The sequence below is a fragment of the Pseudomonas sp. MTM4 genome (assembly GCF_019355055.1).
GTDB lineage: Bacteria > Pseudomonadota > Gammaproteobacteria > Pseudomonadales > Pseudomonadaceae > Stutzerimonas.
Genome location: NZ_CP048411.1, coordinates 1,151,448 through 1,379,669, shown reverse-complemented (window position 1 = coordinate 1,379,669; position 228,222 = coordinate 1,151,448). Strand labels below are relative to the sequence as shown.

The window sequence follows — 228,222 nt, the reverse complement described above, 5'->3', positions numbered from 1 at the left end:
CAACTACGCCGCCGCCAAGGCCGGGATTGCCGCACTGACGCTGAACCAGGCTGCGGAACTGGGCCGCTACGGTATCACCGCCAACGCCGTCGCCCCGGCCGCCCGCACCGGGATGACCACGGCCGTAGAGGCCATGGCAACACGCATGGCCAAGCCCGAGGACGGCAGCTTCGACTATTGGGCGCCGGAAAACGTATCGACCGTTCTGGCCTGGCTGGCTTCGGTCGAATCGGCACAGGTCACCGGACAGGTGTTCGAGGCCGAGGGAGGGCGCATCTCGCTGGCCGACGGCTGGCGCACCGGAGTCACCCGTGAGAAAAACGAGCGCTGGCAACCCGCCGAGGCCGGCGAGGCCATTGCTCAGATCCTCGCGGAGGCCCCTGCGGCGCAGAAGGTTTGGGGCAGTTGAAAAACTCACGTCCCTGTAGGGTGGGCTTCAGCCCACCACTAGCTCTGGCACCGCCTTCATAACCGCCTGGCCTGGTCTGCGTGAACGGCGTCGAGCTCCGGTGGGCTGAAGCCCACCCTACGAGCTGAAGCAGCGCGCCGCGTTGCCCACCCACCACCATTGCACCCCGTCCGTTTTGACGATGCCGGCCCGTCAGTCGCCGCGCTTAGATGGCCTCAGGTTTTCCAATCCGAGGTGCCATCGTGAAACATGCTCCCGCCTATGTGCCTGGTCACCAGTTGCTGGCCGGCAAGTCCGTTTTAATCACCGCCGCCGCAGGAGGCGGCATCGGCTATGCGGCCGCTCGGCGTAGCGCCGAGGAAGGCTGTCGCGCGCTGATGATTTCCGATATCCATCCGCGTCGTCTGGAAGAAGCGGTCGAGAAGCTCAAGGCCGAGACCGGCCTTGAGGCTGTCTACGGCCAGCTGTGCAATGTCACTGTCGAGGCGGATGTTCAGGCGCTGGTCGCTGCCGCTGAGCAGGCCCTGGGCGGGGTCGACGTGCTGATCAACAACGCCGGCCTGGGCGGCCAGAAGCGTGTCGTCGACATGACCGACGAAGAGTGGCTGCGAGTGCTGGATATCACTCTGACCGGCACCTTTCGCATGACCCGCGCCATGCTGCCGCACATGCAACAGCGTGGTAGCGGCGCCATCGTCAACAACGCCTCCGTGCTCGGCTGGCGCGCGCAGAAAGAACAGGCCCACTACGCCGCGGCGAAAGCCGGGGTGATGGCGCTGACCCGTTGCAGCGCCCTGGAGGCTGCCGACTTCGGCGTGCGTATCAACGCGGTGTCGCCCTCTATCGCCCTGCATGACTTCCTGAAGAAGGCCGCCAGCGAGGATCTGCTCGAGCAACTGACCAGCCGAGAGGCGTTCGGCCGTGCCGCCGAGGTCTGGGAAGTGGCCAACGTCATGATTTTTCTAGCCAGCGACTACGCCTCCTACATGGTTGGCGAAGTGCTTTCGGTCAGCTCGCAGCACGCCTGAGGAACGCTCATGACACGAATATTCAGCAGTGCCGAACAGCTGCACGCGGCGGTAGGTGAGTCGCTCGGCGCAACCGACTGGTTGCCCATCGAGCAGGAACGAGTGAACGGGTTCGCCGAGGCCACGGGCGATCACCAGTGGATTCACGTCGACCCCGAGCGCGCGCGAAAGGGGCCATTCAAGGGCTGCATCGCCCACGGCTACCTGACCCTGTCGCTGGTCAATTTCTTCCTGCCGCAGCTGATGCGCGTGGACAACCTGTTGATGGGCGTGAACTACGGCTGCGACCGGGTGCGCTTCCCTGCGCCGGTAAAGGTCGGTGCACGCGTGCGCGGCACCGGCGAGATCAGCTCCGTGGAATCGCTGCCCAATAGCGCGCTGCAGGTCGTGGTCCGCGTCACCGTCGAAATCGAGGACAGCGACCGCCCTGGCTGCGTGGTGGACACCATCAGCCGTTACACCTTCAACCCCGCACCATGAGGCCCGCTCCATGAGGAATACTGCCATGCAAGAAGCCGTGATCGTTTCCACCGCGCGTACCGCGCTGACCAAGTCTTTCCGGGGTTCGTTCAACGATACTGAGGCGCCGGTGCTCGGCGGCCAGGTGGTGCGCGCAGTGGTCGAACGCGCCGGCGTGGCGCCGGGCGAGGTGGATGACGTAATCATGGGGGCGGCCGTCCAGCAAGGCACTCAGGGATTCAACATCGGCCGACTCTGCGCCTATACGGGCGGGTTACCCGAGAGTGTGCCGGGTATGGCGCTGGATCGCATGTGCGCGTCGGGGCTGATGTCCATAGGCGTAGCGGCCAAGGGCATCGCATGTGGCGAGTTGGGTATCGCCGTGGCGGGCGGGGTGGAATCCCTTTCGCTAACCCAGAACAAGCACAAGAACGCATACCGGGCGCAGTCCGAAGCGGTGCTGCAGCTTATGCCGACCGCTTACATGCCCATGATCGAGACCGCCGAGATCGTCGCCAGTCGCTACGGCATCAGTCGCCTGGCACAAGACGAATACGCCCTGCAAAGCCAGCAACGCACCGCTGCCGCGCAGCAAGCCGGATTGTTTGCCGACGAAATCGTACCGCTATCGGCCAGCCGGCTGCTGTTCGACAAGGAAGGCAATCCGGCCGGCCACGAAACGGTGGTGGCTGATCGTGACGAGTGCAACCGCGCCAGTACCACCCTCGAAGCGCTGCAGTCACTGAATCCAGTGTGGAAAAACGGCAAGTGGGTCCAGCAGGGCGAGCACATCACGGCCGGCAATGCCTCGCAGCTGTCCGATGGCGCGGCCGCCTGCCTGCTGATGAGCCGTGCCGAGGCCGATCGCCGTGGGCTGGCGCCGCTGGGGATCTATCGCGGTATCGCGGTGGCAGGCTGCAGTCCGGAAGAGATGGGCATCGGCCCTGTCTACGCGGTGCCCAAGTTGCTGGAGCGCTTCAACCTGCGGGTGTCGGATATCGACCTCTGGGAAATCAACGAGGCCTTCGCCTGCCAGGTGCTGCACTGCCGCGACGCCTTGGGCATCGCCAACGATCGGCTGAACGTCAACGGAGGCGCCATTGCCATTGGGCATCCGTTTGGTATGAGCGGCGCCAGGATGGTGGGTCATGCGCTGCTCGAAGGCCGGCGGCGGGGTGCGCGGCATGTCGTGGTGTCCATGTGCATCGGTGGCGGCATGGGCGCAGCCGGACTGTTCGAGCTGCCTTGAGCTTTCACGCCCGGGCGGGTGCCTGCCGGTCGGGTGTAAGCCATTTGGACGATGTTCACTGTCGCCTGGGCGCAGAAGATCGGGCAAAGGCTGCGATCCGGGTATGCGGGATGTTCGTCGGCCGACCCAAAACAAGAACAACGAGCACCGCTGCGTGTCTGCGCAGTGAGTGCCGACCGGAGGGTGGTGTGCCATGAGCAAACTGATCAGCTACGCGTTCTGTTTCGTCGTCGCGGTGTTGGTGGTCTACGCCTTCTCGCCCCGGAGTGAGGAGGCGGCACGCGCGGCCCAGCTGGACGTCACACGCGTGCATATCAACAACATGACGCGCCTTGACGATACGTTGATCGCCGTTGGCGAGCGCGGCACGATTCTGTTCAGTGACGACAAGGGCCAAACCTGGAGCGGTCGTCATGAGCAGGCCAAAAAGCCGGTAACCCTTACCGCCATTGCCGCTTACGGTGACGAAACCTTGCTGGTCGTGGGCCACGACAACCTGATTCTGCGAAGCACGGACCGGGGCCGCAACTGGACCACGACGATGTACGACGCTGCCCTCGGCGAGCCGTTACTTGGTCTCTGGAGCGAAGACGGGCAGCAGATATATGCCTTTGGCAGCTTCGGCAAGTTCTATGTCTCCACCGACGCCGGTGAGCACTGGGCCGAGCAGAGCCTCCCGATCAATGGCGAACACCTCAACAGCATGGATGGCGCCGCCGACGGACGCCGAATCCTCGTCGGGGAGATGGGACTGGTCTTGCGTTCGCTCGATGCGGGCAAGAGCTGGGCTCAGGTCGAGCCGTTCTATGAAGGTTCATTGTTTGGAGTGTCGCGGCTGTCGGGCAGTCACTGGGTCGCCTATGGAATGCGCGGCAACGTGTTCGCCACGCATGACGACGGCGCCACCTGGGAAAAGGTGGAACTCGGCCACCGTTTGCCCTTGTACGGGCATGCCCGTACTGACGACGGCGGGGTGTTGATCGTGGGAAGCGGCGGGGCCTTTGCCCGGCTCGATGAAACCGGAGAGCTGACCCAGACGGGCTACGTCAAGGGGCAGGACACGCTCACCTCGGCGGTGATGCTGCGTGACGGCAGCCTGATTGTGGCCGGTCAGCATGGCTTGAGATTTCAAGGCCCCAATCTCTTCGCGGCCCGTAAATAAGGAATGCTCATGACGAACCGTAATCGCTGGGTTGCCCGCTTTGTCACGGGCAGTGCCGATCGCTTGCTGGCGTGGCGCAAGCCACTGTTGGCGATATTCATCCTGATCACGCTCGGGCTCGGTTATAGCGCCACTCAGGTCCGGCTAGACCCGGGCTTCAACAAGCAGATTCCCGTCTCTCACCCCTTCATGCGGAACTATCTGCACTACAGCGAAATTTTTACCGGCGCCAACAGCCTGTTGGTCAGCGTCCGCTGGAAGGGCGAGGGAGACATCTATAACGAGCAATTCCTCGACACGCTGCGCAAGGTGACCGATGAAGTGTTCTTCATTCCCGGTGTGCGGCGCTCCAGCGTACGTTCGTTGTTCACCCCCGATGTGCGTTATATCGAGGTCACCGAGAACGGTTATGTCGGCGATGTCGTCGTCCCGCCACAGTTCAGCGGCACACCGGAAGACCTCGCACAGGTCCGCAACAATACCGCCCGCTCGGGTCAGATCGGCCGACTGGTGGCCAATGACCTGAGTGCGGCGATGGTCCGGGCCGATCTGCAGGAATTCAATCCGCAGACTGGCGAGCGGGTGTCCTACGTCGAGATCGCCAAGCAACTGGAGGAAATTCGCGAACGGTTCGACGGCGAAAACATCGAGTTGAACATCGTCGGCTTCTCCAAACTGGTGGGCGACGTCGTGGATGGCCTCGTCGCGGTGATGGGTTTCTTCGTCATCGCCTTCTTCATCACCGCGGCGTTGCTGTGGATGTACTGCCGGTCACTGAAACTGACCGTCGTGGCGCTGCTGGTGGCATTACTGCCCGTCGTATGGCTGCTCGGGCTGCTGCCACTGCTGGGTCTGGGCATCGATCCAATGTCGATCCTGGTGCCCTTCCTGATTTTCTCCATCGGCGTGTCGCACGCCGTGCAGATGACCAATGCCTGGAAGCAGGATGTGCTGGCCGGCAGCAATGCGGTGGACGCCGCGCACGCTGCGTTCTGCAAGATCTTCGTGCCGGGGGCGCTGGCATTGCTGATGAATGCGCTGGGCTTTGGCGTGATCATGCTGATCGACATTCCGATCGTGCGGGAGCTGGGTCTGACGGCGTGCATCGGCGTCATGCTGATGATCATCACCAACAAACTCATGCTGCCGATCATCATTTCCCATATGCATCTGGAGCGTGGTGCCCTCAAGACCAGCGGTGAGTCCCAAGGTGAGCGACACGCCCTGTGGTGGAAACTGTCGGTGGTGGCGACGCCCGGCCCGGCGCTCGTGGTATTCGCGGTCAGTCTGGTGCTGTTGCTGGGCGGTGCCTGGAAAAGCCGTGACCTGGTCATCGGCGACGTCGGAACCGGCGCGCCGGAACTGCGTGACACCTCTCGCTACAACCGGGACAACGCCCAGATTATCGGCAGCTATGCCATCGGCCTGGACGTGCTGTCGATCTACGCCGACGTACCGAACGTGACCGAGGCTTGCCTGGACCCGCAGGTGATGCGCGCAGTCGAGCAGGTCGACTTTCAGACACGCAGCGTTGCAGGCGTGCAATCGGTGCAGAGCGTTGCCGGAATGGGCAAGGTGGCGATTGCAAGCAACAACGAGGGCAACCCGCGCTGGGCGGCCATTCCCGGTGCCCAACGAGGACTTCAGCCAGGCTCGATGGCTTACTCACAGTCGCACGGGCTGGTGCTCGACGGCTGCCAGACCATGCAGATCCTGGTGTTCCTGGAAAACCACAGCGGCGAAACCATCGCCCATGCGGTGGATGAAATCGAACGCATCCTGGCGGGGGTGGACCAGAGCAAGGTGAAGTTCAAGCTGGCCGGCGGCAACGCCGGTGTCATGGCCGCTTCCAATGAGGCGGTCAAACATGCCGAAGTGCAGATGCACGGCGCGTTGCTTGGCTCTGTGGCGTTGTTCTGCTGGCTGACGTTCAGGTCCTTCCGTGCGGTGCTGTGCATCATCACGCCGCTGGCCATCGTCGCCACGCTGTGCAATGCGCTGATGGCCGCTTTCGACATCGGCCTGAAAGTGTCCACTCTGCCGGTGCTAGCGCTCGGCGTGGGGGTCGGTGTCGATTACGGCATCTATCTGTATGAGCGGATGCAGCATGAACTGGCCCAGGGGCGGGATTTGCGCACGGCCTTCTACGAGGCCATGCGCCAGCGCGGTACCGCCGCGCTCTTCACCGCGTTCACTATGTCCATCGGGGTTGGCACCTGGGCCTTTGCGCCGCTGAAGTTCCAGGCCGACATGGGCATCCTCCTCGGTTTCATGTTCCTGGTTAATGTGTTTGGCGCGATCTTCCTGCTGCCGGGACTGGCTGCCTGGTTCGACCGCTCGGCCCGTCTGGTCAAGTACCGGGGGACGCCGGAGGTGGTGGGGAAAGCCGCGTCCCGCCGCAAGTCCGCCGCGCTGGCGGCCAGTGTGGAGGGCTGAGTAATGCTGGCGGGCGCGATGGATGTCGACGGCTATGACCGGTTGCTGGACAAGCTGTACGCCGCCGCCGTAGACGAGCCCGGCTGGAACCCGGCGCTGACGGCGTTGCACGAGCTGTTTGCGGCGAACTACGTGACGCTGATCCTGCGGACTCCAAACAACTCGGACAAGGGGCTGATGATCGTCCTGGGCGACATCGAAGGGCAGGGGAGCGTGACCTACCTGACCTACCCCTATGACGAGACGCCCTTTGTCGATACACCGCCTAACGAGGTGTTCAGCGTTAGTGATCTGATGAGCACCAGCACATGGCGCGCATGCCCTTATTACCAGCGCTACTGCGCTGCCCACGATGTTTTTCACGTCCTGGGCGTGGATATCTCGCCACCTGGCAGCGGAACCTTCCGCTTCAGAATTACCCGTCCTGAAACCGCGCCAGACTTCTCGCCAGCAGAAAAGGCGCTGTGTTCACGCCTGGTACCGCACCTCAGTCGGGTGCTGCACTTGAATGTGATGCTCGGCCGTAACGAGTCGCTTCGGTCCATCTACTCCCAGGTCATCGGCCGGCTTTCCATCGCGACGCTGGTCGTGGATGCCAGCGGCCGGATCGTCGAGCAGAACCGAATTGCCAGTGAGCTGCTGGCCAGCGGAGATGGCTTGAAAAGCGTCGGTGGGCGTCTGGAGGCCTACTACCCCGGCGATAACCAGCGACTTTATCAGCTGCTCCGAAGTGCGCTGCGCCGGTCCTTGCCGGGTGAGCCGGAGGAGGCCGAGGCGCTTTCCATCTCGCGCCCGTCCGGGCGGGTCAGTTTGGGGCTGGTGGTGGAACCGGTACCGAACGGGGAGTGGGCGGATGACAGCGATCATCCTGCGCTTCTGGTTTATGTCCGCGACGCCGAGGGCCGCACCCTACTGAACAATGCCATCGCTCGGCAGTTGTTCGGCTTTACGCCATCCGAGACTGCCCTCGTCATCGAACTGGCCAACGGCTTGTCGCTGGAGGAAGCCGCCCATTCGCTTGGGATCAGACGCAACACGGCGAGGGCGCATTTGCGCGCCATTTTTTCCAAGACCGGCGTCAGGCGTCAGACTGAACTGGTCCGCATCATTCTCAATAGTGTGGTCAGCCTTGGGAGAGAACACATCCAGAAAAGCCTTAAGCATTCTTCATGACGTAGCATGTGCTCATTCGTAGTCGAGTTCGGTTGAACACCGATTCCCAGCGACGAATGAATCTTAAAAATAACAATAAATGCTGCGGCGCGATGGCGCCGACGGTAAGTGAGGTCAGATATGCAAGCAATGCCGCTATCCATGATTTCCGTGAACGACACACCTGCGCCGTATAAAGAACCCCTGTCGCTCGCTGAGTACGATGCGCTCGTACAAATCATCCAGGAAGGTTCGCTGGACAGTGACACGCTCACCCGGGCGCTCGAGGCTTTGCGGATTTGTTTTCGCGCCAATTACGTCACGCTGATCCTCAAGGTGGTCGGCATGGACGAGATGGGGCTGATGCTAGTGGCCGGCAACTACAAAGAGCACGGCCGGCTCTGCTACCAGGCCTACCAGGAGGGTTCCACGCCCTTTGGCAACCAGCCCGTGGATACCGTCTTCACCGAGCTGGACGTGCTGTCGGAAGCGGACTGGAAAACCTCAAGTTATTACCTCGATCTGTGCCGCAATTACGATGTTTCCCATCTGATGGGCGCCGATATCACCACCCCGGATTCTGGGCTGGTTCGCTTGCGCGTCACCCGCGCTCACGCTGCGCCCGAGTTCGACGCGCGCGACCGTGAAATCTGCAGACTGTTGATGCCACACCTGCGTCGCAGTCTGCATATGCACAACCTGCTCAACCGCAGCGAAATGATTGGCGCGCTTTATTCACAGGCCATTACCCGTCTCTCGGTAGCCACCATCGTGCTCGACGGAAGCGGCGCGGTGCTGCAGCTCAATGAAGTTGCGCGTGAGCTGCTGGAGCGGGCCGATGGTCTGAAGCTGATAGGCGGGCGCCTGGAGGCGACCTATCCGAGCGATAACCGCGAGCTGCACAAGCTGATCAACGAAGCTTTTGCCGCTCATCAGGGCCAACGGGCACTGACACGCGATGCGCTGTCCATCTCGCGGCCCTCGGGGGAAGTCAACCTGGGCGTTGTGGCCGAACCCATGCCTGCGGTTGACTGGGTCGAGGGCAAGGGGCAGCCCGCCGTGGTGTTGTATGTGCGCGATGCGGTCGGCAAGTCCCAAGTCAACAATGCGGTAGCCAAGCAGCTGTTCAACTTCACGCCGGCGGAAACCGCTCTGGCACTGGAGTTGGCCAACGGCTTGTCGCTCGAGGAGGCGGCGGAGAACCTCAATATCATGCGCAACACCGCTCGCGCCCATCTGCGCGCGATCTTCTCCAAGACCGGCGTGCGCCGTCAGGCGGAGCTGGTGCGGGTCGTGCTCAACAGCGTAGTCGCCCTCGGTGGCAACCAGCTGACGCCGCTGAAAATACCTGTCACGACCTTGCCACGTCCGTTTTTCCGGGACGTGCGCTGACGGCCGCAGACGAGCGTGTCTGCCTGTACGTCATCCGCCGCGGAACGGCTACGCCTCCGCGGCTGCCTCATCTAGTCCATCTGAGGGATGAGGGCATCGCCTGTCTTGCCGATTATCGCCATACGCCGTGTGGTTTTAGCCACGGTTCCAGCGAATAAGAACAATGCCTCTGAGGACCCTGATATGACGCAACTGCTCGATATCAAAGCTGCCGCTTCAACCGGCCAGTATCGCTATGCCCGTGGTTGGCACTGCCTGGGTGTCGCCAACGACTTCCGTGATGGCAAGCTGCACACCCTGAACATCTTCGGTACCCGCCTGGTCGCGTTCGCCAATGAAGCGGGCACTATCAGCATTCTGAACGCGCATTGCCCGCATATGGGGGCCGACCTGTCCCAGGGTGAGCTGGTCGATGGCCAGGTGGTCTGCCCCTTCCATCATTGGAAATTCGAGGCGAGCGGCCGCTGCGCCGAGATCCCGTATTGCAAGCGTATTCCGCCGAAAGCCAAGACCCGCAGCTGGCAGACCTGCGAGGTGAACCATCTGCTATTTGTCTGGAACAACCCGGAGGGCAATCCCCCGGTAGAGGACGTCGAGATTCCTTACTTGCCCGAGATCGACAGCGACGAGTGGGACAACGACTGGCACCTGGATACCATGTTGATCGAAACCAATCCACGAGAGCTGGTGGACAACCTGGCGGACGCCCAGCATTTCGGGCCGGTGCACGGTACACCCACCACCTACTTCGCCAACGTGTTCGAAGGGCATGTCGGGCACCAGATCTTCCACGGTGATTCGGGGCGGCTGGGCGGTGATCTCGTCGCAGAGTCGGCCTATTACGGGCCTGCTACCCACTTCACCCGCATGAAGGCCAACTTCGAAGGCTTGCTGGTAGAAAGCATTCTGCTGAACTGCCACGTGCCGGTCACCCCTGAGAGTTTCGAGTTGCGCTTTGGTGTGCTGGTAAAGAAGGTGCCGGGTTGGAGCGAAGAGCAGAACAAGGAGCTTGCGCTCCAGTACGTCGCGAACAACCGCACCTCGTTCTATCAGGACGTCGACATCTGGAAGAATAAAGCGCGTATCGACCATCCTGTTCTGGCTGAGGGCGACGGTCCTGTGTACCAGCTGCGCGAGTGGTATCAGCAGTTCTTCATGGATGAGGCCGACGTGCCGGCCAGCAGGGCCGAACGGCAGGAAATCGTGACGGTCGACCGTCGCTGATACATACCGCTCCGGCTGACGCCTCCCTCCAAACTAGGTGCGAGGCAGCGCTAAAGCCGCTCTGCGCCGCATGAAAGACAGGGCCACGACCAGACCGCTAGCGTTGCTCTGTCTTTTCCTCTTCAGGCTCTGCCTGCTCTTCGGCTCGCTCGTATGCGTTTTCCGCTTCTTGCTCGGTCATGCGCGGATCCGGGTCGACGCCAGTCGGATTTTCGTAGCCATGTGCCGACTCCTCGCCGCTCTGGCTCGGATTCGCATGCTGGCGGTCATCGGCGTTTTCCTGATTGGCTGCTGCGCTGGTTGCGATGAGCAAGGCGAGAACCGCGGTGGCGATGTTCGGGATGGTCATGAGGGGCCTCGATAGTTGAGTCGGGGGTTCTGCTTCGACCCGTTACCGTGGCGATCGTTAGCTCCATCCATCCGCATGTGTCGCGCCGCGACGGGTGAGGCGAATCCATGGTTTGACCGAGTCGGATCCAGGTGAATGCTCTAGTTCGCTCCGGCCGGGGCGGAACTTAAGCCTCTACCGCCGGTCGAGTTAACCTGGCAACACTGCCGATCGGCGGAGCCGATAGGGATAGGAACGCTTGCGGCGCGCAGCAGGCTAAGTGGTTGCGCGAACTGTAGTGAAGCAGCCCGTCCGAGGATGACGCTGCTATATGGAAGGGTAGTTGGATGGATATCAACCGGGTAAGCGCAAGGGATGTCGACAAGGCACATTATGAATTGGTCGTTATTGGATCGGGTTTTGGCTCCAGCTTCTTTCTGACCGAAGCGCTGAAGCACCTTACCGGGCGTGCGCTGATCATCGAATGGGGGGATTTCCATCCCTGGGACTGGCAGATCCAGACGCAGAGCAGTTCGGCGATCGCACCCGAGTCCACGTACGACAATCGCGGCGAGAAGCCCTGGAACACCACCATCGCGCTCGGCGGCGGCATGAATTGCTGGTTCTCGCAGACCCCACGCTTGCACCCCAGCGATTTCGCCACGCGCAGCCACTATGGCGTCGGCAATGACTGGCCGCTGAGCTACGAGGATCTTGAACCCTATTACTGTCAGGCCGAGCAGATCATGTCGATTGCCGGCGACGAGGACATGGCTAAGGTGCTGCCGCGCAGCCAGCCATTCCCGCAGCCGCCGCACAAAGGCTCGTCGATCGACATGATCATGAAGCAGGCAATGCCTGACTATCACTTCATCATGCCGACCGGCCGGGCTCGGGTGGCGTCCGGTACCCGCGGCGTCTGCTGCGCGAATGCGACCTGCAATCGATGCCCGGTCAACGCCAAATTCACGGCACAGAACGGTCTGGCTGACCTGTTCCATCATCCCAAAGTCGACGTCTGCCTGAAGACAGAGGTCCGCACGCTCGAATACGAAGGCAACACCGTCAAGGGCGCCACGATCCTTTCCGAGGGTCGCGAATTCAAAGTTTTCGGCGATCTGTTCGTGCTCGGCGCCAATGCCATCCAGAGCCCGGCGATCCTGCTGCGTTCGGATATCGTCAATGGCGAAACCGGCATGGGCCTGCATGAACAGGTGGGCGCGAACGTCGAGGTCTATCTCGACGGCCTGGGCAATTTTGATGGCAGTACCATCACCACTGGCCTGAACTATTCGCTTTACGACGGTGAGTTCCGCAAGGACCATTCGGCCTGTCTGGTCTATTTCGAAAACCGTTGGCCGTATGGCCTGCGTCCGGAGCGTGGCCGCTGGAACCAGACGCTGCCGTTGATGTTGGTCAGCGAAGACCTGCCCAACGTGGAAAACCGCGTCCTCATCGATCCGAAAAACGGGCAGGCGATCATCGATTACCGAGGCGAGTCCGACTACGGCATGAAAGGCGTCCAGTACGGTCTGGACAGTCTGGAAAAGCTGCTCGCGCCGCTGCCGGTCGAGTCGATCAATTTCCGGGAATGGCGTCTGACCGAGTCCCACGTCCAGGGCACGCTGCGCATGGGACAGGTCGATGACGGCTCGGTGGTCGACGGCCAGATGCTGCATCACCGCATGCGGAATCTCGTCGTCGTGGGCACCGCAACCTACCCGAGCTGCTCTCCGGCCAATCCGAGCCTGACCGCGGCCGCCTTGTCCATTCGTGCCGCCGATCTGCTCTATAGCTAAGGAATGCCCATGAAGCGCCGCACCTTACTGCTCTCATCCGCCGCCGCGCTGGGCGTTGCTGCTGTCGGCTCGGCAGCCTGGGTGTACGAAGACCGCCAGGTATTCATTCCCGAACTGTTGCACCAGCTTGTCGGTGACTTTCAGATGTCGGACGAGGATCAGCGAAAGTTCGTCGATGCGATGGCCGGGCACTATGGTTCGGAGAAGCTCACGGCGCTGATGGGGTTGTACAAGATCCGCCAGCAAACCGGTGTCGGCAGCGCCTATACCAATCTTCGGGTGGACAACTTCGAACGTAGACTGCTGACGGATTTCATGGTCTCGACCGACTACCTGCGCCGCCAGCAGGAAGCGAATCCCGTCGTGACCTTTCTCGGTTATAGACTGCCCTGCAGCAATCCCTACGCGAAATTCGACGGTCTGAGCTAACGACGCCTTGGCTTAATGCAGGCTCTGTTTTGCCGTAGCAGCGAATGATTGGCTGGCCGCTGGCTCGAGCGGCTTGTCCTTTTAGCGGTCAGCGAGTGCCAGCTCGCTGATCAGCATCCCGCACGAGACCCGGAAAAGCTGATCGCCCCGTCTGATCGTGAGCGGCGCTCGCTCCGCGATCACCGCGCCGTTGCCGAGCATGCGTTCGATGTGGGTGCGCAACTGGTGGTATTGCCTGGTGTAGTCCCGGTTCATCTTGCCCCCGTAGCTCTGGTGTTGTTCGGGTCCATGGTCTAGGACCAACGACAGACCGATTCGTCGCACACAAGTAAAGATTTCCGTGCAATCACTCGTCTGGATATTGGCGAGCGACACAGCCGCACCGTTGGTATAAGGATGGATAGCTTGTAGTATCAATTCGCTATCGCGGCCGCGAAGCTTTCAAACGGATGAGACAAAGCGCAATGAACGAACATGCCGTACCGGTGTTGATCGCATTTCTGACTGTGGCTGGTATTGCGGCGTTTTTGCTGCGTCGAGCATTCAAGGCATTGGATCGTCAGCAGAACGACGCGGGGTCGGTACAGATTTCGCCCAGTCGCGACGGGCGAGATGACAGCCAGGTAGAACCCCGTTCTGCACGATAGTCGCCAAATCCTTGTCCCTTCGGTGGGCCGCTTAGGCCAAGCCCAAAGGCACGATACTGTCGGCCTTGGCTCTACCTATCGAGGAGTTGGCTCAGGCTGCTCGGTGCCAGGCCGGTCCAGCGTTTGAACGATCGGCGAAAGTTGGTGGTGTCGTTGAAGCACAGATAACTCGCAACTTCCTCATTGCTGTATCCCTTCATCTGATAGAGATAGAGCGCGACGTGCTTGCGCACCAGATCGAGCTGTTCCTGAAAATGAGTACCCTGTTTTTGCAGCTTGCGCTTTAAAGAGGCAGGGCTCATCTCGAACGCCTGGGCGACCCGTTCGAGGTTCAGCGGTGCGCGGATGTTGGCGTGAAGGTAGTCGTACAGCTGATCGATAAAGCTACATTGCCAACCGAGGCTCGCCAGTTGTGCATGGCTGGCCTGCTGGGCAACCTGGCCAGCGGTGGCTGAGGCATTTGGCCAAGGTGCGTGCAGGTACTCGTGAGGCAGGCTCATCATCGTCCACTGGCTGTCGAACGTCAGGTTCTCGCTCAGATGGACCCAGTACTGTTCGATGTGGCGTGGCTGCGAATAGCTGAAATAAAAGCGCCACGGCAGTCGCTCCCCCGATAGGCGCCGGGTCATGGCGACCACCGCAGTCAGGCTGGCCTCAACCAGAAAACGCTGCTGGTCTTCCGTGCCCCAACTTTCCACCCAGTACAGATGAGCCTGCTTGTCGTCGAGCAGTAGCCGCGGTGTCAGCAGAGGGCTGAGCAACGCGCGGAATTGCTGCAGGTGTTCCAGTGCCTGGAGCAGCGTGCAGGCGTGGTTCAGCGCGTGGCTGGTTTCGCCGTAATGGCCTGGCAGCAGTCGTTGCCCAAGCAGAAAACTGCTGTCATCGGCGTCCAGCAAGCGTTGCGCATTGCTGATCAGCGTGAGCAATTGCGCCGGGCTGATGCGTGCTCGGCCGCTGGTGATGTCCTCGTAGAACAGCCCGGTGCCGCGCAGCAACTGATGGCTGCCGATCCCGCGCGACAGCGCCAGGTCGATCAATACGGCCGGTTGGTGATGAGCCGCGATGAAACGCGTGTCGCATTCGTAACCGAGGGGCATGGTCGTTTCTCAGGCGCAGCGCGGCAGTTGCTGTTTGGTCTTGGCCAGGTTCAGGTTGAGGCGTTTGAGGAGTTGCTCGGCGTCCTCGTCGAAGGCCATCACCGTCGCGGTGCTGGCGCGCAGGTGCACCCGCTCTCCGTGCTGCGCGGTTTTGTGCGCCAGGCTGACTACGGCCTGGCGCAGTTCGTCGGCAATTGAACGGGCCTGGGCCTCGCCGGTGTTCGGCAACACGGCAACGAAGCGATCCCCCGCCAACCTGCAGAGCAGGTCCTGGCGGCGAAGATTGAGCAGCAGCAGGTGGGCCATCGCCTGCAGCACGGCGTCGCCCTCGGCCTGACCGTAACGCAGGTTGAGCGCGTTGAAATCGTCCAGATCCACGACCACCAGTGACAAGGGTTGCTGCTCCGCCTGGGCCTGCGCGAGTGCCAGTTGCACGTGCTGGCGCAGATATTCGGCGGCGCCTAGCGGAGTTAGTTTGTCGAACAGCCGGTGCTCGCGGAATCCCTTTTCGCGCTTGCTCATCTGCTGGCTGATGGCGCGCTGTTCCTGATTCAGGTGATAGATGCCCAATGTCAGCAACACCAGGCCGACGGGCATCGGCGCGGTTTCCAACCAGTTATCCCAGGTCACCAATTCCGGCAGTTGGATGAACTCATCCAACGCATCCATCCACCAGGACAGGAATACGCAGGCAAGGCCGAGCGCAAGCAGCCGCGTTACCCGGCCGGCGGGACGACTGTGCAGCAGCATGATCAGCCAGACCAGCGCCAATACTGCCGAGCCGCCTTCGCCGGCCACGTCCATCCAGTCGATCTCAGCCCAAGGCTTGAGCTGGCCGGTGGCGAGGTAGATCTGCAGGCCGAAGTTGGCCGCGAATGCCAGGCCGAGCAGGGTCAGGGCATGCAGCTTTAGAAAGGATTTCATCGGGTCTCCGTGGCGAGGGCGCGCCAGTGCGTGAGGGGCACGGAAACAAATGAATGTGACGCTTGGATGAATGGGGAGGGGGTTGAATTGGCTCAGGCGTTATTTCGGTTTGGTTAGCCTTTACGGCTCACGCCGCATCCATGCGGCTCGCCCCTCTCCACGGCGGCTACGCTTACCCTCCTGAAAGGGGCGTCCCGAGTCGCCTGTTGATCTGCAGCAAATCGAAAGACTAAGCACTGTAGGGTGGGCTTCAGCCCACCGTGACGGAGTGGAGCCCTGCTATTGGTGGGCTAAAGCCCACCCTACGGGGCTGGAGGCGGCTTCGCGGCTTGGTTTGGCTTTGGCTTCGGTGCACGCTCTAACAGACGACACCAAACGCCCCTTCAGGAGCGAAGCGCAGGGCCGGATGCAGAGGCAAGCGTTTTTGACCGCGCTGATACGCGCAGCGGCACGAACCGCAAACCCACAAATGCGTCCCCGTGATCCATCAGACAGGTCATATCGGCTCATTCCACTCCGGAGACCACCCCAACAAGCCCAGTCTGCCGCCCCATCCCCAACCCCTGTCACAGAACCGCCATATCCCCCACATACCGTCCGCTGCAGTTCCGGGATGGACCCGGTAAACAGCGTTCGGGGGATTGTTCATGAGCACATACCGCAGCGGCATCCGCCATGCAGGATTCCGTATCAGCCTGTTGGCCTTGGCCGTCAGCGCCGGTTCGGCCTGGGCGGAGGAGCCGCTTGTCATGGAACACGTCGAGGTGATCGGCCAAGCCGTCAGCATCGACAAGGCGCTCAAGGAGCAGCGTAGCGCCGACAGCGTCAAGAGCGTGGTACACGCCGACGGCATCGGCCAGCTGCCGGACGACAACGCCGCCGAAGCGTTGCAACGTATCCCTGGTCTGTCGGTCGAGCGCGACCAGGGCGAAGGGCGCTTCGTCAGCGTGCGCGGCATTGCACCGGACCTTAACAGCGTGACCATCAACGGCACGCTGGTCCCTTCGCCGGAAAGCGGTCGCCGCGCGGTGGCGCTGGACGTGTTGCCGTCGGAGCTGGTGCAGTCGCTGTCGGTGGTCAAAACACTCACACCTGACATGGATGCCAACTCCTTGGGCGGCACCATCGAGGTGGAAAGCCTGTCCGCCTTCGATCACGACGGCCTGTTCTATAGCATGAGCGGCGAGGGCAGCTACGACGATAACGTCAGCAAGACCAGCCCTAAGTTTTCCGGCGCCTTCAGCAACCGTTTCAGCCTGGGTGATGGCGTCGACAATTTCGGCGTCGCTGCGGCGCTGAGCTGGCAGGAGCGAGATTTCGGCTCGGACAACGTCGAAACCGGCGGCGCCTGGGATTTCGAGGATGGCGCGCGACTTGGCGAGCTGGAGCAGCGCGATTATGAAATCACCCGCGAACGTGCCGGCGTTGGCCTCAACTTCGATTACAAGCCCGACGACCTCAGCAGTTATTACCTGCGCACTCTTTATAGCCGCTTCAAGGACACCGAGACGCGCAACGCCGCAGGTGTCGAGTTTGCCGACGCGCAACTGGCAGGGGAGCTAGGCGACGCCGAAGGCTGGCGTGAGCTGAAATCGCGCGAAGATACCCAGACTATCCAGTCGTACGTGTTCGGCGGCGAGCGCATGATGGGGCTCTGGACGCTGAGCGGTCAGGCCGGCTACAGCGAGGCGCGCGAGCGCAATCCGGGCGGCATCGCCGGCGCCACCTTCGTAGGCGACTTCAGCGACGCGGGTTTCTCCAGCACGCGCAAGCCGAGCCTGGCGATCGACTCGTCGTTCTACGATCCAGCGAGTTTCGAGCTGGACGAGGTGGAGTGGGAAAAGAGCGATGCGCGTGACCGAGAAAAGAACATTCGCCTGGATCTTGCCCGTGATTACGACATTCGGGGCTACGCCTCCCAGTTCAAGGTCGGCGGTAAGCTCAGCCGGCGCGACAAGACCAACGACGTCGATATCTGGGCCTACGATGATTTCGCTGACCTGACCCTGGCTGACTTCCAGAGCGGCAACGTCGACTATGCCCTTGGCCGCTTTGGTCCGGGTATCGATGCTGGCGGGTTGGAAGGGCTGATCGGTGGCCTGGACGCCAGCGAGTTTTACGACGAAGAAGAGTCGCGCATCGGTGACTTCGACATGAGCGAGGACATCAACGCCGCCTATTTCATGAATACCCTGGACCTGGACCAATGGCGCATCATTGCCGGCCTGCGCTACGAAGGCACCGAGTTCAGCGCCAAGGGAACGGGGCTGCGCGACGGCGAGTTCGAGGCCGTCTCCAGTGATAACCGGTACGACCATTGGCTGCCGGGCCTGCATGCCCGCTATCAGCTGACCCCCGATACTCAATTGCGCGCCGCCTGGACCAATACCGTAGTGCGCCCGACCTTCGAACAACTGGCGCCGGGCTTCGTTATCGATGGTGAAGATGCCGCGTTCGGCAATCCCGACCTCAAGCCGCTGGAGTCGATGAATTACGACCTCGGCATCGAGCACTACATGGGCCGCGCGGGTGCCGTGTCGGCTTATCTGTTCTACAAGGACATCGACAACTTCATCTACAACACCGATCTGGCCGGTACGGGCCAGTGGGCCGGCTTCGACGAGGCGCTGAGCTTCGAGAACGGCAGCAGCGCCAAGCTCTACGGTATCGAGCTGTCTTATTCGCAGAAGCTCGACTGGCTGCCGGCGCCGTGGAACGGCGTGCTGCTGGGCGCCAACGCCACCTTCAGCAAGTCCGACGCCGATATCGAAGGGCAGGGCGGACAGCGCAGCATCGATCTGCCGAACCACTCCGATACGGTCGGCAACCTGATGGTCGGCTGGGAGAACGACGTCTTCAATATGCGTTTGGCGGCCAACTACAAATCCGAATACCTGGCCGAAGTCTCAGGCGTCGATGACGAGGCGCACGACCTCTACGCCGACGAGCAGCTGTTTCTCGACTTCAAGGCCGGCTACTTCATCACGCCGAACCTGCAATTGACAGTCGAGGCGCTGAACCTCACCGACGAGTCCTACTTCGTCTACACCGGGCGCCGCAATTACAACGCCCAGTACGAGGAATACGGCCCGACCTACAAGCTCGGCCTGACCCTTACCCACTTCTGATCCCTTTCGCCGCCCCGATACCGACCTGTTCCTGACAGGGCGGCGTCGGCCGGCGGCTGCTGAATGGAATGACCATGAACGTAACCTTGCACAAACCTTTGCTGTTGAGCCTCTGCATTGCGCTGGCAGCCTGCCAGACGGCCAAGCACGACGAGCAGCCTTCGGCGGTACCGAGCCTTGCGTTTGCCGATGGGGCAGTCGTTATGGATGCGGAGAACGCTCAGCTCGTCCGCGATGATCGTTTCTGGCCGGGTGCCGACCAGCTGATGATTCGCCCCGACGCCCGCGGGCTGCAGTTGTTCGATGCCCAAGGCCAGCTGCTAAGCCAGTTGAAGGGCCGATTCGAAGGGCTCGATCACCGCGCAGGCGGGCATGGCTTGCTGGTCGCGACCATCGATCAGATGCGCCAGCAGGCTGTACTGCTCGGATTGGATCGAGCGCATCGCTGGAGCCAGCCGTTGTATATCCCGAAGACCGATTTCGCTATCGAGGGGCTCTGTCTGTATCGAGACTCGGCACGCAACGAATTTGTCTTTCTGCTGGGTGAAGACGGTATCGGCGAACAATGGCTGATTGCGGCAGACGAGCGCCTGCTAAGCGCACCGCAACGGGTTCGCGGTCTGAGCCTGCCGCCGGAAAGCGGGTACTGCCAGGTCGACGATCAATCTGGTGAGCTGTTGGTGAACGAGGAGGGCGTTGGCGTCTGGAGCTACGCCGCTGATGCGGAGGCGCCCCTGCTCCGCCAGCCGGTAGATATCCGCCAGCCCTTCGGGAGCATCGCGCAAGCCGCGGCCGGTATCGCTCTGGTGCCGGGCGGGTTGCTGGTGCTGGACCCGGAAACGGGCGCGTTGCATCTGTATCGGCAAGACGGCGGCGCTTGGCTCAGCCATTCGGTGTTGCCGCTGGATGCGCTCGTTGAACCGGAGCAGATAAGCGCTCGGCTGACGCAACGCGGCCTCGAGCTGTTGCTGATCGACGAGCGTGGTGCGCACAGGGCCCGTCTGGACTGGCAACCCGAAGCGTCTGCTGCGACGCCCGTCATTCCGGTATTGCCAGCGCAGGTCCAGACCGAACCGGTGCCGAGTCTGGGCGATGCGGCCGATGACCCGGCCATCTGGGTCAACCCGAACGACCCCTCCAACAGCCGAGTGCTCGGTACTGACAAGAAGGGCGGGCTGGGTGTCTACGACATGGCTGGCAAGCAGTTGCAGTACCTGTCGGTAGGCCGGTTGAACAATGTCGATGTGCGTTCGGGCTTTTCACTGGACGGCAAGCCGGTCGATCTGGCCGTCGCCAGCAACCGCGATCACAACAGTCTGCATTTATTTGCCATCGATCAACGCAGCGGGTGGCTGAGCGACATCGGGCAGATCGAGACGCCGCTTGGTGATATCTACGGCCTGTGCATGTTCAAGGACGAGCAGGGTGCCATCCACGCCATCGCCAACGACAAGGACGGCCGATTCCTGCAATACCGCTTGGATGGCGTCACGGGTGAGCCGCGCGGTGAATTGGTCCGTAGCTTCAAAGTTGAGACCCAGCCGGAAGGCTGCGTGGCCGACGACCGTAACCAGCGCTTGTACGTCGGTGAGGAAGACGTCGCGGTGTGGACGCTCGATGCCCGTGCTGACGCTCCGACTGTACTGGAGAAGGTCATCGGAGTGGGTGGCCCGGTGCACGACGACATCGAAGGTCTGGCGCTCTATCAGGGTGAAAAGGCTGACTATCTGGTGATTTCCAGCCAGGGCAACGACAGCTATGTGGTGCTTGATGCCCGCGCGCCTTACGCCATGCGCGGCGCCTTCCGTGTGGGCTTGAACGCCCAGCTGGGTATCGATGGCGCTTCGGAAACCGACGGTCTGGAGGTCACCTCGGCCAATCTCGGAGGCATCTGGAGCCGCGGAATGCTGGTGGTGCAGGACGGCCGCAAGCGCATGCCAGAGGGGCCACAGAACTACAAGTACCTCCCCTGGGCGGCCGTTGCCGAGGCATTGGGTCTGGACTGAGCCGTCGTTCTGCCTATCTAGCGTGACTGTCATCGCATGGTCATGCCGGTGCAATCAAATACGAGGCCGTCGCGTCGGACGGCCTGGAGGAAACTATGCAAAGCACACTCGAACACATGTCGGTCTGGGGGCTGGTCAGCGAGGCCAGCCTGGTGGTGCAGCTGGTGATGATCACGCTGGTGCTGGCTTCGGTCGCCAGCTGGTATCTGATTATCCAACGAGGAGCCGCGTTGCGCCGCAGCGAACGATTGCTGACTACCTTCCTGCAACGCTTTCGCGGCGGCGGAGAACTCGCCCAGCTGTACCGGGAGGGCAGCGAACAGGCGCTCCCCAACGAGGCGGCATTGCAACGCATCTTTCTGGCCGGTTATCAGGAATTCAACCAGCTGCACCGCCAGCCTGGTATTGCACCGGATGCGGTGATCGAAGGGGTCGAGCGCAGCCTCTATGTGGCCATCGCGGAACAGGAGGAGCGGCTCGAGAGTGGTCTTCAGTTTCTTGCCACCGTCGGTTCGGTCAGCCCCTACATCGGCCTGTTTGGCACCGTCTGGGGCATCATGAATTCATTTCTCGGCCTGTCCATGGTGCAGCAGGCGACACTTTCGACCGTCGCTCCGGGCATCGCCGAAGCCTTGATCGCCACGGCCATTGGCCTGTTTGCCGCGATCCCGGCGGTGATGGCCTACAACCGCTTCTCCGCGCGCGGGCAGACGCTGAGCAGCCGCTATTACAGCTTCGCCAATGAGCTGCAGGCACGCTTGCATCGGCGCCTGCATGCCGCATCGCCCAGCGTAGCCGCAGCCGCCTGAAAGGAGCCTAGCCATGCTGGTCAAGCCACAGCGTAAACACGGCCCCAAGGCCGAAATGAATGTGGTCCCTTACATCGACGTGATGCTGGTGCTGCTGGTGATCTTCATGGTCACCGCGCCGATGCTGGTGCAGGGCGTGAAGATCGAACTGCCCAAGGTGGCCGCCGAGGCGATGCCCACGGAGAACGAGCGGCAGATCCTCACGCTCTCGGTGAAGGCCGACGGCGGCTTCTACTGGAACCTGGGCAGCGAGCTGAACGCCGAGGACCAGACCGACAGCGCCATCGACCTTGAGGAGATGCGGGAGAAGGTCGCGGCAATCATCGCCGAGCGCGGCGACACCCAGGTCTATGTGCGCGCCGATGACACTGCCGATTATGGCCGCGTGGTGGCCGGGATCGCCGAGCTGCAGCGCGGCGGCGTGGTGAATCTCGGCCTGATCACCGAGGCGCCGCCTGGGCAGTCCGCGCCATGAGCAGTCTGATCATGACATTGCCCAACAGCTTTCCAGCTCCCCGGCCGCAGTGGCTCAGCCATGCCAGCGCAGCGGTGGTGACCGTAGCGCTGCACGCCGCGGTGTTCGGCCTGCTGTTGCACGGTTGGACGCCGGAGCTGACGGCACCCAGCTCGACACAGGTACTCAAGACCCAGCTGGTCAGTTTGCCGGCTCCGCAACCGGTGCTCGCGGCGCCTGTCGAACCCGAGCCGACGCCGTTGCCGGAGCCAGTCGAGACCATGGTTCGAGACGTGGTCGAGGAACCGCAAGTCGATCCGCGAATCGAACAGCATCGGCTCGAACAGGCCGAGCTCGCCTACAAGCGCGCCGAACTGGAACGACGGGCCGAAGAGCAGCGCGTAAAAGAGCGGCAACGCAAGCAGCAGTTGGAGCGTGAGCGGCAAGAGCGGCTTGAGGTCGAGCGTCAGCAGCACGAAACCCAGCGTCGTGAACAGTTGGCCCGCGAGGCGCGACAGCGCGAGCAGGCAGCGCAGGCCGAAGCGGCTGCCGCCGCTGAACGAGCACGCCAAGCCGAAGCCGCCGCGGCTGCCAGTCGGCAGTACTTGCCGATCGCCAAGGATGCGCCAGCCTACCCGCAACGTGCGTTGGACAAGGGTATCGAGGGCACCTGCACCGTCAGTTATTCGGTCAACCCGCAGGGGCGGATCGAGAATCCGAAGGCGCTGGATGACTGCCATCCGCTGTTCATCCGTCCGTCGCTCTCCGCCGCCAAGAGCTTTCGCTATCAGCCTCGTGTCATCGACGGGCGTGCAGTGTCAGTGCCCGAAGTGAAGAACACCTTCCACTACCGCATCCAATGATGCGCAGCAGATCCATTTGCCGAACGAGCCATTGATGAAACAGGATTTTCAGAGTTTTCACGCCAACCTTTCAGCCCTCGACGATCAGGCCATTAACCCGAGCTCGAATGCCTCGCTGGGGCAACTGGTCGATCGCAGCCGGCGGAGCATGCTCAAGGGCAGTCTTGGTCTGGCCGCGCTCGGTTTTCTCGGCGGGAGCCTGAGCGCCTGCCGCAGCGCCGGGCAGTCTGATTCGCTGATCGGCTTCAGCGGGATTCCCACTCAGCTTGACCCGAAATTCGACAGCGTGCAGGTGGCGCCCGGCTACAGCGCGCGGACGTTCTTTTCCTGGGGCGATGCGGTGCTGGCCGACGCACCAGAGTGGAACCCGGACGCCAGCGACGACTGGCAGGCCCAGCTCAAGCAGGCCGGCGACAACCACGATGGCATGCATTTCTTCCCCTTTCCAGAAAACCCGGACAGCCACGGCTTGCTGGTGATCAACCATGAGTACGTCAATCCGCCACTGCACCCCAACGGCATGACGCTCACCGACGGCAAGCGCCCGCTGGACGAAGTGCGCAAGGAACAGGCGGCCCACGGCGTTAGTGTCATCGAAGTGAAGAAGGATGCGCAGGGACAATGGCAGCGGGTCATGCCATCGCGCTACAACCGCCGTATCTCGGCGATGACGCCTATGGCGGTCAGCGGACCGCTGGCCGGTAACGACGCGCTGAAGACCGCCTCCGACCCGAGCGGGCGGGAAATCATCGGTACGCTGAACAACTGTTCCAGCGGCTTCACGCCGTGGGGCACCTATCTGGTGTGCGAGGAAAACTGGCACAACTACTTCGTCAACCACGACGCCGCGGACCTGGCCACGCGCGTCTCGCACAAGCGCTACGGTATTGCCGGCGAAGGGCTGAGCAAGCTCTACGGCTGGGAGACTGCCGATCCGCGCTTCAACGCCACGCCGGACCCGGCGCAACCCCACAATGGCCACGTGAATGAGCCGAACCGCTTCGGCTGGGTGGTGGAAGTCGACCCGTTCGATCCGCAGAGCACGCCGATCAAGCGCACCGCGTTTGGCCGTTATTGCCGTGAGTGCTCGGTGCTTTCGCTGGGCGAGGACGGTCGCATGGCGTTCTATTCCGGCGACGACACCAAGGGCGAATACGTCTACAAGTTCGTCCCCAGCGGGCGCTACGTGCCGGGTGCTGATCACGCCAACCGTCAGCTGTTGGACAGAGGCACGCTCTACGTGGCGCGCTTCAATGCCGACGGCAGCGGCGAGTGGCTGGCGTTGGTGCACGGGCGGAACGGCTTGAGCGCCGCGAACGGTTTCGCCGACCAGGCCGAGGTACTGCTCAACGCCCGCGCCGCTGCCGATCACGTCGGAGCGACACCTATGGATCGGCCGGAATGGGTGGCGGTGCATCCTCACAGTCGGGAGGTCTACGTGACGCTTACCAACAATGATGGCCGTGGCGTGAAGCAGCCAACCGACAAGGCCAACCCGCGACCGAACAACCTGCACGGGCAGATCCTGCGCTGGAACGAGCAGGGCGGAGATCCGACCGCGACGGTCTTCACCTGGGAAATCTTCCTGTTGGCCGGTGAGCGACGCGGCGCTAAAGACGCGGACGGCCAGCCGGTGCCGGCTCATCTCACCGGGACCATTAACGGGGATATTTTTTCTTCGCCAGATGGCGTGGCGTTCGATGGCGCCGGCCGGTTGTGGATCGAAACCGATTACGGCGACGAGGAGCCAGCGATGCAGGCCATGGGCACCAACCAGCTGCTGTGCGCCGACCCACGGACCCGTGAGGTGCGGCGTTTTCTGGTCGGCCCGCGCGGGTGCGAGATCACCGGCATCACCTGGAGCCCGGACTACCGGGCCATGTGGATCAATGTGCAGCATCCCGAGCTGAGTTTTCCGGCCAGCGACGGCAAGACTCGCCCGCGTTCCTCAACGGTGCTCATCACCAAGAGCGACGGAGGCGTTATCGGCACCTGACAGCGAAGCTTCGAACGATGGGCTAGGTCTGTGGAGTTTCATCCGCAGGCTACATGCACGCCGCATGCACCGGGGCTCGGTGGTGCGGAGCGCACCTACGTCGAGGCTGTGCCGCTTCACGGCTAGGCTCAGAGCCGGCTCACCCGTTGCGGATGCGCGCTAAACGCGTCGGTGAACGTTTCGGTAAACGCCCGGCTCTAAAACATGCAGATACATTTCCTGTTGCATGTAACCAAGGAGCTGGGCCATGGCAAACCCGCATTTGCGTACTCGTATTTCCATCGCCGTACTTGTCGCTTGTGTTCCTCTCGTCAGCCAGGCGGACTTGTATTCGCTGAAGATCGAGAACGACATCATCGCCACCGGTAGTGACGGTCATTACACCAACGGCTTCGAGCTGATGCGCTCGTTTAAGCCCGAGGCTGATCACTGGACGCGCGGGTTCGCTGGGTCCATGCCGGGTTGGGCGGCGGAGGAGGTCGATAACGTGGCCTATCGCTTCGGGCACCAGATCTACACCCCGAACGAGATCGAACAGGCCGAGCTGATCGAGGACGATCGGCCTTATGCCGGCCTGTTGTTCGCCGGAATGTCGCTCTTTTCCGATATACAGCACGAGGGTTGGCGCGAAGCCAGTGGCCTGCACCTCGACGTGGGTGTGGTCGGGCCGGCTGCGGGCGGCAAGCGGATTCAGCGCTGGGTGCATGATGCGACCGACAGCGACGAGCCCAGGGGTTGGGACAACCAGTTGCGCAACGAGCCCTTCGTCAACGTCGGCTACCAGAAACGCTGGTGGTTGCAGCAGCGCTTCGCCGGGCTGGAAATGGAGTACGGGCCGAGCGCAGGCGTCGCGCTCGGCAATCTCTACACCTACGGTTCCGCAGGCCTGGGCGTTCGTATCGGCCAGGGCTTGGCGCGCAGCTTCAGCATCCCGGCAGTGGCGCCCGCACAGAGTGGCAGCATGTTCTTCGACCAGGGCGGCGGGTTCGCCTGGAGCCTTTTCGCCAACCTCGAAGGACGCTACATGGCCCACAACATGCTGCTGGAGGGCAATACCTTCAAAAGCAGCCATTCGGTCGACAGCCGCGAGTGGGTTGGCGATGCCAAGGCCGGCGTGGCGCTGACCTGGAGCAGCTGGCAACTGGCGTTCGCCAGTGTCTGGCGGACCCGCGAATTCAATGGCCAGGACGAACACGATCAGTTCGGCTCACTGACGCTTTCCGCCTGGTTCTGATGCGAAGTGGTGCGCATTGCTGTAGGGCCGAATTCATTCGGCAATGCGCGGCCTGCTTGGCCAAGCCCGAACAAGTTCGGCCCTACGAACGGGGTAGACGGGTTATTTCTTCACCCAACTGCCGTTGAGCTGGATGATCTGCCCCGAGGGGGTCTTCTCGATGGCCTTCTTGCCGGCAATCGCCTCGACATCGCTGACGGCGATGCCGTTCTTCTGCGCCAGACGGTGATATTCGGCGCGCCGCGCCTGGTTGATCTGACTGGCGATATCTTCCGCCTGGCCACCGGACTGCACCACACCCAGATAGCCGTCGGGCTTCTCGCCGAGCTGGCCGCTGGCCTTGGCCTGACCGAGAGCGGCCATGGCTTCATTGAGGGTCATGGCGGCGGCGGGCAGGGCCAGGCACAGCGCCAGGAGCAGGGTACCGAATTTCAGATAGCTTTTCATAAGGCTCCTTAGAACAGGCCGCTGTCTTCGTTGATGATCGAGTCGAGCTGCTTGTCGACCTTGATGTAGATCTCGTGCTCGATTTTCACGTTGAGGTTGATGTTGATCGGCTCGTTGGGCACAGCCAATTCCACTCTTGGGGTGCAGGCGCTGGCGAGCAGGGCCAGCGCCAGAATGCTGATCGGATAGCGCAACCGCATAACGGTCTTCTCCTGTTCGGGGTGGCGGATACATTGCCTTATCTGAGGCGCTCCTGCACCCGCCTTTGAATGGTTTCGCTGACGCGATCGGACAGTTGCAGGCTGGTCAGCAGAGCCGGAATGTTCTCTTCGAGGTTGATCGAAAGGTTGATCGGGCGACCGCCTTCCAACGCCGGATTGCGACCGTGCAGCTTGAGCCCCAGGTCGAGCGTACCGTCGGCGGCGTAGTGCACGTCGCTGGCGAGCAGGTCGTAGTGAAAGTCATCCAGGGCCTCGGTCACCAGACGCATCGCTGGGTTGGACTGGCCGAGCGCCTGAATTTTCGCTGAGCGGAACCGCAGCACGCCGCCCGGCTCCCGCGCCTGCAGCGAGCCGCGTTCGATACTCACGCCAGCCTCGCCACGCTGCAGCTGCAATTCACCATCAATTACGCCGGTGCCGGACAGGCCTTCGGCGGGGTAGGCCTCGAGCAATAACGGCAGTTGTAGACCGCGCAAATGCGCGCTCAGCTGTTGCGTGCCGGCATCCAGGTCCGCCTCGCCGGGGTCGAGCCAGAGCCGGCCGCCCAGCAATTGCACCTCAGCGGTGTTCCAGGCGAGACGGCCCCGGTCGAGGTGGTCGATGTCGCCCGTATATTCGCCGCCGAACCGCAGCGGGCCGAAGGTGAAGCCAGGATTGGCTTCCCGCAGGATCAGTTCGGGAATCCCCAGGCGCAGCTGGTTTCGCCGCAGCGCAATCGAGAGGTTCGCGTCCAACCCGCTCAGTTCGGTGCGGTCGTAAATGCCACCGAGCCCTTTGACGCTGAGCGTCGCGCTCGCCTCGGGAAGACCCTTGGCAGGCAGGTCGAGCTGACCTTGCCCCTGCAGCCTTCCAGTGCTCAGTTCCAGAACCTGCGGCCAGTCGGCGAGCGTCGCAGCCAACGGATTGCCCGCGCGCAGGAACAGTTCAGGAAGGCTTGCATTCAGCCGCGTCGCGCCGCTGGACCAGTTGTGGTTGAGCGTCAGAGGGAGCGTGAGCCCGGCGTCGTTTTGCAGCGGGCCTTCGAGCGAAAGCTGTTCGCTTCCGACAACGAGTTTGCCGCTCCATTGCCAGCCCATGGGGCGCAGCGCCGGTTGCCGGAGTTCGGCGATCTTGAGCGTGGGCTTGCCTTCGATTGACAATTCGTCCCACTGCTGGTCGTCGGAGTCAATAGCGATATCGAGCCCGGATGGGTCAAGTTGCACGCCGTTAGCCACCAGATCGGCGCCACTGCTTAGACGAGCCAGTGTGATCTGCGAGCCTTTCTCGAACTGGATATTGGCTGCTTCCATGGTTGCGCGGCCACGCATCCGCAGATCGGCTTCAAGGTCGGTCAAGGTCATTTCCGCCAACGAAAGCGCTCTGCTATCCAGCCTCAATCTGGTTTGCTCGAAGGACAGCGCATAGGGCGCGGCGGTTTCGAGCGCGATCAGGCTATCGAGTGTGAGCGGCGTAGCCCCGCTCGCGTTCAGGCGCATCTGCAGCGGTATCGTGGACGTTGTTTCAGTGGCCGGCGCTGGCGTGATCTGCAGACTGATCGCGTCGGGTCGCAGCGGTGCCGGAAGGGCTTCGACCAACGTGGCCGCCGGGCGCAGTTGCAGATCGGCGGTCAGTTCGGTAGGTAGCCAGATGCCACGATTGGCTTCGGCGGTTGCATCCAATCGTCCTTGCAGTTGACCGATGCCGGGTACCGGCCAGGGTGCGGGCAGATGGCTCGACAGGCGTAGCTCGCCATCGAGCACACGCCATTCACCCGTAAGGTCGTCGGTATCGATCTGCAGCGACCAGCCCGCGCCAATGCGCATCTGCTCCGGCAATTCGGGTAAAGCTGGCGGTGCGTAGGCCAGCCATTCGCCCAACCACTCCAGCAGCCAAGGCGCTTCCGGCAGCTCGCTCATGGCCAGCGTGCCGCGCCATTGTGTCGAGTCGGCCTCTGGCGTCAGCCGGTTTTGCATGGACAGGCGCTGTCGGTCGTCCAGTTGCAATTGCAGATCGGCATGGGTGTCGGCGCCCCGTTCGTGGATGTCCAGCGTCAGTGCCAGCTGATGCGTGTCGTGATGTAGCTGCAGGTTCAGTGTGGCGGGTAGCACCTCTCTACCGGCGTGCTGCCAGCTCAGCTCGCCCTGTTCCTGACAGGTACCGCTGGCGCAGGGCAGGGTGGTGACGAGCGAAGCGATATGGCCGCTACGGGGCAACCAGGCCGTCCAGCGTTCCAGTTGCTGGCGGCTGGGCAGGGCGGTGGGTTCGCGCTCATCACTCGCGTTGGGCACCGGCTGCCACTGTACGTCGAGGTGATCGATGCGTAGCGACCGGAGCGGCAGCGGTCGCCACCAGTTCGCGATGCCGAGGCGCAAATTATCGACCGTTACCGCGAGCCGTTCGTCGGATGCGGTCTGCCTAACCAAGACAATTTGTCGCACGCGTAGCTGATCGGTCGACAGGCGCAACCCGTCGATGTCGAGCGTGACGATATCGAACTCACGCTTGAATTCTTGCCAGCGCAAGCCACCGTAGACGGCAATGCCAAGAACCAGCAGAACCACTCCCGCGACCGTCCAGCCCAGGACCCTGCGCCCCTTCGTCATGACTTATCCCGTTGTGACCGATGCCCAAGCATAAGCCGGTCATTGCGGGTATTGCGATGTGCCCTAACTGGCAGCACCCGACGACCGGTCAGGCAGTACAAAGTTCCCCGTTAGCCGCTCAAACCTGCGCAAAAGCCGCTTGGGACGGGCTCTCTGCGCTTGCTGCCACAAACTTGTGCACATTTCGCGAGCGGGCTTGTCAAGCGCTTATGACAAACTGTCGCAAATCGTACGGACGCATAGATCATTAATAACTTGCTGAAAAATAAGGAGATTTTCTACTGGCGAAAAAAACGCCAGTTTAACTGCAGCCCACTAACCATAAGCGCTAGCGGGATTTGTAACCCGTTTGCCCACAGAGTTATCCACAGCTTTTGTGGATGAAATTTTTATGTGATACGGATCGCCTTTCTGCAAATTTTGCAAGGCTTTAACTCTAAGAAAAAAGGAGTAGAGTGCGCGCCCTGTCCTCGAACCCCTTCGGTACTCATGAGAACGCGCTCTACCGCTTCGACTTCCGTCGATAGCCTATCAACGTCCCCGCGCTTGCCGTTGCGCATGGCGCTATGGCTGCTGGACAACCAGCATCTAGGACAAACCAAGAGTGTCAAACGAATCGCCGGTCGGATGCTCAAGCAGCCCGCGCGCGAGGGCGTGGTCGAAGCGCAGAGTCGGCTCGGGCGGCTGCTCTGCACCGACTGCGACAGCCAGCGTGATCGGCGCATCGGTTTCGAAATGCTGCGCCAGGCCGCCCGTGCCGGTGATTGCCAGGCGCAGCTGGAGCTGGGGCAGCTGTATTGTCAGCCGCAGTACCGCGAGTTGAGTAAGGCCCGGCATTGGCTGGAGCAAGCCGCTGCGCAAGGTTCGGCTGAGGCATCGAGCGCTCTACAGCGCTTCTCCGCGAAGCGCTGACACAGGCGACCGGCAAACGACGGCTGGCTATACTGCCCGGCAATTCAGCCGGAGCCGTTCATGCCTCTTGACACCATCTATCTGTTCGCCGGGCTTGGTTCCCTTTGTGTGCTGTTGGCTGCCGTGGCCGTCGCGTTGCAGCTTCGTCTCTCTCGGCGTCAGGCCGAACTTGCCTTGTTCGACGAGCGGCTCGCCCAGGCCACCATGGCGCAGGAAGGTCTGAGTGCGCAGCTCGAAACCAGTCGTCTGGCACACGCCGACCTCAACGAGTCTCGCGCCGCGCTGCAGGCCGAACTCGCGGCGCTGCGCCGCGAAACCGAGTGGCTACAGGCTCAGCGCCTGGAATCCCGCGATGCGCTCAATGATCTGGAAGCCGAGCGCGATGCGCAGCAATCCGAGCTACGAGCCCTGAGCGCTGCTCATGCCGCCGTTACCGCCGAACTCAACGAACAGCAGAAGACCCACGAGCAGCGCCTGATTGATCTGCAGAGTGCTCGCGACGAGCTGCGGGCGCAGTTCGCCGAGTTGGCTGGGAAAATCTTCGAGGAACGCGAACAGCGCTTTGCCGAGGCCAGCCACGAGCGGCTCGGGCAATTGCTCGACCCTTTGAAGGAACGCATCCAGTCGTTCGAGAAACGAGTCGAGGAAAGCTACCAGAGCGAGGCGCGCGAACGCTTTTCCCTGGCCAAGGAGCTGGAGCGCTTGCAACAGCTCAATCAGCGTCTGGGCGACGAGGCGACCAACCTGACGCGTGCGTTGCAGGGGCAGAAGACTCAAGGAAACTGGGGCGAGCTGATTCTCGAGCGAGTGCTGGAACATGCAGGACTGGAGAAGGGCCGTGAATACCATACGCAGGTCAGCCTGAAGAGCGCCGATGGCGAACGCTTCCAGCCTGACGTGCTGATCCAGCTACCGGGCAACAAAAAGGTCGTGGTGGATGCCAAGGTCAGCCTCACCGCGTATCAGGCGCTGACCTGCGCCGAAGACGAAGGCAGCCGCGCGTTGGCGCTCAAGCAGCACGTACTGTCGCTGCGCAGTCACCTGAAAGGATTGTCGTTGAAGGATTACCAGCGGCTCGAAGGGCTACAGAGCCTGGATTTCGTATTGCTCTTCGTGCCGATCGAGGCGGCATTCGCCGCGGCGTTGCAGGGCGATCCCGAGCTGTTCCAAGAGGCTTACAGCAAGCACATCGTGATAGTCAGCCCGACTACTCTGCTTGCCACATTGCGGGTGATCGACAGCCTCTGGCGGCAGGAGCGGCAAAGCCAGAACGCCCGTGAGATCGCCGAGCGGGCCGGTGCGCTCTACGACAAGTTCGCCGCCTTCATTCAGGACCTGGACGAGATCGGCACGCGTTTGCAGCAACTGGACAAGGCCTTTATCGGCGCGCGCAACAAGCTCACCGATGGGCGTGGCAATTTGGTCGGCCGTGCCGAGCAGCTGAAGCTTCTGGGCGCGCGTGCGAGCAAGAAGCTGCCGGCCGACTGGCTTGAGCGTGCCGGGGCGGAGACGCCGTTGGAAGAGGCTGGGGAATAACCGACGTAGGCGGCGTGATGCGGCGTGTGCGGTTTTTTGCGGGAGGCCCGTCCTCGGGGCGAAGCTTTCCTCTTGTGTTGGCATAAGGTCCGCTTTCGCCGCGAGGGCGCGCCTCCTACGAAAGCGGGTCGGCACGGAGCAGCGGTTTTTGTGGGAGGCCCGCCCTCGGGGCGAAGCATTGGCTCTTGTGCTGTCATAAGGTCCGCATTTGCCGCGAGGGTGCGCTTCCTACGAAAGCGGGTCGGCACGGAGCAGCGGCATTTCGCTCAATGCAAAGGCACGTGCCGGCTCATCAGTGCCCGCAGTGCCGCCGGCTTGACCGGCTTGGCAAGGAAATCCAGCCCCGCCGCGTGCACCGCCGCGATCAGCTCTGGGCGCCCGTCGGCACTGATCACCACACCGGGCACTGGCTCGCCGAGGCGGGCGCGCAACCAAGCCATGACGTCCAGGCCGGTTTCTCCGTGGTCAAGGTGATAATCCACCAGCACCAGCTGTGGCCGGATATCGTCCTTCAGCAACGCCTCGGACTCGGTTCGGTTGCTGGCGGTCCACACCTGGCATCCCCAGCGTGAAAGCAGGCTTTGCATGCCAACCAGGATGCTGTCTTCGTTGTCGATGCACAGCACCTGGATGCCGGTCAGTGCGGTCTGCTGTACTTCGGACTTGCCGTTGACCTTGGCCTGGCGGACTACATTGCTGGCGATCGGAACCGTCACGCTGAACACGCTGCCCTTGCCTGGCCAGGAGCGTACCGACAGCGGATGGTTCAGGACCTGGCAGAAACCGTCCGCAATCGCCAAGCCCAGCCCCAGGCCTTTTTCGGCACGGGTCTGATGACTATCCAGGCGTTTGAATTCCTCGAAGATCACTTGCAGTTTGTCTTCGGAAATTCCCGGTCCGCGGTCCCAGACTTCCAGACGCAGGGACTCGCCCTGCCGCCGCACGCCCAGCACCACGCGACCTTTGGCGTAGCGGAAAGCATTGGTGAGGAAGTTCTGCAGCACCCGGCGCAACAGGCGTATGTCGCTGTCGACCCGCAACCGGCTGCCATGCACCTTGAAATCGACCGCCTGCTCGGCGGCGAGCATGGTGAATTCGGTGTTCAACGTGTCGAACAGCGTGGCCAGCGGGAACGGGTGGCGATCGGGCGTGATGCGACCGTTTTCCAGGCGGGAAATATCCAGCAGATCCGAGATCAAGTCTTCGGCCGAGCGCAGCGAGCTATCCAGATGGCGCACCAGATCCTGCGCCTCGCGGGGCAGGGCGTCGTGCTGGTGCGAAAGGGCGGCGGAGAACAGCCGCGCCGCATTCAGTGGTTGCATCAAGTCATGGCTGACTGCGGCGAGAAAGCGTGTCTTCGACTGATTGGCCGCTTCGGCCGTGCTCTTGGCTGCGGTCAGCGCCTTGTTCAGCTCCGACAGTTCCTGGGTTCGCTCGATGACCCGCTGCTCGAGGCCTTCGTTGGCGTCCTTCAAGCCGCGTTCGGCTTCGCGGAAGGCGGTGATGTCACTGAAACTCATGACGAAGCCGCCGCCGGGCATCGGATTACCGATCAGTTCGACCACTCGACCGTTGGGGAACAGCCGCTCGGAGGTGTGCGCGCGACCCTGGCGCATCCAGTACAGCCGTTTGGCCACGTGGGTGTCCGCGTCGCCAGGACCGCAGAGGCCGCGCTCGGCGTTGTAGCGGATGATGTCGGCGATCGGTCGGCCAATGTAAACCAGCCCGTCCGGGTATTCGAAAATCTCGAGGTAGCGATGATTCCAGGCCACCAGTCGCAGTGACTGGTCGACCACGCTGATCCCTTGGGTGATGTTTTCGATCGCGCCCTGCAGCAGTGCGCGGTTGAACTGCAGCACCTCCGATGCCTCGCCGACGATGCGCACCACGTCATCGACCTGCATGTCACGGCCTTCCAACGCGGCCTTGACCACCGCGCGGGTCGAGGAGGCGCCGAGGACACCAGCGAGCAGCCGCTCGGTGTGAGCGATCCACTGGCCGTCGGCCTGTTGCCTGGGCGAAAAATCATGGCCATGACGGCGGGCGAAGCGTTGGAAGCTGAGCTCCGCGCGTTCGGCACCGACGAAGCGCGAGGCCAGCGAGAGCAGGTCTTCGACCTGCACGGCCAGCAGTCGGCGCGTGCTGGCGGTTGGGTGGATCTCCTGGCCGATGAAGCGGCTGGCCTGCCAGTGCTCGGCCACACGGGTTTGGGACAGGATCGAGACCCAGAAAAACAGCGTCGCGTTGCCCACCAAAGACAGCGTCACGCCGAGCGTCAGGGCGCTGGCGCCGAACGGCAGCTCGGCGGTGTACATCCATTGCAGGCCGGGAAACATCTCCAGCGGCCAGCCGAGCAGCGGCAGAATCAGCGTGTAGACCCAGATCATCGCGCCGGCAGTGAGGCCGGCAAACACACCACGCCGGTTGGCCTGCTTCCAGTACAGCGCACCGACCATCGCCGGCGCCAATTGGGTCAGGGCGGCGAAGGCGATCTGGCCGATGGTCGCCAGACTGGCACTGGAGCCGAGCAGGCGGTAGCTGACATAGGCCAGCAGCAGGATGGCGACGATGCTGATGCGGCGCACCGACAGCATCCAGTGGCGGAACACCTCGAAGGGCTGCTCGGCTTCTTTGCGGCGCAACAACCAAGGCAGCAGCATGTCGTTGGACACCATGGTCGACAACGCGACGCTGGCGACGATGACCATGCCGGTCGCGGCCGAGGCGCCACCGATGAAGGCCAGCATCGCCAGCGCCGGGTGAGCTTCGGCCAACGGCAGGCTGATCACGAAGGAGTCGGGGCTGATTCCGCTCGGCAGAAGCAGCTGTCCGGCCAGTGCGATTGGAATGACGAACAGCGCGGCCAGCACCAGATACAGCGGAAAGACCCAGCGCGCCAGGCGGAAGTCGCGCGGTTCGATGTTCTCAACCACCGTCACGTGGAATTGTCGCGGCAGGCAGACGATGGCCATCAGCGCCACGGTGGTTTGTACCAGCATGGCCGGCCAGTTGACTGTTTCTTCCCAGAAGCCGGTCAGTTCCGTGGAAACGTAAGCCTGATTGAACAGATCGCCGAAACCGTCATACAGACCGAAGGTGACGAAGGCGCCTACGGCCATGAACGCGAGCAACTTGACCAGGGACTCGAAGGCGATCGCCAGTACCATGCCGCGATGGTGCTCGGTGACATCCAGGTTGCGTGTGCCGAACAGTACCGTGAACAGCGCCAGCACCACGGATACGATCAATGCCGTGTCCTGCGTGCCGGAGCCGGCGACGGCCTCGCTGTGCTTGCCGATCAGCAGGTTCACACCGAGCACGATGCCTTTGAGCTGCAGGGCAATGTAGGGCAGCACTCCCACCAGACAAATCAGCGTCACCACCACCGCCAATGTCTGCGATTTGCCGTAACGCGCAGCGATGAAGTCGGCGATGGAGGTGATGTTCTCCTGCTTGCTGATCATGATCATCTTCTGGATCACCTGGGGCGCCAGCAGCATCAGCAGGATGGGCCCGAGATAGATCGGCAGGAATGACCAGAGCTGCTCGGCTGCCTGGCCAACGGCGCCGAAGAAGGTCCAACTGGTGCAATAGACGGCCAGCGACAGGCTATAGACCCAGGCGCGTACACGCGGTGACATATGCGCGCGGTTTCGATCGCCATAGAACGCGATGGCAAACAGCACGGCCATATAGGTAAAGGCGACCAGCGCGATCAACCCACCGGACAATGACATGCAAACTCCAGACAGCAAATAAGTAGCAGGCTCCAGCCCGGACGGTCGTCATACCGAGCCGGGCTGCGCTTAGACGATAGCCGGTATAGCAGTACGTTCGCACCGGCTGACCAGGGTCAGCCGGTGCGATGCGACTGTTTCAGGACCGGAATTACCGCTCGGGCGACAGCTCATGCTCGGCAAGTCTTGGATAACCGAAGGCTGCCGCTTGGTGATAGATGACTATGTAAAGTTTCGCAGTAAAAGCGATCGGCGTGTGGCGGCTGCGACCATCGTCGCATGAGGCTGGTCGTCGCGGGCGCAACGGGCGAAAGTACCGGACTAGACAAATACTGGCTTGCCTGCGGCTTACTGCTGTGGTGGCTGATTCGGTGTCTCGGCACGCGCGTCCGGGCTGGCTTGTACCCATTGTCAGCTGACGCGGATGGCCGCTGGGCACTTACCGCCTGCGCCGTGATCACAACAAGCGTGCCCACATAGGAGAATCTCGATGTTCATGCCGCGTCCGGTCACTTTGCAGCGAGGCGCTCTGCGCCTGGACCCGCTCGCAGAGGCCGACATCCCGGCCTTGGTCGAGCTCGCCGAGCGTAACCGCGACGAGCTGATTTACCTCAACGGGCCGCTACGCCCGGACTGGTATCGTTTCGCGCTCAGCGAACAGCGCGACGGTCGCGCGGTGGCGTTCACCCTGCGCATGGCCGAGCGCATCATCGGGACGACTCGCTTCGCCGATTTCAATCCGTCGCTGCCGGCTGGCGAACTCGGCTGGACCTGGCTGGACAAAGCCGAGCACGGCACTGGGCTGAACACCTCGATCAAATACCTGCTGCTCAAACACGCCTTCGATGAGTGGCAACTGGTACGCCTGCAACTGAAAACCGCCGCCAGCAACCTGCGCTCCCAGCGCGCCATCGAGAAGCTCGGTGCACAGCGCGAAGGCGTGCTGCGCAACCATCGCCGCCTCGCCGATGGCCGCCTGGACGACACGGTGCTCTACAGCATCACTGATCGAGAATGGCCGGCAGTCAGGGGTATGTTGGAGGCGCGGGCTATAGGTTAATCAGTCAGCATCGTGCTTGCTCGCCTGATGTGCTCCAGCCGCTTTACAGGTGGTGTTTGCCGGGCGATGGAATGCTGCGGACCAACCCAGTAGCTCAGAGCACCTCCTGGACCCGCTTTCAGCTCCCTCTCCCCACCGGGGAGAGGGTTGGGGGAGGGGAAAGCGGGCCCGGCCCTCGTCATTAACTCCACGAGAAGCACGCCCGTCGCCGTCAGGCGCCGACATAAGGTAATGTCTGCCGTTTCCACGGGCGGGTTGTCCTGTGGTCATCAGCCCGTCTTCAAAATTCCCTACGCTCCGACCGCGATGGCGGCGCGTAGCTCGTTATCGTTTGCGATGCACACCTAAGGAGCCTCGATGTCCCGCTCGCAAGAGTTCTGGCACGGTTGCCGCGATATTCTTCCGTTGATCGTCGGTGCGATCCCGTTTGGCATCATCTTCGGCACGCTCTCCATCGGGGCCGGACTTTCGACCTGGCAGACCATCGGCATGTCGGCGCTGGTGTTCGCCGGCTCCGCGCAGTTTATTGCGATCACCTTGATCACCGGTGGCGTTGGCGCGGCCGTGGTGCTGCTGACGACCTTCGTAGTCAACCTGCGCCACGCGCTTTACAGCGCGGCGCTGCAGCCGTTCGTGCGGCATTTGTCCAGCCGCTGGCGGGTGCCGCTGGCCTTCTGGCTGACCGATGAAGCTTTTGCGGTCATTCAGCACCGCTATGCCAGCGACGACGCGTCGCCGCACAAGCACTGGTTCTTCCTCGGCGCGGCGCTGACCATGTATCTGAGCTGGCAACTGGCGACGCTGGCCGGCATCGCCTTCGGTCAGGCGGTACCGAATGTCGCCAGTTGGGGCCTGGATTTCGCCATGATCGCGACCTTCATCGGCATCGCCGTACCGATGATGCGCACCCGCCCGCAAGTGGCGTCCGCGCTGGTGGCCGCCGCCGTGGCGCTGCTGACTTGGGAACTGCCCTACAAGCTGGGCCTGATCGCCGCGGCACTGGCCGGCATCGTCGTAGGTGTCTGGCTGGAACAGCGAGCCGAACGGCGAGCCGAACGTCATGCACGAAAGGAGGTGAACCCATGCAAATCTGGCTGCTGATTCTGGGCATGCTGGCGATCACCTTCGTGATTCGTTACAGCTTCTTCGCCTGGCCCGACCTGCGCTTCCCGCGTCTGGTGGAGCAGGGCTTACATTACGTGCCGGTGGCCGTGCTGACTGCCATCGTCGTGCCGGCGATGCTGATGCCGGAGGGCGAATGGGCGCTGGCGTGGGACAACGCCTATCTGCTGGCTGGCCTGCTGGCAATCTTCATCGCGGCGATCAGCCGCAACCTGCTGGCCACCATCGGCGGCGGGCTGCTGAGTTTCTTTCTTTTACGCTGGGCGTTCGGGCAGCTGCCGCTGTGAGCGTCGGGGCGGATCTCGTGCGGGGCGAGCGTAGCCGCGGGGGTTTCCGATGAGCCAGCATTCCCAGTTCCGTCTGCTCGGTACGCGGCGCTTCCTGCCGTTCTTCGTGACGCAGCTGCTCGGTGCGTTCAACGACAATGTGTTCAAGCAGGCGCTAGTGCTCGCCATTCTCTACAAGCTCGGCGCCACGGCCGACGTCAGCTTGCTGGTGAATCTTTGCGCGCTGCTGTTCATCCTGCCGTTCTTCCTGTTCTCCGCGCTCGGCGGCCAGTTCGGTGAGAAGTACGAGAAGGCGTGGCTGATACGTCGAATCAAGTTCGCCGAAATCCTGATCATGCTGGTCGGCGCCGTGGGGATGTTGCTGGGCAATCTGCCGTTATTGCTCGTGGTGCTGTTCTGCATGGGCACGCAATCGGCGCTGTTCGGGCCGGTGAAGTATTCGATCCTGCCGCAGCAACTGCATAGCGATGAGTTGGTCGGCGGCAACGCGCTGGTGGAGATGGGTACCTTCCTGGCGATTCTCGGCGGCACCATCACCGCTGGCGTGCTGATGTCCGGTGGCGATTACGCCATGCGGGTGTCGGTGGCCGTGGTGCTGCTGGCCGTGATCGGTTATCTGGCCAGTCGGAAGATTCCGTTTTCGCTGGCGGCGCTGCCAAGCCTGCGCCTGGACTGGAACTTACTGCGCCAGTCGCTGCGGATCATGCGCCTGGGGCTGGGCCAGCAGCGCGCCGTGTCGCGCGCGATGGTGGGAAATTCCTGGTTCTGGTTCCTAGGCGCGGTCTATCTGACACAGATTCCGGCGTTTTCCCGTGACCTGTTGCAGGGCGACGAGGGTGTGGTGACGTTGATCCTGTCAGTCTTCTCGATCGGCATCGCGCTGGGTTCGATGCTCTGCGAACGGCTGTCGCGGCATCGCGTGGAGATGGGCCTGGTGCCGCTGGGTTCGATCGGCCTGACGCTGTTCGGCGTGCTGCTCTGGTGGCACGCGACGAGCGTGCCGGCAGCCAGTGAAATCCGGGACTGGACGGCGCTGTTGGCCGAGCCGCGGGCCTGGTGGGTGTTGATCGATATCCTTGGCCTCGGCGCCTTCGGCGGGCTTTATATCGTGCCGCTGTATGCCTTGATCCAGTCGCGCACCGCGCTGGAGGAGCGCTCGCGCGTGGTGGCGGCGAACAACATCCTCAATGCGCTGTTCATGGTGATTTCGGCGATCTTCTCGATCCTGATTCTGACCGTGGCCGGGATGTCGATACCGCAGCTGTTTCTCGCCGTGGCGCTGCTCAACGTGCTAGTCGCCGGCTGGATTTTCAGCTCGGTACCGGAATTCGCGGTGCGCTTCCGGCTCTGGCTGCTGGGTGAGCGCAGTTCAGCGCCTTGAACAGGCGCTGGGAAATTAGCGGGCCGGCTGTTGCGCTCAGGGCGCTGAGTCGCTCGCTTCGGCGATGGGGTAGAAGCGGCGGCGCACGCTCTGCATCTGGGCATGTTGGCTCAGGCGACCGCTGATTTCTTCGAGCGTTGCCGGGATTGGCCGCTCGCCGAGCAGCATCGGCTTCAGGCGGCTTTCGAACAATGCCCAGAAACGCTTCATCTCCGGTACGTCGGGCATGATTTCCCCCTTCGTGGCCGAGCGATAGGTATGCGCGATCAAGGGTTCATGCTGCAGCGTTTCCAGCAGTTCCAGATTCGCTACCGCGCCCAGCGGCTTGTCGGCATCAATGCTGCGAAGTCCCTCTGCGGTGGTCAGGTAGTCGTCGAGAAATCGCTGTGCCTGCTTCTGGTTCGGGCTGTGCGCATTGACCGCGGCGGCGACGACGCCCACGAAGGGTTTGCCGGGATGGTTGGCATCGATGCCCGGCACGTCGGCAGCACCGAAGCGGAGCCCCGCCGCGCGCAACTCATTCCACACCCAGGGGCCATTGATCATCATCGCCAGCTCGCCTGCCTTGAACGCATCCATCATTCGGCCATAGCTGGCTTCCGGTGACAGCACGCCGAGTTCGAGCAACTGCTGAATCTGCCTGAAGCCCGCAATTGCCCCGGAATTGGCGATACCCGGATCGTCAAAGTCATACAAGCCGTTGCGCTTGCGCAAACTGTAGCCGCCACTGCCGGCGATGATCGGCCAGGAGAAGTAGAGGTTGGCGTAGTCCCATTCGATGGCGCGCTTGCCTTGGGCGCGCAATCGTTGGTCCAGTTCGATCACCTCGCCCCATGTTCGCGGTGGCGTTGGCACCAGGTCACGGTTGTAGATCAGGCTGACCACCTCGGTGGACAGCGGGTAACCGTAGATGCGCTTGGCGACGCTGACGGCTTCCCAGGCGAAGGCCGGTGTGCGCTGCAGCGCGGCCGGGCTCGGGGACAACGCGGCCAGATGCCCGGCGTCGAGCCAGGAGCCGAAGCGGTCATGGGCAAAGATAACGATGTCCGGCCCTTTGGCCGTATTGGCCTGACGGTCGAAGCGAGCGGCCAGGTCGTCCGGCGTGGCGACTTCGACCGTGATGCCGGTGTCGGCCTGGAAACGCTTGCCGACCTCGGCGACGCCGTTGAAACCCTTGTCCTGATTGACCCAGACCAGCAGCTTGTCGCGTTCGAACGCAAGCGCGTTCCCAGACAGGCAGAGCAGAAGAAGCGAAAGCGTCGTGGCGTTGAACAAAGCGATCATGGATGCCTCCTTGCATGACGGCATGCGGGCGGCTGGCCGTGCGCAGTTGCGCATCGCCAATCCGCACCGGTCCATGCCGAACGGCAGGGCCGGTCCGCTACGTCCTTGTTATGAGGGATGGGCTCAGGCAGACGCGGCGCGATACCGACGACAGCCTGGCGACCGATTCACTTGATCTCGATGCGCTCGAGCAGATAGGCCTTGGCCTCTGAATCGCCGATTCGCGCGGCTTCGTCAGCAAGGCGCAGCGCGCGTCCCAGATCCTTCGCCGCCAATGCCGCATCGATGCCCTGGCGGTAATAGGCCTGGGTTTCGGGCAGTACCGCGGGCGCGGGTACTGATGGCAAATCGTTGCCCATCTCGCGACCGATGCTGTAAGCCGGCACATAGGTATTGGCCTGTTGGCCGGCGATCTTGTCTTCGATCAGTACCATCTTGATCACGCCGGTGGGCGCATGCTGCGCCACCGGATCGGGAAGGCTGGGCGGCTCGTTGCCCAGCGCCTTGGCGTAGGCCTTGGCCGGGTGTTCGAGAGTGGTTTGGCCTTGTGTCTGCTGCTCACCGGTGAAGAGCACCAGGTAGTACTCGTTGCCGGGGTTGTCCAGGTAGGTGCGGTCGATGCGCAGGCGGGCATCCAGGCTGTCGCCTTTCAGGCCGGACGCGGGGGCATAGGTGAAGTCGTCGGCATCGAGCAGGCGCGTGGGGCGCATGCGGCTGTCGAGCAGCATGGCGCTGGGGGCCAGCACGGTCTTGCCGGCCTGGCTGTAAAGGCGAACCTCGAAGGACTTGCTGTCCTTGGGCAGGGCGAACGCACGGAAGAAACTCTTGCCGCTGTCGAAGCGGTAGGCCGGCGCCGTGGCGTCCAGCGTCACGTCACCAGAAAAATTCACGGGGATCGGTTGAAAGGGCAGGTTTTCGATCGCGTCGCAGCAGATCGGCGCGCTCGCCAATGCCTGGCGGGCGTCGGTCATGGATAGCTCCAGCGGGGCGGGCGTGTGCGCCAGGGCATCCACACGGCGCAGGGGATCGCTGCCGCAACCGGTGACCAGAACGACGGCAAGGCCAAGCAGGGGAAATCGCAGATTGCTCATGGGTAATACTCCAGTCGCCAATCGAAAAAGACCCCGACCAGCCATGGTCGGGGTAAACACACCGTCAAAAACGGTGGGAGCGGAAGTCAGAAGCGTGCCCAGGGCCGGCGGGCGCAGCGGGAGGAGAGAGACCGCCGCACGCCGCCGGACCGGGCAATTACCACCGGGCGATTACCACCAGGCTTCGGCCTGGACGCCGAAGGTCAGGCCATCGTCGTCGCCCGCGTCGATGGATTCACTGGCAGCCTGGTAGCGACCGCCGTCCCACTGGGCGTAGGTGGCGAACACGCGAATCTGCGGACGTGCCCAGAAGCTGCGGCCCGCTGACCACTGCTGGGCGAGGGTGAGCTTCTTCAGGTCGCGGCTGCGCTCGCCATCGGCCTGCGGGTCGACGCGGTCGTAGCCGAACTCCAGGGCGGTGCTCATGGTGTCGTTCCACTTGTAGACCGGACGCACGCCGAAGGAGAGCCATTTCTGGCCGGAGTCGTTGTCGAAGTCGCGGTCTTCATAGATCTGCACGTACATCATTTCGATGTTGTCGGTGATGCCTACCACGCCCTGGTTGACCAGGCGGAGCATGTCGCCATCGCTGTTGCCGGTGCTGTTGCGACCGCTGCTGCCGATGATGCCATCGGTGCCGTACTGAACCGCCAGCTTGTTGTAGCCGCCGAACCAGTTGGCCTGGGTGTGTTCGAGCGTGACCAGATGACCTTTCTGGTCGGTGAAGCCTGGGTCGCTTTCCTGCTCGTCGGTGAGGTTGGCCTTGCCGTAGTCGTAGCCGATTTCGAGCTTGCCGTTGGGATTGACGTCGATCTCGGCCAGACGGATGTCCAGAGTGTCGTTGGCGATGTTGGTGCCGGTGCCCGATCCCTGATAGGTCCATTCGCCGTCGGTGTTGCGGATCCAGGCGATGCTGGCCTTGGCGAAGCCCAGGTCGATGTCTTCGATGCCGGCGCCGGGACCGGATACGTCCCAGTAGTAATAGTCGTTGATGTGTACGTCGTGGCGTTTGTAGTAGCGCTTGCCGGCCCAGATATCGGCGCCCGGCAGGCTCGCGATCAGGTTGTGGCCGACCACGTTGAATTGGCGTATGGCCACGTCACCGCCTTCATCGAAGGGGTTGTTGGCATTGCCGTTGGTATCGGTGCGGGTCGCTTCCCAGTCGTTCGCCTGGCGCGAGTTGTAGGCGATCATGCTGTCGACGTAGAAGCTCTGCTCGCCTTCCTTCCAGACCTCCTTGCCCAGGCCGATTTCGGCATAGGTCTCGCACTCGTTCCCCAGGCGGTACTTGGCCGGCGCACCGGCGGCTTGGAAGCACGCCTGATCGCCACCGCCAGCGGTAGCGCCGACACCGGAGCGCAGGTAGCCATGAAAATCCACCGCATGGCTCGGCATGGCCGCCAATATGGCAGCGCAGAGCAGGGTGGGTTGCAGAAGACGTATGGATTGTTGCGGGTTCATCGCGAAAGTCCTTTGTTCTTGTTGTTGGGCAGTGCGGCCAGTTAGGTACTGCCAGCCGTGGCGCCAACATCGCCCCGGTCGTATCCGGATCGGGCTGGCGGTGACGAAAGCCTGCGGATCGACGACGTTCGCAACATCCTCCCGACCGTTTTTTTTCGAGGCGGAGCGGCGGGGCGTAGCGGGGGAGGAGGGGCAGTGGTGTGCGTATCGGTGCGCATTACGCCTGGCCACTAAGCCGGGAAAAAAGCCAGGGGGGAGGTATGGCGAGAGCGCCTGGCGCGGCAGTCTGGCCAGGCGGGCGGTGTTCTGGCGCCGCTTGCGCCCTGTCATCCGGGGAGCTGGTTCCCGCAGTCGGGTGCTCACGACAAATACAAAAAGTGGAGCTACTTCGATGAAACATTCTTTGTATCCTGCCCGCCTGGCCCTGGCGGTTTCTTCCCTGATGCTGACCCTGGGCACCGCTCAGGCAGCTGATCTGGCCGGTAAGAGCCCGGCCGGGGTTCGTTATCACGGCGGTGACGAAATCATCCTCCAGGGCTTTCATTGGAACGTCGTCCGCGAATCGCCCAACCAGTGGTACAACACGCTGCGCAGCATGGCGCCGACTATTGCCGCCGACGGATTCAGCGCGATCTGGATGCCGGTGCCCTGGCGCGACTTCTCCAGCTGGAGCGATGGCGCGAAGTCCGGCGGCGGCGAAGGCTACTTCTGGCACGACTTCAACAAGAACGGCCGTTACGGCACCGACGCCCAGCTAAAGCAGGCCGCCGCCGCGCTGAATAACGCCCAGGTGAAAGTGCTTTACGACGCGGTGCCCAACCACATGAATCGCGGCTACCCGAACAAGGAAATCAACCTGCCGGGCGGCCAGGGCTTCTGGCGCCACGACTGCACCGACCCCGGCAACTACGCCAACGATTGCGATGATGGTGATCGCTTCATGGGCGGCGATGCCGACCTGAATACGGCCAACCCGCAGGTCTACGGCATGTTCCGCGACGAGTTCGCCAACCTGCGCAGCAACTATGGCGCCGGCGGCTTTCGCTTCGACTTCGTCCGTGGCTACGCCGGCGAGCGGGTCGACAGCTGGATGAGCGCGGCCAACGACAACGCCTTCTGTGTCGGCGAACTCTGGAAGGCGCCGGCCGAATACCCGAGCTGGGATTGGCGCAACACCGCCAGCTGGCAGCAGGTGATCAAGGATTGGTCCGATCGCGCCAAGTGTCCGGTGTTCGATTTCGCCCTCAAGGAGCGCATGCAAAATGGCTCTATCGCCGACTGGAAAAACGGCCTCAACGGCAACCCGGACGCGCGCTGGCGCGAAGTCGCGGTGACCTTCGTCGACAACCACGACACCGGTTACTCGCCGGGGCAGAACGGCGGTCAGCACCATTGGGCACTGCGTGATGATCTGGTGCGCCAAGCCTACGCCTATATTCTCTCCAGCCCCGGCACACCGGTGGTGTACTGGTCGCATATGTACGACTGGGGGCACGGCGACTTGATCCGCCAACTGATCCAGATCCGCCGCGCCGCAGGCGTGAAAGCCGACTCGGCGATCAGCTTCCACAACGGCTATTCGGGGCTGGTGGCGACCGTCAGCGGGACCGCGCAGACATTGGTGATAGCGCTCGGATCGAATTTGAGCAATCCCGGTCAAGTCAGCAGCGGGAGCTTCAACCAGGCGCTGAATCAGGACAACGGCCAGTTGCGGATCTGGACGACTGGCAGTACGGGCGGGGATGACGGCAACGGCGGTGGCGACGATGGCAGCGTGGTCAGCGTCAACTTCCGCTGCGACAACGGCGTGACCCAGATGGGCGACAGCGTTTACGCCGTCGGCAACGTCAGTCAGCTCGGCAACTGGAGCCCGGCCAACGCGGTGCGCCTGACCGACACTAGCGCCTACCCAACCTGGAAAGGCACCATCGCTTTGCCGGCCGGGCAGGCGGTGGAATGGAAGTGCATCGTACGCAACGAGGCTGACGGCACGCTGGTACGTCAGTGGGAATCGGGCGGCAACAACAGCGTCCAGGTTGCCGCCGGGGCGAGCACTAGCGGCTCGTTCTGAGTCGGACATCGTGGTGGGTTGAAGCGGAGCGCCGCCCGGCCCACCCTACGGGATGGGACCGCACTGTAGGGTGGGCTTTAGCCCACCGATTAACGCTCGACCACACGGGTAGGGTGGGCCCACCCAGGTACGTCAGTGGGAATCGAGGCGGCAACAACAGCGTCCAGGTTGCCGCCGGGGCGAGCACTAGCGGCTCGTTCTGAGTCGGACATCATGGTGGGCTGAAGCGGAGCGCCGCCCGGCCCACCCTACGGAATGGGACCGCACTGTAGGGTGGGCTTTTAGCCCACCGATTAACGCTCGACCGCACGGGTAGGGTGGGCCCACCCAGGTGCGTCAGTGGGAATCGGGCAGCAACAACAGCGTCCAGGTTGCCGCCGGGGCGAGCACCAGCGGCTCGTTCTGAGTCGGATATCGTGGTGGGCTGAAGCCCACCCTACGATTCAACGGCCTCTGTAGGGTGGGCTTTAGCCCACCAATTAACGCTCGACCGCACGGGGTAGGGTGGACCGGGCGGCGCTCCGCTTCAGCCCACCGAGGTCACTACGCCTATTCACTCCTCCCTGTCGATAACGCTCGGGGAGGATGTCCTGTCGAGCAGCCCGGACAATCCTGACGCAATAACAAAAAGCCATCGCGTTTCGCTGTCGCGTCAGGAGCTCACATGTCCGCCCATTCTCGCTTCTCCGTCTTTCGGCTCGGTTTTCTGCCGCGGCTGTATGTGCTGATCGCTGCGCTCGTGGCGTTGCTGGTGCTCGTGGCCGGGACCAGCCTGGTCGCCGTCACCCGCCTGCAGGGCAATGCCGAACAGATCTCGACCACCGCTTCCCGCTTGCTGGTCAGTGAGAGCTTCTTCAGTACGCTGCAGAGCCTGACCCAGAACCTCTCCGATGCCCTTGCCGAAGACCGGCCGGAGCAGCTGGCCGCCTTCACCACGCGGCACCAGGCACTACACCAACGATCAGTCGAACTGCTAAGCCAGCTCGAAGGCCTGACACCGGGGCATACCGACGCCAAACAGCGACTGAGCGACATGCTGCCGGAGCTCGACCGCCGCAGCCTGGCGCTAATCGGCGCGCATCGCGGCCTGCTCGAGCGTGTCGACCGCAATGCCGTGGCGCTGCGTGATCTGCAGTTGCAGTTCTCGCGGCTCAAGCAGGACCTGCTGCAAGCTCAGTTCGTCACTGGCGACGACCTGGCGGCCTATTCGATCAAGCATTTCATCATCCCGCTCGAACAGGTCGAGGCCCTGTTGTTCGACGCGATCGGCGGCGCCTCTACACAAAAGCTCGACGAAGCCCGGGTGAAGATCGCCGAACGCCTGCCCGACCTGCAGAAGAAGCTCGACAACGTGCTGATGGACCTCGCTCCGCATCAAGACAGCCGAACCGACTATGTGCACAGCTTCCGCCCGCCATTCGAGGACATTCAGCGACAGATGGATACCGCCGGCGCGGGCGCGGTGGGTCAGTACTACGCCTGGCTCCGCGACAAGCAGGCCAATCGGCAGCAGAAGGCCCAGCTCAACGCCTTGCAGCGCCAGACGCGAGACGACATCGGCACGCTCATCACTAGTGCGCAAGAGGCCAGCAACGAGCAGTTGGCTCTGGCCGCCGAAACCTACCAGCATGGCGTCACCCGCCTGCTACTGATGGCGGGGCTGTCGATCGGGCTCGCACTGTTCATGGGACTGTGGCTGAGCCGCACCATGCGCGCTGCGCTTGGTGCCGTCACCGGCACCTTGCAGCATCTGGCTGCCGGAGACCTGCGCGGCCAGTGCGACTACCGTCGGCCGGACGAATTCGGGCGTGTCAGCGAACACGTCAACCGGGTCGCTGGCAACATGCGCGACGCGCTGGCGCAACTCGGGCGCAACGCCGACGAGCAGGACGAGATTGCCCGGCGTAATGCCACAGCGTGCGGCCAGGCGCGTGCCGGGCTGGAGCAACAGCGCAGCAGTATCGGAGCGCTGGTCGCCAGCCTGGCCGAGCTGGAAACCAGCTTCGGCGAGGTTGCCCAGCACGCCGGCGAGACGGCGGCACGGGTCGGCAGCGTTGAGGCCCTGACCCGACAGGGCAGCCAGTTGATGGCCGAAACCCGCGAGAACACCGGGGCGTTGGCGCAGCAACTTGAGGCGAGCGTCGCCAAGATCTCCAATGTCGAGGCCCTTAGCGAGCAGATCGGGCAAATTCTCGACGTCATCCGCGGGATCGCCGATCAGACCAACTTGCTGGCGCTCAATGCGGCCATCGAGGCGGCGCGTGCCGGTGAGCAGGGACGTGGTTTCGCGGTGGTAGCCGATGAGGTGCGCGGCCTGGCCCAACGCACGGCGCAATCCACTGGTGAAATCCAGCAGCGCATCGAGCGCCTGACGCAAGGCATCGCATCGGCGGTGCAGTCGGTGGAGAAGAGCCGAGCGCAGATGCAGGGCAATCTCGACCAGGTCGGCGAGGCCGATCACCTGATGCAGGACATCCGCCGGGAGGTCGAGCGCATCGCCGTGATGTCGCGCGAGATCGATTCAGCCACCGGCCAGCAGCGTCTTGCAGCGGAGGAGGTTTCGCGCGGCATGCATGCGATCGACTCGGCGGCTGAGCAGAATATGGGAAGCGTCGTAGCGATCAGCGAAAGCAGCGACCGCCAGGCGCGCATGTCGGCCGAACAGCAGGCGCTTTGTGCGCGTTATTGCACGTGATGGTCGTCGAATGACGAAGTCTTTGGGCGAAAAGTTCGCCTCTACAGGACAGCCTGCGTACGGAGGTTCGCCAAGCCATGCAGCACCTCGTAGGTGAAATTATTCGCCCAGGCTGACGCCATCATCGAATTGCCTACAGACCGGCTGGCCTAGCGCGTGGCACCTGCCAGCCGACGGCTTGCGCTTCGGCGCGGTCAAGCTGATCCAGCAGATCGTCGCGTCCTTCGGCCCGCTCGATCGCCAACGCGCCGCAGGCGACGAGATCGGCGTAGCGAGTAGCGGCAATATCTTTGAGCCAGGCGAGCCGTTGCAGCGTGAGCGGCGTGCAGGTCTGGCCGTCGAGATCGTCGGCAAGATCGAGGCGGTGCGAACGCCAGGCTTCGCGCAAATAAAGTGCCTCGGCCGAGCCGCTGAGTGCCGTTTGCCAGGTGCGGATGACTTCGCTGAGCCGATCCAGTACGGCCGCACTCGCACCTTGCCTCGCCAGTTCGCTGTGCCAGCGCTGATAACGGTCTAACGCGATCGATTTCTCCAGGCGGAAGGCAGCCAGCGCGCGGTTCTCACCGGCCTGCTCCTGTCCCAGCAGCCATGCGAAAAACTGCCGCGTTTCGAAGCGCTCGACCGGATGAAAGCCCGGCGAGGCGAGGCCATCGCTGTTGAATTCGCGCAGCGGATCGAAGCGGTACAGGTAGCCGAAGTCGAACAGGCGGATCCGGCCATCATCCAGCACATTGCCTGGACATAAGTCCCATTCGAACAGGCCCTGCGAGGCGAGGGTGATGACGGTATCGAATAGGTCGATCAGCCGCGTCTCGCTCCAATCGGTGACCTGCTCGCCCTCTATCCAGGGCGACAGCAGCACCCCACGGCGGAAGTTTGCATAACAGGTGTCGACGATTCCGCTCAGGCGTTCGGCCAGCTCGTGGCGTACCTTCAGCGCCTGGAGGTCGGCCCGCCGCTGCACCTCGTTGAGAAAAGAGGTCTGGCCGTCGGCGTTCTGCACCAGGCAACGCTCGCGGGCGCGTTTGAGCGTCCAGCTCTGGCCTCGCGCCTCGACCCGATAGACGTGTGCGGTGAGACCGCCGGACAACTCGCGGCTGACGTAGGCTTGGCTGCCGTCGGTCATCGCCAGGGTTGAGAGTGGCAGCGGGCAATCTTCGGGCCGCCCGACTTCCAGCTCGGCACCGCTCGCGATGAAGGCCAGCTGGGCCTTCTGTCGCGTATTCAAGGTTGCATTCATCTGAACGTTCCGGCATGTGGCGCTTCGAGCGCGTTCTGTGGATAGACGAAGGCTTGCGGCCAATTCACTGGTCGGCCGAAGCCCCGGCCTGCACTACGATCACGCGGTCGTCACTCAGGGTTCGAGAAAACGCATAGGGCTGACCGGGCAACCGCTCGTGCCGCCCGGCGCCGATAGCCGGATGCCGCGCGCGAAACTGGCCGAGCACGCGCCAATGGCGAAGCAGCTCGCTGATTTCCGGTTGCGATTGTTCTGCCCAGTTCATCGACGAGCGCGTGCCCTGGAAGGGGTCCGAACCCGTCGGGCCGAACGGCCTGGCCGTCTCGTCGCCATAGAAGATCTGCACCGCGCCGGGTGCAAGCAGCAAGGCGTTGGCCAAACCGCGCTGCTTGCCCAGGCTTTCGCCGGTTTGCTGAAAGAACAGCGCGGTATCGTGCGACGAGGCGTAGCTCATGAAGTTGTGCTCGGGATGCTCGGCCAGCAACCGGGCGTAATCGGCATAGGTCGGCTCGGCCTTGGTCAGGCATTCGCTGGCCGCCGGTGCCGCCTCGGTCTGGAAGGCGAAGTTGATCAGCGCATCGAAGCCGTTTTCGCGGTACATACTGGTCTCCGGCCCGTGACCGAATACTTCGCCGACCATCCAGAACGGCGTGCCGGCGAAGGGGTCGTCCGGGTTCGCGGCCGACCAGTCGGCACGGGCGCGGTCGGCCGCCTTACGCAGCTCGGCCCAGGCATTGGGTTCGACATGCTTCACCGTGTCGACGCGAAAGCCGTCGACTCCATATTCACGCACCCAGTCTGTGAGCCATTCGATCAGGTAGTCGCGCACCCGGTAGCCTTCGCGGGCCGTCGCGCCGGTCGGTTGCTTGTGCTGCAGGAAAGCCGGCAAGCCGACGGGCTGATCGCTCTCGGTCTTGAAGTCGGGCAGAAAGCTCAGCGAGCCCTTGACCGGATCGACCACCGCGCTCGGCGGCTGGTCGTAATCGCCGAGGCCTGCACGTACCCACTCCTTTCCCCACCAACGGACCCAGTCCGGGTGCTGGTAGTCGACCAGGTTGTGGTAAGCGTGCAGATTCTCGTAAGGCTCGGGCTGCCAGTCTGCCCAGCGTTCGGGCAGGTACTGCGCCATACCGTCACGCAGCCCGCCGAAGCCGAAGGTTTGCATGTCCGCCAAAGTCGAATAGCCGGGGTGGTTCATCACGACGTCGAACAGCACACGAATCCCGCGCGCGTGGGCCTCGGTCATCAGCTCGCGCAGGTCGGCTTCGCTGCCCATGTTGGCGTCCAGTTCGGTGAAGTCGAGCGCGTAATATCCGTGGTAACCGTAATGGCGAAAATCGCCGTTATCGCCGCCGCCGACCCAGCCGTGGATCTGTTCGTACGGCGCGGTGATCCAGACGGCACTGACACCCAGCTCGGCGAGGTAGTCCAGCTTGCCGGTCAAGCCTTTCAGGTCACCGCCGTGGAAGGTGCCGATTTCATTTTTACCGTCGGGCTGGCGGCCGTAGCTGTTGTCGTTGGTTGGGTCGCCATTGGCGAAGCGGTCGGTGACGACGAAATAGACGGTTGCGTTGCGCCAGTCGTGAGCAGCGGTCGCGGGGGCTTCGACGGCTTCCAGCAAGAGCAGGCCGTCGCTGCCGGCGGCGGGCGTCAGCGTAACGCGTCCACCTCGGACCTCGGTCGTCTGGCCGCCGTAGGCGTCGCGCACCCGTTCGCCCTCTGCGAAGACGTCACCGACGCTGATCGTTACTGGCCCGCCGCGCCAGACCGGGCAGGCAATGGAGGGTTCTGACGGTTCGGCCTCCTTGATCGGTAGCAGACGCAGGCTGGCGTCTTCGCCGATGTCGGCAATCAGGCGGTAATTGCCGGCCGCCGGAACGTTGAAGCGATACGCGCTGTCTTTGCCCAGCGGCTGCTTGCGGTAGAGCGCCAATGGCTGCGTGTTATCGGCGTCGGGCGCGCCCAGCTCGAGTTCGCCGGCGGGCAGCGCCAGCTCGGTGCTGTAGCGCTCCGGTTGCATTTCGCTCCAGCGTAGGTGAAGCGGTTCGTCGCCGATGCGAGCGGTGAGGGTCGGTTCGGCCAGCACGAGCTGAGCGGGAAGAGCGAGGCCAAAGGCCAAGTGACAAACAGACGTCCGGCGGTGCATGGTATCGATCCGTTTTGTTGTTTTCGCTGCATTTAACACCCTGCTGTCAGCGAAGTGCAGGCGTAATACCGGTTTTTGCAGGCGGAATTTTTCATGGCGCAGCCGGCTCATCTACGCCCCATCTCTACGCCCTCGCTGACTACGCCGGGGAGGATGTGCGCACGAGGAGGCTGGTCGAGTATTCAGGAACTGCAAATGCCCGAGGGCTGCAGATGTGGGATCAACAATAAGAAGCCACGAGGAAACAAAGCATGAACAAGACGCTGTGGGGTATGGCCGCGGTCGGCCTGGCTGCAACTATCAGTCTCCCATTGCCGGCCATGGCGGCGATCGAGGAAGGCAAGCTGGTCATCTGGATCAATGGTGACAAAGGCTACAAGGGGCTGGAGAAGGTCGGCGAGAAGTTCACTGCCGAAACTGGCATCCCGGTCGAAGTGGCGCATCCGGACAGCGCCACTGACAAGTTCCAGCAGGCCGCCGCCACCGGCAACGGCCCCGACATCTTCATCTGGGCACACGACCGCATCGGCGAGTGGGCCAAGAGCGGCTTGATCACCAAGGTCTCGCCGAGCGAAGAGACCAAGGGCGAGATCGCGGATTTCGCCTGGAATGCGGTGAGCTACGACAACGCGCTGTGGGGCTACCCGATTTCGGTGGAAACCATCGGCCTGATCTACAACAAGGCGATGGTCGATACGCCCCCGAAGACCTTCGATGAAGTCTTCGCACTCAATGAAAAGCTCGCTGCCGATGGCAAGCGCGCCATCCTCTGGGACTACAACAACACCTACTTTACCTGGCCGCTGCTGGCTGCCAATGGCGGCTACGTGTTCGAGAAAACCGATGGCGGCGTCAACGTCGAGTCCACAGGCGTCAACAGCGCTGGCGCCAAGCAGGGTGCCAAGGTGCTCAGCGATCTGGTCGAGAAGGGTGTGATGCCCAAGGGCGCTGACTATAGCGTCGCCGAAGCGGCCTTCAACAAGGGCGACTCGGCGATGATGATCAGCGGTCCCTGGGCCTGGAGCAACATCGAGAAGAGCGGCATCGACTTCGGTGTGGCGCCCATTCCGGCGATCAATGGCGAACCCGGCAAGCCCTTCGTCGGCGTCACTGCCGCGACGCTCAATGCGGCCAGCCCGAACAAGGATCTGGCGGTCGAGTTCCTGGAGAACTACCTGCTCGAGGTAGAAGGCCTGAAGACCGTCAACGCCGACGTGCCGCTAGGCGCGGTAGCGAACCAGGCGTACATGCAGGAGCTGTCGTCCAACCCGCACATCAAGGCCACGTTCGAGAACGCACAAATGGGCGAGCCCATGCCGAACGTGCCGGAAATGGGCGTCTTCTGGTCGTCCATGGCGGCCGCGCTCACCAACATCACTTCGGGCCGGCAGACTGTCGACGCCGCTCTGGACGATGCCGCCAAGCGCATCACCCGATGAAACCGTCACCGGCCGCCATGGCGCGGCCGGTGATCTATTCTCAGGTTAGAAAGGTTCCCCGTTGTGAATGCCCTCGCTGAGTTGCCTAGCCCTGCCATGAACACCCGTACCAAGACGCTTCACCCCTCGCTGAAGGCCGGGTTGCGCTGGCTGGTCTGGCTCACCTTCAATGCCTTCGCGCTGTATCTTGTCGTGGCGCTCTATGCCCAGGGGCAAATGGCATTCGCGCTGCTCGGCCTGGTCGTTACCGGGCTGGCCAGCTACGTCTTCATCAACCGGCGTACCTATGCCCACCGCTACATCTACCCGGCGGTGGCGGGGATGCTGGTGTTCGTCATCTTTCCATTGCTGTACACGGTGGGCATCGGCTTCACCAACTACAGTGGCAGCAACTTGCTTAGCCAGAAACAGGTGCAGCAGTACCACCTGAACCAGACCTACCTCGCCGGCGAACGTTACCGGTTCAGCCTGCACACGAGCCCGGACGGTGAACGTTTGCGCGTCGACAAGGGTGAGCAGGGTGTGTTCGTCAGCGAGCCGCTGACGGGCGAGCCGAATGCCGAGGAGCCGCTGGCAATGCAGCGGGCCGAAGAGGTCAACGACCTTGGCGAGGCACTGCCGTTGCGCGACGTCATCCAGCGCCGTGATCAGTTGCAGCAGCGGGTGATGCGCGGCCCGGACGGTCATCTGCTACGTCTCTATGGCCTGCGTGAAGTGGCGGCGGTGGAGCCGCTCTACCGCGAAGGTGAAGATGGTGTGCTGATCAACAACCAGACCGACGAGCGCCTGACGCCAGACCTTGATATTGGGTTCTACATCGACAGCGCCGGCAAGGCGCTGGCGCCGGGCTTCACCGTGTTTGCCGGCTTCGACAACTTCGCCAAGGTACTGACCGACCCGAGCATCCGTCAGCCATTCCTGCAGATATTCGTGTGGACGGTGTGCTTCGCTGCGCTGACGGTGGTCTTCACGCTGGCCGTGGGCCTGGTGCTGGCGAACCTGCTGCAATGGGACATGGTGCGTGGCAAGCCGTTCTACCGGGTCATGCTGATCCTGCCGTACGCGATACCGGCATTCATCTCAATACTGGTGTTCCGCGGGCTGTTCAATCAGAACTTCGGTGAGATCAACCTGCTGCTCAACAGCCTGTTCGGCATCCGCCCGGACTGGTTCAGCGACCCGGCCCTGGCGCGCAGCATGATCCTGATCGTCAACACCTGGCTCGGTTACCCCTACATGCTGCTGCTGTGCATGGGGCTGCTGCAGGCAATTCCGCGTGACCTCTACGAAGCCTCGGCGATGGATGGCGCAACGCCGCTGGATAACCTGCTGAAGATCACGCTGCCGCTACTGATCAAACCCTTGGCGCCGCTGCTGATCGCCAGCTTTGCCTTCAATTTCAATAATTTCGTGCTGATCACGCTGCTCACGCGTGGCGGACCGGACATCATTGGCGCGACCACGCCGGCCGGGACCACCGACCTGCTGGTTAGCTACACCTACCGCATCGCCTTCCAAGATTCGGGGCAGAACTTTGCCTTGGCCGCAGCCATCGCCACGCTGATCTTCATCGTTGTCGGCGCCATGGCCTGGCTGAATCTGAAACTCTCGAAAGTGAAAGTATGAAAGTTCGCAAAAACGCTCTCGCCTACTGCGGCCGCCTCCACGTGTCCGCTGCTGACGTTGCGCCACGCAAAAAACGGCGTCATTTGGAATCGCCCAACTCCCCCGTTTTTTGCGTAACGCGCGTTGCCGCGAACTCGTTGAGACAACCTCGCGACGGCGCTCGCAGTTTTCGCAAACTTTAAGGAGACCCGGACATGGCCATGGTTCAACCTAAATCCGTCAAGTACCGCCTCTGGCTGACGCACGCCGCGCTGCTCGGCTTCATCGCGCTGATCGTGTTCCCGCTGCTGATGGTGGTGTCGATCTCCTTCCGTGAAGGCAACTTCGCCACCGGCAGCCTGTTTCCGGACAACCCGACGCTCGAGCATTGGTCGCTGGCGCTGGGCATTCCCTACACCCACGCGGACGGTACGGTGACCAATCCGCCGTTCCCGGTGCTGTTGTGGCTGTGGAATTCGGTGAAGATCGCGTTGATCAGCTCGGTGCTGATCCTCATGCTTTCGACCACCAGCGCCTACGCCTTCGCGCGCATGCGCTTCAGCGGCAAGGCGCCGATTCTCAAGGGCATGTTGATTTTCCAGATGTTCCCGCCGGTACTGTCACTGGTGGCCATTTATGCGTTGTTCGACCAGCTCGGCCAGCACGTCAGCTGGCTCGGGGTGAATAGCCATGGCGCGGTGATCGTCGCTTCGCTGGGCGGCATGGCGCTGCACATCTGGACCATCAAGGGTTACTTCGAAAGCATCGATGGCTCGCTGGAGGAGGCGGCCATCGTCGATGGCGCGACGACCTGGCAAGCGTTCTTTCATATCCTGCTGCCCATGAGCGTGCCGATTCTCGCGGTGGTGTTCATCCTCTCGTTCATCACCAGCGTGACCGAATACCCGATCGCATCGGTGCTGCTGATGGACGTGGACAAGCTCACCCTGGCTGTCGGTGCGCAGCAGTACCTGTATCCGCAGAATTACCTGTGGGGCGACTTCGCCGCGGCGGCAGTGCTGTCCGGGCTGCCGATTACCGCGGTGTTCCTCTACTGCCAGAAGTGGATCGTTGGCGGGCTGACGGCGGGCGGAGTGAAAGGGTAGCAGGCCGTTGAAAAACGTAGGCGAGGCAGGCAAGACAAGGCAAAAACAGCCGAAGAAGCGGAGTTTAGGTGTACTAAATGAGCATTCTGAGGCTGTTTTTAACGCCGTATTGCCAACGCAGGTAGTTTTTCAACGGCCTGCCAGGGCCTGTTCCCGTTTTAGCGCGCAACAGTGAACGGAATCGAGGGAGACGATATGAATGCCGCAATGCCTGCTCCGCTGCCACTGATACCCGCAAAAATGAAGATGCCGCCGATGCCGCGCGGGCTGCTGGCGCGGCCAAGACTGGATGAGTGGTTTCACCATTTGGGCGAGGTGCGTCTGGCGGTATTGCAGGCACCCAGCGGGTTTGGCAAAACCACTCTGGCGTGTCAGTGGGCGCTCGCCTTCGAAGGACGAGTCGCCTGGCTGCAGCTGCACCCCGGCGACAACGATCCGCTTCAGCTCGGCCGCTATCTGCTGCAAGTGATCGATGCGCAGCTGGAGCACGGATGTCCGCGCAGCCTGTTGTTGGCCGAGCAGGGACGGGAAGTCTTCGACACCCTGCTCACACACTTGCTGGCAGAGCTGCCGGGCGAGCACGAACCGTTGCTGTTGGTATTGGACGACTTCGAGACGCTGCACAACGCCGAAGTCATCGCGGCCCTGCGATTTTTTCTGCGCAACATGCCGGCGTGGATAACGCTGCTGGTGTGCAGTCGCGGCCTGCCCGAACTGGGCGTGGCCGATCTGCGTGTGAAACACCAACTGCTCATCGTGGATGTGCAGCATCTTGCGTTCGAGACCGACGAGGTGGAAGCGCTGCTTGGGTTGGGCTTGCCAGTAACGGTCAACCGCGAGCAGGTCGAGCGTCTCAACCGGCGCATCGGCGGCTGGCCCTGTGCGCTGCAACTGGCCTTGCAGGAAGTGCAGACCGGACGCGGCATGGACCTGTTCCTGGAGAATCTGCAGCTCGGGCATCCCTATATCCGTGACTACATGCGCGAGCAGGTGATGGACCGGCTGAGCGCGTCGACGCTCGATTTTCTCCAGGCCACCTGTCTGCTGGACCGCTTCAACGCCGCCCTGGCCAATCACCTGACCCAGAACAGCAACGCCCGCGACATGCTTGAACAGCTGGATCGCGGCGGCCTGTTCTTGCTGCCGCAGGACGGCCTGCGCCAGTGGTACGCCTACCATCCGCTGTTCGCGACCTTCCTCCAGGGCGAGCTGCGCACGCACCAGCCGCAGCGCATGTCGGAGCTGCATTTGCGCGCCGCCGAAGCACTGATGGCCGAGAGCCTGCCGGAAGAGGCGGCGCGTCATGCGGTGCAGGCGGGTTGCCCGGTGCGGGTCGGTGAGGTGCTGGAGCGACATGGCCGGCAGTTCTACCGCCTGGGGCGGTTGGGGCTGCTTCAACAGTGCCTGGAAACGCTGCCGGAACAGGTCATCGCCGGCTCGCCGCTGTTCACGTTGCTGCAAGCCTGGATATCGCAGAATTCCTATCAGTTCGATCAGGTCGAGCGCTGGTTCAAGGCCAGCGAGCAGGCGTTGCAACACAGCTGCTCGGACGAGGACTGGGCGCGCATCGTTGGTGAGTTCAATGCCGTGCGCGCGCAGGTGGCGATGAACCGTGGCGATGAGCAGCAGGCTATCGCCCTGGCCCGTGAAGCGCTGGCGTGCGAACCGTTGATCATGCGCACGTCCAGGGTGGCGGCGCTATCTGGGCTCGCCGAGGCGCATTTCGTTCAGGGGCTGCTGCCCCAGGCGCAAAAGCAGTACGAAGAAGCCGAGCGCCGCGCGCGGGAGATTCGTGCGTCGCATCTGGTGGTGTGGAACCTCGGTCAGCTCTCGGAAATCGCCATCGCCCAGGGCTATCTGCAGAAGGCCTATTCGCTGCAGGAACGAGCCATTCAGTACGTCGAGCAGGCCGAGCTGCAAGCCACGCCGATCATGGAATTCATCTACCGCGTGCGCGGACAGGTGCTGCTCGAATGGCATCATCTGGACGCCGCGGAGCAGTGTGCGCTGCAGGGCATCCAGATTCTCGAAGACGTCGGCGATCGCTGGCTCATGCAGTGCTATGCGCTGCTGGCCGGCGTCGCCCATGCCCGTGGCCAGCAGAGCGCGTGCGCCGATTACATCGGCAAGATCCAGAGCATGCTGGCCAACGACAACTACCACGTCGACTGGCTGGCCAACGCGCACGCGGTGATGCTTAGCTACTGGGATTCGACCCAGGACAAAACCGCTATCCAGCAATGGCTGCTCACCGCACCGGCGTTGCAGCGCGGGCTCAACCACTTCGCCCAGTACAACGGTCGCAACCATGCGCGCGCCCATCTGTCGCTGAAGCAGCCGGACAGGGCACTGCCGATCCTCAGGCAGCTGCAGGTCGATGCCGAACAGCACGGCCTGATCATGGACCTGAACCGCAATCACATCCTGCTGGCCCAGCTGCATTGGCTGCGCGAGGAGCGTCAGCAGGCGCTGGATCATCTGCAGCAGGCGTTGACACTGGCCAGCAGCACCGGGGCCATCGGCAGCTTCCTGCGCATCGGCAAGCTGATCATCGCCATGCTTAAAGCGCTGCAACACGAGCGCCAGCTCGATGAGCTCGAAGCCCAGCGCGCGGATCGGCTGATCCAGTTGGCCCAGCAGCAGCGCGATTTCAGCCGGGCGATCCGCATCACGCTGGATGAGGCGGTCATCCAGGACATCATTAATCGCCCGGACGTGCCTGAACTGATCCGTCATTCGCCGTTGACCCGCCGCGAATGGCAGGTGCTGAGCCTGATCCACGCCGGCCAGTCCAACGAGCAGATCGCCGAACACCTGAACGTGGCGCCGACCACCATCAAGACGCACATTCGCAGCCTCTATCAGAAGCTCAATATCACCCACCGCAACGAGGCCGTGCAGCTGGCGCGCAGCCTGTTGAGCAAGATCCAAGGCGAGTAGGGTCTGTTGCCGTTTCGTACGCGGCCGCGCCGGAGCCTGTTTTTGCGCGAGGCAAGGCACGAGGAGTGTAGTTTGGCTATTCCAATTGGGTGACGAGAAACGCCGCCTCGCACAAAAACAGGCCCGGCCCGATGGGTTGCGCGGCAAATGGCGCCATGCGGCGTTGCGGGACTTGGCAAGGGAACAATCATTACCTGCGTCCCGCGCCTTGCCTGGCGCCATTTAGCGCAGCAACGCGGCTCGCGACGAAACGGCAACAGACCCTAGCGCCGGTATCGTTGCGAGCAATTGCGCATCCGTCCGGTCCAACGGCGGGTGCGTACCTTCCCATCGTTGGAGCCAGACCATGCCCATGACCGAAAAACAGAAGATGCTCGCTGGCGACTTGTATCAGCCGGGCGACGCCGAGTTGCAGGCTGACCAGGCCGCGGCCAAGGCCTGGATGGTGCGTTACAACGCCGCGCTCGGCGAAACCGCCGCAGTGCGTCGGGCCATGCTGGGCGAGTTGTTTGGCAGCGTCGGCGAAGGCGCGGTGATACGGCCACCGTTTCACTGCGATTACGGCTACAACATTCACTTGGGCGAAGGGGTATTCCTGAATTTCAACTGCGTGATTCTGGATGTGGTGGAGGTGCGTATCGGTGCCGGCACGCAGATCGGGCCGGCCGTGCAAATCTATGCCGCGGACCATCCGCGCGGTGCCGAGGAGCGCCGCAGCGGACTGGAGTTCGGGCGTCCGGTCGTGATAGGCGAGCACGTGTGGATTGGCGGCGGCGCGGTCATCCTGCCGGGCGTGACCATCGGCGATGGTGCCTTGATCGGGGCGGGCAGCGTGGTGACTCGAGATGTAGCGGCAGGAGCGACGGTGGTCGGTAACCCAGCACGCAGTCGCTAAGGGAAGGGCAACCGGCCACATGGGCCGGCTGCCGATATCGCTTACTGCTGGGTCACGATGGCCATGTTGCCCGAGCCCATCTGCGACACGATGGCGGAGTTACCCATGCCGCTCTGATCGAGAATCGCCTGGTTGGCGGTGCCGCCTTGCAGCACCTGAGCCAAATGACCTTCGCCGGTCTGCATCAGGCTGACCTCGTTGTCGGAGCCGTAGATCTGCTGGATATCGGCGACGTTGAGGTCGCCGTCCTGCAGCACATCCACGCGGTTGTTATCGCCATAGCTCGAACCGGTCAGCTCGTTGCCATTGCCGCGTTGCTCTGCGGTGAGCAGGTTGTCGGAACCGTCCTGAGCGAAGTCGATCAGGTGATCTGTACCTTGCTGAGTGAGATAAGCCTCGTTGTACTGGCCGGTTTGCTGCAGCGAGGCAGTCTGGAAGCTGCCATCGAGCTGGTCGACGGTCACGTAGTTGTTTTCGCCAGTCTGCTCGGTGCTGGCGTTGTTGCTGTCGCCAGCCTGGAAAATGTCGGCGCTGTTCGATGTACCGTCCTGGTAGATCGAGGCAGTTTGCAGCGAGCCGCTCTGGTCGATGTAAGCCTCGTTCATCAGCCCTTTCGATTGAATGCTGGCGCTATGTTCCGAGCCTTCCTGCATCACCGATGCGGTCTGCAAATCGCCTTGTTGGACGACCTCAGCGCTGGAGTCGAAGGCATTCACCTGATACACGGTCGCATCGTTGCCATCGCCTTGCTGATCGACGAAGCCGTCATTGCGGGCGCCGCCCTCCTGCCACACCAGTGAGACGTTGTCGTTGCCGATCTGCAGCTGCTCGGACAGGCTCGACTCGGTGCTGCTCTGGATGGTTTCGGCGAAGTTGTCGTTACCGTCCTGCTCGGTCACGGCTGTGCTCAGGTTGGCGGAGGTCTGCTCAGTGATCGCGGTGTTGAAGCTGCCTTCCTGGTACTGACGCGCGCTGGCGCCGAAGGTGTCGGTCTGGACGATGCTCGCGTCGTGGTTGTCGCCGTTCTGCAGCTGGACCGCTTCGCTCTGTTCAGTCGAGTTCTGCACGATATCGGCAAAATTCAGGTCGCCGGTTTGGGTCTGGACGGCATCCGACATCGTCGCCTGGTCCTGGGTGACCGTTCCATCATTGTTCGCGCCGATCTGCGATTGATAGGACAGGTTGTCCTGGCCGCCAGTCTGGGTCACTTCCGCGATGTTATCGGCACCCGACTGGTTTTGTTCTGCGCTGTTTTCGTCGGCATAAGCCTGGGTGGCGAGGATCGCGATGATGGCGGCTGCGAGGGGCTTGCACTTGAACATTTCGTCTCTCCATGGGTTTGGGGATGCGTGTCGCTCCTGGCTGGTGCGGCGGCGCAAGGAGTGCTGGGCGCGGCAGCTACTACGGGATCAGTCCTGGAACTGCACTGATCCTATAAGCCGCTCGTGACAGATAAGTGTCGATTCGCTTGTTTGTCGACGGTTTTATGACGAAATATTCGGGGCGCTGACTCGATGGCGTGACGGGCACTACGCCCCCTTTAAGGAGCCTCTCTACGCCGGGTTCATACGCCTCGACAATCGATGCGCGGGAGGATGTTGCGGTGGTTTGACGCACCTAGAGTGGCGGCGTGTTCCCCCAAACATCGAAGGTTGGTTGTATGAATCGCAATGACTGGTGGCGCGGCGGCGTCATTTATCAGGTTTACCCGCGCAGCTTTTTCGACAGCAATGGCGATGGGGTCGGCGATCTGCTCGGTGTGGTGGAGAAGATCGACTACATCGCCAGCCTTAACGTCGATGCCATCTGGCTGTCACCGTTCTTCACTTCGCCGATGAAGGACTTCGGTTACGACGTGTCCGACTACCGCGGCGTAGATCCGCTGTTCGGTACGTTGGAAGATTTCAAGCAGGTCATCGACGTCGCCCATTCACGCGGCATTCGCATCCTGATCGATCAGGTCCTCAATCATTCCTCGGATCAGCACGCCTGGTTCAAGGAAAGTCGGTCCAGTCGCGACAATCCCAAGGCAGACTGGTACGTGTGGGCCGACGCGAAAGACGACGGCACCGTGCCCAATAACTGGCTGTCGGTGTTCGGTGGCGCTGCCTGGACCTGGGACAGCCGGCGCAAGCAGTACTACCTGCACAACTTCCTCTCCAGCCAGCCGGATCTGAACTTCCACTGCGAAGAAGTCCAGCAGCAGCTGCTCGATGACATGGAGTTCTGGCTGAAGCTAGGCGTCGACGGCTTCCGTCTGGACGCCGCGAATTTCTATTTCCATGACCGCGAGTTGCGCGACAACCCGCCGAACCACGATATTCGCGAAGGCAGCATCGGCGTGCGGCTCGATAATCCCTACGCGTTCCAAAAGCATGTGTACGACAAGACCCAGCCGGAAAACCTGGGCTTCCTGCGCCGCATTCGGCAATTGCTCGATCGTTATCCAGGCAGCGCCACCGTGGCCGAAATCGGTTGTGATCATTCCCTGAGCACCATGGCGGCCTATACCGGCGGAGGCGACGCCCTGCACATGGCTTATTCCTTCGATCTGCTCACCGAGCAGTGCAGCCCGGGTTTTCTGCGGCACACCATCGATTGCGTCGAGCGCGAGCTGGTCGACGGCTGGCCGTGCTGGTCGATCGGCAACCACGATGTGGTGCGGGTGATGAGCCGCTGGGCACTGGCCAGCCAGCCGGATCATGCGCGCGGGCGGATGTTCATGGCGATGCTGCTGTCGATGCGTGGCAGCGTGTGCCTGTATCAGGGCGAAGAGCTGGGCCTGGACGAGGCCGAACTGCAATTCGAGCAATTGGTCGACCCCTACGGCATCCGCTTCTGGCCCGAATTCAAGGGTCGAGACGGTTGCCGCACGCCGATGCCCTGGCATGATCAGGACCAGCACGGCGGCTTCAGCCGAGAGCAGCCCTGGTTGCCGCTGGCCGACAAGCATCTGCCGCTGTCGGTGGCTGCCCAAGAGCCTGACTCGAACTCCATGCTCAACATCTACCGTCGCTTCCTCGCCTGGCGCCAGGATCAGCGCTTGCTGATCGAAGGCAGTATGCGCACCATTCACCATGATGATGCGCTGCTGGTCTACGAGCGCCGTCTGGATGAAGAAGTCTGGGTCTGCCTGTTCAATATGGGCGACAGTGCGCGGCACTTCGATCTATCGGCACCGGTCGAAGGGCTGGACGTGCCATCGGCGACGGCCGTTTTCGAAGGGCAGGGCGTCCACCTGCCGGCGCATGGATTCGGATTCGCACGCCGGCTCGGATGAGTCGACCGGTAGGGACGAGGCGCTTGCTTCGTTTCGACCGGCCTACCGCTCGCCGCGATTCGTCGCGGCGGCTGTTTGAAGGAGAACAACAAGAATGGCCAGCGTAACCCTGCGCAATATCTGCAAGAGCTATGAAGACGTCCCCATCACCTGCGGTATCGATCTGGATATCGCCGATGGGGAATTCGTGGTGTTCGTCGGCCCGTCCGGCTGTGGCAAGTCGACGCTGCTGCGGCTGATCGCAGGCCTAGAGGACATCACCGACGGAGAGCTGCAGATCGACGGCGAGCGGGTCAACGAACTGCCGCCGATGGATCGTTCGGTGGGAATGGTGTTTCAGTCCTACGCGCTCTATCCGCATATGAATGTCGCCGAAAACATGGCTTTCGGCTTGAAACTGGCGAAGATCGACAAAGCCGAGATAAAACAACGCGTGGATTCGGTGGCAAAGATTCTGCAACTCGACAAACTGCTCGACCGCAAGCCAAAGGATCTGTCCGGTGGACAGCGCCAACGGGTTGCCATCGGTCGCACCATGGTCCGCGAACCCAAGGTTTTTTTGTTCGACGAGCCGTTGTCGAATCTCGATGCCTTCCTCCGCGTGCAGATGCGCATCGAAATCTCGCGCCTGCACCAGCGTCTCAAGGCGACGATGATTTACGTCACCCATGATCAGGTCGAAGCCATGACCCTGGCCGACAAGATCGTCGTGCTCAACGCCGGGCGTATTGCCCAGGTCGGGCCACCGCTGGAGCTGTATCACTATCCGAAGAATCAGTTCGTCGCTGGTTTCATCGGCTCGCCACAGATGAATTTCCTGCCGGTGCGCGTACTGCGTGCGGACGCCGATTCGGTCGAAGTGACGATGCCGGGTGGCAGCGCCTTGCGGGTGCCGGTGGACGGCACGCTGATCAACCCAGGCGATGCGTTGACGCTCGGCGTTCGGCCCGAGCATTTCGTCGATGCCGAACAAGCGGATTTCGTCTTCAACGGCGAGATTGCAGTGGCCGAGCGACTCGGTGACCACAACCTGCTGCACCTGAACTTCGAAGGCGTGGATGACATGGTTGCGGTAGCCAGCGATGGCAATCGCCGCGTTGCCGTCGGCCAACCCTACGCCACCGGGCTTCTGGCCACCAAATGCCACCTGTTCCGCGCCGACGGTGAGGCCTGCGCGCGACACTATCGCGAGCCGGCGCTGCACGGCTGATGAGCGAGGCAGCAGGCGTTCGGTCGGCTGCCTCGGTGTCTAACGGGCATGAAAAGATCTGTTAGTGGCTGAGCTTCAAGCCCAGCAAGCCGGTACAGATCAGCAGTACGCTGCCCAGGCGAACCAAGCTCATCGACTCGCCGAACAGGATGATGCCGGCAATCACGGTGCCAACCGCGCCTACGCCGGTCCAGATCGCGTAGGCCGTACCCAGCGGCAATTCCTTCATCGCCAGACCCAGCAATCCAAGGCTGATCAGCATCGCGGCGACCGTAAGCACAGTGGGAAGAGGACGAGTAAACCCATCGGTGTATTTCAGGCCAACGGCCCAGCCAATCTCGAACAGACCGGCGAGAAACAGAATGATCCAAGACATGTGCACCTCTACAGGACGGTAATGTGGGTGGGGCCGTCCCCGATGCGTCTGTGCAGCCTGAGGTCGTCCTCAGCAGGCGCTATTGTGCACAAGGATATGGTCCGTGCAAGCGGCCCGGACCAATGAATGGGGCGTGCAATTAGCTGGCTTGCTGCTCTTTTTCCTTCATCCGGCGGTAGACGGTCGCGAGCAGCGCGCCGGAGAGGTTATGCCAGACGCTGAAAAGCGCGCTGGGTACCGCTGCTAAGGGCGAAAAGTGCGCGCTGGCCAGGGCCGCACCTAGGCCGGAGTTCTGCATGCCGACTTCGATCGAAAGTGTCTTGCGCTGCGCCAGCGGCAGGCCGAATAGGCGACCAACAAAGTAGCCGAGGCTAAGCCCCAGACCGTTGTGCAGTATCACCACCGCCATGATCAGCAATCCCGACTCCGCAATCTTGGCCTGGCTGGCCGCAACCACGGCGGCGACGATGATCACGATGCTGACCACCGAGACCAGCGGCAGCACTTCGATCACATGGTGCACACGGTTGCCCAGCAGACGGCGTGCAATCAGGCCGAGAGCGATTGGTAGCAATACGATCTGGACGATGGACATGAACAGAGCGCCGAAATTGACCGGTAGCCAAGCCGAGGCGAGCAGCCATATCAACGCGGGCGTTACCAGCGGGGCGAGCAGCGTAGTGACAGCGGTGATCGCCACCGATAGCGCCACATCACCGCGAGAGAACCAAGCGATCACGTTAGACGCGGTACCGCCCGGGCAGCAGCCCACCAGAATCACTCCTACGGCGATCTCGGCCGGCAACCCCAGCAACTTGCAGAGCAGCCAGGCCAAGGCCGGCATGATCAGAAATTGCGCCCCGACACCCAACGCCACCCAAAGCGGGCGACGCGCGACTTCCGCAAAATCGGTCGCTTTCAACGTAAGTCCCATGCCGAACATGACCAGCCCCAATAACGGGACAATCCAGGCGGTGGCAGGCAGAAACCAGTTGGGCAGGAAGAAGGCGAGAACGGCGAACAGCAGGACCCAGAGGGCGAAGGTATTGCCGACAAAGCGGCTGAGGGCGGCGAGGGCTCGCATTGGGCTTACCTTGTGATTATTGAGAGTGCGCCGTCAGCCGGGCCGACGGCGCTAGGGCAGCTTAGATGCCCTGCGGGATCTCCTCACCACCCAAGGCCTCGAACAGAGCGGGTAGGAATTCGCCGAAGGTCAGCATCATCAGCAGGAAGCTGGCGTCCTGTTGGCCGAGATCGTCGTCACCGCCATCCTGTTCGGCCTGGTCCTGCAGCAACTCTTCGAAGCGTAGACGCTTGATCACCAGCTTGTCGTCGAGTACGAAGGACAGCTTGTCCTGCCAGCCGAGCGAAAGCTGAGTGACCTGCTTGCCGACTTCCAGATGCTGCTGGATTTCGTCGCTGGTCAGGTCCTGGCGCTTGCAGCGCACCACGCCACCATCCTCGTGCGTGTCGCGCAGCTCGCATTCGTCGAGCACGAAAAAGTCATCGGCAGCTTTCTGGGTTTTCACCCATTCGGTCATGGTCGCCGAAGGGGCGATCTTGACCGTCAACGGACGCACCGGCAGGGAGCCGATGGCCTCGCGTAGGGTAGAGAGCAGATCCTCGGCGCGCTTGGGGCTGGAGGAATCGACCAGAATCAGGCCCTGCTGCGGGGCGATGGCGGCGAAGGTACCGGACTTGCGGATGAAGGCGCGCGGCAGAAAGGACTGGATGATGTCGTCCTTGAGCTGATCGCGTTCTTTTTTGTAGACCTTGCGCATCTGCTCGTTTTCGATCTCGTCGACCTTTTCCTTCAGTGCGTCCTTGACCACGCTGCCGGGCAGGATGCGCTCTTCCTTGCGCGTGGAGATCAGCAAAAAGCCCTGGCTGGCGTGCACCAGAGGCGCATCTTCGCCCTTACCGAGGGGTGCGACGAAACCGTAGGTGCTCAGCTCTTGGCTGGCACAGGGGCGGGCGGGCTTGGCGGCCAATGCAGCTTCAAGTGTCTCGACATCGAAAGGGACGTTCTGGGTGAGACGGTAGACGAGCAGGTTGCGAAACCACATGGCGATTTGTAACTCCGGTAAAAGCAAAGCGCGCATTATTCCCGTCCGAGCAACCCAGGCCAAGCCTGCAAGGTGCCAATGCCGATGGAAACCGCAATTCGGCAATAAACAGTGGGTTCCTAAGTCTTTGTAAGTTCTTTGATTTTTTTTTCAAAAGGGGGTTGCCAAGGTTCGGAACCGTCTCTAGAATGCGCCCCACTTCGAGAGCAAACGGGTGATTAGCTCAGCTGGGAGAGCATCTGCCTTACAAGCAGAGGGTCGGCGGTTCGATCCCGTCATCACCCACCACTCGAGGTTTAGCGCAGCGGTAGTTCAGTCGGTTAGAATACCGGCCTGTCACGCCGGGGGTCGCGGGTTCGAGTCCCGTCCGCTGCGCCATATTCGTTATCAGGGACCACTGAACGCCTTGATAGCATGAGAAAAGCGACCTTAGGGTCGCTTTTTTTTTGCCTCCGATTCGCAAAACCACTTGTCGACCGACGTTCGCCAAGCCCAGACATGCAGGGTGGGCCGGGCGGCGTTCCGCTTCAGCCCACCAGTGGAGCGCGGTAAAAGGAAAGCTTCACGCTCTGCTCGCTTGTTTCGTGCGGCACTTCCTTTCTTTGCGCTGTCTTTACTCTTTACATCGGTACGCTCGGTAGCCACTGTCGGGGGCGACTGTTAAGCTCCGGCAATTGATTTCGCCTCCCTTTCAAGCGCATTTAAGGAAACAGAATGAGACATCATCGTTTGGCGTCTGCGATAGCCCTGGTTGGCCTGGTCCTGACGGGCTGTGATTCGGAAACCAGCGCCAAGCTGGAAACTCCGGCACAGAAGGCGTCCTACGGCATTGGCCTGAACATGGGCAAGAGCCTGGCTCAGGAAGGGATGGATGATCTCGACTCGGTCGCTGTTGCGCAGGGTATCGACGATGCCCTGACCAAGCAGGAGCAGAAGCTGACCGACGAGGAGCTGATGGAGGCCTTTGCCTATCTGCAGACACGTGCCGAAGAGCGCATGGTCAAAATGAACGAAGAGGCGGTCGCAGCCGGGAAAAAATTCCTTGAAGAGAACGCCAAGCGTGAAGGCGTGAAGACCACAGAATCCGGCCTGCAATACGAAGTGATCAAGGAGGCCGATGGCCCTCAGCCTGGTCCGAATGACGTCGTTACCGTTCATTACGAGGGCAGCCTGACCGACGGCACCGTTTTCGATAGCTCGATCAAGCGTGGTTCTCCGATCGACCTGCCCGTTGGTGGCGTGATTCCGGGTTGGGTCGAAGGACTGCAACTGATGCATGTAGGCGAGAAGTACAAGCTGTACATCCCGAGCGAGCTGGCGTACGGCGAGCAAAGCCCGAGCCCGCTGATCCCGGCCAATTCGGTGCTGGTCTTCGATCTTGAACTCCTGGGTATCAAAGGCGACGAAACCGAAGAGGCCCCTGCCACCGAAGTCGAGCCCGAGGCTGCCGAAGAGGCCACTGCACAGTAAGGTTTTCGCTGTATCGAAGCCCTGTCCGTCAGGTTGTAAATCCGCAGACTAGACGCAAGCTGACAATGAAAGCCCATATCACTCGATACGGGCTTTTCCCTTTGTGGGGTTCATCCGGTGAGGGTGCCGGCAATCCGTTCTCAGGTTGCTCTCAAGACATAAACAAACGCCCCGATGCCGTACAGCAGTCGGGGCGTTTGCCATTATCAAGTTTGGAACGTCGCTCTGGTTGACTGGGCTTCTCTAAGAGTGCCCGCTAGCGCGGCTTGCTCGCTTAGATTGTCTCAGCCCAGAGGTCGTACTCGTCAGCATTGGTCACGCGGACCCAGACCTTGTCGCCAGGCTGCAGTGGATGCTCGCTGTCGACGTAAACCATGCCGTCGATTTCCGGGGCATCGGCGTAGGAGCGGCCGATAGCGCCGTCTTCATCGACCTCATCGATCAGCACTTCGATTTCCTGGCCGATCTTGCGCTCCAGGCGAGCGGCGCTGATGGCTTGCTGATGGGCCATGAAGCGGTCCCAGCGATCCTGCTTGACCTCGTCCGGTACCGGCTCGAGGTCCAGTTCCTCGGCCGGTGCGCCCTCGACGGGGGAGTACTGGAAGCAACCGACACGGTCCAATTGTGCTTCGGTGAGCCAGTCGAGCAGGTACTGGAAGTCCTCCTCGGTCTCGCCTGGGAAGCCGACAATGAAGGTCGAGCGAATGGTCAGTTGCGGACAGATCTCGCGCCACTTCTTGATGCGTGCCAGGGTCTTGTCCTCGAAGGCCGGGCGCTTCATGGCCTTGAGCACTTTCGGGCTGGCGTGCTGGAAAGGAATGTCCAGGTAGGGCAGCAGCTTGCCCTCGGCCATCAGAGGAATCACGTCATCGACGTTCGGGTAGGGGTAGACGTAATGCAGACGTACCCACACGCCCATGCTCGATAGCGCCTGGCAGAGTTCCAGCATGCGCGTCTTGACCGGCTGGCCGTTCCAGAAATCGGTTTTGTACTTTACGTCAACGCCATAAGCGCTGGTGTCTTGGGAAATCACCAGGATCTCCTTGACGCCAGCATTCACCAGGCGCTCGGCTTCGCTGAGCACATCGCCAACCGGACGGCTGACGAGCTTGCCGCGCATGGAGGGGATGATGCAGAAGCTGCAGGTGTGGTTGCAGCCTTCGGATATCTTCAGATAGGCGTAGTGACGCGGCGTCAGTTTGATGCCCTGCGGGGGAACCAGATCGACGAAGGGGTCATGATCAATATTGGGCGGCACCACTTCGTGCACGGCATTGACGACTTGTTCGTATTGCTGCGGACCGGTGACAGCCAGCACGCTGGGGTGCACGCTGCGGATGTTGTCTTCAGCCACGCCCATGCAGCCGGTGACGATCACTTTGCCGTTCTCGGCGATGGCCTCACCGATTGCGTCCAGCGATTCGGCTTTAGCGCTGTCGATGAAGCCGCAGGTATTGACCACCACCACGTCGGCGTCCTGATAGGTGGGCACGATCTGGTACCCCTCCATACGCAGCTGAGTCAGGATGCGTTCGGAGTCCACCGTGGCTTTAGGGCAGCCAAGTGAAACAAATCCAACGGTAGGCGCTTTGCTCATCGAGTAACCCTCAGGACACCAAGCGTAAAAAAGCGCGCGAGTATACAGCTATTTCTGCGGCTTTCGGTGGTCATCTGAGGCTCAGGCGCCAAGTGGCATTCAGCTTGATCGAGCTTGAATCGATTCAACCGCCCCGGTTGAAATCCAACGCTGGATCCCGATCCAGGTCGGCGACCTCTGAGCGATTGCGGCCGTGTTGCTTGGCCAGGTACAGCGCGCCGTCTGCCAGTTTGAGGACGCGCTCGATGTTGTCGGCGTGTATGGGCCAGACGGCGATTCCGAGGGAAATGCTGATGTGACCCACGGGTGGGATCTGCTTTTGCTCGACGCAATGGCGCAAGCGTTCGGCGACTCGCAATGCCGATTCGACATTGGTATTCGGCAACAGCATCAGAAATTCTTCGCCACCACTTCGGCAAAGGGTATCGGCGTCTCGCGAGCAGGCGGTCATCAATTGCGCCAGCTGACGAATGACCTGATCGCCAGCATCGTGACCGTAACTGTCGTTGATGCGTTTGAAGTGGTCGATGTCCAGGGCTACGACCGCGAATGAATGGCCTTCGGCACTTAGAGCCTCCAGCGCAAGGGTAAGGCCGCGGCGGTTGTGCAGACCGGTCAAGGGATCGGTCTGGGCGTCGAGGTTGAGCTTGCCGATGCGTTGATGCAGCAGGCTGATGCCCAGCTGCATCGCTCGCTTGAGTTGCGCGGCCTCGAAATACCAGGAGCGGATGCGCTGGATACGTTCCGCGCTGGTAGGTGCATCCATGCCGCTTGCGCTCTTGGCCAGTTGCCAGAGCGGACGCGAAATCAGCCCGGATAACCACCAGACGCCAACGAAAGTCAGCAGTGCGAGGGGGGCCGTTTGGCGCAACACTTCAAGCATCAAGTCGTCGAGCGGGTGTAGCGTCGCCGCGGTCGGGCGTTGCGCGATGATGCCCCAGCGCGCGGTCGGCACCGCGGCAAAACCGGCCAGCATGTCTTGCCCCTGGCTGTTGATGACCCGCTGGCTACCCGACTCGCCGCTGACAACCCGGTCGATGACTGCATTTTCCCCGACTACGGTGCCGAGGCGTTTAGGGTCCGGGTGGTAGAGCAACCGCCGATTCTGGTCCACCGCGTACAGGTATGAACCATCCTGGTAAAAATGCTCGCCGAGCATGCTGTTAAGGATGTTCGGCTCCTTGAGGCTGATGACGCCGCCGATGTAGCCAAGGTACGTGCCGTCATCGTCGAGGATCGGTTCGGATATCGATATCACGAGCGTCCCGAGAGCTGAAATGTAGGGGCTGCTGATCAGCGGCCGTCGCTCTCGAAGCGCTTCTTGCGCGCCGGGTGAACCCAGTTGGTGCCCGATCAGCGGCTCGCTGTGGGGCGAAATCGCACGCACCACACTCCGGACGTCGGTGACGACGACGGTGTTGAAACTGTTCGTCTGCAACCGCAGTCGTTCGACCTCCCCGTGCAGCGTTTCATCATCGAACTGCTCGGCCAGGATATTTGCGCTGTAGCGGAGCTGCTGTTGCACCGAATCGAAGAAGGTTTCGGTGCCGACGGCCAGTTTGGCCGCGTAGGCCCGATTGGCCTCGAGGGTGCTGTCGATGAGCGATTCGCGCTGCACCTGATAGCTCGCATAGAAGCTGATGCTCAGCGTAATCAGCCCGCTGAGAATCGCCAGCATCACAATCAGCCGCCGCAGGTCTACGCGAAACAGTAGGGCAAAAGACATGAAATCTGATTGTCGATAGGCAGAAGGAAATCGCAATGCATGGTAGGGGGTTTAGCTATGACGCTCCAGGCCTCGTCACAATCTTTCGTAGCAAATCGAGCAGGCTGCCTATGGTGTAGGCAGGAATCAGGGCGCAGGGCTTAGATCTATACGGGCGGTACGCTCGCGAGCCCCAGGTAGATAGCGTTTCAGCCGTAAAGCCGGGGACTCGATCCAATGCCAGGACAACGCTGCGATGGCGATGCTTGCAAAGAGGCTGATCGCCATGAATGCGCCCAGCGGCAACTGCGGGCTGAACCAGTGCATCAGCAACTGCTGGATCGGGAAGCTGAAAATGTAGATGCCGTAGGAGAAATCGCCATACCTGCCGAATCCGGACAACCGCGGAATCCGCAGGTGTGCCAGATAGATGGTCAGGTAAGGCAATGTCAGAACGTGGATATACAGCCATAGCTCAGTTTTGGCACTGAGCAGCGAAAGCGCGAGCAAGCTCAGGGCGACCTTCCAGTTCCAGGGCAGATTTCTGCGATATAGGTATAGCGCCGAACCGAGGAAGAAGAACATCCCCAGCCGGGTGGACTTATGCAGAATGTCGCTGTCCAGCCCCAGGCCAGGTGCCAGCTGGAAATGGATCAACATCAACATCGCGGGCACGGTCAGCACGGCGATTCGCCCGAATAACTTGAGCAGCCCCATCGCCAGCAATGAGGCGTACATCAGCACTTCGTAGGGCAATGTCCAGACCGATCCATTGACGGTGCCGGGAAAGGGGTTGTCGGTGAAGACGGCAGGCAAATGAAATTGCGTGATCAGGGCCATGTTGCTGAGGTAGCCCAGGGTCTGGCTATTGAGAAGGTATGCCTTCAGCGACAGCCCGGTCGCCAGTGGCCCGACGACGAACGCAGTGAGTAAGACCGATACGCACAACGCCGGAAAAATCCGCAGGGCGCGTTTGGCGACGAAGTCCAGAACGCTGCGACTGTTCATCCATGAGGCGGCGATCAAAAAGCCGCTCATTACGAAGAACAGGTTCACGGCAATGTCGGCGGTATCCATGGATCCGGTGAATAGCCGTACCGGTTCGACATGGCCGGCTCCCGACAGCCAATAACAATGACCGATGACAACTGCCGAAGCGGCGAAGAATCGCAGGAAGTCGAAGTTGTTTGCGTCACGTTGCACTGATGTGACGTCCATGAACCATCCCTCGATGAGCTGGGCAGCGGGGAGCCGCCGGCGATTGGTCAACGCAATGGAAAGATTTTGCTCATGCCCAGCGCACCATTTTCACCGTCATGAATGGCTTGCTCGATAAGCTTCAGGCGCTTACGGGTATTGCGCAGCCGGGCGATCAGACGCAGCAGGGTGAGGAAGATCGCACGATTGAGGCGATGCAGCCGGGGAGAAGCGGCCCAGACGTTCTTGTCGAACCAGGCTTGATTGCGCGCGGCATAGTAGGCGCGGAAATCCGAGTCGCCGAGCAGGAAGGTTTCGTAGATGTTGCGGGTGCGCGCCTTGATGTTCCAGGACTCTTCGAGCTCTTCGATCACGGCATCGGTAAAGAGGAACAGACGACCGCCGCCAGCAGTGATGCGTCGCGTGTATTCAGTGTCGTCGACATAAAGCACCAGTTCCTTTAGCGGCACGCCGATGCGTTGGTACAGACTGCGATGCGCCAGCATACCGCCATAGGGGGCGAACGGCAGGCTGATGCTCGCTGGCCGTTTACCGGGCCGCTTGGCCCACGGCAGGCGGCGCCACAGCTTGTAGGGAAGCTGCGCGATGTGAAAGCCGAAATAGCTGGAGCGCGGCTGAAGGATGTAGCGCGGCGGTACGCCTTGGGCAACGTCCGCCTGCTGCGTTGCGCGATAGCCCAGCACCGCGACTCGTTCCGGGCCTAGCAGGCCACCCAGGCGCGTCAGTTCGCGATGCAGGATCGACACCGCCGCGGTGGTCGGAGCGTTGTCGTCATCCATCATCCAGATGTAATCGGCCCCGCCTGCCAGGGCAGCTTCGAGCGCCACGGCATAGCCATTCGCCGAGCCTGTATTGTGCGGGAGCTGGATTAGTCGGACCTTTCCAGGCCAGCGCTCCGGCAGTTGCTCCAGCGGCGCCAGCGCGGCATTGCTCACGACGATCACTTCGTTGATTTCGACGAAGGCCAGCGCGCGCTCGATCAGCTGTTGCAGGTAAGCCAGCCGATCGCCATAGGTCACGGTCACCACTGTGGTTTTGGGAGTCATGGGGTGTCTCGGCATGAATCGCGGAACGGCTGTCGCGTCAACGGCGCAACGCCGTCGGTGAGGCGCTTGAAGCGCGGCAGCGCAAAGACCGTGGACTGGAGTGTCAGAGGTCGCTGGCGGTTTCAGTCATCTCGGCATCGGGCGGTACTGTGGCCAGATCGGCACCGAGAATGTCGGTGTCCCGGTCTGCGATAAAGAACGCATGGAAGACGCTGATCAACCGGCTTCCATTGGGCATTCCTGGCAACTCGGGCGCCTGGAATATTTCGGTATAGGAATAACCGTCGGCGTAAACCAGCGATTGCCTATTTTGGTCTGCACTGTCCATGGCACCTCCAAAAGGTCGCAGGGTTAAAACGAGTAGCGGATGCTGTCGCCAGAGCGGATGTACTGGCTATCGGAAAGCGGTCTCGCCAGACGTACTGGCGGGGGCGTAATCGTTACGGACCCACTGGTGGCGCTGCACGATGGTGCGATCCGGCGAGCCCCATGATCGAAGATAATCGCCCGGCCCACCGAGCTGTTGGCACAGCTGGGCACGTCCCGTGCGAAGCTTTCGTGACCTTGCCGATACAGCTCACCGTCGGTGTGCTGGGCGATATGGACGGCGCCTGTCGTCCCGCTGATCAGCAGGGCAAGGCCTAATACGCAGGTGGTCTGGACTCGTTGAGTTGCGGTTGCTGTGTTCATCCTTGAAACCTCGCAATTGAAATGGGGTCCTTATCAGGCGGGCTTCATTGGAACCGCCGTTGGGTAAACCGGTGCGACGCTCACCGGTGCAACGGTCGGTCGGGGCAACAGCGCATCCTGTCCCTGAAGCAAAGAAACCTCGCGAACCCTAGTATCGACGAAGGTCTTAATCTCTTGCCTGAATCGTTCGGTTGAAAAACGCTCCGCGCTCGCACGGCAGGTGTCGGGCAATATGTGATGCGCTTCCGATTCGAACTCCGCGACCGCGGCAATCAGGGATTCTGGCGTCTGCTCGGCATAGAAGATCCCTGTCGGCTCGGGGTGATCGATTCCCCGCACGGTTTCGAGCACGCCACCTTTCCCATAGGCGATGACAGGGGTGCCGCAGGCTTGAGCTTCGATGGGCGCGATGCCGAAATCTTCCTCCGCAGCGAACACGAATGCGCGGGCGCGTTGCATGTGATGCAGCAGCACGGCGAAATTCTGATAGCCCATCAGCGTCACGTTCGGTGTTGCGAGCTCCTTTGCCTTTTCCATTTCGGGTCCGGTGCCGATCACGATCAGCTTCTTGTCTGGCATGCGCGAAAAGGCTTCGACGATCATCGGAATGCGTTTGTACGGCACCATCCGAGACGCCGTCAGATAAAAGTCTTCTTTATCCGCATATAGCGTGAACTGACGGGTGTCGACGGGCGGATAGATCACGGTCGACTCACGGCGATAGCTCTTGTTGATACGTCGACCGATGAAGTGAGAGTTGGCGATGAACTCGTCCACGCCGCTTGCGGTGCGCTGGTCCCACATGCGCATGTAGTGCAGCAGCATGCGCGCCAGTTTGGCCTTGAGGCCGTGGTCCAGACTGGCCTCGTGCAGATACTGGTGCTGAAGGTCCCAGGCGTAGCGGATCGGCGAGTGCACGTAGCTGATGTGCAGTTGGTTCGGCCCGGTGAGTACGCCCTTTGCCACGGCATGGCTGCTGGATATCACCAGGTCATAGGGCGACATGTCGAGCTGCTCGATAGCCAGGGGCATCAGGGGCAGATACTTCTGGTAGTGCGTCTTCGCCTTGGGCAGTTGTTGGATGAAAGTGGTGGTGGCGCGTTTGCAGCCGAGACTGGCTCGATCTTCGTCGGAGAGAAAGTCGATGACGGCGAACAGGTCTGCTTCCGGCCAGGTCTCAAGCAGCCCGGCAAGCACCCGTTCGGCGCCTGCGTAGGTCACCAGCCAGTCATGAACAATGGCGATTTTCATACGTTAGCCTTCATGGATAAAGAGTGGCAGCGGGATCAATCGTCGATCAGTCGGCGACTGAAGTTTGGGAGTGCCGCGGCGATGCGGCAGGTGGTTGTGGACGCACTCGGCATGGCCGGCTTCTGTCGGCGTTTGCCTGAGTTAATGCTTGGGCTGGCCGAGCGGGAGCTGTTGTAGGTCTGCTTTCCGACCATCACTCACGCCGGTGAACGCTTGGTCGATCAGCCGGGATACCTGCCGGGCGGACGAATTCCAGCAGTACCGCGCTACATTCGCCTTGCCACGCCGCCGCAGATCCTGGCGTAAGGCCTCGTCGCGCAGGACCCGCTGCATGCAATCTGCGATGTCCTGGACCTTCAAAGGATCGAAGTACAGCGCGCTGTCGCCCAGGACTTCCGGAATGGAGGCGGCACGTGCCGCGATGACGGGGCAGCCGCAGGCCTGCGCCTCGAGCGGGGGGATGCCAAAGCCTTCGTAAATCGACGGAAACACGAAGGCCGTTGCGCCCTGGTAGGCCTCCACCAGCTCTTGATCGGTGAGCCTGCCAAGCATGCGGATGCGCCGGTTGCCGGCCACATCATGGACGCTGCCGGAGAAGATTCGGTTCGAGTCGCCGATGATGCGCAGCTCGACTTCATCGAGCCCTTCAAGTTTCAGAAATGCCGCGACCATCCTGGCGAAGTTCTTGTGCGCGCTGGGTGATGACACTGCAAGCAGATAAGGCGCCGAGCCACGCGAACATTGCTCGGCACAGAAGGGTTGAAAGCGCGTGTCCACGGCGTTGGGCACCACGCAAATATGGCGTGCCGGATAGCCATAGAAGCGCGCTATCTCTTTCCGGGAAAATTCGCTCACGGTAATCAGCGCCTTGATTCGTTTGAGTAACAGCGGTGTCAGATTGCGATAGATGGCCCGGAACGCTCTCGAGTAGCTTTCCGGATGCCTGACATAGGTAATGTCATGATGGGTCGCGATCTGGTTGCCATAAGCGAGCGGGGCGGTATTGCAGAGCGAAACCAGCGGTGGGCTGCCATTGCGTGCGAGCCACAGCGGGAGGTCCAGTTGTTCCCAGAGATGGCCTCGGTGGCGCCCGATGCGGCGTACCTGCAACTGTTCGGCGCTGTCGTGCAGGCGTATGTCGTTTGGCGCAACGAAGACCAGGTCATCGCGCAGGCTTCCGAGCTGCAGGCTGATCTGCTCCGCGAAGCGCTGTACACCTCGCATTTCCTGGGTCAGAAAGCGGGCATTGATCACAATCATCTGAAATTCCCCTTTTCAAAAAACTGTTCACGAGTCGAGAGCTTCTGCAAGGGTCTGTTGCCGTTTTGTCGCGAGCCGCGTTGCTGCGCCAAATGTCGCCAGGCCGGGCGGCGTTCCGCAAGGCGCGGCCGCGTACGAAACGGCAACAGACCCTAGGAGCCGGAGCGAGCCGCAGCGGACTTGCCGAGGCTGATGATTTTCGGAAATCCATCGAGTTCGATATTGGCGGTGCAGTTGTTCGCCTCGGCCGGGCAATCCCATGCCGCGTCGCTTTGGGTTCGGCCGTTTTCAGGATGCTTGGTATCGATCAGCTCCAGCGCGCCGGTTGCCTGGCCCGCGGATTCAATGCTGATTGAGCGTGTTTGGTCGGTGCTCCAGGCGACGAGAAGCTGTTCTTCAGCGTTACCGAAGCGCATCAGAACGGTGTCTTTCCTGGGTTCGTCGACATGACCAAGGAACTGGTAGTTCTGGATGATCGGGCTGACCACCTTGAGCACCCGATACGCGGGCTTCAGGGCGTAGTTCTGACGGAGCAAGCCGAAGTTGTGCTCCCGCTCACGCTTGTCGGTGCCATCGTTTCGCAAGTCGTACCACCAGTAGCCCCGCACATTGGGCAGCGTCTTCACGAGCAGGAAGCTGCGCGCCAGATAAGCGGCCTGCAGGCTTTCGTCGATGCCACAGGAACCCTGATAGGCCGGCCAGCTCATCTCTGTCAGATACAGCGGCACCGGCTGGCCGGCGGCGGCTGACAATTCCATATCAACGTCGGCAAGCCACTCGATCCAGGCCTCTGGGGTGTTCTTGCCCCGGCCACGGCAATGTACGTATGGGTGCAGCGAGAGGCCGTCGATCGATTGCATCACGCCGGCTTCGATCAGGCGCAGGGCGAAACCGGATTCGATGCCTTTGGTGGTCACCGCGCCGGCCAACACTTTGGCGTCCGGATCATGCTGGCGAATGATGCCCGCTGCGTCGGTGATCAACCGGACGTAGTCCTGCGTGAATTGCGGATCAATCGGGTTCTCGACGTCCCACTCGTTCCAGACTTCGTAGTGCTTGATACGGCCGCGAAATTGCTGCGCGACGAAGGCGACGTAACGGTTGAAGGCGGCGCGTACCGGCTCACTGCGCGGCTTTTCTCCGTCGCCGTGAAAATGATTGCCGTAGCCCAGAATGAATAGGCTATCGAGCCCCTGCGCTTCGGTGCCGGCGAGATAGCGGTACCAGTGCGGCTCCACCTTGAGCCGGTCGCGGCTGCGTTCGAGAAACGCCCAGTGCGCGTCGGTTCGTATCGACTCGATACCGGCGTCGCGCAACAGTTGATTGCCTTGGCTGCTGCTGTCACGTAAATGCAGGTCATGCGAGCAGACGCCGAGGATGAACGGGTCTTCCGGCTGCTGTGCCGGTGACTGCAGCGCCAGGCCGGATATGGCCGCGACAAGTGCCAGACGGCAAAAATTGAGGCGGGTACTCATGGTCGCTCGTCCCTGTGTCTATAGGCATGCGGTTCAAGGCCGCCATGCGGTTGTGCTGTGGTGACCTGGCTGTACGTCCCTCGATGAAGCGCGTCCCGAGGCGTCAGGACATGGGCGATTGCCATACCGAGGAACAGGGTGGAGGTGGTGACTTCCAATACATCGGTTGCCCAGCCGATCAGGCAGGTGCAGAAGACTATGCCCAGCAGGGCGTCACGAATGCGCGGGCCACGGTCGTGCAGGCGCAGCAGCAACGGGAACAACAGCAAATACAGCAGTACGCCGAACACGCCGAGCATTCCCCAGAGATACAGCGCCGTGTTGTCGGCGATGCTCAGCAGCTCCAGCCAGGCCAGTGGAAAGACCGCTGCACTACTGCCTACCGCACCGAAACCTGCACCCCACCAACCCCAACCTTCGTTGGTGATCACCTCAATGAAATTCGGCCAGCTATGGATCAGACGGTCGTTGAAGGACGCAAGCATGCCGCCGCTGTAGGCCTCGGCCTGCGGAATGTTCAGCAGCAGGCTGGTGATCGGCAATGCCATCCCTGTCAGCACCGCAATGAAAAACGCCGTGGCGCTGGGCATGCGATATCCGGCGAGGAACAGCATCATCAGCGTCAGCAGGTAAGCCGCGGCGGTGGACTTGTTGGTGGTGAGAAAGATCGCGCCGAAGGCCAGCGGGTAAAGCATCATCCGCAGCAGTCGGGAGCGCAGGAAAGCCGCCAGGAACAGGCTGTACAGAGCGATCATCACCGCCAGATTGGTCGACATCCGGGCGAATCCGGCGAGACGGTCGGTACTGCCGAAGGCCCAGGATTTGTTCGCAGTGACCTCGACGTCGCCCATCATGTAGCTGTACCCCTTCCATGGCACGTGGGTGAACATATCCAGTGCGATGCCTAGCAGAGAGGCCATCAGACATAGCCCGATCACCCAGCCCAACAGGACGGTTCTGCGTTCCAGGTAGGTGCCGCAGAACAGCCCGAACAGCAGCGGAACATAGATGAACAAGCTGAAGCCGATGTTTCTCAGCGAAGCCCCGTGAAGTAGCGCGAACGAGCTCGAAACCACCAATGCAAATAGCACCAGCCATACGCCGGGCCTGCTTCGTGCGTGCGGTAATTCGAGCGCCACTGCTGCCAAACAAGCCAGCTTTGGTAGGTAGAGCAGGGCGGAGATACCGGCGATATCGAGGTAATAGCGCAGCGCCCCGGCAAAGGTTTCGCTGATCAGCAGCGAGGCCGCGATCAATGTCAGCAGGGTTGGCTTGTCAATCGCCAGCGGGCTCGATCTGGGATGCGGTGTAATCAGTGAAATCGGCGTCATCATGGGCTCTCCGGCCGTGTAGCGCGGCATGCAGGATCGATTGGTACTGATCGAGCATGCGTTCCATGTCTAGAAATGGCGCAACGCTGCTATGCGCCTGCTGCGATAACCGCTGGCGCAGGCCGCTGTCCAGATAGAGCTTGAGCATCGCTCTGCCGAGCGAGTCGGGGTCGGCCGGTGAGCAGAGCAGCCCGTTGAGATTGTTCTGGATGATCTCCGGCAGGCCACCCATGTTCGTTGCGATGACGGGCAGGTGCTGGGCACAGGCTTCGACGGCTACCAGCCCGAAGGGCTCGGCCCATATCGAAGGCACCACCAGTACGTCGATGTTGCGCATGAAAGTGGCGGCATTCTGATAGCCGACGAAGCGGACTTTGGCCGGATCGGCCTTTGCCTTCAGCTGCGCTTCATCGTCCAGCTTGCCGCGCCCGGCGATTTCCAGGGTGGCGTTGATTGACAGTTCTTGAAACTGATCGATCAGCCACCCCACGCCCTTGTTTTCCGACAGCGTGCCGATATAGCCGAAACGCAACAGGCCGCTGTGGTTATGACGCGGCGTGCGCGGTGCGCTCTCGCTCAGTGTCGCGCTGTTATGCACCACGTGGCGGCTGGCCTGGCTGAAATACCCGTGCCCGGACACCCGGTCCAGAATGAAGCGACTGACGCCGATTACCGCGGCGACCTGTGCCGAGGCCCCCGCGTGATGCTGACGGAAAGCCGAACACATACCGCACTGACGCCCGCAACTGCGGCCTTTGCTGAACATGGTGTCTTTGGGGCACAACAAATAGAGATCATGCAGCACCTGAACGATCGGCACACCGGCCGCGCTGATCTCGTCCCACGCGGAGATCGACCATCCGGTCAGGTTGTGGCAGATCACCACGTCCGGCTGCTCACGTGCGATCACCTCGCGAACGTACAGGCGCATGCGGCGGTTGTAGCGATCGCGGTAATGCCAGCCGAGGCGCAACAACAGGTTGGGCCTGCTCTGGGTGAAGTGCCAGTAAAGGTTGTGCAGGCCGGCGCGATAGAGTCGCACGCCGCCTAGCGTTTCCTCATGCAGCCCGGTCTCCGGGCCGGTGGCCAGCACCGTTACGTCGCAGCCTCGGCCCTGAAGGCCTTCGGCCAACTGGCGCACGACAATTTCCGCGCCACCACCCACATGGGGTGCGTACAGGCTGTGCAGAAACAGAATCTTCATGATCGGAACCCCGAGTTCATCGGTGCACGTGAGTCAGGGCTGCGCGACGCAACCGCTGAGATAGCGGGTTGGCACGCGGACTTTTTGCTCACGCTGCAACAGCTTCAGCAGGATCACCGAACGTTCGTCTCCGTCGTCGCTGACGAAGATCGCCTCGAGTTCGTTGAAGCCGCCACCCTGCAGATGTACACGCTCGCCAGGTTGGAACTTGGGCTTCTCTGCCGGGGCCGCGAGTCGCTGGCGGAGCTGCTCGATGAGTTCGTCCCGAACCGGTGTGGGTTCGCTGCCAAAAGAGACCACTCGGGCGACTCCTCGGGTCGAACGGATGGGATACCAGTTGTCCATGTGCCGATCGAGGCGGATGAACAAATAACCGGGAAACAGCGCTTCGTCCGCTTTGCCGTCACCGGAAGTGCTTGGCTTGTGTGGCCTGTAACACTCGAAGTGTTGGCGTTGGAGATTCTCTTCGGCGCGGATCTCCTGACGGGGTTTGGTTTGGATCAGATACCAGTGTGGATTGTTGCTTAGCGCTGACATGTGAAGCTGCCTTCCATAGAGATGAGGTTGCTGAAGTCCGTTTTGTCGATGTCGTTCATGCCTGCAATGCGGCTTGCTGCTCGATCCCTTCGACGAGAGAGAAACGCTTGAGCAGGCCCTGCACATCGTTTCGGCTGTTGAACATCAGCACGTCGATGATCGATAGCGCAGGCACGAAAGGTTGGCCGAACTGTGGGTAGCTCAGATCGTCCATGCGCAGAAAGCGCAGTGACAGGCCGTAAGCTCGGAAAAGCGCGGGACAGTACAGCGCCATGCCTCCGATGGGGTTGATATAGCGCTCTGCATCGAGCTTTTTCGTGAGGCCGATGACCCGCTCCTGCTTGTCCATGCGGGCCGGCAATCCCATCTCCGACCCGATATGGATGGGTGTCGTGATCTGCAGGTAAGCACAGATGCAGCGGATGGAATGTTCGACGAATCGCGCCAGATTGCGCTCCGGGTGCGTCAGGATCTCGCGGATCAGTGCGATTACTTCGTCGTGATAAGGGGCACGGGCGTAGGCGAATTCCAGCGTCCTCAACAGCTTCTGGGCTTCGTGCGGGAAATCCTCGCATAGCCAGCGCTGGTTGATTGGGTCGAATTGGCCACCCTTGCGCAGGGGAAAGGTGATCAATTTAGGCTGCCCGTTCACCAGCACCCTGTTGCGATTGATCCACGAAGCCTTGACGTACTGAAGGTCGTCACCCAGCACGAAGGCATCGCTGTGGGCGATCAGCTGGAAGTAGCCGAGGTAGGGGAACAGGTAGGGTTGCATCATCGCTGCGGTTCTGAGCACGGCATGTCCCTCGCACGTATCAGGCTTTCTGAGAGTAGCTGTAATAGCCGTAAGCACCGGTTTCATAGGCAGTGCTCGAGGCTTTACGCTTGACGCCGTTGAGAATGGCGCCCTTGAGCAGTACGCCGTTCTGCGCCAGCCGCCGCTTGGATGCTTCGATCTGGCTGGCGGTGCTTAGTCCATAGCGCGCGACCAGCAGGCAGGTGCCAGCCTGTTGCGCGACCAGCACCGCATCGGTCACGGCCAATACCGGTGGTGTATCGATGATGACGAAGTCGTATTCGCGCTCCGCCTCTTTGAGCAACTTGGCGAAATTGTCGTGCATTAGCAGCTCGGACGGGTTTGGCGCGCTGCAGCCGCTGGCAACGAAATGCAGGTTGGCCTGGTCGGTCTTGTTGATGACCGCGGCGAGACGCAGCCCGCTGACCAGTGCATCGGACAGACCGTTGCGCGGCGCCATGCCGAACACACCCGCGAGATAACCGCGACGCATGTCGGCATCGATGAGCAGCACCCGCTGACCCGCCTGGGCGATCACCGATGCCAGATTGCTGGAAACGAAGGACTTGCCCACCGAAGGGGTCGGGCTGGTGACCACCAGCACTTGATTACGAGCCTCGAGCATGGCGAATTTGAGGCTGGTACGCAGGCTGCGCAGTGACTCGATGGCCAGATCGGCCGGATCGGCCGTGCCCAACAGCTTGCTTCTTCCGTCGCGGATTTTCCTGAGCCGGTAAAGGTGTTCCTGTTTCGCCGAAAAAGGCAGAGCGGCATACACCGGGATGCCCAGATGTTCGATGGTCTCCGGGCTCTCTACGCCGCGATAGAACACCTGGCGTAGCAGGATCACCATCGCCGACACCAGCAGGCCGACGAATATGGCGACCAGTACGACCAGGGGCTTGATCGGTTTGGCTGGCTTCTCCACCACCGAGTAGGCGTTGTCGATAATGCGCACGTTGCCGATGGTGCCGGCGCGCAAGATGTCCTGCTCTTGGGCCTTGTCCAATAGCAGGGTGTAGGTGCGGGTCGTGACCTGCATGTCGCGATTGAGGCGCAACAATTCCTGTTGAGTCATCGGTAATGTGTCGATCTTGCCCATCAGCGCAGCTTTTTGTGCCTGCAGCTGACCGATCTTTTTCATCAGCGTCTGGTAGGTGGGGTGCTCCGGTGTGTACAGCTGGTTGTATTCGGTGCGCTTGAGTTCGTGTTCGGAAATCTGTGCTTCCAGCGCGACGACCTGGTCCAGCACACCTTTGGTTTCGATGCTGATGTCTACCGATTGCGCGCTGGTCTGGTAGTCGTTGAGCGCTGCTTCTGCCTTCTCCAGCTCTTTGCGTACCAGCGGCACCTGTGAACGCAGAAACTCCAGGCGCTGTGCTGCTTCGGCGGAGCTGCGCTCGATGTTCTGGCGCACATACAGACGGCTGATCTGATCAAGCACGTGATTGGCCTTGTCCGCGTCCGGATCCTCGAGGGTGAGGTAGATGATTCCCGAGTCCTTGCCGGCTTCACCCACCTTGAGGCGCTTCTGATAATCCAGTGCGGTGGTTTGCGGACGGCTGCGCACGACGGCGAATTCCGTACCCGGGCGGGCTTTGAGGTCGGCGATCTGTACGCGAAAGCCCTCGTGCTGCACGGCTTCGTTGGTCTTGCCGCTCAGCAGCAATTTCTCGTCCGCGTCATACAGGCTGAACGCTCCCGCACTACCGGCACGTAGGATCAACTTCTCGCCCAGATAGGCTTCGGGCACATCCAACTGGAATATGTCCAGTTTTTCGCCGCCCCAGGCATAGCTGCTCATACCTAGCAGAGGCGCGGCGAGTTCGCCGTCCGTCTCTGGGTCATGCTGGCGCGCCATATAGCTGCCGAGAAGTGGGAGGTATTTGGGGCGAGTGGTGATGTAGAGCTTCAGCGCATCGACCGTCCGCCCGAGTACCGAGCGTGACTTGATCAGTTCGATTTCGGTCACCGCCTGGGAAACCGAGTTCGGTCGGGGTATGGCTTCTGGTACGCCGGTTATGCCGGCTTTCTTGGGCTCGATCTGGATCATTGCGCTCGCTCGGTAAACCGGCGTAGCGACAACGGCATAGGCGACGCCGAGCAGGGCGAAGAGGGCGGTGATGGTGATTATCAGAGCCTTATGATCGAACGCCACGCGCAGAATACGCGCCAGGTCGATGCGATTATCTTCGTCGTATTCCAGTGAAGAGCGGGCCATGGCAGTCATTGCGGATCCTTCCTTGAGTATTGCGCCATCGGTGCGGCAGGTGTCAGGCATGCGCTGTCAGGCGCTTGGAATCAGCCTGCGTAACAGGTTGAGGCTGGCGTTCTGAAATACCTGGCTCAACGCCTGAAGCTTGCTGAGCGGCGAAATCGATGCCAGCGCCTGGGCGAAGACCTGGATCATGAAGTACTCGTAGAGCGACTGGTTGCCGATCCGCTGGTAATAGCGGGCAAGGCTGTAATAGGCGTGCATGGACATCTGGATGCGTTGCTTGCTGCTGCGCATGGAGAAGATCCCGCCCTCATGCACGCGGTAGGCGGCGGGTTTTATCTCTTCGATGAACTTGCCCTTGCCGTGGGCTCCGAGCAACGACCACCAGCAGATATCCAGTACTTCGACGCCGTGCAGCTCAGGCGGCAGTTCCTGCACCAGATTGCGAAAGCACACCGTAAGGGTGGAGACCGGGCGCGCCTGCATCAGTTGGCGGGCGGTTGCGTCCCTTCGATATTTGCCTTGCAGGTGCGGGCTGCGCACCACGCCCTGGCTGTTGAACATGAACGCATCGTGGTACGTCATCACGTAGTCGCGGTGTCGTTCGAGAAAGTCGACCTGGATTTGCAGCTTGCGCGGGTCGATCCAGTAATCGTCCCCTTCGCAATAGGCGATGTACTTGCCGCGCGCTTGTGCAAACAACCGCGTGCTGAACGGCACACCCTGGCGGTACTGGTTTTCGCGCTGATAGATCGGCTTGATCACGCTCGGGAAGCGCGCGGCGTATTCACGGATGATCGCCGCAGTGGTGTCGGTCGAGGCGTCGTCATGAACGATCACCTCGAAAGGGAAGTCCGTTTCCTGCCGGAGGAACCCCTCCAGCGTTTCCCTGATGAAGGCTGCGTGGTTGTAGGCCAGGCAGACGATGCTCAGCAGCGGTTCCCGGCTGTTGCCCCAGGCTGCCATCAAGTCCTGCTCGTTTTTCAGTTCCATGTCCATTCAGACGCTCGATTTGGTCATCAGTACGTAAAGCCGCATTACGACGGGCTTGGATGTGAAGGTAACCAGCGCCAGACAGATCAGGCCGCTGACTGCCAGTCCCAGAAGAATGTCGAAACGGTTGTCGCTCGCGATCGCCACGAACACGGGTTCTCCGATCAACAGACCCAGGCCCGTCATGGCGGTGATGCGCAACAAGTCCTGTAGCCATTGCCGATGCAGGCCCGGGGCGAAGCGCTTGTGCACCATCGAAGGCCAGATCAGGAACGTCAGCATGCGCAGTCCGAACCAGGCCAGCGCTGCGCCATAAACGCCATGCTCGAGCGCGGCATAAACCACCAGCGGAATGCTGAGTGCTGCCGAGACCAGGCTGAACCACACATGCAGGCGCAGCTGCCCGTAGGCGTATTGCAGATAGAACTGGAAGGCGGTGACGGCCATGATCGCGCTACCGACCACATACCAAGGCAACACCAGTCGGCTCCATTGCGCCGCTTCTGTATCGCCGGTCCAGGCGAAGACCAGCTCGGCGGAGTGAAAGGCGATGACCCCCGAGAGCGGGAACAAGAGGCTGCAGACGAATCGCGTGGCGTTCAGGTAGAGCGCCTGCATGTCGGCGATCCGGTTCTCGGCCACGAGCATGGTCATGCGTGGAAGCAGCGTCTGCACCAGCGGATTGGTGAGGGTCATGATGCCGGTCGACATCAGCGCCACCAGCGAGAAATAACCGTACTCCTTGAGCAGCAACACGTTGGACAGCAACACCTTGTCCAGCTGCGTCAGGATGATCCACAGCACCGAGGTGAGCGACATGCCGGCGGCGAACGGCAATACCGGCTTGACCACCGCCCAGTCGAATCCGGTCAGGATCGTTGGGTTAGGCATCAGCGCATAGGCCTTGGCGGCGAACACCAGCGTCTCGAACAGAGCGACCACCGTCTGGAACAGAAAGAAGTCCAGAGGGTTCTGACTGACATTGGCCACCAGAAACAGGCCACCAAAATAGCGCAGCGTCGCTATCAGGATGTTGGCGCCGTTCAGCCATGCGTGCAGTTCGAGGCCCTGTAGGCCGCTCTTATAAAGAGTGGCGTACAGCTTCAGGCCGACCATCAGACCCATCAGGCTGATGCACTGAACGATGGTGTCCGTGCTCAGCTCCTGCGCTTGCAACCATTGGTGGGCGATCCAGCCACTGGAGAAATAAACGCTCAAAACCGTCAGTGTTGCCAATGGCAAGAAGATGATTTCGAACGAGCGCAGCAGTTGTCCGGGCTCGTAGCACTGCGCACCACTGGCGAGCCGCCCGCGATAGTGCGCAATCCGATGGACCAGAGACGGTGACAGCCCCGCATCTAGCAGCTGCAACCAGGCCTGTAGCACCGCGAAGAAGCCAATCAAGCCGTAGGCTTCAGCACCAAGATGCCCGAGATAGAAGGGTAGAACGAGAATGCCGATGAGCAGGGCGTACGCCTGACCGGCGTAACTCAGGCCGGTGTTGCGAATCATCGATAGCTTTCGATCAGACATGTAGTCGGGCCGCCGCTAATGAATCAATAAATATTCTTGAACCCAGAATCGGGCAGGCTGAAACGCTGTTCCATCAAATCGGTAGCGTTGACCTGTGGCCAGAAGCGCTCGGTTTGCCGCTGGCTGCGTCGCGAAGATTCTTGCACCAGCGTCTGAACAACCGTGTCCTGGATATGCCGCGGCAGGCCTGGATAGATCGGCAGGCACAGCACTCGACGGCTCAGGGTTCTCGACTGCATTTGCGGCGGTTGCGGCTGCAGATAGCCGAGAGTGTCCAGCGAAGGGTAGAAGTAGCGTCTGGGGTTGATGCCCTTGGCATTCAGCGCTCTCCGACAGCGCAGCAACTGGTCTTCGTTCGCCAGGGCAATCGGGAAATAACTATGGTTGCGCTGGGAGTACGGCTGCTGTTGCTGCAGGTCGAAGTAATCGCCCAGCTGGTCTTCGTAGCGCCTGGCGATCTCCTCCCGTTGCTCCAGAATCAATGCCATGTCATCCAGGATGCACAGGCCCATGGCCGCAGCGAACTCGTTGAGTTTGGCGTTGATGCCGATACCGTCGATGGTGTCTGTGTCGACGATTCCGAAGTTGCATAGCAAACGAATCCTTGCCGCCAGTGCATCGTCATTGGTGACGATGGCTCCTCCTTCGATGGTGTGGAACAGCTTGGTTGCATGGAAGCTGAGCGTGCTGACATCGCCCCAGTGGAGTACCGAGCGGTCCCTGTAGCGCACGCTGAATGCATGGGCACCGTCGTAGACGACCTTCAGCCGATGCCGCTCGGCGACGCGCGCGATGCCTTCCACATCGCAGGCGTTACCGAAGACATGCGTGGCGACGATTGCGCGGGTGTCGCTGTCGATCCGCGCCTCTATAGCCTGCGGGTCCATGTTCCAGCTTGCCTTGTCGATGTCGGCGAAGATTGGCCGGATACCTTCCCACTGCAGCGAGCTGGTGGTCGCAACGAAACTGAACGGGGTCGTGATGGCGCTGCCGGACAGGTTCAATGCCCGATAGGCGATCTGCAACGCCAAGGTGCCGTTATTGGTGAGGATGATATTTCGGACACCTAGGTAATCGCGTAGGCGATCTTCCAGTTCGGTGACCAGCGGCCCGTGATTGGTCAGCCAGCCGGACGCATAGATACTGTCGACGTAGCCCAGAAACTTGGCTTTGTTACCTAGAAAGGACTTGGTGACATTGATCATCGCGATGTCCTTATCGGTAGTCACGTCGAGATCGATAGGCGCAAACCTCTGGCCGAGGCCGGGTTCGGTCATGCGGTAGGCTGCGTGCCGAGCGCGGTCGCGCGACGGGCGCGACGCTGGTTGAGCTTGAGAATCAGCCGGGTCGCAAGGCTGCCTGCGTGCGGGTCGCCATAATGGAATATGGCGGTTGCCCGGCGGCTGGTGGGGTCGCAGGGCTCGTTGGCGTGCAGTGTCCGGTAGCCCCAGAACAGATACAGATTGCCCGGAATCAGCTGCAGCTTTTCGGGCTTCAGAAGATGATGGCGAATGGCTGTGGTTATCGCCTTTCGGCTCAGCGCATTCTGCAACAGCATTTTTTCCAGCACGTTGAACAGAACATTCGAGCGTGCTCGGCGGAGATTGGGAAACATGATCAGATCACCACGATCATTCCCGTTCTGAGGGATTTCGATGGGCAACAGTACGGTTACAAGGCTGGCATCGTAATGAAAGCAATTTGACTCACGACGCCCTGAAGTCCCTTGCACGCAGCGCAACACCTTAAGAATCTCATCGCTGTACGCGGTTTTCCCGATGCCCGCCTGATAAATGCTTTCAAGCATCTGCCGGAACTCCGGCGCAGCGCCTAGAACGCCCAATAGAGAACTTTCGATCTCAACTCCACCATGGTGCGCGAAGTATTGGCCTTTATGTTTTTCGGCATCATTACGGATGTGCTCTTGTAATGAGGTTAATTGTTCGGGCGTAAGGAAGTTGGTAATGCAGGAGCTTCCCTTGACGCTCATTTCCCTGGCAATCAATTGATGCGCTTCGATGTCGATGCTACGGAACAGGGTATTCACGATCAGCTCCGGTTTGGATAAATATATGAGTACGGCGATTGAAAGTTAAATTGTTATTTGAACGGTACGCGAAATCTTCAATTATCTAGATATGAGGTTTTGCTGCCTGTTCTTATTAGGCAAGCTACCGCCATTGCAGGCTTTCGCCGCCATTTGGCTTGCCATCTCTCGTAGGCGTCTACTCCTTGGGGCGGCCCGTATAGCGCGGCTTTCAGGCAAAGCTACCGCACTCGGCTGGGTTTCGAGAGAAGCAATAAAGAGAAATACTGTTAACGCAGAACAGCAAAAATTAGCTGTTACGGAGATGCTATCCCTGCGGACTTAATAGCAATGCCGGGTTCTGTCTGGCTTGCCACTCGAGGAAACGTCCTGTCTCGTTTGTGTGACCTAGTTATCATTCAGAACCTGACGGCAGTCAAGATGGGAAACTAAATTTTTTTTGGGGGTTTTCGGCCTGTCTGTCGTAATCCATTGATAGGCAAAAGGATAAAAGTGCCTTGGGTTACCGAGTCAATAACTATTCTTTTGAAGTCATCCATCTTCGGAACTAAGCCGAACGGCCTATAAATTTTTGGCGTGGAAAAGTTAAAAGGAAAGAATGAACGTGAGGCTGAACTCAACCTAAGCAAGCGAAGGTCGCGAGGTCAAGTGGAGAGAGGAGGGCATTTCAGCGAGGCGGAACGAAAAAGGCCACTCATGAGAGTGGCCTTTTTCGTATTTGGTTGCGGGAGCCGGATTTGAACCGACGACCTTCGGGTTATGAGCCCGACGAGCTACCAGACTGCTCCATCCCGCGTCTGTGGGGCGGCATTCTACAGGCTGACATGACGCTGTCAACCTAAAAGCCGAAAAGAAAGCGTTTCTATTCAGTTATTTAGCGGCGCGCTCAGCAAGCGACGTTGCTTTACACAAGTGACAGGACATAGAAACGAAAAAGGCCACTCAGAGAGTGGCCTTTTCGTATTTGGTTGCGGGAGCCGGATTTGAACCGACGACCTTCGGGTTATGAGCCCGACGAGCTACCAGACTGCTCCATCCCGCGTCTGTGGGGCGGCATTCTACAGCTTTGGTTCGCCATGTCACGGCCTAATTTAGGAGAACGCCTATTTCTTCAAGCGCTTAGCGAAACGCTGATACCTGGTTTCGCAGTAGCGGCCGGGAACTGCCGGGCCGGTGGAGCGCTCGGGCTGGGCTTCTGATGGTAACGAGCGATTCGCAGCATTCCCCAAAGCATTGCCAATGCGGCAGTGCTCCAGCCGACGATCATTAAAAGAATTACCAGTGCGGGAGTAATCATTGTTGGATTCCTTTCTAACCTGACATCAGCCTCTGTAGTTGGGACCCGGGTTTGGATGGACGGTTCCGCTGCCGCTGGTCAGTGATGCTGCTCGGCGGCGCACGGCTCGCACTGAGGGTTGCCTAACGATTGCCGTGACTCTTGATGGAGGAGATATGAAAACCTGTCTGGTAATCACGCTTGGCTTCGTGGCTGGGCTTGCCGCGACCGGCGCCGCTGCCGCATCAGCCGATTTCGTTGATATCGAGTTGGCACAAAACACGGGTGCGGTCGACCGTTCTCTCGGTAACGGCTCGATGGGCGTCGGTGAAGGAATCCAGCGACTACCCGAGCGGCCCGGGGCGGATCGCGTCGAGAGCAAGGAGCGGCAAAAAAAGATCTACGACGAAGCGGGTCACGGTGATAACGACACCGATATGGAACATCGCCCGCGCCGCACCCTGGGCGATCGTGATCGCGATGACGACTGACTAGCTGAATCGATGAAATGGGAGAGCAACGATGTCGAACACACTTGTCTTGATGATCGCTGGCCTGATATTCGCCTCTGGCGCTGCCTTGGCTGACACTGAACTGTCCAATCCTTCTACCACCGGTAACCAAGCGATAGAGCAGCCATCATCCGATATTGGGAGCGCGCGGGATGAGCGGGACGCTCCAATGGATGATAGCGAAGGGTCGGATGATGAGCCGGGGTTGGGCACCATGGGCACGGGAGCCACCGGCACCACGGGTGGCATGGGCGCAACGACCGGTACCGATACCATTGGAGACCGCGAAGATACAGACCAGTAGTCGCCAGGCGGCGCGCCCCGGGCGTTTCTAAGCGCTGTCGGGCTACGTACAATGCGCTCCTTTTTCGATTGGGCTGTTTCTGATGCAAATTGCCTTGGCCCCCATGGAAGGGCTGGTCGATGAGATTCTTCGCGATGTGCTGACGGGTGTCGGCGGTATCGATTGGTGCGTGACCGAGTTCATTCGAATATCGGATCGCCTGTTGCCGCCGTCAAGCTTCCGCAAGCTTGCACCCGAGCTCGATAACGGCGCCCGGACTCGCGCCGGCACTCAGTTACGTGTGCAATTGCTAGGCTCGGATCCGTCTTGCCTGGCCGACAATGCGGCCTTTGCCTGTACCCTCGGTGCGCCTGCCATCGATCTCAACTTCGGCTGCCCGGCTAAAACGGTAAACAAGTCTCGTGGCGGCGCTGTTCTGCTCAAAGAGCCCGAGCTGCTTCATTCGATACTGCGCGAGGTACGCAAGGCTGTGCCTGCGCATGTCCCGGTCACGGCCAAGATGCGGCTGGGCTTCGACAGTCCGGACGGCGCGCTCGATTGCGCCAGAGCCCTGGTGGATGGTGGTGCGGAGCAACTGGTCGTGCATGCCCGGACCAAGTTGCAGGGTTACAAGCCGCCTGCGCATTGGGAATGGGTCGCCAGGGTTCAGGATGTGGTGAATATCCCTGTGTTCGCCAATGGCGATATCTGGTCGCTGGACGACTGGCGCCGTTGCCGCGAAATCAGCGGCGTCGAAGACATCATGCTTGGGCGTGGGCTGGTCTGTCGGCCTGACCTGGCGCGCCAGATCAATGCTGCAAAGCATGGCGCGGAGATTGAGCCGATGAGCTGGGAAGATCTGCAGCCGCTGCTCGCTGACTTCTGGTTGCAGGCGCGTCGCAAGATATCTCCGCGCTACGCACCCGGGCGTCTCAAGCAATGGCTTTCCATGCTGACCCGAACTTACCCGCAAGCCGTTGCGCTGTTTGCCCAGCTTCGACGGGTCGACGATTGTGAGCGACTCGATGCCTTGTTGTGCATCGCCGACAAGGCATCGGAGTTCGAGGCGGTCGTCTAGCGTCCGCCGCTGACGTCCAATAGGGCGCCACTGGTATAGCTGGCTTTTTCACTGGCCAGCCATAGAATCGCCTCAGCTACTTCCTCAGCGTCACCTCCGCGTCCCATAGGCACGCTGGCCTTAACGCGCTCAACGCGTCCCGGCTCACCACCGCTGGCATGAATCTCGGTACGAATCACGCCTGGCCGCACCGCGTTAACCCGAATGCCTTCTGCGGCAACTTCTTTCGCCAGGCCAAGCGTCATACTGTCGATCGCGCCCTTGGCGGCCGCGTAATCGATGTATTCGTTAGGTGCGCCGAGCTTTGCGGCAATCGAAGAGACATTGACGATGGCGCCGCCGTCGCCGCCATAGCGGGTAGACATGCGTTTCACCGCCTCACGCGCGCAAAGGAAACTGCCGGTCACATTGGTTGCGAACACTCGCACCAGCCGCGCCGCATCCATCTCGTCCAGGCGCATCTGCCGCTCCAGCATGCCGGCGTTATTGACCAGCACGTCGAGCCTGCCGAATTCCTTGTCGATCGTGGCGAACAGTCTGGCGACCTGTGCCTCGTCTGCGATATCGGCTCTTACCGCGATGGCGTGAGCGCCGGCACCTCGAAGCTCCTCGAGTAACTGCTGCGCGATATCTTGACGCTGATGAAAGTTGAGGCACAGCGCGTAGCCTTCGGCCGCGGCGAGCCTGGCGGTGGCCGCACCGATGCCTCGGCTGCTGCCTGTAATCAGCATGACTCTGGACATGAAAACTCCGACGAATGGTCTTGAAATGGGTGGGGCAGTTCCTATTTAGGGCTACACAGGATGCCGAATTCGGGTCCTGTAGTAACCACTCGCTGAATATCGGGAGATACAAATGACTAGTTTTTCCATGGCTCCGCTTTTCCGCCAATCCATTGGCTTCGATCGTTTCAATGATCTGTTCGAGTCGGCCCTGCGCAACGACGCGGGCAGCTCGTTTCCACCGTATAACGTGGAAAAGCACGGCGATGACCAGTACCGCATCATCGTAGCAGCCGCCGGTTTCCAGGAGTCCGATCTGGACCTGCAGGTCGAGCGTGGCGTGCTGACCATCAGCGGCGGCAAACGAGAGAGCAGTGGCGAGAGCGTCACCTATCTGCACCAGGGAATTGCCCAGCGTGCGTTCAAGCTCTCGTTCCGTCTCGCCGATCATATAGAGGTCAAAGGCGCAGCACTCAACAGCGGCCTGCTTAGCATCCAGCTCGAGCGCGTCGTCCCTGAAGAAGCCAAGCCCAAGCGCATTCCAATTAACGGTGAGCGCCTGGCTCTGAATGAGGCGTAACCCGCACAGGGTCGCATTGCCCCTCGTTGACTGATAGAGAACCCCGCCGCTCCGGCGGGGTTTTCGTTCGTGGCGCGCTTGATTCAATCCGGAAAGACAGCTGCTCGGCTTGAACATAGAGGAGCGCTGGGCTGTCTCTGTTAGAACGATCAGGCGAGTTTGTCTACTCCTGAGAAGCCGAAATTGCCTTAAAAAAGCGTTGACATGTTACGGTTATGCACATTCCTGGAAACGTAACTCACCGGCTTCACCGTCACCGCTCAATAAATTTCTGGACATTCTTAAGTCACTGATTTTTAAGGATTTATGTTCGCTGAACAAAAACCCATCGATCTGTTTGAAGGCCGCGTCAGACGGGCGTTTGGGGAAGTCATCCAAGAACTGTTCACAAGGTTATCCACAGGAATTGTGGATAATTGTCGAATGCTTCTATGGCGCGGCTTTGCAGGAGGTATTCAATGAAGCTCCCTTGGAAATTCTTCCGCTATTTGCCCATAGCGCAACGCGTACTCGCCCGCGGGCGGTTACCCATGGTGCTGCTTGCCGTCGCTCGCAAGCGTTCGGCACGTGGCGGGCTTATAAAAGGTCTGCGTGACGATCTGGGCTTGCTGCAGGCGTTATGTGTGGCCTGGTGGCGGGGCGAGTACAGAGCCATCAGCAGGCCCGCGCTGATCGCCGCAGTGGCTGGGCTGCTGTACTTCCTCTCACCGATGGATGCCATACCGGACTGGATCCCCGGGCTTGGCTTCATCGACGATCTCGCGGTGCTGGGATGGGTCATGCGCAAATGGTCCGGCGAGCTGCAGGCATTCCGCGATTGGAGAGACAGCCAGCCAGTTGATGTGCAGGCTGACATTGATCGTCCCCCTTCGGTAGATGAGCCGATGGCGGGCGCCGTTAGCCATGCGCGTAGCGCCAGATTCCGAGACGATACATCAAGGGATTAATCCTTTGGTGCTGTTATGGACGGCCACGCTTTCACTCTTTAGTGCGTGCCCGTAGGCTAAAAAACCGTTCTCAGGCTGTTAAGATCCGCTTTCATTCACGGACAAACGAGCGGGGTAGCGGATGAGTGTTCAGGTCATCATGCGTGACGGTGTGCCAGAGTACGCCGTGCTGCCTTGGGATGAATATCAGGCGCTGCTGAGTGAACGTAATGGGCGCACTGCCCAGGCGTACGCCGAGGCTCCGATTGCTTTACCGAAATTCAGCGAATTGTCGGCGATGCGCGAAGCCAAGGGCATGAGTCAGGAGACGCTGGCGCGTTCCGTAGGCATCAGCCCCGTTTATCTTGGCCTTATCGAAAGCGGCGAGCGTGACCCCGGTGACCCCATACGCCGCTCCCTGGCCCGTGCGATGGAGATCGAAGGATGGGAGCCGGAAGCTTGAAAGACGCCGCGCCGTCGATTCGCATCAGCCGCCCGCACTGGCAGGCGTTGCTGGATGAGTTGACCGCCGCTCGACGGCAGCGTCATCTGGTGACTTATCGTGCGTTGGTCGAGCGCCTCCAGTTACCCACGCCTGCGATGCAGACATTGACGGCTGCGTTGGAGTACTTGGCGACACTGGACGCACGCGCTGGCCGACCGTTGCGCAGCGCACTGGTGATCAGCCAAGGTGCCAGCCGTTTGCCCAGAACGGGTTTCTTCGAATGCGCCGCTCGTCTTGGGCGGTTTGCAGGTCCTACCGATGGCGCAGCTGCTGCTTCCTGGCATGCGGGCGAAGTCGCGCGCGTGTTCGAATTCGACTATCCGGAGGCGCCATAAATGCTGCACAAGGTTCGGGCGCGCGCCGGTTATTTCATCGCACGCAAACTGTTGAGCATGCGGTGGGCTGTCGAGCAGCCTGAGTTGTGGCGCTGGATGGAGGGTCAGTTTTCGCGTATGGCCGCGATAGGTGATCCGAAAGCACAGAGCTTTTACGGGCACATCCTGCTTTTCAGAGGGCAGGGTTATGGTGCAAGACGGGAAGGTATACGTTTGTTGCGCCTGGCCGCCGAAGGAGGCGATGCCAAGGCTGCTTACCAGATGGGCGTGATTGCCCTCAGTGAGGATGCCGAACACGGCCCGGACGGAGCCCAGGCGGCGCATTGGTGGAAGCTCGCCGTCGAAGCCGGCCATCCATTAGCCACGACCCGTCTGGCTCAGTTGTACAAGGCGGGCGGACATGGATTGGCGCCTGATCGGCAAGAGGCTGAACGTTACAGAGCCAGCGCCGCCAAACACGGCCTTTGATCGCCTAACGGCCGCCGTTCCGTATCGATCGTGCACAGGCTGTAACCCGCTACCTGCTTGGCCTGACGCTTGGCTTCGGAGGCCAGGACGGCGAGGGATGCGGCGTCGATTTCGGGGGTTGGCCCGGACTTGAGAAGGACCGCGCCGATCGAAAGAGAGAGCAGGGGATAGCGTTGCTGGCCGCCTTGCCGCCCTTCGGCAATGAAGCAACCCTCGGCCAGATGGTCGTCGCGGTAGAAGGATCGGCAGCGTCGCTCGAATGTGTCGAATAGCCGGCTGATCCTCGCTGACCAGTCTTCGGACCTCATCACCAACATGAAGTCATCCCCACCGATGTGACCCACGAAGTCACGACTCGAATCGATCTGTTCATCCAGGCAGTGAGCAAGACATAGCAAGACCTCGTCACCCTTGGCGTACCCGTACAGGTCGTTGAAGGGTTTGAAATGATCGATATCGACGTAGCAGATCACCGCCTCTCGATGTTGCCGCAGCAGTCGCGTCAGGCATTGCTGAATCGGTACATTACCGGGTAGCAGCGTCAGCGGGTTGGCATGGCGTGCCTGCTGAACCTTCATCTCGGTGATCAGCCTCAGCACATCGATGACCCTGCCAAGGCCGTGATAGCGACCGTTGAGGGTGATGACGAAATCTTCGTCGATGCGCTGTCGTGCTCGGCAGGTCAACAGCCGGCTGACCTGTTGCAGGGACTGGCCAAGCTCTACGGCGAGAAAGTCATCGCTCATCAATCTACTGATGGGTTTGCGCGCCAGCAGGTCGGTTGCAAAGGGCTTGAGCAAGGCGTCAGAGAGCAGGCTTCGATGCACGACACCTACTGGCGTGTCCATCGCGTCGAGGACCGCGACCGAATTCAGATTCGCTTGCAGGCGGAACAGTTCCAGCACGTCCCCTATCGGGCAGGAGATGGTAACCGCGGCTTGTTTCAGTACCAGTGGAGACAGGTCCGGCTGGTTCTCGTCCAGCGTATCATCACGATCCCCTATATTTGGCAGCAGCACCGCTGCATCGATAGCCGGTATCTCTTCCGGTCGGCCCAACAAGTACCCCTGAACCAGATCGACCCCCATGTCCGAAAGTATCCGGAGCTCCTCGCTTAGCTCGATGCCTTCGGCGATCACCTGGGCGCGTGAGGCTCTGGCGATTTTCATGATGGATTCGACAAACTCGCGTTTGACGGCGTCCCGGTGAATGCCATCGATAAAATAACGGTCGATCTTGACGTAATCGGGGCGCAGCTCCGACCACATGCGCAGCCCAGAATAGCCGGCGCCGAGATCATCGAGAGCGATCGAGAAACCCATGTCACGGTAGTGATGCAGTGCGGCATCGAGCAGTTCGAAGTCGTCCGTGGGGGTCTGCTCCGTAAGCTCGATCACGACCCTGTCCGCCGGGATGCGGTATTTCTGTAGCAGCTCCAGGGTTCGGCCCGGTTTGTGGGCCGCCTCCAGCAGTGTTTCCGGCGATACGTTGAGAAACAGCTTGCCTCGTAGATTCTGCTGGCTATAGCGGCGGCAAGCATTTTCCCGGCAGGTCATTTCGAGTTCGTTGAGCCGACCGGCATGTCGTGCGGCCGCGAGCAGATTGATGGGGGAGTGCAGAGCGGTGTTGGATGGGCCGCGAGTCAACGCTTCGTAACCGAGAATATGCCGTTCGGAAAGTGAAACGATAGGCTGGAAAAGGCTGGTGATGTCGCCGTGAGCAAGGATGTTATCCAGCGTGCTCAACTGCTCGGTGACGGTCATGGTGATCTCGTGTTGGCCATAGAAATGCGAAGGGCCGCACAGTGGCGACCCTTCGTATTTCACTACTCGATGATGTCATTTTAATGACATCTTGAGTGGCTATCGCTCTACGGCGGTATTTCTAGCCATTGCGTCCTGCAGCCCCAGATAGTCCAACAGAATTCTGCCGCTTTCCGAAAGGTAGGCATCGTCCTCTGGCTTTACCTTTTTCTCTTCAATGACCGGGATCGTTTCATCTTCCCGTTCGAGTTTGGCCAGCGGCTCCTCGCCCTTGGCCTTGCGCAGCGTATTTTCAAGCGCCAGTTGCCGCTTCTCGATGCCTTCCTGCTGCGCCCGGCGCTTTTCCTCGTTGAGACTGACACTCGTCTCGTGCATGAGCTCCTGTGTGAGCGCGAGGCGATCACGGGTGAAAACGAAATCAGGGTGCTCGGTCGTGCGTGCTTCGTGGCGCGCCTTGAGTTCTGCGAGGAATGGTTTGAACGGATTGATATCGGGATTGATCGCGGCGCGGATGCTGTCCCACGGCAGCGCTTCAGGCAGGGCGCTTTCGCCAATTTCCTTGGTATCGACTTCGGCAGGATAAGAAATGTCGGGGATCACGCCCTGATGCTGGGTGCTCTGGCCGGAGACACGATAGAACTTGGCCAGCGTCAGCTTCAGCTCTCCATGATTGAGAGGCTGGACGGTTTGCACGGTGCCCTTGCCGAAGGTCTGGCCACCGACGATGAGGGCGCGATGATAATCCTGCATGGCGCCAGCGAAAATTTCCGATGCCGACGCTGACAGCCGATTGACCAGCACGGCCAGAGGACCTTTGTAGAACGCGCCTTGCTGCTCGTCGGCAAGCACGTCGACACGGCCATCGCTGTTGCGTACCAGCACCGTCGGGCCCTGATCGATGAACAGGCCAGTCAGCTCCGTCGCCTCCTGGAGCGAACCCCCGCCGTTATTGCGCAGATCGATGACGACGCCATCCACGTTTTCGTTTTTCAGCTCTGTCAGCAGCTTCTTCACGTCGCGGGTGGTGCTCTTGTAGTCCTTGTCTCCGGCGCGCAGGGCCTTGAAATCAAGGTAGAACGCGGGGATCTCAATGATTCCGAGCTTATAGTTGCGGCCGTCCTGCTCGAGATTGAGCACTGATTTCTTCGCTGCCTGCTCTTCGAGTTTCACTGCTTCACGGGTGATGGCGACGATCTTGCTGCTTTGATCGTTTGGTGCGTTGCTCGCCGGGATGACTTCGAGGCGAACGACCGATCCTTTCGGACCACGGATCAGTTTGACCACTTCGTCGAGGCGCCAGCCGATCACGTCGACCATTTCCTCGTCGCCCTGGCCGACACCGACGATCTTGTCGGCAGGGACAATCTGCTTGCTCTTCTCTGCGGGGCCAGCTGGGACCAGGCGCACGACCTTGACGTGCTCGTTGTCGCTCTGCAGCACGGCACCGATGCCTTCCAGGGAAAGGCTCATATTGATGTCGAAGTTTTCTGCATTGTCGGGCGACAGGTACTGAGTGTGAGGATCATAGGACTGGGCAAATGCGTTGATATAGGTCTGGAATACATCCTCGCCACGGGTTTGCTCCAGACGCGCCAGTTGATTCTTGTAGCGTTTGGTCAGCAACTCCTCGATAGCTTTGGGCTCTTTGCCGGCGATCTTCAAACGCAGAACCTCGTCCTTGACGCGTTTGCGCCATAGATCGTCCAGTTCCTTTTCGTCTTTGGGCCAGGCGGCATTTTCACGATCGACTAGTAACTCTTCGTCGAGGGTGAAATCGAAGCTGTCCACGCCTTCGTTCAGAAGGCCCCGCGCGTATTCGAGCCGGCTCTGCAAGCGCTCGAGGTGCACCTTGTAGATCGCGAAGCCGGGCTCAAGATTGCCGTTCTTGAGGAAGTCGTCGAATTGATTGCGCCAGCCCTCGAACTCGGCAAGATCTCCCGCTGTGAAATAACTGCGCGACGGATCGAGCATTGCGATGTAGCTGTCGAAAATCTTTGCCGAGCGGGCGTCGTTGAGCGGCGGTTTGTTGTAATGATGGCGCTTGAGCAGTTCGACCACGTTGAGGCTGGCGATCACCTGATCACGGTCGGGCTGCAGGTAATCCCAGTCGTGCCCGTCGGCTGGCTTGGCCAGGACGGTGTTGGCCTGAAGGCCTAGCAGCAGGGCCAGAAAACCGGCGGTCAATGATCGTTTCATTTCGAAGGGGCGCCGCGAGGCTGGGTAATAACGCATATTAGGCCATCAATCAGGCGTCGAGCGGCATCCGCCCGACGGAATAACAACAGCCCGATGGTACCTGGCGGCTAACACGCCGCGACAGAGATCGCATCAGCCGGCAGGCTAACCCCGGCGCCACGCCATACCGAATCGGCAATTCGTGGTAAGGGATAGCCATATGGTCTGATGCAGCAATTATCAGCGGCCTGCATCGCCGGCAAGTAACGGTGAGCGGGCGCAGGTGTTAAGCACTATGGAGGCAGCATGAAGGCATTGCAAGGCGTCGAGGAGCAGGTCGAGTGGGTGGAGCGCGCCGCTCCGGTGTGCGGCGATGGGCAGGTAAGGATTCGGGTGGCGGCTGCCGGCCTGAATCGGGCCGATCTGTTGCAGCGTGCCGGGCATTATCCTCCGCCACCGGGCGTGACCGATGTACTGGGGCTGGAGTGTGCTGGCGTGATCAGCGAGGTAGGGTCCGGCGTTTCTTATCGTATAGGCGACCGAGTCTGTGCCTTGCTGGCCGGCGGCGGCATGGCGGAGGAAGTGGTGTCGATGCTCGTCACGTGCTTCCGGTGCCGCAAGGCCTTTCGCTGACGGAAGCTGCCGTGATTCCGGAAGTCTACGCTACCGCGTGGCTGAATCTGTTCCGTCTGGGCGCGCTACAGCCTGGCGAGAAAGTCCTGCTTCACGCCGGCGCAAGCGGTGTCGGGTCGGCTGCCATCCAGTTATGCAAGGCGTTCGACAGCCCGTGCTGGGTCAGTGTCGGTTCGGCGGAACGCCTGGCTTACTGCGAATCGTTGGGCGCGAATGGCGGCGTGCTGCGCAATGAGTCGCTGGAAGCGCTTCATGACTTCGGTCCGTTCAACGTCATCCTCGATCCGGTCGGCGCCAAGTATGTGGCGCTCAATACGCAGTTGCTTGCAACGGAAGGGCGCTGGGTGATCATTGGCATGATGGGCGGCCGCAAGGCCGAGATGGATCTGGGCGGCTTGCTGGCCAAGCGCATCCAGCTGATTGGCTCGACGCTGCGCAGTCGTAACGCTGATGACAAGGCCGAGCTGCTCGCGGACATGCGCGACCGGATCTGGCCATTGTTTGCTGATAAACTCTCTCGCCGCGATTGGAACGCAGCTTCCCGATCCGCGATGTGGAAGCTGCCTTCGCTGCGTTGGCTAGCAATCAAGTCTCGGGTAAGGTCGCGCTCGTCATCGACGAGAGCATCGAGTGATCGAATCCAGGCGGGCGCATGCTCGCCTGGATCTTCCGAGTCAGGGCAACTCGGCGTTCGAATAGAAGGCGCTGAGCACCTTGACCAGATGCGCTAGGTCCTGACTGCCGGCCAGTTCGCGGATCGAATGCATGCCGAAGGTGGGTAGGCCGATGTCCACGGTGCGTACGCCCAGCTGGCTGGCCGTGATCGGGCCGATGGTCGAGCCGCAACCCATGTCGCTGCGCGTGACGAAGCTCTGTACCGATACCTCGTTTTCCAGACACAGATGCCGGAAGAAACCGGCAGTTTCGCTGCTGGTGGCGTATCGCTGATTGCTGTTGACCTTGATTACCGGGCCGGCATTGAGTTTCGGCCCGTGATTGCCGTCGTGCTTGTCGATGTAATTGGGATGTACCGCATGGGCATTGTCTGCCGAAATCAGCAGCGAGCGATTGATGCAGCGCTGGAATGCTTCTCCCTCGGGCAGTACACGACGCAGAACCTGCTCCAGAAACGGGCCATCGGCGCCGCACATGGAGGCCGAGCCGACTTCCTCGTGATCGGTGCAAACCAGTACGCAGGTTTCGTCCGGGCCTGCACGCAGCAGGGCTTGCAAACCGGCAAAGCAGGACAGCAGGTTATCCAGCCGCGCACCAGCGATGAACTCGCCGTTCAGGCCGATAACCGCCGCGCCTTGGGTGTCGTAGAAGCTCAGCTCGAAATCCAGCACCACATCGGCGACCAGGCCGTGTTCGCGGCTGAGCTGATCCGCCAGCAAGGCGCGGAAATCCGGGCTGTCTTCGCTGGCGATCTGCGCCAGGATCGGTGGCAGTTCGTTCTGCGGATTGATCGCCCAGCCTTGATTGGCATCCCGGTTGAGGTGAATAGCGAGGCTTGGGATCACGGCGATGGGCAGCCTGAAATCAATCAGCTGGCTTTCGATCTTCCCGTCGCGGCTATAAGTGACACGGCCAGCCAGTGATAGGTCGCGGTCGAACCAGGGCGCCAACAAGGCGCCGCCGTAAACTTCCACACCCAACTGCCAGAAACCCTGACGCTGCAGCTCCGGTTGCGGCTTGACTCGTAAGCAGGGGCTGTCGGTATGAGCACCAACCAAGCGCGCGCCGTATTCGATGGCGGATTTCGTGCCGAGCTGGAAGGCGATGATCGCCGAGTCATTACGGGTGACGTAATAACGGCCGCCTGGCTCGGTATGCCAGGTCTCGCTTTCATCCAGCGCCTTGTAGCCGGCTGCCTGAAGGCTTAACGCAAGGCTGCGGGTAGCGTGAAACGGCGTTGGCGAGGCCTTGAGGTAATCGATCAGGCCTTGGTTGAGTTCTTCGCGCATGGGGGGGCTCCGGACGGCAAGGCTGAAAAGTCTATCCCATTGGTAGGGTGACTGCAGTCTTCGACGCTTTACGGCGGGCGTTTCAACCCTGCCGTGCAATGACCTCAAACATATGCCAGTGTTTGGCCCGTCCTATCGCGGTCTTTCCGTCGTATTCGAATTCGTTGAGTTCCAGCAGCTCCCAGCGTTCGAACCGCCGTCGGAGCTGGCCTTGGCTGTGGATGCTGAGGCCCTTCGCCGCCCAGTCGTCTTGAGGGCCGAAAAAATGCCCGGTGAACAGACCACCTAGCCGTAGCGCCTGGGTGATTCGCATCCAGAGGTCGGCAAATGCTTCTGGTCGGCAGAACGGCAGTGCGAAACTGGCATTTACGAAGTCCACTGCCGGCAACGGAGCGGCGTCCTCGAATGTCCGGCACAGTGCTGTGAGCGCACCGGGCGCATACGCAGCTGCCTGTTCCTGCAGAGCGCTCAATGCTTCTGGGTCCCGGTCGAGCGCGACGACCTTCCAGCCTGCACGAAGCAACGCCAAGCTATCGCGCCCGGCACCGCAGCCTAGATCCAGCGCCAGGCCGGGACTGTGCGACCAAAGTTCGAGCGCTTTAAGCAGGCTCGGGTGAGCCTGGGCGCCACGAGTTGCATCGATGAAGCGAGTCATCAAAATGGCGCAGGACAATCGAAGCGCATCCGCGCGCCACTCTGCGGGTGGGTCAAGGCGAGCATGCTGGCATGCAGGCACAGTCGTTCATGGGCGTTCAACGCCTGTTCGTGAGCATAGAGGCGGTCGCCAAGTAGCGGATGCCCGATGGAAAGCATGTGCACGCGCAGCTGGTGGGAGCGGCCGGTAATAGGGGTCAGTTCGACGCGGCTGTAGTGACCGCAGCGCTCCAGAACGCGCCAGTAGGTCAATGCATGCCTGCCTTGTTCATGATCGACCACGTGCCGGGGCTTGGTTGGCGGGTCGTATCGCAGGGGCAGGTCGATACTGCCGCTGTCCTGTTCCGGTTCGCCCCAGCACAGCGCGGTATAGGCTTTTTCCGTCTCGCGATCGTGGAATTGGCGCGACAACTCGCGGTGACTATCGGCGTCGCGGGCGAGCACGATCAGGCCGGAGGTTTCCCAGTCCAGCCGATGCACGATGCGCGCCTCGGGATAGCCGTTTTCCTGCAGGCGGGTCACCAGGCAGTCACGGTTATCCTCGGCGCGGCCGGGTACCGAGAGCAGCAGGGTGGGTTTATTGATCACCAACAGAGCGGCGTCCTGGTGAACAATCTGGATGTTGCTTAACGGCATCTGCGTTTCCCATAAACGAAGACGGCGACCCGTGGGTCGCCGTCCGTCAGAGGTTACTGAAAATCTATTCTGGAACTCTTTAGCTAGAGCCATGCAAGGCAAAAACAGGCGAGGAAGCGGAGTTTACTGTTGTAAATGAGCATCCGAGCCTGTTTTTAACGCTGCAGGGCCGACGCGCAGCAGATCCAGGCAGATTTTTAACGATCCGGCAGGGTAATGTTCAATTCAAGGATCGAACAGCTGCCCTGATCTTCCAGTGCGACCTGCACCTGATCGCTTTCGATGTTCACATACTTGCGAATCACCTCGACCAGCTCTTTCTGTAGAGCGGGCAGATAGTCCGGTTGCGTACGCTGGCCGCGCTCGTGCGCAACGATGATCTGCAGGCGTTCCTTCGCGATGTTGGCTGGCGTTTCCTTCTTCTTGCGCTCACGAAAGAAGTCGAGAAGGTTCATTCGCGACCTCCGAACAATCGTTGCAGGAAGCCCTGCTTTTTAACGTCTAGGAAGCGATGGTTCACTTCTTTACCCAGCAAACGATCCACTGCGTCGCTGTACGCCTGGCCCGCATCGCTCTGGTCATCGAGGATGACCGGTACGCCCTGGTTGGAAGCCTTGAGTACCGCCTGGGATTCCGGAATGACACCCAGTAGGCGGATCGAGAGAATTTCCTCGACGTCTTCGACACCAAGCATTTCGCCCTTGACCACACGCTCGGGGTTGTAGCGGGTCAGCAGCAGATGCTCCTTGATCGATTCCTCGCCGTTTTCGGCGCGACGGGACTTGCTGGCAAGCAGGCCCAGCATGCGATCAGAGTCACGAACCGAGGAGACTTCCGGGTTGGTTACGACGATGGCCTCGTCGGCGTAATACATTGCCAGGTGAGCACCTTTCTCGATGCCTGCCGGGGAGTCGCAAATGACGAATTCGAAAGTCTTGGCCAGCTCATCGATCACCTTGCCAACGCCTTCGAGCGTCAGGGCGTCCTTGTCACGGGTCTGGCTGGCGGCGAGCACGTAGAGGTTCTCGAGGCGCTTGTCCTTGATCAGGGCCTGGGTGAGGGTGGCGTCGCCTTGAATGACGTTGACGAAGTCATACACCACGCGGCGCTCGCAGCCCATGATCAGGTCCAGATTACGCAGGCCAACGTCGAAGTCGACGATGACGGTCTTGTGGCCGCGCAAGGCGAGACCGGTACCGATGGCGGCGCTGGATGTGGTTTTACCGACGCCACCCTTGCCGGAAGTGACTACGAGGATCTTGGCCAAGGTGATTCACCCTAAATATGAAGTCGGGACCGTAGCCAATTCGGCTCGCGGTACGCCCGTTTTGGTGCTTGAAAATTCGCGGCAGTATCCGTTAAAGGCGGGTGATGTTCAACATGTCGCCGGATAGCTTCATCTGTACGGCTTCGGTCCATAACGGGTCGCGCCGCAGGTCTTCGGCAACCTTGTAATGCCCCGCGATGGAGACCATTTCGGCGGCGAGCTGCTGACAGAAAATGCGTGCGTCGGTATCTCCCTTGATACCTGCCAAGGCACGCCCACGCAATGGACCGTACACATGGATGTTTCCATCGGCGAGAAGTTCCGCGCCCGGGCTGACGGCGGCCAGTACGATCAAGTCGCCACCCTGCGCATAGACCTGCTGGCCGCCGCGGATAGGCGTGGTGACCACGCGGGTGGGGCGATAGATCGGTTCGGCGGGTTTGGTCGGTGCTGCCGATGCCTTGCTGGCGAGGTCCAGCTTGCGTTCCTTGGCACCGGACGGTGGCAGTACGGGAAGGTCGAGCGCCGCGGCCGCCTCGATGACTTGGGGATCGCCGGCACGCAGCGCCAGGGTGCGCAGGCCGTGCTTGCGGCACAGCGCGATGAGTGCCGGAAGGTCGAGATTGCAATCGGCGGGCAGCTTGTCCAGCGCGAGGACCAGCGGGGTGTTGTTGAAGAAATCCGGCGCTTGCTCGACCTTCACGGCCAGCTGTTGATCGAGGCGCTCCAGGTCGTTCTGCGTCAACTCCAGCACGGTTATGGCAAGCATGCTGCCCTTGAGCTGGAACACTGGGGCTTGGTCGGAAAGGTCGGCTTGGCTCATGGTCTGCCTGCTGCGGTAAATGGCGAGGACTTATAGCGGGGGAGGCGTTGAGCTGCAAGCCACAAGCGGCCAGCGGCAAGAAAAATCAACGGCAAGCAGAGCGGCCAACCCGCTGTGGCCAAGCCCCGCTCCGGCAATTTTTGCCGCAAGGGCTTAGAATGCGCGCTTTTACCGGTTCGGGCTTGCCGATGGATCGTCCTCGTTTTCGCGCATCCTTTCTTCATCCGCGTTTCTGGCTGCTGTGGCTGGGACTGGCTTTGCTGTGGTTGGTGGTGCAGCTGCCTTACCGCGTTCTGCTGCTTCTTGGGCGCGGCCTCGGTGCACTGATGTATCGGGTTGCCCGCTCCAGGCGACAAATCGCTCGGCGCAACCTGCAGTTATGTTTCCCCGAGCTGAACGACAAGCAGCGCGAGCGACTGCTACGCGAGAACTTCGCCTCGACCGGTATCGCCTTCTTCGAAATGGCCATGAGCTGGTGGTGGTCCAAGGACCGGCTGCATAAGCTGGCGCATGTCGAGGGTCTCGAGCACCTGCAACAGGCCCAGGCCGAGGGGCAGGGCGTGATTCTGATGGCGCTGCATTTCACTACGCTGGAAATCGGTGCGGCCTTGCTGAGTCAGCGTCACACCATCGATGGCATGTATCGCGAGCACAAGAATGCGGTGTTCGATTTCGTCCAGCGACGCGGGCGGGAGCGGCACAATCTCGACGCTAGCGCCATCGAGCGTGAGGACGTACGCGCGATGCTCAAGGTGCTGCGCGCCGGTCGAGCGATCTGGTACGCGCCGGACCAGGATTATGGGCGCAAGCAGAGTCTTTTCGTCCCTTGGTTTGGTATCAATGCCGCAACCGTGACCGCCACCACCAAGTTCGCCCGCCTGGGCAAGGCACGCGTCGTGCCGTATACGCAGACGCGGCTCGCCGATGGCTCTGGCTACAGATTGGCCATTCACCCACCGCTGCTTGATTTCCCGGGTGAAAGCGAGGAGGCCGATTGCCGGCGCATCAACGAGTGGGTGGAGCACGTGGTGCGGCAGCATCCCGAGCAATATCTGTGGGCCCACCGCCGCTTCAAGACGCGTCCAGAGGGTGAGCCAAGCCTCTATAGAAAGTTGCCGAAGAAACCGATCACTCCGTAAGTACGCCGTCGCGGAAGTCGCGCAGGGCCTGCTCGATTTCCTCGCGACTGTTCATCACGAACGGGCCGTACTGGACGATCGGTTCGCCAATCGGCTGGCCGGCCAATAGCAGCACTCGCGCGCCGGTGCCGGAGTTCAGCTGCAGTTCGCCCTGATCGGAAAGCCTGGCCAGCTGATTCTTGCCGAGGCGCTTTCCGGCAATCTCGATCTCGCCTTCATATACGTACAGGATCAGCCGGTGTCCATCGAGCAGCTGCGGGTTGAGTTGGCTGCCGGCGGGCAGGTGCAGATCGAACAGCTGCGGTTCAGTATCCGGTCGTTGCACGGCGCCTGGCTGATCCACCCCGTCGGCTTGGAACCGTCCGGCGATGACCACCGCTTCGACGCCGCTGGGCAAGGTGACGCGCGGGACTTCTGCTGGCGCGAAGTCCCGATAACCCGGATCGCCCATCTTGCTTTTGGCGGGCAGGTTAAGCCACAGCTGGAAGCCGCGCATGACGCCTTGTTCCTGTTGCGGCATCTCGCTGTGGATCACGCCGCGTGCCGCCGTCATCCATTGCACACCGCCGTTTTCGAGCAGCCCGACATTGCCGAGATGGTCTTCGTGGCGCATGCGGCCCTCGATCATATAGGTCACGGTCTCGAAGCCGCGGTGCGGGTGTGGCGGGAAGCCGGCGATGTACTCGTCAGGGTTGTCGGAGCCGAACTCGTCGAGCATCAGGAATGGATCGAATCGCTCCGCTACGTCACCGCCGAACAAACGGGTCAGACTGACACCGGCGCCATCGGAGGTGGCGCGACCGGTGCTGATTTCAAGAATCTCGCGCATGGGCATGGCATATCTCCAAAGAGGTTTGGATGAAGGCTACCGTGCCCCACGCGATTGATTGATGCGAAGTTTCCACGATTCTTATCTAACGCTTCGATCACTCGCCTATCTGCAATTCCCGCGCTCGGGTGTAAACGTAGCGGACCTTTTCATATTCGAACGGCGAGTTGAGTTGCCCATAGCGCAGGCTGGTGGTGTGGCGGATGTCGATCAGTCGAAGCGCGGTAATGCCGAATTCACCACCGCTGGCTTCGCCATAGTCGAAGTAATCGACTTGCCGCTCGACGCCGAAGTCCACTACCTGTCCAGCGGTATCGCGCAGGTTGGATGGGCCGAGCGCGGGCAGGATCAGATACGGCCCATGCGGGACGCCATAAAAGCCTAGCGTCTGGCCGAAGTCCTCGTTGTAGCGCGGCAGGCCCATGCGGGTAGCAGGGTCCCAAATGCCGCCGACACCAATGATGGTGTTGAACAGCAATCGTGCTGTGGTGCTCATCGCTCGCTGGCCCTTGAGCTGCGCCACGCTGTTGAACAGCGTTGGGATCTCGCCGAGGTTACTGAAAAAGTTGCTCACGCCGGTGCGCACGATCCGAGGCGTGACATAGCGGTAGCCTCGCACCGCCGGAAGCATCACCCACTGATCCAGACGGTAATTGAAGTAATACATGCGCCGGTTCAGCGATTCCCAGGGATCGTGAATATCCAGCGCGTCGAAGGTGGCGCGCTCGAACTCGCGTTGATCCAGGCCAGGATTGAATTTCAGGTTACGCAGCGGATGGGTGAAGCCATCCTCATCGGGGATCGGCGTCTGTGCATGGGCGATGCCGCTGGCCAAGAACAGCAATGCAAACAAATGACATCTAGCCACGGAAGAACTCCAGCATGTCTTGAGCATTGACCCGGTAATCGAGATTGCCGCAATGGCCGCCGCGCGGATACAGCGTCATGCGTTCGCCAAACGTCCGGCGCAGGAAGCCCAGATCGCCAGCACCGAGAATTATGTCGTCAGCGTTGTGCATGACGCCGATCTTCGGGCTGTCGCGCAGATAATCTTCCAGCGCATACAGGCTGACCTGTTGCACCAGTTGCGTCAGGCTTCCGCCATCTTGCTGGGCCCGCCACATGGGGATGAGTTGTTCGGTCATGTAGCAATCGAAGTCGCAGAGCAGGGCGCGGCGGAAGAAGGGCTCGAGGCTGGTGCCTTCGTCGATCGGGTAGCCGGGCGGGACGATTAATCCTCGGCGGTTGATCAGGTCGGATGTGAAGACGATATCGGCAGCCGAGAAACGGAACGCCGAGCCGACCAGCATCGCCATTTGCTCGTCGGTCAGCCGCAGGGATGACTGCTGAAAGTCGAACAGCAAAGCCTCGTCGAGGTTAATCGCGCCTTTTTGCCGATAGTAGCGGGCGAGCTTTTCCAGAATGACTTGGTAAAACGTGGTGGTGCTGTCGATCGCTTCAACCTGGGTTTGCACCAGCTTGTCCAGATTGTTGATCGAGGTGTAGAGATTGACCGGCGGGTTGAGCATCAGCACCCGCTTGAAGTTGAAGCTCTGCCGCGTCTCATCGAGCTTGCTGACAAAGGCCGCGTTGAGCGCGCCGAGGCTGTAGCCGGTGAGATGGAACTCGGTGACCGGCAGGTCGTGCTGTTGCGCACGGACGGCCTGCATGACTCGATACATGTCCTTGGCATCGTCAGGGCTGTAACCCGGGGTGGCGTAACGTGAGGCGGCGGCGATGAAGTCGAAGCTGGTTGGCGAAGACAGCTGCACCACGTGATAGCCGGCCCCGTAGAACAGTCGCTTCAGCGACTCGGCTTTCGCCGCCGCGTAGCTCGCGCCGGTGCCCGAGATGATGAACATCAGTGGGGCAGGCCCAGGTTGCCGTGCCAAGCGGTAGGTCAGCCGTGTCACTGCCCAGAAATTTTCCGGAAGGATGAATTCCCGTTCGGGACGCAGACGCAGGCGATAGTCAGCCTGATCGATGTCGTCATCGCTGGGCACTTCGGCGCGCAGCGCCACGGGGGTCGTGGCGATGGTCGCTTCGAAGGGGTTGCTCAAGGGGTAGCCATACGCCTCGACGCTGATATCCGCGGCCTGGACAGGCGCGACGGCCAACGTAAGCACCGCGATCAAGCACAGCAGCAATCGCATGTAGGGAGCTCTCCTTAGCGGGCTTGGATGGCCGGCAAACTTCAGCATTGGGGGATCGGTCTTCGAGGTTGCCAGATTAAGCCGCAGGCGCATGCTGCCGTCATCTCTCCCGACAATGGGACGCCGCGAAAGACATGGCGCGTTAGCCATTGACCACAAGCAAGCCGGCTGGTTGCAGGCTTCGTTGCTGCGTATGGAGAGCTTATGGGAGAGGCGAGCCGATGCAAACGGCTCGGCTCGGCTCGGGCGAGTGGCTAGTGCATCCGTCAGGCCTGATGATGCAACCAGGCGTGAGCGGGGATCGGCTCACGAGGCGTCTGGCGCTTTTCCAGACGCTGCCAGATTTTCTCGTGGAAGTAGAAGCCGACCGAGTTGCAGATGGGTTCGATGGCTGCCACCAGGCCGCCTGCGGCGAGACTACCGGTCAAGGCATAGGTCACCGCGAAGGCAATACAGAAGTGCATCAGGGTGAAGGTTACGGTCTTGGTCATGGTAGATCTCCAAATGCAGTCGAGAATGATTCTCCGTTGATTGAAGTCTCGCTTCGCCACGCTGGTTTTGAAAATCGTCGTGCTTGATAAGCCACATAGATCGGCTCTATGCGTATCGAAGGGCTTGCCGCAAGCCGTCTATTCCGGCCGTTTCAGAAAATAAAAACCAGACTATGGTCTGGTGGTGTTCGGTCTGTCGGGCTCTAAAGTAGCCGCCCCGCCTCATCAGTGGCGGTGATCGTGTGGAGACAGTCAATGAACAACGAAAATATCTACCGGCAGATTTATGCCAATCCGCGTTTCCAGGAACTGGTCGCAAAGCGCGGCCGCTTCGCCTGGCTGCTATCGGCCGTCATGCTGGGCGCATATCTCGCCTTCATCCTGCTGATCGCCTTCGAGCCAGCGATCCTCGGCGTGCCGCTTGCCGCCGATACTGTCACCACCTGGGGTATTCCGGTGGGCGTCGGTGTGATCTTCATGGCGTTCATCCTCACTGGCGTTTATGTCCAGCGTGCCAATGGCGAATTCGATCGCATCAACCAGGAAATCCTCAACGAGGCTCAGCAAAAATGATTGTGCGTCCATTGCTGGCAGCCGCTCTGCTGCTCGCCTCGCCCTTACTGATGGCCGACGCCCTGACCGGCGAAGTGCAGAAGCAGGGCGTCAACTACACAGCGATTGCCATGTTCGTTGCGTTCATCGCGTTCACCATGGGTATCACCAAGTGGGCCGCCAAACGCAACACATCCACCTCCGATTACTACACCGCCGGCGGTAGCATCACCGGTTTTCAGAACGGTCTGGCGATTGCCGGTGACTTCATGTCGGCGGCGTCTTTTCTGGGCATATCTGCGCTGGTTTACACCAGTGGCTACGATGGTTTGATCTATTCCATCGGCTTTCTAGTCGGCTGGCCGATCATCCTGTTCCTGATGGCCGAACGCCTGCGCAACCTGGGCAAATTCACCTTTTCCGATGTGGCGTCCTACCGTCTCGGCCAGACCCAGATCCGCATCCTGTCTGCATTCGGCTCGCTGATCGTGGTGGCCTTCTACCTGATCGCGCAGATGGTCGGCGCCGGCAAGCTAATCCAGCTGTTGTTCGGCCTCGACTATTACGTCGCGGTTGTTCTGGTAGGCGTGCTGATGGTCATGTATGTGCTGTTCGGCGGCATGCTGGCGACTACCTGGGTGCAGATCATCAAGGCGGTGCTGCTGCTGTCCGGTGCCAGCTTCATGGCGATCATGGTGATGAAGGCGGTCAACTTCGACTTCGGCAGCCTGTTCGCCGAGGCCGTGAGCATCCATGAGAAGGGCGCTGCGATCATGAGCCCGGGTGGTTTGGTTTCCGATCCGATCTCCGCGATCTCGCTGGGTCTGGCATTGATGTTCGGCACGGCGGGTCTGCCGCACATCCTGATGCGCTTCTTCACCGTCGCTGACGCCAAGGAAGCGCGCAAGAGCGTGTTCTACGCCACCGGCTTCATTGGTTACTTCTACATCCTGACCTTCATCATCGGCTTCGGCGCGATCCTGCTGGTCAGCACCAACCCGGAATTCAAGGACGCAGCGGGCGCCATCGTCGGCGGCACCAATATGGTCGCTATCCACCTGGCCAATGCCGTTGGCGGCAACCTGTTCCTCGGCTTCATCTCCGCGGTGGCCTTCGCGACCATCCTCGCGGTGGTGGCCGGTCTCACCCTGGCGGGCGCCTCGGCGGTTTCTCATGACCTTTATGCTTGCGTGATCAAGAAGGGCAAGGCCAAGGAAGAGGACGAGATGCGCGTCACCAAGATCACCACGCTGAGCCTGGGTGTCGTCGCGATCCTGCTCGGCATCATCTTCGAGAAGCAGAACATTGCGTTCATGGTGGGCCTGGCGTTTTCCATCGCAGCCAGCTGCAACTTCCCGGTGTTGTTCCTTTCCATGTACTGGAAGGGCCTGAGCACTCGCGGAGCGCTGATCGGTGGTTCGTTGGGCCTGGCGACAGCGCTGATCCTGACCATCATCAGCCCGACCGTATGGGTCGATGTATTCGGCTATGCCGAGGCCATCTTCCCCTACAAGTACCCGGCGCTGTTCTCGATGATCGTCGCGTTCGTGGGGATCTGGTTCTTCTCGGTCACCGACAAGTCCAAGGCGGCGGGTCTCGAGCGCGAGCGTTTCTTCTCGCAGTTCGTGCGGTCGCAGACCGGTCTGGGTTCCAGTGGCGCAGTCGCTCACTGACAACTGATCGAGCATCGAACGAAGGGCAGCCCAAGGGCTGCCCTTCGTCGTTTCGGTACGGGCAAAGGTGCTCTGGCTGGATATCGGCGGCGTCAATCGGACTCGGAACATGCCCGTCATTCAGCATTTCGATAGAGGCCGGAGCGCGCCTCGGCTTTCGCTAGACTCGTTGCAACTCAACGAACAAGAAGGCAACAACGATGCAAAACCGCATGATGGTCACGGGTGCCGGTTCCGGCCTGGGTCGTGAAATCGCCCTGCGCTGGGCGCGTGAGGGCTGGCAGCTGGCGCTCTCGGATGTCAATGAGGCCGGTCTGGCAGAGACCTTGAAAATGGTGCGCGAAGCGGGAGGCGACGGTTTTACCCAACGCTGCGACGTGCGCGACTACAGCCAGCTGACCGCACTGGCGCAGGCTTGCGAGAGCAAGCTCGGCGGTATCGACGTGGTGGTCAACAACGCCGGTGTTGCGTCCGGCGGCTTCTTCGAGGAGTTGTCGCTGGAGGATTGGGACTGGCAGATCGCGATCAACCTGATGGGCGTGGTCAAGGGCTGCAAGGCGTTCCTGCCTCTGGTGCAGAAGAGCCGCGGCAAGATCATCAACATCGCCTCCATGGCCGCGCTGATGCAGGCGCCGGGCATGAGTAACTACAACGTGGCCAAGGCCGGCGTGGTGGCGCTGTCGGAAAGCCTGCTGGTCGAACTGAAGCAGCAGGAAGTGGGCGTCCATGTGGTCTGTCCGTCGTTCTTTCAGACCAATCTGATGGATTCCTACCGGGGGCCGACACCGAACATGAAGGCGCAGATCAGCAAGCTGCTCGAAGCATCGCCGATCACCGCCGCGGATATCGCCGACTATATGTATCGGCAGGTCGCAGAAGGCGTGTTCATGATTCTGCCGCACGACGAAGGGCGTATGGCCTGGAAGATCAAGCAGCAGAACCCGCAAGCCATCTACGATGAGATGGCTGCGCTGGCGGAGAAGAAGCGTAACAAGAGCAGAACCTGACCAACCGGTCCGTTTTGCTTGCTGTGATCTGGGGTCGAGAGTAGGGTTGCCGGTCCGATCCCAGTCCGACCCATGGATTCACTGTGAAAAACCCATCCCGCTGGCTTCTCATGCTGGCCCTGGTGCTTGCCGCCATCAATCTTCGCCCCGGAATTACATCCTTCGCTCCCTTGATCGAACGCATCGCCGAAGAGCTGAACCTCAGCCGCGGTCTGATCAGCCTGACCACGGCTTTGCCGGTTCTCTTGATGGGGCTGCTGGCTCCCCTCGCGCCGCGTCTGGCCATGCGTTTCGGGCTGGAGCGGACCATTGCCCTGTGTCTGGGCGTCATCGGTTTGGCGTTGGTGCTGCGTCTGTTCGGCGAAAGTGCCGCAGTATTGATCGGCACGGCGGCGATGGTCGGTGCCGGCATCGCGGTTGCAGGGCCGCTGCTGTCGGGGTTCATCAAGCGTCATTTTCTCGATCGCATGGGCAAAACCGCGGCCTTCTATTCGCTGAGCATGGCCGTGGGCGGCACCATTGGCGTTGTGCTGACGGCGCCTGCGACGCAATTGTTGGACCAGCGCTGGACTTTGGGTCTGTCGCTCTGGGCCATTCCGGCCGTGTTGGCGCTGGCGCTGTGGTGGCGGTTACCGAGCCAGCCGGAAGCGGCCGTCGAGCGCCAGGCCGGATTGCCGTGGAGCGAGTCGCGTGCCTGGTTGGTAAGTATCTTTTTCGCGCTACAGGCGGGGCTGTTCTACGCCCTGGCCACCTGGTTGGTGGCGCGCTATCACGAAGCCGGTTTCAGCGTGCTGCAGAGCAACGCGTTCTTCAGCGGTTTCATGCTGATTGGCTTGCCCAGCTCGTTCGCCATGCCCTGGCTGGCGCAGCGCTTCGGCAATCGGCACCTGCTGATGTCGGGCTGTGGCTTGCTGGCGACAATCTGTCTGTTGATCATCGCCTGGGTTCCGCAGGTCCAGCCGCTGGTGGTCTGCATGCTATTGGGTGTGGCGTTGAACGGCACCTTTTCCATGTCGCTGATACTGCCGATGTATGAGGCCAGCACGCCGCTGGCGGTGAGCCGATTGACCGCCATGATGCTCTGTACCGGTTATTGTCTGGCCTGCTTCACGCCCGTGCTGACCGGACTGGGGCGTGACGTCGCTGGCGACTACCGCTGGCCGTTCCTGGTGCTGGCGGGCATGTCTGCCGTGATGTGCGTCCTTGCCTTGCGTCTGGCTCCACGGCGCGATCTGGCTGCCGCGACTGCCACCTGACGAGGCGATTGGCGTCGCGAGCTGTGGCCTGTGTCACCCCTACGCCAGGTGGTGATACCGGGTGCTGGAACACAGCGCGTAATTGATTGAACATGTCGGGCTTTCGTCTGGAGCGTCCCTGTGGAGCCGGAATCCATCGTCTACGGCAGTATCCGCGACTGGCCATCGGCAGACACCGAGCAGTGTCGGATGCGTCGCGCTGTTAACCGCCGTGCGCTGGACAGTCTGCCGCAAGGCGAGGGCTGGCCCTTCATCGGGCGGGAAATGTTTTCCTGCTGCGCGGAGGAGGGCGTCTATCAGACCCAGGTCATCCACTTCGGCGCCAGCTATCGCGCGGTCGAGTACGAGTGGGCGTTATGGGTACGCAACTTCGAGGCGCTGCTCAGCGAGCTCTACTGGACCAGCGCGGTGGTCCATCTGGAAACCGAACTCAACGGCACGCACACTTTTCGCTGGGAAACCGAAAGCGGCACGCACAGCCCTCATCAGCGCGATCTGCGGATGCGTTGCGCCTGGGAGCGTGACGGCGGCGTGCTGGGCTGAGCGTCAGTCCTCCAGCCACTCCTTCGGCACGTCGCTTCTGAGCGCCAGCTGACACTGTTGGTGATCCGCATCGAACACGATCACCGCCGTACCCTTGCTCAACGCCCGGCGTACCCGTTCGACACGGGTCTGCAGCGGCGTCTCGTCGCCATTGTCGGTGCCATCGCGGGTCACGAAGTCCTCGATGAGGCGGGTCAGGGTGTCGGGTTCGAGTTGGTCGTAAGGAATGAGCATGGAGTCGGATCAGGTTGGATGGTCGGGTTCGGTGATCGGCTCATTGAGAAAGCGATCCAGGCAAGCATACAGCTGCTCACTCTCCAGCGGCTTACCAATGAAGCCGTTCATCCCCGCATCGCGGCCTTGCTGGCGATGATCGTCGAGGACATGAGCGGTAAGCGCGATGATCGGCACTTCGTCCAAGCCCTGTTCAGCCTCGATGCGGCGGATCTGCCGGCTCGCCTCGAAGCCGTCCAGTTCCGGCATCTCGCAGTCCATCAGGATCAATTGAATGGCGGAAGGGTTCTCGCTGTAGGTCGTTACAGCGAGGCGTCCGTTCTCGACGATCAGCACTTCGTAACCGCGTTTGCGCAGTAGACCTGACACCACCATCTGGCTGACCGGATTGTCTTCGGCAATGAGGACACGCGAGCACGACTTCGTCTCGTTTACGTGGGGGGCGACCGCCTCGATTGCAGGGTTCGTTGGCTGGTAGAGCCGATGCAGCGCCTCGCGTAGCGGGCCGAGCGGGAGCGGCAATGACAGATTGACCAGCCGGAGCGCTGGCGCCAGAACCGGATACTCACTCTGTGGTGGGTACAGAAACATGACCCGCTGGTTCGGCTCGAGCTGGTTGCTCAGTGTCGCCAGCCAATCGCGCGGCTTGCCGGGCCATGGCGCTATCACGACCACCAACGGTGCGACGGCATGGTCGTCGAGGTAGTGGGACAGCCGTTGTGGCTCTTCGCAGCGCAGTACACGCATGCCCCAGCGCACGAGCAAATTGCTCATGGCATCGAGCCCATGGGCGTCCTGGGACGCGATCACCGCGGTTCGGCCTTCGAGCAGGGCGGTGAGCGGATCATGGTTGTCGCCGGCATCGCACAGTGCGATGTCGAAGCTGAAGCGGCTGCCCTGGCCAGGTGCGCTCTGCACGTCGATCTGGCCGCCCATCATTTCCACCAGCTCCTTGCTGATTACCAGTCCCAGGCCGCTTCCGCCGTAGCGCCGGGTAGTGCTCGAATCGGCCTGGGCGAAAGAGACGAACAGTTGCGAGAGCTCCTCGGCGCGCATGCCGATGCCGCTATCGGTCACGGAAAACACCAGCCGTCGTGCATCGGCCGGGCCTTGAGCCTCCACCTCGATCATGACGCAGCCGCGCTCGGTGAATTTCAATGCGTTGTTGAGCAGGTTCATCAATACCTGCTTGAGCCGGGTCGGATCACCTCGTACTCGCCTGGGCACGCCGGCGGCGAGGCCAACGTGCAACTGGAGTTGTTTGTCCAGTGCTTGGGCCGTGAACAGGCTGATGGTTTCTGATATCAGCGCTTCGAGATCGTATTCGATGTCTTCGAGGACCAGCTTGCCAGCGCCGATCCGTGCATAGTCCAGGATGTCGTTGATCACTGACATCAACGAGGAACTGGAACTGGCGATGGTGTCGAGATAGAAGCGCTGTTTACGATCCAGCGAGGTCCCGCGCAGCAGTTGCAGCATGCCGAGCACGCCGTTGAGTGGGGTCCGGATTTCATGACTCATCTTCGCTAGAAAACGGCTTTTCGCTTGATTCTCGCTTTCGGCCCGCGCGGCGGCCTGGCGTGACCGGAAGCCTTCTTCCTTGAGTAGATTGATCCGGTCGGCCAGGCCGATGGACAACGTGATCAGCTCGAAGGCTATGCCGACCTTGACCACCGAGGAGCCGTACAAACCGAACAGGTTGAAGCCCAGGGACCCGGCGGTGACGATCGCGAAGGTCGCCAGTAACACGCCCCAGGCCAGGGTGTAATAGAGACCATAGCGAACACCGCGGCGCCAGACGAACGCTCCGGTCAGCAACAGGCCGATTGAGGAGCCGATCACCATGACGCTGGACAGGATGCTCCAGGTTCGCATGTCGAGCACCAACCCGGACAGGAGCGCCCCAAGTGACGCCACGAGCGCCACACGTAGCGTGAGATCGAGCCTGGGAAAGTACTCGCGGGTATGCAGAAAGTGACGGCTGAACTGGATCGAGACCAGGCAGTGGCTGAGCATCAGCGCATAGATGCCCTGGGTGACGAAGCCGCCATCACCGCTCAGCCATTTGACCAGCATGCCGTCGAAGCTGAGCGTGAACAGTCCGACGTTGAGGTTGTAGACCAGATACCAGAAATAGGCCGGCTCGCGAAGCGACAGAAACAGGAAGAGGTTGTAGCAGAACATCGCGAAAAGCACGCCGTAGAAGGCTCCGGCGAGGCCCATTGTCTCTTCGGCCGCGGCTGCGTTCGCCGCATAGCTGCTGAAGTAAAGGGGGACATACAGCGTGCTGGTGCTCTGCACGCGCAGCAGCAGCGTCGATGTGCCGGGCTGCAGATCGACCGGGAACAAGAAATTGCTGACCTTGACCGCTCGCTCGCTGAAAGGGTGACTGTCACCGGATTGCTGTCGGCTTATGCTGCCATCGGGATGCCGCAGATACAGTTCAATGTGGTCGAGTAACGGGTAGTTGATTTCGAAGAAGCCGCCGATGGGCTCGCTCAGCTGATTGTCGAGCTCCACTCGAAACCACCATACGGCGCTGTTCTTGCCCTTGTTGGGGTGAATGCCGGTGACCGGTTCGAAGGTATTGTCCGCCAGCTCGAATACTTCGGCGACGTCCAGCTCGGCGGCCGGATCGCGCAAGAAATAGGTCCAGTTGCCAAGCGGTTGGCGGAAATCGTCCGAGTCCACTGGGACGGGGGCGGAAGCCCAGACCTGGGCAGACAGGCAGAACAGGAAGATGGCCAGGTAAAGACGCGGCAGCATGTAGGGACCCGGAGTGGTGCAAGTCGCAGCGGATCAAGCGAAGCAGTCCAATCGCGAACAGTGCGCGGTTTATACGCATATGGCAAAACCAGCATTGTCCGGCTGGTTTGCAGATCCATGAATATCAGTGGCTTGCGACTTTGCCCTTATCGCCGATTCATCGCAATTGGCAAACGCCTCAACTTGGCGGCACATCATGAAACCTGGACGTCAATCGTCGGTTCGCTTGTCGAGAATCGAGTCGACTGGCGGTACTCGCGTGTCATTTTCCATCTGGGTCTCGTGTTCGAGCTGATGACTGAAGCTTTCCAGGGTCCCTTGGCCGCTGTGAGCATCGCTGGCGAATACAGGCGGACTGAGCAGGTAACTGCATACCAGGCGGCTCATTGCGGCGAGGCTGTCGATATGGGTTCGCTCGTAGCCATGGGTCGCATCGCAGCCAAAGGCGAGCAGGGCGGTGCGGATGTCGTGTCCGGCAGCCACTGCGGATTGTGCGTCGCTGTGGTAGTAGCGGAACAGATCGCGCCGCACCGGTATGTCGTGGCCTTCGGCCAACCTGATCAGGTGCCGGGACAGATGGAAGTCGTAAGGCCCGCCAGAGTCCTGCATTGCGACCGTGACGGCATGCTCGCTGGACTCCTGGCCCTTGGCCGTCGGCGCGATGTCGATCCCGACGAATTCGCTGACATCCCACGGCAGCGCACCTGCCGCGCCGGAGCCGGTCTCTTCGGTGATGGTAAACAGCGGATGGCAGTCGATCGGCAACTCCTGGCCGCTTTCGACCAGCGCCTTCAACGCCGTCAGCAGAGCAGCAACGCCAGCTTTGTCATCCAGATGCCGTGCGCTGATATAGCCGCTGTCGGTGAACTCCGGCATCGGATCGAACGCGACCACGTCGCCGACGCGAATGCCCAGCGCAACGGTATCGGCGCGGCTGCGGGTCACGGCGTCCAGGCGCAGCTCGACATGGTCCCAACTGATCGGCATCTCATCCACTGCGGTATTGAAGGCATGCCCGGAGGCGAGCAACGGCAAAACGCTGCCGCGGATCACGCCTTCATCGGTGAACACGCTGACGCGGCTGCCTTCGGCAAAACGGCTCGACCAGCAGCCGACCGGTGACAGACCCAGCCGGCCCGTTTCATGAATTTCGCGAACGCTGGCGCCGATGGTGTCGAGGTGCGCCGCGATGGCGCGGTCCGGACTGTCCTGGCGACCCTTGAGCGTCGCGCGGATAGTGCCGCGACGGGTCAGCTCGAATGGGATTTTCAGCTCCTGCAAACGCTCGGCGACGTAGCGCACGATGGTGTCGGTGAAACCGGTGGGGCTGGGGATGGCCAGCGTTTCCAGCAGCACGCGCTGCAGGTAATTGAGATCGGGGTCGGGAAGATTTGCAGTCATGGTCATTCCTTGCGGGGCAGAGGCTGCCGCCATGCGGTTGAATGAATGCGGATGTACCACGGGCGGGCATGGCGCCCCAGTCGGGGCGCCGTGACTTGCCGTCAATGAGTGTTATGGCTGAGCGGAAACAGCAGATCGATGAAGCGCTCAGCGGTCGGCTGCGGATGATGATTGGCCAGGCCGACGCGCTCGTTGGCTTCGATGAAGACATACTCCGGCTGGTCTACCGCCGGTACCAGCAGATCAAGTCCGACCACCGGAATATCCAGCGCTCGTGACGCGCGAACGGCCGCGTCGATCAATTCGGGATGCAACTGATCGGTGACGTCGTCGAGGGTGCCGCCGGTATGTAGATTAGCGGTGCGCCGGACTGCCAGATGCTGGCCTCGCGGCAGCACGCTGTCGTAGTCGTAACCGGCATCTTCGATGCAACGCTGGGTTTCTTCGTCCATCGGGATGCGGCTTTCACCACCGGTGGCAGCTTGGCGTCGGCGGCTCTGGGTTTCGATCAGCTCGCGAATGGTATGGCTGCCGTCACCAGCGACTTCAGCAGGACGGCGGATAGCGGCGGCTACCACGTCATAGCCGATCACCACGATGCGCAGGTCGTCTCCTTGGTGGTAGCTCTCGAGCAGCACACGCTGATCGAATTGGCGTGCTCGGGCGATGGCTTCCTCGACGTCTTCGATGCGGCGCAGGTCCACCGATACGCCGTGGCCCTGTTCGCCATCGACCGGCTTGACCACCACACTGCCATGTTCCGCGAGAAACGCCGCGTTGCTGTCCTCGTCGCCTGCCAGCTGCTGCGCGGGAAGCTTCAGGCCGGCTCGGGCCAGGGTGCGATGGGTCAGGCACTTGTCCTGGCACAGCGTCATGCTCACGGCCGAGGTCAGGTCGGATAGCGACTCGCGACAGCGCACCTTGCGACCGCCCTGGGTCAGGGTGAATAGGCCGGCTTCGGCATCATCGATGCTGATCTCGATGCCGCGACGCCGGGCCTCGTCGACGATGATTCGGGCGTAGGGGTTCAGCTCCGCTTCTGGGCCAGGGCCGAGAAACAGGGATTGATTGATGGTGTTCTTACGCTTGACGGTGAAGGTCTGCAGATCGCGGAAGCCAAGCTTGGCGTAGAGCGCCTTGGCCTGTTTGTTGTCGTGCAGCACGGACAGATCGAGATAGGCCAGACCGCGCCCCATGTACTGCTCGATCAGATGGCGAACCAGCGCCTCGCCGACACCGGGACGCGTGCAACTCGGCGCCACCGCGAGACACCAGAGACTTGACCCGTTCTCCGGATCGTTGAAGGCTTTGTGATGATTGATGCCCATGACACTGCCGATGATCTGCCCGGAGTCGTCATCCTCGGCCAGCCAGTAGACCGGCCCGCCTTGTTCGCGTGGCGTGCACAGCTCGGGATTGACCGGCAGCATGCCGCGCGACTGATACAGACAGTTGATCGCCTTCCAGTCCGCGTCGCTCTGCGCGCGGCGGATGCCGAAACCGCGAAAGCTGCGGCGGGCCGGGCGGTAATCGGTGAACCAGATGCGCAAGGTATCGGATGGGTCGAGAAACAATTGCTGCGGTGCATAGGCGAGCACCTGGTGGGGCGCGGCGACATAGAGCGCGATATCGCGCTCACCGGCCTGCTCATCCAGCAGGGCTGCGGCCAGATCGGCCGGATCGGAATAGGTGTGGCCAACCAGAATGCGGCCCCAGCCGCAATGCAACGTGACAGGCCCCTGGGGTTCGTCCTGGCCATCTTCGGCAAACCGTGCCTGCAGCCGCTCGTAAGTGGGTGTCTGGCCGCGCAACAATCGCTGTCCGTAAGCTTGAGACTTCTGCATGGTGTTTTCCTTGGGGCTTGTTCAGGGCGCCGCGGGTTGGAGACGGAACATCGAGTTCAGCTACGTACCGGGCGTCGTCACGATCGATCGCTTATAGGCCTTGCTCGCTCAACCATAGGTTGACTGCCGCCAACTGCCACAGTTTCGAACCGCGCAGCGGTGTGAGCTGCCCCTCCGGATCATTGAGCAGCTTCTCTATCATTGCCGGGTTGTATAGGCCGCGATCCTGGCTCGGGTCCGTCAGTAATTCGCCCACCCAGTTCAGGGTGTCGCCCTGCAGGTGCTTGAGCCCAGGTACTGGGAAATAACCTTTGGGTCGATCGATCACGGCTGCGGGGATGACCTTGCGTGCGGCTTCCTTGAGAACGTACTTGCCACCGTCGGGCAGTTTGTACTTCGCTGGGATGCGCGCCGACAGCTCCGCCACGTTGTGGTCGAGGAAGGGCACCCGCGCCTCCAGGCCCCAAGCCATGGTCATGTTGTCGACGCGTTTGACCGGATCGTCCACCAGCATCACGGTGCTGTCGATGCGCAGCGCCTTGTCCACGGCCGCGTCGGCGCCCGGTTGGGCGAAGTGCTGGCGTACGAAGTCGCCGGAGAAATCGCCCTTGGCCCATTGCGCCTGCACAGTGTCGGCATATTCCTCGTAACTGCGGTCGCGGAAGGCGGCGAGATAGGCCGCGACGGGGTCCTCGGCGCCATCGACCTGCGGATACCAGTGATAGCCGGCAAACAGCTCGTCGGCACCCTGGCCGCTCTGCACCACCTTGCAATGCTTGGAAACTTCGCGCGACAGCAAATAGAAAGCAATGCAGTCGTGACTCACCATCGGCTCGCTCATCGCCTGGAAGGCGGCGGGCAGTTGTTCGAGGATTTCCTTTTCCTGGATGCGCAACTGATGGTGGCGGGTCTGGTAATGCTCGGCGATCAGGTCGGAATACTTGAATTCGTCGCCGCGCTCGCCGCCGGCATCTTCGAAACCGATGGAGAAGGTCAGCAGATTGTCCGCCGCACCGGCTTCGCGCAGCAGTCCGACCAGCAGGCTGGAGTCGACGCCGCCGGACAGCAGCACGCCGACGTCCACCGCTGCCCGCTGGCGCAGCGCCACGGATTCACGGAGCGCCGCTAACGTACGGTCCTGCCAGTCTTCGAACGTGTAATTTTGCTCGTCCTCACGAGCGCCGAACTCCAGTTGCCACCAGCGGTGCTGGCTTGCCTTGCCGCTGGCATCGACGCGCATGAAGGTGCCAGGCGGCAGCTTTTCGATGCCGGCGATCAGCGTGTCCGGCGCCGGCACCACGGCGTGAAAACTCATGTAGTGGTTGAGCGCCACCGGGTTCAGCACGCCGGCGATGTCGCCGCCCTTGAGCAGGGCCGGCAGGCTCGATGCGAAGCGCAGTCGATCGCCGGTTTTCGATAGGTACAGGGGCTTGATGCCCAGACGATCACGGGCGATGAACAACTCCTGCCGATCGCGCTGCCAGATGGCGAAGGCGAACATGCCGTTCAGGCGCGGCAGCAAGGCTTCGCCCCAGGCATGGAAGCCCTTGAGCAGCACCTCGGTATCGCCGCCAGAGAAGAAGCTATAACCCAGCGCTTCGAGCTCGGCGCGTAGTTCGGGATAGTTATAGATGGCGCCGTTGAAGACCATTGAAAGGCCCAGCGCGGAATCGATCATCGGCTGGCCAGAGGCCTCGCAGAGATCCATAATTTTCAGCCGCCGATGCCCCATGGCCATCGGTCCGGCGCTATGGAAACCGCTCGCATCGGGACCGCGGGCGGTGAGGTGTTGAGTGATGCGTTCAATCGCCGCCAGGTCAGCGGGTCGATTATCGAAACGAAGTTCTCCAGCTATGCCACACATAAGATCCTTACCGGTTTTGCCGTTGGGGAGTGTGACTAACGCGCGGATTGCGAAGTTCAGGTTTCCGGACCAGCGTGCGCTGCTCTGGCGCGCTGCTTGTCGATGCAATCCGCACCGCGCGGATCGCGTCCTGCGGCGTCAGTCGGGCTTTACACCAAAACAGACATGCGCGCTCAGGTCAAACCAGATCGCTCGTAGGGTGGGCCGGGGCGGCGCTCCGGGTAGGGTGGGCTTCAGTCCGTAGGGTGGGCTTCAGCCCACCAAGCCGCAACGGTCAGACCGACAAAAGACAGCCGGCGTGGTGGGCTAAAGCCCACCCTGCAGGTGATGCCGCAGCCAAATAGGGTGGGCTTCAGCTCACCGCACCAAGGCCTAGATACGAAACCCTTCGACGATATGCTCGGCCAGGGTTTCGCTCACCTGAGACTGGTTGTGCTCGCTGCGTAGCAGCACGATGCTGCTCAGCGGCAATTCCGGCATCCCCTCGGCCTCGCCCAGCTGGCGCATATCCGACGACACCAGGCTTTGCAGCTGCGCGGTCACCGCCAGTCCGGCGTTGACCACCGCCATCAGCGCAGACAGGCTCGGGCTGGTATAGGCGACTCGATAAGGGATATCGAGGCCGTCCAGGGCGTTGCATGCCCAGGCTCGGCAGAAACAGTTGGTGTTGAACATCGCCAGCGGCATTGGCCGTTGCTCGTGGATATTGAAGCCCGGCGCTTCGGCCCAGACGAAGCGCTCACGACGCAGCAACTGGCCGATTTCCGTGCCCGGCTCGCGGGTGACGATGGTCAGGTCCAGATCGCGGCGCTGGAGCAACTGGTAGGACGGCTCGCAGTGCACCTCCACCTGCACCAGGGGATAGGCCTGGGCGAAGCGCGAAAGGATGCCGGGCAAAAACCGCATCACATAATCGTCCGGCGTGCCGATGCGCACCGATCCAACCATGTGTGGCTCGCGCAAAGTAGTCAGCACTTCACCGTGCAGCTTGAGAATCCGCCGCGCATAACCGAGCAGTATCTGACCCTCAGCCGTGAGCCGAACCTGACGACCGTCGCGCTCGAACACGGTCCGCTGCAGCACGTCTTCTTCCAGGCGCTTCATCTGCATACTGATGGCTGATTGCGTGCGATTGACGGCTTCGGCCGCACGCGTGAAACCGCCGTGATCGGCAATGGCAACGAAGCTGCGCAGCAGTTCGGCATCGATACTTGGGTAGTGGGCCATTCATCAATCTCCGAGATGAATGTCATCAGAAACATTCGTTGGATTGATCATAATCCTGGCCGGAAACTGATGCCATCCCACTTGGAGGTGCATCAGATGAAAAGCCATGCTGAGTTTTTGAAGACCTCGTATTTGCCCCGCGGCCGTAGTGCGTCACTTGCCTCGTTGCTGCTCACTTACTGGCAGCGGCTCGGTCGTTGGCACGCCTTGTATCGGCAGCGTCGGCAGCTCGCCGCGCTGAACGACGACATGCTTAAGGATCTCGGACTGAGCCGTGCCGATGTCGAAACCGAAGCGAATCGTCCATTTTGGGACGATCCCCTTCGTCGCGATTGATTCGACGCTTCAGTCCGTTCGCCGAATGAGTTTGCGCAGCAAGAATCGATTCGGATGGCAGGCCTCGGCGATGGCGCGCGGCAGCGGTAGCGGCTCGCCATCGAGCCAGGCGGCCAGCAGTTCGCCGGACAGCGGCGTGGTGATCAGCCCCCGCGAGCCGTGGGCGGTATTGACGTATAGCCCGTCCAGCCAGGGACACGCTGTGTCCGGCACTTGGCGGGCATCCTTGCCCAGCACGGCATAGGCGTTGGCGAATCGTTCGGGATCGGCCAGCGGACCGATGATCGGCATATAGTCCGGGCTGGTGCAGCGAAACGCGACGCGCCCGTGCAATTCATCGATTGGGCGGGTTTCGGCCTCCAGACGCTGATGCAGGTCGGCGGAAATATTCTTGAGCATATCCAGATTGGATCGATGTTCCGCTTCGCTCGGGGCCGGGTCGGTCTCGGCGAAATTGAAACTGGCACCCAGCGTGTGAAGACCGTCGCGTGGCGGGGCGACATAGCCCTGGGCGCAAAGCACGGTACGTAATGCCGCGCTTGGTTCGGTCGCCGGCAACCCAGTGACCTGGCCGCGAATGCGCTTGAGCGGCAGCCAGCCGCTCTGGCTGAATCGCGCGGTGTCGGCCGCACCGGCCAGAATCGCCACGGGCGCCTCGCCCAACAACTCATCGCCATCCCTCGCCTGCCAGTGCCCCTCAACGCGGCGCAGGTCGACAGCTTGTCGATGCCGGATCAGCTCGATGGCGGGATGATCGAGCATCGACCGGCACAGCGCCGGCGGGTGCGCCCAGCCGGCTTCGGGGTAGAACAGGCCGCCATTGTCCAGCGCCACACCGGCCAACTGCTCGGCCTCGGAGCGCTCCAAGGCGCGCAGCAGGCTGGGCGCAAAGACATCGCGCAGCGTGGCTTGGCGCGCGCGTTCCTTGTCGTCGAAGCCGATTTGCAACACGCCGCAATTGTCCCAGTCACGGCCTTTCTGCAGGCTGCCGAACAGGCGGCGGGTATAGCCGAAACCGCTCACCACCAGCTGCGAGAGCGCGGTGCCGTGGGCAGACAACTTCAGGTAGAGCACGCCCTGGGGATTGCCGGATGCTTCCTGAGCGACATCGCCGTGTCGCTCCAATACCGTCACCTGCCAGCCACGGGCTGCCAGGCTCGCCGCAGTCGCGCAACCGGCCAGCCCCGCGCCAATTACCAAGGCCTTGCGCTGCTCCGGTTTGAACGCAGGTCGGGCGTACCAGGGAGTCCCGGCCGGCTGCGGCGTGCCGAGAAAACGGCCCCGTAAGCTTTCCCATTTTTTGCCGAAGCCGGGAATCCGCTCGACCTCGAAGCCTGCGTCCAGCAATGCGCGGCGCACGCTGCCGGCGCTGGTGAACGTCGCCAGGGTCGCGCCGGCCGCCGACAGACGCGCCAGTTGAGTGAACAGTTCGGGTTGCCACATCTCGGGATTCTTGGCTGGGGCGAAACCATCGAGAAACCAGGCATCGACCTGCGCATCCAGGCTGCCGAGGCAATCGAGCGCATCGCCGACCAGCAAGGTTAGCACCACGCGGCCGAAACGAAATTGCTGGAAACCCTGATTGACCGCCACGTATTGATTCAGCAGTTGCCGCGCGAGGGATTGCAGCTCGGGCCAGAGCGCCAATGCGCGCTGCATGTCGTCACGGGTCAGCGGGTGCTTTTCGACGCTGACGAAGTGCAGCTGTGCAGCTGCAGGCGCGGTGCGCTCGAACAACGCCCAGGCGCAGAGGAAATTCAGCCCGGTCCCGAACCCCGTTTCACCGATGACGAACCGCTCCGCGGCACCGAGCGAGGCAAATCGCTCGGCGAGTGCGTTGGGTCGCAAGAAGACGTGAGCAGTCTCATCCATGCCCGAAGCGCGCGAAAAATACACATCGCCGTACTGCCGTGATTGCGGCTGGCCGTTCTCGTCCCAGTCGAGTTCGGCATGCTGGAAACCGGTGGTGGGCTGAGAAGGCATAGGCGATTCCTGGCGCGAAAGGAGGCGATTCTAGCAGCGGTGCGAAACCTGCCGTGGGTGCTGTTTGTCGCATCGACATAGCGCTTATTTATGCGGCCCCGATGCGGTGCACTGCCCGCTGGAGTTGCCGCACTGTCATTTTTCTGGAGAACACGATGTTCGAATCCGCAGAAATCGGCCACACCATCGACAAGGCTACCTATGACGCCGAGGTCCCGGCCCTGCGCCAGGCCTTGCTGGATGCGCAGTACCGGTTACGCGAGCAGGCGCGTTTTCCGTTGCTGATCCTGATCAATGGCATCGAGGGCGCCGGCAAGGGAGAGACCATCAAGCTGCTCAGTGAATGGATGGACCCGCGGCTGATTCGCGTCGACAGCTTCGACGTGCCCACCGATGAAGAACTCTCGCATCCGCCGGCCTGGCGCTATTGGCGACGCCTGCCGCCGAAGGGCCAGACCGGCATCTTCTTCGGCAATTGGTACAGCAAGATGCTTGAGGATCGCGTTCACGGTCGTACTAAAAAGGCCGATTTGGAGTTGACCATCGATCGCGCCCAGCGTCTGGAGCGGATGCTCTGCCTGGAAGGCATGCTGGTGTTCAAGTTCTGGTTCCATCTGTCCAAGAAGCAGATGATGAAGCGGCTGGATTCGCTGAAGGACGATCCGTTGCACAGCTGGCGAATCAGCCCGCTGGATTGGCAACAGTCCAAGACCTACGACCGCTTCGTCAAATACGGCGAATTGATCCTGCGCCGCAGCAGCCGGGACTTCGCACCCTGGTATGTGATCGAGGGCAGCGACGAACGTTATCGCAGCCTGACGGCTGGGCGGTTGCTGCTCGAAGGGCTTAAGGCCGCGTTGGACGCCGCCGAACAGCCGCCCGTGCAGCCGCACGCCGCCCCGGTCGAGCTGCACACCGACCGCATGAGCTTGTTGGCCAGCCTCGATCTCACCCAGACGCTCGAAAAGGACGAGTACAAGCAACAATTAGTTCAAGAGCAGGCGCGACTGTCCCAACTGCTGCGCGACCATCGCCTACGCAAGCGTGGCGTGCTGGCGCTGTTCGAAGGCCACGATGCGGCAGGCAAGGGCAGCGCCATTCGCCGTATCACCGGTGCGCTGGATCCACGCCTGTATCGTACGGTTCAGGTTGCGGCGCCCAGCGAGGACGAGCGTGCTCAACCCTGGCTGTGGCGCTTCTGGCGCAACGTACCGGCGCGCGGCCAGTTCGTGATCTACGATCGCTCCTGGTACGGCCGCGTGTTGGTCGAACGCGTCGAAGGATTCTGCCGCCCGGATGAGTGGCTGCGTGCCTACACCGAGATCAACGATTTTGAGGAGCAGTTGGTGGACGCTGGCGTGGTGGTGGTCAAGTTCTGGCTGTCCATCGACCAGGAAACGCAGCTGGAGCGCTTCAAGGAGCGCGAAAACACCGCGCACAAGCGGTTCAAGATCACCGAGGAAGACTGGCGCAACCGCGACAAATGGGAAGACTACGGGCACGCGGTGGCGGATATGGTCGACCGCACCAGCACCGAGATCGCCCCCTGGACGCTGGTGGAGGCCAACGACAAGCGCTTCGCCAGGGTCAAGGTGCTGCGTACCCTCAACGATGCGCTGGCGGCTGCCATCGGCGAAAAATGACGGAACGATGGTCGACCATATCCCTGCTGAATGGTCGTCGCCATCGGCGAACGGCTGGAACTATGCTCGGCTGATCGTCAACAGGTGGGTCGCGGTGGTCATGACTCGCCACACCATTCGAGGTATGCCATGCGTGAAGTAGTGATCGTAGACAGCGTACGGACCGGCCTGGCCAAGTCCTTCCGTGGCAAGTTCAACATGACCCGGCCGGATGACATGGCGGCCCATTGCGTCAACGCGCTACTGGCGCGCAACGGTCTCGACCCCAAGCTGGTCGAGGACTGTATCGTCGGAGCTGGCTCCAACGAAGGCGCGCAGGGTTACAACATCGGCCGTAACGTCGCGGTGCTGTCGAACCTGGGCACTCAGTGCGCGGGCATGACGCTCAATCGCTTCTGCTCGTCCGGCCTGCAGGCGATCACCATCGCGGCCAACCAAATCGCATCCGGCTGCAGCGACGTGATCGTAGCCGGTGGGGTCGAATCCATCACCCTGACCGCCAAGAGCAAGAACACCGATAACCTCTACAACCCGATCATTCAGGAGCGGGTGCCGGGCATCTATCACACCATGGGCCAGACCGCCGAGCTGGTGGCGCGCCGCTACAACGTGACCCGCGAACAGCAGGACATCTATTCGCTGCAGAGCCAGCAACGCACCGCACGGGCCCAGGCCGAGGGCCTGTTCCAGGACGAAATCGTGCCGATGAATGTCCGTTATTTCACTGAGGACAAGGCTACCGGCGAGCGCACCGAGCACGAAGGTGTGGTGGACCGTGATGACTGCAACCGCCCCGACACCACGCTGGAAAGCCTTTCGGGCCTCAAGCCGGTATTCGCGGAAGACGGCTCGGTCACCGCCGGCAACGCCTCGCAACTGTCCGATGGCGCCTCGATGACGCTGGTGATGAGCCTGGACAAGGCCCTCGAACTGGGCCTCAAGCCACGCGCGTTCTTCCGTGGTTTCACCGTGGCCGGCTGCGAGCCGGAAGAAATGGGCATCGGCCCGGTCTTCTCGGTGCCGCGCCTGCTCAAGGCCAAGGGATTGCAGGTCAGCGACATCGACCTGTGGGAGCTGAACGAGGCCTTCGCGTCGCAGTGTCTGTATTGCCGCGACACGCTGGAAATCGACAACGAGAAATTCAACGTCAACGGCGGCTCGATTTCCATCGGCCACCCGTTCGGCATGACCGGATCGCGTACCGCTGGGCATCTGATTCGTGAGCTGCAGCGGCGCAACCTGCGTTATGGGGTGGTGACCATGTGTGTTGGCGGGGGCATGGGGGCGTCAGGGCTGTTCGAAGCGGTGCGTTGAACGCAGCGGCACGTTTCAAGGGAACGCGCGGCTGCGTATTTGGTGGGCTGAAGCCCACCCTACAAGTGGAGCCCACCCGAAACTGAACCCGTAGGGTGGGCTTCAGTGCCGTAGGGTGGGCTTCAGCCCACCGTCCCACTCAGCTGCGGCTGGATTCCAGCATGGTTTCCGGCCGTACCCACTGATCGAACTCTTCATCGGTGAGATAGCCGAGTTCCAATGCTGCTTCGCGCAACGTGGAGCCCTCGGCGTATGCCTTCTTGGCGATCTCCGCAGCCTTGTCATAACCGATATGCGGATTCAGCGCGGTCACCAGCATCAATCCACGCTCCAGATGCTCGGCCATGCGCGCGGTGTCCGGCTCCATGCCGACGATGCAATGCGTATTGAAGTTGCGACAACCGTCGGCCAGCAGCCGGATCGATTCGAGCAGGTTGTGCACGATCACGGGCTTGAACACGTTGAGCTGAAGATGACCTTGGCTCGCGGCGAAACCGACCGTCACGTCATTGCCCATCACCTGACAGGCCAGCATCGACAACGCCTCGCATTGGGTCGGGTTGACCTTACCTGGCATGATCGAGCTGCCCGGCTCGTTGGCCGGCAGACGCACTTCGGCGAAGCCGCCGCGCGGGCCCGAACCCAGCAGACGCAGGTCGTTGGCGATCTTCATCAGCGCCGTGGCGAGGGTTTTCAGCGCGCCGGAGAGCGCGACCAGCGGCTCATGTCCGGACAGCGCGGCGAATTTGTTCGGTGCGGAAACGAAAGGCAGGCCGGACAACGCGGCCAGCTCGGCGGCAATCGCCTCGGCAAAACCGTGCGGCGCGTTAAGGCCGGTACCCACCGCCGTGCCGCCCTGCGCCAGCTCGAATACTGCGGGCAGCGTGTGACGAATCGACTGCTCGGCGATGTCCAGCTGGGCGACGAAAGCCGACAGTTCCTGGCCGAAGGTCACCGGCGTGGCGTCCATCATGTGCGTGCGCCCGGTCTTGACCAGTTGGCTGTGTCGCGCAGCCTGTTCGGCAATCCCTCCGGACAGCTCGGCGATAGCCGGCAGCAAGTCATGGTGAACTGCACGGGCGACGGCAATGTGCATGGCGGTCGGGAAGCAGTCGTTGGAACTCTGCGCACGGTTTACGTGGTCGTTAGGGTGGACCGGGCTCTTGCCGCCACGCGTGCCGCCGGCCAGCTCATTGGCGCGGCCGGCGATCACCTCGTTGACGTTCATGTTGCTCTGGGTGCCGCTGCCTGTCTGCCAGACGACCAAGGGGAACTGATCGTCGTGCTGGCCGTGCAGAATTTCATCGGCGGCCTGCTCGATCAGACGCGCGATATCCGGTGGCAAGTCGCCGATACGGTCGTTGACCCGGGCGGCGGCTTTCTTGATCAGTGCCAGCGCGTGGCACACGGCAAGCGGCATGCGTTGTTCGCCGATGGCGAAGTTGCTCAGCGAGCGCTGGGTCTGCGCTCCCCAGTACGCCTGTTCCGGGACTTCCACTGGGCCAAGGCTGTCGGTTTCGGTGCGGGTCATGCCGTGCTCCATCGATGAGGTCTTCCTGTTAGGTCGCCCGCCGAGGACACAGGTTCAATCGGCTGGCTCGCTGTTTCTTGAGCGATTGGAACTCCGCGCGCAGAATGAGTCCATTGAGGCTCATCTATCGTTCGCCAAGGAACATCCAATGCACTCTTTTCCTACCACTGGGCTTCGGGCCCTCGGCCTGTGCAGCGCCCTGTCGCTGGCGCTGCTGAGCGGCCAGGCCAACGCCGACAGTGCCAGCCATGCGGCTAAGGCCGAGCGCTTCCTCGAACTGGTCAACGCCGATCGCATTGCGGTGCCGGTCTACGCTCAGGTGCAGCAGATGTTCGCCGAGCGCTTCGCCCAGACCCAGGCTCCCGAGAGCAAACGGGCACTGCTGGAAAGCTACCAATCCAAGGCAGATGCTGCGCTTGAAAAGGCCATCGGCTGGAAGGAGGTCAAGCCCGAACTGGTGGCGTTGTACACCGAGGCCTTCAGCGAAGCCGAACTCACGCAGTTGAACGAATTCTACGAATCCGAGTTAGGCAAGAAGATGCTCACCCAGCTACCGCAGCTCAACGCGCGCTCGGCTCAAGTAACCCAGGCCAAGCTGGAAAGCGCTGTGCCGCAGGTGAATAAATTGCTGGCGGAAATGACAGCCGAACTCGACACCCAGAAGAACCCTTGAGGGAGTGCATCAGGCATGACCAAACTATTTACCATCGAAAACGCATTGCAATCGGCCCTGCAGCCCGTGTATCTGCAGGTGCTGGACGAAAGCCATATGCATAGCCGCGGGCAGGAAACCCACTACAAGGCGGTGATCGTCAGCGAGCAGTTCGCCGGGCTGAATGCGGTCAAGCGCCATCAGAAGGCATACGCCGCGATGGGCGAACTGATGCAGCAAATACACGCCCTCGCGTTGCACACCTATACCCCTGAAGAATGGGCAGAGCAGGGCGCGGCGCCGGCCTCGCCTGTCTGCGCCGGTGGCCATAAGTAGCCATCTGCCTGCCGCTTGAAGCCCATTGCTCGTTTATTGATAGAATGCGCGCCGCGCCGGCTCACGCCGGCGTTGTCGTTTTCGTATTCCCGGTCCGCCCTTTACGAGGGTGACCACTGGAGGAAGTAACCCGCATGACCCAGAACATCGTCGTCGCGGCGCTGTACAAGTTCGTCTCGCTGCCGGACTACGTCGCGTTGCGTGAGCCCCTGCTCGAAACACTCAACGCCAACGGCATCAAGGGCACGCTGCTGCTCGCCGAAGAAGGCATTAACGGCACGGTTTCCGGTAGCCGTGAAGGCATCGACGCGCTACTCGCCTGGTTTGGCACCGATGCGCGCCTGGCCGATATCGATCACAAGGAATCTTATTGCGAGGAGCAGCCGTTCTATCGCACCAAGGTCAAGCTGAAGAAAGAGATCGTCACCCTCGGCGTGCCAGGCGTCGATCCCAACCAGCGCGTCGGCACCTATGTCGAACCGCAGGACTGGAACGCGCTGATCGATGATCCTGAAGTCCTGCTGATCGACACCCGCAACGATTACGAGGTGGCCATCGGCACCTTCGAAGGTGCGATCGATCCGCAGACCAAATCCTTCCGCGAGTTCCCCGACTACATCAAGGCGCACTACGATCCGTCCAAGCACAAGAAGGTCGCGATGTTCTGCACCGGTGGCATCCGCTGCGAGAAGGCGTCGAGCTACATGCTGGGCGAGGGCTTCGAGGAGGTCTATCACCTCAAGGGCGGCATCCTCAAATACCTCGAAGAAGTACCGCAGGACGAGACGCGCTGGCGCGGCGACTGCTTCGTCTTCGACAACCGCGTAACCGTGCGTCACGACCTCAGCGAAGGTGATTTCGACCAGTGCCATGCCTGTCGCACGCCGATCTCGCTGGAGGACCGCCAATCGGAGCACTACGCTCCAGGTATCAGCTGCCCGCATTGCTGGAATACCCTGAGCGAGAAGACTCGCCACAGTGCGCGTGAGCGGCAGAAGCAGATCGAGTTGGCGCTCAAGCGCAACCAGCCGCACCCGATCGGTCACAACTACCGCAAACAGGGTGTGTAGCCAAAGCTGCCTGGATAGATGATGGTGCGCAGTTCGCGCTCCCCGAGAGAACCGGAGCCCAGATGAGCACCCGATTGATCTATGTGATGGACCCGATGTGTTCCTGGTGCTGGGGCTTTGCGCCGGTGGTGCAGGCGCTCATCGAGCAAGCGCAGGCGCGCGGCGTCGGCGCCGAGCTAATCGTCGGCGGCCTGCGTCGGGAGCGCACTGCGATGGATCAGCCGGCTCGCGAGCGCACGGCGTCCTACTGGCACGCGGTCCACGAGGCAAGCGGCCAGCCGTTCAACTTCGAGGCGGGTTTGCCTGACGGGCTGGTGTACGACACGGAGCCGGCCTGTCGCGCGCTGGTTGCGGCGCGCGGTTTCGAGGCTAAAGCTGACTGGAAACTCGCTGGGCTGATCCAGCGAGCGTTTTACGTCGAAGGACGAAACGTTACTTTGCCACCGGAACTCGTCGAACTGGCCGAAGCGGCTGGCATCTCGCGCAGCGAGTTCGCCGACCGCTTCGATTCCCAAGCCGTTCGTGATGCCACTGCCGCCGACTTCGACTGGGCACGCAATCTGGGTATCGCCGGCTTTCCTACCTTGCTTGCCGAGCACGACGGCCAGCTCGCTCTGCTGACCAACGGCTATCAGCTCCTCGCTGCGCTTTCGCCTCTGTTGAATCGCTGGCTGGAACACAATGTCGGTGCCTGATCAGCTCAGCTGGGCGGAGATCCGTCGACTCGCGCTGCGTCATCGCAAGGCGCTGGTCCTCGCTAACCTGGTGGCCGTGCTGGCGACGCTGTGCAGCGTGCCGATCCCGTTGCTGCTGCCGCTGCTGGTCGATGAGGTGCTGCTGGGGCATGGCGACACGGCTTTACAGGTCATGGATCGGGTGCTGCCCGCAGGCTGGGAGACGGCGATCGGCTATATCGGCTTGATGCTCTGCGCAACGCTGCTGCTGCGCGCCTTTGCACTGATCTTCAACGTCTTGCAGGCCCGGCTGTTTGCACGGCTGTCCAAGGATCTGGTCTATCGCATCCGTATCCGCTTGATCGAGCGGCTCAAGCGCATTGCCCTGAGCGAGTACGAAAGCCTCGGCGGCGGCACGGTTGCGGCGCACTTGGTCACCGATCTGGAAACCATCGATAAATTCATCGGCGAGACCCTTAGCCGCCTCCTGGTGGCACTGCTTTCAATCGCCGGCACGGCGGCGATTCTGGTCTGGATGCATTGGCAGTTGGCACTGCTGATCCTGTTGTTCAACCCGCTGGTGATCTACGCGACGGTACAACTGGGCAAGCGCGTCAAGCACCTGAAAAAACTGGAGAACGACAGCACTTCGCTGTTTACCCAGGCGCTGACTGAAACTCTAGATGCGATCCAGGAAGTGCGTGCCGGCAACCGTCAGGGTTTCTTCCTTGGCCGCCTGGGCCTGCGGGCTCGCGAGGTACGTGACTACGCGGTGGCCTCACAGTGGCGAACCGACGCCTCCAACCGTGCCAGCGGTCTGCTGTTCCAGTTCGGCATAGATATCTTCCGCGCCGCGGCGATGCTCACGGTGCTGTTCTCTGACCTGTCGATCGGGCAGATGCTCGCGGTGTTCAGCTACCTGTGGTTCATGATCGGGCCGGTGGAGCAACTGCTGAATCTGCAATACGCCTTCTATGCAGCCGGTGGCGCGCTCAGCCGGATCAACCAGCTGCTGGCGCGTGCCGATGAGCCTCAATATGCCGGCGGGCAGGACCCGTTCGCGGGACGGGAAACGGTGGATATCGAAGTCCGCGGGCTGCGTTTCTCCTATCAGGACGAGCCGGTGCTGGAGGGCCTGGATCTGTCCATCGCGGCGGGCGAAAAGGTTGCGATCGTGGGAGCTAGCGGCGGAGGCAAAAGCACGCTGGTCCAGCTGCTGCTAGGCCTGTATCAGCCGCAGGCGGGGCAGATTCGCTTCGCCGGGGTCGATGTGCAGGACATTGGCCTCGGCACGGTTCGCGACAACGTTGCCGTGGTGCTGCAGCATCCCGCGCTGTTCAACGACACCGTGCGCGCCAATCTGCTGATGGGCCGCGAGCGCGATGATCAGGCCTGCTGGCAGGCGCTGGAGATCGCGCAACTGGCCGAGACCATTCGCCAGTTACCGGCGGGGCTCGACAGTGTTGTCGGTCGGTCCGGGGTGCGCCTGTCGGGTGGCCAGCGGCAGCGGCTGGCGGTGGCGCGAATGGTCTTGGCCGAACCCAAGGTGGTGATTCTCGACGAGGCGACGTCCGCCCTGGACGCCGCTACCGAGTATGCGCTGCATCAAGGGCTGAGCCGTTTCCTTCAGGGCCGCACGACGCTGATCATTGCCCACCGGCTTTCGGCGGTTAAGCAGGCCGATCGGGTACTGGTATTCGATGGCGGGCGTATCGCCGAACAGGGCGACCATCAGCAGCTGATCGCCGACGGAGGGCTCTACGCCAAGCTTTACGGACATTTGCAGCAGCATTGAGTCGCGCTTTCCGTTTCGCTGTGCGTTCTGTTCGATTCTTTGGAATGATCGCTGGCAAATAGCCATTGCAACTTGTTTAAATTGCCCCGTTTTTGCGCTCAACTTTGGCCAGCATCGGCCGACTCCATGACGTGCGCTTATCTTCCAAAGGATTTCTGATGCAGTCTGTCGACATATTCGCCAACCTCTCCGTGGGCAAGAAGCTGTTGCTCGGCTTCGCCATGGTGCTGTTGCTGACCCTGGGAGTCGCCGGGACCGGCTTCTTTGCCGTGGATTCGATCCTGACCCGCTCTTCCCAGACGGATCAGCTGGCGGCCATTAACGCCGCAATTCTCGACGCGCGCGGTCAGGAGCGCGATTACGCCCTGACCCGCAGCGACGCTTCGGCTGCTGCGCTGCGCGATAGCCTGGACCAGCTCAACAGGGACCTGGACGATCTCGCCAAAGTCTCTAGCGCTGAGGAACAGGCGGTGCTGGAGCAGATCCGAAGTGACGCAGCGATCTATGCCCGACAGTTTGCCGACTATGGCGTACTGATTAGCAAAGGCGTGGAGCTGCGCAAGCGCATGGCCGATGCCGCGCAGACCAGCCGTGAAGAATTCGAATACATCGAACTGGACATGTACGACGCGGTTCGCGTCCTGCGACTCGAGGGCGATCACCTCAAGGGCAGTGATCCGTTGACGATAGCCGAGGCGGCATCGGGCCTGACCAAGCGCATCCTCGATCTGCGCACCTTCGAAAACCTGTTCATCAGCGACAGCTCCCAGGAAGCCAAGGACGCCTGGAACGAGGCCTATGGCGATGTCACTACCATTGGCACCAGTCTGAAGACCTGGATCAACGACGAACAGAAAGCCACCATGGACGGCGCGCTAGCCGCGCTTGCCATCTACGAACAAGCCTTCGGCGAGTTTCAGCGTTATCGCTTGGAGCGGGTCGCCCTGGAAGAGGCCATGGTCGGTCAGGCACAGCGGATACTGGATACCGCCAACCAGGCGCTAGCGGCCGCCAACCAGGCGATGCAGAGCCAGCGCAGCAGCGCCTACTGGCTACTCGCGGTCATCACGACCTTGGCTGTCATCATCGGCTTGGGAGCGGCCACGGCGATTTCCCGCATGGTCGTTGTGCCGCTGCGTTATACCGTGCAGCTGGCGCAGCGGGTGGCAGATGGCGACCTCACCCAATCGCAGAAGGTCACTCGTCGTGATGAGCTTGGGCAGTTGCAGCAGGCCATGTTTGGCATGACCGAAAGCCTGCGTACCTTGATCGGTCGCATCGGCGGCGGCGTAGGGCAGATTGCCGCTGCCGCCGAGCAGCTGTCGGCCGTCACCGCGCAAACCAGCGTTGGTGTACAGAAGCAACGTGAGGAGACCGATCAGGTCGCGACCGCTATGCATGAGATGGCCGCAACCGTGCAGGAAGTCGCGCAGAACGCCGAGCAGGCATCTAACGCTGCTCGCCAAGCGGATCAGCAGGCCCGTCAGGGCGACCTGGTTGTCAAGGAAGCCATCGGCCAGATCGACAGCCTATCCGGCGAAGTAGAGCAGTCGGCTCACGCCATCGAAGAGCTGAATACTGAAAGTGGACGCATCGGTAGCGTGCTGGAGGTGATTCGCGCGGTTGCTGAACAGACCAACCTGCTTGCACTCAACGCTGCCATCGAAGCGGCTCGCGCTGGTGAGCAGGGCCGCGGCTTTGCGGTGGTGGCCGATGAAGTGCGCGCGCTGGCGCGCCGCACCCACGATTCCACCGAAGAAATCGAAGGCCTGATCGGCAATCTGCAGCGGGTTGCGCAAAATGCTGTCGAGCAGATGCAGACCAGCCGTGAGCTGACCCAGCGCACGGTTGATCTGGCCAGCGAAGCCGGTACCGCACTCGAACGCATCACCGAGTCGGTATCGACCATCGAGCAGATGAATCAACAGATCGCCGCCGCTGCCGAAGAGCAGAGCGCCGTCGCGGAAAATATCTCCGAGAGCGTGACGCGAGTGCGCGACATCGGTGAGCAGAGCGCCAGCGGCAGCGAGCAGACCGCCGCGTCGAGTGCGGAACTGGCGCGCCTGGGCGTCGAATTGCAGGGGCTGGTGGCGCGTTTCCGCACCTGATCCCGCCCGCTTGCCGCACTGAAGCCCCGGCCCGCCGGGGCTTTGTCGTATCTGGCGCTGAACTCCATTGAGCCTCCACCGCTCTAGAAAGAAACGCGGCCGTCGCCGCACGCTGTGGAGATGCTCGATTGAACACCCCGTCGCTCGTTAACGCCCTTCCCGTTCCGGGAGCGACCCGCCGATGAAAACCACCGCATTCGTTGCAGGCGAATCCCGGCTGAAGCGGGCGATTACCGGGCCGGCGCTGTTCCTGTTCATCCTTGGCGATGTGCTGGGCGCCGGTGTCTATGCATTAGTGGGCAAGATTGCCGGCGAGGCGGGCGGCGCGGTCTGGGTGCCGTTGCTGGTTGCGTTGGGCTTTGCGATGTTGACCGCGGCGTCCTACGCCGAGCTGGTCACCAAATACCCCAAAGCCGGTGGCGCCGCCGTGTTCGCTGAGCGTGCGTTCGGCAAGCCACTGATCTCTTTTCTCGTGGGGTTCTGCATGCTGGCTGCTGGCGTGACCAGCGCGGCCGGGCTGTCGCTGGCGTTTGCCGGCGATTATCTCGGCGCCTTTCTGGACACCCCGGCGGTGCCCACCGCTCTGGTCTTTCTGACGGTCGTCGCATTGCTCAATGCGCGCGGCATCAAGGAATCCCTCGGCGCCAATGCGGTGATGACCGTCATCGAAGTCTCGGGCCTGCTGTTCGTCATCGTGCTGGCTGCGCGCTTTCTTCTTAGCGGACAGGGCGAGCCGGCGCGAGTGATGGAGTTCACGCCAGGCGTGTCGCCGGCTATCGCCGTGCTGGGAGCGGCGCTGATTGCCTTCTATTCCTTCGTCGGCTTCGAGGTTTCGGCCAACGTTGCCGAAGAGGTCAAGGATATCCGGCGCAACTACCCGCGCGCTTTGTTCGGTGCGCTGCTGGTGGCCGGGCTGGTCTATGTGGGCGTCGGCGTCGCGGCAACGGCCATCCTTTCCCCGGCGACGCTGGCCGAATCTTCCGCGCCCTTGTTGGAGGTCGTACGCGCGACCGGCTATGCCATACCGGACTGGCTGTTCGCTGCCGTGGCGCTGGTGGCGGTGGCCAATGGCGCGCTGCTGACCATGATTATGTCCAGCCGCCTGGCCTACGGCATGGCCGATGAGGGACTGTTGCCGTCAGTGTTGACTCGCGTGCTGCCCGAGCGGCGTACGCCCTGGCTGGCGATCATCGTCACCACCTTGCTGGCGATGATTCTGACCGTGACCGGTACGCTGGCGGCGCTCGCCGAAACCGTGGTGCTGTTGCTGCTGTTCGTGTTCATGAGCACCAACGTGGCGGTGTTGGTGCTGCGCAGGGATCACGTAGCCGCGCCGCACTTCCGTACGCCGACGCTACTGCCGATATTGGCAATCGGCTCCTGCCTGGTGCTGCTTTCGCAGCAGGGCGCGGGCACCTGGCTGCGAGCAGGATTGTTGATGGCGCTTGGCGCCTTACTCTATGGTTTTGGCCGTTGGCACAAGAATCGTCGGGCTAGCGCGCGTTGAGATCGGCCGCCCACTCGGCGAGCGGCAGTCCCGGCTCTTGTTGCCAGATGCGCTGCCAGATCTGCTTCAGGCGATCCATATCACCACGCTCGGCTGGCAGCCGCTCGACATGCGTGATCAGCTGCCAGTCATCGCCGTTGCGCTCGGCCAGGGCAAAGCGGAAGGGATGGAAGCCGGTCATGCCGAGCCGCAGATCCGTAACCAGAATCTGGCCATCGATTTCGTCATAGCGCAGCACGCCTCCGGTAAACCACTGCAAGCGGGTGTGTTGCGGCGATTCCGTGAGGTGCGCAGCGAGGCGTTCTCCGCGCTGGATGCGCACCAGTTGCGGTGGCGTCTCGTCGAACCAACTGACCAACGTCTCGTAGTAGACGTCGCCGTCCACCACAATGGCCCGCCACAGGAGGCTGTTGAAGGGCGTGGGCGTGGTGAATATCCGTGCGTTCTCGATGCCGTTGCTGGCCATCGCGGTCTCGACTTGCCGCTCGGCCATCTGCTTGCCCGCCAGGGTGAACCCCAGATACAGCGATGACACGATCAGTGCGAACGCCGGCCCGCGGACACGGCGCCCCTGCAAGCCGAATATGGTTCTGGCAAGCACAGCAAGCAGCAAAGGCACGCTGTACAAAGGGTCGATGATGAAGACGCTGGACCAGGCCGCCGGGGACGGTGTGAGGGGCCAGAACAGTTGAGTACCGTAACTGGTGAACGCATCCAGCAGGACGTGGGTTATCAGCACCAGCCAGAGCGCGAAAAACAGCCGCATGCCGGTGTAATTCGGGTTCGGCCGTATTCGTCGCGCCAGCCAGGTCAGCGCTACGGCAAGCAGGCTGAGCACGAACAGCGAATGACTGAAGCCGCGGTGATAGGTCATGTCGGCGACTGCGTCGCCGTAGTCGATCACGACGTCGAGGTCGGGCAGGGTACCGAGTATCGCGCCGTACAGCAGGGCTTTGCGGCCTTGCCAGCGGCCGAGCACAGATGCCTGAACAGTCGCGCCGAGAAGGGCCTGTGTAATCGAGTCCATGCAGAAATCCATCTATTGCAAGCGGACTACAGTAGCCGAACCGACTCGCCTGTAGCGGCTCGAAATCATATAAAAACGTGTCCACGCCGCCCGGCTCGTGGACAATGCTTTTTCATTTTTGATTCATGAAGGGCCGATGCTCGAGATATCCAATAGCGTGCAGCTACCTGACAGCGAGATCGAGCTGACCGCTATTCGCGCCCAAGGTGCTGGCGGCCAGAACGTCAACAAGGTCTCCAGCGCGCTGCATCTGCGCTTCGATATCAACGCGTCCTCATTGCCAGCGTTCTATAAGGAACGCTTGCTGGCACTGCGTGACAGCCGCATCACCAGCGACGGCGTGATCGTGATCAAGGCCCAGCAATACCGCACTCAGGAGCAGAACCGCGCCGATGCGCTAGAGCGGCTGGCCGAACTGATTCGCAGCGTGGCGAAAGTCGAAAAGACGCGGCGCCCGACACGTCCGACCCTGGGTTCGAAAAAACGCCGCCTCGAGGGTAAGAGCAAACGCGCCGCGATCAAGGCAGGGCGCGGCAAGGTGGATTTCTAGCGGCAATCAGACGCCGTTCAGACGTGTCAGTGCGTGCCCGTGCGCTGCTCAATAATCGTATCGTTGGGCACGCCGTCGTCGGCTTCCGGCTCGGTGGCCGGGGTTTCCGTGCTATCGCCTTCAGGCGTATCGGGCATCAACTCAAGCACCGTATGGCTGGTACGCAGCATCGGCGTGAAGTGGCCATGCGGCTCGGTGACCAGATCGATTACCCGGCGAGAGCGGAAGTAGGAATAGATGGCGAGAAACGCCAGCGTGACGGCGAAGAACACCGGCAGGGCTTTGGGGCCGAGAACGCTCATCAGGCCGCCGGCGACCACCGGACCGAAGGCGGCGCCGAAACCGTTGGCCAACAGCAGGCCGCTGGAGCCGGACAGAATTTCGTCCGGGTGCAACTGGTCGACCATCTGCGCCACTGCGATGGAATAGATCGAGAAGGCCAGACCGCCCCAGAGAAACATCATGCCCAACAACAACGGGCCGGATGTCAGCGGTGTAATCAGGCCGCCAAGGACCGCCGCGATCGCTACGACCCAGAGCATCACCAGGCGACGGTCATGCTTGTCGGAAAATAGCCCGATGGGCCACTGCAGAACGGCGCCGCCGAGAATGGTGATGCTCATCAGCAGACCCACGCCGGACGCATCGAAGCCGCTCTGCGAGGCGTAGACAGGCGCCAGCCCCCAGAAACCGCCGAGAGTCAGGCCCGAAATTCCTGCAGCCATCAAGGGGAGCGGCGCGATGCGAGCCAGTTGCAGCAGGTCGGTCGCCGGCATGTCGGGCTGTGCGGGCTGCGCCTGGCGGGTCAGCGTGATCGGCATCAGCGCGGCGCAGATGAGAATGGCGGCCAGCGCGAACAGGGTGAAATTCATCGGGCTATCGAGGCTCAGCAATTGCTGAGCAGCGGCCAGCGAGCCGAGGTTGACTGCCATGTACAGAGCGAATACCTGGCCACGTTTTTCACCGCTGACCTGGGCGTTGAGCCAACTCTCGATGACCATGTACAGCGTGACCAGCGCCACACCGTAAAGTACGCGCAACATCAGCCACACCCAGGGGTTGACGATCATCACGTGCAGCAACACGGCGATCGCTGCCAGTGCGGCGTAAAAAGCGAAGGTGCGGATATGGCCGACACGTCGGATCAATGATGGAGCGAGCCAGGTGCCGACGAGAAAGCCAGCGAAGTAACCCGACATCAGCAAGCCGATCATCCCGGTGGAGTAACCCTCGGCGATGCCGCGAAGCGTTAGCAGCGTATTCAGCAAGCCGTGGCCGAGCAGTAGTAATGCAACGCCACCCAGCAGTGAACTGATGGGGGCTAATAACGACGTCATGGCGAACAACCTTATGCAAATGGTCTGGGGTGACGAGCCGATCGACTAGAAGCGGCTAACCGTTAAAGCATCCAGAACGGGTGACAACCTGCCTCACCGTTGCGTTCAGCGTATGCGGTTTGGGCAGCAGTTTGCGTTGAGGATTCAAAACGACCGGCAATCTCCAGTGGAGCGTGCCAGCGCGGCTCGCTGCCTTAACGTGCCGACTCCAGGACCAAATAAGCCGTCACGGCTGAGCGGCTCTGTCCATATAAGCGTTCAGCTTGGCTCAAGCTTTCCGTTTTGTCCCGGTAGGAGCGTTGCGATCAGGGCGCGAACGCTACCCGGCAACGCCTCCAGATCGCGCACCAGAATGCTGCGTTCGCGCACCGCCCAGGGCTCGTCCAGCTCCACCGTCGCCAGCTGCATCGTGCGGCTATGCCTGATCGCGGCGGACTCGGGAATGATGCCGATGCCGACGCCGGCCTCGATCATCCGGCACACCGCCTCGAAGCTGGACAACTGAATGCGCAGCGACAGGTTGCCACCGAGCTTTTCTACCTGGTTGCGCAGAAAAGTCAGCAGGGTGCTGCCCTCGTGTAGGCCGATGTGCTGGTAGGCCAGCGTCTGGCGCAGGCTGACGCGCTTTTCGGTCGCCAGCGGATGGCCGACTGGCACTGCCAGCAGTAGGCGATCGGTGCTGAAGTGCAGCACCTGCAGGCCTTGTGCCCGTACCGGGCCGGCGATGATGCCCATGTCCGTGCTGCCATCGAGCACGCCGCGGACGATGTCACGACTGAGGCGTTCCTGCAGATCGACGGTAACGCCGGGGCGCTGGGCCAGGAAGCCCGCCAGCACCTCGGGCAGGAACTCGGTTACCGCCGTGGTGTTGGCGAAGATGCGGATGTGCCCGGCATTGTCCGCGCCGTATTCGGTGAATTCGCTTTTCAGGTAATCGACCTGGCGCATGATCAGCCGCGCGTGCTGCAGCAACCGGTTGCCTGCCGGCGTCAGCTCCACGCCGCGGCTGTCGCGGTACAGCAGGCGGCTGTCGAGTTGGCTTTCCAGGGCTTTGATCCGTGCGCTGGCGGCTGCTGGCGAGAGATGCGCACGACGCGCGCCCTGGGTCAGGCTGGGAGATTCGGCGATGTGAATGAAGAGGCGCAGATCGGCCAGATCGAAGTGCATGAGGGCGCTCGCTGGGAGAAACGGCGTTCAGGATAGCCGAACGCTGGTGTTGGTAAATACAAATTCTCGGAACGCCGGCTTCGGAGCATGCTGCGGCAAAACAACACAGCCGGAAGCTCGCGATGACCGACCTAACAGCCTGGATTGGCCGCACCGAAGAAACCCATGACCAGCTCAGCCGCAATATGCTCAAGCGCATCGCCGCGACGCTCGGCGAACCGACGCCGGCCCATGGCGAGCCGCTGCCGCCGCTCTGGCAGTGGTGCTTCTTTCAGGATGCCGTCGCCGAAAGCGGACTGGGCGAAGACGGCCATCCGGCGCGCGGTGGCTTCCTGCCGCCGGCTGACAATCGCAACCGCATGTGGGCCGGTGGCCGCGTGGAGTTCTTCGAGCCTTTGCGGGCTGGCGGTGAGGCGACTCGGGTTTCGACCATCAAGCACATCGAGGAGAAGCACGGCCGCACCGGCGCGCTGCTGTTCGTCACCGTGCAGCATGAGTATCTGCAGGACGGCCGCCTGGCGATTCGCGAAGAACAGGACATCGTCTACCGCGAGCCCAGCCCGCCGAAAACCGTCAGTGGCGAACCGATGGTCGCCGGTGACTGGCGCGAAGCGGTAACACCGACCCCGACACTGCTGTTCCGCTATTCCGCCGTCACCTTCAACGGCCACCGCATCCACTACGACTGGCCTTACGTCACCGAAACCGAAGGCTATTCGGGGCTGGTAGTGCACGGCCCGCTGATCGCCACCCTCAATCTGCGTGCCTTCTGCCGCGCCAATCCCGATATGCGTCCCCGGCGCTTCGCCTATCGCGGCCTGCGTCCGCTGATCGCGCCGCAGCCATTCGAGGTTGGCGGCCGCGCCGTCGCGCCGGGCAAGGCCGAACTCTGGGCCGGGGACCACAACGGACTGGCGCAGAAAGCTGAAGTGGAATTCGAGTGAGGCGGTGGCGGCGGCCCCTCACCCTAGCCCTCTCCCCCGAGAGGAGAGGGGGCAGATTGATGGGGTTGCCGCTGCCGCTGAGCCCTTTGACTACGCAGATCGAGCCCTCCCTTGAAGAGAGTCGCCGGGCTGCGTAACCGAAGAGCAAGCACAGACCAATCCCCTCTCCCCTCAGGGGAGGGGGCAGGGGTGAAGGGAAACCGCCACCCGTACATGACAAGATTTCGAGGAACCAGAAACATGAACCCGTACCTGAACGACGAATACAACGCCATCCGCGAAGGCGTGCGCGCCCTCTGCGCTGAGTTCCCCGCCGAATACTGGCGCAAGATCGACGAGGAAAAGGGCTTCCCCGAAGCCTTCGTCACCGCGCTGACCGAAGCCGGCTGGTTGTCGGCGATGATCCCGGAAGAATATGGCGGGTCGGGTCTGGGCCTGGCCGAGGCCTCGATCATCCTCGAAGAAGTGAACCGCTGCGGCGGCAACTCCGGCACCGTGCACGGCCAGATGTACAACATGTTCACCCTGCTGCGGAACGGCAGCGAGGAACAGAAGCGCTACTACTTGCCCAAGCTGGCCAGCGGCGAGTTGCGCCTGCAATCGATGGGCGTGACCGAGCCGACCACCGGCACCGACACCACCAAGATCAAGACCACCGCGGTGAAGCAGGGCGACAAGTACGTGATCAACGGGCAGAAGGTGTGGATCTCGCGTATCCAGCATTCGGACCTAATGATCCTGCTGGCGCGCACCACGCCGCTGGCCGAGGTACAGCGCAAGGCTGACGGCATGTCGATCTTCCTGGTGGACCTGCGTGAAGCCATCGGCAACGGCCTGACCGTGCAGCCGATTGCCAACATGGTCAATCACGAGACCAACGAGCTGTTCTTCGACAACCTGGAAATCCCGGCCAGCAGCCTGATCGGTGAAGAGGGCAAGGGCTTCCGCTACATCCTCGACGGCCTCAATGCCGAGCGCACGCTGATCGCCGCCGAGTGCATCGGTGATGGTCGCTGGTTCACCGAGAAATCCGCCCAGTACGCACGGGACCGCGTGGTGTTCGGTCGCCCAATCGGCCAGAACCAGGGCGTGCAATTCCCCATCGCCGAGGCGCACATCGAGCTGGAAGCGGCCGACCTGATGCGTTGGCGCGCCTGCGAGGAATACGACGCCGGTCGCAACGCCGGCGCCGCGGCCAACATGGCCAAGTACCTGGCGGCCAAGGCGAGCTGGGAAGCGGCCAACGCCTGCCTGCAGACCCACGGCGGTTTCGGCTTCGCCAACGAATACGACGTCGAGCGCAAATTCCGCGAGACACGGCTGTATCAGGTGGCGCCGATCTCCACCAACTTGATTCTGTCGTACGTGGCTGAGCACTTGCTCGAGCTGCCGCGCTCTTTTTGATCGCCCGCTTCAGCCCACCAAAGAGCGAAACGCCAGCGTGTAGGGTGGGCTTCAGCCCACCAAAGGAGCGAAAGGAGATACGCCATGCACATCAGCCACCTCGACCACCTGGTGCTGACCGTCGCCGACCTCGACGTCACGACGGATTTTTACTGCTGTGTGCTCGGCATGCAGGCCGTGACCTTCGGCGAAGGCCGCAAGGCGCTGGCTTTTGGCGGGCAGAAGATCAACCTGCACCTGGCCGGGCATGAATTCGAGCCCAAGGCCGAGCGCCCGACGCCGGGCTCGGCGGACCTGTGTTTCCTCGTCGCTACGCCGCTGGAGGAGGTCATCGCGCACCTTGAGCAACAGCGCGTCGCCGTCCTCGAAGGTCCGGTGCCGCGTACCGGCGCCACCGGGCCGATCCGCTCCCTCTACCTGCGTGACCCGGACCTGAACCTGATCGAACTATCCAATCCATTGGAGCCGAACGCATGAGCCAGCACACCCAAGCGCTGACCGAATTTCTCGCCGGGCTGCACTACGAGCAGATTCCCGATACGGTGCTCGCCCGCACCGAAGACCTTTTCCTCGACTGGCTCGGCTCCGCTTTGGCCAGCGCCGGTTCGCACCCGATCCCGCTATTCGAACGCTATGCCCAGACGATGGGTCCGGCTTCCGGTGCATCGCACATCTTCGTCAATCGCAGCAGCAGCTCCGCCTATTTTGCGGCTCTGGTGAATGGCGCCAGCTCGCACCTGGTGGAGCAGGACGACCTGCACAACAGCTCGGTGTTGCACCCGGCTACGGTGGTTTTCCCAGCTGTACTGGCTGCGGCGCAGGACTTGGGCAAATCCGGCCGCGACCTGCTGGTTGCCTCGGTGGCCGGCTACGAGGCGGGGATTCGCATTGGCGAATTCCTCGGCCGCTCGCACTACCGCATCTTCCACACCACAGCGACCGTTGGAACCCTCGCTGCCGCCGTGGCGGTGGGCAAGCTGATGGATTTCAACCAGCAGCAGTTCACTAACCTGCTGGGCAGTGCCGGCACTCAGGCCGCGGGCTTGTGGGAATTCCTGCGTGATGCCGCCGACTCCAAGCAGCTGCACACCGCCAAGGCTGCTGCCGATGGTCTGCTTGCGGCCTACCTGACCGCCGAAGGACTGACGGGCGCGCAGAACATTCTCGAAGGCGAGCAGGGCATGGCCGCCGGGATGTCGAAGGACGCCAATCCGAGTGCGCTTTCCGATCGCCTCGGCAGCCGCTGGGCGTTGGCCGAAACCTCGTTCAAGTTCCACGCCTCCTGTCGCCATACCCATCCGGCCGCTGATGCGCTGCTTGATCTGATGCAGCGCGAGAAGCTCACCGCCGAAGACATTGCCAGCGTCACCACCCACGTTCACCAGAGCGCCATCGACGTTCTGGGTCGTGTGGTGGTGCCGCAAACCGTGCACCAGGCGAAGTTCTCCATGGGCACTGTGCTGGGCCTGATCGCCCTGTATGGCAAGGCCGGGCTGACCGAATTCCATACCCATGCGCTTACCGATCCGCGTGTCGGCCAGTTCCGGGAGAAGGTCTCGATGGTGCTCGATTCCGAAGTGGACGACGCCTATCCGGCGCGCTGGCTGGGCCGCGTCGAAGTGACCACCACCGACGGTCGCACGCTGCATGGTGCCATCGACGAGCCAAAGGGCGATCCGGGCAACACCCTGAGCCGCGCCGAGCTGGAAAACAAGTTCCAGCGCCTGGTGCAGTTCTCCGGTGCGCGCAGCGCGGATGAGGCGGGTGCTTTGATCGAGCAGGTGTGGCATCTGCGCGAGATCGACGATTTGAGAGTTTTTCGCTGATCGCCAATAGCTGGTGGGCTGAAGCCCACCCTACGAGGGACAGCAGTAGGTGCGCCGGGCGACGCTCCCCTTCAGCAGTAGGGTGGGCTTCAGCCCACCAGAACGGGGCACCGGAAAAATGACATTGGCGGGCCGGGTTGCGCTCCGCCTCAGCCCACCAGAGGCACTCGAGCAGGAATAGATATGAACGACACAACCGCCAAACCCCGCCCACTCGACGGCATCACTGTAGTCAGCCTCGAGCATGCCATCGCCGCGCCGTTCTGCACGCGCCAGCTGGCTGATCTCGGCGCACGCGTGATCAAGGTCGAGCGCCCCGGCTCTGGCGATTTCGCCCGGGGTTATGACGAACGTGTCGACGGCCTGGCCTCGCACTTCGTCTGGACCAACCGCTCAAAGGAAAGCCTGACGCTGGACGTCAAGCAGAAGGCCGCTGGGCAAGTACTTGATCAGTTGCTGGCTGGCGCCGACGTGCTGGTACAGAACCTTGCGCCGGGTGCCGCGGCTCGCATGGGCCTGTCTTTCGAGCAACTGCATGAGCGCTTTCCGCGCCTGATCGTCTGCGATATTTCCGGCTACGGCGAAGGCGGGCCCTACGAACAGAAGAAGGCCTACGACCTGCTGATCCAATCCGAGGGCGGCTTCCTCTCCGTCACCGGTGGGCCGGGCGAGACCGAGATGGCCAAGGCCGGTTGCTCCATCGCCGACATCGCCGCCGGCATGTACGCCTATACCGGCGTGCTCTCGGCGCTGATGCTGCGCGACAAGACCGGCGTCGGCAGCCGCATCGACGTCTCCATGCTGGAAAGCCTCGTGGAGTGGATGGGCTATCCGCTGTACTACGCCTACAAGGGCGCCACGCCGCCCCCGCGTGCCGGTGCCGCCCACGCCACTATTTACCCCTACGGACCGTTCCCCACAGGCGACGGCGGCACCGTAATGCTTGGCCTGCAGAACGAGCGCGAGTGGCTGCTGTTCTGCGAGAAGGTACTGCTGCAGCCAGAGATGGCGCAAGACGAGCGTTTCTCGGCGAATTTCAAGCGCTCGGAAAACCGCGCCGAGCTGCGCGCCATTATCGTCGAGGCGTTCTCCAGGCTGACCGCCGAAGAAGTGATCGCTCGGCTGGACAACGCGCCGATCGCCAACGCCCACGTCAATGACATGGCCGGCGTCTGGGCGCATCCGCAGCTACAGGCTCGCCAGCGGTGGAGCGAGGTGGACAGCCCGTCCGGCAAGTTACCTGCGTTACTGCCCCCAGGGCGCAATACCGCTTTTGAGCCACGCATGGACCCGATCCCAGCGCTAGGCCAGCACACCGACACGTTGCTCGCCGAGCTGGGCTATGCGACCGGTGATATTCAGCGCCTGCATGAACAGGGCGCGGTGTGACCGCCCTACGAAACCAATTCGAGAAGGAAGCAGCATGACATCTGCCATCATCCGCACCGCTCTGTTCGTCCCGGCGACCCGCCCCGAGCGTATTCCCAAGGCGCTGGCGACCGGTGCCGACGCGGTGATCGTCGACCTCGAGGATGCGGTCGCCGAGAGCCAGAAGAGCGAGGCGCGCGCCAATCTCGACGAGTTTCTCCGGACCAATCCGCAGGCTCGCGTGCTGGTGCGCATCAATGCGCCGACTCATGCCGAGCAGGCCGCAGATCTAGCGCTCTGCGCGCGGCACGTCGGTGTGATCGGCGTCCTGCTGCCGAAGGTGGAAAGCGCGGTGCAAGTGGCGCTGGCAGTCGGCTGCGGCAAACCGGTGTGGCCGATCATCGAGAGCGCCCGCGGGCTCGCTCATCTGGCGGACATCGCTCATGCCCAGGGCGTCGAGCGGCTGTCCTTCGGCGCGCTTGACCTCGGGCTGGATCTCGGCCTGGCAAGCGGCAGCGCAGCGGCCGAACGCATCCTCGACCAGGCGCGCTATGCGCTGCTGCTGCAGTCCCGGCTGGCCGGTCTGGCGCCGCCGCTGGACAGCGTATTCCCCGATATCAAAAACGTGGGCGGCCTCGCCCGTATGACTGCCGACGCCCGCGATATGGGCTTCGGCGGCTTGCTGTGCATTCACCCCAGCCAGGTGGCTGTGGTGCATGAAACGCTGATGCCCAGCGCAGAGGAACTCGACTGGGCACAACGCATCCTCGCCGCCGGTGCGTCCGGCGATGGGGTTTTCGTAGTGGACGGACAGATGGTCGATGCGCCCGTCATCGGTCGCGCCCGTCGTCTGCTGCAACGTGCCGGGCAAGGAGTGTCCTGACGGCAATCCACCCGGCACTCGTACCAAATCTGACAAAAACAACAGAGGTACCACCATGCTGAAAACCACCGTAAAAGCACTTGCTTGCGCGCTTTCCCTCACCGCCGGCCTGGCCTTCGCCGATCCGATCACCATCAAGTTCGCTCATGTAGTCGCAGACAACACACCGAAAGGGCAGGGTGCGCTACTGTTCAAGAAGCTCGCCGAGGAACGCCTGCCGGGCAAGGTCAAGGTCGAGGTCTATCCGAACTCGTCTTTGTTCGGCGACGGTAAGGAAATGGAGGCGCTGCTCCTGGGCGACGTGCACATGCTGGCGCCGTCGCTGGCCAAGTTCGAGCATTACGCCAAGCCCATCCAGATCTTCGATCTGCCGTTCCTGTTCGACGATATCGCGGCGGTCGACCGCTTTCAGGCCAGCCCGCACGGTCAGGGGCTGCTGAGCAGCATGGAAGACAAGGGCATCACCGGGTTGGCTTACTGGCACAACGGAATGAAGCAGCTGTCGTCCAACAAGGCGATGCATGAACCGCGGGACGCGCGTGGCCTGAAGTTCCGGGTGCAGGCCTCCAATGTGCTCGATGAGCAGTTCAAGGCGCTGCGTGCCAACCCGCGCAAGATGAGCTTCGCCGAGGTTTATCAGGGGCTGCAGACCGGCGTGGTCAACGGGACCGAGAACACTTGGTCCAACTACTTCAGCCAGAAGGTGCATGAAGTGCAGCCGTACTTCACCCACTCCGAGCACGGTGTGATCGACTACATGGTGATCACCAATACCAAGTTCTGGAAAGGGCTGCCGGAGGACGTTCGTAGCGAGCTGAAAGCGATCATGGATGAGGTCACCGTCGAGGTGAACCGTCAGGCCGACGACCTGAACCGCGAGGCGCGTGATGCAATCGCCAATGCAGGCACCAGCGAAATCATCGAACTGACGCCCGAACAGCGTGCCAAGTGGCGCGAGGCGATGCAGCCGGTGTGGAAGAAGTTCGAGCAGGATATCGGCAAGGACCTGATCGAAGCTGCGAAGTCATCCAACAAGTCCTGATAGTCGCAATGCCACAACGAGAAAGGCCCGCTGATAAATGCGGGCCTTTCTCGTTGTGGCGGGTGAGTCCCGCCTGGGCAATGAATCAGACTAAGTCCGTTCCCTTGCGCTTGGCTTCGCGCATGTCGTGCACAAGGGCAACGCAGAGCAGGCCGAGGACAAGGGCGGCCAGGGCTGGCCAGATAAGGACATAAGCGGTCAGAGCGATACTGGACATGGGATGTTCTCCTTCTCTTTGGTATTGGTTTCGGGTTGTACGGTCTGGAAGGCGACGACCTGCTCGCCGATCCGGTCGAAATCGAAGCGTTCCTGGTTACGCAGGCTGATAGCCACGCAAACCACCATGCTGACGCCGTAGGCGGTCAACGAGCTGAGCAGAACCGTGTAATCACGCAGGAAGCCGACGGCGAATGGCGCCAGCACCAGCGTCGCCAGTACGCCAAGCAGAATGCCGGCGCGGCGACCAAAGAAGCCGAAGGTCATGAGACCGATCACCACGCCGCCGCCGATCGAGGCGCAGAGTTCGAAAAACACAGCCAGCACGCCGTCCATCGGCACCAGCTCGAAGCGGGTGACGAGGAACATTGCGAATGCCGCGATCGCCGCCCAGGTGAAGGCCTTGTTGGTAACACGATCCCAGAACAGGCTGGCGATCACCGGAAAGACGATGGAGCCCCAGAGCGCACCGACGAAGATCAGCATGGTGAGGATGTCGAGCTTGAGGCTGGCGAAGGCGACGCCGACCATGGTCGCGACGATCATGGTCAGGCGACCGACCCAGAGCATCACGGTCGGGTTGGGTTTGTTCTTGGCCAGCGTCTTGCCGTAAATGTCTGTCATGACGATGGACGACAGGGCGGAGAGGTCAGAGTCGGCTGTGGACGAGAGCGAGCCGATCACCATGATGAACAGCAGCCCGATCATGAACGGTGGCAGGTAGTTGGAGGCCATCTGCGGGATCAGATTGTTCAGATCACTGTCGATGGGCTCGATGCCGGCCAGCAGCGCTAGCAGGCCGAGCATGCCGAGGCCGATGACAATGGCGCCGTAGCCGACGGTCGCGGTGAGGAAGGTTGGCTTGATTAGGTCTTCTCGTACGGCGAATAGGCGCTGGGCGATGGTCTGATTGCCGATGGCGTAGGCCAGCACCGCGACGAAGAAGGGTGCGCCCTGTTCGAGGATCGCCGTAGGCGAGTAGAAACTCGCTTGTTCCGGCGCCAGACGCGGCATGCCTGCCTCGAACAGTTCCGGCCCGCCCAGTTGAAAGAAAATCATCGGAATGATGATGACCGCCGCGAGGATCATGGCCACCAGCTGGCCGAAATCGGTCAGCACCGAAGAACGGAAGCCCGACCACAGCGTGTAGGACAGCACACCAAGGCCGGCGAACAGGACGCCATGCACGAAGCTCAGCGGCGAGAGCACTTCGACCAGTGCGCCGGCGGCGGTGAAGTTGACCGTCAGGCTGATGCAGCTACCAAGGATGTTGGAGCCAGCAAGGATCATCTGGCTGGAGCGACCGTGGCGCGCCTGCATGATCTCGCCGAGGGTGTGGGCCTTGGGCGCCAGCTGCCGGAAGCGCTTGCCGAAGGGGTAAATGAACAGAATCATCAGCGCGCCCCAGAATCCGTAATGCAGCGCACCGGAGAGGCCGTACTTGTAACCCGCGCTTGCTGCGGCGTAGAACGAGGCGGCCCAGATCCAGGTGGCGGTCATGCTGGCGGCAGATATGCCGAAACCCACCGAGTTGTTGGAAACCATGTAGCTGTCTACGTTCTCTTCCTTCTGGCCGATGCGGGTCGACAGAAAAAACGTCAATCCATAGAAGCCCAGCAACAGAAGCAGAACGGTGGGTAGAGCGAGTTGGTACACAACGTCTCCTTTTTATGAGCCTCAAGCATCGCTGGCACGACGCAGGGCCGTATTCACGGCATGGCGTTATGGCACCCGAATCACTGCGCGAGGCAGGCATGATCGAACCGGTGTTCGAGGGGTGCGGACTGGAAGCTGACAGGAGGGAGACCGACAAGCGCGATCCGAAAGCGTCACAAGCGGCACGCACATGGGCGGCGATCGCTGTGATCCTGCAGCGGCGGTGCCGGGTGCGTTCCGGCAGAATGAGGTTGCGTCTTTGCTGAACGGCGACGCAACGGCGCGTAGTCTACCATCAACGGGCGGTTAGCGGGGCTTCGCTTCCATTCTTGCGATAAATGCAATAGGTGACGGCGAAAATAATTCGGTTTGCCGAACGCCTGAGCCGCCCGCTCAGAGAGCCGGAAAGAGATCGGTTTCGAGCGGAGTGAGGCGGCAAAAGCGACTCGCTTGCTGTAATCCGAACGAGTCATGACATGACATGACGCGCCGCGCCGATCTTGCAATGGCAAGCCTTGCCAACAGCTGTGTCGCAATCGTTCCGCTCAGCCGAGGCGCCAAGTCCGCTGCCGAGCAGAGACGCAATTAGCAGTGCTTAAGCCGTTCAGATAAGCGCTGAAGCCCTGCAGGAGCGCACCATGCGCGTGGATCGCAGGCGCGGCCCGCTCCTACAAAGCCCTGCATTAGCACTAAGTGACAGGTAGTTAGTCAGTGCCGTGGGCTTTCTTCCGGCATGCTCAGCAGCTGCCTTTCCATGTTCCAGTCGAAAGGTTCGTCGTTCTGTTCGGCTTCGTAGCGGCGCTCTTCCAGCTGCTGGAAAATCTCGATCTCTTCGTCCGGCATGAAGTGCAGGCAATCACCGCCGAAGTACCACAGCAGATCCCGAGGGACCAGATGCGCGATCTGCGGATAACGGTGGAAGACCTGGCAGATCATGTCCTGGCCCATATGCCGTTCTTCCGGCACATCTTTGAGATTCATGATCAGCTCGTCGAAGCGCTCAAGAAACAGCGCGTGGCTTTCTTCCGATACCTGTCCGGTTTCACCCATGGCAAGCAGGATGCCGCGCAGATGGGCCAGAAGAGCCAGGTTGTGGGCGTGATAAGGGTTGGCCATGGTTCACCTGTGTCGGGTTGGGCGCGCGATTATAGGGCGGCGCGTAATTAAATAGGACGTGTCTAGTTGACTCGCGACCACGGCATGGGTTCGATTCGAAACTGCTAGAGGCGTGTCTAGGCAGGTAGCTGACTGTGCCGTGCCCACGCTGCGTACGTTCAACCTCGATGAGAAAGACCCGCCTCGGCGCGAAGCGTTTGGCGTTGCCGAGGTGGGCCGAACAGCTAGCGAATCCGGCCTGGCTGTAGCTCAAGCGCCTCTTTGGCGAAGTCGTCCACGTCGATGACTTTACGTCTGGCGGCTTCGGCGCTGCGCAGTTGCGCAGCTTCGCCCTCATCGAGCACGCCCGCTGTCACAGCCGCAGTGATGGGGTCTTGCGCCGCGGTCGGTTTGAACTCTCCATTCTTGAGCGCTTTGTGCAGCTTCTTCTGCAACGGTTGCGTGGCGGCCAGCGTGTCGAACGCAGCGCGCAGCGCGCCGAAGGCTTCCTCGCTGCCGAGCGGGCGATAAACGCCTTCAAGAATCTGCTCCAGCGCCGCGTCGCCTTCCGGCCGTCCGAGGATGGCGGCGACTTCCGCATCGAGTTCATCTGACGGCCCTCGGTGACGAGCACCGAAGGGGAACACCAGTACTTGCAGCACACCGCCCAGCAGCCGGTTGGGGAAGTTGGCGAGTGTGCCGGCCAACGCTTGCTCGGCTTTGCATAGGCAATCCTCCAAAGCCCAGCGCAGCAGCGGCGCCTGCTCTATGGGATGGCCCAAATCGTGATAGCGCTTGAGCGCGGCGGATGCCAGATAAAGATGGCTGAGCACATCGCCGAGCCGAGCCGACAGGCGTTCTCGGCGCTTCAGTTCGCCACCCAGCAGCATCATCGACACATCGGCAAGCATGGCGAATGCCGCGGCGATACGGTTCAGCGAGCGGAAATAGGGGCGGGTGAGGTCGTTGCCAGGGGCGCTGCCGAGCAGGCCGAAGGTCAGCCCGAGCACCAGGGTGCTGGCGGTGTTGCTGACGGCGAAGCCGATGTGCTGCATCAGCAGTTTGTCGAACTTCTTCACCGCGGCATCGCGGTCCGGCTCGTGAACCAGCTCCATCTCGCGCAATACGAACGGATGGCAGCGGATCGCGCCCTGGCCGAAGATCATCAGGTTGCGCGAGAGGATGTTCGCGCCTTCGACGGTGATGGATATCGGCGCCGACAACCATAGGCGACCGAGGTAATTGTTCGGTCCCATGATGATGCCTTTACCGCCGTGGATATCCATGGCGTCGGTGACGCATTCGCGGCCGCGCTCGGTCAGGTGATATTTGAGGATGGCCGAAAGCACCGAGGGCTTTTCGCCCAGATCCACCGCGTTGGCCGTCAAAATTCGTGCGCTATCCATCAGCCAGGCGTTGCCACCGATGCGGGCGAGAGGCTCCTGAATGCCTTCGAAAGCCGCCAATGGCACGTTGAATTGCTCACGAATCTGCGCGTAACGGCCGCTGACATAGCTGCATGCCTTGGCGGCACTGACGCCGGTTGCCGGTAGCGAGATGGAACGACCGACGGACAGGCAGTTCATCAGCATCATCCAACCTTTGCCGATCATGTCGCGTCCGCCAATGATGGCTTCCAGCGGGACGAATACGTCCTTGCCCCAGTTCGGCCCGTTCATGAACGCGGCGCCCAGCGGCAGGTGGCGACGACCGATCTCGACGCCTGCGGTGTCGGTGGGAATCAATGCCAAGCTGATGCCGAGTTCTTCCTCGTCACCGAGCAGATGTTCGGGATCATAGGTCTTGAAGGCGACACCTAGCAGCGTCGCAACCGGGCCGAGGGTGATGTAGCGCTTCTCCCAATTCAGGCGCAATCCGATGACTTCCTCGCCTTGCCATTGGCCTTTGCAGATCACGCCGCTGTCGTTCATCGCTCCCGCATCGGAGCCGGCATAGGGACCAGTCAGGGCGAAGCAGGGGATGTCGGTACCGTTGGCCAGACGCGACAGATAATAGCTGCGCTGTTCATCGGTGCCGTAGTGCATCAGCAGCTCGGCCGGACCGAGTGAGTTGGGCACCATGACAGTGCTGGCGAGATCGCCGCTGCGCGTGGCCAGCTTCATTACGATCTGCGAGTGGGCATAAGCCGAAAAGCCTTTACCACCGTATTCCTTGGGAATAATCAGAGCGAAGAAGCCTTCGGCCTTGATGTAGTCCCACGCTTCTTGCGGTAGATCCAGACGCTGGCCGACGTCCCAGTCGTTGACCATGGCGCAGAGCGTTTCGGTGGGGCCGTCGACGAATGCCTGCTCTTCGTCAGTAAGTGTGGCTTTGGGATAGCCGAGAAGGGTGTCCCAGTTCGGCCGGCCGCTAAACAGCTCGCCGTCCCACCAAACACTGCCGGCATCGATGGCATCGCGTTCGGTGTCGGAGATGGGCGGCAGGACTTTCTTGAACCAGTCGAACATCGGCCCGCTGAAATGCTTGATGCGCAGATCGGTAACCAGGAGCGGCACCGCGACGGCAATGAGCAGGAGCCAGAGGATGACCATCAACCAGGCCGGCGTTTCGTCGGCGACTCCCATGAACACCAAGTACGCAGCCACGATGGCCAGCGCGGGCACGGGCGAAACCCGTAGATGGGCGATCACGGCGATGCCGAGCAGTAACACGAGCAGCCAGAGCAGGGTCATGAGGTTTCCTTTGTTGAGCGAAGGGCGTCCTACTTGAGCATAGGCGTTGGAAGCGAATCGAGATCAGCGACGGTTGATGCGTTTGGTTTCAAGTAATGACCGGACCGGGGATGGTGAGTTCGAGCATGACTTGGCAGCACAGTCACGACGTGTTTCGCACCAAGCTGGCTGACTTCTAGGGAATAGCGGTTTGCGTCTTCACGTGCCCATGCTCCAGCGTCGGAGCCCGCGTCCCAGCGACGTAGGGCATGGCGGCTGCGTTCCTCTTCGCAGTGATACAGCGTCGGCCGGTTGGGACAAAGCCACGATGGCGTTGCAATTGCCTCACCGCGCCCTTATCTAGTCTGAATCTCTCTGCTTTGCGTGCATGTTCATATGAGTACCGCTCTGTCCATTCGGCAGTTGACCAAGGTTTACGGAAACGGATTCGAGGCCCTCAAGGGCATCGATCTGGACGTGGCCGAAGGCGACTTCTTCGCGTTGCTGGGGCCCAACGGGGCTGGCAAATCCACCACCATCGGCATCCTCTCCACGCTGGTGAACAAGACAGGCGGCACGGTCAATGTGTTCGGCCATGATCTGGATCGCGACCCCGCCAGGCTCAAGCGTTGTCTGGGTGTGGTGCCGCAGGAGTTCAACTTCAACCAGTTCGAGAAGGCCTTCGATATTCTCGTCACGCAAGCCGGGTACTACGGCATCCCGGCCAAGGTCGCCAAGGAGCGCGCCGAGCAGTACTTGAACCAGTTGGGTTTGTGGGACAAGCGTGACGTGTCCTCGCGGATGCTCTCCGGCGGCATGAAACGACGGCTGATGATCGCTCGCGCGCTGATCCATCGCCCGCGCCTGTTGATTCTCGACGAGCCCACGGCTGGCGTGGACATCGAGCTGCGTCGTTCGATGTGGTCGTTTCTCACCGAACTGAATCGTGAAGGCATCACCATCATCCTCACCACTCACTATCTGGAAGAGGCTGAGCAGCTGTGCCGTAACATCGGCATCATCGACCATGGGCAGATCGTCAAGAACACCAGCATGCGCGAGCTGCTCAAGCAGCTGCATGTTGAAACCTTCCTGCTCGATCTGAAGGAATCGCAGCTGGTGCCGCCAGAGCTGGGCAACTACCCGGCGAGGCTGGTCGATCACCACACGCTCGAGGTGCAGGTGGAAAAGAGCCAGGGCATTACCGACCTGTTTCGTCTGCTGGCAGCGCAGGGCATCGAAGTGCTGAGCCTGCGCAACAAGACCAATCGACTGGAGGAGCTGTTCGTTTCGATGGTGGAGAACAATCTGCCCAAGGTGGCCAAATGAACGCGGAATTTCGGCCCAATCTGGTTGCGCTGCAAACCATCGTCCATCGTGAAATCCGCCGCTACACGCGCATCTGGCCGCAGACCCTGCTGCCGCCAGCGATCACCATGGTGCTGTACTTCGTCATCTTCGGAAACCTGATCGGCGCGCGAATCGGCGAGATGGGCGGCTTCAGCTACATGGAGTACATTGTGCCGGGGCTGATCATGATGTCGGTGATCACCAACTCCTACAGCAACGTGGTCTCGAGCTTTTTCAGCAGTAAATTCCAGCGCTCCATCGAAGAACTACTGGTCTCGCCGGTTTCGCCACACGTGATTCTCATCGGTTTCGCGCTGGGCGGCATCACGCGGGGCCTGGCCGTTGCGCTGATTGTCACCGTGCTGTCGATGTTCTTTACCGATCTGCAAGTTCATCACCTAGGCGTCACGCTGCTGGTCATCACCCTGACCTCGACGATCTTCGCGCTGGGCGGCTTCATCAATGCGGTGTTTGCGCGAAATTTCGATGATATTTCGATCATTCCGACCTTCGTGCTGACGCCGCTGACCTACCTGGGTGGCGTGTTCTATTCGATCACCTTGCTGTCGCCTTTCTGGCAGACGTTGTCGCTGGCCAACCCTATCCTGCACATGGTCAATGCGTTCCGTTACGGCATCCTTGGGGTTTCTGATATCCAAATCGGGATTGCCATCAGCTTCATGGCGGTGGCGGCGGTGCTGATGTATCTATGGTGCATCCGGTTGCTCAAAAGTGGCCGCGGAATGCGCCAGTGAGCCGTTGAGTGCCAGCCATGCGGTAGGACGGCAGGCGTTTTTGGCGATGATAAACACGGCGGGAACCGATACACTTGCGGTCATTTTTCGTACAGGTTCCCGCCATGCAACACCCCGCCGAACTCTCACCGCTGGGTAAAACCAGCGCCTATGTCGCGACCTACAGTCCCGAGCAACTGTTTCCGATCCCGCGCGCGCCGAAGTGGGCCGAGCTGGGGCTGACGGTCGACACTCTTCCTTATCGAGGCGTGGACATCTGGAACTGCTACGAGCTGTCCTGGCTGCTGCCGTCCGGCAAGCCGGTGGTGGCCATCGGCGAGTTCAGCATCCCGGCGGATTCGCCGAACATCATCGAATCCAAGTCGTTCAAGCTCTATCTGAATTCGCTGAACCAGTCGGTGTTCGAAAGCCGCGAAGAGCTGGTTGAGGTCATGGTCAAAGATTTGTCGGCCGCAGCGGGCAAGCCGGTCGGTGTTCGCCTACGAACGCTGGACGAAGTTACCGGGGAAGGCATTGCACCACTGGCGGGACGCTGCATCGATGAGCTGGACGTGGCCATCGAGCACTACGATTCCCCGCGCGCGGATCTGCTGAATTGTGACCCGAGTCGTCAGGTCGAAGAATGCGTCTATAGCCATTTGCTCAAATCCAACTGCCCCGTTACCGGCCAGCCGGATTGGGGCACGGTGGTGGTCGAGTACCGTGGTGCTGCGCTGAATCACGGCAGTCTACTGACTTATCTGGTGAGCTTCCGTCAGCACGCCGACTTCCACGAACAGTGCGTGGAGCGCATCTTCCTCGATTTGCAGCGGTTGCTGAAGCCGGAGTGGCTGACGGTATACGCGCGTTACGTGCGTCGCGGCGGGCTGGACATCAATCCGTATCGCAGTACCGAGGCCGTCACCGTAAACAACGGGCGTCTCGTCAGACAGTGAGTGCAGCCGGCGGGCCGGAGGCGTTTTCGTCCAGCCTCCAGCCGCTTTATCGGCTTTCGCTCTTCATATGCCCATGTTCGCCAGCGTCTGCATGATGTTGCGCAGCGTCATGGCGGTATTGGGATGGCTGACCTCGAAACGTTCTACCGCGAGGTTGACGCCATCGACCAGCGAATCGTGCTGATCGACTACGCCCTGGTTCGCCAGGCGAAGCTCGATGTCCTGTGCAATGGCCTGTAGCGATGCGCGCTCCTCTTCGGTCAGCGGCGTGTCCTGGGCCAGCTGACTACGCAACTCTGCTAGCTGCGACTGCAGATCATGTTCCGGCATATTGCTTCCCTCTTATTTCAGACTACGAATTCGCCAGCTCGGTGAAGATGGAGTAAGCCAGCGGCCCGGGCTTGTCCTCCTTGGAGGGCGAGTCGTGCAGCGAAGTTCGCTCGCAGCCGCATGTCTGTTCGCTGCCGCAATCTCCAGAATGGATTTATACTGTTGCGCTTTGTTGGGCACGCCACCATTCGGGATAAGGGGAAGGCCGCGATGCAAATGATCGGCAAGGATTGGATCGGATATGTCAGGGTCACGCTCGTCGCAGCGCTGACGATATTTGGCGCGTCTTCGTTGCAGGCCGCCGAGGAGGATCCCTGGGAAGGCGTGAACAGGGTGGTGTTCAACTTCAACGACAAGCTCGATACCTACACGCTCAAACCGCTCGCGCAGGGTTACCAGAAAGTCACGCCTAATTTCCTCGAAGACGGCATAGGTAACGTGTTCAGCAACCTGGGCGATGTCGTGGTGCTGACTAACGATCTGCTGCAGGGCAAGGTTCACGATGCCGGCATCGACACGAGCCGCATCCTGTTCAATACCACCTTTGGCGTGCTGGGCTTCTTCGATGTGGCGACCCGCATGGGCCTGCAGAAGAACGACGAAGATTTCGGCCAGACTCTGGGTGCCTGGGGACTTGGCAGTGGACCTTATGTCGTATTGCCGCTGCTCGGGCCGAGCACCGTGCGCGACGCGGCAGGGCGTGTGCCTGATGCCTTCCTGCAGCCTTATCCCCACATGGACCATGTACCGACCCGCAACGTGACGCGAGCGGTGAATGTGGTCGACCTGCGCGCCGGTCTGCTCTCGGCCGAGAAGATGATCACCGGTGATAAGTACATCTTCGTTCGCAATGCCTATCTGCAGAACCGCGAGTTCCGCACACAGGACGGGCAGGTCGAAGACGACTTCTGATGGCTGTCGGCGACGCCACGGGGATGACGTGGCGTTCGCAGACCCCCGGCGCTGTTCAGCGCCGAGTGCCTTTTAGCTCATCGACAGGATGGCCAAGCCAAGGCTCTGCCGTCCATCTTCATGCGTGCCAACTCGTACTACTTCGGTGTCCGCCTCCAGTCCCTCCAGCTGATCGTGCTCCGAGGGGATATTCACCCGTACCTTGTCGCCCATTTGCAGGCTCGTCGCGGCCAGCACCTGCATACCTGTGCTCGAAAGGTCCATGCAGATCGCGTCGTAGCGCTGGCCGTTATGGATAAGGGTGATCGCCGTCTCTATTTGCATGCGGATGAAGTCGCGTTTTTCGCTGTAGTCCCGATCACTCTGGCTCATTTTTCGTCCTCTGAGTTTTGGTTGCGTCAGTTCTTATAACGCCCGTTAATTAAGGCTGTAAAGCACAGGCGGGGCGGCGGCGCCTGGCTTGAAACGCGGATCGTATGGGAGTACCGTCTGCGCCTTGAAAAGATCCCTTGCCCCAGCGTTCGCGCGGGGGCCGATGCTTTCGCCAATCATCCTGGCGATACCGCCTGGTAGGAACATGCACAACCCAAGCGCGACGCTGCTGATCATAGATGACGACGATGTGGTACGAGCCAGCCTGGCCGCCTATCTGGATGACAGCGGTTTCAACGTCCTGCAGGCACCTAGCGGGCCGGTGGGCATGGAGCTGTTCGAGGTCGAACAGCCGGATCTGGTGATCTGCGATCTGCGCATGCCGCAGATGGACGGTCTGGAGCTGATCCGCCAGATCAGCGAACGCCAGGCCGATCTGCCAGTCATCGTAGTGTCTGGCGCCGGCGTGATGAGCGATGCCGTTGAAGCCCTGCGTCTGGGTGCGGCCGATTACCTGATCAAGCCCCTTGAAGACTTGGCGATGCTCGAGCACTCGGTGCGTCGAGCACTTGATCGATCACGGTTGCGCATGGAGAACCGGCGCTACCGTGAGCAGTTGGAAACCGCCAACCGCGACCTGCAAGCCAGTCTGCATTTATTGCAGGAAGATCAGGATGCCGGGCGTCAGGTGCAGATGAACATGCTGCCTGTCACGCCCTACAGCATCGATGACTTCCATTTCGCCCATCAGATCATCCCTTCCCTCTATCTGTCCGGGGATTTCGTCGATTACTTCCGCGTGGACGAGCATCGCATCGGCTTCTATCTGGCCGACGTGTCCGGCCATGGCGCCTCTTCGGCATTCGTCACGGCGCTGCTGAAATTCATGACGACGCGACTGCTGTACGAGTCTCGACGGGGAAGGGGAGCGCCGCGCGCGTTCAAACCGTCCGAAGTGCTCGATCACATCAACCGTGGGCTGATCAATTGCAAGCTCGGCAAGCATGTCACCATGCTGGGCGGCGTGATCGATCAGGAGCGCAACGTGCTGCACTACAGCATCGGCGGGCACCTGCCGATGCCGGTGCTCTATACCGGCGGCGTTGCGAGCTATCTGGAGGGACGGGGCTTGCCGGTTGGCCTGTTCGTCGAAGCGACCTACGATAATTATGAAATCGAGTTGCCCGAAGCATTCAGCCTCACGCTGCTTTCCGATGGCATTCTGGACCTTTTGCCTGGTGACACGCTCAAAGAAAAGGAAGCAGGTTTGCCCGGACTGATTTCCGAAGCCGGGGGTAGGCTGGATGGTCTCCAGCGAGTGCTCGGCCTTGCCGATCTCGAGGATATGCCCGATGACATCGCGTTGCTGGTATTGAGCAGGAACCTTGCATGAGCACTGGTAAGATCCAGTTCGCCGAGCAGGACGGCACGTTCGTTCTCAAATTCGTCGGCGAAATCCGACTGACGCTTTGCTCGGCATTGGACGCTACGATCGAAAAAATCTTCTCGTCGCTGAACTTCTCGGCGATCGTCATCGACCTCACCGAAAGCCGCAGCATCGACAGCACGACATTGGGGCTGCTGGCCAAGCTGTCGATTCTGTCCAGCCAGAAGATCGGCATGTTGCCTACGCTGGTTACGACGCACGCTGATATCACGCGTCTGTTGCAGTCGATGGGCTTCGATCAGGTATTCAATATCGTCGATCAGCCGCTGCCATCGCCAGAGCAGCTTGCCGACCTGCCTAGCCAGGATCAGTCGGAAGACGTGGTGAAGAACAAAGTGCTCGAGGCCCACCGTATTTTGATGAGCCTCAATGACTCCAATCGCGAGGCCTTTCGTGACCTCGTGACGGCACTCGAGCGCTCCTGATCTAGCGCTTAGCTTCCAGCAGAGCCTCGAGTTTCTCCTGATCACGAGCGAACTGGCGGATGCCTTCGGCCAGCTTTTCGGTCGCCATCGGGTCTTCGTTCAAACCCCAGCGGAAACTGCTCTCATCCAGTGTGACGCGCGGCTCAGATGCGCGGCCTGGCGACAACTTACGTTCTAGCGAACCTTCTTCCTGTGCCAGCTGGCTGAGCAGCTCGGGACTTATCGTCAGACGGTCACAGCCCGCCAGGGCTTCGATCTGCCCCGTATTGCGGAAGCTCGCTCCCATCACCACCGTGTCGTAGCCGTGGGTCTTGTAGTAGTCATAGATCCGGCTGACCGACAGCACGCCTGGATCTTCGCTGCCTGTGTAATCACGACCTTCATGTTTCTTGTACCAGTCGTAGATCCGGCCCACGAACGGCGAAATGAGGAACACGCCGGCTTCGGCGCAGGCGACCGCTTGGGTGAAGGAGAACAGCAGCGTCAGATTGGTCTGGATGCCGGATTTTTCCAATTGCTCGGCGGCGCGGATGCCTTCCCAAGTGGAGGCCAGTTTGACCAGCACGCGGTCCCGCGCGATACCTGCTTGTTCGTACAGGCCGATCAGGCGTTCGCCGCGCTGCACCATCGCCTGGGTATCGAACGAAAGCCGCGCATCGACCTCAGTGGAAATCCGCCCGGGGATCAGCTTGAGCACTTCCTGGCCAACCGCGACGGCGAATAGATCGCAGCCTAGCCCGATGTCACCGCCACAACGGGACATGGCGGCCTGCAGATGTTCCGCGTAACGGGGCAGGGCGGCGGCCTTGAGCAACAGCGAAGGATTAGTGGTGGCATCGACCGGCTGCAAGCGGGCGATGGCATCGAGATCGCCGGTGTCGGCGACGACGGTGGTGAACTGCTTGAGTTGTTCCAGCTTGGATGTCATGGGGGCGCTCTATCCTCTGAGTTGACATGACTGAACCCGAGGCCACCGAGCCACTTGACGAGTGGATGGTCCGGGCGGACAGCACTTGGATTGAAAATGGTCCCGCGTGTTCCGCAAGACTATATCAACGTCCTTCGAGCAGGCCGATCGCCTGATCGAGAAGGATCAACGGCTCCTTCGTCTTATGGATATCGACCGATAACAACTGACGGAAACGTCGCGCACCTGGAAAGCCCAGACCCAGCCCCAAAACATGGCGCGTGATGTGATGCATCGAGCCGCCCACTTCGAGGTGCCGCTGGATATAAGGCCGCATCCGCGCTAGTGCCTCGGCGCGGCTGATGACCGGGTCATGACTGCCGAACAGCCGGGCGTCCACCTGAGCGAGCAAATACGGATTGTGATAGGCCTCGCGTCCAAGCATCACACCATCGAAGCGTTGGAGATGCGCCTCGCATTCGTCCAGCGTCTTGATGCCGCCGTTGAGGATGATTTCCAAGTCCGGAAAATCGTCTTTGAGCTGCGCGGCAATGTCGTAACGCAAGGGTGGAACCTCGCGATTCTCTTTGGGCGACAGCCCCTCGAGAATGGCAATGCGCGCGTGCACAGTAAAACTGCGGCAACCCGCTTCGCGAACCTGACCGACGAAGTCGCAGAGCTCGGCGTAGCTGTCGCGCCCGTTGATGCCGATTCGATGTTTGACTGTCACGTCGATGCCGACGGCGTCCCGCATCGCTTTCATGCAATCGGCCACCAGCGCCGGATGGCCCATCAGGCAGGCACCGATCATGTTGTTCTGCACGCGATCACTGGGGCAGCCGACGTTGAGATTTACCTCGTCGTAGCCCGCCGCTTCGGCCATCTTTGCGCACGCTGCCAGCTCCGCCGGCACGCTGCCGCCGAGTTGCAACGCAAGGGGATATTCCGCTTCGTCATGACGAAGGAAACGCTCCGCATCGCCATTGATCAGCGCACCGGTCGTAACCATTTCGGTGTAGAGCAGGGCGTGTCGGGAAAGTTGACGCAGAAAGTACCGGCAATGGTGATCGGTCCAATCCATCATGGGCGCGACGGAGAAGCGGCGTGATGGCGAGCGGGGCGTGGTTATCGGGGCAGGACGGTTTTCCATCGGGTTCCGGAGTGTTGAATAGGTACTTGATGACTGGGTAATTTTTAGCGTCTAGGAACGTGATGTACCAGAGGCTATTTCAGCTCAAAAAGCTGATGAGGCGGCCAGATAAGCCGCTTGGAATGCGCGCAAGTTTATCAGGAGAGCTGCGCGCAAGGGCGGCTTAGGCGCGGGAAGTGTCCGAGTAAATGAGCGACCTGGCAGGCTTCAAGAAATCTCGCTCTGTTCAGGCCCTGCCCATGCGCGTCCGTGGCGCACGGGCAGGATCGGCTCGCCGTTGGGATGTGCCTATCGCTGAGTGACGTTGGCGATGTTGCCATTTCCGTTCTGGATAATGCTGGCGGAGTTGGTGGTATACGTCAGCGTATCCTGCCAAAGGGACGCTTGGTTCCCGTGCCCCGTCTGGTTGATCAACGCGTCGTGAGCATGGAACCCTTGGTAGGCTTCGATCCGGTTGTCAGAGCCAAGTTGGGCAATCTCAATGCTGTTGTCGTCGCCCACTTGGGCAATATCGACAAAGTTATAGTCGCCCTCCGAATAGCCAGTAATGCTTGAGCCCTGTCCGCCGAAGGACGCATATAGCTCGTTTCCAACGCCTTGCTGGCGATAATCCAGGACGCTGTAACCATCGCCGGAAGAGATCTCCGCAATGTTGGCATCGCCGATTTGCTGTAGGAAAACGTCTCCGGCAGGGTAGCGACCGGAAACCTGATAGATGTCTGCTTGGTTGGCGGTACCGTCCTGATCGACCACGGCAAAACCACCGCCAATGCCGAAGCTTACTTGTTGTAGTTGCACCAGGTTATCGCTTCCCCGCTGTTGCAGGTCCGCCGTGCTAAAGCCTGATTGGTCCACATGGATGACGTTGTCCTGCCCCACCGACACCGCGTCGAGCTGGTTGCCCACCCAAGTCTGCGTTGCGTCGAGACGATTGCCGGTGCCCTCTTGGTGAACCGTCGCGGTCGATGACAACTCGCCGAGGTATTCACGTTGCTCCACCTGAGCGCTGTTTGAGACGCCTGTTTGATGGATCTCGATGCTGGCCATGCCCGACCGGTCGCCATGGATCTGATAGACAGTGGCCGAATTCAGCGAGCCCACCTGGTCGATGCTCGCCTCGCTTTCTTGGTCGTTGATACCGGTCTGCTCGGTTAGTGCGCTGTTCTCGGTACCGTTTTGCGTGATGTAAGAGCGTTGCAGCCCGCCGCTCTGTTGCTGCTCCGCGACATTGTTGATGCCGGTCTGGCTTATTTCGGCGATGTGTTCGCTGGCTATGACGCTGCCGCTTGCCGCCAGCAGCAATGCTGCTGCGAGAGGAGTCATACGAGTCACTGGAATCTCTCCTGTTCATGATGGATTGGCTCCGTACATCACAGGCGAAGCAATGAGATTGTTGTCGGTTCGTTTATCTGCCGGTATAGATCGAAGGGGTCAAAATGCCTTCAGCCCAGGATTAGTACCCGGGCTGAAGGCTTTATGTCGCATCGGTTCAACCGGCACTCCCATGTCTCGTTGGATTCCGCTAGCCGCCGCTGATCGCTGACAACATTCCAATCACACCGAGCAGGGCGCCGAGTGGCGCGGCCCACCGCTGACGCCATGCGAGCGTCAGGCTGACCACCAGGCCGGCAAGCATCAGCTGTGTCAGCGCAATCACCAAGCCAATCGCTAATCCTGACGATGCGGTATTCAGCAGAGCTGCGCCGAGTAACAGCCCGGACGCTGTGGCACGCAGCCAGCGCTGTCGTCTGGGTGTCGGCGCGGTGTTGTACACCGCTCGATGGTGTCGAGCCATTGCCAGGCAGAGTGCCAGCATGGCCAGGTAGGCCAGTGCGAATGCGAGCAGGATCATGGAGCTAACTCCTGTTGCCGAGTAGCCGGGCGTGTCTCCTCGCGTGCCGATTTCTTCGTTTGTGGACTGCTAAGCGAGTACCAGGCACATAGGCTGCCGACCAGTAACAACACTGCATCGATACCCGCCAGCATCAGCTCCCCGCGCGCGAGGCTTGCCAGAAGATGCCCCTCCGGTGTCGTCAGGCCGTTAAGCAGCGGCAGGCCCAGCGCGAGTATTGCCAGCAAGGCGGATAGCCGGCGAGACAGTCCGAGCGGTTGCCGACGACTCAGGTAGGCGAACACCGCGACGGCCAGCCAGGCCAGGGAGAAGCACCAGGCCTCGGCAGCGCCACGCTCAGCCAATGTGTCGGGTAGGAGACGATTCGCCCACAGCAATGCGAGCGAGGCGATAGGCATGCCAAAGAACACCGCGCCGTTGAGCGCACGCACGATTTCGATGCCTCGAATCTGCCGTCCCTCGCGCTTGCGTAGCCATACGCCAGTGCCGGCAATCAGCATGGCGCAGCCGGCCAGCCCGAGCATGCCGTATAGCAGCCGCACGATATGCCCGCCGAATTGCGCCATGTGCAGTCCCACCAGCCATATGTAGGCGCGATAGCCGGCCGGAGCCTGCTGCTGATGAAGAAGCTCGCCGGTGAATGCGTCGTAACTCAGGGCGTCCTGTGGCGAGCCGATGCGCGATGGATCGAAGCGACGCACGCTGACCACGGCGGATGCATCGGACGGATGCTCGACGATGATCCAACCGATCTCTGCGCCATTCCAACGCTCGCGGGCGTCGGTCAGCAGCGTCTCTAGCGGGGCGAACTGACCCGGTGGCTGGTTCAGTTCGTTGCGGTGATAGCCGCCCTGCACCTCTTCGTAAAAGGCGAGAGGGTCGCCTCCGTACGCCACCATCGCCCCGGCGGGCATGTAGGATGCAACGAACACCGCCACACCGGTGTACGCCAATATCAGATGGAAGGGCAGGCCGATGACACCGAACAGGTTATGCGCGTCGAGCCAGGCGCGTTGGCCGTTCGCTTGTGGACGCAGGGTGAAGAAGTCCTTGAATATCCTGCGATGCACGATGATGCCCGACACCAGCGCCACCAGCATGAACATGCCGGCCAGGCCAACGATGTACATGCCGATCGTTCCGGCGTGCAGGTTGTAATGCAGTGTGAAGAAAAACTCGCCACCGACTGTTTCGGGCATGGGCCGCCCGGTGCGAGGATCGAATGCGACGCGACCGCGGGTCCCGGATTCATCTTCTTCCCAGCCCAGCCGCCAGTATGGCTCGCGTTCGGTCGGGCCGTGCAGCCAATAGGCATGCAGAGGTGCCTGCACGTTTGCTTGCACCCAGTTGCCGACGTCAGTAGCGGTCATCGCGGTTGCTGCAGTCGTATGCAGGGCTGGCCGCATCCAGCGTTCAAGCTCCTTGTCGAAACAGGTCAGCGTGCCGGCGAAGATGATCACGAACAGCAACCAACTGGGCAGCAGCCCGCCCCAGGTGTGCAGCCCGGCCATGGATTGACGAAGCGTCATGGCCGGGTCCTCCATTCGACGGGTAAGTACGCGCCGAGGAGCAAGAGAGCGGCCAGCACGGCGATCAGCAACCAGGCGGCGAGGGCGCTACGAGCGGCGAAGGCGTAGATGACCGCTGCGACCCAGACGGCGAAGCAGAGCAGGCTGGCCGTCACGACCCGGTCAGGACGCGGTAACGGCAGATACACAGAGAAAAATGCCGTGAAACCATAGGCTAACGCATAGCCACCAAAAAGCGCGGCGGAAATACGCCCGGCCAGATTGGCAAGGCGGGACGATGCGAGTGTAGTCATTTGCTGACTCCGATATCCGTCCATCAGAAGCTGTAGCTGACGGTGCCGACCACCGTCCGGCGACTGCCGAGGAAGCAGTCACCGCGCGACAAGCAGCTGGTGTAGTAGGTTTCGTCTTCCAGGTTGGTAGCGTTGACCGTGAACGCCCAGTCCTGATAGCGGTAGCCGAGCATGGCGTCGAACAGGGTTGTGGATGGCGTTTTCAGCGTGTCGGTGCCATCCCAGCTCGCCCCGACGTAGCGCACACCGGCGCCTGCGCTGAAGCCGGGAACGCCAAAGAGTTCGAAACGATGCTGGGACCAGAGCGAGGCCATGTCTTCCGGGATCGTTGCCAGGCGAGCGCCTTCCTCGCGCGGTGTTCCCTTGAGTACTTCGGTGTTGAGATGGGTGTAGGTCGCAATCAAATCCCAGTCAGGGCGGACGGCTACCATCGCCTCCAGTTCGAGGCCCTGCGTGCGCGTTTCGCCTGTCTGGACCGTATTCGATGGATCGTTCGGATCGGGCATCTGCCGATTCTGTTCGCGCAGATCGAACACCGCGGCGGTGTACAGACTGTTGCTATCGACTGGCTGATATTTGATCCCCAACTCCCACTGTTCTCCTTCCAGCGGCTTGTAGGGCTCGCCGGTCGAGGTGTTCAGGCCAACGATTGGTTGGAAGGATTCGCTGTAGCTGATGTACGGCGCGATTCCGTTTTCGAAGAGATAGGTGAGTCCAACCCGTCCGGTGACGGCATCGTCCTTCTGCCGTGTACCGCCTTCGGTGCGGTTGTCGACCCAGTCCTTGCGCAGCCCCAACGTCAGCATCCAGCGTTCGTACTTGAGCTGATCCTGCAGATAAAGGCCTTGTTGCGCGACCGTCTGCTCGGGGTCGGCGGTGAGATCGATAACGGAGGGATCGAAGGTGCCGTAGACCGGATCGTAGAGATCCAGCGCTGTGGTCGCGCCGCCGGCTCGTTTACGGTTGGTGGTGGCGTGCTGGTAGTCGCCGCCAATCAACAGCGTGTGCTGCACCGGACCGGTGTCGAACAAGGTCTGGGCATTGTGATCGGCGACCCAGACGTCAACTTCTGGTTTGGCTACGTGGTAGATGCGATCAAGGGTTCGGTTATCGGCGTTGAGCACCGGTGGCCAGCCATAGATCTGCTGGTAGCTGACTTCGCTTTCCTGGTAGCGCAGGTTCTGTCGCAGCGTCCAGGTTTCGTTCAGTCGCCAGCTTAGCTGTGATGTGAGCGCCATCTGTTCGGTATCGTATTCGTCAAATCCCGGCTCGCTGACGAACAGATCGGTGTCGTAGTGTCCGTAAGGCGCATCGAGAACGGTGCCGCGGTGTGGGAGAAACTGCGAGGTGGAGCCGCTGTCGTCCCGCTGTATGTTCGCCAGCAACGTCCATTCGATGTCGGCGGTGGGGCGCCAGGTAATCGAAGGCATCAGCAGCAGCCGATCGTCTTCCACGTAATCGACCTGCGAGTCGCTATCACGCGCGATCGCCACGACTCGATACAGGAGTGTGCCTTCCTCGTTCAGCGGGCCGGTGCTGTCGATCGCGATTTGTTTGCGGTCGTAGCTGCCGTATTGAAGCTGTAGTTCTGTACGCTGCTCGTCGCGCGGCCGTTTGCTCACCATGTTGATCAGGCCGCCAACGGGGCTTTGTCCGTACAGCATCGACGACGGGCCCTTCAGCACTTCGATGCGTTCGAGGGTGAATGGGTCTGTGCGGGTATTGGTGTAGCTGCCGAAGGTCTGTTGCAGACCATCGAGATAGAGCACCGGAGTGCTGCCACGAATTTTGGATGAGTCGCCGCGAGCGTCCAGTCCAAAGGCTTCGCCGCGTACGCCAGAGACGTATCGCAATGCGTCCTGCAGCGTCTGCGCCCCTTGGTCTTGTATGCGATCGGCGGTGATCACGCTGATCGATTGCGGGACCAGAAGCAGCGGTGTGTCAGTCTTGGTACCTGTCGCCGAACGTGTCGCAACATAGCCCTCGACCGGTCCGTCAGCGCGTTCGGTCTCGCTGGAGACAACCTCCTGCGCCGGCAGCTCGAACGCCGATGCGTCTGTTGCCGGGGCGCTATCCATTGATTGAGCCAAAGCAACGGGGCTGAGGGAGACGACCGGCAGGACTAGACCGGCGGTGCGCAACGCCACGAAGAGAGGACGCAGGGCAGGGCGGCGTGACATGAGCATCTCCAATTGCATTTATTATTGAGATGCGGATGTTAATGCGAATACGTTGCATTTGTAACCCTTCAGGCTACGAATAATGAACGTCGATCTGCGGAGACTGAAAATGGGGGAAATAAAAAACCGCAGCCGCCCAACGGGCTGACTGCGGTTTGTGCTCAGGCTGTTGCCAGCCTGGTGTTTGTCACGTCATTAACGGTTGAACGCTGCGCCAGTCCCAACGACCGATGCTGATCCCAGCAGCTGGGTGATGAAGCGGTTCCAACGAGTGATACCGGCCGGACCGACGAATACCACGTCCTGTGGCTGGAGCGGGAAGCTCTTGGCCAAGGCAAAGGCGGTTGGCGATTCGGCGTTCAGCTGGAAGACCTTGGCTTGCTCGGTGGCGATGTTTTCCGCGCCGCGGATGACATATACCGCTTCGCCGTCTGCGGTTTCCTGACGGATACCGCCAGCAGTACCGATGGCATCCATCAGGTTGTAGCTCGTTGTCTTGAAGCTGAGAGCCTGCGGTTGAGTAACTTCACCCAACACGTAAATCTTCTTCTGATCGTTGTAAGGCAGGTGCAGCTGGTCGCCGTCCTTCAGATAGACCTGATGCAACCAAGAATCCGGGCGGTTCAGGTCGTCGAGGTTCAGCAGGTACTCACGGCCGTCGCGCTTGAGCATCAGGCTGGACAGATCTGCGTTCTCGGTGTCGACGCTCGCCTGGCCGATCGCCTGGACGATGGTCATCGGCGCGGTGGTGACCGGAACTTCACCGGCGGTGTTGAATGCGCCCGAGAGCACGATGCGCTGGCTGCCGTAGCGCAGCAGGCTGACGTCGACCTGTGGGCTGTCAATGTAATTGGCGAGGCGGCGTGCGATTTCGGACCGCAGTTCTTCGATGGTGCGGCCCGCAGCATTGACGTTGCCAATGTAAGGGTAGAAGAGAGTGCCATCCGGACGAACCAGGCGACCGTTGGCATCGAGCTGCTGCTGCGGGCCGGACGGCGCGGTCAGTTCAGGGTGATCCCATACGGTGATGTAGAGAAGGTCGTTGGCGCCGATGCGATATGCCTCGGGTTTGAAGTCGAGCAGCTCTTGCTTGCTGGACGTGCCCCTGTCGGAAGACAGTTCGCCCTTGAGAATGTCAGGCGTGATGCGAATGAGCTGTACCGTACCGTCTTCCGATTTTGCGCCATCCTTGAACTCATCTGGATCAAGGTATTGGCCGGGCGAAAACACACATCCTTGGAGCGCCAGCACGGAAGAGAAAGCGAGAGCAAATAATGGTTTCATGGTTCTTCATCCTTGACGGAATAGTTGTTTTTACGAAGTGAAACTGCGGGATTCACTTTTTGCTTAAGGAGCGAGCGAAAATTGATTCGTCTGCCATTTGTCGGCGGTGATTTCCTCGAAAAATGCATAACAACGAATTCAATAACAGCTTCTCTCGGTGTCGTTACCGCAAAGCTCTTGGTGTAATTCCTCGACTCCAAAGTGAGACTTTTCGGATGAGCCAGTGATAGGTTCCGCTTAACCGCTAGCGCATCATCAGGCCGAGAAAACAGACGCTTTGCCGCTCACAGTAGCCATAGACCGCTCCGTTTACGCGGGGTTCAAGACAATGCGCATAAATGAAGCGCTGACAAAAAGAGAGGCGTAGCGCACGGCATTGGAACCTGTCTAGAACAGGCCCATCATCAATTGGACAGAGCTGCTGCTGATTCTGTGCGTATGCATATCGGTGCCAATGGCGGTTATGAATCGCACCTGCGTCGTTCAGTAGGCGTCGAGCACTAGCGTAGCTGGCAGGTGTTTCTCTGTGTTTTGCAGCAGGTATTAATCAGCAGTGGGGTATTCGATCATCCAGCGTAGCGTGTCTTTTAATTCAAGCTGGGGCAGATCGCCGATAAGTGAGTCCAGTTTGGCTCTGCTGCCGAACAGGTTCTTCACGTCAGCACTACGTACGAAGGCTGGATTGACTCTGACGTCCAAGAGGTGACCGGAGATGGCCGCCGCCTGTTCCAGAACATATTGAAGCGTATACGCAGAACCTGAGCAGATATTGACGGTTTCGCCAATCGCGGCAGGCGTTTCGAGCAGTCGCCGATAGGCTTGTACGACCTGGCGAACATCACAGAAATCGCGCGCGATATCCAGGTTGCCCAGTTCGATGACCTCGGCTCGGCGACGTATGTGCGCGACTATTTTTGGGATGAGAAATTGTTCAGCCTGGCCGACTCCGGTGTAATTGAATGGCCGGCTGATAATCAACGGCAAACGACCGCGATAGAGCCCGGCGAGGAACTCCATCGCTGCCTTGCTCACCGCGTAATCATTGGCTGGAGCAAAGGGGGCGGATTCGGGCAGAACACCCTCGGTAGCGTTTCCGTAGACATTGGCACTGCTGGCAAGGAGTACGCCTTCAAGATTCGTTGCTGAGGTGCGCAGCGCTTCGAGTAAGTGACGAGTGCCGAGCAGATTGGCGTTGTAGATTGCGTCCGCATCGGTATGCGCGACGAAAGAGACTGCTGCCAGATGCACGACATAGGTCGGGCGTATCTCCATCAGCAAGGTTCGCAGCGTCTCGTCATCGTTCAGCGAGCAGCAGTGGATGGCTGAAACAGCCGTAGGCAGCTCGCCCACGGGTTGGCGATAGCTGAGGCCGTGGACCTCGTAGCCCTGGGCTGCGAGCTCTTCTGCCATATAGCGGCCGGTAAAACCGGTGACGCCCGTAATCAGCACTTTGCGCATGATCTTTCCGGGATGAATTCCAAGTTCTGCAGAGCGCTTTATCCCTGTATAGAGGTGGGATGTTGCGTCCCGATTACGGTTGATCGAGTGACCACACGACTGCTGTCGAACTGTGCTGTGCGGGTGGTTGCTCGGTAAGAACCACAATCGATTTATATGCCGCCTGTATTGACGGGTGGCTGGTTGGGAAGTGAATGCACAGGGCAGCTCGGTTGCCCTGTGCAGTTTGCCGGACCGAACATTCTCGTATTGCCGCTTACGGCTTCCGACATAGCTTCCCGTCAACCGGGTCGAATCACTTCAGAATGAAAAGCCTTGCTGATTGCGGCGCATGTCAGCGTCGACCATCATGCGGCACAGTTGCTCCAGCGAAGTTTTGGGCTCCCAACCCAGTACATCCTTGGCCTTCTGAGGATCGCCGATCAGCAGGTCCACTTCCGCAGGACGATAGAACTTCGGATTCACCCGCATGACAACTTTGCCGGTCGCCATGTCGATCGCCTGTTCTTGCTCGCCGGCACCTTCCCACTGAAGTTCGACGTCCACTGCCTTGAAAGCCAGCGTCACGAAGTCGCGTACGGTTTCGGTGCGGTTGGTTGCCAGTACGAAAACGTCTGGCTCGTCGGCCTGCAGCATGCGCCACATACCCTCGACATATTCTTTGGCATAGCCCCAATCACGTTTCGCGTCGATGTTGCCCAGTTCGAGGACATCCAGCTGGCCGAGTTTGATTTTGGCCACCGAGTCGGTGATTTTCCGCGTCACGAATTCACGGCCCCGTAGAGGCGACTCATGATTGAACAGGATGCCGCTGCAGCCAAAAATGCCGTACGACTCCCGGTAGTTGATGGTCATCCAATGTGCATAAAGCTTGGCAACACCATAGGGACTACGGGGGTAGAACGGGGTCGTTTCCGCTTGGGGAATGGCCTGGACCTTACCGAACATTTCGGAAGTCGACGCCTGGTAATAACGAATCTTCGGATTAACGATACGAATCGCTTCCAGCAGGTTCACTGCGCCTGCGCCGGTGATGTCCAGTGTCGTCAACGGCTGCTCGAAGGACACACCGACGAAGCTCTGTGCGGCGAGGTTGTAGACCTCGGTTGCGCCAGTGCTCTCCAGCAGCCGAATGCTGGAGGACAGGTCGGTAAGGTCGTATTCGACGAGATGCAGATTAGGGTGCTTGTCGATGCCCAACTCTTCGATTCGCCAGAAGTTCACCGAGCTGGTGCGGCGAAATGTGCCGTATACGGTATAGCCTTTTTCCAGCAGAAGCTCTGCCAGATAGGCGCCGTCTTGCCCTGTGATACCGGTGATAATCGCTTTCATTGTCTTCCCTGTATGAGGTTAGGTTTAAAGTGCATTCGCTTCGCTCTGCCTGTCGCATAGCGCTGGGAAAGTAGCGAAGCGTTATTAGATAGGCCTGTTTCCGGTTGCCTTAACAGTCACCGTGACCGAAATAGTCCAACGCCAAGCTCAATCAAGACTGCTGTTTCGCAGGACTGCCTTTTTGTCTGGAATTTTTCTCACGTAAATAAGCAGGCACGATATACATCGCGTCGATCAAATAGCGCTTGGCCAGCCGGCGAGGCTCCAAACACATGCGATGGAGCCATTCGAGTTTGTACTCACGCATCCATTTAGGAGCTCGCTTGATGGTGCCTGTGGCGAACGAAATGGAGGCGCCAATACAAAAGCCCATGCCTGAACGCTCATGCGATTGAGTCGCCGCGGCCAGGACCTCGCCGCGAGGCGTACCGACCGCATAGAGAACCAGGTCCGATGGGTTTTCACGCACGAACTGCAGGCAACGCTGCACTTCTTCCGGTTTTTTGATGAAGCCCATCGGCGGGTTGTAGTGATAAAGCTCGATGCCGGGATAAATCGCTCGAAGTTTGTCGGCTTCGGATTGCAGCGAGCCGATCAGAACCACGCGCAGGCGATCCTTGTCTGCCCACTTGAGCAGATCCAGCGTCAGGTCGCTGCCAGGAATGGCTTCGTCGAGGTGTACGCCCAGGCGGTCGAGCAGCGATAGGAGAATGCGACTATCACAAAGCCTCCAGCGTGCCTTGGCGTAAGCATCCCGTAGCTCTGCGTCATGCTCCAACTGAACGAGGTGGTCAACGTTCGGCGTTACCACAAACGAATAGGGCTGCTTGATGCCCTCGCGGATGCAGGACAATAAAGCTTTCTTATTGCCGGAATAGAAGTCTATTCCGAACGCATTAGTATCACTTGACACTCATTGCTACTCCCTTGAAGGCGCCCTTGATACCCGACCAGGCGAGGGTGGGGTTCCTGTATTCCTTGATCGTCGTAACGGCCGAAAGAAGAAACGCGGAAACCACCGCGAACATCGAACCATAGAAGCGCTTGTTGAATCGTGTGGCAGCGCGGTTGCGGTAATAGTGATAGAACGCCGAACGGTTACCTAGACTGAGTGACCCGTAATGAAACAGACGGCTTTCGGGGATGACTTGTATGGACACTCCAAAGCGCCTGGCGCGGTACTGCCAATCCACTTCTTCGAAATACATGAAGTAATCTTCGTCCATCAGCCCGATTTCTTCCGTCAGCGGAGCTGAAAATGCCAGGCTGCAACCCATTATGTAATCCGGGTCGTGATGAAGATTCTGCTGTTGCAGTGTCTCGATGCTCTGGTTTTTGCCCAGTAGGCGAGCCTTGCCGAGGATCGGATACAGTTTTCCGCCGCCATAACATTCCAGACGCCCGGTGTCGGCGCTCAAGACTAGCGAACCAACGAATTGGCGGTCGTTGCGCTGCAGTGCTTCGAGAAGAGGCGAGAAGGCATCGCTCTCGACATAGGTGTCATTGTTGACGACCCAGAAATGCGTCGGTTGCAGGTTCTTCATCGCCCAGCGAAGGCCATAGTTATTGCCGCCGGCGTACCCGTTGTTCTCAGGGTTGCAGAGCAGCGTCACCTGTGGGTAAGCCTTTTCATCCAGCCACTGCTGAAAAGCAAGCGCCGAGCCATCCTGCGAGTCATTGTCGACAATGACGATATGGTCGATGGTCGAGCAATGAGCGAGCAGGCTTTCAGCGCAGCTGATGGTTTCAGTAGCAGCTTTGTAGTTGAGAATAAGTGCGACGTTCATGAACTCGTTCCTTGCTGCGTAGATGGCGTGCTCTCAGAGCGTGAATAACGAAAAGCATGCAAATAACTGGCTGCACATATTCGAACAAACCGTTTAGCGGCCATATCACGAAAAACGCAAGCATTACCGAATAGGTGAATTCCATCTCCGTGTTGATGTTCCGGGCGATACGCTGATAAATGAACAGCGTCAGCGGAACCACCAGAAAGGTAAGAAAACCGAAGCGGAACAGTGTGCCAATAATTCCAATGTCGGAGAGAAAGAAATGCTCGCCGAAATAGGGAATGAACCCGTCCTGCCACATGAGCGATAGTGAACCGCTTGGGAGCCAGCTGACCAGTTCCAGATGGTTGAACACAGATGCGATCGTGTGAGGGCGCACGCCGTCTTCCACGTTGCCATCCAGGCTGCTTCCATAGAACTCCATGTTCAATCCGAGAATTTCGAGTAATTCTGGATAGAAATAGAATGGCGATAGCAGAACGCAGAGCGAGGCCGCCCAGGCGACAGCTTTGACCCTCAATGAAAAAAGGGTAAACGCCAGGCACAGAACGATAAGTTGGCGAGTTTGCGTGGCGAACACCAAGGTGAGTAGTAGGATCGCAGCGATGATCAAATAGAAAATTTTCTGGCGTTGTTCACCGTTGATTGGTGACTTTCCTTTCGCCCAAATTTGAATGCAGTAGAAATAGGCAAAGCAAATCAAGAAGGGGCCGATCGAGGAGCGATCCGGGCGATCCCAAGACGTTTGCTCTTCGCGTAAATCAGGCACCAGTCCGAATTTGAAGCACCAGGACAAAAATACTGCAATGAGCGCGGCAAAGATGATCGCGCGCTCGAACTGAAGAGTGCTGATGTGCTTGGTAAGCAATAACAGGGGCACGAACCCGAATGTGAACAACATTCGGCGTTCCTCGATCAGGCCGTAGGCGATCGGTTGGCCGAAGGTAAAAAATGAAAATATTGCAGGCAGCACGGTAAATACGAAAACGCTGTAAAACGCGTAGTACATGAGAATGCGGAATTCTCTGGAGGCATCTTCCGTGCTGGCAAGAATCAAGAGAAACGCTACACCCAAGCAAGCCGCCAGGTAGGCTTCGTTGAGAAATTTGAAGCCAAGTGGGTTATGCGTACTGTCGCCGAATACAGAAAAATGCAGAACGAGCGCCAGGATAGTCAGTGGCAAATAAAAGAATTTTGAGCTGATGCTTGTCATCACCTGAGTCCTTAGGTGCGTTTCCATTATCCAGATAACTACGCCGCAACAAACTCAAGCTTTTAACATTGCGATGTTGATGCCTTTATGACGCGGATTACACCCGCATGGCATCGGTTACCAAACGCTTTCGATAAGCAGAGGGTCATCAAGTTCCCTTGGATTAGCTCCGCTGTGCTCGGTCGAAGCGTTTGACAACCGTGCTAGCGGTTGTGTTGCGTAGAAATCTCAGGTTTCGCCAAATTTTTATGACGGAGCTCACGTCCTGTCAGCCGGCGTTGGCCCGTATTCGGTGCAGTTGTTAGCGATGTTCTTCTGCAGGATCGCCATTTGAGGTCGGTCCTTGCCGTCGATGGGCTCAACTGCCAGAACATATTTGCCCCAGCCCGGTCCGCCTGCCCAATAAGCGCTTGGCATGCAGTTCTCGTTGAGATAGGCGAGCATATTGTCCATGGCGACGAGCATCGAATCGGAGTGGCCAGGAACGCCATATTCGCCCAGAAAGCCCTTCAGGTTGTTTTCTTTCAGCCACTCTACGAAGGGGCGGGCACGCTCGACGCCCAGCATGGGGTCAACGGTTTCGTCGTTCGCGTAGCGTCCTGAGAAATCTTTGTCTAAATAGAGGTGGGCTTCGTAAATGATCTTGTTCGCCGGATCATCGATCAGAAAATCCTCGTTGACCTTGCGCCAATGGAACGAGCTCGCCCAGCGGTCGCCTTCAACGAATATCAAGGTTTTCATGTCGACCTGGCGAATTGCATTGACTGCCGCCTGGGCCGCCGCAGGCCACAAACCATCGGTCGAATGAGGCTCGTTCATGATGTCGTAGCCCAAAAGGGCGGGGTGATCCTTGAACTCTTCCGCGAGCTTGCGCCAGACGTTGGCGTACGCTTCGTATGGCACTTCGGGTGAGCCAATCAGCTTGCCCTTGTATCGAGCGTAGTTGTGCATATCCAGAATGATTTTCTGGTCATGCTGCGCGGCAAAGTCAAGCGTTCTTTTCAGTAAGCGTATCTGATCAAAGTTGACGCCTTTATTCAGGTCGTGTTGTACGCGTTCCCAAATGAAGGGGAAGCGGATCAGGCGAATGTTCTTGTCTGCGTAATACTTGAAATACTTCTTCTCGGGATAAAAGTAGTTTGTGCCAACCTTCCCCGGTGTTATATGCGGTGCGAAATTGGCACCGGACATATTGATGCCGACCAAGTCGATACCTGCGCGTTCAGTGCTGGGCTGAGCTTGGACAAGGGACACGCAACCGACCAGGGATAGGCCAGCAATCAAACGTATCGCACCGAGCAAAGACGAGAGAGAGCGACGTTCCATATTTTTGAACTCCAATGAGCATGTAGCGAATGACTGTCCTTAGATCGCACGGCGTAACGATCAACGAAGGGACGCTGCCAAGTAAGCAACGGTTCGAATGCGTGCAGGCGATTGGACGGAGCTGTTCGAGCGCCCGATGCATATACTCATCGGGCATCGGGCGCTCATCGCTTATTTGCTGTGTTGGTATTCGTACTGGTAGTAGCCGTAATCGCTGTAATTGGACACTTTGCGGATGACGGCATTGAAGATCACGCCTTTGACCATCAAGCCGTTCTGTTCGAGGCGGCGCTTGGCAAATTCGATTTCCTTGACTCCGTTCAGGCCATAACGGGTCACCATCAGAGTCGTGCCGGCCTGGCTACCAACCAGCGCAGCGTCGGTGACGGCGAGAATCGGCGGCGTATCGAAAATCACCAGATCGTACATGCCGCTGATTTCCTTGACGAAGCGAGAGAAGTTCTCGTGCATCAACAGCTCGGAAGGGTTCGGCGGTAACTGACCATGAGTGATCACGTGAAGGTTGTTGAGTTGGGTCTTCTGGATCGCATCGAACAGCGTGACACGGCCGGACAAAATGTCCGAAAGGCCTTTCTCACCCTGGCAACGCATGACTTTGTGCAAGTAGCCCTTGCGCATATCCGCGTCGACCAACAGCACTTTCTTGCCGGACTGTGCAATCACCGCCGACAGGTTACTGGTGACGAACGACTTACCGACTCCCGGGCTAGGACCGGTAATCATCAGAATGTTGTTCTTGGCCTCGATCATGGCGAAGTGCAGGCTGGTGCGCAGGCTGCGCATGGCTTCGGTGGCCAGATCAGCCGGGTCGTTGATCGTCAGCAGATAAGACGCGCTGCTCTTGTCACGCTTGAAGTTGACCAGACGCTTTTCCAGCAGTCCCTGCTTTTCGCTGAAGGGAATCGCCGCGTACACCGGGATGCCGACACGCTCGATTTCTTCTGGGTTTTCCACGCCCCGCTTGAGCGCTTCGCGAACATAGACGAAGGCGATCGCGAGGATACCGCCGAGCAGAATCGCGGCAATGACGATCAATGGCTTGTTCGGCTTGATCGGCTGATCGATGTCAGCAGCGGCGTGGTCGACGATGCGCACGTTGCCAACGGTACCTGCACGAATGATGTCCAGCTCCTGCGTTTTGTTCAGCAGCATCGAATAGGTTTCGGACGAAACCTCGACATCGCGGTTCAGACGCAGCAGTTCTTGCTGGGTCGAGGGCAGGGTGCCGATTTGCTTTTCAAGTTCGGCCTTCTGCGCCTGGAGTTGGTTGGTCTGGTTAATCAGCGCCTGGAAGTTAGGGTGCTGACGGGTAAAGCGACGTTCCATCTCGGTGCGCTTGAGGTTCTGCTCGGAAATCTGCTTCTCGAGGTCAACGATGCGATCGAGCACCGACTGGGTTTCCGCTGAGATGTCCACCGAGCGATTACCGGTCTGGAACTTGTTCAACGCAGTTTGAGCGGCGTCGAGCTTCTTGCGAACTTCCGGCACTTGCTCGCTCAGGAACTCCAGACTCTGTGTTGCTTCGGCCGCGTTGCGCGCGATGTTCTGGTCTACGTAGCGCTGGGCCACTTCTTCCAGTACTCGAACGGCTTTCTCCGGATCGGCGTCCTCGAGCGTCACGTTGAGGATGCCTGATTGCTTGCCGCGCTCACCGGCCGACAGACGATTCTGATAGTCCTCGGTGGTGGCATAAGTGCGGTTTTTGATCACGCTGAAAGTAGTGCCCGGTCGTGCGTTCAGCTCCGCTACGGTAATGCCGTATTCCGGCGTTTCCATGGGCTCGCCAACTACGCCTTGTACAACCACTTCACCGTCGGTGTCGCGCAGGATGAAACCGTTGTTCTCTGCGGCTTCCAGCGTCAGCTCTTCGCCATGCATGTTGTCCGGAACGATCAGCCGAGTGACGCGTAGCGACTCGCCGCCCCAGGCGTATGATTCGAACCCTTCCGGGTACCAGCCAAGCTCACCTTCCTCGGTGGGTTCGAAGCCGCGGAATATATAGCCACCGAACACCGGGAAGTGGTGAGGCTCGATGATGATATCGAGGTTCAGTGCTTCGACCGCGCCACCGACAACGGTGCGTGACTTGAGCAGCGCTATCTCGGTCTGCGCGGGCGAGACTGCCGGAGCGGCGCCCACCACATCGGTAAGACTGGGAAGTCCACCTTTCGGTTGGATCTGGATCATCGCGCTGGCGAGATAGATCGGCGTGGCAAGCAGCGCATAGGCGATACCCAGCGCCGCGAAGAAGCCGGTTATGGTGAGGATGAGAGCCCGGTTGTTGAGCAAGGTGTCAAAGAGGTGGGCCAGATCAATATCCTTCTCCTCTTTGGTTTCGTAGATAGGACGGGGCATGGTGGTCATTGAAGTTCCTTCTTCTTATTTCAGGTAAGGAAGCCAGCTTTCGACGGACTGCGTCAGAAGGCTGTGAACGTGCTCGAATGCGGGTTTGGATTGACGAAAGGGATCCGGGATTTCCATACCGTCTAGCCATTTACCCATCAGGAAGGTTTTGCCATGTACTTCGGGGGCTATCTGGCGAATGTGCTGGATGTGGCTCTGCTCCATGGCGAGGATGAGGTCCGCCTGGTGCAACATCTCACTATCAACCTGCCGAGCACGGTGGGACAGGTGTTCCAGTCCGTGATCGTGAAGCACCTCATGTGCGGTCTTATCCATTGGGTTGCCTACTAATGCGCCTATGCCTGCCGAGCTGATCGTCAGGTTTCTTCCCTGCAGTTTGTGTATCAGCAGCGCTTCGGCCGCTGGGCTTCTGCAGATGTTGCCGACACAGATGATCAAGATGTTCTGGAACATGTCGCTTAGCCTCGCAGCCCTGAATTCATGGGCGGTTGGGCGTACGCATCACAGAACGCAAATCTGATATTGCCTCGCTTCATTAGTTCAATCTTCCTGCTGTGCTCGCGCATGAAATATGGCTGATTGCCGTGATGGGCTGTTCTGCCGCGCGCAGTCAGTAGACGTCCCTGTTGAACACTAGGGCGGGAATGGTCCGGGCGAGAATGTAGATGTCGAACCAGACCGACCAACGCTCGATGTAATCGAGGTCGAACTCGACGCGTTTTTCGATCTTTTCGAGCGTGTCGGTCTCGCCGCGATAGCCATTGATCTGCGCCCAGCCGGTGATACCTGGCTTGACCCGATGGCGAGCGGAATATTCCGAGACGGCCTCTTCAAACAGTACGCCGGCGGCCTTGGTCGCAGTGGCGTGCGGGCGAGGGCCGACCATGGACATGCTGCCCAGAAAAACGTTGAGCAGCTGTGGCAGTTCGTCGAGGCTGGTCTTTCGAATGAATCGGCCCACGCGGGTGATGCGGTCGTCGTTACGCGTCGTCTGGCGTTCGGCGTTGGCGTCCGATTTGGCGTGGTACATCGAGCGGAACTTGAACACTTCGATCAGACGATTGTTGTAGCCGTAGCGCTTTTGCTTGAACAGCACCGGGCCGGGCGAGTCCAGCTTAATCGCCAGTGCCAGCAACAGCATTACGGGTGCTGCGGCCAGCAGGGCCAAGCTGGAGAGGATGATGTCCTCGATGCGCTTGAACATTGGCGACCAACCACGCAGCGGCAGGTCGGAGGCGATCAGTGTGGGCAGGCCACCAACCTCGGTAATGCGCTTGTTGGCATGGCGGAAGGCGACCATGTCGGGCACTAGCAGCACGTTGACCGGCAGCTTGCGCAATTCGTTGATCACCTGACCGATGCGGCTGTCGGCGAACCAGGGCAGGGCGACCAGCACCTGAGTGACCTTTTCCTCACGGATCATCTGCTCCAGATCACGCGTATTGCCCAGAAGCGGCAGGTCGGCGAGCGTCTTGGGCAAGCGCTCCAGGCGGTCATCAATGAAGCCGAGCACGCCAGTACGGATGTCACGGTGATGAGCAAGGTATTCGGCAACGCGCACGCCGTTGTCGGTACCGCCGAGAATCACAGCATTCTGTAGATAGACGCCCTTAGCCATCAGGCGGCGGAACAGTGCGAGCATCATCAGGCGCTCGGCGCCGAACAGGATGATGCTGGTGACGAACCAGAACGTCAGGTGCTTGGCTTCTAGATAGCTGAACATGCCCAAACCTTGGTGCATGAAGATCAGCAGGCTGAACGCTGCGGCCCAGGCGACCAGCATGGTGCGGAAGCGGAGCAGGGTGCTGAACACTTCCTCACTGTAGATGCCGACCGATTGGAAGATGACCACACTGATTACGCCGAAGAACATCAGGAAGGTGCTGAAGGTGCCACCGCCCGCCGGCAGGTCGAGCGGCAGAAAAAGCAGCAGCAGAACGCCCGGCAACACAGCGGTCAGCCCGTGGATCAGGCGAACGCTGGCAAGGAAGTAATCGACGAAACTGGGGTGGGCGTATTCAAGGGTCCCAACGGACTGTAAGCGCATACAAGGCTCCTTCCTTCGGCTATTACTAGCTCTCAATACTCGTTTTGATCGCCGCGATCCGCGGTTCTGATGGCAGGCCGCTATCGCAACCTTCACCTGGACAACTGCTCCGACCGCCTCCAACGAAATGAGTTCATCAAACGGGTGCAAACCGCCAAAGAAACGCCAAGGATTAAATTAGTACGATAACCAATTGATTAATAACAAATAAATATAGATAAACCATCCGCTCTAGATGGTTTTTTACGGTTGCTTCTGACCGATGGTCGTCTCTTTTTCCGATTCGGCTTAAGCCTTACGATTTCCGCTGCGTCACAACTTTCCAGTTCTGCCACGTGTCTTATTTGCGGTTACCGATCTGGAAGCGAAAGCATGAATGAACTTAAGGCGCTGCTCGTGCTTCACGGCAAGCAGGGACTCAACGAGCAGGTGCGTGCGGCTGTCAAAGAATGGCGCGAGCTAGGACACGAACTGGCCGTGCGGGTGACGTGGGAAGCCGGCGACTCGGCTCGGCTGGTGCGCGAGGCGCTCGCCGCAGGTTATCGAACGGTGATCGCCGGTGGAGGCGATGGCACGGTGCGTGAAGTAGCTCAGGCGCTGCTCGACAGCAGTTCCGATGCGAGCATGGCCGTGCTGCCGCTCGGGACCGCCAATGATTTTGCCCAGGCTGCCGAGATTCCAATCGCACCCTTCGATGCGTTGACGTTGCTCGACCGTAATCCGGTGTCGATAGACGTCGGCGAGATGAACGGTATCCCTTTCATCAACATGGCGACCGGTGGCTTCGGCTCCAAGGTGACCGCCAGCACCTCGGAAGAGCTTAAAAGGGTGCTGGGCGGCGGTGCCTATCTACTGACCGGCCTATCGCGCTTCAACGAGCTGCACGCTGCGTGGGGGCGCTTCGTTGGGCCCGACTTTGCGTGGGAAGGCGACTTCCTCGCGCTAGGCATCGGTAACGGGCGTCAGTCCGGCGGAGGGCAACAGCTCTGTCCGCAAGCGTCCATTGATGACGGCTTGCTGGATATTTGTATCGTTCCGGCGCCCGCCGATACGGTGGGTACCCTAGGCACGCTGCTGAGCGGTGGACTGCTGGGGATCGACACCGTTTCGGTAACCGCCCGTGTGCCGTGGCTCGAAGTCGAGGCACCGAAGGAGATAGCCATCAATCTCGACGGCGAGCCTTTCACGGCCGAGCGCATGCGTTTCACAGTCAAGCGTCGGGCGCTGCGTCTGCATCTTCCAGCGGATAGTCCGCTGCTGCGTGAGGAGCCGTTGCTTCGAAACGATAACGAGGCCACTTGATAGCACCGTACTGGCAAGGCACTGACTAACCGTCGGATGGCGACAAATACAGATAAAGCGCGGAAACTTGCGGCCGATAGCCTCCTAACCCTTATCAAGCAAGGAGCCCGCAATGGCCGGCATTCTCGAGTCAGTCGATCAACGCACCCGTCTGGTGGGGCAGAATCGTCTGGAAATTCTCATGTTTCGGCTTTCCGGCCGCCAGCAATTCGCTATCAACGTGTTTAAGGTGCAGGAGGTCGTACAGCTACCGAAGATGACGCTCATGCCGCATCGCCACGGTTCCGTATGCGGTGTCGTTAACTTGCGTGGACAGACGTTGCCTGTGATCGATCTGTCGCGTGCCATAGGTCTGCGTCCATTGGTGCCGGATGAGCGCAGTACCATCATCGTGACCGAGTACAACCGCTCGATTCAGGCGTTTTTGGTCGGTGGCGTGGAGCGCATTCTCAACCTCAACTGGGAAGAAGTATTGCCGCCGCCTACCACGGCCGGGCGTCAGCATTACCTGACGGCTATCACCAAGGTTGACGACCGACTGGTCGAAGTCATCGATGTGGAAAAGGTGCTCGCTGAAATTGTCCCCTACAACACCAGCATTTCACCGGAGCGCTTGGCCGATCCGCTGCTCGATCGTGCCAGGGGCCGTGAAGTGCTCTGTGTCGATGATTCGACCGTGGCGCTGGCGCAGCTGCGTGAGACGCTGACTCAGCTTGGCATCACCGTACATACCGCCAGCGACGGCATGAAGGGCTTGAACAAGCTCAAAGCCTGGGCCGATGCCGGGGAAATACTCACCGATCGTCTGCTGATGGTGTTTACCGATGCGGAAATGCCGGAAATGGACGGCTACCGGCTCACCACCGAAATCCGTAATGACCCGCGCCTGCGCGATCTGCATGTGGTGCTGCATACCTCGCTTTCAGGCAGCTTCAACCTGGCAATGGTGCAGAAAGTCGGGTGCGACAACTTTCTTTCCAAGTTCCAGCCGGAGAAACTGGTGGACGTTATCCGCGAGCGTCTGTTGCTTGACGAGCCTCGCTGATCCGCTCATCTGATCGAGGCACCAAAATGCATCTTTGCGCGTTGTATCGCTTTCCACTCAAATCCGGCTCGGCTGAATCGCTTGAAGAGGGAGGCTGCGACGCGCTCGGCCTGATCGGCGATCGGCGCTGGATGGTCGTCGATGCCGCAACCGGGAAATTCCTGACGCAGCGCGTACTGCCGCGGATGGCGTTGCTCAAAGCGCGATGGCAGGGCGAAACGGCGCTGCTCCTGAGCGCCGCCGGCATGGATGATCTACTGGTGGCGGTTCCCGCTTCGGACAGCGCTGTGCGAGGTGTGCTGATCTGGCGCGAAAGCTTACGCGCGCCTGATGCCGGTGACGCCGTTGCGGCATGGCTGACGCGCCTGCTCGGTCGCCCGTGCAGGCTGGTGTATCTGCCCGCCGAGCAAGGCATCCAGATCGACCAAGGTTACGCCCAGCCCGGCGAGCGGACAGCGTTCACCGATGGGTTTCCGTTTCTGCTGATTGGTCAGCGATCACTCGACGACCTTTCGGCCCGTGTGGGGCAGCCCCTCGAAATAACGCGGTTTCGGCCGAATCTGGTCATCGCCGATGCGGCACCTTATGCCGAGGATGGTTGGCGCCGAATCCGCATCGGCGGCATGCAGTTTCGCGTGGTCAAACCTTGCTCACGCTGCATCATCCCCACCATCGATCCGCTCAGTGCCGAGCACAGTCCGACACGCGAGCCCTTGGCCACATTGCTTGGTTACCGCAAGGGCGAGGGCGGCGTGTTTTTCGGCCAGAATCTGATCGCCGAGGGTACGGGTGTGCTGCAGGTGGGTATGTCGGTAGAAGTACTGGAATAGCCCCGTTGCCGCTCGCGACCGGCGAGTATCTAAAGCATCCTTCACTGACGAAGCGGCGCCAAACCATGGCGCCGCCAATGTCACTGGCTTTCGAAGTAGCGCTCGTGCCACTCGACCAGCGGCTGCGGTGCGTTGAGCTTCTGGCCGTAAATCACCGAATAGGTGAGTACGTTCTGCACGTACTGGCGAGTTTCATCGAACGGAATGTTTTCCACCCAGACGTCGAACGGCAGGTGTTCTGCATCCCGCAGCCACTGGCGGACCCGACCGGGGCCGGCGTTGTAGGCAGCGGATGCCAGCACCCGGTTACCCTTGAACTGGCCATAGATCTGGCTGAGATAGGCCGCTCCCAACTGGATGTTGGTGTTGGGGTTGAGTACCTGCTGGTGCGATGACAGCGGGATATCGAAGCGTCTGGCGGTTTCCTTCGCGGTGGCCGGCATCAGCTGCATCAGCCCCGTGGCACCGACGTGCGAGCGCGCGTCGGCCATAAACGCGCTTTCCTGACGCGTAATAGCGAATACCCAGCTTGGATGTATCTCTCGTGCCTTCGCCGCATTCACCAGGCTGCTGCGGTAGGCCATGGGAAAGCGGATGTCCAGATCGTCCCAGTATTTCGCCTGGCTGATGGTACGGATTGCCGGGAAATACCATTCCATGTCGTAGGCCAAGCGTGCCTGAGCGACCAGCTCGTCGCGGCTGAATAGACGGCTGACGTGATACCACTCGCGGCGTCCGTTGACTATTTCGCCACGGGCATGGAATTCCATGGCACGGCGAATGCCCGCGGTATTGCGGACCTTCTGCATCAGCTTCGGATCGAGCGCGAGCGGCTGATGGTTGAGCTTGTAGGGCGCCTGGATGCGGTCGGCCGAGAGGAAACCGTAGAAATCGCGCTCGCTGGCGACCGGCTGGTAGAGCGGGATGGCCTGTTTGTCGTTGGGTTGTGCCAGTTCCAGGCTGCGCGCGTTCCAGTAACGCCAGCGGTTGCTGCTGGCGAGTTCTCCAGTGAAGCGCTGGATCAGCGCATGGGCATCATCCCAGCGCCCCAGCCGTAACAGCAGCCGGGCCCGCCATTCGCTGACGGTATCGTCACGCAACTCAGGGTCGTATTCAGCCATCACCGTCAGGGCACGAGCATCGAAGCGCTTGGCCAAGGTCAGCCCGATCTGGCGTGCGATCGCCACCTTTTCATCAGTCGAAAACGAAAGGCGTCTGGCGTAGCTGTCGAGCAGCCCGAGGGCTTTTTCTGGGTCTTTGCGCGCCAGCCGACGCAGGCCGATCGAGACGATATCGCCCATGGCCGGGGTCGGCGACATGAAGCGATCCGTCTGGCCCAACATCTGCGGCTTCTGCGCGACCTCGACCAGCAACTCGCCTTGGCTTTTCATCGTCGGCAGGCTTTTCACCAGAAAGTTGGCCAAGCCGTAGTTACCACTCTCGACCGCCAGCTTGGTGCGCTGCCAGACCAAGTCTTCGCTGAGCTGGCCGGCGTCGCGCCAGCGATCGAACAGCGCGTCGCAAGCGTTGTGTTGCGACTTGCCCACCAGCCAGAGTCGTTCGGCCGTCTCGTAGCCCTGCTTCGTCTGGCCGCTGGACAGTTGGTACTGACCGAAAAGGCAGTCCAGTTCGGCGAAATTCATCGCCGGATCGTAATGCGCAACGAATGGGCGCCAATCGCCACGGGCTGCCAGCAACCGCAGCCAGCGCAGTTTCATCCAGCTGGCCTGCGGCAGGTCGCCATGCTCTGCGAGAAACTTTTCCACCTCGTCGTTGCTGGCGGTCTTGAGCCGTGCAGTCAGTTCGTCGTAGGCCAGGTAAGGCTCGAGCGGATAGTCTCGAAGCGCGCTGGCGTGACGTCGATATGGGCCGCTGTCGCCCTTGGCCAATGCCCGCTTGGCTTCGTCGTAGTATTGACGTTGCTGCTGGAGGCTGGCGGCTTGAGAGGTTTCGACGATTGCAGCAGTAAACAGAAGGCAGAAACAGATACTGGAGAGTCGACCGCGCATGAGACTTCCGAAGACGGGGGCAGGAGAAAACTGGGGCTAGCTTAGCTCGGCCAGTCGGGCAGTTAAACGCGGATTAAGCTCTTGAAACAAACAAAGCAGAAGGTTCCGACGAACGTATGTGCGTTCCAGCGAAGCGGCCCTGAATCGCTATATCCAACGTGACTGTAGGCCGCGTTGAGTGTCGGTACAGGCGCTGTGTTCGACAAGCGGGCTCGATGCTCGGCGGCATCGGTGTGACAGGCGCCTTCTGCTAGAATGCGCGCCCTGTTTCCCGGAGGTAGTCATGACCCTGCTCAAGTTGACCGATGTGTCCCTCGCCTATGGCAACAATCCATTGCTCGATGGAGTGTCCTGGCAGATTGCGCGGGGTGAGCGGGTTTGCATCATCGGCCGTAACGGGACCGGCAAATCCAGCATGTTGAGCCTGGTCAAGGGCAGTCAGTTGCCGGACGACGGCGAGATCTGGCGCGCGCCGGGTCTGAAAATTGGCGAATTGCCTCAGGAACTTCCGCTCGCTGACGAACGCACCGTGTTCGATGTGGTGGCCGAAGGGCTATCGGGTGTGGGTCAGCTGCTGGCCGACTATCACCATCTCAGCCAGAACATCCAGAACGAAGCCGATCTGGACAAGCTGATGCACGTTCAGCAGGAGCTCGAAGCGAAGGACGGCTGGCGCCTGCAGCAGCTGGTCGACAGTACCCTGAGTCGTCTGCAACTGCCAGCCGACAAAACCCTGGCCGAGCTGTCCGGCGGCTGGCGTCGGCGCGTTCTGCTGGCTCAGGCGCTGGTGTCCGAGCCCGATCTGCTATTGCTGGATGAGCCGACCAACCACCTGGACATTGGCGCTATCGCCTGGCTGGAAGAAGCCTTGACCGGCTTCAACGGTGCCGTGCTGTTCATTACCCACGACCGTGCGTTCTTGCAGAATCTGGCGACCCGCATCCTGGAGTTGGATCGGGGCCACATGATCGACTGGAACGGCGACTACGCCAGCTTCCTGGTGCACAAGGAGCAGCAACTGGCAGCAGAAGAGACTGCCAACGCGCTGTTCGACAAGAAGCTCGCTCAGGAAGAAGTCTGGATCCGCCAGGGCATCAAGGCGCGTCGCACCCGCAACGAGGGTCGTGTGCGAGCGCTCAAGGCATTACGTGCCGAGCGCAGTGAGCGCCGTGAACATCAGGGCAAGGCCAACATTCAGATCGACGCGGCGGAAAAATCTGGCAAGCAGGTCATCGTCGTCGAACACGCAAGCTTCGCCCATCCGGGCGGCGAGCCACTGATTCATGATTTCTCGATGGTGCTGCAGCGCGGCGACCGCATCGGCCTGCTCGGCGCGAACGGAACTGGCAAGACCACGTTGCTCAAGTTGTTGCTCGGCGATCTGCAACCCACCAGCGGCACGGTCGAAGCTGGAACGCGTCTGGAAGTGGCGTATTTCGACCAGTTGCGTCACCAGCTTGAGTTGGAAAAAACAGTTATCGACAACGTGGCCGAGGGGCGGGACTTCATCACTATCGATGGCCAGAGCCGCCATGTGCTGAGCTATCTCGGAGACTTCCTGTTCAGCCCGCAGCGCGCCCGCACGCCAGTAAAGGCATTGTCCGGCGGAGAGCGGGCACGTCTATTGCTAGCCAAGCTGTTCAGCAAGCCGGCCAACCTTCTGGTACTCGACGAGCCGACCAACGACCTGGACGTCGAAACCCTCGAGCTTCTGGAGGAAGTGCTGCTCGGCTTCCAGGGCACGGTGCTGATGGTCAGTCACGACCGGGTATTCCTCGACAACGTGGTCACCAGCACGCTGGTGTTCGAAGGTGGCGGGGTCGTTCGCGAATACGTCGGTGGCTATCAGGACTGGCTGCGTCAGGGCGGCTCGCCGAGGCTGCTCGGTGTGGCCGAGGCGAAAGACGAGAAGGCCGAAACACCACCGAGCAAACCCGCTACACCTGTCGTCGAAGCAGCGCCGACAAAGAAGAAACTCAGCTACAAGGTGCAGCGCGAGCTGGAAGCCTTGCCTGGAAAGATAGACGCAGTCGAAAAAACCATCGCTGCGCTGCAAGCGGAAATTGCAGAGCCGACGTTCTACCAGCAAACTTCAGAGCGTACTGGCGAAACGATAGCTCGTCTCGAAGCGCAGCAGAAGGAACTCGACGAGTTGCTCGAGCGCTGGGCCGAGCTGGAAGAATGAGGCAGGCAACGTAGCGGTGGTATGACGGGACCTGGACCGTCGTTCGAGACATAACGACAGTAGTCAGCGGTGGACGGAGCATAGATGGCAATTGATTACCGCATCGTCCTCGATGAGGAACATGAGTTCAGCTACCGGATCGAACTGGAGCGCGCCTTCGATCACGAGGCAGCGATGAAGGCGCCCAAATGGACGCGCTTGGAGCATCAGCAGTGCAATAACTGCCCGTTGAGCCGGGACAACTACAGCCATTGCCCTGCCGCGGTGGATCTGCATCGCGTCATCGAAGATTTCCAGGGCTTGCCGGCAGTCAAGAAAGCCCAGGTGCAGGTACGCACGCCAGAGCGCGAATACAACAAGCTGGTAGGGCTGGAGGAGGGACTACGGTCGCTGCTAGGCGTGATCATGGCCACCAGCGCCTGCCCGGTGCTGGGCAAGCTCAAGCCGATGGCGCATCAGCATCTGCCATTCGCCAGCAATCAGGAATTCGTACTGCGCGCGGTTTCGCTATACCTGGCACGCCAGTATTTCAATCTGCGCGAAGGGCGGCATGCCGACTGGGAGCTGCGTGGTCTGGTGCGGTCATTTCAGCAGCTGCAGCTGGTCAACCAGGCGTTCTGGCAACGCATCCACGACACCTGCCACGGCGATTCGAACCTGAAGGCCTTTCTGACCTTCTTCTCGATGGCGTCCAGCCTGACCTATTCGCTGGAAACCCAGCTGAAGAAGATCAGGCCGATGGTGATGAGCGCTGGCGAGAGTGCCGATCTGGCCTGAGCCGATAACGGCTCAGGCGTCGGTGTCGAGAGGATTAGTCAGTCTTCTTCAACCGTACCGCAAGCACGTCACAAGGTGCTCCATGAAGGATGTCGTTGGCGGTTGAGCCGAGCAATAGCGCCAGACCATGACGACCGTGGCTACCGACCACCACCAGGTCGCAGCCTTGTTCTTTGGCCAGACGGTGAATTTCCTGGCGGGGCTGACCATAGGCCAGGTGACGCTGTTCTGCGGTCAGGCCGGGATACCGGTCGGCGAAACCGGTCAAGCGGTCCCGGGCTTGATCGAATTGCTGTTGCTGGAGCATCGACAGATCCATCGGAACATCGCCGCCGAACGCCATGGCCATGGGTTCGATGACATGGACGAGCGCCAGTTTCGCACCGCTGGCTGTCGCCAACGCCTGAGCGCGCGCTACGACTGGATGGCATTCTTCGTTCAAGTCAGTGGCGACCAGAATATGCTGGTAGGTCATGATGGCTCTCCTGCTGTGTCCGTGTGGCAAGTATGGCTGCTTGGCACGCTATTGAATGGCCCAGGGGCATTTTTTGTTTTGCAGCGTTTATACGGCGTTGCATGCATGATGACCAGCGTGTCATTGCATCGCTTGATGCCAGCCGATGGGCTCTCGGCTGTTATCATGCGCGGCGTCAAGCGCTGGTGCGCACACATGGTCTACACAAGAGATCTTCATGTTTCTATTCGCTAACGAATATTTGCTCGCCTGGGCAGCCTATGGGATTGCTGCGCTTGGATGCCTGCTGGTGTGGTTCCGTATCACGCGCTCCATGTGGCGCTGGCTGCGTGAGCCGCTGAGATTGATCGTCGCTGTGTTATTGCTGACACCGACCATCGTCGATCCCGCCAGAGAGCTGTTCGCACCGGCCGTCGCCATTACCGCTATGGATCTTTTATTCAAAGTGGGGACCAACGCCTGGCGTGCCGTCGCCGATCTGGCCCTCTACGGGCTGATTGCATTCGTGTTGTATGCGGTGTTCGTCGCCGTGCGCTGGCCGATCGAGCGTCGCTTGCGACTGCGCCGTTCCGAGTCGGCAGCCGAGGAGGAGGATCCTCGCACCCTGCGCGAGCGCCTCGAGGACGATGAGGATTACCGGCCCGCGAACCGTTACCAGTCACGGACCGAGCCCAGACTCTGAGCTGGTCCCTAGCCGTACCAGACGCAGCAGGACCTCTCGGGAGATAGCCCATGTGTGAACTGCTCGGCATGAGCGCCAACGTACCGACCGACATCCATTTCAGCTTTACCGGGCTGATGCAGCGCGGCGGCCGAACCGGGCCGCATAAGGACGGTTGGGGCATCGCATTCTATGAAGGCCGCGGTTTGCGCCTGTTTCAGGACCCGGTGGCCAGCTGCGAGTCGGAAGTGGCGAAGATGCTTCAGCACTACCTGATCAAAAGCGAGGTAGTGATCGGCCATATCCGCCACGCCAATGTCGGCAAGGTGGCTCTGGTCAATACCCACCCCTTTGTCCGCGAACTCTGGGGGCAGCATTGGTGCTTCGCTCATAACGGCCAACTTGCCGATTTCAATCCGGAACGTGGTTTCTACCAGCCGGTCGGTGATACCGATAGCGAAGCGGCGTTCTGCGACCTGCTCAACCGAATACGCGCCGATTTTTCCGAGCGCGTCGCGGCTGAAGATTTGCTGCCTCGCCTGCTCGAAGCCTGCGCCGATTATCGTGCCAAGGGCGTATTCAATTGCCTGCTCAGCAACGGGGAATGGTTATTCAGCTTCTGTACGACCAAACTGGCGCAAATCACCCGTCGCGCGCCGTTCGGCCCGGCACAGTTGAAAGATGCTGACCTGACCGTGGATTTCACCGCCGAGACCACGCCAGACGACGTGGTCACTGTGCTGGCAACTGAGCCGCTGACCGATAACGAGCTATGGGATGTCCACCAGCCAGGGGAGTGGACGCTCTGGCGGCTGGGCGAATGCGTCGCGCGGGGACGGGTGGAGCCATGCTGAGAAGTTATCTGCGGCTCACCCTGTTCGCCTTGGGCCTGCTTGTGGGCATTCAGGTGCCGGGTTTCATCCAGGCATACGGGAATCACGTCGAGGCTCGTCGACTAGAGGCCCAGCAGGGCCTGCAAGGTTTTAAGGAAACGGCGGGGCGCTTTTTCGAAGGCAACTTGAACGCGCTGGTCGAGCACTATCGCGCCAGCGAAGATCCGGTCATCCAGAGCGATGCACGCAGCGTCGCTACGTTGGTAGGGCGTGCTCAGTTACTCGATCGCGAGTGGCGAATCATGCAAGGACCCTGGTATGCACGGGCCTGGCACGTGTTGATAGGTGCTGATCAAGATCTGAGGCGCCAGGTCTGGAGCAGTTACCGCTTCCAGGTTTTGCTGGCGCCTGAGGCAATCGCGTGGGGCATTTGTTGTGCGTTGTTGCTGGCGTGGCTTGCCGAAAGCGTTTTTGTGTTGCTGCGCCGGCTGCTGTTTCCGCAGCGACGCTCAGGAACAAGGCGTCGCGCCTCCCGCTCGGGACGTCCAGGCGGTACTGCATAGCCCTGGCCTGCGTCCCAGCGGTGATCCCTCGGCTTATTTAGAGAGAAACTTCATCCCTTCTTCCAGTCCGCTCAACGTCAGCGGATACATCCGGTCTTCGACCAGGTCTCGGATGATGCCGGTGGAGGATGTATAACCCCAGGTGTCCTTTGGATAGGGGTTGATCCAGATGAGCTTCTTGTACTTTTCCATGAAACGCTGCATCCAGACGTAGCCGGCTTCCTCGTTCCAATGCTCGACGCTGCCGCCTGGCTGGGTGACTTCATAGGGAGCCATGGCGGCGTCGCCGACGAACACGACTTTGTAATCGGCACCGTATTTGTGCAGCAGATCAAGGGTCGAGGTGCGCTCGGATGTGCGGCGGAAGTTGTTCTTCCAGACCGATTCGTAGATGAAGTTGTGAAAATAGAAATACTCAAGATGCTTGAACTCGGTTTTGCAGGCCGAGAACAGTTCTTCGCAGACCTTCACGTGGGCATCCATCGAGCCGCCGATGTCGAACAGGATCAGCAGTTTCACCGCGTTGCGTCGTTCAGGGCGCATCTGGATATTCAGCAAGCCGCCATCGCGGGCGGTGTGATCGATAGTGCCGTCCAGATCCAGCTCGTCCTGCGCGCCCTGACGGGCGAACTTGCGCAGACGGCGTAGAGCGACCTTGATGTTGCGTGTACCCAGCTCGACCTGATCGTCGAGGTTCTTGTACTCGCGCTGGTCCCAGACTTTTACCGCTTTGCCCTGGCGCTTGCCAGCATCACCGATGCGAATGCCCTCGGGGTTGTAGCCACCCGAACCAAAGGGGCTGGTGCCCCCGGTGCCAATCCACTTGTTGCCGCCGGAGTGTTTTTCCTTCTGCTCCTCCAGGCGCTTCTTGAATTCCTCGATCAGCTTGTCCAGCCCGCCGAGCGATTCGATCTTGGCGCGCTCCTCGTCACTCAACGAGCGCTCGAACTCCTTGCGCAGCCATTCTTCTGGAATCAGTGCCTCAATGTGCCGGTCGAGACTTTCCAGCCCATTGAAGTACGTACCGAAGGCACGGTCGAACTTGTCGAAGTGGCGTTCATCCTTGACCAGGATGGCTCTCGACAAATAGTAGAACTCGTCCATGTCGGCAAAAATCACGTTGTGTTTCAACGCGTTGATCAAATCGAGCAGCTCACGTACCGATACCGGCACCTTTGCTGCACGCATTTCATTGAACAGGCCAAGCAGCATGGCAATCCTCGGGAAGTGCCGTCGTGGCGGCACCTTTGCGTTGTGATGGATCAGCGCTCTTCGTCGTGTTCCGCGAGCCCGTCACGGATCGCGTACCAGTCAGCCTTGGAGCCGACATAGATATGTTCCTGCGGCGGAACCGGCAGCGGTGAATCGAGCGTGCCGGCCGCGACGCCGAGCTCGTGCTCGCGATTGTCGACGAATTGCAGGTTGGAGCCGCAGCGTATGCAGAACGTCCGCGTCACATGCTCGGAAGAGTGGTAAACGCCCAACTGGTCCTTGCCGGACATGAAGTGAAAGGCTTCCAGCGGTACGCTCGCGTAGGTCGCGAATGCAGCGCCGTGTGCCTTGCGACACATCTTGCAGTGGCAGTGGGTCAGCTCGTTGATCGGTGCGTCGATGCGGTACCGCACGACGCCGCAGAGGCAACTACCGGTATGCGTTTGCATGGCTCTTCTCCAGTAATGTGACGCGGCGGCTCCGCCTGGAGCCGTCGCCGTTCAGCGACTGGCGCGACGACTCATGAACGCCAGACGTTCAAGCAATTGCACGTCCTGTTCGTTTTTCACCAGGGCGCCCGCCAGCGGCGGAATCGCGCGGGTCGGATCGCGTTCGCGCAGCACGGCTTCGCCAATGTTGTCGGCCATCAGCAACTTCAGCCAGTCGACCAGTTCGCTGGTGGACGGCTTCTTCTTCAAGCCCGGCACCTTGCGGACATCGAAGAACACATCGAGGGCTTCGGCCACCAAGTCCTTCTTAATGTTCGGGTAGTGCACGTCGACGATCTTCTGCAGAGTTTCCCGATCCGGGAATGCGATGTAGTGGAAGAAGCAGCGACGCAGGAAGGCGTCCGGCAGTTCTTTCTCGTTGTTCGAGGTGATGATGATGATCGGCCGCTGCTTGGCCTTGATGGTTTCGTTGGTCTCGTAGACGTAGAACTCCATCTTGTCGAGTTCTTGCAGCAGGTCGTTGGGGAATTCGATATCGGCTTTGTCGATCTCGTCGATCAACAGGATCACGCGCTGGTCGGACTCGAAGGCTTCCCACAACTTGCCCTTCTTGATGTAGTTGCGCACATCGTGCACCCGGTCGGAGTCCAGCTGCGAATCGCGCAGGCGGCTCACCGCATCGTATTCGTACAGTCCCTGATGCGCCTTGGTGGTGGACTTGATGTGCCAGGTGATCAGTTTCGCGCCGAAGGATTCGGCCAATTGCTCTGCGAGCATGGTTTTACCGGTGCCCGGCTCGCCCTTGACCAGAAGAGGGCGCTCCAGCGTGATAGCGGCATTGACGGCAAGTTTCAGGTCGTCGGTGGCGACGTAGGACTGGGTGCCTTCAAACTTCATCGGGGTTTCCTTCAGCGGGCCTGGCACGCAGGCGCTTCATGTTTGAGTTGAAGGACCGACTATAAGGGATGGGCCCTTTACTGTGAACGCAAGCGGATCATTCAGTCACTGAATGGGCGCGGCCTTATCTACCGTTCGGTTTTACTCTCCCTCTTCGCTGAGTGAGCGTTCGAAGCGAGCCGAGAAGGCTTCGACAAAGGCGTTGCGCAGGATCGCGACAAACGCCTGAAACGGGCTTACGTCGGTGTTCTTGGTGCTACCGGACAGCTCGACTCGCGTCGCGAACTGGTCCTTGCGTTGGTTCTGCAGCACTTCCTCACCGCCACCGACCACGGCTTCCCAGATGCCGCGAAAGAAGCCCTTGTCTTCATTCTCCACGTCCTGCTCGAAGTCGAAGACTTCAACATTGTGCAGCAGCGGCTTGATGTAGCCGTCCAGCTGACTGTCGTTGGCCTCGATTTCCATGACCAGATCCCCGGTGCCGGCGGCGAAATCGAAATTTCCGTAGGCGTTGCTGAAATCATTCAGCTTGGTTAACTCCAGGCCAGTCATTCGCAGGTCGATGTCGAAATCTTCGAAGTCGGTATAGGGATCGAAATGCGCGGTAGCTTCCATCGGGGCCTGATTGAACAGCTTGGCCGTGCCTTCGAACGTGGCGACTCGACCTTGCTCGCGGTCGCCCGTATTGGTCAGGTTGTACAGGCTCGCATTGATCGCGCTGGCATAAACATGCACCTGCGGATCGACCTCGAAATTCCGAAACGACAGCTGACCGTCCACGACGCGTAGCTCGTTCAGTGTGAACGGCATCAGCGCTTCGAGCTGGTCACGCCAGTCGACGCCTTCACCGGTCTGCGAGTCGTCGGTCGCTTCGCCGTCGACAAAGTTCAGTTGCGGTTGCTCCAACACCACCTCGCCGACCAGGGCTCGGTCTTTCCAGAGCGCACGCCAGCTCACCCCTATATCGATCGAGTCTGCGGTGAACAGCGGCGCCTGAACCTGCTCGTTCTTCTTTTCGATGAAGAGCCCGTCGGCACGATAAGCGCCACGCCACCAGGCCAGATCGACATCCTCTATATGCCCCTGGTACTCGCCCAAATCAGCCAGCTTGCCGTTCAGATAATTGAGCACTAGGTGAGGCAACGCGAGGTGAACGACCAGCAATAGCAGAACGAGCGACAGGAGTATCCACACAGAAAAGCGGTAGCTTTTTTTCATGACAGGCCTGATTCGGTCGGGTTCATCATGGAACTGCTTATTAGGGTCTGTTGGCGTTTCGTCGCGAGCCGCGTTGCTGCGCAAATGCCGCAAGGCAAGGCAGCGCCCGCTCCCGGCGGGCTTGCTGCATTCACCACATCCATGTGGATCGCGCGGGACGCAGGTAATGGTGCTCCCTTGCGAAGTCCCGCAACGCCGCATGGCGACCTTTGCCGCGCAACCCTTCGGGCAAGGCCTGTTTTTGCGCGAGGCGGCGTTTCTCGTCGCTCTTTAGGAACGACCAAACTTCGCTCCTCGTGCCTTGCCTCGCACAAAAACAGGCTCCGGCGCGGCTGCGAACGAAACGTCAACAGACCCTAGTGGGTGGACCTTTGCATGTATCGCTGAGTTCGGCTGGACGAGCCATGAGACTGAGCTTAGGCTCATGAGTCTGGTTTTTCACTCGCAGGGACACTGTCATGAGCCGCATCTTTGCTGACAACGCGCAGACTATCGGAAATACCCCATTGGTCATGGTCAACCGCCTGGGCCCCAAGGGCGTCACCATCATGGCCAAGCTCGAAGGCCGTAACCCCGCTCATTCGGTTAAATGCCGGATCGGCGCTGCCATGATCTGGGATGCCGAGAAAACGGGTCGCCTCAAATCAGGCATGACGATCGTCGAACCGACTTCCGGTAACACCGGCATTGGCCTGGCATTCGTCGCGGCGGCGCGTGGCTACAAGTTGGTTCTGACCATGCCGGCATCGATGAGCCTGGAGCGTCGCAAGGTACTGAAGGCGCTCGGTGCGGAGCTGGTGCTCACCGAACCGGCGAAGGGCATGAAGGGGGCCATCGAGAAGGCCATGGAGATCGCCGCATCGAATCCCGAGCAATACTTCCTGCCACAGCAATTCGAGAACCCATCGAATCCGGAAATCCATGAAAAGACCACTGGTCCGGAAATCTGGAATGACACCGAAGGCAACATCGACGTTCTGGTTTCCGGCGTCGGAACCGGCGGCACCATCACAGGGGTTTCGCGCTACATCAAGAACACCAAGGGCAAGAAGATCCTCAGCGTGGCGGTCGAGCCTATCAGCTCGCCGGTGATTAGCCAGACGCTCGCTGGCGAGGAAGTCAAACCCAGCCCGCACAAGATTCAAGGCATTGGTGCTGGCTTCGTGCCGAAAAATCTCGACCTATCGGTTGTCGATCATGTCGAGCAGGTCGGCGACGATGAGGCCAAGGCAATGGCGCTGCGTTTGATGCGTGAAGAGGGCATCCTTTGCGGCATATCCTGCGGCGCGGCGATGGCTGCGGCGGTGCGTCTGGCCGAGAAGCCGGAAATGCAAGGCAAGAATATCGTTGTCATCATGCCGGACTCCGGTGAGCGCTACCTGTCCACCATGTTGTTCGCCGATATATTCGGTGAGCAGGAACTGCAGCAGTGAATTTCGCTGCGCCGGCCTGTCTTGTCGGATTTGGCGCAGCGCAGCTATAGTCTTTTTTCCTCGTTTCGAGATCGGTATGAACAACGTAGCCTGCGGCACCAGCGCTTATTGCGGAAGCCTGTTCCTTACGGGCGGTTCTGCAGTGCCTACGTTCATGCCGATCATCCTGTCCTGCCTACCTGCGAGCCCGCCACCGGGCTTGCCACTGGCTCCGCCACCGCCACCTTCCGCGCTGGCCTGAGCTACGCCGGTTCGCCGGCACCCCCGTCACTGCGTTTGCCATTCGCTGGCGCAGTCTCGTATTGCCTTTCCCAAAGGTGGCAGGATGATTTCGTTATCACCCAACAACCTGGTCGCGTATGCGACTACGGTAATTTTCGTGCTGCTCTGGAGCAGCGGTGCAATCGTTTCCAAATGGGGCTTGGCGTACGCATCGCCTTTTGCCTTTCTGCTGGTTCGTTTCGTGATCGCATTCGTTGCATTGGTGGTCGTGATGCGGCTGGCTTCGCTATCGTTGCCTGAGAGTAAAAGGGCGCGCTGGTTTGCGTTAGCGACTGGCGTAGTGCTGCTGGGCTCCTACCAGATCTTCTATTTGCTGGCGCTGGATCTGCAGGTGACGCCGGGTGTCATGGCGACACTGTTAGGTGTGCAGCCGATCCTCACGGCGGTGCTGCTGGAACGCAAGGGACTGCGGCCGATGCGACTGCTCGGTTTGTTGTTCGGGCTTGGCGGTCTTGTACTGGTGGTTTATCAGAGCCTCGGCGTAGGTGGGCTGTCTTGGACGGGCGTGGCTTGCGCTCTGCTGGCGCTGCTGAGCATCACGCTGGGCTCGATGATGCAAAAGCGCGCATACGGCGATCCGCTTCGCGCCATGCCCTTGCAATACTTCGCCGGGCTACTGCTCTGTTCGCTGTTCGTGCCTTTTCAGCCTTTCGAGATCACACCGGCGCTGGGTTTCTGGATACCGGTATTGTGGATGGGGCTGCTGATATCCGTGGCGGCGACTTTGCTGCTGTATCGATTGATCGCACGCGGGAACTTAGTCAACGTGACCAGCCTGTTCTATCTGGTGCCGGCCGTTACCGCGCTGATGGATTATCTGGTGTTCGATAACGTACTGCCGATGCTCAGCCTTATCGGCATGCTGTTGATCGTGCTCGGGCTCGTTATGGTGTTTCGGCGTTCGTCCAATCAGCGTTAGTTGCGCTGGGTTTCTGGCGCCGCCACGGTTGTGGTTGGCGCCTGTTTCAGCACCAGCCAGAGCGCTACCGCAATCAGCGCACCACCATAGAGGTAAGCCCAGGACAGCGGTTCGTTGAGCAGTAGGGCACCCCAGAGTACGCCAAAGGGCGGAATGATGAAGGTCACCGTCAGCGTGCGGACCGGGCCAATGTCAGCTAGCAGCCGGAAATAAAGAATATAGGCGAAGGCGGTGCAGACGACGCCGAGCCCGATCAGGCTGAGCCAGACCGTGCCGCCGCCCCAGGATACCGGCGGAGCCATCAGCAGCGAGATCAGGAACAGCGGCAAAAGACATAGTGCCGCGCCCATCTGACTACCAAAGGCCACCAGCTCGCTGTTCAATCCGCCGTGCTGATTGATCCAGCGGCGTGTCAGGAAACCGCCGAAACCGTAGCAGGCGGTTGCACCCAGACATGCAAGCGCGCCGATCAGCAGATTCGCGTCGAACGCCACGGGGCCGGTACGCGTCAATAGCGCTACGCCGCTGAGACCGCAGAGCACGCCGATCACCTTCGTCGTTGTCAGCTCTTCGGCGAAAAACAAGGCGCCGATGATCACGCCCATCATCGGTGTGGTGGCATTGAATATAGCTGAGTAGCCAGTCGGCAGAAGCTGCGCGGCCAGCGCATAGAATGCGAAAGGAATCCCCGAATTGATCATCCCCAGAACTAGGCACAGTTTCAGTTTGCCGCGAAAGTCCCAGCGAATCCGCATCATCGCCAGTATTCCCAGCAAGCCGATACAGGCGAACAGCACGCGGAAAAACGCGGTGGGAAAGGTTCCGAGTTCCGGCGCGATGATGCGCATGAACAGGAAGCTAGCACCCCAGATTGCAGCGAGACTGAGCAGACGCAGAAAATCGAAGGGGCGCATGGAGAATGGCTCCGGTGATGGGACGTCAAAAGTGTTGGTGAGACTTGCTCATCTCGCAACTCGAAACACGCTTTCAAACTTTTCCGATCTCGTTGCAGCGCTTTCATTGCCATCGGCCACTGGCTAAGCTCGGCTTTTGTCGCTGCCGGATAACCGACATGGTGCGAACATCGCCTGACGCCGAGATTGCTAGGCAGATTCTGCTGGGCTTCGATGATTACCGTGAGCACTTCCGATTGATCACGACCGGCGCTCGGGCTCGCTTCGAACAGGCCCAATGGCAGGACGCTCAGCGTGCCTCGGCGGCACGCATCGCTCTTTACGAGCAGAAGGTCGGCGAAACCGCGAAGGACTTACGGTCTAGGTTCGCCGAAGGCGTACTGCTTGATGTGCAGCGATGGCCCCAGGTCAAGAGCGCGTACATCGAATTGATTAACCCGCGCTTCGACGATGAGTTGTCCGAAACCTGGTACAACTCGATCTTCTGCATGCTGTTCAGCCACGATTGCATCAGCGACAACACCATGTTCATCCATTCGACCCGGCCGACAAATCGGGCCCAGGAGCGGATGGCCCAGACTCGTCGCTATCGCCCGGCCGGCGATCTACATGGAGTGTTGGCGCAGATCCTCAACGATTTTGCTTTCGCTGTGCCCTATGACGATCTCGATGGCGATCTGCGACGGCTCGAGGCACAACTGCAAGAGTCGTTGCCGGACTGGGTATGCAAGGATCCCGATCTTGCAGTTGAAGTCTTTTCCTCGGCGCTGTATCGCAACAAGGGTGCCTACTTGGTCGGACGGGTTTTCACGCGCGACGAGCAATGGCCGCTGGTCATCCCGCTGCTGCATCCCGAGGGGGCCGGCATAGTCGCAGATGCGCTGATCACCGACGAGGCGGAAGTCTCGATCATCTTTTCATTCACGCGCTCGTATTTCATGGTCGAGGTGCCGATTCCGGCGGAGTTCATCGGTTTTCTCAAACGCATCATGCCGGGCAAGCACATCGCGGAACTCTATACGTCGATCGGCTTTTACAAGCACGGGAAGTCGGAGTTCTATCGTGCGCTGATCAACCATCTGGCTGTTACGGACGACCGTTTCATCATGGCGCCTGGGGTGCGCGGCATGGTGATGAGCGTATTCACGCTGCCGGGTTTCAATACCGTATTCAAGATCATCAAGGATCGGTTTTCGCACACGAAGAATGTCAGCCGCGCCACGGTCATTGAAAAGTATCGGCTGGTGAAAAATGTCGACCGGGTAGGGCGTATGGCGGATACACAAGAGTTCGCCGACTTTCGTTTTCCAAAATCGAAATTCGACCCGGAATGCCTGGCAGAGCTACTGGAAGTCGCACCTTCCACGGTCGAGGTCCAAGGCGATACCGTGCTGGTGCGTCACTGCTGGACGGAGCGGCGAATGACGCCCCTGAACATATACGTCGACAGCGCCAGCGAGCAGCAGGTGCAGGAGGCGCTGGAAGACTACGGACTGGCCATCAAGCAACTCGCTGCAGCCAACATATTCCCAGGTGACATGTTGCTGAAGAACTTTGGCGTGACCCGTCATGGTCGGGTGGTGTTCTACGACTATGACGAGATCTGCTTTCTCACCGAGGTGAATTTTCGCTATATCCCCGAGCCCCGCTATCCAGAAGATGAAATGGCATCCGAGCCTTGGTATTCGGTGGGGCCGAACGATGTGTTTCCCGAGGAGTTTCCGCGTTTTCTCTTCGCTGATATTAAGCAGCGTCGATTGTTCGCCAAATTGCATGGCGAGCTGTATGACGCCGATTATTGGAAGGGTTTGCAGTGCGCGATAAGCGACGGCAAGGTTATTGATGTTTTTCCATACAGACGCAAGGAACGAGCTGTTCAGTAAGAGCCGCGAGGTGAACGCTTGCAGACGCGGCAGGTCGCATTTATAGAGCCGGACGAAAGCACCGCGGCGGAATGATCTGCAACATCTGTCGCAGGCGGCGGTGCACTTCATGGGTTATGCTGACAACGAAGCCCCACGGCTCCACCAAGACCCGTAACGAAGCAGGAGGGTTCGACCATGAACGCATGGCTCAATCGTGTGTGCTGGAATCTGGCAGTGGCGCTTGGCTTCATTGAGCCGCCTCGCCTGCAACCGATACCGGTTCGCTCCCAGCGGTGCACGTCAAAGGCGCCAAAGCGCTGATTCAATTTTGCACGGGTTGCCTTTCAGCGCCCGGGCATGACTGGACCTCCCCGTTCTACGGCCCGCTGGTAAGCGGGGCGGTCATGTATCCTTTTTAGAAAAGCGCTCAGCATCGGGTAACTGGCATCCAGCCCGGCGCGAGCTCGCGCGGCTTCCAAAGGAAAGCTCATCTGGATATCCGCGACACTGAATTCCTCTCCCGCGAACCATGGGCTTTTGCTTAGCTCGCTTTCCATATAGTCCAGATGAAGCTTCAACTGCGGGCCGATGAATGCTTTATGGGCACCTTTAGCAATGGCTCGTGCCACCGGGCGGATGAAAAACGGCATAGGCCCAGTGGAGATTCGATCGAACACAAGCTTGAGTAGTAGCGGCGGCATCGCCGAGCCTTCGGCGTAGTGCATCCAGTAGCGAAAACGACGGTAATCTGGCGAATCCGCTGCTGGAACCAGGCGACCTTCGCCGTATCGATCGATCAGGTATTCCAAAATTGCGGCCGACTCGGCCAGCGTCAGCTCACCATCAGTGATGACCGGTGACTTGCCGAGCGGGTGCACCTGTTTCAGCTCAGCAGGGGCCAACATCGTCTGTGGGTTTCGAGCATAGCGCTTGATTTCGTAAGGAAGCTGGAGCTCTTCCAGAAGCCAGAGCACGCGTTGCGAGCGGGAATTGTCCAAATGGTGCAATGTGAGCATCTGCGCTGCCTCGTCCGGTCCAGTGACGGCGACTAGCTTAGTCCACCTTTACACCTCCATACGATATGGCAGACTTCCCGCCTCTGAAGGAGAAGCCATGCCTCGTCCGCGCTGTACGCGTTGCCAACGTCCATTGAAGCAATGCCTCTGCGCCCTGATCCCCTCGCTCGTCAGCGAGACCGAGGTGCTGATCCTGCAGCACCCCAGCGAAACCGGACATGCCTTGAATACGGCACGCCTCGCGGCGTTGGGGCTTACCAGCGCCGAACTGCGAGTGGGGGAGCGGTTCGACGATCTGCCAGTGAACGATAGTCGCGAAAGCTATCTGCTGTTCCCGGGGGACGATGCCGTGTCGCTCGCACAATTGGCTGCTGAGGATCGCCCGTTGCGGCTCGTCGTCCCGGATGGCACCTGGCGCAAGGCCCGCAAATTGCTCCATCTCAACCCAGCGCTTGCCAGCCTGCCTCGTGTGGCGCTTCCCGAGGGGCTGACGTCCCGTTATCGACTGCGCAAGGCTCCGATGCCCGGTGCATTGTCCACGCTAGAAGCAATCGTGGTCGCCTTGAATGCTCTGGAAGGCGCAGGGCGGTTCGATGCGTTGCTGAGGCCGTTCGAGGCGCTGATCGAAACTCAGATCGATGCTATGGGCGCAGAAGTTTTTCAGCGCAATCATGGCTGTCACCGTTGAGGCGGCCAATAAAGGCGTGGCGCCTTAGCGCGGCGGACGAGTTTTCAGTTGAAGGATGTAAAGCGTTACCAGGGTCGCACTGATCAGCATGCCGATCCGAGCCCAGAACAGCGGTACCAGCCAACAGGACACGCCGATGCTGAGCCACATGGTGGTGATCGCATAGACCTTGCCCTTGAGCGGGATGCCGTTGCCTTCCAGATAATCCCGAAACCACGGGCCGAGCCTTGGATGCATCACCAGCCAAACGTAGAAACGTTGCGAGCTGCGTACGAAGCAGGCAGCGGCGAGTAGCAGGAAAGGAGTAGTAGGCAGAACCGGCAGGAAGATGCCGATGACGCCCAGACCAACGCATATCCAGCCCACCACCAGCAGCGCGTAGCGCGCTACCGGGTTGCGATACGTCGGGATATCGCGGTGGGCCAAGAGGCTATCCGCGTGTCAATGCCGGCGCGGCTTGAGTAGCGCCGGCTTTTCTTCGGGGGCGTGGCAGATCAGATACAGCGCAGTAAGGATTTCGGGAATCTGAGCGGCCATCTCGTCGACCAGATCGCGGTCTGCGGCGATATCGCTGAACTCGGGCTGCTCATCGAAAAGGCCGGAGCCAACCATGATCGGCAGGAGCAGCTCGCTGACTTCTTCCTCTGACTCTTCGAACCATACCGACTCGCGCATGAACACGCCTTCCATGAAGCCGATGCACCAGCCGCGCAGGTCGGACTCGTCCGGCTCGTCGCCCAGGTCCAGCTCGCAAGGCAGATCCATGTCTTCATCGCTAGCCAGTTGCCGGGCGATATGCGCCTTGAGCTGAATTAGCGTCGCTTCGATGGCGTCGCGCTCGGTGTCGTCGGCGTACTTGGGCGGTTCGGAGAACAGCGCGTCGATCCATTCACGCTCCGGCACCTGCTCCGAGCAGATGCACAGGGCGGTCAGGTAGCCGTGCGCGGCGATGTAATCCAGTGCCTCTTCGTGCAGATCATCTGCATCCAGAAACACTTGCAGGCGGGCGAGTTGCTCGGCGAATGACATCGATGACTACCTTGGAAAGAGAACAGCGGTGATTCTAGACGAGCCGTGGGCCTCCGGCTACCGCGCGCTGTTCGCTGCGGTGCTGCGTCAGCTTTGCCCATCGTCTTCGAGAGATATGAAAACCACGTTGGAGTTCCGCTAACCGTATTGCCGTCCGACTATCGCGTCGTGGTGGTGTTCGGCCTGAAGGCTGCGTCCGTGTCGCGTATACTCGCGCGTCTTGTTTCGGAGACCGGCATGCTCGATCAGGCACAGCGCATTCTCAAAGATGTTTTCGGCTACGACGCGTTTCGTGGTAACCAGGGTGCGATCATCCAGCGTGTGTCCAGCGGCGAGGATGCGCTGGTGCTGATGCCGACCGGTGGTGGCAAGTCGCTCTGCTATCAGGTCCCGGCGCTGCTTCGTGACGGCCTGGCGGTGGTGGTGTCGCCGCTGATTGCCTTGATGGATGATCAAGTCGCTACGCTCGAGGAACTGGGTGTCGCGGCCGTGGCGCTCAACTCCACCCAAAGTCCCGAGCAGCAACGGGACATCGCCGAGCGCCTGCGACGCAACGAAATCAAGATGCTCTACCTTGCCCCCGAGCGGCTGGTGCAGCCACGCATGCTGGCGTTTCTGCAGCGCTTGCAGATTGGCTTGTTTGCCATCGACGAGGCCCATTGCGTCTCGCAGTGGGGCCATGATTTCCGTCCCGAATATCTGCAACTTGGCCAACTCGCCGAGTTTTTCCCCAGCGTCCCACGGATTGCGCTGACCGCCACGGCGGACAAGCGTACGCGTGAGGAAATCGTTCAGCGGCTGCATCTGGAGAATGCCGAGCGCTTCCTCTCCAGTTTCGATCGCCCGAATATCTTCTATCGCATCGTGCCCAAGGAGCAGCCACGCAAGCAATTGATGGCTTTCCTGGCCGAGCGCCGCGGCGATGCCGGCATCATTTACTGCATGTCCCGCAAGAAGGTTGACGATACTGCCGCCTTCCTTACCGAACAGGGCTTCCCCGCATTGCCCTACCACGCGGGGCTACCGAATGATCTGCGGGCCTTCCATCAGAAGCGCTTCCTCAACGAGGAAGGTTTGATCATGGTCGCGACCATCGCCTTTGGCATGGGCATCGACAAACCTAACGTGCGTTTCGTCGCGCATCTGGACTTACCGAAGTCTCTGGAAGCCTACTACCAGGAAACGGGCCGCGCAGGTCGTGATGGTTTGCCCGCCGATGCCTGGATGGCGTACGGCTTGCAAGACGTCATCTTCCTCAAGCAGATGCTCAACAACTCCGAAGGCGACGAGCGCCACAAGCGCATCGAGCAACACAAGCTCGACGCCATGCTATCGCTGTGCGAGGAGACCCGCTGCCGCCGTCAGGTCCTGCTGGCGTATTTCGATGAGCAAATGCCCGAGCCCTGTGGGCATTGCGACAACTGCATGGATGGCGTGCAGACTTGGAATGCTACCGAACCTGCACGCCAGGCGTTGTCGGCCATTTATCGCAGCGGTCAGCGTTACGGTGTTGGGCACCTGGTCGACATTCTGCTGGGGCGCGATAACGAAAAAGTTCGCAGCCTCGGTCATCAACAGCTATCGGTGTTTGGCGTTGGCAAGGCGTTATCGGAAGGCGAGTGGCGCTCGCTGTTCCGCCAGTTGGTCGCGCGAGGGCTGGCCGACGTCGATCTGGACGGTTTTGGCGGGCTGCGGCTCAGTGATAGCTGTCGCGCCCTGTTGCGCGGGGAGGTGACGCTGGAGCTGCGACGCGAGCTGGCTGTCAAGGCATCGAAGCCCTCCGCCAGCGCGGCGAGTCAGCTGGTGCGCAGCGAAGAGCGAGAAAACTGGGAGGCGTTGCGCGCCTTGCGCCGCAAGCTGGCCGAGGAACATGGCGTGCCCCCTTATGTGATATTTCCGGACGCGACGCTGCTGGAAATGCTCCGTAGCCAGCCTGCGTCTCTTGCGGATATGGCGCGTATCAGTGGCGTCGGCGCGCGCAAGCTCGAACGTTATGGGCAGGCATTTCTGGAAGTGCTGCAAGGCACGGCGAATACCGTCAGGTCAGCCGCCGATATCCGTCATGAGCTCATCACGCTGGCCCGAGCCGGCATGACGCCGGCACAGATCGCGCGACAGCTCGAATGCAGCGAAAAGAACGTTTACGCCATGTTGGCCGAAGCGATAGGCCAGCAACAGCTCAGTCTGGAACAGGCGCTGGATATTCCGGAGGACTTGTTAGGCGAGATCCAAGAAGCTTTCCTCGATGGTGAAGGCGAGTTGCCTCCCGTTGCCGCCGTGGCCGAGCACTTTGCAGGGCGGGTGCCGGAAGCCGTGCTGTTCTGTGTCCGGGCTTCATTGCAGGCTGAATTCGAGCTTTGATCGCGTCTGGAGCGCGCCTGTAACCGCTATTGTCCTGCGGTCTCGGCAGGGGGGCTGTAATGCAGCGTTACGTTCTTGCACCGATGGTAGCCTTGCCAGCATTCCGATGCTGTGGTTAGCTCGCTAATAATTAGTTTTTGCAGGAATGCGCTCCATGTACCCTGACCAACACCGCTTCGCCATGCAGCTGGCGCAACTTTCGCGTGGCTGGCGCGCCGAGCTGGATCGGCGTTTAGCGGATCTTGGCCTGTCTCAGGCCCGATGGCTGGTTTTGTTGCATTTGGCCCGGTTTGATCATGACCCTACCCAGCGCGAGCTCGCGCAGAGCGTTGCGGTCGAGGGACCGACACTGGCCAGACTGCTGGACAGTCTGGAGGCGCAGGGGCTGGTGCACCGCAAACCAGCGCCGGACGATCGTCGGGCAAAACTCATTACACTTGGGGCTCCCGCACACCCGTTGATTCAGAAGATCGAGGCGATTTCTACTCAGGTGCGGGAGGAGCTCTTCAACGGCATCGATGAAGAGGACCTGCGCAAATGCCAGCAGGTGCACGAGCGCATCCTCGCCAATCTGGTTACGGTCAAGCGTTAACGACTCTCTCGACACACCCTTCCCGCTAATCTCAGCGGATTGCCGGTCCCGGTGCCATTCGCGTCGGTGGCCGCTGCGTTGGTTTAACACTCATTCCGATCATTCTTGGCACAAGGGTAGGGCGCCGTTTGTCTTGGCGCTAGGCTAGCATTTGCGAATGATGGCACAATGCCTTATCACGTTAGCTGACGAACTGCCTCAATTTTTCCCGTTTCCGTCGATAACCGCTTCACAGTTCAACGATCGAACAGTAGGCCAGCGTCCCTTGTGCGCTGAGTCATTGCCGGAGATGTTATGACGCTAGACCGTCGTGTCTTGTTATTCACTGCCTTATTGATCTATTCCGGCATGGCATCAGCGCTTGGAATGGGCGATATCAGGCTGCATTCCGCACTGAACCAGCCACTGAGCGCAGAGATCGATCTGCTCGACGTGGGCGAGTTGTCGGCTGAGGATATCCGTGTCGTGCTGGCCTCCAGCAGCGATTTCGCCCGCGTAGGGGTCGAGCGCCTGGCGTTCTTGCAGGACCTGAGCTTTACGCCAGTGATCGACGGAAACCGTAGCCGTATTCGCGTCGCATCCAGCCAACCCGTTCGTGAGCCTTACCTCAATTTTCTGGTGGAGATCACTCGCGCCAAAAGTCGGATGCTGCGCGAATACACGGTTCTGCTCGATCCGATGCCCAGTACGCTGGAGGCTGCCAGCAGCGTGGCGGTCGTCGTCCCGCAAGCCGCGGCTTCGCCGGTGCACGCCGAACCAGCGCATTCCGTGCTCCCCGCTGAACTACCGGGAGCGTCGCAGGGCAAGCGTCACCGGGTGTCAAGCGGCGAGAGTCTTTGGATGATTGCGAGCAAGTACGTCGGCGATGCGCAGGACGCCCAGTCGCAGTTCATGCGCGACGTCCTAGAGCTGAATCCGGAGGCCTTTGCCGGCGGTGATCCTGCGCGTCTTAGCACCGGTGCGTTCTTGTTGCTGCCAGATACGGCCGAAATGGTTGCGGCTGCGGATATCGCGCCTGCCGAGGCGGAGCTGGCGGTGGAAGCCGTCGCTCAGAATCCATCGACGTTCGAATCTCGAGGTACCGATCCGGTGCTGCCCGACGATAACGACGCGGTTTTGCGCCAGCAGTTGCTCGACGAGCTGGCAGCCGGGCGCGCGGAAAACCTGCAGCTCAAGCAGTTGCTGAACGATATGCGGCTTCAGCTCGAGGCGGTCAGCGCTCGACTGGCCGATCAGGAGAGTGCCCAGGCTGCTGCCTTGTTGCAGACTGAGCGGGCGGAGCCGGTAGCCGATGTCGCTCCTCAGACCGTCGCTGAGCCCATTACTGCCGAACAGGCCGCAGCCGAGCCTGTAGCGTCGTTCAGGTTGCAGGACTGGGCGCTGCCGGGTGGTGCGGTGCTGGCGTCGCTGCTGCTTGGTGGTCTCTGGTTCGCACGTCGCAACAAGCTGCAGGCCCTGTTGCCGCAAGCCGCGTCCGTGGTGGTTGCTCCAGCGGCTGTGCCCCCTGAAGTGTCCGCAGCTGCGGCGGAGATGCCGCTTCAGCCAGCACACGCCTCCGTCAGCGAAACCGAAGTGCTCGAAGCGGCGAATATTTACCTCACCTATGGCCGCCGCGATGAGGCGCTCGATGTGCTGTTGCGCGGAATCGAACGAGCACCCGAACAGCTGGATCTTCGCCTACGTCACCTGGGGCTTCTAGCGGAACTCGGTGATGTGGAAGAGTATGGCTCTGCCGCCGCGAGCTACCTGCAGGCCGGCGGCAGCCAGGCTCAACTGCAGCAGCTACTGGCGCAGCATCCTGCTTTGTCCGCGGTTGAGCCGGTGCCGTCGCCACCGGCTCTGGACGTCACTTTTGTGTTGAACGAGACATCGGTAGCGCCGTTGGATGATCTGGCGTCCGTACCCGCTGAGCAAAATCAAGCGATCGAGGCGAATCAGGTGCTCTCCATTGATTCGCAGTCCTGGCTGGATGCCTTCGACGAGACTGTTGCGCTCAGCAAGCTGCCGTCGCTCGTCGATGACGCCGGCAACCTCGCCTCAACGCCGTCAGCTGAGGAAATGCATGCGCTGATGGCGAATCCGGAGCATCTCGTTCGCCTCAATCAAGCCGTTGCCTATATCAAGCAGGGCGATATGGAAAGTGCCTGCATCATCCTCGAAAACCTGGCGACTGACGGCGACGAACACCAGCGGCGCCAGGTCAGCGAGTTGCTCGCGCAAATCGGCTGATCGAGTTCGGATGACGCGGTGATCAGAAACTGCGTCCCAGATTCATGTAAAGCGCGCGCTCGGATTCATCGTTCAGGCCGTAACTGAAGTTCAGCGGGCCGAGTGGGGTTTCGTAACCGATGAAGACGCTGCCGGCGTTGATATAGCCGCTGTCGAACTCGTTGTCGTTGTTCCAAGCGCGGCCGCGCTCCAGCGACGCGCCCAGGTACAGCGGAAAATCTAGCGGCAGAAACGAGCGCGGCGTCATGCGCCGAAAATAGATCATGCGTGCCAGGCTGATGTTCTGGCCGGACAGGGCATCCTGGCGGAACCCCGAAAGCTGCCGCGCGCCGCCGAGCAAGAAGCTCGATGTAACGATCTCCGCATCATCGAGCGTGCGCCCGTAGCGACCCCCAAATACCAGGGTGTCGAGGCCGAAGCTGACGGCTTTGTCGAGGTTGAATTCCCACTGCCGGTAGCGATCGTCGGAGCCGAGGCTGCGGTCGTACTGGCGCAATGTCAGCCCGATGTCTTCGCCTTCACGAGGAAAGTCGACGTTGTCCACCGTGTCGAAGGAATATTGCAGCTGGTAGTAGCCTTCCTCGAAGGTGAAGTCCGGCAGCTGCTGGTCGCCAACGCGAACATCCGCCTCGCCCCATGCCTGGCCAACGCCAAAGCGAATTTCGCCGTTATTGGCAATTTGTCGACCCAGGTTGAGACCATAGCCATAGCGCTGCAGGCGGTATTCGGCGATAGGGTCGTTGTCCATGATCGATTCGACGTTCTGCGTCTCGGCAAACAGGTTGGGCGCGACGAACCAGCGCGAACCCGCATCTAGCGGCTGATAGAACTCGCTGAACAGTTCCTGGCGATCCCCAAGCTGCAAACGTGTCAGCCATTCGGCCCCCAGTTCGTTGATGCCGTTCTTGCGATAGCTGGCGCCAATGTTGAAGGCGCTGTCGCCACGAAAATCATCCGAGAGGTTGATGCCCAAACGCAGATAATCGGTGCCGGAACGCTTTTCGCGAGCGCTGATGACCAGGGTGTTGCCTGGATTGTCATGGACCACGCGGTATTCGACCTGCTCGAAGTAATCCAGTCCGTACAGCGTGCCCATGTCCTTCTGCAGATCTTGCAGGTCCAACCGCTTGCCGACCTGTTGACGGATATGCCGACGTATCACCGCGTCGCCGACTTTAGAGTCGTTCTCGATCCGCACCGCTGTGATCAGCGGCGTGCGCGGTTCGGCCGAGCGTGCGAGGCTCAGCGCGAGATTGCCGCCGCTTTCGCTGCGCATGCCAGCCAGGCGGCCATCCAGCGCGCTGGCGGCGCGGTAGCCGGCATCGATCAACTGCCGCGCGCGACCGAAATCGGTGGACCCGAAGCCCGCCAGCATGGGTTGCACCAACAGGTCTTCCGAGCGCAGCGTTGCGAGCTGCGCTTCCGAGTTGCGCCGCGTCATCATGGTGATCGATTGGTTGAGCACATCGACAACGGTAAGCAACTCTTCGCGAGACTGCAGCGGTGAACCGATATCGACGACGATCAGCCGATCCACGCCCATGTCGCGGGCGACATCCATCGGGATGTTGTCGACCATGCCGCCATCGACGAGCAACCGACCTTCGATCTCGACCGGAGCGAACACCGCCGGGATCGACATGCTGGCGCGAATCGCCTGGGGCAGATGGCCGCTGCGGAAGATGACTTTCTTATCGTTGGCGATATCGGTTGCCACGGCGCGAAAGGGGATCGGCAAACGGTCGAAGTCTCGGGTGTCGCTGGTGTGTACCAGGAGACGCTCGAGCAGCAGGGCGAGGTTCTGGCCCTGGATGACGCCGAGCGGCAACCCGAGGCTGCCATCATCGCGGAAACTCAGTTTGCGCTTGACCAGAAAATCGCGGTCGTCCTGCTTGCGCCGGAAGGGCACATCCTGGCGGGGCGGATCGTCCGAAAGCACTTGTTGCCAGTCGAGACTGAGTGCCAGTTTCTCCAGCTCTTCAACGCTGTAACCCGCCGCATAAAGCCCGCCGATGACCGCCCCCATGCTGGTGCCGGCAATCGCGTCGATGCGCACGCCGTGCTCTTCCAGCGCTTTCAGAACGCCGATATGCGCCAACCCGCGTGCTGCGCCGCCGGAAAGCACTAAGCCGATTTTAGGTTGGGTATCGGCGAATCCGCTTAGCGGTATCAAGAGGATCAGCAGAAGCAGGAGGCGGGACATGGCAACACCGAAACGGGAGGTCTGCGAAAGGACCGTTATTATAGGCGTCCTCATCTGCCACCGAGCGCTTCTCATGTCCGCGACAAAGCCTGAAATCGTCATAACCTATTGCACGCAATGCCAGTGGTTGCTGCGTGCGGCCTGGCTGGCACAGGAGCTCTTGTCCACCTTCGCCGACGATCTGGGCAAGGTTTCGCTGGTGCCAGCCACCGGAGGCACCTTTCATATCAGCTGCGACGGCGTACAGATATGGGAGCGCAAGCTCGACGGCGGCTTCCCTGAGGCCAAGGTATTGAAGCAACGGGTGCGCGACCGTATCGATCCGCAGCGGGATTTGGGGCATAACGACCGTGGATAAGCGCCGAGCGGCACCAGGTCAGAGTCGACGAGGCGCTACGGATATTTCCGCGGGCGGCGCGGCCGGCGCTTTCAGGCGGCTGGAAATGACCGTGGCGAGGATGATTAGCGTGCCGCCGGCCAGCATGCGCAGTGTCGGTTGCTCATTGAACAACCACCACGCGAAAGCGATTCCGTAGACCGGTTCGAGGGCAAAAATCACAGCGGTGGTCCGTGCCTTCAGCACTTTGAGACTCGCCACGAACAGGCTGTGCGCCAGCCCCGTGCAGAATACGCCAAGTAGCGCCAGCCATAGCCAATCCAGCGCCGGGACGGTCGGCAGCGAAGTCCAGGAGAAGGGCAGCAGGCAGAGCAGGATGGTTCCGTTCTGCCAGAGCGCGGCCTGTACAGGATCGATGCCACGGGTGACAGCGCGGTTGAGCAGCGAGAGCAGCGCGAACATCAAGCCTGAAAGCACGCCGTAGAGCAGCCCGACGGTGCTTTCGCTGGCGAGATCGAAATCCGATGTGACCAGCAATAGCCCCAGGCAAACCAGGCCCACCATGGCGAACTCTATCGGTCGTGTTCGCTCGCGAAACAGCACGCCCTCCAGCAACACTGTAAACGCCGGAAAGCTGGCGAAGCCCAGCGTGGCGATGCCGACTCCAGCGATCTTCACCGCTATGAAGAAGGTGAGCCAGTGCCCACCCAGCAGCAAGCCGCCCAGCAACAGACCGCCCGCTTGACGCAAGCTCGGTCGATTACCGCCGGCACGCAATACACAGGCTGCGATTGATAAGGCGATGACGGCGAACATCGCCCGGCCAAAGGTGATCACCAGCGGCTGACTTTCGGCCAGCTTGCCGAAGACGCCGGAGAGGCCAAACATCAGCGCGCCGAAGTGAATGGCCAGCAGGGCGTTGCGATGCGTCATGGATGGCTGCTCGGGCAAGAAGGTCTGGCTGAATAAAAATGGCGGTCTTTCATGAGGCCTCGTGATGCTGGCGCTGTCGGAATCTTTATGCGTCAGCATGGTAAGGCCGGGGCGAGCGAGCGGTCTGTCGCGTCACTATCAGAAAGTATCGAGCGACTCGCGGCGTAGTGCCTTCGGGGTAGTTCCGAACGCGCGGTTGAGTGCGGCGGTGAAGGCGCTCTGCGAGGCATATCCGACCTGGGCAGCGATTTCACCCACCGCGAGCCGAGTGTTGACTAACAGTTCTCGGCCCCGCTCCAAGCGGCGGAATCGAACGAACTCCATGGGTGTCACGCCCGTCTCGCTGACGAAGCGCGCATGAAAGCGTGGGACGGAAAGACCAGCCAGACGCGCAAGATCTCGTACCTCCAGGGGATACGCTAAATGGCGATCGATATGGGCGTAGAGCGCTGCGAGGGGTAGCGGGCCATGCTGAACGACTGGCCCGCAACCGCTGGCGAGGCTGGCCAACAGAAGCGCGGCGCCTTGCTCCGCGATGATCGGGTCATTGATCGGACTGGCCGCCAACCAGCTGACTAGCTGGCTTTGCGCCGGGCTCAGATGCAGCGCGGCGGGCCGTTCCAGCAATCGCTGTCCGGGCTCGGAGTGATGTCCAAGCCGCTGCTGCAACCAGCCGTCGCCAGGAACGTCGAGTATCAGGCAATGGCTACCAGCCGCGCTGCCGCAGGCATGGCGGACATCTCTCGGCACCACGGCCAGCCGTTGCGGTTGGATACGGCTCCCGCGCCCGTTGATTTCGAAATCCAGCTGTCCACGCAGGCCGAACACCAGCTGGGTGTGCTGATGGCTATGGACGATCTGGTCGCTGTTGTAGTGGCGCAGGGAAAGGATAGGTGACATCGATAGCCTCGACTGTATCCAGTGAAGGGCGGCCCCGCGGTCTCGACCGCAACCACCGGCACCGTCGATGCTACATGATGATCTTGTCGCGCAGCTTGTCGGCGGCCTGGTTGAGGGCCTGAATCACACGTTCCTTATCGAAGTTCTGGACGCCATTGGTGTCCAGGTACATGGAAAAGCCCGGCAATTCATGTTCGACGAAGCTGTTGGTCGCACCGAGATCGCGGCGGAAATCCACTACCTGATAGATCTGCACGGGACGCGAGAAACCCTTGACGGCGATCTGCCCGTTGTCACGACACATGATTACGTCTTTGACCAGCGAATAGGTCTCGTGAGAGATCAGAATTTCTCCGGCTTCGGCCGAACTCTCCAATCGGCTGGCCAGGTTCACTTCGCGCCCGATGATGGTGTAGTCCATGCGGGTGTCGGCGCCGAAGTTGCCCACCGTGCAATAACCGGTGTTGATGCCCATGCGGATTTCCAGCGGCTTGGTAATGCCTTGAGCGCGCCACTGCTGGCGTAGCACTTTCATATGCTTGCGCATGGCGATGGCCATTGATACGGCGGCGACCGCATCTTTCTTTGCACCCTGGCTGGTGGGATCGCCGAAGAACACCATTACGCAGTCACCGACGAACTTGTCGATGGTGCCGCCGTACTTGAGTGTGATCTTCGACATCTCGTTGAGGTAGTTGTTGAGCAGGTCGGTGAGGGCTTCAGCCTCCAGTTCTTCGGAAAGCTCGGTGAATCCCTTGATATCCGAGAAAAAGACGGTGAGCTTCTTGCGCTGCGTTTCCAACCGTACGCTGCGCTTGCCGGAGAAGATCGACTCCCACACCTGAGGCGACAGGTACTTGGCCAGACTGCGGGCCAGGCGCGCAGCCTTGGCCTGTTCGGCTTCGATCTCCCTGCGCGCTTGCGCCAGGCGGACCCCTTGCTGGTGCACGTAATAAGCCGTGATGCACACGTACAGCGTGGTGAACAGAATGCTGACCGTCGCTACCAGAATGGTAGGCGTGCCACCGAAGCGCAGAGGTATCAGCAGGCTCGTCAATCCGAAACCGATGGCGACCATCAGAAGAGTCATCAGAAAATGGCGCAGGCTGCCGATCACCAGCGCGCTGAAACCCAGCGTCAGCAGGATCATCAGGCTCGGCACCAGAGCGCCTAGCAGCACAATTCCCGCGCCCGCATTCAACGCGTCGAGGCACAGAAGGGTCTGCGACGTTTGCTCGGGGTATTGGCGTTTGAAGCGATAGCTCAGGTGGTAAGCGAAGTGTGGATAGAGGAGGGTGAAGGGCACCATCCACAAAAGACCGACTGCAAACTGCTGGGTATAGACACCGGCGGCGAGGGTAGCAGCGCAAGCCAGATAGGCGAGAACCCGGGCGTAATACTCACGCAATGGGCGAGTCGCGAGGCCGTTACGCCGTTCACCGGTCACGGTTGACATTATGGTTGCTGTCCTTGAAAGATGCCGGCGCTCTAGCAGGCGCTATTGAGCTAGCGCATCGACGGCGCTGGCCCGGCGATCATAACCAAGTCGCCACCATTGCGCCAAACAGCCTGTCCAATCCGTGACGGGCGGCAGTTGTTGATCGGGTCTGAGCCGGGCGCCGTATCAGAATCGAATCTTGCCAGTGAGCATGTCCTTAAGCATCACCCAGTCGCCAAGAAAGCTGTAGAGCGGGTACTGAAACGTCGCCGGTCGGTTTTTCTCGAATATGAAATGCCCGATCCAGGCGAACCCATAACCGGCCACCGGCATTGCCAGCAGCCATAGCCATTGCTGACTGAGCAACGCGTAGGCAAGAATCGCCAGCACCAACAGGCTGCCCACATAGTGCAGGCGTCGGCAAGTTCGGTTGTTGTGTTCGGCTAGGTAGAACGGATAAAAATCGGCAAAGCGGGTAAAGCGTTCGGCGGTTTGCGTGCTCATGCCGCACCTCCTGTCATTGTGGTCGTCGCAGTGTAGATCGCTGTAGCTTCTCGGCCACTGGCTATGAGTGCCAGCTTAGTACCCTTGTGTGCCGCGAGTCGGCGGTTGAAACCGCCCGGCATCGTTCGCATAGCAAATTTCATTGCAGGCCAGGTCGGGACAATCGCTTGATCACGGAACGTACCACTTCATCAAACTGGGCTCTTAGTATCGTCCAGGCTCTGGAACTGGATAGCGTCGATTGCCGCGCGCTATTCGCTGAGCTGGACCTGGACTATGCGGCTCTGAGCGATGCGGATGCCCGCTTCGCCCAGGACGGTATGACCCGACTCTGGCAGCGCGCGGTTGAGGTGACTGGCAATCCGGCGATCGGCCTCAATCTGGCGAAGGTGATGCGCCCCGGCGCGATGCACGTGGTCGGCTACGCGCTGATGTCCAGTAGCACCCTGAAGGAAAGCATCCTGCGTCTGGTGCGCTATCAGCGGATCATTGCCGAAGGCGCAGATCTGCGCTTCTTCCCGACCGAAAGGGGCCACATGCTGACGCTGGCGATTCACGGCGACCAATTGCCGCCGGCACGGCAAAGTGCAGAAGGGTCTCTGGCGAGCATGCTTGCGTTCTGTCGTTGGCTTACAGGCAAGCCGTTGATACCCGTGGAAGTGTATTTTCGGGGGCCGCCGCCTCAGGCCATCGAGCCCTATCGCGACGTCTTTCATGCGCCGTTGCGCTTCGACGCCGGCTGTTATGGGCTGCTGATGCGCCACGAGGACCTGGACATTGCGTTGCCGACAGCCAATGCCGAACTCGCGCAATTGCATGACCGTTTCGCCGGCGAATACCTGGCGCGATTCACTGACAGTCGGGTAACTCATCAGGTACGCCAGGTTCTGTGCCGCCTGTTGCCTCAGGGCGAACCTCGACGTGAGGCCGTCGCGCAGTTGTTGCATCTGTCCGAGCGCACCTTGCAGCGGCGCTTGGGTAACGAAGGCACGAGCTTCCAACAGTTGCTGGACGACACACGACGGGTACTGGCTGAGCAATACCTCGCGCAGCCGGATCTGGCTCTACTGGAGATTGCCTATCTGCTGGGATTCGCCGATCCAAGCAACTTCTTTCGGGCGTTCAAGCGCTGGTTCGCCATGACGCCGGGTGAATACCGGGCGCAGCGTTAACCTCGTCGTACTGGAACTTGTGCGGCGAGGCGATGGCCTTAATTTTCAGACCTGCAAACGCCGCATGACTCCAAAGGATGCCTGAACATTGGCCAGTAGCCTGCTTGCTCTCATAGACGATATCGCGTCGGTTCTGGATGACGTTTCCGTCATGACGAAAATCGCCGCGAAGAAAACCGCCGGTGTGCTTGGCGACGACCTTGCGCTCAATGCTCAGCAGGTCACCGGCGTCAAAGCCGACCGCGAGTTGCCGGTCGTATGGGCGGTGGCCAAGGGGTCGATGCGCAACAAGCTCATCCTCGTACCGGCTGCGCTGTTGATCAGTGCATTCATCCCCTGGGCGATAACGCCTCTGCTGATGCTGGGAGGCGCGTTCCTCTGTTACGAAGGCTTCGAGAAGCTTGCGCACCGCTTTCTGCATCGGGACGACAATCATCATGCGCAGCAGATCGAGGCGTTGGCCAACCCGAGTGTCGACATGGTCGCCTTCGAGCGGGAAAAAATCAGCGGTGCGGTGCGCACCGACTTCATCCTCTCGGCCGAAATCATCGCCATTACCCTGGGTACGGTGGCAGCCGCGACCTTCACCGAGCAGGTGGCTGTACTCATAGGCATTGCGGCCATCATGACCGTCGGCGTGTACGGGCTGGTGGCCGGCATCGTGAAGCTGGACGATGCCGGGTTGGCGCTGAGCAAAAGAACCGGTGTCGCACAGGCAATCGGTCGGGGCATCCTGACGATGGCGCCGTGGTTGATGAAATCGTTGTCGGTGATTGGTACTGCAGCCATGTTCATGGTCGGTGGCGGCATCCTCACTCATGGCATCAAGGCGATCCATCATTTCATCGAGAACAGTGCCGAGCACACGGTAGCGCTGCCCTATATCGGTTCGGTACTGGCCGGACTGCTGCCGACGTTGTTGGATGCGGCCTTCGGCATCCTGGTCGGCGGGCTGGTATTCGTTGCGGTGACGTTCGGCGGCCGACTGTTCAAGGGGAAGGGCGACGCGGCCTGACCCGTAGATCAAGTGACTGGTGCGAGCTTGCGCCAGGTGAAGTCTTCAAGCACAGGAGCACATGAATGGACGCGTTCATGCAAGCGGCAATCGACGAAGCGAGAAAGGGTCTGGCCGAGGGCGGCATTCCCATCGGTTCGGTGATCGTCCATAAAGGACAAATCATAGGGCGCGGCCATAACCGCCGGGTTCAGCAGGGCAGTGCCGTATTGCACGGCGAGATGGATGCGTTCGAGAACGCTGGACGACAAGCGGCGAGCGTCTATGCCGAATCGATCCTCTACACCACGCTTTCGCCTTGCTCGATGTGTAGCGGGGCGATCCTGCTGTACGGCATCCCGAAAGTCATCATCGGCGAGAACCAGACCTTCATCGGGGAGGAGTTGCTGTTGCGCGGTCGCGGCGTCGAGGTCCAGGTGTTGCAGGACGAAAGCTGCGTCGAGATGATGCGCAACTTCATCGCCACCAGTCCTGAGCTGTGGAACGAGGACATCGGCGAGACGTGATGTGTCTTAGTGGCGCCAGAACGATGGAGTCAACATGACCAGTACGGTGATGATTTCCAGACGACCGAGCAGCATTCCGGCCGACAGCAGCCACTTGGCGGCGTCCGGTAAGGTCGAGAAGTTGCCGGCCGGACCGATGATAGGTCCTAGACCTGGCCCTACGTTACAGACGGCGGTTGCCGCTGCGGTGAGCGCCGTCAACATGTCCAGGCCGAGCAGGGCGAGTGCCAGAGCCAGAGCGCCGATGGTGATGGTGAAGAAGAACGAGAACGTCAGGATCGATCGGACGATTTCCTCGTCCAGGGTGTGCCTGTTGTACTGCTGCCGGATGACGGCTCGAGGGTGCACGAGCTGCGCCAGGTTGGCGCGTAGCAAGGAGTAGGCAACCTGGAACCTGAAGATCTTCAGGCCACCGGAAGTCGATCCCGAGCAGCCGCCGATGAAGGTCAGATAGAAGAACGCCAACACCGCGAAGTCGCCCCATAGCGTGTAATCGCCTAGCGCGAATCCGGTGGTCGTGACTACCGAAACCACGTTCAGCGAGACGATGCGAAGTGCCTCGAAGAACGGGTAGTGGGAATTGAGCGTCAGCCAGATCGCGAAAGCCAGGCACATGATCAGCAAAATGCCGACGAAGCCTTGCACTTGTTGGTCCCGAACCAGGGCGTAGCGGTTTCCGCGTATGGTCGAGACCATCAGGATGAAGGGTAGCCCCCCTAATATCATGAAGAGCACGGCTACCCAGTGCGCTGCGGGCGTGAACTTGGCCATGGAGCTATCGGACGTGGAATAGCCGCCGGTGGCGATGGTGGTCATCGAATGGTTGATGGCTTCGAACGGTGTCATCCCGCTTAGCCAATAGGCGATGCCGCAAAGCAAGGTGAGCGCGAGATAGACGATCAGAATCCACTTGACCATGACGTGCGAGCGCGGCATCGCCTTTTGCGACGACCAGTCGGAGGATTCGGTCTGGAACAACCGCATGCCGCCGATTCGCAGCAGCGGAAGAATCGCCACCGCCATGCCGATGAAGCCGATGCCGCCGAGCCATTGCAGCATGGAGCGCCACATCAGCAGGCCGGGTGAAGCCGAATCCAGCCCCGAGATTACGGTCGCGCCTGTAGTCGTAATGCCTGACATCGTTTCGAAGAACGCGTCGGTATAGCTCATGTGCTGGATCAGCATCATGGGCAGCGCGGCGAAACAGCAGACCACCAGCCAGCTGACCGTGGTGAGAAAGTACATGTCGCGCGGGCGCATCTGAGCCGATGTAGGGCGGCCGGGGGCGATCAGCCCGATGCCGGAGCCAAAGGTGATGAGACTGGCCCAGAGAAACGCCTGGAGATCGTCGGTACGATCGAACGCCAACAGCGTGATCATCGGAACGACCATGCTGATTGCAAGTGTGATCAGGAAAATGCCGAGAATGAAACCGATGATGCGCAGGGTCGGCAGGGCCATGTGTGATGCTGCTCGGCTCGAAAACAGACCCGCCATTCTACGCGGCTTACGTCGCCAGTAAACCGACTATCGGCCAGCTGATAAATCTTTCGCGGCGCGCCCTCTGAGGCTCTTCCCAAGTCCGTTGCGATGAATAGAATAGCTGCCCGGGCGCCGGCCCTTTCCCGGTTTCTGGGTGTTCACCTTCCATGTCAATCGACAATCCCTGCCTTACGTGTGGCGCCTGCTGCGCGCATTTTCGTGTGTCTTTCTTCTGGGGCGAGTGCACTTCGTCCGGCGGTACCGTTCCCGATGGGGCGACGGTGCAGGTCAGCCCGTTTCTCGTTGCGATGCGCGGCACTGAATCCAGGCCCGCGCGGTGCGTCGGGTTGCTGGGCGATGTCGGTTGTGGGGTGCGCTGCACGATGTATGAGCAACGCTCGAGCACCTGCCGCGAATTCGAGGCGTCCTGGGCTGATGGTCAGCACAACGCCCTTTGCGACGCGGCACGGGCAGCCCATGGCCTGCCTCCGCTGACGCCGCCGCTGGAGCCACATCTGTCGCCCGATCGCGTGGCCTGACGCTAACGCGATCACAGCCGAACGATCGTACATTCGGCTGTTTCCACACCGTCACGGCAATACGACAACGCGGCTCGCAGCGAAACGGAAACAGCCTCTAGAATGTCCGACTCTTTTTTGGAGATGATCAATGGATGCTCTCGACCTGCTGCTCAACCGTGTTTCCGTTACGCGACTCGTCGATCCGGCGCCGACCGATGCCCAGCTGGATCTGCTTTTCCGTGCCGCGCTACGTGCTCCGGATCATGGCCAGCTTCGCCCGTGGCGTTTCCTGACCATTCAAGGAGAGGCGCGCGAGCGCCTGGGTGAGCTGTACGCCGAGGCGCTTGGCTTGCGCCAGCCGGACGCCGCCGACGAGGTGTTACGTAAGGCGCGCAAGATGCCGCTCCGGGCGCCTATGGTAGTGGTGGTCGTTGCCCGAATTTTGCCTCATCCGAAGGTGCCCGACACCGAACAGGTGCTTGCGGTCGGCTGCGCGGCGCACGGTATGTTGCTGGCGGCGCACGCACAGGGGTTGGGGGCCGTCTGGCGTACGGGCGAGTTCTCCTATGATCGGCATGTGTCCCGAGAACTGGGGCTGGCCGCCGATGAGCAGGTGCTTGGTTTCATTTATCTGGGAATGCCGGACGGCAGTACACGAACGCCGCCCGAGCTGGATCCGCGAGATTTCGTCAGCCAATGGAGCGGGGCGAAATAGCCTCAATCAGGACGCGGCAGCTTCGGGCCGGGCGAGTTCAGCGGTAGCTTCAGGCTGGCGATGAAACCGCCCTCGGGGTGATTGTCCAGCAGTAGCTCGCCACCATGCCGTTCGGCGGCGCGGCGGGCAATTGCCAAGCCCAGCCCGTGGCCGGCGGTGGTCTGTCCCGGAGCACGGAAGAACGGTTCGCTCAAGCGCGCCAGATGGGCCTCATCCACTCCTGGGCCATGATCGCGAACGCTCAGCATCAGGCAGTCGCCTTCGGTTCGGGCGCGTAATTCGATCGGTGAACCCTCTGGATTGAAGCGCAGCGCATTGCGCAGCAGATTGTCCAGCGCACGTTCAAGCATGTTCGGCCAGCCGTGCGGCACGATTTCGGTTTCCAGGCAGGTTTCGATGCGCTGGGCTGGCGACACGATGCGTGCGTTTTCTTCCAGCTGTTCGAATATCAACGGCAGATCGATGGCTGACGCCGCGCCCGGTTCGGCGTCCAATCGTGCCAGTTCGAGAATTTCGCTGATCAGCGCTTCCAGCCGATCGCATTCCTTGGCCAGCCGCGGCCAGATGGCTTCACGTTCCGCCGGGGTTGCCCGTTCAGCGAGCGCCAGGGCGATGCGCAGGCGTGCGAGCGGCGAACGCAATTCATGGGAGACGTCACGCAGAAGCTGTCGCTGGCTGCCGATCAGGCTCTGCAGCCGAGCGCCCATGCGGTTGAAGTCCTTGGCCAGCACGCCAAGTTCATCGCGCCGTGTGGCCAGGCGGGCCAGCGAGTTCTGTTGGTAAGCGGTCTGCCCGAGATCATGCACGGCGCTGCGCAGGCGATCGAGTGGACGGGTGATGGACAGCGTGAGCAGCAGGCTGAAGCCGGTCAGCACGACCAGCGCGATGGCTATCGCGCTCAACGGCCAGAACAGACTGCCACGGTGCCAGGCCTGTAGTTCCGAGTTGGGAATGCGGTAGATGAATAGATAAGTTTCGCCACTGAGCGGGCTGGTGTAGTCGGCTGTCAGCCGCCGCCAGGGCAGGCGTCCCGAGCGGTTTTCCTGACGGGCTTCGAACGCCGCGGCACGGGCCGGAAAGGTCCCACGAATGACCGGCTGGCCGTTCTCGGCCAGCACCTGCACATCGATATGAAAGCGTTGCCGATGGCGCTCAAGGAAAAATTGAGCGGGAAGGGCTCCCTGACGTTCGTAGACCTTCGTCCATAGCTCCGCCAGTCCCTGCACGCCCGGATGCCGATTGACGATCCAGGTGTCCTGATTCAGCGCATGGCCCAGCAGCATGGCGAGGCCCGCTACCAGCGCGATGGCCAGCCAGAATGTTGCAAGGATGCGCCAGAACAGTGATCGCACCGGTCAATCTCCACGACGAAGCCCGGCTGGCGGCTAATAACGCGCGAGCCGGGCGGGTTGGTTTCAGCTAAGGGTCAGCTATTCTTTTCGCGCTCGGCTTTCCACTGCTTGAACTCGGCGCGTTCGGCACGCTTGGCTTCCATCTTCTCGTGCATTTCATCGAACTGTTTCTGCTGCTCTGGCTTGAGCAGGCTGCGGATTTGCTTGTGCGTATTCTCTTTGCTGGTCTTCAGTTCGTCCTGCATGGCTTTGCGCTCGGCTTCAGGCAGTTTGTCGAGGTAGCGCTGGGTGATCTCGCGATGGTTCTTCATCTGTTGACCCATCAGCTCGCGCATTTCCCGCTTCTGCTCCTTGGTTAGGTCCAGCTGTTCGAAGGGGGCGTGCTTGCCGCCGTGGTGGCGATGGTTGCCGTCGGGCATCGCCAGGGCAATGGTGGGCAGGGTGGAGGCGAAAAGCACGGCAATCAGAGTCTTGCGCATCATGAGGTCTCTCCTGGGTAAGGGAACCGATCTCCGCAGAGCGCTTGTGCTCGTTCGGGCTTCGACCGGATGAGCTCAGTCTAGGGCGCGCTAGGTCAAGAGCGGTCAGGCCAGGGTAAAGGCTCGGTAAAGCCAATCAGGAAGCGTAAAGGTAACCGCGGCTGCGCAACGCGACGATCCGTGGACGTCCGTCGGGGTGAGGGCCGAGTTTGCGACGCAGATTACTGACGTGCATGTCGAGGCTGCGGTCGTACAGGGTCAGTTTGCGGCCAAGGGCAAGTTGCGCCAGCGCTTGTTTGTCCAGAGGCTCGCCGGGTTGGCTGAGCAGCGCTTCGAGGATCCGACCCTCGGACAGTGTCAGCGTCACTTCATGCTCGCCGACATTGGCGATGCCTCGGGCGGGGCTGTAACAAAGGTCGCCCAGTTCCAGCTGGGTCGGCGCGCTCGCCGGCTGAGTGCGGCGCAGCACGGCGCGTAGCCGGGCGGTGAGTTCGCGCGGATCGCATGGTTTGGCCAGATAGTCGTCGGCGCCCAGTTCCAGCCCAAGGATGCGATCCAGCGGCTCGCCGCGGCCCGAGAGCATCAGCACCGGCAGATCGCGGTGTTCACTGCGCAATTGCTTGAGCAATTCAAGGCCGCTGCCGTCGGGCAGCATCACATCGAGCACCACCGCTGCGGGCGGGTGTTCGGCCAGCGCGGCACGGGCGCTTTGGCCATCATGGCAGGCGCGGGCGACGAATCCCTCTTGGGCCAGCCAACTCACGAGCAGCTCGCAGAGCTCCTCGTCGTCATCTATCAGCAGCAGTTCGCTCATGCTTCGTTCGTATCCACTTCAATTGAGCCATTGCCGACGGCGACGACCCCGGGTGGTCAGGACGCCAAGCAGGAAGCCCAGCACGCCGACGCCTCCGCCAACGGCGAACCATTGTTGCTGGTCGTTCAGCCAGCGTTTCTGCTGTGGCTGCCCGTGCTGCAGTTGCAGGCGCAGTTGCTGGTTTTCTCGGCGCAGTTGCGCCAGTTGCGCCCGTTCGGCATCGGTTATGCCCGGACCATTGCTCGGTTCGTTGCGTTGAAGTTCGTTCTCGGACAGGCGTTGCTCCAGTCCGGCTTGCCTTGCGGCGGTTGGATCGGGCGAACCTTCATCGGCATGCACACATGATATGGCGAAACTCAGGGCCAGCAGCAGGGACGGCAAACCTTGGCGCATCGGAACTCCTTTTCTTCAACGGGCCGCGGAAATCCTGCGGCTGACGGATATTGCGACCGATTGGCTCAGGGAAATACTTGCTTGAAAGGCTTGACCACTACGTCGCCATAGACGCCGGCGGCCTTATACGGATCGGCGGCGGCCCATTCTTGGGCGGCTTGCAGAGATTCGAATTCGGCGACCACCAGGCTTCCGCTGAAGCCGGCAGCGCCTGGGTCATTGCTGTCGATTGCAGGATGCGGGCCGGCCAGGACCATACGACCTTCGGCTTTCAGCTGTTCGAGACGCGCCAAGTGAGCCGGGCGCGAAGCCAGACGATTTTCCAGCGAGCCGGGTACATCGGTAGCGATGATGGCGTAAAGCATGTTGACTCCTATTGTTCAGGTTCGGGAAGTGGCGGACCGGATAGACCACCTGCAGCGCAGGCAAGGCCCGGGGCATGACCTCGACGATTTGTTTCTCGGAGCGAGCCAGAAGCGGCAAGTGACCGGCATAATAACAAACCGCGCTTTTGGCGAAACGCTGTCCGCAGGTCATTTCCTGGACGCGGCGCAAGCTTTTGCCAAACTCGATAACGGCACGAGCACCGACCATGGCGGTCAGAACCAAAGAGCCGCCAAGCCCTAAGAGAAAAGGTCCCGAATGATTGTTGATCTGCATTGCCACAGTACCGCGTCAGATGGCGCGCTGGCGCCTGCTGCGCTGGTGGAGCGGGCACATGCACGCGGTATCGAGCTGCTCGCGCTGACCGACCACGACACATTGGAAGGCCTCGATGCTGCTCGGGCCATGGCCGATTCGCTGGGCGTTCGGCTGGTCAATGGCATCGAGCTTTCGTGTCTGTGGAGCGGTGCGACCATTCATGTGCTCGGCTACGCCTTTCGCCGGGACGCGGTCGCGTTGCAGCAGGCCATTGCGCAATTGCATAGCGGTCGTTGGCAGCGCGCGGAACTCATCGCCCAGCGCCTGGAAGCGAAAGGTATGCCGGGAGCGATGGAAGGCGCACGCGCCGTCCAGCAGGAACTGGGCGATAGCGATAACGCCCCGGCGCGTCCTCATTTCGCTGAATACCTGGTACGCGCTGGCCATGTACGTGACCGCGCCGAAGCGTTCCGCAAGTGGCTGGGGTCCGGCAAGCTCGGCGACGTCAAACAGCACTGGCCGAGCCTCGAGCAAACCGTAATGACGTTGCGTGACGCCGGAGCCTGGATCAGTCTGGCGCATCCCTGGCAATACGACTTCACTCGTAGCAAGCGTCGACGTCTGGTGAGCGAGTTCGCCCAAGCTGGTGGCCATGCGCTGGAAGTCGTCAACGGCATGCAGCCGCTCGAGCAGGTTGGTGGGTTGTCGATACTCGCTCGTGAATTCGGCTTGATGGCCAGCATCGGCAGTGATTTCCATGCGCCCGGCGACTGGTCGGAGCTGGGGCTGTATCGAACTTTGCCGGAAGATCTGCAACCGCTTTGGAGGCATTTCGATCATGGACCAGGCGAATCTGTTGCCAGCTGAGCACGGAGTATTCATGAGCCAGTTCTTTCAGATACATCCCGAAAATCCTCAAGTCCGGCTGATCAAGCAGGCCGTGGAAATCATTCGCGGCGGCGGGGTGGTGATCTATCCCACCGACTCGTCCTACGCCATCGGCTGTTCGATGGGCAACAAGGCCGGGATCGAGCGAATTCGCCGCTTGCGACAGCTGGATGACAAGCACAATTTCACGCTGGTCTGTCGCGATCTCTCCCAGCTCGGGTTGTTCGCCAAGGTGGACACGTCGGCTTTCCGCCTCTTGAAGACGCACCTTCCCGGACCCTATACCATCATTCTCAGCGCGACGCGTGAGGTGCCGCGTATGCTGCTGCACCCCAAGCGTCGCACCATTGGGCTGCGGGTCCCCGCGCAGC

General features: G+C 60.7%; 201 protein-coding genes, 4 tRNA genes and 3 pseudogenes (2 of these 208 running past the window's edge). 104 read left to right on the top strand and 104 right to left on the bottom strand.

The window, feature by feature from the left end; translation table 11 throughout:
* The 9 genes from GYM54_RS06170 to GYM54_RS06130 all read left to right on the top strand — a co-directional run.
* Positions 1-409, top strand: partial view of an SDR family oxidoreductase gene (locus tag GYM54_RS06170; protein ID WP_197445674.1) — the 3' portion only. The gene continues 476 nt to the left of window position 1, outside the view; 409 of the gene's 885 nt are visible here — the last part of the coding sequence; its start codon lies beyond the left edge, outside the window; the stop codon is at positions 407-409.
* A 242-nt stretch (positions 410-651) separates the two neighbouring features.
* Positions 652-1,437 (top strand): SDR family oxidoreductase, encoded by a 786-nt coding sequence (locus GYM54_RS06165; protein WP_197445675.1) that lies wholly within the window; start codon positions 652-654, stop codon positions 1,435-1,437.
* Between the two features lie 9 nt (positions 1,438-1,446).
* A complete protein-coding gene (locus tag GYM54_RS06160) occupies positions 1,447-1,917 on the top strand; it encodes a MaoC family dehydratase (protein ID WP_197445676.1) in 471 nt (156 codons plus the stop codon).
* A 25-nt stretch (positions 1,918-1,942) separates the two neighbouring features.
* Positions 1,943-3,145, top strand: a complete 1,203-nt coding sequence (locus GYM54_RS06155; protein ID WP_197445677.1) for an acetyl-CoA C-acyltransferase — start codon at positions 1,943-1,945, stop codon at positions 3,143-3,145.
* Between the two features lie 193 nt (positions 3,146-3,338).
* Positions 3,339-4,307: a YCF48-related protein gene (locus GYM54_RS06150; RefSeq protein ID WP_197445678.1), complete on the top strand. Its 969-nt coding sequence runs from the start codon at positions 3,339-3,341 to the stop codon at positions 4,305-4,307.
* A gap of 9 nt (positions 4,308-4,316) precedes the next feature.
* Positions 4,317-6,743, top strand: a complete 2,427-nt coding sequence (locus tag GYM54_RS06145) for an RND family transporter (RefSeq protein ID WP_197445679.1) — start codon at positions 4,317-4,319, stop codon at positions 6,741-6,743.
* Positions 6,744-6,746: 3 nt separating this feature from the next.
* Entirely contained in the window at positions 6,747-7,916 is a 1,170-nt protein-coding gene (locus GYM54_RS06140; protein ID WP_131650309.1) for a helix-turn-helix transcriptional regulator, read from the top strand.
* A gap of 120 nt (positions 7,917-8,036) precedes the next feature.
* Positions 8,037-9,287 (top strand): helix-turn-helix transcriptional regulator, encoded by a 1,251-nt coding sequence (locus tag GYM54_RS06135; RefSeq protein WP_231752230.1) that lies wholly within the window; start codon positions 8,037-8,039, stop codon positions 9,285-9,287.
* A gap of 183 nt (positions 9,288-9,470) precedes the next feature.
* Positions 9,471-10,511, top strand: a complete 1,041-nt coding sequence (locus GYM54_RS06130; RefSeq protein WP_197445680.1) for a Rieske 2Fe-2S domain-containing protein — start codon at positions 9,471-9,473, stop codon at positions 10,509-10,511.
* 97 nt (positions 10,512-10,608) lie between these two features.
* On the opposite strand, the gene GYM54_RS06125 is transcribed toward GYM54_RS06130, so the two are convergent.
* Positions 10,609-10,860: a hypothetical protein gene (locus GYM54_RS06125; protein ID WP_197445681.1), complete on the bottom strand. Its 252-nt coding sequence runs from the start codon at positions 10,858-10,860 to the stop codon at positions 10,609-10,611.
* A gap of 326 nt (positions 10,861-11,186) precedes the next feature.
* Here GYM54_RS06125 and GYM54_RS06120 point away from each other — a divergent pair, with 326 nt between their 5' ends.
* Positions 11,187-12,638, top strand: a complete 1,452-nt coding sequence (locus GYM54_RS06120) for a GMC oxidoreductase (protein ID WP_181101179.1) — start codon at positions 11,187-11,189, stop codon at positions 12,636-12,638.
* A gap of 9 nt (positions 12,639-12,647) precedes the next feature.
* On the top strand, positions 12,648-13,067 hold the full coding sequence (locus GYM54_RS06115; protein ID WP_131650313.1) for a hypothetical protein: 420 nt from the start codon (positions 12,648-12,650) through the stop codon (positions 13,065-13,067).
* An 81-nt stretch (positions 13,068-13,148) separates the two neighbouring features.
* Here GYM54_RS06115 and GYM54_RS06110 read toward each other — a convergent pair whose 3' ends face one another.
* From GYM54_RS06110 to GYM54_RS06100, 3 genes are all read right to left on the bottom strand, one after another.
* Entirely contained in the window at positions 13,149-13,322 is a 174-nt protein-coding gene (locus tag GYM54_RS06110; protein ID WP_165914240.1) for a hypothetical protein, read from the bottom strand.
* 463 nt (positions 13,323-13,785) lie between these two features.
* Positions 13,786-14,811: an AraC family transcriptional regulator gene (locus tag GYM54_RS06105; RefSeq protein WP_197445682.1), complete on the bottom strand. Its 1,026-nt coding sequence runs from the start codon at positions 14,809-14,811 to the stop codon at positions 13,786-13,788.
* Between the two features lie 9 nt (positions 14,812-14,820).
* On the bottom strand, positions 14,821-15,735 hold the full coding sequence (locus tag GYM54_RS06100; protein WP_197445683.1) for a GGDEF domain-containing protein: 915 nt from the start codon (positions 15,733-15,735) through the stop codon (positions 14,821-14,823).
* Between the two features lie 647 nt (positions 15,736-16,382).
* Between GYM54_RS06100 and GYM54_RS06095 the strand changes: the two genes are divergently transcribed.
* The 7 genes from GYM54_RS06095 to GYM54_RS06065 all read left to right on the top strand — a co-directional run bounded on the left by GYM54_RS06095 (position 16,383) and on the right by GYM54_RS06065 (position 26,225).
* Entirely contained in the window at positions 16,383-18,863 is a 2,481-nt protein-coding gene (locus GYM54_RS06095; protein ID WP_197445684.1) for a TonB-dependent receptor, read from the top strand.
* A gap of 74 nt (positions 18,864-18,937) precedes the next feature.
* Positions 18,938-20,869 carry a phytase gene (locus GYM54_RS06090; RefSeq protein WP_197445685.1) on the top strand — a complete coding sequence of 644 codons (1,932 nt, stop codon included), beginning with the start codon at positions 18,938-18,940 and terminating at the stop codon, positions 20,867-20,869.
* Between the two features lie 95 nt (positions 20,870-20,964).
* Positions 20,965-21,678, top strand: a complete 714-nt coding sequence (gene tolQ / locus GYM54_RS06085) for a protein TolQ (protein WP_197445686.1) — start codon at positions 20,965-20,967, stop codon at positions 21,676-21,678.
* A 13-nt stretch (positions 21,679-21,691) separates the two neighbouring features.
* Entirely contained in the window at positions 21,692-22,153 is a 462-nt protein-coding gene (gene tolR, locus GYM54_RS06080; RefSeq protein ID WP_197445687.1) for a protein TolR, read from the top strand.
* Entirely contained in the window at positions 22,150-22,995 is an 846-nt protein-coding gene (locus GYM54_RS06075) for a TonB family protein (protein ID WP_197445688.1), read from the top strand. The genes tolR and GYM54_RS06075 overlap by 4 nt, the downstream gene beginning before the upstream one ends.
* 34 nt (positions 22,996-23,029) lie before the next feature.
* Positions 23,030-24,991: a PhoX family phosphatase gene (locus tag GYM54_RS06070; protein ID WP_197445689.1), complete on the top strand. Its 1,962-nt coding sequence runs from the start codon at positions 23,030-23,032 to the stop codon at positions 24,989-24,991.
* Positions 24,992-25,238: 247 nt separating this feature from the next.
* The gene (locus GYM54_RS06065) at positions 25,239-26,225 is read left to right on the top strand and encodes a lipid A deacylase LpxR family protein (protein ID WP_181101200.1); all 987 of its coding nucleotides are present in this window, start codon (positions 25,239-25,241) and stop codon (positions 26,223-26,225) included.
* Between the two features lie 102 nt (positions 26,226-26,327).
* Here GYM54_RS06065 and GYM54_RS06060 read toward each other — a convergent pair whose 3' ends face one another.
* Genes GYM54_RS06060 through GYM54_RS06050 form a run of 3 tightly spaced genes read right to left on the bottom strand, consistent with a single transcriptional unit; the run spans position 26,328 to position 29,475 of the window.
* The gene (locus GYM54_RS06060; protein ID WP_181101202.1) at positions 26,328-26,672 is read right to left on the bottom strand and encodes a YdbL family protein; all 345 of its coding nucleotides are present in this window, start codon (positions 26,670-26,672) and stop codon (positions 26,328-26,330) included.
* Between the two features lie 8 nt (positions 26,673-26,680).
* A complete protein-coding gene (locus GYM54_RS06055; RefSeq protein ID WP_131650324.1) occupies positions 26,681-26,872 on the bottom strand; it encodes a YnbE family lipoprotein in 192 nt (63 codons plus the stop codon).
* A 38-nt stretch (positions 26,873-26,910) separates the two neighbouring features.
* A complete protein-coding gene (locus tag GYM54_RS06050; RefSeq protein ID WP_197445690.1) occupies positions 26,911-29,475 on the bottom strand; it encodes a YdbH domain-containing protein in 2,565 nt (854 codons plus the stop codon).
* Between the two features lie 558 nt (positions 29,476-30,033).
* Here GYM54_RS06050 and GYM54_RS06045 point away from each other — a divergent pair.
* Together GYM54_RS06045 and rmuC are read left to right on the top strand one after the other, a co-directional pair.
* Positions 30,034-30,387 carry a tetratricopeptide repeat protein gene (locus GYM54_RS06045; RefSeq protein WP_131650326.1) on the top strand — a complete coding sequence of 118 codons (354 nt, stop codon included), beginning with the start codon at positions 30,034-30,036 and terminating at the stop codon, positions 30,385-30,387.
* Positions 30,388-30,447: 60 nt separating this feature from the next.
* Positions 30,448-31,923 carry a DNA recombination protein RmuC gene (gene rmuC, locus GYM54_RS06040; protein WP_181101206.1) on the top strand — a complete coding sequence of 492 codons (1,476 nt, stop codon included), beginning with the start codon at positions 30,448-30,450 and terminating at the stop codon, positions 31,921-31,923.
* Positions 31,924-32,189: 266 nt separating this feature from the next.
* Here rmuC and GYM54_RS06035 read toward each other — a convergent pair whose 3' ends face one another.
* Positions 32,190-35,660 (bottom strand): PAS domain-containing hybrid sensor histidine kinase/response regulator, encoded by a 3,471-nt coding sequence (locus tag GYM54_RS06035; protein ID WP_181101209.1) that lies wholly within the window; start codon positions 35,658-35,660, stop codon positions 32,190-32,192.
* A gap of 490 nt (positions 35,661-36,150) precedes the next feature.
* On the opposite strand from GYM54_RS06035, the gene GYM54_RS06030 reads away from it, so the two are divergent.
* The 4 genes from GYM54_RS06030 (at position 36,151) to GYM54_RS06015 (ending at position 39,510) form a co-directional block, all read left to right on the top strand.
* A complete protein-coding gene (locus GYM54_RS06030) occupies positions 36,151-36,720 on the top strand; it encodes a GNAT family N-acetyltransferase (RefSeq protein ID WP_131650329.1) in 570 nt (189 codons plus the stop codon).
* Positions 36,721-37,077: 357 nt separating this feature from the next.
* The gene (locus GYM54_RS06025) at positions 37,078-37,821 is read left to right on the top strand and encodes an AzlC family ABC transporter permease (RefSeq protein ID WP_181101211.1); all 744 of its coding nucleotides are present in this window, start codon (positions 37,078-37,080) and stop codon (positions 37,819-37,821) included.
* Positions 37,803-38,129, top strand: coding sequence for an AzlD domain-containing protein (locus GYM54_RS06020; protein WP_131650331.1), 327 nt, complete (start codon positions 37,803-37,805; stop codon positions 38,127-38,129). The genes GYM54_RS06025 and GYM54_RS06020 overlap by 19 nt, the downstream gene beginning before the upstream one ends.
* Before the next feature lie 49 nt (positions 38,130-38,178).
* A complete protein-coding gene (locus GYM54_RS06015) occupies positions 38,179-39,510 on the top strand; it encodes an MFS transporter (RefSeq protein ID WP_181101213.1) in 1,332 nt (443 codons plus the stop codon).
* Positions 39,511-39,546: 36 nt separating this feature from the next.
* Here GYM54_RS06015 and malE (GYM54_RS06010) read toward each other — a convergent pair whose 3' ends face one another.
* The 3 genes from malE (GYM54_RS06010) to GYM54_RS06000 all read right to left on the bottom strand — a co-directional run bounded on the left by malE (GYM54_RS06010) (position 39,547) and on the right by GYM54_RS06000 (position 43,346).
* Positions 39,547-40,794, bottom strand: a complete 1,248-nt coding sequence (malE, locus tag GYM54_RS06010; RefSeq protein ID WP_181101215.1) for a maltose/maltodextrin ABC transporter substrate-binding protein MalE — start codon at positions 40,792-40,794, stop codon at positions 39,547-39,549.
* A gap of 167 nt (positions 40,795-40,961) precedes the next feature.
* The gene (locus tag GYM54_RS06005; protein WP_181101217.1) at positions 40,962-41,885 is read right to left on the bottom strand and encodes a MalM family protein; all 924 of its coding nucleotides are present in this window, start codon (positions 41,883-41,885) and stop codon (positions 40,962-40,964) included.
* Between the two features lie 171 nt (positions 41,886-42,056).
* Positions 42,057-43,346 carry a maltoporin gene (locus GYM54_RS06000; RefSeq protein ID WP_181101219.1) on the bottom strand — a complete coding sequence of 430 codons (1,290 nt, stop codon included), beginning with the start codon at positions 43,344-43,346 and terminating at the stop codon, positions 42,057-42,059.
* Positions 43,347-43,737: 391 nt separating this feature from the next.
* Here GYM54_RS06000 and GYM54_RS05995 point away from each other — a divergent pair, with 391 nt between their 5' ends.
* The 3 genes and pseudogenes from GYM54_RS05995 (at position 43,738) to GYM54_RS21980 (ending at position 48,112) form a co-directional block, all read left to right on the top strand.
* Positions 43,738-45,417, top strand: coding sequence for a glucan 1,4-alpha-maltotetraohydrolase domain-containing protein (locus GYM54_RS05995; protein ID WP_197445691.1), 1,680 nt, complete (start codon positions 43,738-43,740; stop codon positions 45,415-45,417).
* Positions 45,418-46,081: 664 nt separating this feature from the next.
* Positions 46,082-47,254 (top strand): annotated as a pseudogene (locus GYM54_RS21985) (hypothetical protein); the annotation flags it as partial.
* Between the two features lie 6 nt (positions 47,255-47,260).
* Positions 47,261-48,112: a methyl-accepting chemotaxis protein gene (locus GYM54_RS21980; protein WP_371924070.1), complete on the top strand. Its 852-nt coding sequence runs from the start codon at positions 47,261-47,263 to the stop codon at positions 48,110-48,112.
* Positions 48,113-48,245: 133 nt separating this feature from the next.
* Here GYM54_RS21980 and GYM54_RS05985 read toward each other — a convergent pair whose 3' ends face one another.
* Both GYM54_RS05985 and GYM54_RS05980 read right to left on the bottom strand, forming a co-directional pair.
* On the bottom strand, positions 48,246-49,352 hold the full coding sequence (locus tag GYM54_RS05985; RefSeq protein ID WP_131650338.1) for a hypothetical protein: 1,107 nt from the start codon (positions 49,350-49,352) through the stop codon (positions 48,246-48,248).
* Positions 49,353-49,416: 64 nt separating this feature from the next.
* Positions 49,417-51,498 carry an alpha-amylase gene (locus tag GYM54_RS05980; RefSeq protein WP_181101223.1) on the bottom strand — a complete coding sequence of 694 codons (2,082 nt, stop codon included), beginning with the start codon at positions 51,496-51,498 and terminating at the stop codon, positions 49,417-49,419.
* 251 nt (positions 51,499-51,749) lie between these two features.
* Between GYM54_RS05980 and malE (GYM54_RS05975) the strand changes: the two genes are divergently transcribed.
* From malE (GYM54_RS05975) to GYM54_RS05955, 5 genes are all read left to right on the top strand, one after another.
* Positions 51,750-52,937, top strand: coding sequence for a maltose/maltodextrin ABC transporter substrate-binding protein MalE (gene malE / locus GYM54_RS05975; protein ID WP_181101225.1), 1,188 nt, complete (start codon positions 51,750-51,752; stop codon positions 52,935-52,937).
* Positions 52,938-53,000: 63 nt separating this feature from the next.
* Entirely contained in the window at positions 53,001-54,563 is a 1,563-nt protein-coding gene (malF, locus tag GYM54_RS05970; protein WP_181101228.1) for a maltose ABC transporter permease MalF, read from the top strand.
* A gap of 194 nt (positions 54,564-54,757) precedes the next feature.
* On the top strand, positions 54,758-55,648 hold the full coding sequence (gene malG / locus GYM54_RS05965; protein WP_181101230.1) for a maltose ABC transporter permease MalG: 891 nt from the start codon (positions 54,758-54,760) through the stop codon (positions 55,646-55,648).
* Between the two features lie 195 nt (positions 55,649-55,843).
* Positions 55,844-58,588 (top strand): HTH-type transcriptional regulator MalT, encoded by a 2,745-nt coding sequence (malT, locus tag GYM54_RS05960; protein ID WP_197445692.1) that lies wholly within the window; start codon positions 55,844-55,846, stop codon positions 58,586-58,588.
* Between the two features lie 346 nt (positions 58,589-58,934).
* The gene (locus GYM54_RS05955) at positions 58,935-59,483 is read left to right on the top strand and encodes a sugar O-acetyltransferase (protein WP_131650344.1); all 549 of its coding nucleotides are present in this window, start codon (positions 58,935-58,937) and stop codon (positions 59,481-59,483) included.
* Between the two features lie 41 nt (positions 59,484-59,524).
* Here the strand turns inward: GYM54_RS05955 and GYM54_RS05950 are convergent, their stop codons facing one another.
* Positions 59,525-60,805: a hypothetical protein gene (locus GYM54_RS05950; protein ID WP_197445693.1), complete on the bottom strand. Its 1,281-nt coding sequence runs from the start codon at positions 60,803-60,805 to the stop codon at positions 59,525-59,527.
* Between the two features lie 338 nt (positions 60,806-61,143).
* Here GYM54_RS05950 and GYM54_RS05945 point away from each other — a divergent pair, with 338 nt between their 5' ends.
* Both GYM54_RS05945 and malK read left to right on the top strand, forming a co-directional pair.
* On the top strand, positions 61,144-62,763 hold the full coding sequence (locus GYM54_RS05945) for an alpha-glucosidase (protein ID WP_131650346.1): 1,620 nt from the start codon (positions 61,144-61,146) through the stop codon (positions 62,761-62,763).
* Between the two features lie 94 nt (positions 62,764-62,857).
* Positions 62,858-63,973, top strand: coding sequence for a maltose/maltodextrin ABC transporter ATP-binding protein MalK (malK, locus tag GYM54_RS05940; protein ID WP_197445694.1), 1,116 nt, complete (start codon positions 62,858-62,860; stop codon positions 63,971-63,973).
* Positions 63,974-64,034: 61 nt separating this feature from the next.
* On the opposite strand, the gene sugE is transcribed toward malK, so the two are convergent.
* From sugE to rdgC, 3 genes are all read right to left on the bottom strand, one after another.
* On the bottom strand, positions 64,035-64,349 hold the full coding sequence (gene sugE, locus GYM54_RS05935) for a quaternary ammonium compound efflux SMR transporter SugE (RefSeq protein WP_131650348.1): 315 nt from the start codon (positions 64,347-64,349) through the stop codon (positions 64,035-64,037).
* A 139-nt stretch (positions 64,350-64,488) separates the two neighbouring features.
* Entirely contained in the window at positions 64,489-65,433 is a 945-nt protein-coding gene (locus tag GYM54_RS05930) for a bile acid:sodium symporter family protein (protein WP_197445695.1), read from the bottom strand.
* 61 nt (positions 65,434-65,494) lie between these two features.
* Positions 65,495-66,415, bottom strand: a complete 921-nt coding sequence (gene rdgC, locus GYM54_RS05925; protein ID WP_197445696.1) for a recombination-associated protein RdgC — start codon at positions 66,413-66,415, stop codon at positions 65,495-65,497.
* Between the two features lie 212 nt (positions 66,416-66,627).
* On the opposite strand from rdgC, the gene GYM54_RS05920 reads away from it, so the two are divergent.
* From GYM54_RS05920 to GYM54_RS05910, 3 genes are all read left to right on the top strand, one after another.
* Positions 66,628-66,703, top strand: a tRNA-Val gene (locus GYM54_RS05920).
* Positions 66,704-66,716: 13 nt separating this feature from the next.
* Positions 66,717-66,793, top strand: a tRNA-Asp gene (locus tag GYM54_RS05915).
* 336 nt (positions 66,794-67,129) lie between these two features.
* On the top strand, positions 67,130-67,885 hold the full coding sequence (locus GYM54_RS05910) for an FKBP-type peptidyl-prolyl cis-trans isomerase (RefSeq protein WP_131650350.1): 756 nt from the start codon (positions 67,130-67,132) through the stop codon (positions 67,883-67,885).
* A gap of 274 nt (positions 67,886-68,159) precedes the next feature.
* On the opposite strand, the gene rimO is transcribed toward GYM54_RS05910, so the two are convergent.
* From rimO to GYM54_RS05885, 5 genes are all read right to left on the bottom strand, one after another.
* Positions 68,160-69,482 (bottom strand): 30S ribosomal protein S12 methylthiotransferase RimO, encoded by a 1,323-nt coding sequence (gene rimO, locus GYM54_RS05905; RefSeq protein WP_197445697.1) that lies wholly within the window; start codon positions 69,480-69,482, stop codon positions 68,160-68,162.
* A 124-nt stretch (positions 69,483-69,606) separates the two neighbouring features.
* The gene (locus GYM54_RS05900) at positions 69,607-71,208 is read right to left on the bottom strand and encodes a sensor domain-containing diguanylate cyclase (RefSeq protein ID WP_197445698.1); all 1,602 of its coding nucleotides are present in this window, start codon (positions 71,206-71,208) and stop codon (positions 69,607-69,609) included.
* 126 nt (positions 71,209-71,334) lie between these two features.
* Entirely contained in the window at positions 71,335-72,405 is a 1,071-nt protein-coding gene (locus tag GYM54_RS05895) for an acyltransferase (RefSeq protein ID WP_197445699.1), read from the bottom strand.
* A 47-nt stretch (positions 72,406-72,452) separates the two neighbouring features.
* The gene (locus GYM54_RS05890) at positions 72,453-73,451 is read right to left on the bottom strand and encodes a glycosyltransferase (RefSeq protein WP_181101240.1); all 999 of its coding nucleotides are present in this window, start codon (positions 73,449-73,451) and stop codon (positions 72,453-72,455) included.
* A gap of 103 nt (positions 73,452-73,554) precedes the next feature.
* Entirely contained in the window at positions 73,555-73,779 is a 225-nt protein-coding gene (locus GYM54_RS05885; RefSeq protein ID WP_131650355.1) for a hypothetical protein, read from the bottom strand.
* Positions 73,780-73,940: 161 nt separating this feature from the next.
* On the opposite strand from GYM54_RS05885, the gene GYM54_RS05880 reads away from it, so the two are divergent.
* Positions 73,941-74,096, top strand: a complete 156-nt coding sequence (locus tag GYM54_RS05880) for a hypothetical protein (protein ID WP_181101241.1) — start codon at positions 73,941-73,943, stop codon at positions 74,094-74,096.
* Positions 74,097-74,174: 78 nt separating this feature from the next.
* On the opposite strand, the gene GYM54_RS05875 is transcribed toward GYM54_RS05880, so the two are convergent.
* The 14 genes from GYM54_RS05875 to GYM54_RS05810 form a co-directional block, all read right to left on the bottom strand.
* Positions 74,175-75,392, bottom strand: a complete 1,218-nt coding sequence (locus GYM54_RS05875; RefSeq protein ID WP_181101242.1) for a glycosyltransferase family 4 protein — start codon at positions 75,390-75,392, stop codon at positions 74,175-74,177.
* A 141-nt stretch (positions 75,393-75,533) separates the two neighbouring features.
* Positions 75,534-76,652: a glycosyltransferase family 1 protein gene (locus tag GYM54_RS05870; protein ID WP_131650357.1), complete on the bottom strand. Its 1,119-nt coding sequence runs from the start codon at positions 76,650-76,652 to the stop codon at positions 75,534-75,536.
* 152 nt (positions 76,653-76,804) lie between these two features.
* Positions 76,805-78,127 (bottom strand): hypothetical protein, encoded by a 1,323-nt coding sequence (locus GYM54_RS05865; RefSeq protein ID WP_181101244.1) that lies wholly within the window; start codon positions 78,125-78,127, stop codon positions 76,805-76,807.
* Positions 78,124-79,458 carry a hypothetical protein gene (locus GYM54_RS05860; protein WP_181101495.1) on the bottom strand — a complete coding sequence of 445 codons (1,335 nt, stop codon included), beginning with the start codon at positions 79,456-79,458 and terminating at the stop codon, positions 78,124-78,126. Before GYM54_RS05860 ends, GYM54_RS05865 begins: the two co-directional genes overlap by 4 nt.
* On the bottom strand, positions 79,403-80,662 hold the full coding sequence (locus GYM54_RS05855; RefSeq protein WP_181101246.1) for a glycosyltransferase family 4 protein: 1,260 nt from the start codon (positions 80,660-80,662) through the stop codon (positions 79,403-79,405). Before GYM54_RS05855 ends, GYM54_RS05860 begins: the two co-directional genes overlap by 56 nt.
* A gap of 33 nt (positions 80,663-80,695) precedes the next feature.
* On the bottom strand, positions 80,696-81,199 hold the full coding sequence (gene rfaH, locus GYM54_RS05850; RefSeq protein ID WP_181101248.1) for a transcription/translation regulatory transformer protein RfaH: 504 nt from the start codon (positions 81,197-81,199) through the stop codon (positions 80,696-80,698).
* Between the two features lie 55 nt (positions 81,200-81,254).
* Positions 81,255-81,995: a WbqC family protein gene (locus GYM54_RS05845; protein WP_181101250.1), complete on the bottom strand. Its 741-nt coding sequence runs from the start codon at positions 81,993-81,995 to the stop codon at positions 81,255-81,257.
* Between the two features lie 19 nt (positions 81,996-82,014).
* On the bottom strand, positions 82,015-84,225 hold the full coding sequence (locus GYM54_RS05840; protein WP_197445700.1) for a polysaccharide biosynthesis tyrosine autokinase: 2,211 nt from the start codon (positions 84,223-84,225) through the stop codon (positions 82,015-82,017).
* Positions 84,226-84,282: 57 nt separating this feature from the next.
* Positions 84,283-85,206 carry a glycosyltransferase gene (locus GYM54_RS05835; RefSeq protein ID WP_197445754.1) on the bottom strand — a complete coding sequence of 308 codons (924 nt, stop codon included), beginning with the start codon at positions 85,204-85,206 and terminating at the stop codon, positions 84,283-84,285.
* A gap of 6 nt (positions 85,207-85,212) precedes the next feature.
* Positions 85,213-86,739, bottom strand: coding sequence for a lipopolysaccharide biosynthesis protein (locus tag GYM54_RS05830; RefSeq protein WP_231752231.1), 1,527 nt, complete (start codon positions 86,737-86,739; stop codon positions 85,213-85,215).
* 23 nt (positions 86,740-86,762) lie between these two features.
* The gene (locus GYM54_RS05825; protein WP_197445756.1) at positions 86,763-87,944 is read right to left on the bottom strand and encodes a DegT/DnrJ/EryC1/StrS aminotransferase family protein; all 1,182 of its coding nucleotides are present in this window, start codon (positions 87,942-87,944) and stop codon (positions 86,763-86,765) included.
* A 68-nt stretch (positions 87,945-88,012) separates the two neighbouring features.
* Entirely contained in the window at positions 88,013-88,786 is a 774-nt protein-coding gene (locus GYM54_RS05820; protein ID WP_197445701.1) for a hypothetical protein, read from the bottom strand.
* A gap of 719 nt (positions 88,787-89,505) precedes the next feature.
* A tRNA-Met gene (locus GYM54_RS05815) sits at positions 89,506-89,582 on the bottom strand.
* 169 nt (positions 89,583-89,751) lie between these two features.
* Positions 89,752-89,828: transfer RNA gene (locus tag GYM54_RS05810), tRNA-Met, on the bottom strand.
* A gap of 410 nt (positions 89,829-90,238) precedes the next feature.
* On the opposite strand from GYM54_RS05810, the gene GYM54_RS05805 reads away from it, so the two are divergent.
* The 3 genes from GYM54_RS05805 to GYM54_RS05795 all read left to right on the top strand — a co-directional run bounded on the left by GYM54_RS05805 (position 90,239) and on the right by GYM54_RS05795 (position 91,935).
* Entirely contained in the window at positions 90,239-90,553 is a 315-nt protein-coding gene (locus tag GYM54_RS05805; protein ID WP_231752232.1) for a hypothetical protein, read from the top strand.
* A gap of 31 nt (positions 90,554-90,584) precedes the next feature.
* Complete coding sequence (locus GYM54_RS05800; RefSeq protein WP_197445762.1) at positions 90,585-90,878, top strand: hypothetical protein; 294 nt, start codon at positions 90,585-90,587, stop codon at positions 90,876-90,878.
* A gap of 82 nt (positions 90,879-90,960) precedes the next feature.
* A complete protein-coding gene (locus tag GYM54_RS05795) occupies positions 90,961-91,935 on the top strand; it encodes a tRNA-dihydrouridine synthase (RefSeq protein ID WP_197445702.1) in 975 nt (324 codons plus the stop codon).
* Here GYM54_RS05795 and GYM54_RS05790 read toward each other — a convergent pair.
* A complete protein-coding gene (locus GYM54_RS05790; protein WP_197445703.1) occupies positions 91,932-92,678 on the bottom strand; it encodes an SDR family oxidoreductase in 747 nt (248 codons plus the stop codon). The genes GYM54_RS05795 and GYM54_RS05790 overlap by 4 nt on opposite strands.
* Before the next feature lie 112 nt (positions 92,679-92,790).
* On the opposite strand from GYM54_RS05790, the gene GYM54_RS05785 reads away from it, so the two are divergent.
* From GYM54_RS05785 to GYM54_RS05765, 5 genes are all read left to right on the top strand, one after another.
* Positions 92,791-93,237, top strand: coding sequence for an Hsp20 family protein (locus GYM54_RS05785; protein WP_197445704.1), 447 nt, complete (start codon positions 92,791-92,793; stop codon positions 93,235-93,237).
* A gap of 458 nt (positions 93,238-93,695) precedes the next feature.
* Complete coding sequence (locus tag GYM54_RS05780; protein WP_197445705.1) at positions 93,696-94,184, top strand: YkvA family protein; 489 nt, start codon at positions 93,696-93,698, stop codon at positions 94,182-94,184.
* Positions 94,185-94,305: 121 nt separating this feature from the next.
* On the top strand, positions 94,306-94,626 hold the full coding sequence (locus GYM54_RS05775; RefSeq protein WP_197445706.1) for a helix-turn-helix transcriptional regulator: 321 nt from the start codon (positions 94,306-94,308) through the stop codon (positions 94,624-94,626).
* Positions 94,608-95,003, top strand: coding sequence for a hypothetical protein (locus tag GYM54_RS05770; protein ID WP_131650368.1), 396 nt, complete (start codon positions 94,608-94,610; stop codon positions 95,001-95,003). Before GYM54_RS05775 ends, GYM54_RS05770 begins: the two co-directional genes overlap by 19 nt.
* Positions 95,004-95,471 carry a tetratricopeptide repeat protein gene (locus GYM54_RS05765; protein WP_197445707.1) on the top strand — a complete coding sequence of 156 codons (468 nt, stop codon included), beginning with the start codon at positions 95,004-95,006 and terminating at the stop codon, positions 95,469-95,471.
* Here the strand turns inward: GYM54_RS05765 and GYM54_RS05760 are convergent.
* A complete protein-coding gene (locus GYM54_RS05760; protein WP_197445708.1) occupies positions 95,438-97,234 on the bottom strand; it encodes a bifunctional diguanylate cyclase/phosphodiesterase in 1,797 nt (598 codons plus the stop codon). The genes GYM54_RS05765 and GYM54_RS05760 overlap by 34 nt on opposite strands.
* A gap of 99 nt (positions 97,235-97,333) precedes the next feature.
* A complete protein-coding gene (locus GYM54_RS05755) occupies positions 97,334-99,430 on the bottom strand; it encodes a carboxy terminal-processing peptidase (protein WP_197445709.1) in 2,097 nt (698 codons plus the stop codon).
* A 285-nt stretch (positions 99,431-99,715) separates the two neighbouring features.
* Between GYM54_RS05755 and GYM54_RS05750 the strand changes: the two are divergent.
* Positions 99,716-100,676 (top strand): annotated as a pseudogene (locus tag GYM54_RS05750) (NAD(P)H-quinone oxidoreductase).
* Between the two features lie 40 nt (positions 100,677-100,716).
* On the opposite strand, the gene GYM54_RS05745 reads toward GYM54_RS05750, so the two are convergent.
* The 6 genes from GYM54_RS05745 to minC all read right to left on the bottom strand — a co-directional run bounded on the left by GYM54_RS05745 (position 100,717) and on the right by minC (position 105,386).
* Positions 100,717-102,006, bottom strand: a complete 1,290-nt coding sequence (locus GYM54_RS05745) for a M18 family aminopeptidase (protein WP_181101265.1) — start codon at positions 102,004-102,006, stop codon at positions 100,717-100,719.
* An 82-nt stretch (positions 102,007-102,088) separates the two neighbouring features.
* Positions 102,089-102,661: a bifunctional 2-polyprenyl-6-hydroxyphenol methylase/3-demethylubiquinol 3-O-methyltransferase UbiG gene (locus GYM54_RS05740; RefSeq protein ID WP_181101267.1), complete on the bottom strand. Its 573-nt coding sequence runs from the start codon at positions 102,659-102,661 to the stop codon at positions 102,089-102,091.
* Positions 102,661-103,296, bottom strand: a complete 636-nt coding sequence (locus GYM54_RS05735) for an RluA family pseudouridine synthase (protein ID WP_181101269.1) — start codon at positions 103,294-103,296, stop codon at positions 102,661-102,663. Before GYM54_RS05735 ends, GYM54_RS05740 begins: the two co-directional genes overlap by 1 nt.
* Positions 103,297-103,493: 197 nt before the next feature.
* Positions 103,494-103,751, bottom strand: coding sequence for a cell division topological specificity factor MinE (minE, locus tag GYM54_RS05730; RefSeq protein ID WP_131650376.1), 258 nt, complete (start codon positions 103,749-103,751; stop codon positions 103,494-103,496).
* The gene (gene minD / locus GYM54_RS05725) at positions 103,748-104,563 is read right to left on the bottom strand and encodes a septum site-determining protein MinD (RefSeq protein ID WP_131650377.1); all 816 of its coding nucleotides are present in this window, start codon (positions 104,561-104,563) and stop codon (positions 103,748-103,750) included. Before minD ends, minE begins: the two co-directional genes overlap by 4 nt.
* Before the next feature lie 91 nt (positions 104,564-104,654).
* Positions 104,655-105,386 carry a septum site-determining protein MinC gene (gene minC, locus GYM54_RS05720; protein WP_181101271.1) on the bottom strand — a complete coding sequence of 244 codons (732 nt, stop codon included), beginning with the start codon at positions 105,384-105,386 and terminating at the stop codon, positions 104,655-104,657.
* Positions 105,387-105,574: 188 nt separating this feature from the next.
* Here minC and GYM54_RS05715 point away from each other — a divergent pair, with 188 nt between their 5' ends.
* On the top strand, positions 105,575-106,525 hold the full coding sequence (locus GYM54_RS05715; protein ID WP_181101505.1) for a lipid A biosynthesis lauroyl acyltransferase: 951 nt from the start codon (positions 105,575-105,577) through the stop codon (positions 106,523-106,525).
* Here the strand turns inward: GYM54_RS05715 and GYM54_RS05710 are convergent.
* From GYM54_RS05710 to GYM54_RS05695, 4 genes are all read right to left on the bottom strand, one after another.
* Positions 106,515-107,360, bottom strand: a complete 846-nt coding sequence (locus GYM54_RS05710) for a pirin family protein (RefSeq protein WP_181101273.1) — start codon at positions 107,358-107,360, stop codon at positions 106,515-106,517. The genes GYM54_RS05715 and GYM54_RS05710 overlap by 11 nt on opposite strands.
* A gap of 91 nt (positions 107,361-107,451) precedes the next feature.
* Positions 107,452-108,249, bottom strand: coding sequence for a VacJ family lipoprotein (locus GYM54_RS05705; protein WP_181101276.1), 798 nt, complete (start codon positions 108,247-108,249; stop codon positions 107,452-107,454).
* A complete protein-coding gene (locus GYM54_RS05700; protein WP_131650381.1) occupies positions 108,215-109,507 on the bottom strand; it encodes a serine/threonine protein kinase in 1,293 nt (430 codons plus the stop codon). The genes GYM54_RS05705 and GYM54_RS05700 overlap by 35 nt, the downstream gene beginning before the upstream one ends.
* 266 nt (positions 109,508-109,773) lie before the next feature.
* Positions 109,774-109,998 carry a DUF2061 domain-containing protein gene (locus GYM54_RS05695; protein ID WP_181101278.1) on the bottom strand — a complete coding sequence of 75 codons (225 nt, stop codon included), beginning with the start codon at positions 109,996-109,998 and terminating at the stop codon, positions 109,774-109,776.
* Positions 109,999-110,253: 255 nt separating this feature from the next.
* On the opposite strand from GYM54_RS05695, the gene GYM54_RS05690 reads away from it, so the two are divergent.
* From GYM54_RS05690 to GYM54_RS05670, 5 genes are all read left to right on the top strand, one after another.
* Positions 110,254-110,571 carry a DUF485 domain-containing protein gene (locus GYM54_RS05690; protein ID WP_131650383.1) on the top strand — a complete coding sequence of 106 codons (318 nt, stop codon included), beginning with the start codon at positions 110,254-110,256 and terminating at the stop codon, positions 110,569-110,571.
* Positions 110,568-112,223, top strand: coding sequence for a cation acetate symporter (locus GYM54_RS05685; RefSeq protein ID WP_197445710.1), 1,656 nt, complete (start codon positions 110,568-110,570; stop codon positions 112,221-112,223). The genes GYM54_RS05690 and GYM54_RS05685 overlap by 4 nt, the downstream gene beginning before the upstream one ends.
* A gap of 200 nt (positions 112,224-112,423) precedes the next feature.
* Positions 112,424-113,230, top strand: coding sequence for an SDR family oxidoreductase (locus GYM54_RS05680; RefSeq protein ID WP_197445711.1), 807 nt, complete (start codon positions 112,424-112,426; stop codon positions 113,228-113,230).
* 110 nt (positions 113,231-113,340) lie between these two features.
* Positions 113,341-114,486 carry a CynX/NimT family MFS transporter gene (locus tag GYM54_RS05675; RefSeq protein WP_197445758.1) on the top strand — a complete coding sequence of 382 codons (1,146 nt, stop codon included), beginning with the start codon at positions 113,341-113,343 and terminating at the stop codon, positions 114,484-114,486.
* A gap of 120 nt (positions 114,487-114,606) precedes the next feature.
* On the top strand, positions 114,607-115,029 hold the full coding sequence (locus GYM54_RS05670) for a hypothetical protein (RefSeq protein WP_131650386.1): 423 nt from the start codon (positions 114,607-114,609) through the stop codon (positions 115,027-115,029).
* Positions 115,030-115,032: 3 nt separating this feature from the next.
* Here the strand turns inward: GYM54_RS05670 and GYM54_RS05665 are convergent, their stop codons facing one another.
* The 6 genes from GYM54_RS05665 to GYM54_RS05640 form a co-directional block, all read right to left on the bottom strand.
* Complete coding sequence (locus GYM54_RS05665) at positions 115,033-115,263, bottom strand: YheU family protein (RefSeq protein WP_131650387.1); 231 nt, start codon at positions 115,261-115,263, stop codon at positions 115,033-115,035.
* A gap of 9 nt (positions 115,264-115,272) precedes the next feature.
* Positions 115,273-118,029 (bottom strand): hybrid sensor histidine kinase/response regulator, encoded by a 2,757-nt coding sequence (locus tag GYM54_RS05660; RefSeq protein ID WP_197445712.1) that lies wholly within the window; start codon positions 118,027-118,029, stop codon positions 115,273-115,275.
* A 210-nt stretch (positions 118,030-118,239) separates the two neighbouring features.
* Positions 118,240-119,430, bottom strand: a complete 1,191-nt coding sequence (locus GYM54_RS05655; RefSeq protein ID WP_181101288.1) for an osmoprotectant NAGGN system M42 family peptidase — start codon at positions 119,428-119,430, stop codon at positions 118,240-118,242.
* 101 nt (positions 119,431-119,531) lie between these two features.
* The gene (ngg, locus tag GYM54_RS05650; protein WP_131650389.1) at positions 119,532-121,274 is read right to left on the bottom strand and encodes an N-acetylglutaminylglutamine synthetase; all 1,743 of its coding nucleotides are present in this window, start codon (positions 121,272-121,274) and stop codon (positions 119,532-119,534) included.
* Between the two features lie 91 nt (positions 121,275-121,365).
* Positions 121,366-123,138: an N-acetylglutaminylglutamine amidotransferase gene (locus tag GYM54_RS05645; protein WP_181101291.1), complete on the bottom strand. Its 1,773-nt coding sequence runs from the start codon at positions 123,136-123,138 to the stop codon at positions 121,366-121,368.
* Between the two features lie 372 nt (positions 123,139-123,510).
* Positions 123,511-124,365: a LysR substrate-binding domain-containing protein gene (locus tag GYM54_RS05640; protein WP_181101293.1), complete on the bottom strand. Its 855-nt coding sequence runs from the start codon at positions 124,363-124,365 to the stop codon at positions 123,511-123,513.
* A gap of 96 nt (positions 124,366-124,461) precedes the next feature.
* On the opposite strand from GYM54_RS05640, the gene GYM54_RS05635 reads away from it, so the two are divergent.
* Positions 124,462-124,701, top strand: coding sequence for a DUF1127 domain-containing protein (locus tag GYM54_RS05635; RefSeq protein WP_181101295.1), 240 nt, complete (start codon positions 124,462-124,464; stop codon positions 124,699-124,701).
* Between the two features lie 9 nt (positions 124,702-124,710).
* On the opposite strand, the gene mnmC is transcribed toward GYM54_RS05635, so the two are convergent.
* On the bottom strand, positions 124,711-126,684 hold the full coding sequence (mnmC, locus tag GYM54_RS05630; protein ID WP_197445713.1) for a bifunctional tRNA (5-methylaminomethyl-2-thiouridine)(34)-methyltransferase MnmD/FAD-dependent 5-carboxymethylaminomethyl-2-thiouridine(34) oxidoreductase MnmC: 1,974 nt from the start codon (positions 126,682-126,684) through the stop codon (positions 124,711-124,713).
* 155 nt (positions 126,685-126,839) lie between these two features.
* Here mnmC and pap point away from each other — a divergent pair, with 155 nt between their 5' ends.
* Entirely contained in the window at positions 126,840-128,327 is a 1,488-nt protein-coding gene (gene pap, locus GYM54_RS05625) for a polyphosphate:AMP phosphotransferase (protein ID WP_197445714.1), read from the top strand.
* A 129-nt stretch (positions 128,328-128,456) separates the two neighbouring features.
* Positions 128,457-129,641, top strand: a complete 1,185-nt coding sequence (locus GYM54_RS05620) for a thiolase family protein (protein WP_197445715.1) — start codon at positions 128,457-128,459, stop codon at positions 129,639-129,641.
* Positions 129,642-129,780: 139 nt separating this feature from the next.
* Here GYM54_RS05620 and GYM54_RS05615 read toward each other — a convergent pair whose 3' ends face one another.
* Positions 129,781-131,172, bottom strand: coding sequence for a class II fumarate hydratase (locus GYM54_RS05615; protein WP_131650396.1), 1,392 nt, complete (start codon positions 131,170-131,172; stop codon positions 129,781-129,783).
* Between the two features lie 148 nt (positions 131,173-131,320).
* On the opposite strand from GYM54_RS05615, the gene GYM54_RS05610 reads away from it, so the two are divergent.
* The 8 genes and pseudogenes from GYM54_RS05610 to GYM54_RS05580 all read left to right on the top strand — a co-directional run bounded on the left by GYM54_RS05610 (position 131,321) and on the right by GYM54_RS05580 (position 139,314).
* On the top strand, positions 131,321-131,845 hold the full coding sequence (locus GYM54_RS05610) for a DUF2059 domain-containing protein (RefSeq protein WP_181101307.1): 525 nt from the start codon (positions 131,321-131,323) through the stop codon (positions 131,843-131,845).
* A gap of 15 nt (positions 131,846-131,860) precedes the next feature.
* Positions 131,861-132,160, top strand: a complete 300-nt coding sequence (locus tag GYM54_RS05605; protein ID WP_131650398.1) for a BolA family transcriptional regulator — start codon at positions 131,861-131,863, stop codon at positions 132,158-132,160.
* Positions 132,161-132,294: 134 nt separating this feature from the next.
* Positions 132,295-133,230, top strand: coding sequence for a rhodanese-related sulfurtransferase (locus GYM54_RS05600; protein WP_131650399.1), 936 nt, complete (start codon positions 132,295-132,297; stop codon positions 133,228-133,230).
* A 62-nt stretch (positions 133,231-133,292) separates the two neighbouring features.
* Positions 133,293-133,925 carry a DsbA family protein gene (locus GYM54_RS05595; RefSeq protein ID WP_197445716.1) on the top strand — a complete coding sequence of 211 codons (633 nt, stop codon included), beginning with the start codon at positions 133,293-133,295 and terminating at the stop codon, positions 133,923-133,925.
* On the top strand, positions 133,912-135,699 hold the full coding sequence (locus GYM54_RS05590; RefSeq protein WP_197445717.1) for an ABC transporter ATP-binding protein: 1,788 nt from the start codon (positions 133,912-133,914) through the stop codon (positions 135,697-135,699). Before GYM54_RS05595 ends, GYM54_RS05590 begins: the two co-directional genes overlap by 14 nt.
* Before the next feature lie 158 nt (positions 135,700-135,857).
* Positions 135,858-136,949: pseudogene (locus GYM54_RS21975) on the top strand (HAMP domain-containing protein); the annotation flags it as partial.
* Entirely contained in the window at positions 136,935-137,807 is an 873-nt protein-coding gene (locus GYM54_RS21970) for a methyl-accepting chemotaxis protein (RefSeq protein WP_374105190.1), read from the top strand. The pseudogene GYM54_RS21975 and the gene GYM54_RS21970, both read left to right, overlap by 15 nt.
* Before the next feature lie 181 nt (positions 137,808-137,988).
* Positions 137,989-139,314: an APC family permease gene (locus GYM54_RS05580; RefSeq protein WP_197445719.1), complete on the top strand. Its 1,326-nt coding sequence runs from the start codon at positions 137,989-137,991 to the stop codon at positions 139,312-139,314.
* Here the strand turns inward: GYM54_RS05580 and GYM54_RS05575 are convergent.
* Entirely contained in the window at positions 139,301-140,341 is a 1,041-nt protein-coding gene (locus GYM54_RS05575) for a metal-dependent hydrolase (protein WP_197445720.1), read from the bottom strand. The two genes, GYM54_RS05580 and GYM54_RS05575, sit on opposite strands and share 14 nt — an antisense overlap.
* A 136-nt stretch (positions 140,342-140,477) precedes the next feature.
* Between GYM54_RS05575 and arfB the strand changes: the two genes are divergently transcribed.
* Complete coding sequence (arfB, locus tag GYM54_RS05570) at positions 140,478-140,891, top strand: alternative ribosome rescue aminoacyl-tRNA hydrolase ArfB (RefSeq protein WP_197445721.1); 414 nt, start codon at positions 140,478-140,480, stop codon at positions 140,889-140,891.
* A gap of 26 nt (positions 140,892-140,917) precedes the next feature.
* Here the strand turns inward: arfB and GYM54_RS05565 are convergent, their stop codons facing one another.
* Together GYM54_RS05565 and GYM54_RS05560 are read right to left on the bottom strand one after the other, a co-directional pair.
* The gene (locus GYM54_RS05565; RefSeq protein WP_131650405.1) at positions 140,918-142,228 is read right to left on the bottom strand and encodes an MFS transporter; all 1,311 of its coding nucleotides are present in this window, start codon (positions 142,226-142,228) and stop codon (positions 140,918-140,920) included.
* Between the two features lie 258 nt (positions 142,229-142,486).
* Positions 142,487-143,395 (bottom strand): LysR substrate-binding domain-containing protein, encoded by a 909-nt coding sequence (locus GYM54_RS05560; protein ID WP_131650406.1) that lies wholly within the window; start codon positions 143,393-143,395, stop codon positions 142,487-142,489.
* 122 nt (positions 143,396-143,517) lie between these two features.
* Between GYM54_RS05560 and GYM54_RS05555 the strand changes: the two genes are divergently transcribed.
* The 7 genes from GYM54_RS05555 to GYM54_RS05525 all read left to right on the top strand — a co-directional run bounded on the left by GYM54_RS05555 (position 143,518) and on the right by GYM54_RS05525 (position 150,862).
* The gene (locus GYM54_RS05555; RefSeq protein WP_131650407.1) at positions 143,518-144,339 is read left to right on the top strand and encodes a MaoC family dehydratase N-terminal domain-containing protein; all 822 of its coding nucleotides are present in this window, start codon (positions 143,518-143,520) and stop codon (positions 144,337-144,339) included.
* 240 nt (positions 144,340-144,579) lie between these two features.
* On the top strand, positions 144,580-145,743 hold the full coding sequence (locus GYM54_RS05550) for an acyl-CoA dehydrogenase family protein (RefSeq protein WP_181101327.1): 1,164 nt from the start codon (positions 144,580-144,582) through the stop codon (positions 145,741-145,743).
* A gap of 84 nt (positions 145,744-145,827) precedes the next feature.
* On the top strand, positions 145,828-146,220 hold the full coding sequence (locus tag GYM54_RS05545; RefSeq protein ID WP_181101329.1) for a VOC family protein: 393 nt from the start codon (positions 145,828-145,830) through the stop codon (positions 146,218-146,220).
* The gene (locus tag GYM54_RS05540; RefSeq protein ID WP_181101331.1) at positions 146,217-147,569 is read left to right on the top strand and encodes an MmgE/PrpD family protein; all 1,353 of its coding nucleotides are present in this window, start codon (positions 146,217-146,219) and stop codon (positions 147,567-147,569) included. The genes GYM54_RS05545 and GYM54_RS05540 overlap by 4 nt, the downstream gene beginning before the upstream one ends.
* Positions 147,570-147,752: 183 nt before the next feature.
* Positions 147,753-148,958, top strand: a complete 1,206-nt coding sequence (locus tag GYM54_RS05535; RefSeq protein WP_181101333.1) for a CaiB/BaiF CoA-transferase family protein — start codon at positions 147,753-147,755, stop codon at positions 148,956-148,958.
* Positions 148,959-148,992: 34 nt separating this feature from the next.
* The gene (locus GYM54_RS05530; RefSeq protein WP_181101335.1) at positions 148,993-149,820 is read left to right on the top strand and encodes a CoA ester lyase; all 828 of its coding nucleotides are present in this window, start codon (positions 148,993-148,995) and stop codon (positions 149,818-149,820) included.
* 55 nt (positions 149,821-149,875) lie between these two features.
* Positions 149,876-150,862: a TRAP transporter substrate-binding protein gene (locus GYM54_RS05525; protein ID WP_181101337.1), complete on the top strand. Its 987-nt coding sequence runs from the start codon at positions 149,876-149,878 to the stop codon at positions 150,860-150,862.
* Positions 150,863-150,947: 85 nt separating this feature from the next.
* Here GYM54_RS05525 and GYM54_RS05520 read toward each other — a convergent pair whose 3' ends face one another.
* The 4 genes from GYM54_RS05520 to GYM54_RS05505 all read right to left on the bottom strand — a co-directional run bounded on the left by GYM54_RS05520 (position 150,948) and on the right by GYM54_RS05505 (position 156,522).
* On the bottom strand, positions 150,948-151,079 hold the full coding sequence (locus GYM54_RS05520; protein ID WP_218568022.1) for a putative transporter small subunit: 132 nt from the start codon (positions 151,077-151,079) through the stop codon (positions 150,948-150,950).
* Positions 151,061-152,734 (bottom strand): sodium:solute symporter family protein, encoded by a 1,674-nt coding sequence (locus GYM54_RS05515; RefSeq protein ID WP_181101339.1) that lies wholly within the window; start codon positions 152,732-152,734, stop codon positions 151,061-151,063. The genes GYM54_RS05520 and GYM54_RS05515 overlap by 19 nt, the downstream gene beginning before the upstream one ends.
* A gap of 708 nt (positions 152,735-153,442) precedes the next feature.
* The gene (locus GYM54_RS05510) at positions 153,443-153,850 is read right to left on the bottom strand and encodes a PA2817 family protein (protein WP_131650415.1); all 408 of its coding nucleotides are present in this window, start codon (positions 153,848-153,850) and stop codon (positions 153,443-153,445) included.
* 224 nt (positions 153,851-154,074) lie between these two features.
* Complete coding sequence (locus GYM54_RS05505; protein WP_197445722.1) at positions 154,075-156,522, bottom strand: acyl-CoA dehydrogenase; 2,448 nt, start codon at positions 156,520-156,522, stop codon at positions 154,075-154,077.
* 375 nt (positions 156,523-156,897) lie between these two features.
* Between GYM54_RS05505 and GYM54_RS05500 the strand changes: the two genes are divergently transcribed.
* The 3 genes from GYM54_RS05500 to queF all read left to right on the top strand — a co-directional run bounded on the left by GYM54_RS05500 (position 156,898) and on the right by queF (position 159,541).
* Positions 156,898-157,830: an ABC transporter ATP-binding protein gene (locus tag GYM54_RS05500; protein WP_131650417.1), complete on the top strand. Its 933-nt coding sequence runs from the start codon at positions 156,898-156,900 to the stop codon at positions 157,828-157,830.
* Positions 157,827-158,606 carry an ABC transporter permease gene (locus tag GYM54_RS05495; RefSeq protein WP_181101343.1) on the top strand — a complete coding sequence of 260 codons (780 nt, stop codon included), beginning with the start codon at positions 157,827-157,829 and terminating at the stop codon, positions 158,604-158,606. Before GYM54_RS05500 ends, GYM54_RS05495 begins: the two co-directional genes overlap by 4 nt.
* A 104-nt stretch (positions 158,607-158,710) precedes the next feature.
* Positions 158,711-159,541 (top strand): NADPH-dependent 7-cyano-7-deazaguanine reductase QueF, encoded by an 831-nt coding sequence (gene queF, locus GYM54_RS05490; protein ID WP_197445723.1) that lies wholly within the window; start codon positions 158,711-158,713, stop codon positions 159,539-159,541.
* A 63-nt stretch (positions 159,542-159,604) separates the two neighbouring features.
* On the opposite strand, the gene GYM54_RS05485 is transcribed toward queF, so the two are convergent.
* Entirely contained in the window at positions 159,605-159,871 is a 267-nt protein-coding gene (locus GYM54_RS05485) for a DUF4404 family protein (RefSeq protein ID WP_131650420.1), read from the bottom strand.
* Between the two features lie 210 nt (positions 159,872-160,081).
* Here GYM54_RS05485 and GYM54_RS05480 point away from each other — a divergent pair, with 210 nt between their 5' ends.
* On the top strand, positions 160,082-160,783 hold the full coding sequence (locus GYM54_RS05480; protein ID WP_181101346.1) for a VacJ family lipoprotein: 702 nt from the start codon (positions 160,082-160,084) through the stop codon (positions 160,781-160,783).
* 72 nt (positions 160,784-160,855) lie between these two features.
* On the opposite strand, the gene GYM54_RS05475 is transcribed toward GYM54_RS05480, so the two are convergent.
* Complete coding sequence (locus GYM54_RS05475) at positions 160,856-161,155, bottom strand: PilZ domain-containing protein (protein WP_131650422.1); 300 nt, start codon at positions 161,153-161,155, stop codon at positions 160,856-160,858.
* A gap of 205 nt (positions 161,156-161,360) precedes the next feature.
* On the opposite strand from GYM54_RS05475, the gene rssB reads away from it, so the two are divergent.
* Complete coding sequence (gene rssB / locus GYM54_RS05470; RefSeq protein WP_181101348.1) at positions 161,361-162,548, top strand: two-component system response regulator RssB; 1,188 nt, start codon at positions 161,361-161,363, stop codon at positions 162,546-162,548.
* On the top strand, positions 162,545-163,027 hold the full coding sequence (gene rssC, locus GYM54_RS05465; RefSeq protein ID WP_131650424.1) for an anti-sigma factor antagonist RssC: 483 nt from the start codon (positions 162,545-162,547) through the stop codon (positions 163,025-163,027). Before rssB ends, rssC begins: the two co-directional genes overlap by 4 nt.
* A 1-nt stretch (position 163,028) precedes the next feature.
* On the opposite strand, the gene tal is transcribed toward rssC, so the two are convergent.
* From tal to GYM54_RS05380, 17 genes are all read right to left on the bottom strand, one after another.
* Positions 163,029-163,955, bottom strand: a complete 927-nt coding sequence (tal, locus tag GYM54_RS05460; protein WP_181101350.1) for a transaldolase — start codon at positions 163,953-163,955, stop codon at positions 163,029-163,031.
* A 124-nt stretch (positions 163,956-164,079) separates the two neighbouring features.
* Positions 164,080-165,084 (bottom strand): tRNA dihydrouridine(20/20a) synthase DusA, encoded by a 1,005-nt coding sequence (gene dusA, locus GYM54_RS05455; protein ID WP_181101353.1) that lies wholly within the window; start codon positions 165,082-165,084, stop codon positions 164,080-164,082.
* A 288-nt stretch (positions 165,085-165,372) separates the two neighbouring features.
* The gene (locus GYM54_RS05450; protein ID WP_181101355.1) at positions 165,373-166,416 is read right to left on the bottom strand and encodes a hypothetical protein; all 1,044 of its coding nucleotides are present in this window, start codon (positions 166,414-166,416) and stop codon (positions 165,373-165,375) included.
* 190 nt (positions 166,417-166,606) lie between these two features.
* The gene (locus GYM54_RS05445) at positions 166,607-166,936 is read right to left on the bottom strand and encodes a DUF3325 domain-containing protein (protein WP_131650428.1); all 330 of its coding nucleotides are present in this window, start codon (positions 166,934-166,936) and stop codon (positions 166,607-166,609) included.
* Positions 166,933-168,465: a PepSY domain-containing protein gene (locus GYM54_RS05440; RefSeq protein ID WP_197445724.1), complete on the bottom strand. Its 1,533-nt coding sequence runs from the start codon at positions 168,463-168,465 to the stop codon at positions 166,933-166,935. Before GYM54_RS05440 ends, GYM54_RS05445 begins: the two co-directional genes overlap by 4 nt.
* Positions 168,462-168,758 (bottom strand): DUF3649 domain-containing protein, encoded by a 297-nt coding sequence (locus tag GYM54_RS05435; RefSeq protein ID WP_131650430.1) that lies wholly within the window; start codon positions 168,756-168,758, stop codon positions 168,462-168,464. The genes GYM54_RS05440 and GYM54_RS05435 overlap by 4 nt, the downstream gene beginning before the upstream one ends.
* Positions 168,759-168,781: 23 nt before the next feature.
* Positions 168,782-170,938, bottom strand: a complete 2,157-nt coding sequence (locus GYM54_RS05430; RefSeq protein WP_231752234.1) for a TonB-dependent siderophore receptor — start codon at positions 170,936-170,938, stop codon at positions 168,782-168,784.
* A gap of 195 nt (positions 170,939-171,133) precedes the next feature.
* Positions 171,134-172,222, bottom strand: coding sequence for a polysaccharide biosynthesis/export family protein (locus GYM54_RS05425; protein WP_181101359.1), 1,089 nt, complete (start codon positions 172,220-172,222; stop codon positions 171,134-171,136).
* Between the two features lie 543 nt (positions 172,223-172,765).
* Positions 172,766-173,680 (bottom strand): GDP-mannose 4,6-dehydratase, encoded by a 915-nt coding sequence (locus GYM54_RS05420; protein WP_131650432.1) that lies wholly within the window; start codon positions 173,678-173,680, stop codon positions 172,766-172,768.
* Between the two features lie 300 nt (positions 173,681-173,980).
* Complete coding sequence (gene gmd / locus GYM54_RS05415; RefSeq protein WP_131650433.1) at positions 173,981-175,012, bottom strand: GDP-mannose 4,6-dehydratase; 1,032 nt, start codon at positions 175,010-175,012, stop codon at positions 173,981-173,983.
* Positions 175,013-175,163: 151 nt separating this feature from the next.
* A complete protein-coding gene (locus GYM54_RS05410) occupies positions 175,164-175,925 on the bottom strand; it encodes a WecB/TagA/CpsF family glycosyltransferase (RefSeq protein WP_131650434.1) in 762 nt (253 codons plus the stop codon).
* A complete protein-coding gene (locus tag GYM54_RS05405) occupies positions 175,915-176,799 on the bottom strand; it encodes a glycosyltransferase family 2 protein (protein WP_197445725.1) in 885 nt (294 codons plus the stop codon). Before GYM54_RS05405 ends, GYM54_RS05410 begins: the two co-directional genes overlap by 11 nt.
* The gene (locus GYM54_RS05400) at positions 176,759-178,015 is read right to left on the bottom strand and encodes a hypothetical protein (protein WP_197445726.1); all 1,257 of its coding nucleotides are present in this window, start codon (positions 178,013-178,015) and stop codon (positions 176,759-176,761) included. Before GYM54_RS05400 ends, GYM54_RS05405 begins: the two co-directional genes overlap by 41 nt.
* 258 nt (positions 178,016-178,273) lie before the next feature.
* Complete coding sequence (locus GYM54_RS05395) at positions 178,274-179,341, bottom strand: glycoside hydrolase family 5 protein (protein ID WP_197445727.1); 1,068 nt, start codon at positions 179,339-179,341, stop codon at positions 178,274-178,276.
* A gap of 171 nt (positions 179,342-179,512) precedes the next feature.
* Positions 179,513-181,726: a polysaccharide biosynthesis tyrosine autokinase gene (locus GYM54_RS05390; RefSeq protein WP_131650438.1), complete on the bottom strand. Its 2,214-nt coding sequence runs from the start codon at positions 181,724-181,726 to the stop codon at positions 179,513-179,515.
* A 15-nt stretch (positions 181,727-181,741) separates the two neighbouring features.
* Complete coding sequence (locus GYM54_RS05385) at positions 181,742-182,179, bottom strand: low molecular weight protein-tyrosine-phosphatase (protein WP_131650439.1); 438 nt, start codon at positions 182,177-182,179, stop codon at positions 181,742-181,744.
* A 157-nt stretch (positions 182,180-182,336) separates the two neighbouring features.
* Entirely contained in the window at positions 182,337-183,773 is a 1,437-nt protein-coding gene (locus GYM54_RS05380; RefSeq protein WP_131650440.1) for an undecaprenyl-phosphate glucose phosphotransferase, read from the bottom strand.
* Between the two features lie 372 nt (positions 183,774-184,145).
* On the opposite strand from GYM54_RS05380, the gene yegS reads away from it, so the two are divergent.
* The 3 genes from yegS (at position 184,146) to GYM54_RS05365 (ending at position 186,950) form a co-directional block, all read left to right on the top strand.
* On the top strand, positions 184,146-185,075 hold the full coding sequence (gene yegS / locus GYM54_RS05375; protein ID WP_197445728.1) for a lipid kinase YegS: 930 nt from the start codon (positions 184,146-184,148) through the stop codon (positions 185,073-185,075).
* 112 nt (positions 185,076-185,187) lie between these two features.
* Positions 185,188-186,120, top strand: a complete 933-nt coding sequence (locus GYM54_RS05370) for a chemotaxis protein CheV (RefSeq protein ID WP_197445729.1) — start codon at positions 185,188-185,190, stop codon at positions 186,118-186,120.
* 26 nt (positions 186,121-186,146) lie between these two features.
* Positions 186,147-186,950: an MOSC domain-containing protein gene (locus GYM54_RS05365; RefSeq protein WP_197445730.1), complete on the top strand. Its 804-nt coding sequence runs from the start codon at positions 186,147-186,149 to the stop codon at positions 186,948-186,950.
* An 80-nt stretch (positions 186,951-187,030) separates the two neighbouring features.
* Here the strand turns inward: GYM54_RS05365 and GYM54_RS05360 are convergent, their stop codons facing one another.
* Positions 187,031-188,959: a transglycosylase SLT domain-containing protein gene (locus GYM54_RS05360; RefSeq protein ID WP_197445731.1), complete on the bottom strand. Its 1,929-nt coding sequence runs from the start codon at positions 188,957-188,959 to the stop codon at positions 187,031-187,033.
* Positions 188,960-189,242: 283 nt separating this feature from the next.
* Between GYM54_RS05360 and GYM54_RS05355 the strand changes: the two genes are divergently transcribed.
* Both GYM54_RS05355 and GYM54_RS05350 read left to right on the top strand, forming a co-directional pair.
* Positions 189,243-191,144 carry an ATP-binding cassette domain-containing protein gene (locus tag GYM54_RS05355; protein ID WP_197445732.1) on the top strand — a complete coding sequence of 634 codons (1,902 nt, stop codon included), beginning with the start codon at positions 189,243-189,245 and terminating at the stop codon, positions 191,142-191,144.
* Between the two features lie 84 nt (positions 191,145-191,228).
* The gene (locus tag GYM54_RS05350; RefSeq protein WP_197445733.1) at positions 191,229-191,921 is read left to right on the top strand and encodes a hypothetical protein; all 693 of its coding nucleotides are present in this window, start codon (positions 191,229-191,231) and stop codon (positions 191,919-191,921) included.
* A gap of 34 nt (positions 191,922-191,955) precedes the next feature.
* Here GYM54_RS05350 and GYM54_RS05345 read toward each other — a convergent pair whose 3' ends face one another.
* Positions 191,956-192,396 (bottom strand): universal stress protein, encoded by a 441-nt coding sequence (locus tag GYM54_RS05345; protein WP_131650447.1) that lies wholly within the window; start codon positions 192,394-192,396, stop codon positions 191,956-191,958.
* 217 nt (positions 192,397-192,613) lie between these two features.
* Here GYM54_RS05345 and GYM54_RS05340 point away from each other — a divergent pair, with 217 nt between their 5' ends.
* The 3 genes from GYM54_RS05340 to GYM54_RS05330 are packed head-to-tail and all read left to right on the top strand — an operon-like array spanning position 192,614 to position 194,453.
* Complete coding sequence (locus GYM54_RS05340) at positions 192,614-193,078, top strand: MFS transporter (protein WP_197445734.1); 465 nt, start codon at positions 192,614-192,616, stop codon at positions 193,076-193,078.
* 50 nt (positions 193,079-193,128) lie between these two features.
* Positions 193,129-193,911 (top strand): class II glutamine amidotransferase, encoded by a 783-nt coding sequence (locus tag GYM54_RS05335; protein WP_197445735.1) that lies wholly within the window; start codon positions 193,129-193,131, stop codon positions 193,909-193,911.
* Entirely contained in the window at positions 193,905-194,453 is a 549-nt protein-coding gene (locus GYM54_RS05330; RefSeq protein WP_181101380.1) for a DUF2937 family protein, read from the top strand. Before GYM54_RS05335 ends, GYM54_RS05330 begins: the two co-directional genes overlap by 7 nt.
* Before the next feature lie 33 nt (positions 194,454-194,486).
* Here the strand turns inward: GYM54_RS05330 and GYM54_RS05325 are convergent, their stop codons facing one another.
* From GYM54_RS05325 to GYM54_RS05310, 4 genes are all read right to left on the bottom strand, one after another.
* Complete coding sequence (locus tag GYM54_RS05325; protein WP_197445736.1) at positions 194,487-195,665, bottom strand: VWA domain-containing protein; 1,179 nt, start codon at positions 195,663-195,665, stop codon at positions 194,487-194,489.
* A gap of 50 nt (positions 195,666-195,715) precedes the next feature.
* Positions 195,716-196,114, bottom strand: coding sequence for a GFA family protein (locus GYM54_RS05320; protein WP_131650452.1), 399 nt, complete (start codon positions 196,112-196,114; stop codon positions 195,716-195,718).
* 51 nt (positions 196,115-196,165) lie between these two features.
* Positions 196,166-197,011, bottom strand: coding sequence for a MoxR family ATPase (locus tag GYM54_RS05315; RefSeq protein ID WP_197445737.1), 846 nt, complete (start codon positions 197,009-197,011; stop codon positions 196,166-196,168).
* 141 nt (positions 197,012-197,152) lie between these two features.
* Complete coding sequence (locus tag GYM54_RS05310; RefSeq protein WP_197445738.1) at positions 197,153-198,229, bottom strand: DUF748 domain-containing protein; 1,077 nt, start codon at positions 198,227-198,229, stop codon at positions 197,153-197,155.
* 458 nt (positions 198,230-198,687) lie between these two features.
* Here GYM54_RS05310 and cysK point away from each other — a divergent pair, with 458 nt between their 5' ends.
* From cysK to GYM54_RS05295, 3 genes are all read left to right on the top strand, one after another.
* A complete protein-coding gene (cysK, locus tag GYM54_RS05305) occupies positions 198,688-199,662 on the top strand; it encodes a cysteine synthase A (protein WP_131650456.1) in 975 nt (324 codons plus the stop codon).
* A 76-nt stretch (positions 199,663-199,738) separates the two neighbouring features.
* Positions 199,739-199,903, top strand: a complete 165-nt coding sequence (locus tag GYM54_RS05300) for a hypothetical protein (RefSeq protein WP_197445739.1) — start codon at positions 199,739-199,741, stop codon at positions 199,901-199,903.
* An 84-nt stretch (positions 199,904-199,987) separates the two neighbouring features.
* Complete coding sequence (locus GYM54_RS05295; protein ID WP_197445740.1) at positions 199,988-200,863, top strand: DMT family transporter; 876 nt, start codon at positions 199,988-199,990, stop codon at positions 200,861-200,863.
* Here GYM54_RS05295 and GYM54_RS05290 read toward each other — a convergent pair.
* Positions 200,860-201,777: a DMT family transporter gene (locus GYM54_RS05290; RefSeq protein ID WP_197445741.1), complete on the bottom strand. Its 918-nt coding sequence runs from the start codon at positions 201,775-201,777 to the stop codon at positions 200,860-200,862. The genes GYM54_RS05295 and GYM54_RS05290 overlap by 4 nt on opposite strands.
* 158 nt (positions 201,778-201,935) lie before the next feature.
* Here GYM54_RS05290 and aceK point away from each other — a divergent pair, with 158 nt between their 5' ends.
* Positions 201,936-203,660, top strand: coding sequence for a bifunctional isocitrate dehydrogenase kinase/phosphatase (gene aceK, locus GYM54_RS05285; RefSeq protein WP_197445742.1), 1,725 nt, complete (start codon positions 201,936-201,938; stop codon positions 203,658-203,660).
* Between the two features lie 177 nt (positions 203,661-203,837).
* A complete protein-coding gene (locus GYM54_RS21865) occupies positions 203,838-203,963 on the top strand; it encodes a PA1414 family protein (RefSeq protein ID WP_307876492.1) in 126 nt (41 codons plus the stop codon).
* A gap of 23 nt (positions 203,964-203,986) precedes the next feature.
* Here GYM54_RS21865 and GYM54_RS05280 read toward each other — a convergent pair whose 3' ends face one another.
* Positions 203,987-204,658 carry a glutathione S-transferase gene (locus GYM54_RS05280; protein ID WP_197445743.1) on the bottom strand — a complete coding sequence of 224 codons (672 nt, stop codon included), beginning with the start codon at positions 204,656-204,658 and terminating at the stop codon, positions 203,987-203,989.
* Positions 204,659-204,755: 97 nt separating this feature from the next.
* Here GYM54_RS05280 and GYM54_RS05275 point away from each other — a divergent pair, with 97 nt between their 5' ends.
* Positions 204,756-205,346 carry a tRNA-uridine aminocarboxypropyltransferase gene (locus GYM54_RS05275; RefSeq protein WP_197445744.1) on the top strand — a complete coding sequence of 197 codons (591 nt, stop codon included), beginning with the start codon at positions 204,756-204,758 and terminating at the stop codon, positions 205,344-205,346.
* 24 nt (positions 205,347-205,370) lie between these two features.
* On the opposite strand, the gene GYM54_RS05270 is transcribed toward GYM54_RS05275, so the two are convergent.
* Entirely contained in the window at positions 205,371-205,772 is a 402-nt protein-coding gene (locus GYM54_RS05270) for a YbaN family protein (protein ID WP_131650462.1), read from the bottom strand.
* A 15-nt stretch (positions 205,773-205,787) separates the two neighbouring features.
* Complete coding sequence (locus GYM54_RS05265; RefSeq protein WP_131650463.1) at positions 205,788-206,375, bottom strand: YecA family protein; 588 nt, start codon at positions 206,373-206,375, stop codon at positions 205,788-205,790.
* Positions 206,376-206,612: 237 nt separating this feature from the next.
* On the opposite strand from GYM54_RS05265, the gene recQ reads away from it, so the two are divergent.
* The 3 genes from recQ (at position 206,613) to GYM54_RS05250 (ending at position 211,557) form a co-directional block, all read left to right on the top strand.
* Positions 206,613-208,736 carry a DNA helicase RecQ gene (gene recQ, locus GYM54_RS05260; protein WP_181101393.1) on the top strand — a complete coding sequence of 708 codons (2,124 nt, stop codon included), beginning with the start codon at positions 206,613-206,615 and terminating at the stop codon, positions 208,734-208,736.
* A gap of 154 nt (positions 208,737-208,890) precedes the next feature.
* On the top strand, positions 208,891-209,328 hold the full coding sequence (locus GYM54_RS05255; protein WP_131650464.1) for a MarR family transcriptional regulator: 438 nt from the start codon (positions 208,891-208,893) through the stop codon (positions 209,326-209,328).
* A gap of 294 nt (positions 209,329-209,622) precedes the next feature.
* Positions 209,623-211,557: a FimV/HubP family polar landmark protein gene (locus GYM54_RS05250; RefSeq protein WP_181101395.1), complete on the top strand. Its 1,935-nt coding sequence runs from the start codon at positions 209,623-209,625 to the stop codon at positions 211,555-211,557.
* A 22-nt stretch (positions 211,558-211,579) separates the two neighbouring features.
* On the opposite strand, the gene GYM54_RS05245 is transcribed toward GYM54_RS05250, so the two are convergent.
* On the bottom strand, positions 211,580-213,760 hold the full coding sequence (locus GYM54_RS05245; RefSeq protein WP_181101397.1) for a patatin-like phospholipase family protein: 2,181 nt from the start codon (positions 213,758-213,760) through the stop codon (positions 211,580-211,582).
* Between the two features lie 73 nt (positions 213,761-213,833).
* On the opposite strand from GYM54_RS05245, the gene GYM54_RS05240 reads away from it, so the two are divergent.
* Complete coding sequence (locus GYM54_RS05240; protein ID WP_131650467.1) at positions 213,834-214,118, top strand: SelT/SelW/SelH family protein; 285 nt, start codon at positions 213,834-213,836, stop codon at positions 214,116-214,118.
* 18 nt (positions 214,119-214,136) lie between these two features.
* On the opposite strand, the gene GYM54_RS05235 is transcribed toward GYM54_RS05240, so the two are convergent.
* From GYM54_RS05235 to GYM54_RS05220, 4 genes are all read right to left on the bottom strand, one after another.
* Positions 214,137-215,030, bottom strand: coding sequence for a DMT family transporter (locus tag GYM54_RS05235; protein ID WP_197445745.1), 894 nt, complete (start codon positions 215,028-215,030; stop codon positions 214,137-214,139).
* A gap of 138 nt (positions 215,031-215,168) precedes the next feature.
* Positions 215,169-215,930 carry an AraC family transcriptional regulator gene (locus tag GYM54_RS05230; protein WP_197445746.1) on the bottom strand — a complete coding sequence of 254 codons (762 nt, stop codon included), beginning with the start codon at positions 215,928-215,930 and terminating at the stop codon, positions 215,169-215,171.
* 70 nt (positions 215,931-216,000) lie between these two features.
* A complete protein-coding gene (locus tag GYM54_RS05225; protein WP_181101401.1) occupies positions 216,001-217,386 on the bottom strand; it encodes an adenylate/guanylate cyclase domain-containing protein in 1,386 nt (461 codons plus the stop codon).
* Between the two features lie 168 nt (positions 217,387-217,554).
* On the bottom strand, positions 217,555-217,872 hold the full coding sequence (locus GYM54_RS05220) for an Mpo1-like protein (protein WP_131650471.1): 318 nt from the start codon (positions 217,870-217,872) through the stop codon (positions 217,555-217,557).
* A gap of 170 nt (positions 217,873-218,042) precedes the next feature.
* On the opposite strand from GYM54_RS05220, the gene GYM54_RS05215 reads away from it, so the two are divergent.
* The 3 genes from GYM54_RS05215 to GYM54_RS05205 all read left to right on the top strand — a co-directional run bounded on the left by GYM54_RS05215 (position 218,043) and on the right by GYM54_RS05205 (position 220,565).
* Positions 218,043-219,044 carry an AraC family transcriptional regulator gene (locus GYM54_RS05215; protein WP_181101512.1) on the top strand — a complete coding sequence of 334 codons (1,002 nt, stop codon included), beginning with the start codon at positions 218,043-218,045 and terminating at the stop codon, positions 219,042-219,044.
* An 88-nt stretch (positions 219,045-219,132) separates the two neighbouring features.
* Positions 219,133-220,059: a DUF808 domain-containing protein gene (locus GYM54_RS05210; RefSeq protein ID WP_181101403.1), complete on the top strand. Its 927-nt coding sequence runs from the start codon at positions 219,133-219,135 to the stop codon at positions 220,057-220,059.
* A gap of 65 nt (positions 220,060-220,124) precedes the next feature.
* Complete coding sequence (locus tag GYM54_RS05205; protein WP_131650473.1) at positions 220,125-220,565, top strand: nucleoside deaminase; 441 nt, start codon at positions 220,125-220,127, stop codon at positions 220,563-220,565.
* A gap of 6 nt (positions 220,566-220,571) precedes the next feature.
* Here the strand turns inward: GYM54_RS05205 and GYM54_RS05200 are convergent, their stop codons facing one another.
* On the bottom strand, positions 220,572-222,026 hold the full coding sequence (locus tag GYM54_RS05200) for a TrkH family potassium uptake protein (RefSeq protein WP_181101405.1): 1,455 nt from the start codon (positions 222,024-222,026) through the stop codon (positions 220,572-220,574).
* A gap of 188 nt (positions 222,027-222,214) precedes the next feature.
* Between GYM54_RS05200 and GYM54_RS05195 the strand changes: the two genes are divergently transcribed.
* Entirely contained in the window at positions 222,215-222,586 is a 372-nt protein-coding gene (locus GYM54_RS05195; RefSeq protein ID WP_131650475.1) for a YkgJ family cysteine cluster protein, read from the top strand.
* A gap of 130 nt (positions 222,587-222,716) precedes the next feature.
* Entirely contained in the window at positions 222,717-223,283 is a 567-nt protein-coding gene (locus tag GYM54_RS05190; RefSeq protein WP_197445747.1) for a nitroreductase family protein, read from the top strand.
* A gap of 2 nt (positions 223,284-223,285) precedes the next feature.
* On the opposite strand, the gene GYM54_RS05185 is transcribed toward GYM54_RS05190, so the two are convergent.
* From GYM54_RS05185 to GYM54_RS05165, 5 genes are all read right to left on the bottom strand, one after another.
* The gene (locus GYM54_RS05185; RefSeq protein WP_181101409.1) at positions 223,286-224,635 is read right to left on the bottom strand and encodes a cell wall metabolism sensor histidine kinase WalK; all 1,350 of its coding nucleotides are present in this window, start codon (positions 224,633-224,635) and stop codon (positions 223,286-223,288) included.
* Positions 224,636-224,709: 74 nt separating this feature from the next.
* Positions 224,710-225,114: a Spy/CpxP family protein refolding chaperone gene (locus GYM54_RS05180; protein WP_181101513.1), complete on the bottom strand. Its 405-nt coding sequence runs from the start codon at positions 225,112-225,114 to the stop codon at positions 224,710-224,712.
* 136 nt (positions 225,115-225,250) lie between these two features.
* Positions 225,251-225,928 carry a response regulator transcription factor gene (locus GYM54_RS05175; protein ID WP_131650478.1) on the bottom strand — a complete coding sequence of 226 codons (678 nt, stop codon included), beginning with the start codon at positions 225,926-225,928 and terminating at the stop codon, positions 225,251-225,253.
* 18 nt (positions 225,929-225,946) lie between these two features.
* Positions 225,947-226,321 (bottom strand): hypothetical protein, encoded by a 375-nt coding sequence (locus GYM54_RS05170; RefSeq protein WP_181101412.1) that lies wholly within the window; start codon positions 226,319-226,321, stop codon positions 225,947-225,949.
* Positions 226,322-226,386: 65 nt separating this feature from the next.
* On the bottom strand, positions 226,387-226,686 hold the full coding sequence (locus tag GYM54_RS05165; RefSeq protein ID WP_131650480.1) for a YciI family protein: 300 nt from the start codon (positions 226,684-226,686) through the stop codon (positions 226,387-226,389).
* On the opposite strand from GYM54_RS05165, the gene GYM54_RS05160 reads away from it, so the two are divergent.
* The 3 genes in view from GYM54_RS05160 to GYM54_RS05150 are tightly spaced (at most 15 nt apart) and all read left to right on the top strand, a layout consistent with a single transcriptional unit that may run on beyond the window.
* A complete protein-coding gene (locus GYM54_RS05160) occupies positions 226,685-226,948 on the top strand; it encodes a hypothetical protein (RefSeq protein WP_131650481.1) in 264 nt (87 codons plus the stop codon). The genes GYM54_RS05165 and GYM54_RS05160 overlap by 2 nt on opposite strands.
* A 15-nt stretch (positions 226,949-226,963) precedes the next feature.
* On the top strand, positions 226,964-227,830 hold the full coding sequence (locus tag GYM54_RS05155) for a PHP domain-containing protein (RefSeq protein ID WP_131650482.1): 867 nt from the start codon (positions 226,964-226,966) through the stop codon (positions 227,828-227,830).
* Positions 227,831-227,843: 13 nt separating this feature from the next.
* Positions 227,844-228,222: the 5' portion of an L-threonylcarbamoyladenylate synthase gene (locus tag GYM54_RS05150; RefSeq protein ID WP_131650483.1), read on the top strand. The gene runs 245 nt beyond the window's last position; 379 of the gene's 624 nt are visible here — the first part of the coding sequence; the start codon lies at positions 227,844-227,846; its stop codon lies beyond the right edge, outside the window.

Excerpts from the sequence above, each read along its gene's own strand:
- GYM54_RS05355 (WP_197445732.1), top strand. The coding sequence starts at position 189,243 with ATGACCCTGCTCAAGTTGACCGATGTGTCCCTCGCCTATGGCAACAAT.
- GYM54_RS05830 (WP_231752231.1), bottom strand. The coding sequence starts at position 86,739 with ATGTCTGATCGAAAGCTATCGATGATTCGCAACACCGGCCTGAGTTAC.
- GYM54_RS05200 (WP_181101405.1), bottom strand. The coding sequence starts at position 222,026 with ATGGCCCTGCCGACCCTGCGCATCATCGGTTTCATTCTCGGCATTTTC.
- GYM54_RS05235 (WP_197445745.1), bottom strand. The coding sequence starts at position 215,030 with ATGACGCATCGCAACGCCCTGCTGGCCATTCACTTCGGCGCGCTGATG.
- GYM54_RS05475 (WP_131650422.1), bottom strand. The coding sequence starts at position 161,155 with ATGAGCCAGAGTGATCGGGACTACAGCGAAAAACGCGACTTCATCCGC.
- GYM54_RS05785 (WP_197445704.1), top strand. The coding sequence starts at position 92,791 with ATGACTAGTTTTTCCATGGCTCCGCTTTTCCGCCAATCCATTGGCTTC.
- tal (WP_181101350.1), bottom strand. The coding sequence starts at position 163,955 with ATGACATCCAAGCTGGAACAACTCAAGCAGTTCACCACCGTCGTCGCC.
- GYM54_RS05190 (WP_197445747.1), top strand. The coding sequence starts at position 222,717 with ATGGATGCTCTCGACCTGCTGCTCAACCGTGTTTCCGTTACGCGACTC.
- GYM54_RS06130 (WP_197445680.1), top strand. The coding sequence starts at position 9,471 with ATGACGCAACTGCTCGATATCAAAGCTGCCGCTTCAACCGGCCAGTAT.
- GYM54_RS05340 (WP_197445734.1), top strand. The coding sequence starts at position 192,614 with ATGTTTCTATTCGCTAACGAATATTTGCTCGCCTGGGCAGCCTATGGG.
- aceK (WP_197445742.1), top strand. The coding sequence starts at position 201,936 with ATGGTGCGAACATCGCCTGACGCCGAGATTGCTAGGCAGATTCTGCTG.
- minC (WP_181101271.1), bottom strand. The coding sequence starts at position 105,386 with ATGAGCCAAGCCGACCTTTCCGACCAAGCCCCAGTGTTCCAGCTCAAG.
- GYM54_RS05505 (WP_197445722.1), bottom strand. The coding sequence starts at position 156,522 with ATGACCCTGCTCTGGCTGCTCGTGTTACTGCTCGGCATCGCCGTGATC.
- GYM54_RS06155 (WP_197445677.1), top strand. The coding sequence starts at position 1,943 with ATGCAAGAAGCCGTGATCGTTTCCACCGCGCGTACCGCGCTGACCAAG.
- GYM54_RS05710 (WP_181101273.1), bottom strand. The coding sequence starts at position 107,360 with ATGCCCATGCGCGAGATTCTTGAAATCAGCACCGGTCGCGCCACCTCC.
- GYM54_RS05520 (WP_218568022.1), bottom strand. The coding sequence starts at position 151,079 with ATGTCCAGTATCGCTCTGACCGCTTATGTCCTTATCTGGCCAGCCCTG.
- GYM54_RS05395 (WP_197445727.1), bottom strand. The coding sequence starts at position 179,341 with ATGGAACGTCGCTCTCTCTCGTCTTTGCTCGGTGCGATACGTTTGATT.
- GYM54_RS05535 (WP_181101333.1), top strand. The coding sequence starts at position 147,753 with ATGAACGACACAACCGCCAAACCCCGCCCACTCGACGGCATCACTGTA.
- GYM54_RS05600 (WP_131650399.1), top strand. The coding sequence starts at position 132,295 with ATGACCCAGAACATCGTCGTCGCGGCGCTGTACAAGTTCGTCTCGCTG.
- GYM54_RS05605 (WP_131650398.1), top strand. The coding sequence starts at position 131,861 with ATGACCAAACTATTTACCATCGAAAACGCATTGCAATCGGCCCTGCAG.
- GYM54_RS05875 (WP_181101242.1), bottom strand. The coding sequence starts at position 75,392 with ATGAAAATCGCCATTGTTCATGACTGGCTGGTGACCTACGCAGGCGCC.
- GYM54_RS06020 (WP_131650331.1), top strand. The coding sequence starts at position 37,803 with ATGCAAATCTGGCTGCTGATTCTGGGCATGCTGGCGATCACCTTCGTG.
- GYM54_RS06005 (WP_181101217.1), bottom strand. The coding sequence starts at position 41,885 with ATGAGCAATCTGCGATTTCCCCTGCTTGGCCTTGCCGTCGTTCTGGTC.
- GYM54_RS05320 (WP_131650452.1), bottom strand. The coding sequence starts at position 196,114 with ATGCAAACGCATACCGGTAGTTGCCTCTGCGGCGTCGTGCGGTACCGC.
- GYM54_RS05580 (WP_197445719.1), top strand. The coding sequence starts at position 137,989 with ATGAAAACCACCGCATTCGTTGCAGGCGAATCCCGGCTGAAGCGGGCG.
- GYM54_RS05870 (WP_131650357.1), bottom strand. The coding sequence starts at position 76,652 with ATGATTGTGATCAATGCCCGCTTTCTGACCCAGGAAATGCGAGGTGTA.
- GYM54_RS05695 (WP_181101278.1), bottom strand. The coding sequence starts at position 109,998 with ATGACCAAGACCGTAACCTTCACCCTGATGCACTTCTGTATTGCCTTC.
- rmuC (WP_181101206.1), top strand. The coding sequence starts at position 30,448 with ATGCCTCTTGACACCATCTATCTGTTCGCCGGGCTTGGTTCCCTTTGT.
- GYM54_RS05550 (WP_181101327.1), top strand. The coding sequence starts at position 144,580 with ATGAACCCGTACCTGAACGACGAATACAACGCCATCCGCGAAGGCGTG.
- GYM54_RS05885 (WP_131650355.1), bottom strand. The coding sequence starts at position 73,779 with ATGGACAGTGCAGACCAAAATAGGCAATCGCTGGTTTACGCCGACGGT.
- rfaH (WP_181101248.1), bottom strand. The coding sequence starts at position 81,199 with ATGTCAGCGCTAAGCAACAATCCACACTGGTATCTGATCCAAACCAAA.
- GYM54_RS05310 (WP_197445738.1), bottom strand. The coding sequence starts at position 198,229 with ATGAAAAAAAGCTACCGCTTTTCTGTGTGGATACTCCTGTCGCTCGTT.
- GYM54_RS05775 (WP_197445706.1), top strand. The coding sequence starts at position 94,306 with ATGAGTGTTCAGGTCATCATGCGTGACGGTGTGCCAGAGTACGCCGTG.
- GYM54_RS05275 (WP_197445744.1), top strand. The coding sequence starts at position 204,756 with ATGCCTCGTCCGCGCTGTACGCGTTGCCAACGTCCATTGAAGCAATGC.
- rssB (WP_181101348.1), top strand. The coding sequence starts at position 161,361 with ATGCACAACCCAAGCGCGACGCTGCTGATCATAGATGACGACGATGTG.
- GYM54_RS05995 (WP_197445691.1), top strand. The coding sequence starts at position 43,738 with ATGAAACATTCTTTGTATCCTGCCCGCCTGGCCCTGGCGGTTTCTTCC.
- GYM54_RS06145 (WP_197445679.1), top strand. The coding sequence starts at position 4,317 with ATGACGAACCGTAATCGCTGGGTTGCCCGCTTTGTCACGGGCAGTGCC.
- GYM54_RS06095 (WP_197445684.1), top strand. The coding sequence starts at position 16,383 with ATGAGCACATACCGCAGCGGCATCCGCCATGCAGGATTCCGTATCAGC.
- GYM54_RS05740 (WP_181101267.1), bottom strand. The coding sequence starts at position 102,661 with ATGACTCGCTTCATCGATGCAACTCGTGGCGCCCAGGCTCACCCGAGC.
- GYM54_RS05255 (WP_131650464.1), top strand. The coding sequence starts at position 208,891 with ATGTACCCTGACCAACACCGCTTCGCCATGCAGCTGGCGCAACTTTCG.
- GYM54_RS21970 (WP_374105190.1), top strand. The coding sequence starts at position 136,935 with ATGTTTGGCATGACCGAAAGCCTGCGTACCTTGATCGGTCGCATCGGC.
- GYM54_RS05985 (WP_131650338.1), bottom strand. The coding sequence starts at position 49,352 with ATGAATGCAACCTTGAATACGCGACAGAAGGCCCAGCTGGCCTTCATC.
- GYM54_RS06045 (WP_131650326.1), top strand. The coding sequence starts at position 30,034 with ATGGCGCTATGGCTGCTGGACAACCAGCATCTAGGACAAACCAAGAGT.
- GYM54_RS05325 (WP_197445736.1), bottom strand. The coding sequence starts at position 195,665 with ATGCTGCTTGGCCTGTTCAATGAAATGCGTGCAGCAAAGGTGCCGGTA.
- GYM54_RS05680 (WP_197445711.1), top strand. The coding sequence starts at position 112,424 with ATGCAAAACCGCATGATGGTCACGGGTGCCGGTTCCGGCCTGGGTCGT.
- GYM54_RS05805 (WP_231752232.1), top strand. The coding sequence starts at position 90,239 with ATGAAAACCTGTCTGGTAATCACGCTTGGCTTCGTGGCTGGGCTTGCC.
- GYM54_RS06070 (WP_197445689.1), top strand. The coding sequence starts at position 23,030 with ATGAAACAGGATTTTCAGAGTTTTCACGCCAACCTTTCAGCCCTCGAC.
- GYM54_RS06125 (WP_197445681.1), bottom strand. The coding sequence starts at position 10,860 with ATGACCATCCCGAACATCGCCACCGCGGTTCTCGCCTTGCTCATCGCA.
- GYM54_RS05345 (WP_131650447.1), bottom strand. The coding sequence starts at position 192,396 with ATGACCTACCAGCATATTCTGGTCGCCACTGACTTGAACGAAGAATGC.
- GYM54_RS05660 (WP_197445712.1), bottom strand. The coding sequence starts at position 118,029 with ATGCTGCCGCGTCTTTACCTGGCCATCTTCCTGTTCTGCCTGTCTGCC.
- GYM54_RS06160 (WP_197445676.1), top strand. The coding sequence starts at position 1,447 with ATGACACGAATATTCAGCAGTGCCGAACAGCTGCACGCGGCGGTAGGT.
- GYM54_RS05780 (WP_197445705.1), top strand. The coding sequence starts at position 93,696 with ATGAAGCTCCCTTGGAAATTCTTCCGCTATTTGCCCATAGCGCAACGC.
- GYM54_RS05315 (WP_197445737.1), bottom strand. The coding sequence starts at position 197,011 with ATGAAGTTTGAAGGCACCCAGTCCTACGTCGCCACCGACGACCTGAAA.
- GYM54_RS05980 (WP_181101223.1), bottom strand. The coding sequence starts at position 51,498 with ATGCACCGCCGGACGTCTGTTTGTCACTTGGCCTTTGGCCTCGCTCTT.
- GYM54_RS05350 (WP_197445733.1), top strand. The coding sequence starts at position 191,229 with ATGGCAATTGATTACCGCATCGTCCTCGATGAGGAACATGAGTTCAGC.
- rssC (WP_131650424.1), top strand. The coding sequence starts at position 162,545 with ATGAGCACTGGTAAGATCCAGTTCGCCGAGCAGGACGGCACGTTCGTT.
- GYM54_RS05675 (WP_197445758.1), top strand. The coding sequence starts at position 113,341 with ATGCTGGCCCTGGTGCTTGCCGCCATCAATCTTCGCCCCGGAATTACA.
- GYM54_RS05300 (WP_197445739.1), top strand. The coding sequence starts at position 199,739 with ATGAACAACGTAGCCTGCGGCACCAGCGCTTATTGCGGAAGCCTGTTC.
- GYM54_RS05250 (WP_181101395.1), top strand. The coding sequence starts at position 209,623 with ATGACGCTAGACCGTCGTGTCTTGTTATTCACTGCCTTATTGATCTAT.
- GYM54_RS05735 (WP_181101269.1), bottom strand. The coding sequence starts at position 103,296 with ATGCCGTTAAGCAACATCCAGATTGTTCACCAGGACGCCGCTCTGTTG.
- GYM54_RS05405 (WP_197445725.1), bottom strand. The coding sequence starts at position 176,799 with ATGAACGTCGCACTTATTCTCAACTACAAAGCTGCTACTGAAACCATC.
- GYM54_RS05700 (WP_131650381.1), bottom strand. The coding sequence starts at position 109,507 with ATGCGATTGCTGCTGTGCTTGATCGCGGTGCTTACGTTGGCCGTCGCG.
- GYM54_RS05855 (WP_181101246.1), bottom strand. The coding sequence starts at position 80,662 with ATGAAGATTCTGTTTCTGCACAGCCTGTACGCACCCCATGTGGGTGGT.
- GYM54_RS05790 (WP_197445703.1), bottom strand. The coding sequence starts at position 92,678 with ATGTCCAGAGTCATGCTGATTACAGGCAGCAGCCGAGGCATCGGTGCG.
- GYM54_RS05755 (WP_197445709.1), bottom strand. The coding sequence starts at position 99,430 with ATGAAACGATCATTGACCGCCGGTTTTCTGGCCCTGCTGCTAGGCCTT.
- GYM54_RS05195 (WP_131650475.1), top strand. The coding sequence starts at position 222,215 with ATGTCAATCGACAATCCCTGCCTTACGTGTGGCGCCTGCTGCGCGCAT.
- recQ (WP_181101393.1), top strand. The coding sequence starts at position 206,613 with ATGCTCGATCAGGCACAGCGCATTCTCAAAGATGTTTTCGGCTACGAC.
- malK (WP_197445694.1), top strand. The coding sequence starts at position 62,858 with ATGGCCAGCGTAACCCTGCGCAATATCTGCAAGAGCTATGAAGACGTC.
- GYM54_RS05745 (WP_181101265.1), bottom strand. The coding sequence starts at position 102,006 with ATGCGCGAAGAACTCAACCAAGGCCTGATCGATTACCTCAAGGCCTCG.
- GYM54_RS05290 (WP_197445741.1), bottom strand. The coding sequence starts at position 201,777 with ATGCGCCCCTTCGATTTTCTGCGTCTGCTCAGTCTCGCTGCAATCTGG.
- GYM54_RS05690 (WP_131650383.1), top strand. The coding sequence starts at position 110,254 with ATGAACAACGAAAATATCTACCGGCAGATTTATGCCAATCCGCGTTTC.
- GYM54_RS05950 (WP_197445693.1), bottom strand. The coding sequence starts at position 60,805 with ATGTTCAAGTGCAAGCCCCTCGCAGCCGCCATCATCGCGATCCTCGCC.
- gmd (WP_131650433.1), bottom strand. The coding sequence starts at position 175,012 with ATGAAAGCGATTATCACCGGTATCACAGGGCAAGACGGCGCCTATCTG.
- GYM54_RS05635 (WP_181101295.1), top strand. The coding sequence starts at position 124,462 with ATGAAAAGCCATGCTGAGTTTTTGAAGACCTCGTATTTGCCCCGCGGC.
- ngg (WP_131650389.1), bottom strand. The coding sequence starts at position 121,274 with ATGCAGAAGTCTCAAGCTTACGGACAGCGATTGTTGCGCGGCCAGACA.
- GYM54_RS05930 (WP_197445695.1), bottom strand. The coding sequence starts at position 65,433 with ATGCGAGCCCTCGCCGCCCTCAGCCGCTTTGTCGGCAATACCTTCGCC.
- GYM54_RS05485 (WP_131650420.1), bottom strand. The coding sequence starts at position 159,871 with ATGCCGGAACATGATCTGCAGTCGCAGCTAGCAGAGTTGCGTAGTCAG.
- GYM54_RS05225 (WP_181101401.1), bottom strand. The coding sequence starts at position 217,386 with ATGTCAACCGTGACCGGTGAACGGCGTAACGGCCTCGCGACTCGCCCA.
- GYM54_RS05840 (WP_197445700.1), bottom strand. The coding sequence starts at position 84,225 with ATGACTGCCATGGCCCGCTCTTCACTGGAATACGACGAAGATAATCGC.
- GYM54_RS06120 (WP_181101179.1), top strand. The coding sequence starts at position 11,187 with ATGGATATCAACCGGGTAAGCGCAAGGGATGTCGACAAGGCACATTAT.
- GYM54_RS05645 (WP_181101291.1), bottom strand. The coding sequence starts at position 123,138 with ATGTGTGGCATAGCTGGAGAACTTCGTTTCGATAATCGACCCGCTGAC.
- GYM54_RS05890 (WP_181101240.1), bottom strand. The coding sequence starts at position 73,451 with ATGACTCCCAAAACCACAGTGGTGACCGTGACCTATGGCGATCGGCTG.
- GYM54_RS05265 (WP_131650463.1), bottom strand. The coding sequence starts at position 206,375 with ATGTCATTCGCCGAGCAACTCGCCCGCCTGCAAGTGTTTCTGGATGCA.
- GYM54_RS05160 (WP_131650481.1), top strand. The coding sequence starts at position 226,685 with ATGTTGACTCCTATTGTTCAGGTTCGGGAAGTGGCGGACCGGATAGAC.
- GYM54_RS06065 (WP_181101200.1), top strand. The coding sequence starts at position 25,239 with ATGGCAAACCCGCATTTGCGTACTCGTATTTCCATCGCCGTACTTGTC.
- malE (WP_181101215.1), bottom strand. The coding sequence starts at position 40,794 with ATGATCGCTTTGTTCAACGCCACGACGCTTTCGCTTCTTCTGCTCTGC.
- GYM54_RS06135 (WP_231752230.1), top strand. The coding sequence starts at position 8,037 with ATGCAAGCAATGCCGCTATCCATGATTTCCGTGAACGACACACCTGCG.
- GYM54_RS05590 (WP_197445717.1), top strand. The coding sequence starts at position 133,912 with ATGTCGGTGCCTGATCAGCTCAGCTGGGCGGAGATCCGTCGACTCGCG.
- minE (WP_131650376.1), bottom strand. The coding sequence starts at position 103,751 with ATGAACCTTCTCGACTTCTTTCGTGAGCGCAAGAAGAAGGAAACGCCA.
- pap (WP_197445714.1), top strand. The coding sequence starts at position 126,840 with ATGTTCGAATCCGCAGAAATCGGCCACACCATCGACAAGGCTACCTAT.
- GYM54_RS05620 (WP_197445715.1), top strand. The coding sequence starts at position 128,457 with ATGCGTGAAGTAGTGATCGTAGACAGCGTACGGACCGGCCTGGCCAAG.
- GYM54_RS05510 (WP_131650415.1), bottom strand. The coding sequence starts at position 153,850 with ATGGCCAACCCTTATCACGCCCACAACCTGGCTCTTCTGGCCCATCTG.
- GYM54_RS05865 (WP_181101244.1), bottom strand. The coding sequence starts at position 78,127 with ATGAGTACCCGCCTCAATTTTTGCCGTCTGGCACTTGTCGCGGCCATA.
- tolR (WP_197445687.1), top strand. The coding sequence starts at position 21,692 with ATGCTGGTCAAGCCACAGCGTAAACACGGCCCCAAGGCCGAAATGAAT.
- malE (WP_181101225.1), top strand. The coding sequence starts at position 51,750 with ATGAACAAGACGCTGTGGGGTATGGCCGCGGTCGGCCTGGCTGCAACT.
- GYM54_RS05545 (WP_181101329.1), top strand. The coding sequence starts at position 145,828 with ATGCACATCAGCCACCTCGACCACCTGGTGCTGACCGTCGCCGACCTC.
- GYM54_RS05615 (WP_131650396.1), bottom strand. The coding sequence starts at position 131,172 with ATGACCCGCACCGAAACCGACAGCCTTGGCCCAGTGGAAGTCCCGGAA.
- GYM54_RS06140 (WP_131650309.1), top strand. The coding sequence starts at position 6,747 with ATGCTGGCGGGCGCGATGGATGTCGACGGCTATGACCGGTTGCTGGAC.
- GYM54_RS05640 (WP_181101293.1), bottom strand. The coding sequence starts at position 124,365 with ATGGCCCACTACCCAAGTATCGATGCCGAACTGCTGCGCAGCTTCGTT.
- GYM54_RS05445 (WP_131650428.1), bottom strand. The coding sequence starts at position 166,936 with ATGATCCTGCTCGCATTCGCACTGGCCTACCTGGCCATGCTGGCACTC.
- GYM54_RS05430 (WP_231752234.1), bottom strand. The coding sequence starts at position 170,938 with ATGTCACGCCGCCCTGCCCTGCGTCCTCTCTTCGTGGCGTTGCGCACC.
- cysK (WP_131650456.1), top strand. The coding sequence starts at position 198,688 with ATGAGCCGCATCTTTGCTGACAACGCGCAGACTATCGGAAATACCCCA.
- GYM54_RS05895 (WP_197445699.1), bottom strand. The coding sequence starts at position 72,405 with ATGGACGTCACATCAGTGCAACGTGACGCAAACAACTTCGACTTCCTG.
- GYM54_RS05220 (WP_131650471.1), bottom strand. The coding sequence starts at position 217,872 with ATGAGCACGCAAACCGCCGAACGCTTTACCCGCTTTGCCGATTTTTAT.
- GYM54_RS21865 (WP_307876492.1), top strand. The coding sequence starts at position 203,838 with ATGAACGCATGGCTCAATCGTGTGTGCTGGAATCTGGCAGTGGCGCTT.
- GYM54_RS05480 (WP_181101346.1), top strand. The coding sequence starts at position 160,082 with ATGCAAATGATCGGCAAGGATTGGATCGGATATGTCAGGGTCACGCTC.
- rdgC (WP_197445696.1), bottom strand. The coding sequence starts at position 66,415 with ATGTGGTTTCGCAACCTGCTCGTCTACCGTCTCACCCAGAACGTCCCT.
- sugE (WP_131650348.1), bottom strand. The coding sequence starts at position 64,349 with ATGTCTTGGATCATTCTGTTTCTCGCCGGTCTGTTCGAGATTGGCTGG.
- GYM54_RS05795 (WP_197445702.1), top strand. The coding sequence starts at position 90,961 with ATGCAAATTGCCTTGGCCCCCATGGAAGGGCTGGTCGATGAGATTCTT.
- GYM54_RS05945 (WP_131650346.1), top strand. The coding sequence starts at position 61,144 with ATGAATCGCAATGACTGGTGGCGCGGCGGCGTCATTTATCAGGTTTAC.
- GYM54_RS05715 (WP_181101505.1), top strand. The coding sequence starts at position 105,575 with ATGGATCGTCCTCGTTTTCGCGCATCCTTTCTTCATCCGCGTTTCTGG.
- GYM54_RS05955 (WP_131650344.1), top strand. The coding sequence starts at position 58,935 with ATGCCCATGACCGAAAAACAGAAGATGCTCGCTGGCGACTTGTATCAG.
- GYM54_RS06015 (WP_181101213.1), top strand. The coding sequence starts at position 38,179 with ATGAGCCAGCATTCCCAGTTCCGTCTGCTCGGTACGCGGCGCTTCCTG.
- GYM54_RS05180 (WP_181101513.1), bottom strand. The coding sequence starts at position 225,114 with ATGCGCAAGACTCTGATTGCCGTGCTTTTCGCCTCCACCCTGCCCACC.
- GYM54_RS05400 (WP_197445726.1), bottom strand. The coding sequence starts at position 178,015 with ATGACAAGCATCAGCTCAAAATTCTTTTATTTGCCACTGACTATCCTG.
- GYM54_RS06100 (WP_197445683.1), bottom strand. The coding sequence starts at position 15,735 with ATGAAATCCTTTCTAAAGCTGCATGCCCTGACCCTGCTCGGCCTGGCA.
- GYM54_RS05555 (WP_131650407.1), top strand. The coding sequence starts at position 143,518 with ATGACCGACCTAACAGCCTGGATTGGCCGCACCGAAGAAACCCATGAC.
- GYM54_RS05835 (WP_197445754.1), bottom strand. The coding sequence starts at position 85,206 with ATGGAACTGAAAAACGAGCAGGACTTGATGGCAGCCTGGGGCAACAGC.
- GYM54_RS05880 (WP_181101241.1), top strand. The coding sequence starts at position 73,941 with ATGATCGAAGATAATCGCCCGGCCCACCGAGCTGTTGGCACAGCTGGG.
- GYM54_RS05440 (WP_197445724.1), bottom strand. The coding sequence starts at position 168,465 with ATGACGCTTCGTCAATCCATGGCCGGGCTGCACACCTGGGGCGGGCTG.
- GYM54_RS05165 (WP_131650480.1), bottom strand. The coding sequence starts at position 226,686 with ATGCTTTACGCCATCATCGCTACCGATGTACCCGGCTCGCTGGAAAAT.
- GYM54_RS05655 (WP_181101288.1), bottom strand. The coding sequence starts at position 119,430 with ATGACTGCAAATCTTCCCGACCCCGATCTCAATTACCTGCAGCGCGTG.
- GYM54_RS05765 (WP_197445707.1), top strand. The coding sequence starts at position 95,004 with ATGCTGCACAAGGTTCGGGCGCGCGCCGGTTATTTCATCGCACGCAAA.
- GYM54_RS05155 (WP_131650482.1), top strand. The coding sequence starts at position 226,964 with ATGATTGTTGATCTGCATTGCCACAGTACCGCGTCAGATGGCGCGCTG.
- GYM54_RS05500 (WP_131650417.1), top strand. The coding sequence starts at position 156,898 with ATGAGTACCGCTCTGTCCATTCGGCAGTTGACCAAGGTTTACGGAAAC.
- GYM54_RS05370 (WP_197445729.1), top strand. The coding sequence starts at position 185,188 with ATGGCCGGCATTCTCGAGTCAGTCGATCAACGCACCCGTCTGGTGGGG.
- GYM54_RS06075 (WP_197445688.1), top strand. The coding sequence starts at position 22,150 with ATGAGCAGTCTGATCATGACATTGCCCAACAGCTTTCCAGCTCCCCGG.
- GYM54_RS05525 (WP_181101337.1), top strand. The coding sequence starts at position 149,876 with ATGCTGAAAACCACCGTAAAAGCACTTGCTTGCGCGCTTTCCCTCACC.
- GYM54_RS05425 (WP_181101359.1), bottom strand. The coding sequence starts at position 172,222 with ATGAAACCATTATTTGCTCTCGCTTTCTCTTCCGTGCTGGCGCTCCAA.
- GYM54_RS05860 (WP_181101495.1), bottom strand. The coding sequence starts at position 79,458 with ATGACGCCGATTTCACTGATTACACCGCATCCCAGATCGAGCCCGCTG.
- GYM54_RS05825 (WP_197445756.1), bottom strand. The coding sequence starts at position 87,944 with ATGATCAATGTCACCAAGTCCTTTCTAGGTAACAAAGCCAAGTTTCTG.
- GYM54_RS06055 (WP_131650324.1), bottom strand. The coding sequence starts at position 26,872 with ATGCGGTTGCGCTATCCGATCAGCATTCTGGCGCTGGCCCTGCTCGCC.
- GYM54_RS05495 (WP_181101343.1), top strand. The coding sequence starts at position 157,827 with ATGAACGCGGAATTTCGGCCCAATCTGGTTGCGCTGCAAACCATCGTC.
- mnmC (WP_197445713.1), bottom strand. The coding sequence starts at position 126,684 with ATGCCTTCTCAGCCCACCACCGGTTTCCAGCATGCCGAACTCGACTGG.
- GYM54_RS05360 (WP_197445731.1), bottom strand. The coding sequence starts at position 188,959 with ATGCGCGGTCGACTCTCCAGTATCTGTTTCTGCCTTCTGTTTACTGCT.
- GYM54_RS05170 (WP_181101412.1), bottom strand. The coding sequence starts at position 226,321 with ATGCGCCAAGGTTTGCCGTCCCTGCTGCTGGCCCTGAGTTTCGCCATA.
- GYM54_RS05705 (WP_181101276.1), bottom strand. The coding sequence starts at position 108,249 with ATGCTCAAGACATGCTGGAGTTCTTCCGTGGCTAGATGTCATTTGTTT.
- GYM54_RS05175 (WP_131650478.1), bottom strand. The coding sequence starts at position 225,928 with ATGAGCGAACTGCTGCTGATAGATGACGACGAGGAGCTCTGCGAGCTG.
- rimO (WP_197445697.1), bottom strand. The coding sequence starts at position 69,482 with ATGAGCAAAGCGCCTACCGTTGGATTTGTTTCACTTGGCTGCCCTAAA.
- GYM54_RS05435 (WP_131650430.1), bottom strand. The coding sequence starts at position 168,758 with ATGACTACACTCGCATCGTCCCGCCTTGCCAATCTGGCCGGGCGTATT.
- malT (WP_197445692.1), top strand. The coding sequence starts at position 55,844 with ATGAATGCCGCAATGCCTGCTCCGCTGCCACTGATACCCGCAAAAATG.
- GYM54_RS05595 (WP_197445716.1), top strand. The coding sequence starts at position 133,293 with ATGAGCACCCGATTGATCTATGTGATGGACCCGATGTGTTCCTGGTGC.
- GYM54_RS05420 (WP_131650432.1), bottom strand. The coding sequence starts at position 173,680 with ATGCGCAAAGTGCTGATTACGGGCGTCACCGGTTTTACCGGCCGCTAT.
- GYM54_RS05610 (WP_181101307.1), top strand. The coding sequence starts at position 131,321 with ATGCACTCTTTTCCTACCACTGGGCTTCGGGCCCTCGGCCTGTGCAGC.
- GYM54_RS06060 (WP_181101202.1), bottom strand. The coding sequence starts at position 26,672 with ATGAAAAGCTATCTGAAATTCGGTACCCTGCTCCTGGCGCTGTGCCTG.
- GYM54_RS05665 (WP_131650387.1), bottom strand. The coding sequence starts at position 115,263 with ATGCTCATTCCTTACGACCAACTCGAACCCGACACCCTGACCCGCCTC.
- GYM54_RS05685 (WP_197445710.1), top strand. The coding sequence starts at position 110,568 with ATGATTGTGCGTCCATTGCTGGCAGCCGCTCTGCTGCTCGCCTCGCCC.
- GYM54_RS06105 (WP_197445682.1), bottom strand. The coding sequence starts at position 14,811 with ATGCCCCTCGGTTACGAATGCGACACGCGTTTCATCGCGGCTCATCAC.
- GYM54_RS21980 (WP_371924070.1), top strand. The coding sequence starts at position 47,261 with ATGCGCGACGCGCTGGCGCAACTCGGGCGCAACGCCGACGAGCAGGAC.
- GYM54_RS05770 (WP_131650368.1), top strand. The coding sequence starts at position 94,608 with ATGGGAGCCGGAAGCTTGAAAGACGCCGCGCCGTCGATTCGCATCAGC.
- GYM54_RS05335 (WP_197445735.1), top strand. The coding sequence starts at position 193,129 with ATGTGTGAACTGCTCGGCATGAGCGCCAACGTACCGACCGACATCCAT.
- dusA (WP_181101353.1), bottom strand. The coding sequence starts at position 165,084 with ATGGAAAACCGTCCTGCCCCGATAACCACGCCCCGCTCGCCATCACGC.
- GYM54_RS05760 (WP_197445708.1), bottom strand. The coding sequence starts at position 97,234 with ATGACCGTCACCGAGCAGTTGAGCACGCTGGATAACATCCTTGCTCAC.
- GYM54_RS05365 (WP_197445730.1), top strand. The coding sequence starts at position 186,147 with ATGCATCTTTGCGCGTTGTATCGCTTTCCACTCAAATCCGGCTCGGCT.
- GYM54_RS06025 (WP_181101211.1), top strand. The coding sequence starts at position 37,078 with ATGTCCCGCTCGCAAGAGTTCTGGCACGGTTGCCGCGATATTCTTCCG.
- GYM54_RS05245 (WP_181101397.1), bottom strand. The coding sequence starts at position 213,760 with ATGTCCCGCCTCCTGCTTCTGCTGATCCTCTTGATACCGCTAAGCGGA.
- GYM54_RS05205 (WP_131650473.1), top strand. The coding sequence starts at position 220,125 with ATGGACGCGTTCATGCAAGCGGCAATCGACGAAGCGAGAAAGGGTCTG.
- GYM54_RS05230 (WP_197445746.1), bottom strand. The coding sequence starts at position 215,930 with ATGTCACCTATCCTTTCCCTGCGCCACTACAACAGCGACCAGATCGTC.
- GYM54_RS05390 (WP_131650438.1), bottom strand. The coding sequence starts at position 181,726 with ATGACCACCATGCCCCGTCCTATCTACGAAACCAAAGAGGAGAAGGAT.
- GYM54_RS06090 (WP_197445685.1), top strand. The coding sequence starts at position 18,938 with ATGAACGTAACCTTGCACAAACCTTTGCTGTTGAGCCTCTGCATTGCG.
- tolQ (WP_197445686.1), top strand. The coding sequence starts at position 20,965 with ATGCAAAGCACACTCGAACACATGTCGGTCTGGGGGCTGGTCAGCGAG.
- GYM54_RS05800 (WP_197445762.1), top strand. The coding sequence starts at position 90,585 with ATGTCGAACACACTTGTCTTGATGATCGCTGGCCTGATATTCGCCTCT.
- GYM54_RS05900 (WP_197445698.1), bottom strand. The coding sequence starts at position 71,208 with ATGTCTTTTGCCCTACTGTTTCGCGTAGACCTGCGGCGGCTGATTGTG.
- GYM54_RS06150 (WP_197445678.1), top strand. The coding sequence starts at position 3,339 with ATGAGCAAACTGATCAGCTACGCGTTCTGTTTCGTCGTCGCGGTGTTG.
- GYM54_RS06035 (WP_181101209.1), bottom strand. The coding sequence starts at position 35,660 with ATGTCATTGTCCGGTGGGTTGATCGCGCTGGTCGCCTTTACCTATATG.
- GYM54_RS05910 (WP_131650350.1), top strand. The coding sequence starts at position 67,130 with ATGAGACATCATCGTTTGGCGTCTGCGATAGCCCTGGTTGGCCTGGTC.
- GYM54_RS06050 (WP_197445690.1), bottom strand. The coding sequence starts at position 29,475 with ATGACGAAGGGGCGCAGGGTCCTGGGCTGGACGGTCGCGGGAGTGGTT.
- GYM54_RS06030 (WP_131650329.1), top strand. The coding sequence starts at position 36,151 with ATGTTCATGCCGCGTCCGGTCACTTTGCAGCGAGGCGCTCTGCGCCTG.
- malG (WP_181101230.1), top strand. The coding sequence starts at position 54,758 with ATGGCCATGGTTCAACCTAAATCCGTCAAGTACCGCCTCTGGCTGACG.
- arfB (WP_197445721.1), top strand. The coding sequence starts at position 140,478 with ATGCTCGAGATATCCAATAGCGTGCAGCTACCTGACAGCGAGATCGAG.
- GYM54_RS05540 (WP_181101331.1), top strand. The coding sequence starts at position 146,217 with ATGAGCCAGCACACCCAAGCGCTGACCGAATTTCTCGCCGGGCTGCAC.
- yegS (WP_197445728.1), top strand. The coding sequence starts at position 184,146 with ATGAATGAACTTAAGGCGCTGCTCGTGCTTCACGGCAAGCAGGGACTC.
- GYM54_RS05330 (WP_181101380.1), top strand. The coding sequence starts at position 193,905 with ATGCTGAGAAGTTATCTGCGGCTCACCCTGTTCGCCTTGGGCCTGCTT.
- GYM54_RS05280 (WP_197445743.1), bottom strand. The coding sequence starts at position 204,658 with ATGCTCACATTGCACCATTTGGACAATTCCCGCTCGCAACGCGTGCTC.
- GYM54_RS06000 (WP_181101219.1), bottom strand. The coding sequence starts at position 43,346 with ATGAACCCGCAACAATCCATACGTCTTCTGCAACCCACCCTGCTCTGC.
- GYM54_RS05560 (WP_131650406.1), bottom strand. The coding sequence starts at position 143,395 with ATGCACTTCGATCTGGCCGATCTGCGCCTCTTCATTCACATCGCCGAA.
- GYM54_RS05240 (WP_131650467.1), top strand. The coding sequence starts at position 213,834 with ATGTCCGCGACAAAGCCTGAAATCGTCATAACCTATTGCACGCAATGC.
- queF (WP_197445723.1), top strand. The coding sequence starts at position 158,711 with ATGCAACACCCCGCCGAACTCTCACCGCTGGGTAAAACCAGCGCCTAT.
- GYM54_RS05385 (WP_131650439.1), bottom strand. The coding sequence starts at position 182,179 with ATGTTCCAGAACATCTTGATCATCTGTGTCGGCAACATCTGCAGAAGC.
- GYM54_RS06110 (WP_165914240.1), bottom strand. The coding sequence starts at position 13,322 with ATGAACCGGGACTACACCAGGCAATACCACCAGTTGCGCACCCACATC.
- GYM54_RS05575 (WP_197445720.1), bottom strand. The coding sequence starts at position 140,341 with ATGGACTCGATTACACAGGCCCTTCTCGGCGCGACTGTTCAGGCATCT.
- GYM54_RS05295 (WP_197445740.1), top strand. The coding sequence starts at position 199,988 with ATGATTTCGTTATCACCCAACAACCTGGTCGCGTATGCGACTACGGTA.
- GYM54_RS06115 (WP_131650313.1), top strand. The coding sequence starts at position 12,648 with ATGAAGCGCCGCACCTTACTGCTCTCATCCGCCGCCGCGCTGGGCGTT.
- GYM54_RS05565 (WP_131650405.1), bottom strand. The coding sequence starts at position 142,228 with ATGACGTCGTTATTAGCCCCCATCAGTTCACTGCTGGGTGGCGTTGCA.
- GYM54_RS05380 (WP_131650440.1), bottom strand. The coding sequence starts at position 183,773 with ATGCGCTTACAGTCCGTTGGGACCCTTGAATACGCCCACCCCAGTTTC.
- GYM54_RS05530 (WP_181101335.1), top strand. The coding sequence starts at position 148,993 with ATGACATCTGCCATCATCCGCACCGCTCTGTTCGTCCCGGCGACCCGC.